Source organism: Halomonas sp. SpR8, assembly GCF_031010195.1.
In the GTDB taxonomy this organism is placed as follows: domain Bacteria; phylum Pseudomonadota; class Gammaproteobacteria; order Pseudomonadales; family Halomonadaceae; genus Vreelandella.
Genome location: NZ_JAUAMC010000004.1, coordinates 57672 through 287301, shown reverse-complemented (window position 1 = coordinate 287301; position 229630 = coordinate 57672). Strand labels below are relative to the sequence as shown.

At 56.4% G+C, this 229630-nt stretch carries 211 protein-coding genes and 1 riboswitch (1 of these 212 running past the window's edge); of the genes, 107 read left to right on the top strand and 104 right to left on the bottom strand.

The annotated features are described in order from the left end of the window. Positions 1–204: 204 nt before the first annotated feature. Together QT230_RS10730 and QT230_RS10725 are read left to right on the top strand one after the other, a co-directional pair. A complete protein-coding gene (locus QT230_RS10730; protein WP_308321726.1) occupies positions 205–525 on the top strand; it encodes a hypothetical protein in 321 nt (106 codons plus the stop codon). Positions 526–917: 392 nt separating this feature from the next. Then, positions 918–1943, top strand: a complete 1026-nt coding sequence (locus QT230_RS10725) for a serine hydrolase (protein ID WP_308321725.1) — start codon at positions 918–920, stop codon at positions 1941–1943. A 20-nt stretch (positions 1944–1963) separates the two neighbouring features. Here the strand turns inward: QT230_RS10725 and QT230_RS10720 are convergent, their stop codons facing one another. The 22 genes from QT230_RS10720 to QT230_RS10615 form a co-directional block, all read right to left on the bottom strand. Beyond that, positions 1964–2524 carry a YqhA family protein gene (locus QT230_RS10720; RefSeq protein ID WP_308321724.1) on the bottom strand — a complete coding sequence of 187 codons (561 nt, stop codon included), beginning with the start codon at positions 2522–2524 and terminating at the stop codon, positions 1964–1966. A 14-nt stretch (positions 2525–2538) separates the two neighbouring features. Then, entirely contained in the window at positions 2539–3132 is a 594-nt protein-coding gene (locus QT230_RS10715; RefSeq protein WP_308321723.1) for an exopolysaccharide biosynthesis protein, read from the bottom strand. Then, entirely contained in the window at positions 3125–3589 is a 465-nt protein-coding gene (locus QT230_RS10710; protein WP_308321722.1) for a TerB family tellurite resistance protein, read from the bottom strand. The genes QT230_RS10715 and QT230_RS10710 overlap by 8 nt, the downstream gene beginning before the upstream one ends. 36 nt (positions 3590–3625) lie before the next feature. Then, positions 3626–4639, bottom strand: coding sequence for a nucleoid-associated protein (locus tag QT230_RS10705; RefSeq protein ID WP_308321721.1), 1014 nt, complete (start codon positions 4637–4639; stop codon positions 3626–3628). Positions 4640–4673: 34 nt separating this feature from the next. Beyond that, the gene (locus QT230_RS10700) at positions 4674–5435 is read right to left on the bottom strand and encodes an ABC transporter permease (protein WP_308321720.1); all 762 of its coding nucleotides are present in this window, start codon (positions 5433–5435) and stop codon (positions 4674–4676) included. After that, the gene (locus tag QT230_RS10695) at positions 5432–6373 is read right to left on the bottom strand and encodes an ABC transporter ATP-binding protein (RefSeq protein WP_308321719.1); all 942 of its coding nucleotides are present in this window, start codon (positions 6371–6373) and stop codon (positions 5432–5434) included. The genes QT230_RS10700 and QT230_RS10695 overlap by 4 nt, the downstream gene beginning before the upstream one ends. An 81-nt stretch (positions 6374–6454) precedes the next feature. Continuing rightward, on the bottom strand, positions 6455–6733 hold the full coding sequence (locus QT230_RS10690; protein WP_308321718.1) for a peptidylprolyl isomerase: 279 nt from the start codon (positions 6731–6733) through the stop codon (positions 6455–6457). A 49-nt stretch (positions 6734–6782) separates the two neighbouring features. Beyond that, a complete protein-coding gene (locus QT230_RS10685) occupies positions 6783–7868 on the bottom strand; it encodes a serine hydrolase (RefSeq protein ID WP_374694460.1) in 1086 nt (361 codons plus the stop codon). A 75-nt stretch (positions 7869–7943) separates the two neighbouring features. Further along, positions 7944–9068: an acyltransferase family protein gene (locus tag QT230_RS10680; RefSeq protein ID WP_308321716.1), complete on the bottom strand. Its 1125-nt coding sequence runs from the start codon at positions 9066–9068 to the stop codon at positions 7944–7946. A 186-nt stretch (positions 9069–9254) separates the two neighbouring features. Further along, positions 9255–9551 carry a hypothetical protein gene (locus QT230_RS10675; protein ID WP_374694456.1) on the bottom strand — a complete coding sequence of 99 codons (297 nt, stop codon included), beginning with the start codon at positions 9549–9551 and terminating at the stop codon, positions 9255–9257. A gap of 293 nt (positions 9552–9844) precedes the next feature. Next, positions 9845–11251: a sugar porter family MFS transporter gene (locus tag QT230_RS10670; protein WP_374694455.1), complete on the bottom strand. Its 1407-nt coding sequence runs from the start codon at positions 11249–11251 to the stop codon at positions 9845–9847. Between the two features lie 124 nt (positions 11252–11375). Then, positions 11376–12431, bottom strand: coding sequence for an ABC transporter ATP-binding protein (locus tag QT230_RS10665; protein ID WP_064235191.1), 1056 nt, complete (start codon positions 12429–12431; stop codon positions 11376–11378). A 4-nt stretch (positions 12432–12435) separates the two neighbouring features. Continuing rightward, positions 12436–14082 carry a glycoside hydrolase family 43 protein gene (locus QT230_RS10660; RefSeq protein WP_308321715.1) on the bottom strand — a complete coding sequence of 549 codons (1647 nt, stop codon included), beginning with the start codon at positions 14080–14082 and terminating at the stop codon, positions 12436–12438. Between the two features lie 13 nt (positions 14083–14095). Then, complete coding sequence (locus QT230_RS10655) at positions 14096–14923, bottom strand: carbohydrate ABC transporter permease (RefSeq protein ID WP_064235193.1); 828 nt, start codon at positions 14921–14923, stop codon at positions 14096–14098. Then, on the bottom strand, positions 14920–15852 hold the full coding sequence (locus QT230_RS10650) for a sugar ABC transporter permease (RefSeq protein WP_308321713.1): 933 nt from the start codon (positions 15850–15852) through the stop codon (positions 14920–14922). Before QT230_RS10650 ends, QT230_RS10655 begins: the two co-directional genes overlap by 4 nt. A 63-nt stretch (positions 15853–15915) precedes the next feature. Further along, positions 15916–17205, bottom strand: coding sequence for an extracellular solute-binding protein (locus QT230_RS10645; protein ID WP_308321711.1), 1290 nt, complete (start codon positions 17203–17205; stop codon positions 15916–15918). Between the two features lie 35 nt (positions 17206–17240). After that, positions 17241–18011: an SDR family oxidoreductase gene (locus QT230_RS10640; RefSeq protein WP_308321709.1), complete on the bottom strand. Its 771-nt coding sequence runs from the start codon at positions 18009–18011 to the stop codon at positions 17241–17243. Positions 18012–18076: 65 nt separating this feature from the next. After that, positions 18077–19240, bottom strand: coding sequence for a Gfo/Idh/MocA family oxidoreductase (locus QT230_RS10635; RefSeq protein WP_308321707.1), 1164 nt, complete (start codon positions 19238–19240; stop codon positions 18077–18079). A 19-nt stretch (positions 19241–19259) separates the two neighbouring features. Next, positions 19260–20312: a sugar phosphate isomerase/epimerase gene (locus tag QT230_RS10630; RefSeq protein ID WP_308321705.1), complete on the bottom strand. Its 1053-nt coding sequence runs from the start codon at positions 20310–20312 to the stop codon at positions 19260–19262. Positions 20313–20432: 120 nt separating this feature from the next. Beyond that, on the bottom strand, positions 20433–21398 hold the full coding sequence (locus QT230_RS10625) for an ABC transporter substrate-binding protein (RefSeq protein ID WP_308321703.1): 966 nt from the start codon (positions 21396–21398) through the stop codon (positions 20433–20435). A 105-nt stretch (positions 21399–21503) separates the two neighbouring features. Then, on the bottom strand, positions 21504–22529 hold the full coding sequence (locus QT230_RS10620) for an ABC transporter permease (protein ID WP_240488238.1): 1026 nt from the start codon (positions 22527–22529) through the stop codon (positions 21504–21506). Further along, positions 22522–24033 (bottom strand): sugar ABC transporter ATP-binding protein, encoded by a 1512-nt coding sequence (locus tag QT230_RS10615; protein ID WP_308321698.1) that lies wholly within the window; start codon positions 24031–24033, stop codon positions 22522–22524. Before QT230_RS10615 ends, QT230_RS10620 begins: the two co-directional genes overlap by 8 nt. Positions 24034–24248: 215 nt before the next feature. Between QT230_RS10615 and QT230_RS10610 the strand changes: the two genes are divergently transcribed. Further along, entirely contained in the window at positions 24249–25475 is a 1227-nt protein-coding gene (locus QT230_RS10610) for an ROK family transcriptional regulator (protein ID WP_308321696.1), read from the top strand. A gap of 31 nt (positions 25476–25506) precedes the next feature. Here the strand turns inward: QT230_RS10610 and QT230_RS10605 are convergent, their stop codons facing one another. The 5 genes from QT230_RS10605 to QT230_RS10585 form a co-directional block, all read right to left on the bottom strand. Next, positions 25507–27252, bottom strand: coding sequence for an IlvD/Edd family dehydratase (locus tag QT230_RS10605; RefSeq protein ID WP_308321692.1), 1746 nt, complete (start codon positions 27250–27252; stop codon positions 25507–25509). Positions 27253–27313: 61 nt separating this feature from the next. Continuing rightward, the gene (gene araH / locus QT230_RS10600; RefSeq protein WP_308321690.1) at positions 27314–28321 is read right to left on the bottom strand and encodes an L-arabinose ABC transporter permease AraH; all 1008 of its coding nucleotides are present in this window, start codon (positions 28319–28321) and stop codon (positions 27314–27316) included. 65 nt (positions 28322–28386) lie between these two features. After that, on the bottom strand, positions 28387–29880 hold the full coding sequence (gene araG / locus QT230_RS10595) for an L-arabinose ABC transporter ATP-binding protein AraG (RefSeq protein WP_308321688.1): 1494 nt from the start codon (positions 29878–29880) through the stop codon (positions 28387–28389). Between the two features lie 54 nt (positions 29881–29934). Beyond that, positions 29935–30930: an arabinose ABC transporter substrate-binding protein gene (locus tag QT230_RS10590; RefSeq protein ID WP_308321686.1), complete on the bottom strand. Its 996-nt coding sequence runs from the start codon at positions 30928–30930 to the stop codon at positions 29935–29937. A gap of 72 nt (positions 30931–31002) precedes the next feature. Further along, positions 31003–32244 carry an aldose epimerase family protein gene (locus tag QT230_RS10585; RefSeq protein ID WP_308321684.1) on the bottom strand — a complete coding sequence of 414 codons (1242 nt, stop codon included), beginning with the start codon at positions 32242–32244 and terminating at the stop codon, positions 31003–31005. A 145-nt stretch (positions 32245–32389) separates the two neighbouring features. Here QT230_RS10585 and QT230_RS10580 point away from each other — a divergent pair, with 145 nt between their 5' ends. The 4 genes from QT230_RS10580 to QT230_RS10565 all read left to right on the top strand — a co-directional run bounded on the left by QT230_RS10580 (position 32390) and on the right by QT230_RS10565 (position 36667). Next, positions 32390–33331 (top strand): LysR substrate-binding domain-containing protein, encoded by a 942-nt coding sequence (locus tag QT230_RS10580; protein WP_308321682.1) that lies wholly within the window; start codon positions 32390–32392, stop codon positions 33329–33331. 306 nt (positions 33332–33637) lie between these two features. Beyond that, positions 33638–34657 carry a TRAP transporter substrate-binding protein gene (locus QT230_RS10575; RefSeq protein ID WP_308321680.1) on the top strand — a complete coding sequence of 340 codons (1020 nt, stop codon included), beginning with the start codon at positions 33638–33640 and terminating at the stop codon, positions 34655–34657. 97 nt (positions 34658–34754) lie between these two features. Continuing rightward, the gene (locus tag QT230_RS10570) at positions 34755–35366 is read left to right on the top strand and encodes a TRAP transporter small permease subunit (protein ID WP_308321679.1); all 612 of its coding nucleotides are present in this window, start codon (positions 34755–34757) and stop codon (positions 35364–35366) included. Continuing rightward, on the top strand, positions 35366–36667 hold the full coding sequence (locus tag QT230_RS10565) for a TRAP transporter large permease subunit (protein WP_308321677.1): 1302 nt from the start codon (positions 35366–35368) through the stop codon (positions 36665–36667). The genes QT230_RS10570 and QT230_RS10565 overlap by 1 nt, the downstream gene beginning before the upstream one ends. 101 nt (positions 36668–36768) lie before the next feature. Here QT230_RS10565 and QT230_RS10560 read toward each other — a convergent pair whose 3' ends face one another. From QT230_RS10560 to QT230_RS10545, 4 genes are read right to left on the bottom strand one after another with little or no spacing between them, the layout of a single operon-like run. Next, positions 36769–37695, bottom strand: a complete 927-nt coding sequence (locus QT230_RS10560) for a Gfo/Idh/MocA family oxidoreductase (RefSeq protein WP_308321675.1) — start codon at positions 37693–37695, stop codon at positions 36769–36771. 28 nt (positions 37696–37723) lie between these two features. Further along, positions 37724–38494, bottom strand: a complete 771-nt coding sequence (locus tag QT230_RS10555) for an FCD domain-containing protein (RefSeq protein ID WP_308321673.1) — start codon at positions 38492–38494, stop codon at positions 37724–37726. Positions 38495–38525: 31 nt separating this feature from the next. After that, positions 38526–39470, bottom strand: coding sequence for a DMT family transporter (locus tag QT230_RS10550; protein WP_308321671.1), 945 nt, complete (start codon positions 39468–39470; stop codon positions 38526–38528). 16 nt (positions 39471–39486) lie between these two features. Further along, positions 39487–41289: an IlvD/Edd family dehydratase gene (locus QT230_RS10545; protein WP_308321669.1), complete on the bottom strand. Its 1803-nt coding sequence runs from the start codon at positions 41287–41289 to the stop codon at positions 39487–39489. Positions 41290–41540: 251 nt separating this feature from the next. Here QT230_RS10545 and QT230_RS10540 point away from each other — a divergent pair, with 251 nt between their 5' ends. The 5 genes from QT230_RS10540 to QT230_RS10520 all read left to right on the top strand — a co-directional run bounded on the left by QT230_RS10540 (position 41541) and on the right by QT230_RS10520 (position 47236). Then, complete coding sequence (locus tag QT230_RS10540) at positions 41541–42617, top strand: TRAP transporter substrate-binding protein (protein ID WP_308321667.1); 1077 nt, start codon at positions 41541–41543, stop codon at positions 42615–42617. Positions 42618–42733: 116 nt separating this feature from the next. Further along, complete coding sequence (locus tag QT230_RS10535; protein WP_308321665.1) at positions 42734–43327, top strand: TRAP transporter small permease; 594 nt, start codon at positions 42734–42736, stop codon at positions 43325–43327. 3 nt (positions 43328–43330) lie between these two features. After that, the gene (locus QT230_RS10530) at positions 43331–44614 is read left to right on the top strand and encodes a TRAP transporter large permease (RefSeq protein ID WP_308321663.1); all 1284 of its coding nucleotides are present in this window, start codon (positions 43331–43333) and stop codon (positions 44612–44614) included. Positions 44615–44641: 27 nt separating this feature from the next. Continuing rightward, on the top strand, positions 44642–45646 hold the full coding sequence (gene araD1, locus QT230_RS10525) for an AraD1 family protein (RefSeq protein ID WP_308321661.1): 1005 nt from the start codon (positions 44642–44644) through the stop codon (positions 45644–45646). Positions 45647–45658: 12 nt separating this feature from the next. Then, a complete protein-coding gene (locus QT230_RS10520; RefSeq protein WP_308321659.1) occupies positions 45659–47236 on the top strand; it encodes an aldehyde dehydrogenase (NADP(+)) in 1578 nt (525 codons plus the stop codon). 24 nt (positions 47237–47260) lie between these two features. Here the strand turns inward: QT230_RS10520 and nanR are convergent, their stop codons facing one another. The 5 genes from nanR to QT230_RS10495 form a co-directional block, all read right to left on the bottom strand. Then, positions 47261–47983, bottom strand: coding sequence for a transcriptional regulator NanR (gene nanR, locus QT230_RS10515; RefSeq protein WP_308321657.1), 723 nt, complete (start codon positions 47981–47983; stop codon positions 47261–47263). An 88-nt stretch (positions 47984–48071) separates the two neighbouring features. Continuing rightward, positions 48072–49148 carry an Ldh family oxidoreductase gene (locus QT230_RS10510; RefSeq protein ID WP_308321655.1) on the bottom strand — a complete coding sequence of 359 codons (1077 nt, stop codon included), beginning with the start codon at positions 49146–49148 and terminating at the stop codon, positions 48072–48074. 64 nt (positions 49149–49212) lie between these two features. After that, a complete protein-coding gene (locus QT230_RS10505; RefSeq protein WP_308321653.1) occupies positions 49213–50592 on the bottom strand; it encodes a TRAP transporter large permease in 1380 nt (459 codons plus the stop codon). A gap of 41 nt (positions 50593–50633) precedes the next feature. Next, positions 50634–51176, bottom strand: coding sequence for a TRAP transporter small permease (locus QT230_RS10500; RefSeq protein ID WP_308321650.1), 543 nt, complete (start codon positions 51174–51176; stop codon positions 50634–50636). Positions 51177–51232: 56 nt separating this feature from the next. Continuing rightward, positions 51233–52231, bottom strand: coding sequence for a sialic acid TRAP transporter substrate-binding protein SiaP (locus tag QT230_RS10495; protein WP_308321649.1), 999 nt, complete (start codon positions 52229–52231; stop codon positions 51233–51235). A 745-nt stretch (positions 52232–52976) separates the two neighbouring features. Between QT230_RS10495 and QT230_RS10490 the strand changes: the two genes are divergently transcribed. Genes QT230_RS10490 through QT230_RS10480 form a run of 3 tightly spaced genes read left to right on the top strand, consistent with a single transcriptional unit; the run spans position 52977 to position 56921 of the window. Next, positions 52977–54140, top strand: a complete 1164-nt coding sequence (locus QT230_RS10490; RefSeq protein ID WP_308321647.1) for a fumarylacetoacetate hydrolase family protein — start codon at positions 52977–52979, stop codon at positions 54138–54140. Positions 54141–54192: 52 nt separating this feature from the next. Beyond that, the gene (locus QT230_RS10485; protein WP_308321645.1) at positions 54193–55494 is read left to right on the top strand and encodes an L-fuconate dehydratase; all 1302 of its coding nucleotides are present in this window, start codon (positions 54193–54195) and stop codon (positions 55492–55494) included. Continuing rightward, positions 55494–56921 (top strand): FAD-binding oxidoreductase, encoded by a 1428-nt coding sequence (locus tag QT230_RS10480; RefSeq protein ID WP_308321644.1) that lies wholly within the window; start codon positions 55494–55496, stop codon positions 56919–56921. The genes QT230_RS10485 and QT230_RS10480 overlap by 1 nt, the downstream gene beginning before the upstream one ends. A 59-nt stretch (positions 56922–56980) precedes the next feature. On the opposite strand, the gene QT230_RS10475 is transcribed toward QT230_RS10480, so the two are convergent. From QT230_RS10475 to QT230_RS10460, 4 genes are all read right to left on the bottom strand, one after another. Further along, positions 56981–58276 (bottom strand): TRAP transporter large permease, encoded by a 1296-nt coding sequence (locus tag QT230_RS10475; protein WP_308321643.1) that lies wholly within the window; start codon positions 58274–58276, stop codon positions 56981–56983. Then, the gene (locus QT230_RS10470) at positions 58273–58815 is read right to left on the bottom strand and encodes a TRAP transporter small permease (RefSeq protein ID WP_308321642.1); all 543 of its coding nucleotides are present in this window, start codon (positions 58813–58815) and stop codon (positions 58273–58275) included. The genes QT230_RS10475 and QT230_RS10470 overlap by 4 nt, the downstream gene beginning before the upstream one ends. A 123-nt stretch (positions 58816–58938) precedes the next feature. Further along, positions 58939–59919, bottom strand: a complete 981-nt coding sequence (locus QT230_RS10465; RefSeq protein ID WP_308321641.1) for a TRAP transporter substrate-binding protein — start codon at positions 59917–59919, stop codon at positions 58939–58941. 128 nt (positions 59920–60047) lie between these two features. Next, positions 60048–60956, bottom strand: coding sequence for a LysR family transcriptional regulator (locus tag QT230_RS10460; RefSeq protein WP_308321640.1), 909 nt, complete (start codon positions 60954–60956; stop codon positions 60048–60050). A gap of 148 nt (positions 60957–61104) precedes the next feature. Between QT230_RS10460 and QT230_RS10455 the strand changes: the two genes are divergently transcribed. Both QT230_RS10455 and QT230_RS10450 read left to right on the top strand, forming a co-directional pair. Continuing rightward, entirely contained in the window at positions 61105–62310 is a 1206-nt protein-coding gene (locus QT230_RS10455) for a CoA transferase (protein WP_308321639.1), read from the top strand. A 10-nt stretch (positions 62311–62320) separates the two neighbouring features. Continuing rightward, complete coding sequence (locus QT230_RS10450; protein ID WP_308321638.1) at positions 62321–63262, top strand: hydroxymethylglutaryl-CoA lyase; 942 nt, start codon at positions 62321–62323, stop codon at positions 63260–63262. 3 nt (positions 63263–63265) lie between these two features. On the opposite strand, the gene QT230_RS10445 is transcribed toward QT230_RS10450, so the two are convergent. From QT230_RS10445 to speB, 4 genes are all read right to left on the bottom strand, one after another. Further along, positions 63266–64744 carry an aldehyde dehydrogenase family protein gene (locus QT230_RS10445; RefSeq protein WP_308321637.1) on the bottom strand — a complete coding sequence of 493 codons (1479 nt, stop codon included), beginning with the start codon at positions 64742–64744 and terminating at the stop codon, positions 63266–63268. A 9-nt stretch (positions 64745–64753) separates the two neighbouring features. Then, the gene (locus QT230_RS10440; protein WP_308321636.1) at positions 64754–66364 is read right to left on the bottom strand and encodes a 5-guanidino-2-oxopentanoate decarboxylase; all 1611 of its coding nucleotides are present in this window, start codon (positions 66362–66364) and stop codon (positions 64754–64756) included. A 10-nt stretch (positions 66365–66374) separates the two neighbouring features. After that, a complete protein-coding gene (locus QT230_RS10435) occupies positions 66375–67757 on the bottom strand; it encodes a YjiH family protein (RefSeq protein WP_308321635.1) in 1383 nt (460 codons plus the stop codon). Positions 67758–67859: 102 nt separating this feature from the next. Next, a complete protein-coding gene (gene speB / locus QT230_RS10430) occupies positions 67860–68810 on the bottom strand; it encodes an agmatinase (protein WP_308321634.1) in 951 nt (316 codons plus the stop codon). 266 nt (positions 68811–69076) lie between these two features. On the opposite strand from speB, the gene QT230_RS10425 reads away from it, so the two are divergent. The 8 genes from QT230_RS10425 (at position 69077) to QT230_RS10390 (ending at position 77912) form a co-directional block, all read left to right on the top strand. After that, positions 69077–70498 (top strand): sigma 54-interacting transcriptional regulator, encoded by a 1422-nt coding sequence (locus QT230_RS10425; protein WP_308321633.1) that lies wholly within the window; start codon positions 69077–69079, stop codon positions 70496–70498. 113 nt (positions 70499–70611) lie between these two features. Continuing rightward, positions 70612–71751 carry an ABC transporter ATP-binding protein gene (locus tag QT230_RS10420; protein ID WP_308321631.1) on the top strand — a complete coding sequence of 380 codons (1140 nt, stop codon included), beginning with the start codon at positions 70612–70614 and terminating at the stop codon, positions 71749–71751. A 10-nt stretch (positions 71752–71761) separates the two neighbouring features. Beyond that, positions 71762–73045 (top strand): ABC transporter substrate-binding protein, encoded by a 1284-nt coding sequence (locus QT230_RS10415; protein WP_308321629.1) that lies wholly within the window; start codon positions 71762–71764, stop codon positions 73043–73045. Positions 73046–73108: 63 nt separating this feature from the next. Then, positions 73109–73993: a sugar ABC transporter permease gene (locus QT230_RS10410; protein WP_308321627.1), complete on the top strand. Its 885-nt coding sequence runs from the start codon at positions 73109–73111 to the stop codon at positions 73991–73993. Next, positions 73990–74856, top strand: coding sequence for a carbohydrate ABC transporter permease (locus QT230_RS10405; protein ID WP_308321626.1), 867 nt, complete (start codon positions 73990–73992; stop codon positions 74854–74856). The genes QT230_RS10410 and QT230_RS10405 overlap by 4 nt, the downstream gene beginning before the upstream one ends. A 65-nt stretch (positions 74857–74921) precedes the next feature. Further along, entirely contained in the window at positions 74922–76742 is a 1821-nt protein-coding gene (gene recQ, locus QT230_RS10400) for a DNA helicase RecQ (RefSeq protein WP_308321625.1), read from the top strand. A gap of 91 nt (positions 76743–76833) precedes the next feature. Then, positions 76834–77235, top strand: a complete 402-nt coding sequence (locus tag QT230_RS10395) for an MbcA/ParS/Xre antitoxin family protein (protein ID WP_308321624.1) — start codon at positions 76834–76836, stop codon at positions 77233–77235. Next, positions 77232–77912, top strand: a complete 681-nt coding sequence (locus QT230_RS10390; RefSeq protein WP_308321623.1) for an RES family NAD+ phosphorylase — start codon at positions 77232–77234, stop codon at positions 77910–77912. The genes QT230_RS10395 and QT230_RS10390 overlap by 4 nt, the downstream gene beginning before the upstream one ends. Before the next feature lie 8 nt (positions 77913–77920). On the opposite strand, the gene mtnA is transcribed toward QT230_RS10390, so the two are convergent. Next, on the bottom strand, positions 77921–78940 hold the full coding sequence (mtnA, locus tag QT230_RS10385) for an S-methyl-5-thioribose-1-phosphate isomerase (protein ID WP_308321622.1): 1020 nt from the start codon (positions 78938–78940) through the stop codon (positions 77921–77923). A gap of 126 nt (positions 78941–79066) precedes the next feature. Here mtnA and mtnB point away from each other — a divergent pair, with 126 nt between their 5' ends. From mtnB to QT230_RS10370, 3 genes are read left to right on the top strand one after another with little or no spacing between them, the layout of a single operon-like run. Beyond that, on the top strand, positions 79067–79657 hold the full coding sequence (gene mtnB, locus QT230_RS10380) for a methylthioribulose 1-phosphate dehydratase (protein WP_308321621.1): 591 nt from the start codon (positions 79067–79069) through the stop codon (positions 79655–79657). Further along, positions 79654–80340, top strand: coding sequence for an acireductone synthase (gene mtnC, locus QT230_RS10375; RefSeq protein ID WP_308321620.1), 687 nt, complete (start codon positions 79654–79656; stop codon positions 80338–80340). The genes mtnB and mtnC overlap by 4 nt, the downstream gene beginning before the upstream one ends. A gap of 11 nt (positions 80341–80351) precedes the next feature. After that, the gene (locus QT230_RS10370; protein WP_308321619.1) at positions 80352–80900 is read left to right on the top strand and encodes a cupin; all 549 of its coding nucleotides are present in this window, start codon (positions 80352–80354) and stop codon (positions 80898–80900) included. Positions 80901–80985: 85 nt separating this feature from the next. Here QT230_RS10370 and mtnK read toward each other — a convergent pair whose 3' ends face one another. Then, positions 80986–82248 (bottom strand): S-methyl-5-thioribose kinase, encoded by a 1263-nt coding sequence (gene mtnK / locus QT230_RS10365; RefSeq protein ID WP_308321618.1) that lies wholly within the window; start codon positions 82246–82248, stop codon positions 80986–80988. A gap of 41 nt (positions 82249–82289) precedes the next feature. Here mtnK and QT230_RS10360 point away from each other — a divergent pair, with 41 nt between their 5' ends. Further along, the gene (locus QT230_RS10360) at positions 82290–82421 is read left to right on the top strand and encodes a hypothetical protein (protein WP_308321617.1); all 132 of its coding nucleotides are present in this window, start codon (positions 82290–82292) and stop codon (positions 82419–82421) included. 10 nt (positions 82422–82431) lie between these two features. Here QT230_RS10360 and QT230_RS10355 read toward each other — a convergent pair whose 3' ends face one another. Then, positions 82432–82698, bottom strand: coding sequence for a DksA/TraR family C4-type zinc finger protein (locus tag QT230_RS10355; protein ID WP_308321616.1), 267 nt, complete (start codon positions 82696–82698; stop codon positions 82432–82434). 55 nt (positions 82699–82753) lie between these two features. After that, the gene (locus tag QT230_RS10350) at positions 82754–83506 is read right to left on the bottom strand and encodes a DeoR/GlpR family DNA-binding transcription regulator (protein WP_308321615.1); all 753 of its coding nucleotides are present in this window, start codon (positions 83504–83506) and stop codon (positions 82754–82756) included. 134 nt (positions 83507–83640) lie between these two features. Here QT230_RS10350 and QT230_RS10345 point away from each other — a divergent pair, with 134 nt between their 5' ends. The 5 genes from QT230_RS10345 to QT230_RS10325 are packed head-to-tail and all read left to right on the top strand — an operon-like array spanning position 83641 to position 88933. Further along, positions 83641–84633, top strand: coding sequence for an ABC transporter substrate-binding protein (locus tag QT230_RS10345; protein ID WP_308321614.1), 993 nt, complete (start codon positions 83641–83643; stop codon positions 84631–84633). 2 nt (positions 84634–84635) lie between these two features. Beyond that, the gene (locus QT230_RS10340) at positions 84636–86348 is read left to right on the top strand and encodes an iron ABC transporter permease (RefSeq protein ID WP_308321613.1); all 1713 of its coding nucleotides are present in this window, start codon (positions 84636–84638) and stop codon (positions 86346–86348) included. Then, positions 86336–87412 (top strand): ABC transporter ATP-binding protein, encoded by a 1077-nt coding sequence (locus tag QT230_RS10335; protein WP_308321612.1) that lies wholly within the window; start codon positions 86336–86338, stop codon positions 87410–87412. The genes QT230_RS10340 and QT230_RS10335 overlap by 13 nt, the downstream gene beginning before the upstream one ends. After that, on the top strand, positions 87409–88476 hold the full coding sequence (locus QT230_RS10330) for an MBL fold metallo-hydrolase (RefSeq protein WP_308321611.1): 1068 nt from the start codon (positions 87409–87411) through the stop codon (positions 88474–88476). The genes QT230_RS10335 and QT230_RS10330 overlap by 4 nt, the downstream gene beginning before the upstream one ends. 10 nt (positions 88477–88486) lie before the next feature. Then, complete coding sequence (locus tag QT230_RS10325; protein WP_308321610.1) at positions 88487–88933, top strand: HAD family acid phosphatase; 447 nt, start codon at positions 88487–88489, stop codon at positions 88931–88933. Here QT230_RS10325 and QT230_RS10320 read toward each other — a convergent pair. The 3 genes from QT230_RS10320 to QT230_RS10310 all read right to left on the bottom strand — a co-directional run bounded on the left by QT230_RS10320 (position 88930) and on the right by QT230_RS10310 (position 91924). Next, positions 88930–90093 carry an MFS transporter gene (locus QT230_RS10320; RefSeq protein WP_308321609.1) on the bottom strand — a complete coding sequence of 388 codons (1164 nt, stop codon included), beginning with the start codon at positions 90091–90093 and terminating at the stop codon, positions 88930–88932. The two genes, QT230_RS10325 and QT230_RS10320, sit on opposite strands and share 4 nt — an antisense overlap. Continuing rightward, complete coding sequence (locus QT230_RS10315) at positions 90084–91088, bottom strand: helix-turn-helix domain-containing protein (protein WP_308321607.1); 1005 nt, start codon at positions 91086–91088, stop codon at positions 90084–90086. The genes QT230_RS10320 and QT230_RS10315 overlap by 10 nt, the downstream gene beginning before the upstream one ends. A 152-nt stretch (positions 91089–91240) precedes the next feature. Then, the gene (locus QT230_RS10310) at positions 91241–91924 is read right to left on the bottom strand and encodes a GntR family transcriptional regulator (protein ID WP_308321606.1); all 684 of its coding nucleotides are present in this window, start codon (positions 91922–91924) and stop codon (positions 91241–91243) included. Positions 91925–92079: 155 nt separating this feature from the next. Here QT230_RS10310 and dctP (QT230_RS10305) point away from each other — a divergent pair, with 155 nt between their 5' ends. The 19 genes from dctP (QT230_RS10305) to QT230_RS10215 all read left to right on the top strand — a co-directional run bounded on the left by dctP (QT230_RS10305) (position 92080) and on the right by QT230_RS10215 (position 112341). Continuing rightward, entirely contained in the window at positions 92080–93075 is a 996-nt protein-coding gene (dctP, locus tag QT230_RS10305) for a TRAP transporter substrate-binding protein DctP (protein ID WP_308321605.1), read from the top strand. 108 nt (positions 93076–93183) lie between these two features. Further along, positions 93184–93705 (top strand): TRAP transporter small permease, encoded by a 522-nt coding sequence (locus tag QT230_RS10300; protein ID WP_308321604.1) that lies wholly within the window; start codon positions 93184–93186, stop codon positions 93703–93705. A 2-nt stretch (positions 93706–93707) separates the two neighbouring features. Further along, positions 93708–95042, top strand: a complete 1335-nt coding sequence (locus QT230_RS10295; RefSeq protein WP_308321603.1) for a TRAP transporter large permease — start codon at positions 93708–93710, stop codon at positions 95040–95042. A gap of 11 nt (positions 95043–95053) precedes the next feature. Next, a complete protein-coding gene (locus QT230_RS10290; RefSeq protein ID WP_308321602.1) occupies positions 95054–96457 on the top strand; it encodes a malonyl-CoA decarboxylase in 1404 nt (467 codons plus the stop codon). After that, positions 96454–97992 carry a malonyl-CoA synthase gene (locus QT230_RS10285; RefSeq protein WP_308321601.1) on the top strand — a complete coding sequence of 513 codons (1539 nt, stop codon included), beginning with the start codon at positions 96454–96456 and terminating at the stop codon, positions 97990–97992. The genes QT230_RS10290 and QT230_RS10285 overlap by 4 nt, the downstream gene beginning before the upstream one ends. Positions 97993–98125: 133 nt before the next feature. Next, positions 98126–98572 carry a DUF2170 family protein gene (locus tag QT230_RS10280; RefSeq protein ID WP_308321600.1) on the top strand — a complete coding sequence of 149 codons (447 nt, stop codon included), beginning with the start codon at positions 98126–98128 and terminating at the stop codon, positions 98570–98572. A gap of 63 nt (positions 98573–98635) precedes the next feature. Further along, on the top strand, positions 98636–99331 hold the full coding sequence (locus tag QT230_RS10275; protein ID WP_308321599.1) for a PspA/IM30 family protein: 696 nt from the start codon (positions 98636–98638) through the stop codon (positions 99329–99331). A 34-nt stretch (positions 99332–99365) separates the two neighbouring features. Next, positions 99366–100106 (top strand): DUF2491 family protein, encoded by a 741-nt coding sequence (locus QT230_RS10270; protein ID WP_308321598.1) that lies wholly within the window; start codon positions 99366–99368, stop codon positions 100104–100106. A 20-nt stretch (positions 100107–100126) separates the two neighbouring features. Further along, a complete protein-coding gene (locus QT230_RS10265; protein WP_308321597.1) occupies positions 100127–100540 on the top strand; it encodes a DUF350 domain-containing protein in 414 nt (137 codons plus the stop codon). A gap of 28 nt (positions 100541–100568) precedes the next feature. Then, positions 100569–101192 (top strand): DUF1190 domain-containing protein, encoded by a 624-nt coding sequence (locus QT230_RS10260; protein ID WP_308321596.1) that lies wholly within the window; start codon positions 100569–100571, stop codon positions 101190–101192. 18 nt (positions 101193–101210) lie between these two features. Further along, a complete protein-coding gene (locus QT230_RS10255) occupies positions 101211–102377 on the top strand; it encodes a glutathionylspermidine synthase family protein (RefSeq protein WP_308321594.1) in 1167 nt (388 codons plus the stop codon). 201 nt (positions 102378–102578) lie between these two features. Beyond that, a complete protein-coding gene (locus tag QT230_RS10250) occupies positions 102579–104603 on the top strand; it encodes a methyl-accepting chemotaxis protein (RefSeq protein ID WP_308321593.1) in 2025 nt (674 codons plus the stop codon). A gap of 12 nt (positions 104604–104615) precedes the next feature. Next, positions 104616–105683 carry a chemotaxis-specific protein-glutamate methyltransferase CheB gene (gene cheB / locus QT230_RS10245; RefSeq protein ID WP_308321591.1) on the top strand — a complete coding sequence of 356 codons (1068 nt, stop codon included), beginning with the start codon at positions 104616–104618 and terminating at the stop codon, positions 105681–105683. Further along, positions 105680–107116 carry a CheR family methyltransferase gene (locus QT230_RS10240; RefSeq protein ID WP_308321590.1) on the top strand — a complete coding sequence of 479 codons (1437 nt, stop codon included), beginning with the start codon at positions 105680–105682 and terminating at the stop codon, positions 107114–107116. Before cheB ends, QT230_RS10240 begins: the two co-directional genes overlap by 4 nt. A gap of 1 nt (position 107117) precedes the next feature. Next, positions 107118–109208 (top strand): response regulator, encoded by a 2091-nt coding sequence (locus QT230_RS10235; RefSeq protein WP_308321589.1) that lies wholly within the window; start codon positions 107118–107120, stop codon positions 109206–109208. Between the two features lie 42 nt (positions 109209–109250). Next, complete coding sequence (locus QT230_RS10230) at positions 109251–109607, top strand: response regulator (protein WP_308321588.1); 357 nt, start codon at positions 109251–109253, stop codon at positions 109605–109607. Positions 109608–109690: 83 nt separating this feature from the next. Further along, positions 109691–111370: a diguanylate cyclase gene (locus tag QT230_RS10225; protein ID WP_308321587.1), complete on the top strand. Its 1680-nt coding sequence runs from the start codon at positions 109691–109693 to the stop codon at positions 111368–111370. Beyond that, positions 111360–111920, top strand: coding sequence for a chemotaxis protein CheW (locus QT230_RS10220; protein ID WP_308321586.1), 561 nt, complete (start codon positions 111360–111362; stop codon positions 111918–111920). Before QT230_RS10225 ends, QT230_RS10220 begins: the two co-directional genes overlap by 11 nt. A gap of 1 nt (position 111921) precedes the next feature. Then, the gene (locus QT230_RS10215) at positions 111922–112341 is read left to right on the top strand and encodes a hypothetical protein (protein WP_308321585.1); all 420 of its coding nucleotides are present in this window, start codon (positions 111922–111924) and stop codon (positions 112339–112341) included. A 43-nt stretch (positions 112342–112384) separates the two neighbouring features. On the opposite strand, the gene glp (QT230_RS10210) is transcribed toward QT230_RS10215, so the two are convergent. From glp (QT230_RS10210) to QT230_RS10160, 11 genes are all read right to left on the bottom strand, one after another. After that, positions 112385–113590, bottom strand: coding sequence for a gephyrin-like molybdotransferase Glp (glp, locus tag QT230_RS10210; protein WP_308321584.1), 1206 nt, complete (start codon positions 113588–113590; stop codon positions 112385–112387). After that, complete coding sequence (moaB, locus tag QT230_RS10205) at positions 113583–114104, bottom strand: molybdenum cofactor biosynthesis protein B (protein ID WP_308321583.1); 522 nt, start codon at positions 114102–114104, stop codon at positions 113583–113585. The genes glp (QT230_RS10210) and moaB overlap by 8 nt, the downstream gene beginning before the upstream one ends. Positions 114105–114109: 5 nt before the next feature. Beyond that, positions 114110–114442, bottom strand: a complete 333-nt coding sequence (locus QT230_RS10200; RefSeq protein WP_308321582.1) for a DUF1244 domain-containing protein — start codon at positions 114440–114442, stop codon at positions 114110–114112. Between the two features lie 117 nt (positions 114443–114559). Further along, positions 114560–115660 carry a formate dehydrogenase subunit gamma gene (locus tag QT230_RS10195; RefSeq protein WP_308321581.1) on the bottom strand — a complete coding sequence of 367 codons (1101 nt, stop codon included), beginning with the start codon at positions 115658–115660 and terminating at the stop codon, positions 114560–114562. Between the two features lie 11 nt (positions 115661–115671). After that, positions 115672–116286, bottom strand: coding sequence for a formate dehydrogenase FDH3 subunit beta (fdh3B, locus tag QT230_RS10190; RefSeq protein WP_308321580.1), 615 nt, complete (start codon positions 116284–116286; stop codon positions 115672–115674). A gap of 91 nt (positions 116287–116377) precedes the next feature. Then, positions 116378–119230 carry a molybdopterin-dependent oxidoreductase gene (locus QT230_RS10185; protein ID WP_308321579.1) on the bottom strand — a complete coding sequence of 951 codons (2853 nt, stop codon included), beginning with the start codon at positions 119228–119230 and terminating at the stop codon, positions 116378–116380. A 24-nt stretch (positions 119231–119254) separates the two neighbouring features. Then, positions 119255–119455 (bottom strand): twin-arginine translocation signal domain-containing protein, encoded by a 201-nt coding sequence (locus QT230_RS10180; RefSeq protein ID WP_308321578.1) that lies wholly within the window; start codon positions 119453–119455, stop codon positions 119255–119257. A gap of 110 nt (positions 119456–119565) precedes the next feature. Then, positions 119566–120195 (bottom strand): molecular chaperone TorD family protein, encoded by a 630-nt coding sequence (locus tag QT230_RS10175; RefSeq protein ID WP_308321577.1) that lies wholly within the window; start codon positions 120193–120195, stop codon positions 119566–119568. 4 nt (positions 120196–120199) lie between these two features. Continuing rightward, positions 120200–121912, bottom strand: a complete 1713-nt coding sequence (locus QT230_RS10170; RefSeq protein WP_308321576.1) for a 4Fe-4S dicluster domain-containing protein — start codon at positions 121910–121912, stop codon at positions 120200–120202. Positions 121913–122111: 199 nt separating this feature from the next. Then, positions 122112–122756 carry a DUF3306 domain-containing protein gene (locus QT230_RS10165; RefSeq protein WP_308321574.1) on the bottom strand — a complete coding sequence of 215 codons (645 nt, stop codon included), beginning with the start codon at positions 122754–122756 and terminating at the stop codon, positions 122112–122114. Beyond that, the gene (locus QT230_RS10160; RefSeq protein ID WP_308321573.1) at positions 122753–123193 is read right to left on the bottom strand and encodes a DUF3305 domain-containing protein; all 441 of its coding nucleotides are present in this window, start codon (positions 123191–123193) and stop codon (positions 122753–122755) included. Before QT230_RS10160 ends, QT230_RS10165 begins: the two co-directional genes overlap by 4 nt. Positions 123194–123310: 117 nt before the next feature. Between QT230_RS10160 and QT230_RS10155 the strand changes: the two genes are divergently transcribed. Genes QT230_RS10155 through QT230_RS10135 form a run of 5 tightly spaced genes read left to right on the top strand, consistent with a single transcriptional unit; the run spans position 123311 to position 128170 of the window. Further along, positions 123311–124180 (top strand): formate dehydrogenase accessory sulfurtransferase FdhD, encoded by an 870-nt coding sequence (locus tag QT230_RS10155; RefSeq protein WP_308321572.1) that lies wholly within the window; start codon positions 123311–123313, stop codon positions 124178–124180. Then, entirely contained in the window at positions 124177–124821 is a 645-nt protein-coding gene (mobA, locus tag QT230_RS10150) for a molybdenum cofactor guanylyltransferase MobA (protein WP_308321571.1), read from the top strand. The genes QT230_RS10155 and mobA overlap by 4 nt, the downstream gene beginning before the upstream one ends. Next, on the top strand, positions 124818–126092 hold the full coding sequence (gene glp / locus QT230_RS10145) for a gephyrin-like molybdotransferase Glp (protein ID WP_308321570.1): 1275 nt from the start codon (positions 124818–124820) through the stop codon (positions 126090–126092). Before mobA ends, glp (QT230_RS10145) begins: the two co-directional genes overlap by 4 nt. Next, complete coding sequence (moaA, locus tag QT230_RS10140; RefSeq protein WP_308321569.1) at positions 126089–127123, top strand: GTP 3',8-cyclase MoaA; 1035 nt, start codon at positions 126089–126091, stop codon at positions 127121–127123. Before glp (QT230_RS10145) ends, moaA begins: the two co-directional genes overlap by 4 nt. Positions 127124–127144: 21 nt before the next feature. After that, on the top strand, positions 127145–128170 hold the full coding sequence (locus QT230_RS10135; protein ID WP_308321568.1) for a GTP-binding protein: 1026 nt from the start codon (positions 127145–127147) through the stop codon (positions 128168–128170). On the opposite strand, the gene QT230_RS10130 is transcribed toward QT230_RS10135, so the two are convergent. After that, complete coding sequence (locus QT230_RS10130; protein ID WP_308321567.1) at positions 128167–130866, bottom strand: EAL domain-containing protein; 2700 nt, start codon at positions 130864–130866, stop codon at positions 128167–128169. The two genes, QT230_RS10135 and QT230_RS10130, sit on opposite strands and share 4 nt — an antisense overlap. A gap of 203 nt (positions 130867–131069) precedes the next feature. Here QT230_RS10130 and QT230_RS10125 point away from each other — a divergent pair, with 203 nt between their 5' ends. Further along, positions 131070–131975, top strand: coding sequence for a LysR family transcriptional regulator (locus QT230_RS10125; protein WP_308321566.1), 906 nt, complete (start codon positions 131070–131072; stop codon positions 131973–131975). Between the two features lie 11 nt (positions 131976–131986). Here the strand turns inward: QT230_RS10125 and QT230_RS10120 are convergent, their stop codons facing one another. Beyond that, on the bottom strand, positions 131987–133492 hold the full coding sequence (locus QT230_RS10120) for an NCS1 family nucleobase:cation symporter-1 (RefSeq protein WP_308321565.1): 1506 nt from the start codon (positions 133490–133492) through the stop codon (positions 131987–131989). Between the two features lie 571 nt (positions 133493–134063). Between QT230_RS10120 and QT230_RS10115 the strand changes: the two genes are divergently transcribed. The 5 genes from QT230_RS10115 (at position 134064) to QT230_RS10095 (ending at position 140178) form a co-directional block, all read left to right on the top strand. Further along, positions 134064–134930, top strand: a complete 867-nt coding sequence (locus QT230_RS10115) for a nitrilase-related carbon-nitrogen hydrolase (protein WP_308321564.1) — start codon at positions 134064–134066, stop codon at positions 134928–134930. Between the two features lie 33 nt (positions 134931–134963). Then, a complete protein-coding gene (hydA, locus tag QT230_RS10110; protein ID WP_308321563.1) occupies positions 134964–136403 on the top strand; it encodes a dihydropyrimidinase in 1440 nt (479 codons plus the stop codon). Positions 136404–136451: 48 nt separating this feature from the next. Next, entirely contained in the window at positions 136452–137831 is a 1380-nt protein-coding gene (locus QT230_RS10105; RefSeq protein WP_308321562.1) for an NAD(P)-dependent oxidoreductase, read from the top strand. Beyond that, positions 137828–139159: an NAD-dependent dihydropyrimidine dehydrogenase subunit PreA gene (preA, locus tag QT230_RS10100; RefSeq protein WP_374694454.1), complete on the top strand. Its 1332-nt coding sequence runs from the start codon at positions 137828–137830 to the stop codon at positions 139157–139159. The genes QT230_RS10105 and preA overlap by 4 nt, the downstream gene beginning before the upstream one ends. Positions 139160–139335: 176 nt before the next feature. Next, on the top strand, positions 139336–140178 hold the full coding sequence (locus tag QT230_RS10095; protein ID WP_308321561.1) for an ABC transporter substrate-binding protein: 843 nt from the start codon (positions 139336–139338) through the stop codon (positions 140176–140178). A 10-nt stretch (positions 140179–140188) separates the two neighbouring features. Here QT230_RS10095 and QT230_RS10090 read toward each other — a convergent pair whose 3' ends face one another. Both QT230_RS10090 and QT230_RS10085 read right to left on the bottom strand, forming a co-directional pair. Then, on the bottom strand, positions 140189–143233 hold the full coding sequence (locus QT230_RS10090; RefSeq protein WP_308321560.1) for an efflux RND transporter permease subunit: 3045 nt from the start codon (positions 143231–143233) through the stop codon (positions 140189–140191). A gap of 1 nt (position 143234) precedes the next feature. Further along, the gene (locus QT230_RS10085; protein WP_308321559.1) at positions 143235–144329 is read right to left on the bottom strand and encodes an efflux RND transporter periplasmic adaptor subunit; all 1095 of its coding nucleotides are present in this window, start codon (positions 144327–144329) and stop codon (positions 143235–143237) included. 166 nt (positions 144330–144495) lie between these two features. Here QT230_RS10085 and QT230_RS10080 point away from each other — a divergent pair, with 166 nt between their 5' ends. The 4 genes from QT230_RS10080 to QT230_RS10065 all read left to right on the top strand — a co-directional run bounded on the left by QT230_RS10080 (position 144496) and on the right by QT230_RS10065 (position 148270). Next, positions 144496–145119, top strand: a complete 624-nt coding sequence (locus QT230_RS10080; protein ID WP_308321558.1) for a TetR family transcriptional regulator — start codon at positions 144496–144498, stop codon at positions 145117–145119. 60 nt (positions 145120–145179) lie between these two features. Further along, complete coding sequence (gene codB, locus QT230_RS10075; RefSeq protein WP_308321557.1) at positions 145180–146445, top strand: cytosine permease; 1266 nt, start codon at positions 145180–145182, stop codon at positions 146443–146445. Positions 146446–146462: 17 nt separating this feature from the next. Continuing rightward, positions 146463–147716: a cytosine deaminase gene (gene codA, locus QT230_RS10070; RefSeq protein ID WP_308321556.1), complete on the top strand. Its 1254-nt coding sequence runs from the start codon at positions 146463–146465 to the stop codon at positions 147714–147716. Positions 147717–147793: 77 nt separating this feature from the next. Next, positions 147794–148270: a YbaK/EbsC family protein gene (locus QT230_RS10065; protein ID WP_308321554.1), complete on the top strand. Its 477-nt coding sequence runs from the start codon at positions 147794–147796 to the stop codon at positions 148268–148270. A 22-nt stretch (positions 148271–148292) separates the two neighbouring features. Here QT230_RS10065 and QT230_RS10060 read toward each other — a convergent pair whose 3' ends face one another. Continuing rightward, on the bottom strand, positions 148293–148742 hold the full coding sequence (locus tag QT230_RS10060; RefSeq protein WP_308321553.1) for a GNAT family N-acetyltransferase: 450 nt from the start codon (positions 148740–148742) through the stop codon (positions 148293–148295). 213 nt (positions 148743–148955) lie between these two features. On the opposite strand from QT230_RS10060, the gene pcsA reads away from it, so the two are divergent. Both pcsA and QT230_RS10050 read left to right on the top strand, forming a co-directional pair. Further along, positions 148956–149639: a phosphatidylcholine synthase gene (gene pcsA / locus QT230_RS10055; protein ID WP_374694459.1), complete on the top strand. Its 684-nt coding sequence runs from the start codon at positions 148956–148958 to the stop codon at positions 149637–149639. Position 149640: 1 nt separating this feature from the next. Further along, positions 149641–150264, top strand: coding sequence for a DNA-3-methyladenine glycosylase I (locus QT230_RS10050; RefSeq protein WP_308321550.1), 624 nt, complete (start codon positions 149641–149643; stop codon positions 150262–150264). 61 nt (positions 150265–150325) lie between these two features. On the opposite strand, the gene QT230_RS10045 is transcribed toward QT230_RS10050, so the two are convergent. Then, on the bottom strand, positions 150326–150877 hold the full coding sequence (locus QT230_RS10045; RefSeq protein ID WP_308321549.1) for a fasciclin domain-containing protein: 552 nt from the start codon (positions 150875–150877) through the stop codon (positions 150326–150328). A gap of 188 nt (positions 150878–151065) precedes the next feature. Here QT230_RS10045 and QT230_RS10040 point away from each other — a divergent pair, with 188 nt between their 5' ends. Together QT230_RS10040 and QT230_RS10035 are read left to right on the top strand one after the other, a co-directional pair. Beyond that, positions 151066–151629 (top strand): sigma-70 family RNA polymerase sigma factor, encoded by a 564-nt coding sequence (locus tag QT230_RS10040; RefSeq protein WP_308321548.1) that lies wholly within the window; start codon positions 151066–151068, stop codon positions 151627–151629. Then, complete coding sequence (locus QT230_RS10035) at positions 151608–152318, top strand: anti-sigma factor domain-containing protein (protein ID WP_308321547.1); 711 nt, start codon at positions 151608–151610, stop codon at positions 152316–152318. The genes QT230_RS10040 and QT230_RS10035 overlap by 22 nt, the downstream gene beginning before the upstream one ends. Positions 152319–152350: 32 nt before the next feature. Here QT230_RS10035 and QT230_RS10030 read toward each other — a convergent pair whose 3' ends face one another. Together QT230_RS10030 and QT230_RS10025 are read right to left on the bottom strand one after the other, a co-directional pair. After that, the gene (locus QT230_RS10030; protein WP_308321546.1) at positions 152351–153259 is read right to left on the bottom strand and encodes a zinc-dependent alcohol dehydrogenase family protein; all 909 of its coding nucleotides are present in this window, start codon (positions 153257–153259) and stop codon (positions 152351–152353) included. 112 nt (positions 153260–153371) lie between these two features. Then, entirely contained in the window at positions 153372–153902 is a 531-nt protein-coding gene (locus tag QT230_RS10025) for an Lrp/AsnC family transcriptional regulator (protein ID WP_308321545.1), read from the bottom strand. Between the two features lie 112 nt (positions 153903–154014). Between QT230_RS10025 and QT230_RS10020 the strand changes: the two genes are divergently transcribed. Beyond that, complete coding sequence (locus QT230_RS10020) at positions 154015–155508, top strand: pyridoxal-phosphate dependent enzyme (RefSeq protein WP_308321544.1); 1494 nt, start codon at positions 154015–154017, stop codon at positions 155506–155508. A 12-nt stretch (positions 155509–155520) separates the two neighbouring features. Here the strand turns inward: QT230_RS10020 and QT230_RS10015 are convergent, their stop codons facing one another. Next, positions 155521–156963, bottom strand: coding sequence for a PLP-dependent aminotransferase family protein (locus tag QT230_RS10015; protein WP_308321542.1), 1443 nt, complete (start codon positions 156961–156963; stop codon positions 155521–155523). Between the two features lie 165 nt (positions 156964–157128). Here QT230_RS10015 and QT230_RS10010 point away from each other — a divergent pair, with 165 nt between their 5' ends. Further along, a complete protein-coding gene (locus QT230_RS10010; protein ID WP_308321540.1) occupies positions 157129–157341 on the top strand; it encodes a DUF1127 domain-containing protein in 213 nt (70 codons plus the stop codon). Then, positions 157328–158200: a PhzF family phenazine biosynthesis protein gene (locus QT230_RS10005; protein ID WP_308321539.1), complete on the top strand. Its 873-nt coding sequence runs from the start codon at positions 157328–157330 to the stop codon at positions 158198–158200. The genes QT230_RS10010 and QT230_RS10005 overlap by 14 nt, the downstream gene beginning before the upstream one ends. A gap of 63 nt (positions 158201–158263) precedes the next feature. Here QT230_RS10005 and QT230_RS10000 read toward each other — a convergent pair whose 3' ends face one another. Continuing rightward, complete coding sequence (locus QT230_RS10000; RefSeq protein WP_308321538.1) at positions 158264–159316, bottom strand: class I fructose-bisphosphate aldolase; 1053 nt, start codon at positions 159314–159316, stop codon at positions 158264–158266. A gap of 257 nt (positions 159317–159573) precedes the next feature. Here QT230_RS10000 and QT230_RS09995 point away from each other — a divergent pair, with 257 nt between their 5' ends. The 5 genes from QT230_RS09995 (at position 159574) to QT230_RS09975 (ending at position 166052) form a co-directional block, all read left to right on the top strand. Next, the gene (locus tag QT230_RS09995) at positions 159574–160632 is read left to right on the top strand and encodes an iron ABC transporter permease (RefSeq protein WP_308321537.1); all 1059 of its coding nucleotides are present in this window, start codon (positions 159574–159576) and stop codon (positions 160630–160632) included. Then, on the top strand, positions 160629–161420 hold the full coding sequence (locus QT230_RS09990) for an ABC transporter ATP-binding protein (RefSeq protein ID WP_308321536.1): 792 nt from the start codon (positions 160629–160631) through the stop codon (positions 161418–161420). Before QT230_RS09995 ends, QT230_RS09990 begins: the two co-directional genes overlap by 4 nt. 15 nt (positions 161421–161435) lie before the next feature. After that, on the top strand, positions 161436–162566 hold the full coding sequence (locus QT230_RS09985) for an ABC transporter substrate-binding protein (RefSeq protein WP_308321535.1): 1131 nt from the start codon (positions 161436–161438) through the stop codon (positions 162564–162566). 50 nt (positions 162567–162616) lie between these two features. Continuing rightward, a complete protein-coding gene (locus QT230_RS09980; protein WP_308321533.1) occupies positions 162617–164749 on the top strand; it encodes a TonB-dependent siderophore receptor in 2133 nt (710 codons plus the stop codon). A 676-nt stretch (positions 164750–165425) separates the two neighbouring features. Beyond that, positions 165426–166052: a LysE family translocator gene (locus tag QT230_RS09975; protein WP_308321531.1), complete on the top strand. Its 627-nt coding sequence runs from the start codon at positions 165426–165428 to the stop codon at positions 166050–166052. Positions 166053–166056: 4 nt separating this feature from the next. Here QT230_RS09975 and QT230_RS09970 read toward each other — a convergent pair whose 3' ends face one another. Next, positions 166057–166998, bottom strand: a complete 942-nt coding sequence (locus QT230_RS09970) for a nucleoside recognition domain-containing protein (RefSeq protein WP_308321529.1) — start codon at positions 166996–166998, stop codon at positions 166057–166059. A gap of 132 nt (positions 166999–167130) precedes the next feature. Here QT230_RS09970 and QT230_RS09965 point away from each other — a divergent pair, with 132 nt between their 5' ends. Then, positions 167131–167601, top strand: coding sequence for an Lrp/AsnC family transcriptional regulator (locus tag QT230_RS09965; RefSeq protein WP_308321527.1), 471 nt, complete (start codon positions 167131–167133; stop codon positions 167599–167601). A gap of 6 nt (positions 167602–167607) precedes the next feature. Here the strand turns inward: QT230_RS09965 and QT230_RS09960 are convergent, their stop codons facing one another. The 5 genes from QT230_RS09960 to QT230_RS09940 form a co-directional block, all read right to left on the bottom strand. Next, positions 167608–168063 carry an NUDIX domain-containing protein gene (locus QT230_RS09960; protein WP_308321525.1) on the bottom strand — a complete coding sequence of 152 codons (456 nt, stop codon included), beginning with the start codon at positions 168061–168063 and terminating at the stop codon, positions 167608–167610. Positions 168064–168165: 102 nt separating this feature from the next. After that, entirely contained in the window at positions 168166–168801 is a 636-nt protein-coding gene (locus QT230_RS09955; RefSeq protein WP_308321523.1) for a YdcF family protein, read from the bottom strand. A 273-nt stretch (positions 168802–169074) separates the two neighbouring features. After that, entirely contained in the window at positions 169075–169695 is a 621-nt protein-coding gene (locus tag QT230_RS09950) for a TetR/AcrR family transcriptional regulator (protein ID WP_308321522.1), read from the bottom strand. Between the two features lie 92 nt (positions 169696–169787). Continuing rightward, on the bottom strand, positions 169788–171284 hold the full coding sequence (locus QT230_RS09945; RefSeq protein ID WP_308321520.1) for a CoA-acylating methylmalonate-semialdehyde dehydrogenase: 1497 nt from the start codon (positions 171282–171284) through the stop codon (positions 169788–169790). A 61-nt stretch (positions 171285–171345) separates the two neighbouring features. Then, positions 171346–172719: an aspartate aminotransferase family protein gene (locus QT230_RS09940; RefSeq protein ID WP_308321519.1), complete on the bottom strand. Its 1374-nt coding sequence runs from the start codon at positions 172717–172719 to the stop codon at positions 171346–171348. A 324-nt stretch (positions 172720–173043) separates the two neighbouring features. Here QT230_RS09940 and QT230_RS09935 point away from each other — a divergent pair, with 324 nt between their 5' ends. Genes QT230_RS09935 through QT230_RS09915 form a run of 5 tightly spaced genes read left to right on the top strand, consistent with a single transcriptional unit; the run spans position 173044 to position 178383 of the window. Beyond that, positions 173044–173298, top strand: a complete 255-nt coding sequence (locus QT230_RS09935; RefSeq protein ID WP_308321518.1) for a hypothetical protein — start codon at positions 173044–173046, stop codon at positions 173296–173298. A 2-nt stretch (positions 173299–173300) separates the two neighbouring features. Beyond that, positions 173301–174824: a sodium:solute symporter family protein gene (locus QT230_RS09930; protein WP_308321517.1), complete on the top strand. Its 1524-nt coding sequence runs from the start codon at positions 173301–173303 to the stop codon at positions 174822–174824. A gap of 11 nt (positions 174825–174835) precedes the next feature. Next, the gene (locus tag QT230_RS09925) at positions 174836–175687 is read left to right on the top strand and encodes an FCD domain-containing protein (protein ID WP_308321516.1); all 852 of its coding nucleotides are present in this window, start codon (positions 174836–174838) and stop codon (positions 175685–175687) included. Between the two features lie 18 nt (positions 175688–175705). Next, a complete protein-coding gene (locus QT230_RS09920; protein WP_308321515.1) occupies positions 175706–176980 on the top strand; it encodes a Zn-dependent hydrolase in 1275 nt (424 codons plus the stop codon). Between the two features lie 2 nt (positions 176981–176982). Continuing rightward, on the top strand, positions 176983–178383 hold the full coding sequence (locus QT230_RS09915; RefSeq protein WP_308321514.1) for an amidase: 1401 nt from the start codon (positions 176983–176985) through the stop codon (positions 178381–178383). Between the two features lie 18 nt (positions 178384–178401). Here the strand turns inward: QT230_RS09915 and QT230_RS09910 are convergent, their stop codons facing one another. From QT230_RS09910 to QT230_RS09885, 6 genes are all read right to left on the bottom strand, one after another. Further along, positions 178402–178704 carry an antibiotic biosynthesis monooxygenase gene (locus QT230_RS09910; RefSeq protein ID WP_035560873.1) on the bottom strand — a complete coding sequence of 101 codons (303 nt, stop codon included), beginning with the start codon at positions 178702–178704 and terminating at the stop codon, positions 178402–178404. Positions 178705–178848: 144 nt separating this feature from the next. Beyond that, a complete protein-coding gene (locus tag QT230_RS09905) occupies positions 178849–179487 on the bottom strand; it encodes an HAD family hydrolase (protein ID WP_308321513.1) in 639 nt (212 codons plus the stop codon). Between the two features lie 143 nt (positions 179488–179630). Beyond that, positions 179631–180044, bottom strand: coding sequence for a DUF4399 domain-containing protein (locus QT230_RS09900; protein WP_308321512.1), 414 nt, complete (start codon positions 180042–180044; stop codon positions 179631–179633). A gap of 281 nt (positions 180045–180325) precedes the next feature. Then, positions 180326–181597 carry a 4-aminobutyrate--2-oxoglutarate transaminase gene (gabT, locus tag QT230_RS09895; RefSeq protein WP_308321511.1) on the bottom strand — a complete coding sequence of 424 codons (1272 nt, stop codon included), beginning with the start codon at positions 181595–181597 and terminating at the stop codon, positions 180326–180328. 11 nt (positions 181598–181608) lie between these two features. Further along, complete coding sequence (locus QT230_RS09890; RefSeq protein ID WP_308321510.1) at positions 181609–183060, bottom strand: NAD-dependent succinate-semialdehyde dehydrogenase; 1452 nt, start codon at positions 183058–183060, stop codon at positions 181609–181611. Positions 183061–183089: 29 nt separating this feature from the next. Continuing rightward, positions 183090–184505, bottom strand: coding sequence for an APC family permease (locus QT230_RS09885; RefSeq protein ID WP_308321509.1), 1416 nt, complete (start codon positions 184503–184505; stop codon positions 183090–183092). A 278-nt stretch (positions 184506–184783) separates the two neighbouring features. Here QT230_RS09885 and QT230_RS09880 point away from each other — a divergent pair, with 278 nt between their 5' ends. From QT230_RS09880 to QT230_RS09845, 8 genes are all read left to right on the top strand, one after another. After that, the gene (locus QT230_RS09880) at positions 184784–186202 is read left to right on the top strand and encodes a PLP-dependent aminotransferase family protein (protein ID WP_308321507.1); all 1419 of its coding nucleotides are present in this window, start codon (positions 184784–184786) and stop codon (positions 186200–186202) included. An 89-nt stretch (positions 186203–186291) separates the two neighbouring features. Beyond that, positions 186292–186984 (top strand): lysozyme-like domain containing protein, encoded by a 693-nt coding sequence (locus tag QT230_RS09875; protein WP_308321506.1) that lies wholly within the window; start codon positions 186292–186294, stop codon positions 186982–186984. An 11-nt stretch (positions 186985–186995) separates the two neighbouring features. Further along, positions 186996–187736: a sulfite exporter TauE/SafE family protein gene (locus QT230_RS09870; protein ID WP_308321505.1), complete on the top strand. Its 741-nt coding sequence runs from the start codon at positions 186996–186998 to the stop codon at positions 187734–187736. Positions 187737–188154: 418 nt separating this feature from the next. Then, entirely contained in the window at positions 188155–189675 is a 1521-nt protein-coding gene (gene glpD, locus QT230_RS09865; protein ID WP_308321504.1) for a glycerol-3-phosphate dehydrogenase, read from the top strand. Between the two features lie 170 nt (positions 189676–189845). Next, on the top strand, positions 189846–190574 hold the full coding sequence (locus QT230_RS09860) for an MIP/aquaporin family protein (RefSeq protein WP_308321503.1): 729 nt from the start codon (positions 189846–189848) through the stop codon (positions 190572–190574). Between the two features lie 51 nt (positions 190575–190625). After that, entirely contained in the window at positions 190626–192134 is a 1509-nt protein-coding gene (gene glpK / locus QT230_RS09855) for a glycerol kinase GlpK (protein ID WP_308321502.1), read from the top strand. A gap of 142 nt (positions 192135–192276) precedes the next feature. Continuing rightward, positions 192277–193464: a Xaa-Pro peptidase family protein gene (locus QT230_RS09850; RefSeq protein WP_308321501.1), complete on the top strand. Its 1188-nt coding sequence runs from the start codon at positions 192277–192279 to the stop codon at positions 193462–193464. Positions 193465–193641: 177 nt separating this feature from the next. Next, the gene (locus QT230_RS09845) at positions 193642–194016 is read left to right on the top strand and encodes a hypothetical protein (protein WP_308321500.1); all 375 of its coding nucleotides are present in this window, start codon (positions 193642–193644) and stop codon (positions 194014–194016) included. 100 nt (positions 194017–194116) lie between these two features. Here the strand turns inward: QT230_RS09845 and QT230_RS20860 are convergent, their stop codons facing one another. Together QT230_RS20860 and QT230_RS09840 are read right to left on the bottom strand one after the other, a co-directional pair. Further along, positions 194117–194212 (bottom strand): hypothetical protein, encoded by a 96-nt coding sequence (locus tag QT230_RS20860; protein ID WP_374694458.1) that lies wholly within the window; start codon positions 194210–194212, stop codon positions 194117–194119. 1 nt (position 194213) lies between these two features. Further along, the gene (locus tag QT230_RS09840; protein WP_308321499.1) at positions 194214–194720 is read right to left on the bottom strand and encodes an ATP-binding protein; all 507 of its coding nucleotides are present in this window, start codon (positions 194718–194720) and stop codon (positions 194214–194216) included. 161 nt (positions 194721–194881) lie between these two features. On the opposite strand from QT230_RS09840, the gene QT230_RS09835 reads away from it, so the two are divergent. Beyond that, positions 194882–196000 carry an alkene reductase gene (locus QT230_RS09835; protein ID WP_308321498.1) on the top strand — a complete coding sequence of 373 codons (1119 nt, stop codon included), beginning with the start codon at positions 194882–194884 and terminating at the stop codon, positions 195998–196000. A 67-nt stretch (positions 196001–196067) separates the two neighbouring features. Here the strand turns inward: QT230_RS09835 and aguA are convergent, their stop codons facing one another. From aguA to QT230_RS09820, 3 genes are all read right to left on the bottom strand, one after another. Further along, a complete protein-coding gene (gene aguA, locus QT230_RS09830) occupies positions 196068–197198 on the bottom strand; it encodes an agmatine deiminase (RefSeq protein WP_308321497.1) in 1131 nt (376 codons plus the stop codon). Continuing rightward, complete coding sequence (locus tag QT230_RS09825; protein ID WP_308321496.1) at positions 197195–198541, bottom strand: Na+/H+ antiporter NhaC family protein; 1347 nt, start codon at positions 198539–198541, stop codon at positions 197195–197197. The genes aguA and QT230_RS09825 overlap by 4 nt, the downstream gene beginning before the upstream one ends. 75 nt (positions 198542–198616) lie before the next feature. Then, complete coding sequence (locus QT230_RS09820; protein ID WP_308321801.1) at positions 198617–200017, bottom strand: aminotransferase; 1401 nt, start codon at positions 200015–200017, stop codon at positions 198617–198619. 160 nt (positions 200018–200177) lie between these two features. Here QT230_RS09820 and QT230_RS09815 point away from each other — a divergent pair, with 160 nt between their 5' ends. Both QT230_RS09815 and QT230_RS09810 read left to right on the top strand, forming a co-directional pair. Next, a complete protein-coding gene (locus QT230_RS09815; protein ID WP_308321495.1) occupies positions 200178–201425 on the top strand; it encodes a M20 family metallo-hydrolase in 1248 nt (415 codons plus the stop codon). Continuing rightward, complete coding sequence (locus tag QT230_RS09810) at positions 201422–202921, top strand: aldehyde dehydrogenase (protein WP_308321494.1); 1500 nt, start codon at positions 201422–201424, stop codon at positions 202919–202921. The genes QT230_RS09815 and QT230_RS09810 overlap by 4 nt, the downstream gene beginning before the upstream one ends. A 4-nt stretch (positions 202922–202925) precedes the next feature. Here QT230_RS09810 and QT230_RS09805 read toward each other — a convergent pair whose 3' ends face one another. After that, positions 202926–203771 carry a LuxR C-terminal-related transcriptional regulator gene (locus QT230_RS09805; RefSeq protein ID WP_308321493.1) on the bottom strand — a complete coding sequence of 282 codons (846 nt, stop codon included), beginning with the start codon at positions 203769–203771 and terminating at the stop codon, positions 202926–202928. Positions 203772–203987: 216 nt separating this feature from the next. On the opposite strand from QT230_RS09805, the gene QT230_RS09800 reads away from it, so the two are divergent. Further along, positions 203988–204455 carry a TspO/MBR family protein gene (locus QT230_RS09800; protein ID WP_308321492.1) on the top strand — a complete coding sequence of 156 codons (468 nt, stop codon included), beginning with the start codon at positions 203988–203990 and terminating at the stop codon, positions 204453–204455. On the opposite strand, the gene QT230_RS09795 is transcribed toward QT230_RS09800, so the two are convergent. Both QT230_RS09795 and QT230_RS09790 read right to left on the bottom strand, forming a co-directional pair. Further along, on the bottom strand, positions 204409–205998 hold the full coding sequence (locus QT230_RS09795) for an ABC-F family ATPase (RefSeq protein WP_308321491.1): 1590 nt from the start codon (positions 205996–205998) through the stop codon (positions 204409–204411). The two genes, QT230_RS09800 and QT230_RS09795, sit on opposite strands and share 47 nt — an antisense overlap. A gap of 94 nt (positions 205999–206092) precedes the next feature. Beyond that, the gene (locus QT230_RS09790) at positions 206093–206947 is read right to left on the bottom strand and encodes a CbiX/SirB N-terminal domain-containing protein (protein WP_308321490.1); all 855 of its coding nucleotides are present in this window, start codon (positions 206945–206947) and stop codon (positions 206093–206095) included. A gap of 81 nt (positions 206948–207028) precedes the next feature. On the opposite strand from QT230_RS09790, the gene QT230_RS09785 reads away from it, so the two are divergent. After that, entirely contained in the window at positions 207029–207601 is a 573-nt protein-coding gene (locus QT230_RS09785; RefSeq protein WP_308321489.1) for a gamma-glutamylcyclotransferase, read from the top strand. A 5-nt stretch (positions 207602–207606) separates the two neighbouring features. Here the strand turns inward: QT230_RS09785 and QT230_RS09780 are convergent, their stop codons facing one another. The 3 genes from QT230_RS09780 to QT230_RS09770 all read right to left on the bottom strand — a co-directional run bounded on the left by QT230_RS09780 (position 207607) and on the right by QT230_RS09770 (position 208938). Continuing rightward, positions 207607–208134 carry an HPP family protein gene (locus QT230_RS09780; protein WP_308321488.1) on the bottom strand — a complete coding sequence of 176 codons (528 nt, stop codon included), beginning with the start codon at positions 208132–208134 and terminating at the stop codon, positions 207607–207609. A gap of 192 nt (positions 208135–208326) precedes the next feature. Beyond that, positions 208327–208623, bottom strand: coding sequence for a YciI family protein (locus QT230_RS09775; protein WP_308321486.1), 297 nt, complete (start codon positions 208621–208623; stop codon positions 208327–208329). A gap of 21 nt (positions 208624–208644) precedes the next feature. After that, positions 208645–208938 carry a hypothetical protein gene (locus QT230_RS09770; RefSeq protein ID WP_308321799.1) on the bottom strand — a complete coding sequence of 98 codons (294 nt, stop codon included), beginning with the start codon at positions 208936–208938 and terminating at the stop codon, positions 208645–208647. A 207-nt stretch (positions 208939–209145) separates the two neighbouring features. Between QT230_RS09770 and QT230_RS09765 the strand changes: the two genes are divergently transcribed. From QT230_RS09765 to QT230_RS09735, 7 genes are all read left to right on the top strand, one after another. Continuing rightward, positions 209146–210816: an isovaleryl-CoA dehydrogenase gene (locus QT230_RS09765; protein WP_308321484.1), complete on the top strand. Its 1671-nt coding sequence runs from the start codon at positions 209146–209148 to the stop codon at positions 210814–210816. 85 nt (positions 210817–210901) lie between these two features. Beyond that, a riboswitch (glycine riboswitch) is annotated at positions 210902–211003 on the top strand. Positions 211004–211170: 167 nt separating this feature from the next. Further along, positions 211171–212433 carry a D-amino acid dehydrogenase gene (locus QT230_RS09760; protein WP_308321483.1) on the top strand — a complete coding sequence of 421 codons (1263 nt, stop codon included), beginning with the start codon at positions 211171–211173 and terminating at the stop codon, positions 212431–212433. 171 nt (positions 212434–212604) lie between these two features. Next, positions 212605–213642 (top strand): TRAP transporter substrate-binding protein DctP, encoded by a 1038-nt coding sequence (gene dctP, locus QT230_RS09755; RefSeq protein ID WP_308321482.1) that lies wholly within the window; start codon positions 212605–212607, stop codon positions 213640–213642. Positions 213643–213737: 95 nt separating this feature from the next. After that, on the top strand, positions 213738–214229 hold the full coding sequence (locus QT230_RS09750; protein ID WP_308321481.1) for a TRAP transporter small permease: 492 nt from the start codon (positions 213738–213740) through the stop codon (positions 214227–214229). A gap of 66 nt (positions 214230–214295) precedes the next feature. Then, positions 214296–215570: a TRAP transporter large permease gene (locus tag QT230_RS09745; RefSeq protein ID WP_308321479.1), complete on the top strand. Its 1275-nt coding sequence runs from the start codon at positions 214296–214298 to the stop codon at positions 215568–215570. A 65-nt stretch (positions 215571–215635) separates the two neighbouring features. Next, positions 215636–216397, top strand: coding sequence for a M15 family metallopeptidase (locus QT230_RS09740; RefSeq protein ID WP_308321477.1), 762 nt, complete (start codon positions 215636–215638; stop codon positions 216395–216397). A gap of 264 nt (positions 216398–216661) precedes the next feature. After that, positions 216662–217423: an SDR family NAD(P)-dependent oxidoreductase gene (locus QT230_RS09735; RefSeq protein ID WP_308321476.1), complete on the top strand. Its 762-nt coding sequence runs from the start codon at positions 216662–216664 to the stop codon at positions 217421–217423. Positions 217424–217635: 212 nt separating this feature from the next. On the opposite strand, the gene QT230_RS09730 is transcribed toward QT230_RS09735, so the two are convergent. Together QT230_RS09730 and QT230_RS09725 are read right to left on the bottom strand one after the other, a co-directional pair. Then, entirely contained in the window at positions 217636–220710 is a 3075-nt protein-coding gene (locus tag QT230_RS09730; protein ID WP_308321474.1) for an efflux RND transporter permease subunit, read from the bottom strand. Next, on the bottom strand, positions 220697–221857 hold the full coding sequence (locus tag QT230_RS09725) for an efflux RND transporter periplasmic adaptor subunit (protein ID WP_308321473.1): 1161 nt from the start codon (positions 221855–221857) through the stop codon (positions 220697–220699). Before QT230_RS09725 ends, QT230_RS09730 begins: the two co-directional genes overlap by 14 nt. Before the next feature lie 101 nt (positions 221858–221958). On the opposite strand from QT230_RS09725, the gene QT230_RS09720 reads away from it, so the two are divergent. Then, entirely contained in the window at positions 221959–222627 is a 669-nt protein-coding gene (locus tag QT230_RS09720) for a TetR/AcrR family transcriptional regulator (protein WP_308321472.1), read from the top strand. 13 nt (positions 222628–222640) lie between these two features. Here QT230_RS09720 and QT230_RS09715 read toward each other — a convergent pair whose 3' ends face one another. The 7 genes from QT230_RS09715 to otnI all read right to left on the bottom strand — a co-directional run. Further along, the gene (locus tag QT230_RS09715) at positions 222641–223513 is read right to left on the bottom strand and encodes an NAD(P)-dependent oxidoreductase (RefSeq protein ID WP_308321471.1); all 873 of its coding nucleotides are present in this window, start codon (positions 223511–223513) and stop codon (positions 222641–222643) included. A 28-nt stretch (positions 223514–223541) separates the two neighbouring features. Beyond that, a complete protein-coding gene (locus QT230_RS09710) occupies positions 223542–224999 on the bottom strand; it encodes an aldehyde dehydrogenase family protein (protein WP_308321470.1) in 1458 nt (485 codons plus the stop codon). Between the two features lie 51 nt (positions 225000–225050). Beyond that, positions 225051–226328, bottom strand: a complete 1278-nt coding sequence (locus QT230_RS09705; protein ID WP_215092781.1) for a TRAP transporter large permease — start codon at positions 226326–226328, stop codon at positions 225051–225053. Beyond that, a complete protein-coding gene (locus QT230_RS09700) occupies positions 226325–226879 on the bottom strand; it encodes a TRAP transporter small permease (RefSeq protein ID WP_308321467.1) in 555 nt (184 codons plus the stop codon). Before QT230_RS09700 ends, QT230_RS09705 begins: the two co-directional genes overlap by 4 nt. A gap of 73 nt (positions 226880–226952) precedes the next feature. After that, the gene (locus tag QT230_RS09695) at positions 226953–227972 is read right to left on the bottom strand and encodes a TRAP transporter substrate-binding protein (RefSeq protein WP_308321465.1); all 1020 of its coding nucleotides are present in this window, start codon (positions 227970–227972) and stop codon (positions 226953–226955) included. Positions 227973–228076: 104 nt separating this feature from the next. Further along, entirely contained in the window at positions 228077–229039 is a 963-nt protein-coding gene (denD, locus tag QT230_RS09690; RefSeq protein ID WP_308321464.1) for a D-erythronate dehydrogenase, read from the bottom strand. 62 nt (positions 229040–229101) lie between these two features. Next, a protein-coding gene (gene otnI, locus QT230_RS09685; protein ID WP_308321463.1) for a 2-oxo-tetronate isomerase crosses the window boundary here: on the bottom strand, positions 229102–229630 show its 3' portion. The gene runs 269 nt beyond the window's last position; the window shows 529 of its 798 coding nt (coding positions 270–798); its start codon lies off the right edge, out of view; the stop codon is at positions 229102–229104.

Below are 229630 nucleotides of genomic sequence, written 5' to 3'. Positions count from 1 at the left end.
ACCTAAGAGCGGCAAATGGATAGCTATTGAGAAGAGTATGATCAGACGTGGCGTTAACCGAGACGCTGACCCTCACGCATCTTCAAATTATAGATCAAGGTTCAATCTAGGTCTTCGTCTAGGTTAGACCTTGGTCTAGCCTAGACGTTAGTTTATAATGCACTGCAATAACCCTCTACGGGTGCTAATTGCAGGAGAGTATGCGTGCCTCTAGAACTGACTTCTCCCAAGCTATCAACCGCCGCGAACGTTCAGCGTAGTCTTCGCCAGTGTTTATCGATTGCCGCTGAATTGCTCTACGACCACGGCCATGTGTTAGAAACGATTACCTTGCCCCAGCGCGGCTTAGCCCGCCGTGAATTGCTCGCGCTTAGCGCGGCAGCACCAACTTGGGCCACTTGCCAGCAGGTAATGGAAGACAGCGAAGCCGCTACTTTCAATGAGTATGGCCGCTTTGTATTGACCCGCCTTGGCCGCGAACTGATGTTCGATATGTTTGGCCAGGGGGCCGCCGACTGCGCCTAGTCAATCATCTGGCGTTGATCGCGCATAAAAAACCGCTCCATCAGCGAACGCTGCGGGCGGTTTTTTTGTCCTTGTTTCTAGCGCCAAGCGTTGTGGGGCTTAGCGCAGGCCGAGCAACGATAGGATAAACAGCACAACCACGATAAGACCAATAATGTAGATGATGTTACGCATAGGGCGCTCCTTGCTAAGTGCGTGTTAGAAAAAATATTGGTGTGTTTTAGGGAAAATCAATGGGTTGCTTACCCACGGACCAACACAGATAGCCTAGCAGGCTTTTTCTCTCTTTGCGTACTGTCGGCACATTTTTGGGTGCTTCAGGCAGGTTGAATCGTGGAACCTCCTCTACTTCTCAACCTCGAACGATAGCCACTCATAGCCAAGGGATTGCAATGCGCGCGACTGTGTTACTTATCCCCTGTGTTTTTTTGTCATTATTTCACGTTTCTAGTGCCGCAGCAGATGCCCCCTCAACAACGGCTCTGCAGGCGCTTGATCGGCAGGCCAGTGCGTTAAATCGTGTGCATGCGTTGGTAGTGGCGCATGATGGCGAAATTATTCACGAATACCATCAGGGTGGGCCGGGCGTGGCATCGCCTGCCAATATCAAGTCCTTATCTAAAACCGTGCTGGCGGCGATTACCGGCGCGGCGATTGAGGCGGGTATCTTAGAGTCTGCTGAGCAGCCCATGGTCGAGCTATTTGGCGATCATATGCCAAGTGGCACTGATCCGCGCGTTAACGAGATTACCGTGGCGCATCTACTCGCTCTACAGGCGGGTCTGGAACGAACATCAGGGAGCAATTACAGCGCCTGGGTGGCGAGCGCCAACTGGGTAAACGATGCCTTAACACGACCTTTTGTGGATGAACCAGGCGGGCAAATGCTTTACTCCACCGGCACAAGTCATCTGCTTTCTGCCGCCCTTACCCATGCCAGCGGCGAAACCACTCACGCGCTCGCCCAGCGTTTGTTGGGTGACCCGCTCAATATCACTATTCTCCCGTGGCTACGCGACCCGCAAGGCATCTATTTTGGCGGCAATGATATGCAGCTTTCGCCACGGGCGCTGATTGAAGTGGGCGAGCTGTATCGCAATGATGGCATCGTATTTGATGAAGCAGGTAATGGAGAGCGGATTCTGCCGGAAGGCTGGGTGGAGGAGTCATGGCAGCCGCGTGGCACATCGCGCTGGACAGGCGACGGATACGGCTACGGGTGGTTTATTACTCAACTAGCAGGGGAAGATACTTACTACGGGCGCGGCTACGGTGGTCAAGCAATGTTCGTCATTCCTGAGCGAGAGATGACCGTGGTGATCACCTCAGACCCGAACCCACCCTCGCCCGGCGGGCAGTTCCAGCAGCAGTTGAATAGGCTGGTGGTTGGTTTGTTAGCTGAAGATGGTGAGTTGTAAGTTGTAATTAGTATCGTGCCTTATTCGCCTTTGTGGCCGAGGCTCATCAAATAGAGCGCGGCCGCTAGTGCCAATATTGAAAGGGCGAGATAGATCGCCTCCAGCGGTGTGGCAAAGCGAATATCCACTACCGCACGGAAGAACTCGATAATCACCGCTAAAATCACCACGCGGGCGATTTTGTCTTTGAGCTGATCGAGCGAGGCAACGTTAAAGGGGTGATGCGGGAAACGCGCTTCGGCTTGGTCAATGCGCGAGACAAACAGCCGGTAGATGCCCAGGCCGAAAATCAGCAGTACGATCGCAATCAGATAGATATCCACCGCGATAATAATATCGGGCACTAAACTGTCGTGGATATTCGGGGTGCCTCCAACCAGGTAGTAACGCAACACGTCGGCCACGACGGTTAAAATATCCACGGTGCCGACAATAAACAGTATCAATGAACCCATCAGGCTTGGCACCACGGCAAGCATGACCAGAAAACGCGAGTTCCACAGCGCCGTTTCGATTCGCCGCTCCCAAGCCCCTTGCTGCTGCGGTGATTTAGGTGGCGTGGGCGGTGAGGCATCTGGCATGGCAAGGTTCCTTTTTAGACTAGGTTCATCACGATTAAAACGCACGTGGCGGCAAACAGCGCAAATCCTAGCAGCAGCGCAACCCCATCGCGAGCGACCAAGCCAAGGCCAAGCAGGGAAAGTGCTACCCCGGCACCGTTGGCCGAAAAGGGAATAAACTCCATCGGTGGCATGGCGAGGGCAATTAACAGGCAAACAACCGCAGTGACACGAATACCGATATAGCCGGTTAGCCACGGTAAGCGTACCCGCAGCAAACCATCTATCCAGCGGGCGGGCTTTTTCATCCACTTGATGCCCTTGTCGAACTTCTGCCGGGAAAGAGAGCGCTTGAGTAACCATCCAGGCAACCAGAACGACTCACGTCCCGCTAGTAGCTGTACTGAAACAAGCAGCACCAGCACGGCCATCAGCGTCGGCATGCCAGGTATGTCGCCGATGATCGGTGCCAGCGTAATTAACCCAGCGACCAGTAGCAGTGGCCCAAACGAGCGTCGCCCCACAGCCTGCACAACATTATCAACGCTAACCCGTGAAGCATCCTGCTCCATCTGCTCTATCGAGCTAATTAAATCCATTAAACTCGCGTCTTCGTTGCGGTTATGCATCGTGGTTATTGCGATCCTCTACTTGCAGTTTGGTGCGGATAAAGTCGCTATGGCTAACATATAGCAAGTCCGCCAGGCGGCGAATACGATGCTCCTCCAGGGGGTCGATATTGCCGTCGGCCCAGGCTAACTGCCACATCTGCGCGACCAGTTCACAGCGCTGGTCGTAATCATAGTGCTCTTTAATCAGGCTTACGAACTGGTAGTGGTCGACCGCCTCGTCCACCTCCGCCTGGGCCAGTGTCATCAACTCTTCCACATCGCTTGCACTTAGCCGGTAGCGCTCGGTGAGCATAATACGCAGGGCGGCAAGTTCTTCGTCGCTGGTGTCGTAGTCGGCGCGAACGATTTCACACAACAACGCCGCAGTGGCCAGCTCCAGGGTCAACGTTTGATTTTCACGCTGCTCGGGTTGCGCCAGCGCGCGCTGAAAAAAATCACTAATGGCGTTCAGCATAGAATTCTCCTGGCTAGAGAGAGCCTTGTCGTAAACTCAATCCTTCTTGGTGAGCTGCTCTCTTAACTGCTTGGGTACCTGCTTGATAATCAGACGATCCTGGGCGGCATCGTACTCGATGCTGGAGCCCAGCAGGTGGGAGTCAAAACTGATGGAAACGCCACCGGCGCGCCCAGTAAAACGGCGGAACTGGCTTAAGGTGCGTTTATCCGGAGGAATCTCCGGCGAGAGCCCGTAATCAGCGTTACGAATATGCTCGTAAAAGGCTTTCGGCTGCTGTTCGTCCACCAATCCGGATAGCTCTTCCAGGGTCATGGGCTCGCCACGTCGCAGCTGTTCGTTAGCGTAATCCACAAGGGTGTCGGTTTTTTCACGACTCACCTCGTCGTCATAATCCTCTTTTTCGACGTAGTCGCTAAATGCCTTGAGCAGCGTGCGGGTTTCCGCCGGAGCGTCAACGCCCTCCTCCATTCCCAACAGCGCCACCAAGCCCTCAGCGAGTTTTTTACCGCCGCGATCTTTTAGAAACGAGACATATTGTGCATTCGGCGCATCGCTCTGCCACTGAGTGAGGTTGATGCGCGCCGCCAGAGTGAGTTGGCTGGTATTAAGTTGGGCAGCAGGCACGGCGTGGTGCTCATCGTTAATACCGATCCCTTCACGCTGGTGTACCAAAGCCATCAACAGCGTTTCGGTATCGCCCTGGCGCTGGTGGCTGATCACTAAGTAACCGCTCACTGACAGCTGTTCTTGAAGCTGTTTGGCGAGCCGTTCGGCCAGCGCAACCGAAAGCTCGGCAAAGCTCTGCTCACCGGCAAGATAGTCGCGTAGCCACACGGCTAGCGGCCCGGTCTGATCGCCCTCTTCAGCGAAACGTCCCCAGCCTTTGGGCTTGGTGTTGTAGGTGTCGTTGAGCGCACCCACCAAACTCGCCATTACCGAGTCGTCGCTGGCATTAGCCTGTTCTGACTGGGGGGCGGCGGTTAGGGTTAAGCGCTCACCGTCAAGCGTCGGGTCTAGGCGGTGCACAATACTTTGCAGTAACGGCATAAGGGTTTACTAGCGTCCAGAGTTTAAAAAAACGTCAGGGTTTTAGGCGATAACCGGTGCGGAAAATCCAGCCAATCGTACCCAGGCAAACAACGAGAAATAGTGCAATCATGCCCACACTCGCCGCCAGGCTAACGTCGCTGATGCCGTAAAAGCTCCAGCGAAAGCCGCTCACCAGATACACCACCGGGTTTGCCAGAGTGATGGTTTGCCAAAACGGTGGCAGCATATCAATGGAGTAGAAGCTGCCACCCAAAAAGGTCAGCGGGGTAATCACTAACAGCGGCACCAACTGCAAGCGGTCAAAGCCATCGGCCCAAATGCCGATGATAAAACCCAGCAAGCTGAAGGTGACGGCCGTCAGCACCAGAAAGAACAGCATCCAAAACGGGTGGGCGATTTCCAGCGGAACAAACAAGCCAGAGGTCGCCAGAATAATCAGCCCCAGCAGGATCGATTTCGAGGCCGCTGCGCCTACATAGCCAATGACAATCTCTAAATGCGAGATTGGCGCCGAAAGCAGCTCGTAAATACTGCCGGAGAACTTGGGAAAAAAGATGCCGAAGGAAGCGTTCGAGACGCTTTGGGTCAACAGCATCAACATAATCAGCCCAGGCACGATGAAGGCCCCATAGCTGACCCCGTTGACCTCACTGATGCGTGAGCCGATCGCGGCACCAAACACCACAAAGTAGAGCGATGTGGAGATCACCGGCGAGACAATGCTCTGCAGCAGCGTGCGGCGCGTGCGGGCCATTTCCGCCATATAGATAGCGCGGACGGGATGTAGGTTCATGCACGCTCCTTAGGATTAACCAAATCGACAAAAATATCTTCCAGCGAACTCTGCCGGGTATTTAGGTCTTTAAAGGTGATGCCTTCGCGCTCTAGCGCGGTTAGCAGCTCTGAAATGGCGTGGCCGTCCTCTTCCTGACTGCCGTCGTAGGTATAAACCAGCTCATGCCCTTCCGCCCCTAAGCTCAGTTCATAGCGCTGCAAGCTGGCAGGCATCTCGGCTAACGGGCTGTGCAGGTTAAGCGTCAGCTGCTTGCTGCCTAGTTTGCTCATCAAGGCGGCTTTTCCTTCTACCAGCACCAGCTCACCGCCATTGATCACGCCGATACGGTCGGCCATCTCTTCGGCTTCTTCGATGTAGTGAGTGGTCAAGATGATAGTGACGCCGTTCTCGCGCAGCTGACGCACGACTTCCCACATCTCGCGGCGGAGTTCAACATCCACTCCGGCGGTGGGCTCATCCAAAAAAAGAATGCGTGGCTCGTGGGAGAGCGCTTTAGCGATCAGCACGCGACGCTTCATACCGCCCGATAGCGTGATTAAACGGTTGTTGCGTTTATCCCATAGCGCCAGCGACTTGAGCACTTTCTCAATATGCGCTGGATTGGGCGCTTTACCAAACAGGCCACGGCTGAAGCTCACGGTGTTCCAGACGGTTTCAAACGCTTCGTTAGTAAGCTCTTGGGGCACCAGACCAATGCGCTCGCGGGCTTGGCGGTAATGGGTAATATTATCGAACCCATCGACCAGCACATGGCCAGCGGTGGGGTTGACCAAACCGCATACAACGCTGATCAGGGTCGTTTTGCCTGCCCCGTTGGGGCCAAGCAGCGCAAAGATTTCACCACGCTGAATGGTTAAATCAATGTGGGTTAGGGCATGAAAGCCACCTTCGTAGGTTTTATTCAGGCCTTTAATCGCAATAATTGGGTCGTTCAAGGCGTACTCCTCACACCGCAGCCTAGTGGCTGCGGCGCTTGACGGCCTTTTAGGCAGAATTAAGAGCGGTTGGTGGAAAAGTTAAGAGCGTTCGGTAACTTCTAGCAGGTGGTAGCCAAACTGGGTTTTCACCGGACCGTGTACTTGGCCTACTTCGTCATTGAAGACGACTTTGTCGAACTCGGGCACCATTTGTCCGGGGCCGAAGCTACCCAAGTCGCCGCCTTGACGGCTGGAGGGGCAGCTGGAGTGCTCTTTGGCAACTTCCGCAAAATCGCGGCCGTTTTCGATCTCTTTTTTGAGTGCTAAGCACTGCTCTTCACTGCTGACCAAAATGTGGCGGGCGCTGGCGCGTGTCATAGGTTACTCCTAACTAATTATGTTCTGAGGGGTCATTCGGGGCGGTAGTTTACCACGGCTTACCCAGTGCTCCGCTATAACGCAACGCTTCGCCCACACTGGACATGGCACGCTCGTGGGCACTAACGGCCAGTGGCCCGCGAGTACAGCTGACAATTACCCACGGCCCTTCTGTTGCAGTATTAACGTTGTCGCTCTCGGCAATGCCCGCATCGCAACTGCGGCGCTGCTGGGTGCCGGTTTTATGGGCAAAGCTTATGCCGCTTCCCATACCCGCCTTAAGACGCTGTTTGCCGGAACTGGTTCGCCGCATCACGTCCAGCAGCATTTGCCGCTGCTCGGCATTTACATCATCCATACCCGGTCGTTGCTGAACAGTATGCAGGCTAGCCAATAGGTCGCCAAAAGCACTTAAGGTGCCAACGTTCTCACCTGTGGCTTCGTACGCATCAAAAGCGTGGTCGTAATCCGGCTGCGTGAAAGACGCCGTGCTGACTCCCAGCATTCGGGCTAACGCCTGCCCGCGTTGGCTCACCGGGTGCTGGCGCAGGGCGATAAAATCCATTCCGCCAAGCTCGCGCGCATCCGGGTGCAGCTCGCCATAAACCCCCTGGCGTACACCGACCAGTTTAGAGATAGGGCCAATCGCATCCGGGTTGCCGCCGCTTGACGCAATCATCAAGCGAGCGCGCTCATTTACCTCCTCAAGCCCCACCCGATCAATCAACATATCGGTGGCGGTGTTATCGCTGACGGTAATCATCTGCTCCATTAAGTAGCGGATCGAGATAGGTGTGCCGGGGTCGTGCCAGTTGGTAGGCCCTGCGCCATCGACAAAGTCACTCCGCGCAAGGGTTAACCGCTCATCCAGAGAGAGCGTGCCTGCCTGACGCTCGGCGAGCACCTGGGCCGCCACCGGTATTTTGATTAGCGAGGCTAAGTACCAAGGATCTTCAGCACGCCAGGAGTAGGCTTCGCCACTGGCGAGGTTTTGTACATAAACCCCCAGCCGACCCGCAAACACCTCTTCGATGGCCTGTAAACGAGCGGTTAAATCGCCCTGCCAAGCGCTCTGTTTATCGACTTCATAGTACCAATTGGTTTCGTACGCATCTGCATGTGCGGGTAGCGCCATGAAAAGTGCTACGGCTACCAGTCCGCGCTGTATCCAGTGTCGCAAATCGTAAACTCCCTAAATGATGGATCGTGTTTAACGGTGCTGGGCTATCCAACGTGTTAACCAAATCCACGCCGCAGCACCCAGTATCAACAGCCCGCCCACGCCAAGTGCCTGTGGATAGGTGTACATTCCCTCGCCTTCCCATAGAAAGCGCAGCACTAAGAAGATCATCAAAATATGGAAGATAAACGCCATGAGGGCGTTAGAGCCGACAATCGTCAGCGGCATTAAAGCCTTTGCCGCGTTGGTGCCGCCAGCAAGCGCGGCGGCTAATAGCACCAGCGCGCCGCCCAGACTAAACAGCATAAATTCTAGCCCTGGCGGATGTTTGCCAACATTTTTCGCCACCGCCAGCATCGCCGCATGCACATCGCCACTAGCAAACGCCAAGCCATAAAATCCGGCGACCATTAGTGCACCCAGCCCTAGTAGGGTCAACACCAGCCGCCGCCGCGCAGCAGGCTCAAAGTAGCAGCGTAGCAAGGCTTCACCGATCAAAAGGCCCACTAGAATCATGGGTGCGCGGCTTATCTGCCCCCAGGTATAGTGGTCTTCGTGATCCACCAGTAGCGCCTTCAGAATATCGTTGCCGCCGAAGGTGAGGCTTTGCAGCCAAACGGTCAGCGCGATTAACACGCCAATCGAGGCTAGTCGGCTCCACAGCGGCGCCCGCGCCCACAGCGGCAAAATCAGCGGCACCCATAGCAGCGCGATGGCGTAGAAGCCTAAGATTTCTACCCAAATTGCGAAACGGCCATAGAGCAAGGCATCGACAATTTCGCTGGGCGAATAGAACGGCAACATTTCAATAACGAGCAGCGCTTTGTACCAGAACCACACTTCTACGGCGCGCAGCCACAGTTTCAAACGGCGTTTAGGCCAATCGTCGCTTTGAGTGTGGGAAAGAAACGCTACCGCCAGCGCGATGCCAAACACCATAATAAACAGCGAAGAGGAGAATTTAGTCAGAAAATGGATCGGCACCATGCCCCAGTCAGGGACGTTGCGAATACCCACCAACCCACTGACCGCGTGGCTTATGATCATCAAGCCAATGGCTAGGCCACGAGCTAAGTCAATCGCCTCTATGCGGCCTTCGGCCTTGGGCAGTTGGGGCTTTTCTGTCCATTTTAAGGGCATCCAGTTCAGGGGCATCAAGACATCCTTGTGGGCACCGTAGTCAATGGTTAAGCATAAAGGTGCTTAACACTTTAGCGTGAAATGATATCGCCCGCTTGAGTTGACAGTGTTAACGGCCACACACAAAGATGCCCCGCAGTGGGCGGGGCATCTGTTGGCTCATCCATGAGCCCGAGAAAAGTTAGTCCTTAAAAGTTGCAATTACCACCCGGAGTCATCCTCCTCTTCATCAGTGGCGGGGACTTCTTGCTCCTCTTCCTCTTCTTCGTAAGTGAATTCTTGCTCTTCCTCTTCGTACTCAGTACCTACATCCGAACCTTTATCTTGCTCAGTGTCGTAGCTGTTGTAGGTGCCTTGATCATCCTGCGTCGTTTCTTCCTGCGGGGTCGGTTCGTACTCGTCGCTGCTGTCCACTTGAGCAAAAGCAAGCGGGCTGGCCATTAGGCCAAATGATACACCTAGGATGCCAAGTTTCTTGAGAGATTCCGTCTTCATCATGATACTGCTCCTGTATGGCTTTACTGCTTAAACTTCGGCACTTGCTTACGAGCATCGCACCTTAGTTTTAGTGTTGAGAGGGTAAGGTCTTCCTACCATCCGCTCTCACCACTAATACTGCAGCGAGCGTGCCACTTTTCGACCAACGTAAATAAAAATCACTATTAAACAATCGTTTATATGTTTAAAACCGATGCCAACCTTTTGTTTTTATTAATAAAAACTAGCCTTATCCTGTTTAAAATAGGCACATGATCCCCGATTGATCAGGCAATCTGGGCAGTCTAGAAGGATTACTCGTAGGCCATCTCTTCCAGCTCTTTACCGCGCGTCTCTTTGACGAAGTACATAACGAAGAAGACCGAGGCAACGGCACTGATCGCATAGAAGCCGTAGGCACCGAACAACCCGATAGAAGCCAGCATGATAGGAAACGTCATGGTAATACCGAAGTTGGCCAGCCACTGGAAAAGCCCTGCTATCGCCAGCCCCGAACCGCGCATCTGATTGGGGAACATCTCGCCCAGCATAACCCACATCACCGGCCCCCAAGAGGCGTTGAAGAACAGCACATAGAGGTTGGCGCACAGCAGCGCAAATACGCCCATGTCACTGGATAGCTGTAGACTGCCATCCACCATCGAGGCCGTAGAGAACGCATAGGAGAGACACGCCAGTGTCGCCGCCATGCCCACAGAACCACCCCAAAGCAGCGGTTTGCGGCCAATTTTGTCGATCAGCGCAATGGCCAGCAGGCAGGCGCCGATACTCACGGCACCAGAGATCACGTTGATCAGCAGCGCATCGCCTTCGGAGAAACCTACCGACTGCCATAGCACCGCGCCGTAGTAGAAAACAACGTTAATGCCCACCAACTGCTGGAAAACCGCCAAACCAATCCCCACCCAGACAATAGCGTGCATCTTGCCGGTGGTGCGGTTCATCACATCGCTCAACCGTGGCTTGTGGTCTTGATCCAGGGTGGTGTTTATTTCATCAATTTTAGTGCTGACATCCCGTTCAGGCATCACTAACCCCAGCACCCGGCGGGCTTCGCCCTGCTTACCGGTACTGATCAGGTAACGCGGGCTTTCCGGAATAAACAGCAATGCCACCAGAAAAACGGCAGCCGGTATCAGCTCAATCCAGAACATCCAGCGCCAGGTTGCGAAGCCAAACCATAGCTCGGTGGTTGCCGAACCCGCGACATAAGCCAAGACATAGTTACTCAGAAAGGCAAAAAACAAACCCGAGATGATCGCTACCTGCTGGATCGTAGCTAAACGCCCACGATAGGCCGATGGCGCGACTTCACTGATATAAGCCGGGGTCATCACGCTGGCGGCGCCGACGGCAAGGCCACCGAGAATGCGGTAGACCACAAACTCCATCGAACTACCGGCAACGCCTGACCCCCAGGCACTAATCAGGAAAAACACCGCGGCCACGATCAGCAGCGTGCGGCGGCCAAAGCGATCCGCCAGACGACCGGCAAAGAAGGCCCCAATCGCGCAGCCCAGCAGCATGGAGGCGACATTGAACCCCGTGCCTGCGCTATCCGAGTTAAAAGTGGTCTGCAGGCCATCGACGGTACCGTTGATCACGCCACTGTCGAAGCCGAACAGGAAACCGCCGATGGCGGCAATACAGCAGATCACCAGAATATACGATGAGCGGCTTAGCGTTCTTTGTTGTGTCATTGTCGAGCTCCTTGGATTTGTTATTGAGCGTTTTTGTGTCTATTAAGCGTTTTTGTGTCTATTAAGCGTTTTTGTGTCTATTAAGCGTTTTTGTGTCTATTGAAGAGTGGGAAATTGACGATCGTTAGTGGTGTAACGTGCTCTCGCGACGACTTGAAGCCTGGTGGACAGCGCCGTCAGGCAGCCGTTGCCCTTCGGCATCGAACGCGTGGAGCTGGGCCTGTTGCGGCGTCATAAAAAGCGTGTCGCCATTACTCAGCTCGACATCGCCAGAGAGACGCACGGTGAGCGGGCCGGCCTGCTCGCTATCCACATAGGCAAAGGCGTCAGCGCCGAGCTTCTCGATGAACCGCACACGCCCTTTCCACTCGCCCTGCTCGCGGCTTACCTCTAGATGCTCGGGCCGAATACCAAGAGTGGTGGCGCCATAGGCCGCCGCTAGTGGCCCTTCGATCAAGTTCATTTTCGGCGAACCAATAAAGCCCGCGACAAACAGCGTTTCAGGGCGTTGGTAAAGCGCCATGGGTTTGCCCATCTGCTCTATCTGCCCGGCATTCATCACCACTATGCAGTCGGCCAGGGTCATCGCTTCAACCTGGTCGTGGGTGACATACACCATGGTGGTTTCGAGCCGTTGATGGAGTTCGGCCAGCTCGACCCGCATGCGGTTGCGTAACGAGGCATCCAGATTAGACAGCGGCTCATCGAACAGAAATACGCCGGGGCTGCGCACAATCGCCCGGCCGATGGCCACCCGCTGGCGCTGCCCACCGGATAACTCCGCGGGCTTACGCTCCAACAGATCCTCTAAATTGAGCAGGCGTGCCGCCTCGGCGACTTTGGCCTCACGCTCTTTGACGGGCACCTTTGCCAGGCGCATACCGAAGTCGATATTGCGGGCGACCGTCATGTGCGGATAGAGCGCGTAGGACTGAAAGACCATGGCAATATCCCGGTCGCTCGGCTCGGCGGTGGTGACGTCCTCCCCACCGATAGTGATGGTTCCCTGGGTCACGGTTTCAAGGCCTGCAATCATGCGCAGCAAAGTGGACTTGCCGCAGCCAGAAGGCCCGACCAGCACGGTAAAGGAGCCATCGTCGATATGCAGATTTAGATTAGGGATGACCGTTTCTTTGCCATGAAACGTCTTTTCGATGTCGCGTAGGGTTACTTCAGCCATGAGCTTATCTCGTCTTTGAAAGAGGGGCGCGACGATAGCAAAACGCCTGGAAGTCGGCGGGAGTGCCGCGTCCGCTAATGTCGTGGGCGGCCATGCCCAGGAAAGTGCCGGTAAAGTAGCCGTGGGCGCGGCCACTGCCTTCGTCGGAGAGCAGGCCAGCGTCTAACGTGGGCCCAATCGACTGCCACTCCTCACCACCCTGGGCATAGCGAAAGCACAGCTCCCGGGCGTGAATATCCAGCCCGAGCCGAATTGTGGCGCCAGGGACAAGGCGCACGCTCGCATCAGCTATCTCCAGATTCCCGTTAGGCCAATCATCCAGGCAACTGATAACGCTCAGTACCTTGTCGCCGGTCTCATTCAGGGTCACCGCCAGGTAATGGAATTTGAAGCGGTTGTAGTAGGCGATAAGCCCGGCAAACTGCTGAATATCTTCAGGTTCAAATTCGAGCGTCGTTTCGGCGCTACAGTAGATGCTGTCCTGGCGCCGGGCCACTAACGCCTGCTCAAACCAGGAACCGACCGACTCACGGCCAAACAGGCGCAGGTAGCCGGGCCGCTCGGTAAGTGAAAAAAGCCGGTCAGGATAGGGGGTACGCAGCCATTGAAACGCGGCGGGCAGGGTGTCTGTTTCGAATTCGTAGTGCTCCTCCCGCGCAGGAGGCCTTTGCGTTACCCCGCTCACGGCGACCGTTAACGCCGGGGTGTTGCCTCCATCGGCGAGTCGTGGCCAGCCATCTGCGCCCCACTCCATCCGCTGAATAGCGGTCTCGCGTCCCAGCGGTGACAGTCGGGTTCCCGGTAAGGGGCGGCCACATAAATGCACCAAGTAGCTATGGTCTTTAGAACTATGGTCTTTAGAGCTATGACCTTCAGGACTATCGACCAAATCCGCATGGCCCGCTCGCTGGAGTGGGTTATCGGGGTCATGGCTAGCCGTCAAAAGTGGGGTTTGAGGGTGTAGCTGGTAAGGGCCCGTTAGCGTTTTTGAACGCGCCATGGTCACCGCATGCTGGTAGCCCGTGCCACCCTCGGCGACTATTAGGTAGTACCAGCCATCGCGACGATAGAGATGCGGCCCTTCCGTCAGCTTCAGTTCGGTACCCGTGAAGATAGTGGTAATAGCCCCCACTAAGCGGCGCTGCTCAGGATCATACTCTTGCAGCACAATGCCGCCGAAACGATCCCGCCCTTCCCGCTGGCGATAATCCCACTGCAGGTTAATCAACCACTTGCGGCCATCGCTGTCATGAAACAGCGAAGGGTCAAAGCCGCTCGAATTGAGATAGACTGGATCGCTCCAGGGGCCCTCAATACGTGGCGCTGTCACCACGTAATTATGTCCATCCTTGAAGTTACCCTCATAACGCTTCATATCGGTGTAGACCAACCAAAACAGGCCGTCGGCGTAGCTTAAACAGGGCGCCCATATCCCGCAGGAGTCAGGGTTGCCGCGCATATCCAGCTGGCTGGCCCGGTTCAATGGCCGTATTACCAGTTCCCAGTTAGCCAGGTCGCGGGAGTGGTGGATCTGAACCCCGGGGTACCACTCAAAGGTTGACGTCGCCAGATAGTAGTCATCGCCTACCCGGCAAATCGAGGGGTCGGGGTTGAACCCGGCCAGAATCGGGTTGTGGATAACATCGTTCATTAGGGATCCTCCTTTATCCTTTAACGGAGCCGCCGGTCAGGCCAGCCACGATGTATTTCTGGGCGGCGAGAAAGAAGATAACCGCCGGAATAATGGTCAAGGTCACGAAGGCCAGAATCATGTTCCACTGGGTCAGGTACTCGCCTTGGAACTGCATCATGCCCAGCGGCCAGGTGTAGATAGAGCGGTCGTTGAGCACCACCAGCGGCAGCAGAAAGTTATTCCAGCTCTGCACAAACACAAACACGCCCACGGTGGCCAGAATGGGGGTCGAGAGCGGCAGCGTGAACGACCAGAAGAAGCGCAGATAGCTGCACCCATCCACGTAGGCCGCTTCAAACAGCTCTTTGGGCAACTGGTCGAAGAACGCCTTGAACAGCAGGATGGCTAGCGACAAACCAAACGCCGTCTGGGGCAGAATCACCGCCCAGTAGGTATCCAGCAGGCCCAAATCGCGCACCTTGATAAACAGCGGCAGAATGGCCGCCGCGAAGGGAAACATCAGCCCCAGCAGTAGGTAGGAAAGGATCATCTTGGCGCCGAAAAAACGTATCTGCGAAAACACGTAAGCCGCAGCGGCCCCCACCACCAGGGTTAAGAACACCGTCATTAGCGAGATGAAAAACGAGTTCCCCAAGTATCGCCAGAAATTGCCATCCAGCAGGATGCCGATGTAATTGTCAGCAGCCCAACTGTCGGGCAGCCACAGCGGATTGGTACGCAGCTCGGCATTGCCCTTAAAGCCACCGAAGAACGCCGCCAGTAGCGGGCCGATCACAATACTGGCCACCACAATCAGGACGATCACCCGCAGCGTGTTTCGGGTAGTGATACTTTTCATGCCTTACTCCCCTTGGACGTGGTGCGTTGGTAGAAGAAGGCGATCCCGATAGCGAGCACGAACAGCACCACCGCAGCGGCGCTACCGAAGCCAATATTGAGCCGTGAGAGGCCGAAGCTATAGAGGTAGGTGACGATGGTGTGCGTCGAGTTAGACGGGCCACCGTTGGTCATCGGGATAATAATGTCGAAGATCTGTAGCGAGCCGATAATGGCAAAGAAACCACTGACGACGAGGGCGTGCTTAATCAGTGGGATTTGCACAAAGAGAGCGACTTGCCTGGGTTTTGCCCCTTCCAGCTTGGCAGCCTCGACAAGATCCTTGGGCACGCCCTGCAGGGCGGCAATATAGATCATCATATGGAAGCCAAAGTACTTCCAAACGATCACCGTCATAATCGCTGGAAACGCCCACTGGTGATCGGCCAGCACATACACCGACTCCTGCCCCATGGCATGCAACAACGAGCTGGTAATGCCGTAGTCACCGTCAAAAACGAAGCTCCAGATAAGCCCTGCAGCCACTTCGGCCAGGATATAGGGCAGGAAAAATACCAGCCGAAACAGGGTGTTGGTGGGCGTTTTACGGTACACCATTAGCGCCAGCCCTAACGCCAAGGGCATCTGAATCAGTAGCGACACCAGGATCAGTTTGGCGGTATTCCACAGCGCGGTATGAAATACCGAGTGATCCAGCAGGCGCTGATAATTTTGCGCGCCGACAAAGTCACTGGGCGCGCCATAGCCATTCCAGGAAAAGCCACTGTAATAAACAGCATCCGCGAGCGGCAGAATGACAAACAGCGAAAACAGAATTAACGCCGGCGGCAGCAGGATCAGCAGCGCGGTGAATTTTCCGCTCACCAAGCCTTTCTTCACCCGGTCGGCATTTCCTCTTCGCGGCACGGTCGTTCGGTCAAGCGTGGTCATAGCAAACTCCGAGGCAGAGCAGAAAGAACACGAACGCCTCGTTCGTGCTCGCCTAAGTGCGGATCATCTAAATTGCCAGGCTTCTTCGACCCGCTCGGCGGCCTCTTCCGGGATAATAACGCCTTGCGCCAAGTCACCGCTGATATCGTTAATCGTCGCGCCAACGGATGTGCCCAGCGCTTGATCCAGAAACACCTGATGGAACTCGGATTCATCAAGTATCTCGGCAACGCGGCGGGCATAGGGGGTTTCAAGCGCTTCCGCGGAGCCCTCGGCAACCGGCACAAAGATGCCCGTCGCCGCCGCTTTACGCTGATTCTCCGCATTGAGTAGAAAGCGCAGGAACTCTATCGCTTCATCGGGCGCATCGCGGGTGACCGCAAAACCGTTCATACCGCCAAAACTCTGCGCGTTGCCCTCACCACCCGCGACTTCGGGGAAAGGAATAAACCGCAAGTCGTCATCCGGAACACCATCACCGCTCACCGAGCGCTGCTTGGAAGGGAGGTAGTCCCAGTCACCCATCACGTGGAAGGCAGCTTCCCCATCGCCAAACATGCCGCTGGCGCGCTCGTAGGAAGTAGCCATAAAGCCTGGCTGGAAAGGGTCAAGCTCAACCAGCGACTGCAGCATCTCGCCAGCGCGTACAAAGGGCTCGCCGTTAAAGCCACCGTTGTCACCGCTTTTGGCCGCTTCGATGCCCTCACCACCGGCTAGGCGGGTGACTAAAGAGCCCCAATAGAAGTGCAGCGGCCAGCCATCCTGACCACCGACTACCAGCGGGGTTATGCCCTCTTCCCGCAGCGCCACCACGGCGCTTTCAAAATCCTCCCAGGTCTTGATCGCTTGCACATCGACCCCCGCCTGCTCCGTCAGCGCGGTGTTCGCCCAGATACCCACCACCGTGGCGTAGAGCGGCGCGCCATAGACCCGATCATCCAGGGTGAAGGCGCGCACCGCTGACGCGGGGTAGATATCCTGCCAGCCATCGCGCATCGGCTCGGTCAAGTCGCGGACAAACCCGGCATCCACCTGATCGCGCAGCCCTTCACCACCCCAGGTGTAATAGATATCCGGGCGCTGGCTGGACTGCAGCATAGTGGGCAGGCGCGTTTTGTAAGCCTCGTTGGCAAGGTATTCAAACTCGACATTAATCTCGGGGTTTTGCGCCTCAAACTCGGCAACCACTTCGTTGTAGTAGTCCTTTTCAGCGCTGCTGCTCTCAATTCTTAACACAGTCACCGTGGTGTCAGCCGCGGCGGCGACTGAACTCAAAGCAGCAGCAACCGCAACGGCGAGTGCTATGTGACGCGGACGTGAACAGGGCGCGTTGTAGTTGTTAGCTACCTGCATGACATTCTCCTAATATTATTTAAAAGTAAGCGAACTCAGGCCCATCCGGCGTCCACCGCCAACTCCTGGCCGGTGATGGCCTGGCTTTCAGAACTGGCTAAAAACAGCACGGCGGGGGCGATATGCTGGGCTTCCAAGCGCATTTTTAGGCACTGGCGTTGTTGAATGGCGACTTCGTCCTCGGGACTAATCCATTTTTCGAGCTGGCGTTCGGTCATCACCGAACCGGGTACCAGAGTATTTACGCGGATGTTGTACTCACCCAGCTCCCGGGCCAGGCTGCGGGTCAGGCCGTGGGCCGCCGCTTTGGCGGTGACATAAGCGGGTAACCCACCCAGCGCCATCTGCACGCTGACCGAGCCAAAATTGATAATCGATCCCCCGCCTGCCTCGATCATCTGTTCAGCCGCCGCCTGGGCGGCAAAAAACATCGGCCGCAGATTGAGCGACATACGTTCGTCCCAATAGGCCACATCCACCTCCCGCCAGTCGTGTCGGTCGTCGCTGGCGGCGTTGTTGACCAGCGTATGAATAGGCCCGACGTTTTGGCCGGTCTCGGCGATAACCCGCTGCAGGCTGGCCACATCGCGAATATCGCAGTGGTGATACAGCGGTGCCTTGCCGGTCTCGCTGCTCAATTCAGCGACCAGCGCCTCGCTGGCGGCGTCGTTGATATCGACAAATACCACCCGCGCGCCCTGATGATGAAAGGCACGGGTAAGCGCGGCGCCAATACCACTGCCGCCACCGGTAATAAAGACCACTCGCTGCTCAAGGCTCGCATAACGCACTGAGTGTTGTTTCATATCACTTCCTACGCCGTTTTATTGTTGTTACAGAATTGTTATTCAAAAACCCGTTGTCGCCTCGACTAAACGTCCACCCACTGCCCGCCTGCTTGTGAGGATTCCAGTGCGCGGGTAATAAACCTCAACCCATCAACGCCGTCGGCCACCCCCGGCGTGGGCGCGGCCAGCGCATCAACATTTCCAGCGTTTTGATGGGCGCGGATTTGCACCGCGAAATCGCGGTAGAGCTGGGCAAAGGCTTCGAGATAGCCTTCCGGATGCCCCGCAGGAATGCGCGCTGCTGCCATCGCAGCTTCACCTAGACCCGGGCCATTACGGGTTAAAATCCGCGACGGCTCGCCCAGCGGTGAGTGCACCAATTGGTTGGGGGATTCCTGGCGCCAAGAGAGACCACCCTGGCTGCCGTAAACACGTAGCTGCAGGCCGTTTTCGTTACCCGGTGCAACTTGGCTCGACCACAGCATGCCCCGTGCACCGCCTTTGAAGCGCAGCAGCATATGCACGTTGTCATCCAGCACACGGCCGTCCACAAAGGTGTGCATATCGGCGGCGAGTGATTCGAGCTCCAACCCGGTCACATAGCGCGCCAAGTGGTAGGCGTGGGTGCCAATATCGCCCAAACAGCCCGCCGGGCCGCTGCGTTTGGGGTCGGTGCGCCACTCGGCCTGCTTCACACCGCTCTCTTCCAGCCGGGTGGAGAGCCAATCTTGTGGATACTCCACCTGCAACACACGCAGCTCCCCAAGCTCGCCGTTGGCCACCATTTCTCGCGCCTGACGGATCAGCGAGTAGCCGGAGTAGTTGTGGGTTAAGCCGAAGAACAGCCCGCTGCTCTCCACCAGTTCGGCAAGGGTTTGCGCCTCTTCCAGGGTGATCGTCATCGGCTTATCGCAGATCACGTGAAAGCCCGCTTCAAGAAAGGTGCGCGCTACGTCGAAATGAACATGATTGGGGGTCACGATGGCGACCACGTCGATGGCATCCGACCGCTTGCGCTCCGCCTCAGCCATAGCCTGGTAGTCGGGGTAGGCGCGATCTTCGGTGACGTGTAGTTCCGCCGCGGCGGCCCGGCTACGCTCAGGGTCTGAAGCAAAGGCCCCGGCGACCAGCTCGTAGTGGTCATCCAGCCGGGCGGCGATGCGGTGCACCCCGCCGATAAACGCTCCCTGGCCGCCGCCCACCATGCCCAGGCGCAGCCGCCTCGACGTTTCATGTTGCGTACTCATATCGTATTGCCCCTCTTTATTAAAGACCGAGAATCCGACGATTGGCGGCTTGATCGGAGCCACCGTCGGCGAAGTCATCGAACGCCCGCTCGGTCACCTCAATGATGTGGTCGCGAATAAAGGTCGCACCTTCGCGGGCGCCAACTTCTGGATGCTTCAGGCAGCATTCCCACTCCAGCACCGCCCAGCCGTGGTAGTCATTGGCCGCCATCCACGAGAAAATCGACTTGAAGTCGATTTGGCCATCGCCCAGGGAGCGGAAACGTCCCGCACGATCGGTCCACGATTGATAGCCCGAATAAACGCCCTGCTTGGGGCTGGGGTTAAACTCGGCGTCCTTAACGTGGAACATCTGAATATGCTCGCGATACACATCCAGAAAGCCGCAATAGTCGAGCTGCTGCAAAATCAGGTGACTGGGGTCGTAAAGAATGTGGCAGCGCGGGTGGTTGCCAACCCGCTCAAGGAACATCTCGAAGGTGATGCCGTCGTGGAGATCTTCGCCGGGGTGAATCTCGTAGCAGAGGTTCACTCCCGCTTCGTCAAAGGCATCCAGAATTGGCCGCCAGCGTTTGGCCAGTTCGTCAAAGGCGGTGTCGATCAGGCCCGCCGGGCGCTGAGGCCAAGGGTAGATATACGGCCACGCCAGCGAACCGGAAAAGGTGCCGTGGTCGGTTAGGCCAAGATTTTGCGATGCTTTGGCAGCCAACATTAGCTGCTCAACGGCCCACGCCTGGCGGGCCTTGGGATTACCGCGCACTTCCGGGGCGGCAAAGCCATCGAACATTTCGTCGTAAGCGGGATGCACCGCGACTAACTGGCCCTGCAAGTGGGTGGAGAGTTCGGTGAGCGCTAAGCCGTGCTTGGCCAGTGTGCCTTTAATCTCATCGCAGTAGGTACGGCTCTCAGCGGCGCGCTTTAGATCAATCATGCGCGCATCCCAACTGGGTATCTGCACGCCCTTATAGCCTAATCCCGCCGCCCAGGCGGCAATGCTATCGAGGCTGTTAAACGGGGCTTCATCACCGGCGAACTGGGCGAGAAAGAGCGCTGGCCCTTTGATTGTTTTCATAGGACTCTCTCAAAACGTATCAACTAGGTGAACATTGGCGCGGGTGGGCTGCTACTTACCCGCGCCTTTTTATTAGTACTTATTATTAGTACTTGTTATCGGTACGCGATCAGGCCGTAATCAGAACGGCGAGTCGGGGAAGTAGTACTGCTCGGCGTTCTCCTGGGTGATCAGCGGCGAGCCTAGAATGTACTCGCCCAGCACCGGGCCATTGGAGACAAAGTGCTGCACGGTAAGATCCATGGCGGTAGCGATCATGGCGGGCGGATAAAGCACATCTACCGGCACCAGTTCATCGCCATCCATCACCCGCTTGATGATGTCCTTCATGCCCGCACCGCCAACGATAAATAGCTCATCTTCACGATCCGCCTGGCGTACCGCTTCAATGACGCCGAGGGCGATATCGTCATCCTGGGCCCAAACGGCGTCGATCTTGTCGAAGCGCGACAGGTAGTCCTGCATCACTTCAAAGCCATCGTCGCGATTCCAGTTAGCGTGCTGCATATCGAGGATATTAACGTCTGAGCCTTCAATCGCTTCTTGGAAGCCTTGCACCCGTTCGTCGTCAATCACGGTGGGAATGCCGCGCAGCACCACAATGTCGCCTTCATCGTCCAAGCGTTCACGGATGTACTCACCGGACACGCGGCCTAACTCATGGTTGTTGCCCGCCACGTAGAGATCTTCGATGCCTTCTTGATTAAGACCACGATCCACTACCGTCACGAACACACCGGCGTCTTTAACGCGCCGCACCGGGTCAGTTAGCGGGCCAGATTCAAACGGCAGCACCACCAGCGCGTCGATATTGCGCAGCGATACCAGGTCTTCCAGATCATTGGCCTGCTCACCGGCTGTACCCGCGGTGGAGATGGTGATTTCGATATCGGGATAGAGCGCTTCAAGGCGTTTTTTGGCCTCTTCGGCGTGGTAGTTAACCCCGCCCGTCCAGCCATGGGTGGCCGCGGGGATCGAAACCCCAATAGTGAACTCCTGGGCAACAGCGGCGCTTGAAAACCCTACTGCTGTCGTGAGTGCTGCCGTAGCGACAAAAGTCCCCACTGCTGTTTTGATGGTTGGCATGTTAATGCTCCTTTCGTGTTTGTATTTGTTATGTTGCCGTCGCTTATATGGGTTGATTACTACCCTTTCTTCCGTTCTTGTCTTCCGTTCTGGCCTCCTTTGTCCCTATGGCGCTGTTTTCCTCCACGAAGCACGCTGCAAGTAGACCGCCACAATGATGATGATCCCCTGCACCGTTCCGTTGAGATAATTAGAAATAGCATCGGTCAAATTGAGAATATTGCCGATCATGGTGAGCATGATGGCGCCCACCACCGTGCCCCAGATGCGCCCATGGCCGCCCTTTAGCATGGTGCCGCCGATGATCACCGCGGCAATCGCCTCCAACTCCCAGAGCACCCCGGTAGCCCCTGAGGCAGAGCCCAGCCGGGGCACATAGATAATTGTCGCCAAGGCCACGCACACGCCTTGCAGCATGTAGGTCATGGTCTTGATACGATCCACGTGAATGGCGCTGTATTCGGCGACTTTCTCATTGGAGCCGATGGCAAAGCAGTAGCGTCCGAAGCGGGTGTAGTTAAGCAGGATGTAGCCAATAACGGCGACCGCCAGAAACACCCAGACCGGAATGGTGATGCCCAGAAAGCTGCCGTAATAGACCGGGCGATAGATATCGCGCACCGCCCAATCCAGGGTCAGGGTGCCGCCATCGGCCAGATAAGTGACCAGCGAGCGGTAAATCCCCATGGTGCCTAGAGTGACGATAAAGGCTTCGATTTTGCCTTTGGTGGTCACCATGCCGTTGATAAAGCCAGCGCACAGCCCGAGCAGCAATGAGGCGCCCACGCCGAACAGCACGGTGGTCAGCCCCGCGCCAAACTGCTCGACAAGGCTGTTCATCAGAATGATCATCACCCCGGCGATAAAGGCCGCCATTGCCCCGACCGAAAGATCCAACCCACCGGCGGTAATCACAAAGGTAGCGCCGATGGCGATAATGCCGATAAAGGCGCTGCGGGTGAGCATATTCGAGAGGTTATCCAGCCCCAAAAAGGCCGGGTTGATCAGCACCCCCAGTAGCGCCAGAACCAGCAGTGCGATGAAAGGCCCCCAGGTTTTGAGGTCTATGGAAAAACCCTTTTGCTGGGTGGTTGTGGTAGCTGCTTTATTAGTCGTTTTGTTATTAGCCATAACGCTGCTCATCGACCCCTACTCCCTTAATGCCAGATGCGTACTGCATGATTTCGTGCTCATTAATCTGCTCGCCTTCAAGCACCCCAGTGAGTACGCCTGCGCACATCACCGCTACCCGGTGGGAAAGCCCAATCAGCTCGCCCATCTCTGAAGAGATCAAGATGACCGAGCAGCCCGTTTCGGTTAATTCATGGATAAAGTGATAGATCTGGTGCTTGGTACCCACATCAATGCCCCGGGTCGGCTCGTTGATAATCACGACTTCAGGGTCGATGGACATCACCTTAGCGAGCAGCAGCTTCTGCTGGTTGCCGCCGGAGAGCTCGGCGGCAGTGCGCGCCGCCGTACGCAGGCGGATATCAAAACGCTGAATGGCCTGCTGGTAGGCTTGCTCTTCGCGGCGGCGGTCGATCAGCGGGTGACAGTGAGCGCGTAAATTGAGCAGGGTAACGTTGGAGCGCAGATCCATATTGAGCACCAGACCTTTGCCTTTACGGTCTTCCGTTAAGTAGGCAATCCGCTGGTGCACCGCATCGCGCAAATTTTTCAACACCACCGGCTGGGCGTTGCGTAGCACTTGACCTGCACTTTTACCCCGGAGACCCAGCACTGCTTCGATCAGCGCAGTGCGACCGGCGCCCACGATGCCGCCAAACCCCAATACTTCGCCCCGGCGCAGGGTAAAGCTGGCCTGCTTGACCGCGCCAGGCACCACCATGTCCCGCGCTTCCAGCACCACCGGCGCATTGGCCGCCAAATGCGTACGCGGCGGGTACATCTCGTGGATTTCCCGGCCCACCATCAGCCGTGCCAGCTCCTCTTTGCTGCGCCCGGCCATTGGGCCGCTGTCTACCAAGTGGCCGTCGCGCAGTACCGTCACGCGGTCGGCGATCTGCTCAATTTCGCGCAGCTTGTGGGAGATATACAGAATCGCCACGCCCCGCTGACGCAGGCGGGCAATCAGCTCGAACAGTACCTTTACTTCGTTTTCGGTCAGGGTGGCGGTGGGCTCATCCATTATCAGCACGCGCACATCGCGGGTAATCGCCTTGGCAATTTCCACCATCTGCTGATCAGAGGTGCTTAAGTCCTTCACTCTTGCGCGGGGGTCAACGTGGGTTTCAAGCTCCTCCAGCGCCGCCCGGCTTTGTTCCCGCATGGCGCGTCGATCCAAAAACGGCCCACGGCGTAGTTCGCGGCCCAAGAAGATGTTCTCTTCCGCACTCAGTTGCTCTGCCAACGCCAGTTCCTGGTGGATCATGACCACACCGTCGGCCTCTGCATCGCCGCTGGAGCGGTAGCGCTGTTGCTTGCCGTCGAGCAACACCTCGCCCGAGGTAGGACGAAGATACCCAGCAAGGATTTTAACCAGGGTCGATTTACCGGCGCCGTTCTCACCTAGCAGAGCGTGTACCTCCCCCGCCTGCAGGTCGAGATCAACGTCGAATAACACTTGGTTTTCGCCAAACGAGCGGCACAGTTTGTGCGCTGATAACAGCATGGGGCCACCTGATAATGTCTGTTGTTATTGTGTTGGAGGCTTATCAACACCGATTGCATTAGCGTGATGCCTTATTTACTTTAGGTGCTAAAATAAATATCTTCATATGCAACTTAGGTCGTATTTTGACAATCGTGCTAACGTCCCACGATGAGGGCGCTAGCGAGATAGTTTGAATCACTGCAATTTTCTCCATCAACCTTAACGGCGACCCTATGGCCCTTCCGTCGACTGATACCAGCCGCCTCGACAATACCTTGGCAGTGATCCGCACCCTGCGTGACCAAGGGCCGGTTGCACGCATCGATCTTGGCACTCTCAACGGCATTAGCTCTGCCACCGTCACCTCGATCAGCGCCGAGCTAATCCAGCAAGGTCTGATCAGTGAGCGGCCACCCGAAACACCCCGTCCCAGTGGCCGTGGTCGACCAAAAACCTTGATTGAACTCAACCCCAATGCCGCCTGTGTGGTGTGTATCAAGCTGTCGATCAATGAGATCCAACTGGTGGTGGGCGATTTTTCAGGCCAGGTACGCCATAGCGAGCACCACGCGGTGCCCACCTTGTCGTTGAGTGCCGACGACCTGGAAACGCTGCTGGAAGAGAAAATCAGCGCTGTCTGCGCGCTGCTGCTAAAGGGCTTTCAACGTTTGGCGGGGATCTGTTTGGCAGTACAGGGGGTGGTGTCGTCACAAAGCGGTACGATTATCTGGTCTCCCGCGTTGAGCTTTCGTAACGCATCGATATCGACGCGATTAGCGGAGCGTTTTCACTGCAGCGTGCTGCTCGAGAACGATGCCAACTGTATCGCCAGCGTGCTGGCAGCAAAGCCCGCCTACGCTGACTGCCCCAACCTAGTGGTCATTATGTTGGGCTACGGCATCGGCATGTCGGTGTTGATTAACGGCGTGCCTTATCTCGGCGCCAATGGCTCCGCGGCCGAGTTTGGGCATAGCAAATATCAGCCCGACGGAGCCCTTTGCGCCTGCGGGCGGCGGGGTTGTATCGAAGCCTACGCCAGCGACTACGCACTCTATCGCGCCGCCGCCGACCATCTAGAGCTCCCCTCCGGCGACAGCGCACACCCCTCCGAACAGCAAATGCAGGCGCTAACCCAGCTGGCGTTACAAGGCGACCCGGTGGCTCAGGGAATCTACACCGAGGCGGGTCGCGCCTTGGGCGTCGGTATCGCCAATGTGCTGGCACTGTTCAACCCCGACCTGGTGCTGATTACCGGCTCCGGCGTGCGCGGCTTTGACGCCATGCAGGCCGCCATATACAGCACCCTTGATGAAGCTCTGGTGGCAGAACTGAAGGGCACCACCCGCATCGAAAATTGCGCCTGGGATCGCGATATGACCTGCATGGGCGGTATCGCCATGGCGCTGAATGCCACCGATGGCGAGACGCTGTTAAATAGCCAAACCGCACGTGAAGCTTAGGTGCTTCGATAGTCAGTGCTTGATCTACCGATTAGTGCGAGTGGCGCGGCACCTCTGCCCCTCGGCAGCCAACCAGAAAGTCAAAATCGCAGCCTTCGTCGGCTTGGAGTACCCGCTCGATATACAGCTGGCGGTAGCCGCCCTGGCTGGCGATCAGCGTCGAGGCTGCCGTGGGGTCGCTTTCGGCAAGCCGTGAGGCCAGCTCTTCATCGCTGATATCCAGATGCAACCGACCACTTTCGCAGTCGAGCTCGATCCAGTCGCCGTTGCGTACCGCCGCCAGCGGGCCGCCCGCTGCCGCTTCCGGGGCCACGTGCAGCACCACCGTGCCGTAGGCGGTGCCGCTCATGCGGGCGTCAGAAATCCGCACCATATCGGTAATCCCCTGGGCGAGGATCTTGGGCGGCAGGCCCATATTGCCAACTTCCGCCATGCCGTGATAACCCCGCGGGCCGCAGTGTTTCATAACCAGAATATCGTTGGCTTCCACGTCCAGGTCCGGGTCGTTGATGCGCGCCTTGTAGTCGTCAAAGTCTTCGAACACTACCGCGCGGCCGCGGTGCTGCATCAGTTCCGCGGTCGCCGCCGAGGGCTTGAGCACCGCGCCGTTGGGGGCCAGGTTGCCGCGTACCACGCAGATGCCGCCATCGGCAGTGAGCGGGTTGTCCAGCGGGCGAATGACGTCGTCGTTGTACAGCGGGGCGTCCTGAACGTTCTCCCACAGGGTTTTGCCGTTGACGGTCAAGGCGTCCTTGAACGGCAGGCGGTCGGCGTCGCCCAGGCGCTTGAGCACCGCGGGCAAGCCGCCCGCGTAGTAGAACTCTTCCATCAAGAAGCGCCCGGAGGGCTGCAAATCCACCACCGTGGGGGTGCCGCGCCCGACCCGGCTCCAGTCGTCCAGGGTCAGATCCACACCAACCCGACCGGCAATCGCCTTGAGGTGAATCACCGCGTTGGTGGAGCCGCCGATCGCCGCGTTGGTACGAATGGCGTTATCGAAGGCTTCGCGGGTGAGGATTTTGGACAGTCGCAGGTCTTCATCGACCATCTCGACAATCCGGTTGCCGGAGAGATGGGCAAGCACGTAGCGGCGGGAGTCCACCGCGGGGATGGCGGCGTTATGGGGCAGTGAAGTGCCTAGGGATTCGGCCATGCAGGCCATGGTGGAGGCGGTGCCCATGGTGTTGCAGGTACCCGCCGAGCGAGACATACCCGCCTCGGCGGCCATAAAGTCGTGGAGCGATATCTCACCGGCTTTGACCTGTTCGGAAAGCTTCCACACTACAGTGCCGGAACCGATATCCTTGCCCTTGTGCTTGCCGTTAAGCATCGGCCCGCCGGTGACCACGATGGTGGGAATATCGCAGCTCGCCGCGCCCATCAGCAGCGCTGGGGTGGTTTTGTCGCAGCCCACCAGCAGCACTACCGCATCAATCGGGTTGCCGCGAATGGCTTCTTCCACGTCCATGCTCGCCAGGTTGCGGGTAAACATCGCCGTGGGGCGCAGGTTGGATTCGCCGTTGGAGAACACCGGAAACTCTACCGGGTAGCCGCCCGCCTCCAGCACGCCCTGCTTCACGTGCTCCGCCAACTTGCGAAAATGCGCATTGCAGGGGGTTAGCTCCGACCAGGTATTGCAGATACCGATGATCGGCTTGCCCTGGAACTCATGGTCGGGGATACCTTGGTTTTTCATCCAGCTGCGGTACATAAAACCGTTCTTATCAGCTGTGCCGAACCATTGGGCAGAACGTAGGGGCGGCTTGCGATCAGACATGAAAGTCTCTCCGTAAAAAATCGGTGGAAAAGATTGTGGCAAAAGGAGTCGAGCAGTGGTGTCAGGCCCGCTGACGACGGGTGTGCTTCCAACGGTCAAACATCACCGCCAATAGCAAAATCGCGCCGCGCACCAGGTACTGATAGAAGGTGGGCACGTTAAGCAGCCCCATGGCGTTCTGCACACAGCCCATAATCAACACGCCGACCACGACGCCGGTAATCGTGGCGACACCGCCGGAAAGCGCCACGCCGCCCAGCACACAGGCGGAAATAACCGCCAGCTCCAGGCCCATGGAAGTATTGGGATCGCCCAGCCCCATGCGCGATGCCAGCAACACACCGACCACACCCGCGACGACGCCCTGGAGGCCGAAGACAATAATTTTCAGGCGGCGGACGTTAACCCCCGCCAGCGCGGCGGCTTCGGCGTTACCGCCGGTGGCCAGCACATTGCGGCCAAAGGCGGTCATGTTGAGGATTACACCAAAGATCACAAAGCAGGCCAGCATGGTCCATACCGGTAGCGTCAAGCCCAGAAAGGAGGCGCTGCCCAGCTCAAAGAAACCCGGCACGGTGATCATCACCGCATCGCCGCCGGAGGTGATATAGGCCAACCCGCGAACAAACTCCATGGCCGCCAGGGTCGCGATCAGTGCGTTAATACCGAACCGGGCAATCACTATTCCATTGAAAACACCTACAGCGCCCCCGGCGACAACCCCACCGATTACGCCGATAAACACGCTCCCCGTACTGGAGGTCACCACCGCGGCGACCACGCCAGCAAAAGCCACCGTAGAGGCCACCGAGAGATCCACCTCGCCCAGCGCCAATACCAGCATCATGGTGGATGCGAGACTGCCAATCAGGGTGATCGAGAGTAGTAGCCCGACCATATTGCGCCCGGTCAGAAACCCGGGAATAAATATCGCCAGGGCGATAAACAGCAGCAAAAAAATCGCAATCATGCCTGACGTATCGAGTAGGGTACGCAGCGGTTTGGCAAGCCCCTGGCGCCCCTTGGGGCGTGCAGGTGCATCCCCTTGGGTTACATTGTTAGTTGTCATGATGTTTTTCCTGAACATGTGTCCTGAACGCGTGTTCTAAAGAACTTATCGCAGCAGAAAAATAATTAGGCTGGCAGTGCTAGCCCCAGCAGGCGTTCCGGGGTGGCCGACTCCCGCGGCACCACATCCACCAGCTCGCCGTCGCGCATCACGGCGATGCGGTCGCAAATGGAGCTGACTTCGGCAATATCGCTGGAGATCACCACCACGCTTTTGCCCTGATCGGCCAGGTCGTAAAGCAGCGAGTAAATATCCCGCCGCGCGCCTACATCGATCCCCCGGGTCGGCTCGTCCATAACGAACAGATCAATCTCCTCGGCAAGCCAGCGGGCCAGAATCACCTTCTGCTGATTGCCCCCTGAGAGTTTGCCGATGGGTGATCGCGGGCCCGGCGTTTTGATGCTGAGCTGCTGAATATAGGATTCGGCGTTGCGCCGTTCACGGCCGGGGTGACGGAAAAGCCCCCAGCGTTTGAAAAAGCGCCGACAGCTGATATTGAGGTTGTCGGCGACGCTGGCCACCGGGAAGATGCCCTGGGACTTGCGATCTTCCGGGCACATGGCAATCCCGGCACGAATTGCCTCGCCGGGGCTTTTGAAGCGCCGCGACTCGCCGTTAAACGTCACGCTGCCCGCTTTGGGCGACTCGACCCCGCACACCAGCCGCAGCAGCTCGCTGCGCCCGGCACCCACCAAACCAAACAGCCCAAATACTTCGCCGCGCTTGACAGAAAAACTCACCGGCGCCTTTAAGCCACGCCCCTGGATGCCTTCCACGCTCAACACCACCTCGCCATGTTCCCGAGCGCGGTAGCCGTAAACGTCGTTGATATCGCGACCAACCATTTCACTCACCAAGAGGTCGTTATTCAGCGTCGACATATCCTCGTGGGTGCGAATATGCTTGCCATCTCGGAAGATAGTGACCGCATCGCACATCTCAAACACCTCCTCCATGCGATGGGTCACGTAGAGCACGACGCGCCCTTCATCGCGCAGCCGTTGAACGATGCGCTTGAGTTGGCGGGTCTCCTGAATCGAGAGGCTACTGGTGGGTTCATCAAAGGCGATCACCTTGGCCTCCCTCAGCAGCGCCCGACCAATTTCAATCATCTGCTGCTGGCCGATGGAGAGCTCGCGCACCTTGGTCGAGGGATGGATATCGCCCTCACCGAGATCGGCCAGAATCGCCATGGCTTTTTCTTTCAACTGCCGACGGTTAACAAACCCTCGCCGCGTAGGTAGTTGGCCAAGCAGAAGATTTTCAGCCACCGACATATTGGGCGAGAGCGTTAACTCCTGGTAGATAATCGCGATGCCTTCGCGCAGCGCCTCCCGGGCGTTACTGAACACATGGCGCTGGCCATCGAGCCATAGCGCGCCTTCCTCCACACGATTAACGCCACTCAGCACCTTGAGCAGGGTGGATTTACCCGCGCCGTTCTCGCCCATCAGGGCATGCACTTCCCCAGCGTGAGCGGAGAAACTCACCCCATCCAACGCACGCACGCCGGGGAAGACAACGCTGATCGCATCGAAACGTAGATAAGCATCAGACATACGTGAGCACTCCAGCCAATAGCTCGTTACAGACAGCTCTTCATCAATAGTCCGTTACAGACCAAGCTCTTCACGCACTTCTTCCCAGTTGTCGCGCGTCATCAAGACACCAGAGGTCTCGGTATTGGCCGGTGGCTCTTGATCCTCGCTAATCCAGCGGTAGAGGTCTTCGGCGGTCTGACGGCCATGCATGGTGGAGCTCACCGCCACGGTGCCGTGAAAGCCGGTGGGGTTCTCGCGGGAAAACTCCGCAAATGCAGCGCCCGAACCGTTAATACCTACCCCGATCACGTCTTCTGCTGCCATACCGTACTGCTCGGTGGCCCTGACCCCGCCGAGTACACTCTCTTCATTCAGGGCGTAGATAATCCAGTGCTCATAATCGCCATATTGAGAAAGTACCGGCGAGGCCGCGGAGAAGGCACTGGCGGTATCACTGTTTTGCTGGGGCGCATCGAAAATATTGTCTTCCGGGAAGCCCGCAGCGAGCAGCGCCTCGGTGGCGCCATCGGTACGCTCAACAGCGGTAGGTAGTTCATTATTGGTAATGCGCAGCGCGGCCACCTCTTCAGGGTTCCAACCACGGGCTTCCATCTCGGCGGCTATCGCTTCGCCTACCTGCCGACCAATTTTGGTGCCTGACATACCCAAATGCGGCACACCTTCCATCGGCTCACCGCTGGTATTGACAAACTGATCGTCGACGGTGATCACTTTCATACCGTATTGATTAGCGCGGTTCATGATGGCTGGCCCCAAACGCACGTCCGGCGGACAGATCACAAACCCTTGTGCGCCCTGGGCATAGAGGTTATCAATCGCACTGAGCACCTCCTGGCCATCCTCCCCGCCCAGGCGTACCACGTCGAAGCCGAACTCTTCGCCAACTTCGGTGGCGGCCTTCTGTTCGTTAATAAACCATGCCTGCTCGGGTTTTTTAACGATAAAGCCAATCTTCACCTCGTCTTCCTGGGCCTGCACTGATCCCAGCGAAGCCAGCATAATCGCGCTGCCGAGGGCTAAACGGGCAAACGTTGTCGTCAATTTCATTGTCATACTCCTGCGATTTTAAGTGTTGTTTTTATTGATATTTTCATCTTTTTATTAGCAAACCATTGGCGGCTATGAATCAACATTCGGCTGGGCCGAAAAGCGATATACCGTACGTGAGCGGTAAGTATCGCCGGGCTCTAAGATTGTGCTGGGAAAGGCCTCCTGATTGGGGGAGTCAGGGTAGTGCTGGGTTTCCAGCGCAAAGCCGGAGCGATGCCCGTAGGCTTGGCCCTGTTTACCGGTCAGGTCACCGTTAAGAAAGTTACCTGAATAGAATTGGATCGCGGGTTCGGTGGTGGTGATCTCCACCATGCGGCCGCTCTCGGGCTCCCACACCTTGGCAGCCAGCACCAGCTCATCCGCTGCCGCATTATCGCGATCCAGCACAAAGTTGTGGTCATAGCCGCCGCCGAAGGCGAGCTGTTCATTCTCCTGCTCAATGCGTTCGCCAATGGGGGTCAACTGGGTAAAATCGAACGGCGTACCGTCTACCGAGCGGAGCTCGCCAGTGGGGATCAGGGTGTCGTCGACCGGGGTAAACTCAGAGGCGTTGATCATTAGCTGATGATCGAGAATGGTGTCGCTACCCTCGCCTTTTAAGTTGAAGTAGCTGTGCTGGGTGAGGTTGATCGGGGTGGCTTTGTCGGTTTCCGCCCGATAATCCACCATCAGTTCGTCGTCATCGGTCAGCGTGTAGGTAACTTCGGTCTCCAACCTACCGGGGTAGCCCTCTTCGCCATCTTCGCTGGTATAGCGCAACACCAAACCCGTGCCTGCTTCGCTTTCAAATGGTTCAGCCTGCCAGAGCACTTTATCGAAGCCCTGGTCACCGCCGTGCAGATGATTGTTGCCATCGTTGGTGGCTAATGAGTAACTTTCCCCAACAAGGGAGAATTGGCCACCCGCGATGCGGTTGCCGTAACGCCCGATGAGGGCACCGAAATAGGGGTTGGCCTGGCGATACTCATCGGAAAGGTACGCTTCCAGGGAGTCGAAGCCCAGCGCGATATCGTCGAATTCGCCATCCACATTGGGTGTTTTCAGCGACAGGATGATGCCGCCATAGTTGGTCACCCGCAACTCGATACCGTTGGCGTTGGTAAATTGATAAACATCGACCTGGCGGCCGCCTGGCAAGTGACCAAACACCGATTTCTCAACGCCATTTCCGGCGCCATTTCCAGCTTCCATTTGCGTCTCGCTTTGTGCTTGAGCCGTGCTAACCATTAGCAGAGCGATACCGGCGCTGAGCAGCAGCGTTGATCCAACGCTATGTCTCTGAACGTCTACCTGATCAGTGATGAGTGGCATGATTTTCCTCCTATGGAAGATCGTTGTTGTTATTGGAAGGCCGATTCAGTCACTACAGTAGCCACGTCTTGCATAACCAACCAATATACAAACACCTTATTATCGATATACTTTTAAGTATCAATAATAACTCGGGGCTTATTCCATGGGCGTTCTCGGCGAGAACTGGTTTCTAGACGTGCGACTAAAGTTGCGCCATTTTCAGCTTTTTTTAGCGCTGGACGAGCAGCGCAACCTTCACCGCGCCGCCGCCCAGCTCAACATGAGCCAACCCGCCGCCTCAAAGCTACTCAGCGACCTGGAAGCCAACCTGGGTATTCGCCTGTTTGATCGCCACCCCCGCGGGCTAACGCCAAACTGGTATGGCGAGATTATGATTCGCCACGCCCACAGCATGCTTTCTGCGCTACGCCATACCGGCGAGGAGTTGAATGCCCTTGGCGAAGGCAGCGCAGGCACGGTAGCGGTCGGCACCGTCATGGCCCCGGCGGTCACGCTGCTGACCAGTGCCATTGAGCGGGTGCACCGCGACCGCCCGGGGCTCAAGATCAGCGTGGATGTGGATGTCAGCAAGGTGCTGGTACCGCGCCTGCTCGAAGGCGAGCTGGATTTCGCGATAACCCGTATTCCTGCAGGCGTCGATGCCGAGCGCTTCGTATTTGAGGAAATTGGTGAGGAGGAGCTCTGCTTCGTATGCCGCGAGGGTCATCCGTTGGCCGGTAAACAACCGCTGAGTCTGGCCGATATGGCGGGCTATCCTTGGTCGCTACAACCCCCAGGTGCGTTGATGCGCCAGCGGGTGGATAGTCTGTTTCTGCACCATCAGGTCACACCACCGCGTCAGATCGTCGATACCGCCGATCTGCTGCTCTCACTGGCGCTGGTAGATAAATCCGACACCATCACGGTAACCACCCGGGAAGCCGCCGACCTGCTCTGCCCACCGCAGCGTTTTCACCTGCTGCCGTTCAGCGAGACACTCAGCGTTCAACCCTACGGGCTGGTGAGCTTACGCCACCAACGCCTTTCTCCCGGTGCCGCCGCGTTAATGAGCACCCTGCGCGACATCATTGCCCAGTCCGATTAATGCGAAGGATGCGTTACAGCGAAATTAACGCCTTGTTTTAGGTCGATGGCGGCTGACGTTCTGATCGAAAGCGTGATGTCTTCACCAAATGCGCAAAAGACTAATACGCAAAAGACAAAAATCCCCCACCAAACCAATGACCATACAAAAGTATATGTTGAACAATTACTCTTAATGTTCAACATTACCCTCCCGCATGGTTAATGGCCCCGTTGCATCACCATGTTCACCGCGATGTTCATAACAATGTTCTCCACAACGCTTTTCACAACATTTTTCACAACAACAATCTTGAGGAATAGTGCCATGCTCAAATCGAGATACAGCTTGCTACTCACTGGCTCAGCCCTGCTGCTAGGCCTTTCGGCGGCTCAGGCGGCCGAGTACGAATGGAAATTTCAGGCGTCAGAAACCTCGGGCGAACCCAGCTTTAAGATCAAACAGGAGTGGGCGGAGAAGATCACGGCAATGACCGATGGCCGCGTCGAGATTGAGGTAATGCCGATCAACTCCGTGGTTGGGCCGACTGAAACGCTGACCGCCGTTAGCTCAGGCATTCTTCAGGGACACATGACGGACCCCAGTTACTTCTCTGGGCAGGACCCTGCTTTCGGCATGCTCGGCAACCTTGTCGGCGCCTGGCAGAACCCCTACGACTTCCTGGAGTACATGAAGTACGGCGGCGGTGAAGAGCTCTACAACGAATTGGTCGAGCCCTATGGCACTCACCTGATAGGCGCCGCCACCTTCCCGCTAGAGTCGGTACCGTCCACTGTTCCCATTGAATCGATTGAGGATTTCGAGGGCCTCAAGATACGTGCACCACAAGGCATGGTGTACAACATCTTTGAGCGCATCGGTGCGACACCGGTTAACCTGCCGGGTTCTGAGGTGTATACCGGGCTGGAAAAAGGCGTGATTGACGCCGCGGACTCCACGGTACTCTCGAATAACGACGCCATGGGCCTGCACGCTTTCGCCCCTTACCCGCTCTACCCAGGCTTTCACTCCATGCCAATGATTGCCGTATCGATCAATAAGGATATCTGGGATGGCCTTCCCGCAGAGTTGCAGACGACGTTGCAAACGGCCTTTGATGGCATGGCCTATGACCTGATTGCCCGCCTCAAGGAGCAGGATATCGAGACCCTGCAGCGGCTTCAGGATGACCCTGAGGTTCACCCCTTCGACCTTCCTGCTGAGGAGCGCCGTAAGTTCCGCGCAGCGGCAGAGCAGGAGTGGCAAGAGTGGGCTGGCGAGAATGAAATGACCCAAAAGATTTATGACTCGGCGACCGCTTTTTTGCGCTCGCGCAATCTGCTCTAGCTGTTTGCTGAAACTGTTTGCTCTCAAATCGGTTTCATTAACCTAACCAACGCATCGCTCGGGATTCCTCCCCGAGCGCTGCGCGTAGAGTCGCGCCATGTCTCAAAAAACGCCTGACAAGCAATACCGCTCTCCTCCCACCCATGACCTTCCCGAGATTCTCGAAACGGTTGAGGAAGTAGCGCCTGAACGCAATGCCTTAGACCGCTTGATTGCACGGGGCAGCCGGGCCGTTTCCTGGCTGGTGCTGGTGGCAATGGGAATCAGCGTCGTCGAAGTCTTTATGCGCTACGGTTTCAATAACCCTACCTCCTGGGTACACGAAACCGTGGTGTTTCTGATCGCCGTTATTTTCGTGCTTGGCGGCCCAGCGGCCATGGCGCGCAATAGCCATATTCGCGTCAAGGTGCTCTACGACAGCGCCGGGCCAAAACTGAAGTGCTGGATGGATCGCTTCAACGACCTGCTCACCCTAATTTTCTGCCTGACGATGAGCTATGCCGCCTTTCATATGTTCTGGGGAGCGTCGCACAACCCGCTCGGGGAGTGGTCGCTGGAGCGCTCCGGCACCTCCTGGAATCCGCCCTTTCCTGCCATGGTCAAGGGCATGATTTTTTTTGCTCTGACACTGATGACGCTGCAGGCCTTGCTGCATCTATGGCAATCGCTTAAGGCGAAGCCCCATTCCGACACCGAGGAGGCGCGCTGATGGATATTTCAACCGCAACGATCCTCATGGTGGGGGCTATTTTCGCGCTGCTGGTCACCGGTTTGCCATTGGCATTCATTACCGGTTTGGTGGCGATGGCCTTCACCTTTGGCTGGTTCGGCGAGGCGGCACTGCCGCTGGTCACCAGCCGCGTCTATGGGTTTATCACCGAGTATTCGCTGGTCGCGGTGCCCATGTTTGTGTTGATGGCGTCGCTCTTGGATCGATCTGGCATCGCCAAGGATCTGTTCAACGCCATGCGCGTGTTTGCCGGTCGTCTGCCGGGCGGCGTCGCAGTGCAGACCATCGTGGTGGCGTTCTTTCTGGCCGCCCTCTCGGGCATCATCGGCGGGGAGATCGTCCTGCTGGGGATTCTGGCACTGCCACAAATGCTCCGCCTGGGCTACGACAAGCGCCTCTCCATTGGGGTGGTGTGTGCCGGGGGCGCCCTGGGCACCATGATGCCGCCCTCCATCGTACTGATTATCTATGGCCTGATCGCCAGCGTATCGATTGCTGACCTGTTCGCCGCAGCCGTTACCCCGGCGGTAATTCTAATGGGCTCTTATATTGCCTATGTGCTGGTGCGCTGCCTGAAGAATCCCGCACTGGGCCCGCCGTTGGATAAAGACACCCAGGACAATCCTTTCGCCAGCAAGCTGGACGCCGTCAAGGCCATTCTGCTGCCTGGACTGATTGCCTTTTTAGTCTTGGGCACTATCTACGGCGGTGTCGCTTCGGTCACTGAGGCGGCGGCCATGGGCGTCTTCGGCGTACTGCTCGCCACCATTGTACGCGGCGAGTTCACTCCCGGCATGCTGCACCATAGCCTGGGCCAGACCATGAACACCTGCGGCATGATCATCTGGATCGGCATCGGCGCCGCCGCCCTGGTAGGCGTCTATAACCTGATGGGCGGCAACCGCTTTGTGTCGAGCCTGATCCTGGGGCTCGACGTCGCGCCGATAGTGATCATTCTGATCATGATGGCGATCATGCTGGTACTGGGGCTATTCCTCGACTGGATCGGGATCGCCATGCTGGCCCTGCCGATCTTTCTGCCCATCGTTATTCAACTGGGTTTCGACCCGATCTGGTTCGGTATTCTGTTCGCCGTGAACATGCAGGTGTCGTTCCTGTCACCACCCTTCGGGCCCGCTGCCTTCTACCTTAAAAGCGTGGCACCGCCGGATATCAGCCTGAAGGATATCTATCTTTCCGTACTCCCCTTTATGGCCATTCAGCTATGCATACTCGCGGCGCTATTGATGTGGCCGCAACTGGCCATTTGGCCACTATGAAGACTGTCGATGGCTATCGGCTATCCTTTACGGTCAGGCCAGTCTTTGAAGGATCACGCTTGGTCAATGCAAGCGTGATTAAACAAGCTTCGTCGGTTCTGTTACTCAATAAAAGGGCCGGTACTCTCACGATGGCCGTATAAAAACGCATCGGCAACTTGGCGCAGCGGGGCAACATCCACCTCGCTGCACTCGCTTGCGATCAGCTCCGCAAAGCGCGTGTAGAGCCCCTGGTACTCGCGCTCTTCGGCCTCGATAACAAGTTGGTCATCGATCATCAGACGGCAGCCACCTTGGGTTAGGCTTAAGCGACTACCATCGCTGTCGATGTGCATATCCCAGGTTGGTGGGCCAGGCTGACGAAAGTCAAAATCCGCCTCGATCGTCGCGCCTTGCGGATCGGTGAAGGAGAGCGCCGCCGCAATCGGGGTTTGTGCGTTACTGGGTACCAGCAGCCGCGCCTGTTGCAGAAAAAACGGTTGGGGTAAAATCGCTGTGGCAATCGAGAGTGCGTTAATACCGGGGTCAAAAACGCCCATACCGCCCGGCTGCCAAATCCATGCCTGACCGGGATGCCATACCCGCACGTCCTCTTTCCACTCAATCTCAACCCGCTGAACCTGGCGATTGGCTAACCACTGCCGGGCGTCGGCCACACCGGGGGCGAACCGCGAATGCCAGGCGGCAAACAGACTAACGCCCTGTTGCTTGGCGCAGTCAATCAAGTCTTCAACTTCGCTTAACGTCGCTCCCGGTGGCTTTTCCAACATTACGTGTTTGCCGCGCAGCAGCGCTGCCCGTGCTTGCGAGTAGCGCAGGTGCGTTGGGGTGCAGATTGCGACGGCGTCGATATCCGGGTGCGCGTCCAGCATCGCCTCCAGGCCTTGGTAGCCTGGCACATCCGTTAGCGAGGCATAGGGATCTGCCGTGGCAAGAAGGTGGCAATTTGGAGTGGCGGCGATCGCCGGTAGATGTTGGTCGCGGGCGATTTTACCCACGCCCACTAGGCCAATAGTGAGGTCAGACATAAATTCACCTTGTGATTAAAGGGGGGATTCAATGTGCGGTGTGGGGTAACTCAACCGTGCGTCCTAGTGAGCTGGCGCTATGCTCAAGACCCAGCGCCTCTGCGGTACCGGCTAACACGGCTTGTGAAGCTAAAAACGCCTCACGGGGTCGGCGCAAACGAATGCTTTCCATCAAATGCCGATGGCGTTCCAGACTCTCTTCGGGATCGGATGCACTCTCGTTGGACATGGAGATCAGCATATAGATGGAGGGGCGCAAAATATGCGATAGCTGCGCCCACACGATGTTGTGCGTCGCCTTGAAGATCGCCTCGTGGAAGGCCACATCGCACTCACTGTGCAGCCGCCGCTCTTCGTCGCAGGTGGCATTGCGCAAATTCTGCCCCAGCCCTTCAAAAGCTTCTTCAATGGCGACAAGATCGCGTGCCGTGGCACGTTTAGCGGCCGTCATCGCTACGTAGGGCTCAACATCCAGGCGAAAGGCCAGTATTTCCCGCTGAATATCCGGGTTGGGAGCGGCGTAGCGCGTTAACCACTCGGTCACCTGAGGGTCGAGAATATGCCACTCTGAGTACTCACGCACTTTGGAGCCATGCCCAGAGATACGTTCGATGATACCCGCGTCAACTAATTGACGAAGGTCACTGCGTACCGCCGAGCGATTAATCGCAAACCGTTCGCATAGATCCATTTCACGGGGCACCAGATCACCGGGGTGATAGCGGCCACCGAAGATCTCCTCGGCGAGGTGTTCGGCGATGCTGGGGCGAGCCGTTGGTTTACTGGGAGTTGACGTCACTGCGATAAGACCCTGTTTCGATTCCTGGCAATCATAGCGTACTTGACCGGTTGACTGTTATCGACGGCTCGGGTTCTAAAATGGCACGCTGCCTTAGTTCCAACCGTCGTTCATAGAGGCCCTTGGCCGTGAGCGTACCAATCACTAAGACGCCGCCAGCCATTGCCATCGGGGCTGGCTGCTCGGATAGTATCCACCAAGCCAGTAACGTGCCCAGCACCACTTCCAGCAATATCAGCAGGCCCACCTCAGCGGAGGGTAAATAGAGTGGCCCGCGCTGTAACAGGGTCACTCCGCAGGGCACAATAATCAGACATAGCAGGATCACGACGGCAAGTTGGTTGGCCGCTGGCAGCGTGGTGTCGCCTCCCGCCAGCCAGAAAAGCCCGGCAACGCTCCCCACAATGAGGCCGTTGAAGACCAGCATCGGGCTCATATCAACGCCTGGGCGCGTTCGGCATAAGGTGAAGTTGATCGCCAGCGTCGTCGCGGCCATTAAGGCAAAGGCGTTGCCTACCCAAGAGCCAGCACCGGCGTCGTCCAACGCCAGCATGGCAATGCCTAGCATGCACACCAAGATCGCCAGCCAGGTGCGCCGGGGCAAGCGCTCTTTAAGAATGACCCAGGAGAGCGCCGCAGCGATCAGAGGTGAACTGGCCAGAATCATCAACACGTTACCCGCCTTGGTGTACTGATTGCCGAGCACAAAACCGCAGGTTGTTAAACTGAACAGCAGCGCCACGGCGATACCGGTCCAACCGCAGCGGCGATAGGCAGCCAAGGTGCCACGGCCATAGCGCATCAGGGCAATCAGTAGAAAGCCCAGCCCCGAAAGGAAACCACGCCACATCAGTATTTCGGCATCGGGCAGGTTAGCCACTTTAATTAGCAGAGCATCGGGGGCCATGATCAGTGCGCCGCCGCCGGTTAACAGTAAACCTTGCTGGCGATGCGCCAAGCTACTCCAACCACTCATCTTAGTGCCCGTCTCCTCAGTGATTATCCCTGGGCGGATGCTGGCGGGCGACATCGCGGTACTTGGTGGCCGGTTCCAGCGTCATCCCGCGATCCAGTGGCTCGACCATGCTGCGCTGAATTTCCTGCCAAGGCGTCTGGTGGCCAGGGTAGCGGTAACCACCCTGCTGGGCCAAACGCTCCCGGCGCGCGTCCAACTCATTTGTCTCAATTAGCAGCTGTACCTCGCCGCGCTTGAGATCGACCCGCAGCCGGTCGCCGCTTTCCAGCAGCGCCAAGCCGCCGCCCGTGGCAGCCTCAGGCGAGGCGTTGAGAATCGACGGTGAACCGGAGGTGCCCGACTGGCGGCCATCACCCAGACACGGCAGCGACTCAATCCCCTGTTTGATCAGCGCCTCCGGTGGCTGCATATTGACCACTTCGGCACCGCCAGGGTGGCCTACTGGCCCGGCTCCACGCATCACCAGAATAGTGCGGGCGTCGATGTTGAGCGCCGGGTCATCAATACGGGCGTGATAATCTTCCGAGCCATCAAACACCACGACCTTGCCTTCGAAGGCTTCCGGGTCATCCGGGTCGTTCAAGAAGCGCTCGCGGAAATCCGTGGAGATCACGCTGGTTTTCATCAGCGCTGAGTCAAACAGGTTGCCCTTGAGATTGAGGAAGCCGGCGTGCGCGACCAGTGGGTCGGCGTAACGGCAGATCACATCCGGGTCCTGGGTTTCGCGGCCTTCAAGATTATCGCCAATCGAGCGGCCATTCACCGTCAGCGCGTCGCCGTGCAGCTTACCCGCCGCCTGTAGCTCATGAAGAATCGCAGGCACGCCGCCTGCACGGTGAAACTCTTCACACAGGAAAGCACCGGCGGGCATGACGTTAGCCAGCAGCGGAATTTCATGCCCTAGGCGCTGCCAGTCATCATTATCAAGCTCAATACCCGCGTGGCGGGCGATGGCATTAACATGCACCGGCGCATTGGAAGACCCCCCCAACGCCGAACACGCCACAATAGCGTTCTCAAACGCTTCACGGGTCAGAATATCCAGCGGGCGCAAATCCTCCCAGACCATATCGACAATCCGTGTGCCGGTGTCGTAAGCCACCATTGCGCGCTCTTTGTAGGGCGCTGGAATAACCGCGGAACCCGGCAGGCTCATACCCAGTACTTCGGCCATGGAGTTCATGGTGGAGGCCGTGCCCATGGTATTGCAGTGGCCAATCGAAGGCGCCGAATCGCTGGCGCGGGAAAGGAACTCCGCGTAGTCGATATCCCCCGCCGCCAAGCGCTTGCGTAGCTCCCAGATAATCGTGCCAGAGCCCACTCGCTCGGCGCCCCGCCAGCCGTTTAGCATCGGCCCACCGGAGAGCACTATAGCGGGGATATTCACTGTCGCCGCCGCCATTAGCGCAGCCGGCGTGGTTTTATCGCAGCCGGTGGTCAGTACCACGCCGTCTAATGGATAGCCGTGGAGCACCTCCACGATGCCCAAGTAGGCCAGATTGCGATCCAGCGCGGCCGTGGGCCTGCGCACGTTTTCGTGGATAGGGTGCATGGGAAATTCAAACGGCACGCCGCCCGCCGCACGAATGCCGTCTTTCACCCGTTTAACGAGATCAATGTGGTGTCGATTACACGGCGTTAAGTCAGACCCTGACTGGCAAATACCGATAATCGGCTTACCACTGGTTAACTCATCCAGCGTGATGCCGTAATTGAGGTAGCGCTCAATGCATAGCGCCGTGGTACCAGGGTGGTCGGGATTGTCGAACCAGTAACGTGAACGCAACTGGTTAGAAGAGATTCGGTGAGCATTGGCCATGGTGCAACTCCACGCCTAAAGTAAAAATAAAGGTCAGTTGGCAAGTTACGCTTTCTTGACTCAGCCGTCGACACATACAAAAGTATATGTTGAACATATAGCCAAAACGTTAGACATTTAGCTAAGGGTTGCGGCGCTTATCCGACGAGATTTGTGCTGCTGAAACACAAAAACAATAGCAACCACGCTGCAGTTCGCTTGCAAGACACCCTTAGTGAAGCGGCCTGCAGCACGCCAGGAGAGTGACAACTATGCATTATTTATGGAAGCGCACCCTATTAGTAACCGGTGCCACACTGCTCAGTTCAGGTATCGCCCACGCGCAGACACCTGATCTTTCCGACCCGCCTGAAATTGAAGGCGATACGGTGGGTGATCACGGCAGCGTTACGCTACGCATGGGGCTTGGCTTGGCCGAAAGCTCGCCTCAGTATATTTCCAGCCAGTACTTTGCAGATATTCTCGACCAGCGCAGCGACGGTCGAATCACCGTTAATATCTTCCCCAATAGTCAGCTTGGTGACGATGTGCAGATGATGGAAATGCTGCAGACCGGCACGCTGGATATGACCTATCCTTCATCCTCTCCCGCGACGGGCTACGTTGAAGAGCTCGCGGTTTTTGACCTGCCCTTCTTGCTACCGACGCGCGAAGCCGCCGTAAAAGCCATGCGTAGCGACGCGGCCCAAGAGATGCTCGATGCGTTTGATGGCACTGGCCTGAAAGCGCTGGCGTTCTCCGAAAATGGCTTTCGTCAGCTTTCCAATAGCGCGCGGGAAGTCGCTTCGCCCGATGATGTTGCCGGTTTAGACGTTCGCGGCCTGTCGATTCGTACCATGGAAAACCCGGTGCACCTGGCAATTTGGGAAGCGCTTGGCGCCAACCCCACGCCCATGGCGTTTGGTGAGCTGTTTTCCGCCATGGAACAGGGCGTTGTTGACGGCCAGGAAAACCCCTGGAGCACCATCCTGACGTCCAACTTCCACGAGGTGCAAGACTACGGTTCAGAAACTCGTCACGTCTACACGCCGTTTATCAAAATGATTTCTGAGCGTACCTGGGACAACTTAGACCCTGAGTATCAGGAACTGGTGCAAGAGGCCGCCCTGCAGGCTGCCGATTACGAAATCCAGCTCTCAAGCGAATATGACGACTGGTCGCGTGATCAACTCGAAGAGCGTGGCATGCAGATTACCCGTCTTGATGACGAGCAAATCGCCGCTTTCCAAGAAGCCGTGCAGCCGGTGTATGACGAGTGGGCTCCCCGCATCGGCGAAGATTTGGTGGCTGAGTTCCAGCGCATTGCCGACTCCTCAATGACGGAATAAGCGCCGCGCTTCCGTTCGGCGTTCTATCGCTAGACAAAACTGCCAATCAAAACGGTTAGACAAAACAAGGGGCCAATGCCTCTTGTTTTGTCGTTACTTGTCTCTTCGGAGAGTTCATGGATATACCTGACACGCAAATTCCTGATACGGCAGCCTTCCTCGACGACCCTCAACGCAAGCCGTTAGAGATCGACACCGAGCAGCGCCGAGGCCCCGCGCTGTTTCGCTGGCTGACGCTGGCCATGGAGCACATCATTGCAGCGTTACTAGTGGCGTTAATCGTTTCGGTGTCGGTCAATGTTGTAGGGCGCGCCGTGTTTAACAATTCCGTGCCTTGGGCCGATGAACTGGCCCGCATGCTGTTTATCTGGCTGATTTTTATCGGTGCCGCCGCGGCGTTCGCCCGCTATGAACACATTGCCGTCGACATTTTGGTGCGCCGTTTAGCGCCCCGTGCCGCGCATATGCTGTACCTGCTACAACACGTAATCATCACGCTGCTAATGGGCGTTATTATTTGGGGCGGCGTGCTGGTGATGACGCGTGCCTCCAGTCAAACCGCCATCCTCAATGTGCCCTGGAACCTGATTAATGCTTCGCTGGTACTGTGTGCGATCTCTATTGCCGCCGTGGCGATTTGGCGCGCTTGGCAGAGCATTGGACAGATACGCTCGCCAGATATTGCGACTACCGCTAATGGAGGCCGATAGACCATGCTATGGATTTTTCTAGGCATTCTGTTTGCCTCGCTCGCACTGGGCCTGCCGATTGCCTTTGGCCTGGGCATTGCCGCCGTGGTTATGGCATTTATTTCTGATATTCCGCTCTCGATTTTGATTGAGCAGTCAGTTCGTGGGGTAAACAGCTTTCCGCTGTTAGCGATTCCGTTCTTTATCCTGGTTGGCGAAGTCATGAGCAACGGCGGTATCGCCCGTCGCTTGATGGAGCTGGCTGGAGCGCTGGTGGGTTTTGTACGCGGTGGCCTTGGCCAGGTAGCAATTACCGGCTCTATGTTCTTTGGCGGTATTAGCGGCTCAGCCGTGGCAGACACCGCCGCTACCGGGGCGATGATGATTCCCTCGATGACCAAGCAGGGTTATACCGCGCCCCAAGCCACCGCGATTAACACTGTTTCATCGGTGATCGGTATTATTATTCCACCATCTATTCCGCTGATTCTGTTTGGTATTGTTACCGAGACCTCGATTAGCCGCCTGTTCATCGCGGGCATTGTGCCGGGCATATTGATCGGTTTTGGGCTCATGGCAACTACCTTCATCATGGCCACCATCGGCCATGCGGGTCAGACCCGTAAATTCCGTTTTGATGTGCTGTGGCAGGCGTTCAAAGCCGCTTGGCTGGCGCTAGTTCTGCCGGTCATCGTCATCGGCGGCATCATTGGCGGGGTATTTACCGCCACCGAAGCGGCCGTTGCGGCGCTGCTTTACTCGCTGTTTATCTCATTAGTCGTCTACCGCGAATTTAAGATTACCGCCTTGTGGGGCATGCTGATTCGCACCGCCCGCCTGACCGGCATGGTCTTGCTGCTACTCGCGTTTGCGACCGTCATTGCCTGGTTTTTAACCATTAACATGGTGCCGCAAACGTTAGTGACGCAGGTGCAAGCGATTACCCAAGACCCCTTTCTGCTGCTGTTGATCGTTGCAGGCTTGCTGCTGCTAGTCGGGTTCGTAATGGATCTCACACCGGCGATGGTCATTATGGCGCCTATGCTGACACCAATTGTTACATCGGTCGGCGTTGATCCGGTCTATTTCGGCGTATTGATGGCGTTCATTCTCGGCATTGGCCTTCTAACACCGCCAGTGGGCACTTGCCTGTATGTGGGTTGCGGAGTCGGCAAGGTCTCAATGGAGCAGCTCGTTAAAGCCATGCTGCCCTACTATGCAGCCCTGCTCGTGGTACTGGTTATTTTGATCGCATTCCCCGGCATTGTGACGTGGCTGCCGGATCTCACCGCCGTGCGCGGTAACTGATTACTGAGGCTTTACAAGGAAATGACGATGCGTTTAATTCAATATCTTGATCAACAACTGCTACGGGTGGCTTTGGTAGAGAGCGACACGACCGTGCGCCCCATTACTATTGAAGGCGGCACCTATGGCCTCGCGCAAGCGGCTATTACGGCTGGAGAATCGCTTAAAAATACGATTACCTCGCGCTTAGGCGAGGAAAAAGTCGATTATCAGCAGTTGATTGACGAACGACGCTTGCTACCACCGCTTACCCACCCCGATCCGGCCCACTGCTTAGTGACCGGCACCGGTTTAACGCACCTGGGGAGTGCCGATACGCGCTCGGCAATGCATGCTAAAGCTCAGGCCGCGAAAGAGGATATGACCGACTCCATGCGCATGTTCACGCTGGGCGTCGAGGGCGGTAAACCGGCTGACAATACGCCGGGCGCTCAGCCTGAGTGGTTCTATAAAGGCGACGGTGACTGCATCGTCGCCCCCGAAGCCGAGATGCCCTCTCCCGAGTTTGCGCAAGATGCCGGTGAAGAGCCCGAGCTTGCCGGGCTGTATGTGATTGGCGCCGATGGCGCACCTTGGCGGGTCGGTTACGCGGTCGGTAATGAGTTTTCCGACCACGTCACCGAGCGCTTCAACTATCTTTGGTTAGCGCACTCTAAGCTGCGCGCGTGCAGCTTTGGGCCGGAGCTATTGATCGGCGAACTGCCTAGCCATCTTGAAGGCACCAGCCGCATTGTTCGCGACAATCAAACGCTGTGGGAAAAGCCGTTTCTCACCGGCGAAGCCAATATGGCGCATAGCATCGCCAACCTTGAATACCACCACTTCAAGTACCCCGGATTTCGCCGCCCTGGCGATGTCCACGTTCACTTCTTTGGCACGGCAACATTGAGCTTTGCCGATGGCATTCAAACCCGTGACGGCGATCGCTTCGAAATCGCGCTTGGCGACTTTGGCCGTGCGCTGCGCAACACGCTTCGCGTGCAGCAGGCTCACGAAAGATTACTCCAAGCATCAATCGTTAACGCCCTTTAAAAGGAGGCCAACATGACACTGCAAGGCACACTACTCATCGGTCAGCAGGCCGTTACCGGCTCAAAAGCCGAAATTTACGCCATTAACCCTGCCACGGGTGAAACCTTAGCGCCGAACTACCTGGGTGGCAGTCGCGCCGAAGTGGAACAGGCGTGCAAGCTGGCAGAAGCGGCGTTTAACAAATACCGCGAGACCTCACTAGAGGCACGTGCGCACTTCCTGGAAACCATTGCTGGGGAGATTGAGGCGATTGGTGGCGAGCTTACCGAGCGCGGCGTGGCCGAAACGGGCCTACCAACGGCTCGCCTGGAAGGTGAGCGCGGCCGTACCTGTGGCCAGCTGCGTCTGTTTGCTTCGGTCGTCCGCGCGGGGGAGTGGCTCGACCTGCGCCACGATCCGGCACTGCCCGAGCGCCAGCCGCTGCCCCGCGCAGACCTGCGCCAGCGCCATATTCCGTTAGGCCCAGTGGCCGTATTCGGCGCCAGCAACTTCCCGCTGGCGTTTAGCGTCGCGGGCGGCGATACCGCCTCTGCGCTAGCGGCGGGGTGCCCGGTCATTGTGAAGGGACATTCGGCCCATCCTGGCACCTCTGAGCTGGTCGGTCGCGCGATTCAGCGCGCGGTGGCGAAGTGCGAACTGCCGGAAGGGGTTTTTTCGCTGCTATTTGGCTCGGGTAAAGAGATCGGCCAGGCACTAGTCGCCGACCCGCGCATTAAAGCAGTAGGCTTCACCGGTTCACGCAGTGGCGGCACAGCGCTAATGGCCACCGCGCAAGCACGCCCGGAGCCGATTCCCGTGTATGCCGAAATGAGCAGCATTAATCCGGTCTTTCTACTGCCTGAAGCGCTGAAAGCCCGCGGCACTAAAATCGCGGAAGGCTTCGTTGCTTCGTTGAACATGGGTGCAGGCCAGTTCTGTACCAATCCTGGTTTAGTGATTGGCCTCAAAGGCGCCGACCTGGATGCCTTTGTCGCCACCGCTGGCGACGCCGTTAAAAGCAGCGCTGGGCAAACCATGCTCACCCCTGGCATTCACGACGCGTATCAGAGCGGCGTGGCAGCCCTGGCGGGCAACGCCAGCGTCACGGAAATTGCCCGTGGCCAAACGGGCGATGGCCCGCATAGCTGCCAAACAGCGCTGTTCGTCACCAGCGCCAGCGACTTCTTATCCGATGAAGCGCTACAAGCTGAGGTCTTCGGCGCCGCGTCGCTGGTCATTGAATGCCGTGATAGCGATGAAATGCAGCAGGTGGCCGAAAAGCTGGAAGGTCAACTGACCGCAACGCTGCAGCTAGACGATGGCGACCTTGCCGCCGCCAAACGTTTGCTGCCAGTGCTTGAGCGGCGCGCTGGGCGGATTATGGCCAACGGTTGGCCAACCGGTGTGGAAGTCGGTCACGCCATGGTGCACGGCGGCCCGTACCCGGCCACCTCCGATTCACGCACCACCTCAGTGGGCAGCGCGGCCATTTACCGCTTCCTGCGCCCGGTTTGCTACCAAGACTTACCCGCAGGCCTGCTGCCAGAAGCGCTACAAGACGGCAATCCGTTTAGCGTTTCACGCTTAGTGGACGGCAAGCGCGAGGGCTAATATCGGCAGCGCAAACGTGCAACGCTAAGAAGCATCAGACAGACGCTTTTTAAGCTTCATGTACGTCCCGTAATGTCGGTCGAGGTGACACCGCATGGCCGCCTCGGCCGCATCCGGATCGCGGGACTCAATTGCGGCGATGATTTCGGTATGGGCCGCGGTGGCGGCTTTATCTTCATCTTTTTGCTGCAATACCAGCGCGCGGCGATCGTCTAGCCACTCAGAGAGTGCTACATGTATGGCATCAAAGATAGGGTTACGGCCGATGCTGGCCAATACGCCATGAAAGTCGTTATCGGAGCGTTTAAAGCGCGCTTCATCGCCAATCGCATCGCGATTATCGGCCAACGCCTCGCGTAGCCGAGCCAAATCTTCTTCGCTGGCATTGCGCGCGGCATAGCGCGCCAATGAAATTTCAAACATGGCCCGCGCTTCTTGAAAATATTGCTGGCCATCGGGCTTGGAAAGCAGTTGCCGCGTCACCCCGGAAAGCCTGGCCATCACCGCTTCTGCGGTAGGGCGAATCACCCTGGCACGGGTGCCGCTATTAATGGCAATTAGCCCAAGCTGCTGAAGATGAAACAGCGCTTCGCGCACCGCTGGCCTGCCAACACCAAACTGCTCCATCAGCTCCCTCTCCGAAGGCAGTTGATCATTTTCACTTAGCCGCCCCTCGAGGATCTCCGCCTCGAGCTGCTCGGCGACCTGTTCGGACAGCGTTTTTCGCTCGATCCGGTATCTGCTCATAGGCAGTCACCCCTGGTTAACCTGGAATTTTCCGCCATTTTACTGCATTTCTCGTCATTGTCCTTCAAACCAGTCTTCAAACCAGCCTTCAACCGAGTTGAGTGAGCGGCGCTATTCGGTACTGTTTAGCCATCTCGGCATAGGCTAACTGATTGGCGGAATCGAGAGGAATGCCCTGTGCATCGCGCTGCGCTTGGCAACGCCATTCGCGATCCCCGGGGGCTAGCACCTCGGCCCCCACGGCAGCAGGTTGGATACGCAGGTCGGCCAAGTACTCGGCCAATCCGCGCGCGAAAGTGTCTTCGTCTACAAACGCATCGGGGTTCATGGCCAGGAAAAAATGCCCTACTCCACGTGGCGTGGTCATATCTGAACCACCCATGGGAAGAAGCTTAAAACCGTGCTGCATGCCCGATAGCATCGAGCTCAGTATCTCGACCATGCCGCCCAGCCCAGCACCCTTGAAGCCGAAGGCACTGCCGCCCAACGGCAGTAGTGCGGCGATCTTGCTAGGGTCTCGGCTAACCTGCCCGTTGGCATCGGCAGCGACCTGATCCGGCAGTTCACGACCAATGGCGCCGTACTGCTGCACCCGGTTCCACGGCACCGAGCTGGTGGCCATATCCAGCAGATACGGCTCCTCACCCGCTACCGGCGCAGCAAAAGCGATGGGGTTAGTGCCGTGGAAAGGCTTGGCGCCGTCATGCAGCAGCACGAAGGGGTCAGAGTTACAAAACGCCATACCCAGATAACCGCGCTCAGCCGCCGCTAAGGCATAGCAGCCAGCCGCGCCAAAGTGCGAAGAATTACCCACCGCGACAGCGCCTATACCGACGTTTTCCGCCATTTCCATGGCGTGCTCCATCGCGGTATAACCCGCCAAGTGCCCTAGCCCATCGTCCGCATCCAAGAACCCCGTTGCGGCCAAGCGCTGGTGAAATTGCATGTTGGGTACGCCGTTAATGCGCCCGCCTTTAAGCGCCTGTAAATAGTGGGGCAGCAGGCGTAGGCCGTGGCTGTCGGTGCCCATCCGCGAGGCTGTCACCAGAGCGCGGGTTACTGCATCAGCGGATGCCTGGTTAGCTCCCGCCGCCGCGAGAACCGCTTGCATAAAACGAGTAAGGTCTTCGCATGCGACACGAAAGTCCAACGACGAATCGGTCATGGGTTAAACACTCCAGGTCTCAATATTGTCGGTAGCGGGCAGTCAACCCACTTCCGGCAGTGCCTTAGCGGTAAATCAGCGTGGGTAGCCACATAGAGATCGCCGGAATAAAGGTGACTAACAGCAGGCAGATCACCAATGGGATAAGGAACGGCATGGTGCCGCGCATGCAGCGCTCAAAGCTGACATTGGAAACCCTTGAAAGCACGTAAAGCACCATGCCCACCGGTGGGGTCAACAGCCCGATCATTAAGTTGAGCACCATGATCACCCCAAAATGAACCGGGTCTACGCCCACTGCAACCGCCATGGGGAGCAGCACCGGCACCAGAATGGTGATCGCGGCGATGGTCTCCATAAAGCAGCCAACGATAATCAGCACAATGTTCGCCATCATCAGCACCGCGAGCTTGCTGTCAGCAAAGGGGCCCATTAAGGCAATCACGTTCTGGGTGACCTGATTACTGGTGAGGATCCAGGCAAAAATCGACGCCGAGGAGACAATAAACAGAATAACCGCGGTGGTCTCGATGGTTTCCATACTGACTTTGAGCAGCTTGCGCCAAGTCAGCGTGCGATAAACCACCACACCCAGTAGTAGCGCATAAAACACCGCGGCCACTGCTGCTTCGGTGGGTGTAAAGGCACCACTAATAATACCGCCAACGATAATGACCGGCGTTAGTAGCGATAAGAACGCCCGCTTAAAGGTATGGCCGAGGACTCCCATCGAGAACACCGCATCGCGCTGATAGCCCCGCCGACGGGAGATAATAAAGATCATCAGCATCAGCATGGCGCCCATCAGCAGCCCGGGAACGAGACCTGCGGCGAACAGCTGGCCCACCGAGGCGGAGGCCATCACGCCATAAATCACCATCGGCAGGCTAGGCGGAATAATCGGCCCGATAGTCGAGGAAGCAGCGGTAATGCCCACCGCGAACTCTTCATCATAGCCGGCGTCTTTCATGGCTTTGACTTCGATCATGCCAAGACCACCGGCATCCGCCACCGCCGCCCCAGACATCCCGGAAAATACGATGCTGGCGCCGACATTGACGTGCCCAAGCCCGCCGCGCATCCAGCCCATCAAAGCTTTAGCGAAATTGAATATCCGTTCGGTAATCCCGCCGTTGTTCATCAAACTCCCGGCAAAGATAAAAAAGGGAATCGCCAGCAGTGGAAAGCTGTCGATGCCATTAATCATGCGGTGGGCTACGACAATATTGGGCACTTGTCCGGTGATCAGCACAAACATTAAACAGGAGCCCGCCAGGCTAATGGCGATGGGCACGCCGAGTACCAGCATGGTAAACAGGGCGAAAAACAGAAACGCAAGATGGTAGCCCATCAGCGGTAAGATCACGCAGCCAAGCACCGCAAGGGCCGCCAGCAGCGGCGACACGAGCGGCGTTTGCCAACGCATCAAAGTGAGTCGAGACATAGCAGGCCTCTTAATACAAATGGCGGGGCGAATACCACTCTTTAAACATCATCGTGGCGGTGCTGATACTTGAGATAGAGCCGTTGAACGGTACGCATCGCCATCAATACAAACGCCGCGCAGACCGTGAAATAGATGATGCTTTTGGGCAGGTCGATGGACACCATCAAGCTGCTAGTGCGCGATGCCAGTTGATAGGTCACCCACGCCATCGCTATATAGAAGGTAAGGCTGATGAGGTTTACTAGACGCTCCAGCAAAAGCGCCTGCCACGCAGGCATGTAGTGGTAGAAGAACTCCACCATAATATGGCTGCCGTTGCGGGCGGCCATGATACTGCCCATAAACCCCACTCCAATCAGTAGGTAGCGAGCGATCTCCTCGGTCCAGCCGATGGAGTCACCCATTACGTAGCGGCTAAAGAACTGGGCAAATACCACTAAAATCAGCGCCCAAAACAGTATCAGGGTCGCCAAATCTTCAATGCGGTAATCACTTAGCCTGAACGGGGTATCGTCAAAGGCGGATTCAAAATCGATCATTGGATCGACGGCAGGCGGGGCGTCTTCTCGTGTGTCACTCATGGCACAACACTCCAAACACTCCGCTCAAAAGAGCGGAGTGCCATCAAAGGGTTGGATTATTGGCCGATAGCCTGGAGACGTTCGTAGGTTTCCTCATCCCAGGTGGCAGCATCGCCGTTATGGGCCGGCATAACCGCCTCACGGAAGAGTTCTCGATCCACTTCGTTAACCGTGTTGCCCTGCTCCTCGAACCAGGCCACCAGCTCGTCCTCGGATTTGAGGATATCCTTGGTGTTGTTTTCGGCGGCTTCCTGGAAAACCTCACGGAAAATTTCGCGATCTTCTTCGGAGAGCTGGTTCCAGCGTGGCCCGCCGACAATAGTGATTAACGAGTCGGTGATGTGGCCGGTCAGGTTGATGTAGTCCTGAACCTCGTGAAAGGCCTTGGCCCGAATAGTGGGCAGCGGGTTTTCCTGGGCATCCACCACGCCTTGTTGCAAGGCGAGGTAGACCTCATCAAAGGCGATTGGCGTGGGGTTGGCGCCGACGGCTTCCGGCATCATCATGTACATCGGTGCGTTGGGCACCCGAATTTTGAGGCCTTCCATATCGGCAGGCTCGTTGATCTCCTTATTGGACGTCACATGTCGCTCGCCGTAATAGTTGAGCGCCAGCGGAACGTTACCGGTTTGATCCTGGTAGCCCTGAGCTATCTCTTGGAACAGGTCACTATCGGCGTAGGCCTGCCAGTGATCAAAGTCTCGGAACATATAGGCAGCGCCTGCAATGCCGATGGGGCCGTACGCACGGCCAGCAAACTGAGAGCCGGTATAAATAACATCCACCGTGCCCAGTTCAAGCCCTTCATTGATATCTTCCTCTTTACCTAGCGATGAGGCGGGATGCACCTGCATGGTATAACGCCCATCGGTACGCTTTTCGATCTCATCGGCGGCCCACAGTGCCCATTTATGAAAGGGCTCAGAGGTTTCATAAACATGGGCAAAACGGAGGTTTTCAGCGGCGTGAACGGCACCCGTGAAACCGATGCCTGCGGCGATCAGCGTAGCCGTTAGCAGACGGGACATACGGAGATGCTGGCTCTTATGACTCATTGTGTACTCCTCACAACCGTTAGATTTGTTGTTGGTTATTGAGATTTGCTGCTGTCTGTTGCGATGGGTCGTGGTTTATTGTGGCGTGTTGGTCATTTCAGTGGTGACAGTCGACATGACTGACCATCTTGCTGTATACGTATCATACCACCAGCTTCTAACCTAGTTGGTCGCCTGCAATCGCGCAACTATCCAAATAAGGATTTTAGCCATGCTTATGATGATGCCAGCTGCGAACTGAGCTGATGGTGTAAGCGCACGAGCAGCTATGGGTCGCCCATAGTGTGATGGCGATTTCATAACACTGCTTAGAGGCAAAATCGGGCGTTGAAGTGTTCATGCCATTAACTGCCCACCGTTAACCTCAATAATCTGGTCGGTGATATAGCCGCTTAATGTGTTGGTCGTTATCGTTCCAGGGGCCATAGCGTTTAACCGACTGACACCCTTGATTAATACTCGCTTGCCCTTCTACTCGTCTAACATGAAATTCTCCTTAATGCTTTTTACTTTTATTGTTGAAAGCCTTGCTCAGCGAAATCGTATCCATCTAGACAGATTTACCTATCGACCCGAAATAGAGCGGTGCGCTAGAGTAGGACATTAACTGGCATACCTGTCATACAGCACGACATCCATAACAGGATAGGCGATGGCGCACCAACCGCCAGTCGCACACCATTTTTAAAGATTCATTTCTTACTATTCCATTATTACCGTTCCACTATTACTAAAGGAGGCACGCATGAACCCACTTTCCGTTACTGACGCCATTCCCAATGACCTGGACAAAGCGCTGCTGGTTGGCCGCGTCTGGCTGGATGGCCCGCAGGCTGGCCCGGCACTGGTGACCGTGCACGGTGGTAAAGTCATCGATATCACCGAATTTGGCCCGACCATGGCCGATCTGCTAGAACGTGACGACCTGCTGGAGGTGATAAAACGCGCAGAAGGGAAGCCTTTAGCTAGTTTAGAAACGCTCCTGGCTAACTCCCAGGCGTCTCCAGCGCAGGCGCCCTACCTGCTCGCCCCTTGCGATGTGCAGGCGGTTAAAGCGTGCGGTGTCACTTTTGCGGTCAGCCTGATGGAGCGAGTGATTGAGGAGCAAGCGGGCGGTGATCCCACCCGTGCTGACGAGTTGCGTGACGACTTGCAGGCGCTGATCGGCAGCGACCTTTCCAAGATTAAGCCGGGCTCTGAAGAGGCGATGGCACTTAAAAAAGCGCTTCAAGCCCGCGGCGGCTGGTCGCAATATATGGAAGTCGGCATCGGCCCCGACGCCGAAGTGTTTACCAAAGCGCAGCCGCTCTCATCGGTGGGTTTTGGCACGACAGTGGGCTTACACTCCTCCTCTCAATGGAATAACCCCGAGCCGGAAATTGTCCTAGCCGTCGATAGCCATGGTCAGGTGCGCGGTGCGACCTTGGGCAACGACGTTAATCTTCGAGACGTTGAGGGTCGCAGCGCCCTGCTGCTCGGCAAGGCGAAAGACAACAACGCCTCCTGTTCCATTGGCCCATTTATTCGTCTATTCGATGACCACTTCGATATCGACAGCGTGCGCAACTGCCAGGTATCGCTGCGCATTGAGGGCGAAGACGATGACTTCCTGCTCCAGGGTGAGAGCGATATGCGTGAAATCAGCCGCGACCCGCTGGACCTGGTCAGCCAAACCATTGGCGCTCACCATCAATACCCGGACGGCTTTATGCTGTTTCTCGGCACCATGTTCTCGCCGATTCAAGACCGCGACGGTAAAGGTCAGGGCTTCACGCATCATATGAACGACCGCGTCACCATCGCCACCCCGGCGTTAGGTGCCTTGGTCAATAAGGTCGGTCGAAGCGATCAGTTGCCGCCTTGGACCTACGGTATTCGCGATCTGATGCGCCACTTAGCGCGCCGTTAATACTGTTTCTATCAATTCATACATCACTTACCTCAACGCCAAGGAGAGCACAATGACAACCATTACTCGCGTCGAGATTCAGGATATCCGCTTCCCTACCTCCCGCTCGCTGGATGGCTCGGATGCCATGAACGCCGCGCCGGACTACTCCGCCGCTTACGTCATCCTGCATACCGATGACAGCAGTCCCGAAGGGCACGGGTTAACCTTTACCATTGGCCGCGGCAACGAGATCGTGGTTACCGCGCTGCAGTCGCTCGCGCCGTTGATTGAAGGGCGAACGCTTGCCTCGATTACCGACAATATGGGCACCTTCTGGCGGGAAATTACCGGCGACAGCCAGCTCCGCTGGATCGGCCCCGACAAAGGCGCGATCCATCTCGCCACCGCTGCCATCGTCAACGCGGTGTGGGATATGTGGGCGAAAAAAGAAGGCAAGCCGGTGTGGAAACTGCTGGTGGATATGACGCCCGAACAGTTGGTGCGCTGCCTCGATTTCCGCTTTGTCACCGATGCGCTAACGCCCGAAGAAGCGATCTGTTTGCTGCGCCGCCAAGCCCCTGGCAAAGCAGCCCGCGAAGCCGAAATGCGCAGCGATGGCTACCCTGCCTACACTACCTCGGCGGGCTGGCTGGGTTACAGCGACGAAAAAGTACGCGGCCTGGCCCGGGAAGCGCTGGCCGAAGGCTGGACGCACTTTAAACAGAAGATTGGCGGCGACATCGAAGAGGACGCCCGCCGCGCAGCGCTGCTCCGCGATGAGATCGGCTGGGACAACGTACTCATGATGGACGCCAATCAGGTATGGGAAGTCGACGAGACGGTCACTAAAATGCGCCGCTTGGCGGAATTTGACCCACTGTGGATCGAAGAGCCCACCAGCCCTGACGATATTCTCGGTCATGCCGAGATCCGCCATCGCGTTGCGCCTATCGGCGTTGCCACCGGTGAACACTGCCACAACAAAGTGATGTTCAAGCAGTTCTTCCAGGCCGATGCCATCGACTACTGCCAGCTTGATGCGGCGCGCCTGGGTGGGCTCAACGAAGTCATTCTAGTAGTGCTTATGGCCGCTAAATTCGGCGTGCCGATTTGCCCTCACGGCGGTGGGGTTGGGCTTTGCGAGTACACCCAGCATATCTCACTGTTCGACTACATCGCGGTATCCGGTAGTCTTGAGGGCCGTGTGCTTGAGTATGTGGATCACCTTCACGAGCACTTTATCGACCCGGTGGTCATCAACCGTGGCCGCTATCAGGTACCCGAGGCGCCGGGTTACAGTATTGCCATGCATGCAGAGTCCCAAGCCCAGCACCGCTTTCCGGAAGGCGCGGCCTGGCAGGAAGAGCATTAATGACCAACACCACCACCTTTCTAAATGAGCTAACCCACTTACTCGGCGAGCGCGGTTTAATCCGAGAGCCGGACGCCATGGCGCGCTACGTTAGCGACTGGGCGGGCGACACGCTGGGCACGCCGCTTGCCGTGGCGCGCCCAGCCAATACCTTGGACGTCGCCGAAGTAGTGAAGCGCTGCTATGAGCAGGGCGTCGCAATGACGCCCCAGGGTGGCCATAGCGGTTTGGTGGCAGGCGCCTTGCCTGCTGCCAACGGTCAGGAACTGGTGATTAGTCTGGAGCGCTTAAACAGCGTGCGAGCCATTGATCCGGTTAACTTCACCATCACGGTAGATGCAGGCTGCATCCTTGAGAACGTGAAACTGGCGGCGGCTGAGCATGACTGCGACTTCCCGCTATCACTAGGTGCCCAAGGCAGCTGTCAGATTGGCGGCAATATTGCCACCAACGCAGGCGGGCTTAACGTGCTGCGCTACGGCATGATGCGCGAGCTGGTGTTGGGGCTTGAGGTAGTGCTGCCGGATGGGCGCGTCTGGGAGAGCCTGAACGCGCTGCATAAAGACAACCGCGGCTACGACCTTCAGCAGCTGTTTTTAGGCAGCGAGGGCACCCTGGGCATCGTCACTGGCGCGGTACTCAAACTCTCACCACGCCCGACCCAAAACCGTACCGCGCTGCTTGGCCTGCCCTCTGTTCAGGCGGTGATTGATCTCTACGGTTTGGCGCGACGCGACTGCTGCGATCTGTTGACCGCTTTCGAGCTGATTCCCCGCCGCTGCATTGAGCTTGCTATCGAAGCAACGCCTGAGCTCCGCGACCCGATGGAGAGTGCTTACCCCTGGTACGTGTTGATGGAAGTCGCGGCCACCGGGCCGGTAGATCTCGGTTCGATGCTGGAACAACTGTTGGAAACCGGCATGGAGCGCGAGCTGGTGCTGGATGGTGCGCTGGCCTCTAGCGACACCCAATCCGCCCAGTTGTGGCAGTTCCGCGAAAGCATGCTGGAAGGCCAGCGGCGGCGCGGAGAGCATTTGCGCACCGATATCTCGGTGCCCATTTCGGCGATTCCGGACTTCGTTAGCCGGGCAAGCGAGGTGGTGATGGCGGCGTCCCCCGAGTGCGAAATCATCGCCTATGGGCACGTGGGCGACGGCAATCTGCACTTTAATATTCTACCGCCCAAGGCAATGGCAGATAGTGATAAAAAAGCCCATCTGCATGGCTTGGAGGAGCAGTTGTTTGAGGTGCTCGACGAGTTCCACGGCAGCATCAGCGCAGAGCACGGCATTGGTCGCGCCAAGCAAGCGGCTTACTTGGCGCGATTATCGCCTATCGAGCGGGAGTTGATCAGCGGCGTTAAAGCACTGCTTGACCCCAAAGGGCTGATGAACCCAGGGAGGATTTTGCCTGCAGAGGAGCAATAACAGCGCCTACCTACCCCGCGGAACAACGCCGCGGGGCTTTTCTACCAGAAACGCCTTGATCAATATCCCATGATATCCGGCAGCCAGGTCGCCAGCCCTGGCACCAAGATCAGTAACAAAATGGTAGCAATAATTGGCAGCAGGAACGGCATGATCGCCGTCACGACCTGGCCGTAGCGCAGCCGTGTAATGCCTACCATCAAAAACAGCACGGTGCCAAAGGGCGGCGTAATCACCCCCACCGAGAGCGTGATCACCATCACGATGCCAAAGTGAACGGGGTCTAATCCGGCACTTAGCGCAGCAGGCACCACAATCGGGGTGAAAATCAGAATGCTTTCAATCACCGACATAAAGCAGCCGATTAACAGGAAGAACAGCGCAAAGCAGAGCAGCAGTGCAAACATGGGCATATCGATGCTGGCCACCTGACCCGCCAACGCTTGGGGAATGCCCATGCGCACCAGAATCCAGCCGTAAAAACTGGAAACAGCGATAATCAGCAGGATCACCGCGCTAAACATCAGGGTGCGGCGAAAGGCGCTGTAGAGATCTCGCCAGTTCAAATCCCGATAGATCAGCCCACCCAGAATGACCGCGTAGAGCGAGGCAACCGCACCGGCTTCAGTCGGCGTGAAAAAGCCGCCCCAAATACCGCCGACGATAATCGCCGGCATCATCAGCGGTAAAATAGCGCGCTTACCGGTACGGGCGACTTCACAGGCATCAAAGGGCGTGGGTTTGGGCATCACCACCCTGCCAGTGGTGGCCAGCAGTACGGTCATGCCCATTAGCAGCAGCGCCATCAAAATACCCGGCAGCAGCCCCGCCATAAACAGCCCGCCAATACTCACATTGGCCAGCCACCCATAGACGACTAGCGCGATGCTCGGCGGCAGAATTGGCCCGATCACGCTGGAGGCGGCGGTAATGCCAGTGGAGTAGTCCAGCGCATAGCCTCGCTCTTTCATGGCCTTGATTTCGATGCTACCTAGCCCCGCCGCATCGGCCACGGCGGTGCCCGACATGGTGGCAAAGATAGAGCTGGCTACCACGTTAGCGTGGCCAAGGCCGCCCTTGGTGAAGCCCACCAAGGCGGTGGCAAAGTCAAAAATCCGCGTGGTCGTCGAGCCAATATTCATAATATTGGCGGCCAGAATGAACAGCGGTATCGCCAGCAGGGTAAAGTTATTGAGCGTTTGCACCATACGTAGCGGCAAAAGCTCGGCGGGCAAGCCGCCAGTCCCGGTAAATACCAAGGCGATAAACGAGGTAACGCCAATAGCGACGACCACCGGCAAGCCAATCGCCATTAGCACTAACAGGCCGCCGACAAAAATCAGTAGTTCGGTCATGGCTGCGAGGCCTCCTCTTCATGGGAGGTTTCCAACCACGCCACCGGCCCACGCAGGGTTTGCCACAGGGCAATCAGCGCCATGCCCGCAAAACTAAAGAAAACACCATAGTAGAGGTAGCTAAAACTGATACTTAACGAGACGGTTTTATTGTTGGCACTCATATCCGACATTATCCACGAGCCCCAGGCTGCGAGTAGAAAAAAACCGCAAGAAATCAGCGCGGTGAGCCGATACTGAATATTTTTACCCAGCCCTGAAAGCTTGTGGCTGAACAGATCCACCACCAGGTGCTCGCTGCGCACCCACGCCGATAACGAGCCAAAGCCAATGGCGTAAATCGCCAGCATGGACGCCACCTCTTCCGTCCAGGGCATCCCCAGCCCCAACAGGTCGCGGGCAATAACCGCCGCCACGATCAGGAACAGAATGGCCGCCATTAACGCTACACCTACCCCATCGCATAGGCGGATGACGCCGCGCAGCGCATAGAAAGCAATTCGATCCGGCCCGTTATTGGGCGCTACCGCGTCTTCCACAGCAGAACTCCTTACCCTGACGTCTTTTTTTATCGGTTATGAAAACTTACTTGTCTTGAAAATTAACTTGTCATGAAAAACCGCGACTGCCCTGGGGACCGCCGCGGTTTTGCTCAAGGGGTGTTACTCGCTCTGGTTACCCAGCGCATCTTCACGAACACCGTCGGCCATTTCAGCCATGACACGATCTATCGCCGGCAACGCTGCCTCGCGGAAAGGCGCAACATCCGGCTCAATGACGGTCATGCCTTCCTCCTGAAGGGCTTCCAGATAGAATTCGTCAAGCTCGCGTTCGCGCTCTGATCCGTATTGACGGGCGACGTCGATCGCCTCTTCGATCAATGCCTGGTCATCGGCTTCCAAGCCATCCCACCAGCGCGAACTGGCCACCCAGCTCCACGGAAACTGCACGTGGCTGGTCATAATCAGGTAGTCCTGCACTTCCCATAGGCGACGGGTATAGGGTGAGGAGAGCGAGTTCTCGTGGCCGTCTACCTGGCCGGTCTGCATGGCGAGATAAATCTCTGGCGCCGGCACGTTGACTACCTGGGCGCCGATCTCTTCCCACACTTCCAGCCATACCGGAAGCGAAGGCAGGCGTAGACGGAAACCCTCCAGATCAGCCGGCGAGTGAATTTCTTTGTTAGCGGTCATGTGGCGGGGCCCGCGGTGCTGCAAACCAAAATACTTTAGGCCGCCCTGGTTTTCTGCTTTCTCAACCAGCGCCTGGCCGGACGGGCTCTCCATATAGGCGTCCACTTCATCCCAGGTGGTGAACACAAAGGGAACCGTAATGGCATCATATTCAGGCGCATACTGTTGGCGCCAGTTGCCACCGGTAATGGAGAGCTGGGTTTGGCCCAGGTTGAGCAGTTCCAGCACGGCGTTCTCACCGCCCAGAGAACCGGCTAAAAAAGGACGCACTTCAAAGCGGCCAGGCGCCTGCTCCTCTAAATATTCAGCAAAGCGTTCCACCGCGGCGCTTTCCGAACCGCCTTCGCTCATAGTGTTGTTGACTTGGATTTCGATCGGGTTAGCCAAGGCGAACGGAGCCGCCGTTAGCACGCCCAGGGTAGCCAGCGTGGCAAGTAGTTGTTTCCGCATGGGAGGACTCTCTACGGTTGTCGTTATTGGGTGTGGTGCTGCTTCGATCTTGAAACAAGCCGCCAAGGGTCTCAAATCGACGTTCAAGAAGGCTGGCTTCGTCAAATACGATGTCTCGCCTCTAGCCTCTAGAGTGTGTCTTCATTCTGATGATTCTGGGTGAGGTGGTCGACTAAATGGCGAGCAGTGGCCGGAAGCGTGGCGTAGCGGCGCATACCAATTACCAATTCCCGCTGGGCCCATGGGTCGCTGAGCGGAATACTTTTCAACTGCAAATCGCCCAGATCACGGTAGATGGTCTGCTCCGGCAGTACGCCCACGCCCATACCGTGGTGAATCATGCGGCAAATGGCATCGAAGCTGCGTACCTGAATGCGCATACGCAGCGCTTTACCGGCCAGGTTAGCTTGTTCATTCAATAGCGATTGCAGCGAGGCATCCTGTTGCAAGCCGATAAAATCAAACGCCAGAGCTTCGTTAAAGGCGATGCTTTCACGCTCGGCTAAGGGGTGGTCGATGGGCGTCATCAATACCAGTCGATCATGCCGGTAGGAGAGCTGCTGGAGCTCGGGTGCCGCGACATGCCCGGCGAAAATGCCGATATCGGTCAGCCCATCGCGCACCGCGGTGATGATTTCACTGCTCACTCGCTCCTGGAGATCGATCTTAATCTCCGGGTAAAGACGCGAAAAAGCGCTGAGATCCTGGGGTAGAAAGGCAATAATTGCCGAGGTGTTGGAGTGAATGCGCACATGGCCCCGCACGCCCTCACCATATTCGCTAAGCTCTGCGTTAAGGCGTTCAATATTATCCATAATACGCCGGGCATGATGCAAAAACGCCTGGCCCGCAGGCGTCAGCTCCACCCCTCGCGGGCGACGATAAAGCAGTGTAGTGCCCACCAGCGCTTCCAGGTCGCTTATACGTTTGCTCACCGCGGCAAGCGCCAAGTGTTCGCGCTCGGCCGCCGCAGTCAGACGCCCCTCATCTGCCACGGAGATAAACAGTTTAAGGGTGACAAAATCGAAGCGGCGCATACAACGGACTCCTTGAAAGCAACCTGTTTATGCTAGCGCACACCTTCGCCACCGACGAACCCTTTGTTACCGATTGCCTAATTGTCGGCCTTGAACAGCTCACGCATGCTGGCAAACAGTGATAAACCAAAGATAAGAGAGAGCCTTAATGAATGCTTCCGAAGCTCGCCAGCTTCCGCTACAGGGCTTAAAAGTTCTAGAGCTTGGTCAACTGATTGCGGGGCCTTTCGCCACCAAACTGCTGGGTGAATTCGGTGCCGATGTGATTAAAATCGAACCGCCCGGCACCGGCGATCCGCTTCGCAAATGGCGAATGATCGAGGAAGGCACTTCGCTCTGGTGGCATGTGCAGACCCGCAACAAGCGCTCGGTGGCGCTGGATTTGCGCAGCGAAGAGGGCCAAGACCTGGTGCGCCAACTCGCCGCCGAGGCCGATGTGGTGGTGGAAAACTTCCGCCCCGGTACGTTAGACAACTGGGGACTGGGCTGGGAGGCGCTCTCCCAACTCAATCCACGGCTGATCATGGTGCATATTTCCGGCTACGGGCAAACCGGGCCTTACCGCGACAAACCTGGTTTTGGGGTGATTGGCGAAGCTATGGGTGGGCTGCGTTACCTCACCGGCCAGCCGGATGAGCCTTCCGTGCGCGTGGGGGTGAGCATCGGCGACTCACTCTCCGCGCTCTACGCCGTTATCGGCACCCTGCTGGCACTCCAAGAGCGTAACCGCAGTGGCCTTGGCCAGGAAATCGACGTTGCGCTATATGAGTCGGTGTTTGCAATGATGGAGAGCCTGCTGCCGGAGTTTGATGCCAGCGGCCATGTGCGCGAACCCAGCGGTAGCGCCCTCCCCGGCATTACCCCTTCCAACGCCTACCGCTGTCAGGGTGGTGATTATGTGCTAATTGCCGGTAACGGCGACAGCATCTTTAAGCGATTAATGGGCGTGATTGGTCGGGAAGACCTCGCCAACGACCCGGCGCTGGCCCATAACGATGGGCGCAGCCAGCAAGCCGAGATGATTGATGCCGCTATTCAGGCGTGGACGGAAGATCGCCCTCGGGATGCCATTCTGCAATCCCTGGATGAAGCCCGCGTTCCTGCAGGCTACCCCTACACTGCAGAAGATATCGCCCATGACCCCCACTACTTAGCCCGCGAGATGATCCAAACCTTTACCCGCCCCAACGGCAAACCGCTCAAAGTCCCCGGCGTATTGCCTAAGCTTAGCGCTACGCCTGGGCGTCTTGGCGACGGCGGCCCAACGCTTGGTCAGCACACCGACGAAGTGCTTGATGAGCTGGGCATTGACCACGAAACCCGCGCCAAACTACGCCAAGCGGGCATTATTTAGGGAGTTTGCTATGCGCCAGTTATCACCTTGCCCCGCCAAGATAGAGATCAACGAAGTCGCCCCGCGGGACGGCCTGCAGATTGAGGCACGCTTTGTAGTCACAGAAGACAAAATCCGCTGGATCGACGCGCTTTCCACTACTGGCCTACGCCGCATCGAGGCGACCTCGTTCACCTCGCCCAAGGCGATCCCCAACCTACGCGATGCCGCTGAGGTGGTGACCGGCATTCAACGCCGGGAGGGCGTCGATATCACCGTACTGGTACCCAACGTAAAAGGCACCGAACGGGCGCTGGCCTGCCAAGTGGATGAGATCAATCTAGTCATGTCGGCTAGCAATAGCCACGGGCTGGCGAACCTGCGCATGACACTGGAACAGTCCCTTGAACAGTTCGCAACTATTTTGGAAGTGACACAGGGAAGCGGCGTGTTTATCAACGCCTCTCTGTCGACGGCCTTTGGTTGCCCCTTTGAGGGAGAAATCCCCGAAACGCGTGTGCTGGAACTGGTCGGAAAACTAATCGACTTAGGTATTCAGGGCATCACGCTGTGCGACACCACCGGCATGGCCAACCCCGTCCAGGTGAAGCGCCTGTGTGAGGCGGTGCTTGGACGCTGGCCGGATACACCGTTTACGCTGCACTTCCACAACACCCGCGGGATGGGCTTGGCAAATGCACTAGCGGCGTGGCAGGCGGGTATTACCCGCTTCGATGCTTCGCTAGGCGGGCTAGGCGGCTGCCCTTTCGCCCCCGGCGCCAGCGGCAATGTATGCACCGAAGATTTGGTGCATATGTTTGAGGCCATGGGCGTCGATACCGGCGTCGACCTGGATGCCCTGCTTGAGATCGCCGCCACCCTCCCCGACCTTATCGGCCATGACGTGCCGGGGCAGGTGGTAAAAGCCGGGAAATCAACGCGGCGTTACCCAATGCCAGAAGCTAATTCCTAAACGTTAATCCGCAGGCCCAATTACGTGTTTCACTTCCAGGTAAGCGCTTAGCCCCCAAGGGCCCAATTCACGACCAATGCCACTACGCTTGAAGCCGCCCCAGCCGGTTTCGGGTAGCACTAATTGTTCGCTGTTGTACCAGATGCTACCGGCTTTGAGCTGGCGACCGATGCGCTTCGCGCGCTCGGGTTCGCCGCTGATGACGGTGGCTGCCAAGCCGTAGTCGCTGTCGTTGGCGAGTTGGATAGCTTCAGCTTCGCTTGCCACGCTGCGACCACATAGCACCGGGCCAAAAATCTCTTCCTGCCATAATCGGCTCTCTAGCGGCACATCACGGTAAAGCGTAGGCGCGAGGAAGTAGCCTTGTTCAGGCAGCATACGGTGCTTTATATCGCGCACTGCCGTAAGGCCTTCCTGTTCGGCAATATCCAAATAGCGTTGCACCGCGTCGCGTTGTTTGGCGCTGGTCAACGGCCCCAGGTCGGTGCCTTCGGCAAGCGGGTCGCCCAGCGTCAGCGCATCCATACGCTCGGCAAGGGCAGCGTAGAGTGCTTCTGCAACGTCTTCATGCACTAATAATCGCGAGGTCGCAGAGCAGATTTGTCCGGCGTTGAAGTAGATCCCCGCCATCACCCAGTCGGCGGCCTTAGCGGGGTCGGCATCTTCCATCACCAGAATGGGTGACTTGCCGCCTAGCTCCAGCGACACGCTAGCCGTACGAGCGGCAGCGGCTTGCATCACCGCTTCGCCGACTCGATTACTGCCCGTAAAGGAGATTTTATCCACACCAGGGTGGTTGGTCAGCGGCGCACCGATGCCCTCACCGTCGCCGTTAAGCAGATTCAGCACGCCCGCGGGCAGGTTGATCTCCAGGGCAATCTCGGCCAGCACCAGCTCGGGGAGCGGCGTCACTTCAGAAGGTTTAAGCACAGCGGTGCAACCGGCAGCCAAGGCAGGCGCCAGTTTCCAGGCGCTGGTCACCAGCGGGAAATTCCAGGGAGCAATCAGTCCTACCACGCCGACAGGGTCGTGATACGTGCGCGCCTCAATGCCCTCCATCTCCACACTCACCAACTCGCCCTGGCGGTCATCCAGCGCCCTGGCCTGTTTCGCGTAGTAGCGGTAGCAGGCAATCGCATCGTCCAGATCAATACCCGCTTCCGCGAGTGGTTTACCGTTGTTGGTGGCTGAAAGCGTGATGATCGCATCCCGCCGGGCTTCCAGACCATCGGCGAACTTTTCAAGGAACACTGCCCGTGCTGCACCGCCCAGCGCTTGCCAGGCAGGCTGCGCCTGCTGGGCGGCTTTTACCGCGGCATCAACATCTGCTGCGTCCCCCGCGATGACCTGGGCAATGCGCTCTTCGCGGTAGGGATTCATCACGTCGAGCAGTCGGGTGCTTGAAGAGGCGACCCACTGGTTGTTGATAAATTGATTATTGATCATTTGCTGGTTGATAAGCTGCTGGCTGAGTGACGGCATGGAAATATCCTATTCAGAAAAGGCGCACGCGCGCTGCCAGGCAGCGGCGTCAATTTCGATCAGTAGAGGCCCGTTGGTTTCGCGGTTGGCGAGCGCCTCGGATAATTCGGCGGGGCTTTCTACCAGAACGCCCGGGCAGCCAAAACCTTCGGCCAGGGTGAGGAAGTTGGGCGCCTGAATATCCACGCCCAGGCGCGCCACACCGTTGGCATCCATATAGCGACGAATCTCTTCGTAACCAGCGTTGTGCCAGAGTACGATCACCACCGGCAGGCGCTCTTCGACCGCTGTGGCGATCTCGGAGAGGGTAAACATCACCCCGCCATCGCCGACGAGCGCCACTACTGGCAGATCAGCCCGCGCCAGTTGCGCACCCAATGCCGCGGGTAGTCCATAGCCCAAGGTGCCGTAGCCCGTGGAGGCGTTGAAATAGCGCCGTGGCACTGGCTGACTGACCAAGTGGTTACCGGCATATACCGGCGCGGTCGAGTCGCCCACCAGAATCGCCTCGGGCAGGTGCTCGGTCAGGGTTTTATACAGCGGCACAAAGTCGCTAAAAGCAGGGTCGTTTTGCAGATTCAGCGCGCTCAAGGCAGCGGTGGTTCTTTCAGTGCCGTGGCGCTTTACTGGCTCGGGGAAGTGAGCGTGCAGAAGCTCAAGACTGCGCCCGGCATCGCCGACTAATCCCAGCGTGACGCGCTGGTTACGTACCAGCTGCTCTGGGTCGAGATCGATCCGGATCAGCGTGCCATTGAGATGAAAACCACCATCAAACACCACGTCATAGTCGGTCTCCCCCAGTTCGGTACCCACCGCCAGAATCACATCGGCGTTGGCCGCCAGTTCGCGCACGGCGGGTAGCGCCGCGTTAGCCCCCAAATCCAGCGGGTGGTCGCGGCCTAGCAACCCTTTGGCATTGATGGTCGTGACCGTAGGCGCATCGAGCTTTGCTACTAATGCTCGCGCGGCTTCTGGTGCTGATACGCAGCCACCCCCTAACAGCACTAAAGGCTGCTGCGCCGCGCGTAGCAACCGAGCTGCTTCGGCAAGCCCTTCGGGATCAGGCGCTGCTCGATAAATCGTGGGCGCTTGCCACGAAACCGGCGCTTTTACCGGCGCATTAAACAAGTCGATGGGGATTTCGATATGCACCGGGCCTGGGCGCGCACCGTTGAAGACGGCAAAAGCGCGGGCGAGTACCTCGGGCAGCGTGTTGGCATCCAGCAGCGTGTGGCTAAACCGCGCCACACCGCTAATCACTTGCTGCTGGCTGGGAAGCTCGTGCAACCGCCCTTGGCCCAAACCCAGCGTATCGCGTCGGTTGACGCTGGAGATCACCAGCATGGGAATCGAGTCCGCCAGGGCTTGGCCCATGGCGGTGGCGATGTTGGTCATCCCCGGGCCGGTGATAATCAAGCAAACGCCCGGCTGACCGCTGGCGCGGGCATAACCGTCGGCCATAAACCCCGCGCCCTGCTCATGGCGCGGAGTGACGTGCTGTACATCGCTGCCTTCCAGCCCGCGATAAAGCTCTACCGTGTGCACACCGGGAATGCCGAACAGCGCGCGCACGCCATAGGTATCGCGTAGCATTTTAATCAGTAACTCAGCGCAGGTCATCGCAGGCCCCTTAGAAGAAAAATGTATGGGCCATAAAGGCGATGATCGGCAGCGTAATCGCGGTACGCAGTAAAAATACTACCGCCAGCTCCCAGAACTTGATGGGAATCTTCGATTTGAGCAGCAGCGCACCGATCTCTGACATATACACCAACTGCGTCATGGAGAGGCAGGCAATCACAAATCGGGTCAGCTCACTTTCGATGTTGGTCGCCAACACCGCCGGCAGGAACATATCGGCAAACCCTACCAGCGTGGCGGGGGCGGCCGCCTGTGCTTCAGGAATACGCAGCAGTTCGAGCACCGGCACCATGGGGTAGGAAAGCCAGGTAAACAGCGGGGTAAACTCGGCTAAAATCAGCGCAACGGTACCAATCGCAAATACCAGCGGCAGCAGCGTCAGGAAAATATCGATGACGTTGAGTAGAGCCAAGCGGGCTAACTGACGCGGCCCAGGAGCACTGCCTGCGCGACGGGTAGCCTGCAGCAGGCTGTAGCGGAACAGGCCTACATTTTCGCTACGCTCTTCGCTTAATTGGCAGCCTACCGGCTCATAGTAGTCGTTGGATTTACGCGACAGCGGAGGAATCCGCGACACGATAACCGCAGCGATCAAACCTGAGACCACCACCGTGAAGTAGAACTGCACAAACAGGTGGTTAATCTCGACAAAGTTGGTCACTAACAGGCTGAAAGCGATGGAGGCGACCGAAAAGTTGGTGGCGATCACCGAGGCTTCGCGGCCGTTGTAGTAGCCTTGCTCGTACTGCTGGGCGGTGATCAGCACACCGACAGTACCCGAGCCCATCCATGAAGCGGTGGCGTCAATAGCGCTGCGTCCCGGCAGATTAAAGATAAACCGGAAAGGCTTGCGCACCATGGTGCCGATAAACTCCATAAAGCCGAACTCGACCAGAAACGGCAGCAGTAGCGCCGCAAAGAAGAAGAACGTCAGCAGCACCGGCGCCAAGTCATTGAGCATCACCCCGCCGGTAAACGAGGCGGTGACAAACTCTGGGCCAAACTGAAAAAAGGTCATGATGACGAAAATGGCGCCAAGAATTCGCATCGCAACCCAAATGACGCCCACATCGAACATATCGTGAAAGGGCCCGCTTTGAGCCCAGCTAGGTTTAGCGAGCTTGACGTATAGCGTCACCACCACCGAGAGGCAGAGAATGACCACCGCAATGGCGGGAAGTGCTGATCCTAGCAGCGTTTGCAAGCCATCAGCCATCATACCCATGCCAATATTAATAGAGTCCCCGACCTGGAAGGGAACCAAAAACAGCAGTACCCCAATAATGGAGGGGATCAGAAATTTCAGTAAGTGCGCAGGGGGTATCGGTGCCGAAGGACTCGGCTGATCCGATTTAACGTTGCTGTACGACATAGGGTTCACCCATTGGAAGTGATTATTGGAGGTGGGCTGGCGGCTAATAGCGCCTTGTTAGATCGGCGCTTTCTTAATATCTAAACTTTCTTACTATCTAAATTAGTTACTATGCTTAACGCCCGGCAGTATGCAGAGCATTTCATACAGCAATGTGGCGCCCATTAGCGCGGTATTGCCGCTAGGATCGTAAGGCGGTGACACTTCTACCAGATCGCAGCCGACTATATTCAGCCCAGCCGCACCGCGAACCAGCTCTAATCCTTGGGTTGAGGTCAGTCCGCCCATCTCTACCGTGCCAGTACCGGGGGCAACAGAAGGATCCAAGCCGTCGATATCGAAACTGATGTACACCGGGATATCGCCCATCTGTTCGCGCACTTGCTCCATCAGCGGCGCCAGCGAGCGGTACCAGCACTCTTCGGCGGGCACAACACGGAAGCCCTGATCACGACACCAGTCAAAGTCTTCTGCCGCATAGCCGGTTCCGCGCAGGCCGATTTGCACGACTTTGCCATGGGCTAATAAGCCCTCCTCCTGGGCACGACGAAACGGCGTACCGTGAGCAATCGGCTCGCCGAACATGTGCTCGTTAACATCGGCGTGGGCATCGATATGGATCAGCCCTACCGGGCCGTGCTTTTTCGCCATGGCGCGTAGAATCGGCAGGGTTAGCGTATGTTCGCCGCCAAGGGTTAGAGGGATACAGTTGTGCTTGAGCACGTCGTCATAAAAGGCAGTGATGATGTCGACGCTTTTCGGCAGGTGAAACGTATTGATGGGTACGTCGCCGATGTCAGCCACCTGCAGGCTTTCAAAGGGCGCGGCGCGGGTCGCCATATTGTAGGGGCGCAGCATGCGCGACTCATCGCGGATCTGGCGTGGGCCAAGTCGCGTGCCGGGACGGTTTGATGTACCGATATCCATAGGGATGCCAATAAATGCCGCGTCCAACCCCTCGGCAGTCTCTTGGGAAGGCAGGCGCATCATGGTGGCGGGGCCTGCAAAGCGCGGCATGGTATTGCCACCCAGGGGCTGATTAAACTCCGACATCGTTCTCTCCTAGACGTTATTTGAACCTAGACGTTATTTGAAATTGTTGAATCGCAATGCGAGCGCGGCTTGTCTATCAATAGACATTGCACATAGCGTGCCAAGGCGCTAGAACCGCTAGAACCGCTAGAACCGCCACTTTCCTTGACCATTCGATGCAAAAATGCATTAAATTGACGGTTCTTCAATTCAATATTGCATCGGTAATTCAAAAACGGTTCGATTAGAAAGCATCGTCGGTGGCTAAATCAGGTGAGTGAACTCGAATGAGTGAAATAGATAGACGCGTGCTGCAGACCATTGTGGCGACCGCCAACGACCACTTCTTTATCGTCAGTGGCGATGGGCAGATAGTCGATATCAGCCCTGGGGCCGAAGCAGTTTACGGCGTTTCACGGGAAGAGCTGCTCGCCAGCAGTGTTCAGCAGTTGCAAGCCGCCGGCGTGCTCAAGCCCTCGATTACCATGGAAGTGATGCGCACCCGCAGGCCCGCACAGCTGATGCAGATAACCGGAACAGGCCGCCGGGTGATTGCTGAAGCCTACCCGGTGTTCGTCGACGGCAAGCTGGAACGCATTATCAGCCGCTCGCGGGATTTAACCGACTTGCAGTTATTGCAGGACGAATATGCCCTGTTGCAAAAACGCTTTAGCGAGCATTTAAAGCGCAGCCAGGCTGCCCCCGATGCCGAAGAGCAGGCGCTGGATGACGCCCTGGACAATTTGCAGGTACGCAGCAGCGTGATGCGCGAAATCGCACTACTGCTTAAGCGCGTCGCCCCTTCAGATGCCAATGTGCTGATGCTGGGTGAATCAGGCGTGGGTAAAACCGCCTTTGCCAAACAGCTACACCGCTGGAGTCAGCGCTGTGACGGCCCCTTTATTGACGTGAACTGCGCGGCGATTCCCGAGAATCTGTTTGAGTCCGAGATGTTTGGCTACCAGCCCGGCGCCTTCAGTGGTGCCGCTCGGCAGGGTAAGGCGGGACTGTTAGAGCAGGCCGAGGGCGGTACGCTGTTTCTGGATGAAATAGGCGAGCTGCCGCTGTTGATGCAAACGAAACTGCTCAAGGTAATTCAGGATGGCAGTTTGACTCGACTGGGAGACACCCGCCCACGCAAGGTCAATTTCCGCTTGGTCGTAGCCACTAACCAAGACTTGGCAAAACAGGTTGAGGCCGGGCGGTTTCGTCTCGACCTTTACTACCGCCTCAATGTGATCCCCGTCACCCTGCCGCCACTTCGCGACCGCCGTGAGGATATTCCCGACCTAGTTGAAGCCTGCTTAAGCCGACTTAACCAGCGCTATGGACGACAAAAAATCCTAGATACCCGCGTTTGGTCGACGTTGATGGGCAGTGAATGGCCGGGTAACGTCCGCGAGCTGGAGAACTGGCTAGAGCGAGCCTGGCTTTCCAGCCCCACCGATCAAATCGAGGTGCCCGCCGTGCTTCCTCACGCCGAGCAGCATCCCGCCAGTTTGCCGAGCGCCTCGCTAGCAGCAAAGCCGATAACAGCGCTCGAACCCCAGGAAACCCTCAAGCAGTACTTGGCACGGCTGGAACGGGAAACGCTTGAAGAGCTGTGCAACACGCTACCCAGCACCTACGCAATCGCTGAACGGCTGGGCATCAGTCAATCCAGCGTGGTGCGCAGGCTGCAGCGTTATGGCATTAAAGTCGCCAAGTGATTTTCTGCTTGACACAGCTGCTGTCATAAACCATCCATGTAAGTGTCATACAACGGCAACACCTTCAACACAAGCTGGATCAATAACAACCAACAGCCGGTGATGTGTGTGCTATGTCAAACCAATCGCGTATCCGCCTGGAGCGCGTCACCAAACGTTGGGACGCGACCACCGCTGTCGATGGCATCTCCTTCGATGTCACGCCTGGGCAATTTGTCATTCTGCTGGGCCCTTCTGGCTGCGGTAAATCCACCACGCTGCGTATGATTGCAGGCCTGGAAGAGGCCAGCGACGGCCAAATCCATATTGGTGATCGCAACGTCACGCGCCTGCCGCCGGGGGATCGTGGACTGAGCATGGTGTTTCAGTCCTACGCGCTGTTTCCGCACTTGAGCGTGGCCGACAACATTGTGTTTGGCCTGCGCAGCCGCAAGGTGCCCAAAGCAGAACAGCGCGAACGGCTGGCGAAAGTCGCCGAGCTGGTTGATCTTACCGATTACCTAAACCGCAAACCTGCCCAGCTTTCGGGCGGCCAGCGCCAGCGAGTGGCGCTGGCGCGTTCTGTTATCTCCGAACACCCGATCTGCCTGATGGATGAGCCGCTTTCCAACCTGGATGCGCGGCTACGTAGCGATATGCGCAGGGAAATCAAAGCACTGCAAAGTCGTCTGAACATGACAGTGATTTACGTCACACACGACCAAGTTGAAGCGATGAGCATGGGCGACCGCGTTATTTTAATGCAGCACGGTAAAATCGTGCAGGACGGCACGCCCGACGAACTTTATAACCGCCCCGCCAGCGCCTTCGCCGCCAGCTTTATTGGTAGCCCGGCCATGAACCTGCTGCCGCTGGTCAAGGGTGACCAGGCGTCGGTTATTGATGGGGAGCCCACCACGCCCGTGGCGCCATTAGAAGCCGTCGGCGGACAGCTAGGCATACGCCCGGAGGATATCGCTCTAAGCACCACTTCGACGACTGGCGTACCCGCGATGGTGATCAGCGATGAATATCTGGGCGCCGATACCATCGTCCATTTGGCAGTCGGTGATCATACCCTGCGGGTTCGACTCAGTGGCCGCCATAGGCTGGCTGGCCAGCGGTGTCGGATCGGCTGGACAGCCGAGGCCGCTCACCTATTCGGTGGAGACGGCCTGCGCCGTGATGACCTCTCCGCTTACTCATTATTACCCGCCGCTGCACTGTCAGCGGAAAGTGTTTCGCCCCACTCGCAGCTCCAACCCCAACGTTGAGGTGTTTCCCATGCGTGCCCGTATCCCCTTTGCTCTTTCTGCACTCACCGCTGGCCTGCTAAGTGCCGGTCAGGCCGCCGCCAACGACCCGACTGTACTCACCATGTACTATCCCGTCGCAGTGGGCGGTGCACTCACCGATGTGGTCGATAACTTGGTAGAAGAGTTTGAGAGCGAACACCCGGATATCGATGTAGATGCGATCTACGCCGGTAACTACGACGACACCCGCGTGCGCGCCATGTCGGCGATGGAAGCGGGCGACACGCCCCAGCTGTCGGTCATGTTCTCAATCGACCTTTACGAACTGATTGAGCAGAACGCCATCGTCGCCTTCGATGATTTAATCGAAACCGACGAAGAACGCGAGTGGCTCGACAGTTTCTACCCCGGCTTGATGGAAAATGGCCAGTTGGATGGCAAGACCTATGGCATCCCCTTCCAGCGCTCCACCATCGTTCTGTTCTGGAACAAGGACGCCTTTGAAGCTGCCGGGCTCGACCCCGAAACGCCCCCAGAAAACTGGCAAGAGATGGCTGAAATGGCCGCCACCGTGCACGAAGCTTCCGGTGGCGACCAATGGGGCGTGATGGTGCCGTCCACTGGCTACCCCTACTGGATGTTCCAGGCCTTCGCCTTTCAGAACGGCCACCGGCTAATGAGCGACGACGGTACGGAAGTCTACTTTGACGACCCCGCAGCGGTTGAAGCGCTGGAGTACTGGGTCTCCCTGGCCACCGAGCACAATGCCATGCCCGACGGCACTATCGAGTGGGGTACGCTACGCCAGAACTTCCTCGAAGAGTCCACGGCGATGATGTGGCACACCACCGGCAACCTGACCGCCGTGCGTAGTGAAGCCAATTTTGATTTTGGCGTCGCCATGTTGCCGATGAAAACCCAGCGTGGCAGCCCTACCGGCGGCGGCAACTTCTACATTTTTGAAGATACCACCCAAGATGAGCAGCGCGCCGCGATGACCTTTATTCGCTGGATGACCGCTCCCGAGCGCGCCGCTGCCTGGTCGATTGAAACCGGCTATATGGGCGTTAGCCCCGTCGCCTATGAAACCGATGCGCTGCAAAGCTACGTAGAAGAATTCGCGCCAGCAGCGGTGGCCCGCGACCAGCTTGAACACGGCACGGCGGAACTCTCCACTTACCAAGGCGGCCGCATTCGCCGCGCTTTGGATAACGCTGTGCAAGCTGCGCTGACCGGGCAAATGACACCGCAAGAAGCGCTTAGTCAGGCACAGCAAGAAGCCGACAGCGTGCTGCGTCGCTACGCCCGCTAAGCGTTAAATATTTAACTATTCGCCGGGGCATGCCCCGGCTTTTCCAAATTGCGGTACGTCACTATGTCATTCACCAACCACCGCAAAATGCAGCTCTACGGCGCGCTTCTGTTGCTGCCCGCTGCGGTACTGCTGACCACTTTTGCTTATTTACCGACCGTGACAACGGTCATTAACAGCCTGTTTTTACCCGGCTTTCGCGGTGCGCCCACTGAATTTGTAGGGCTTGAAAATTATCAGGTGCTCTTCGATGACCCCACGTTTTGGAAGGTGGCCCGCAATAACCTGCTCTACGCGCTGGGCACCATCCCCACGTCTATCGCGCTGGCCTTGGGCATGGCGCTGTTCGTCAACGGCAAGCTGCCGGGGCGCGGCTTTGTGCGTATGGCGTATTTCACGCCGACGATTCTGCCCATGATCGCCGCCGCCAATATCTGGATGTTTTTCTACGCCCCGCAAATTGGCCTGTTCAATAGTCTGCTCGGCGCACTGGGAATCCCAGGCGTTAACTGGCTAGGCGACCCAAGCGTCGCGCTGGGCTCAGTGATTGTGATGTCGGTGTGGAAAGAAGCCGGCTTTTTTATGATCTTCTACTTGGCGGCGCTGCAAAGCATGCCACCCGAGTTAAAAGAGGCCTCAGATCTTGAAGGCACTAGCCGCTGGAGTTTCTTCTGGCGAGTCACCTTTCCGCTGCTGATGCCCACTACGCTCTTTGTGCTGATCAATGCGTTGATTAATTCGGTGCGGGTTGTCGATCACCTGTTTATTTTGACTAAAGGTGGGCCCAACAACGCCACCAACCTGCTGCTCTATTACGTCTACGAGAACGCCTTCTCGTTCTTTGACCGCACTACGGCGGCGACCATTACGGTAGTGATTTTGGTGGTACTGGCGGTAGTGGCCACGCTGAAGTTCACGATTTTAGACCGCAGGACGCACTACCAATGAACACCACCACGAACTCAAATGCCAAGAACTCAAAAACCTATGCGTCCCGCTCTCGTTACGTCTTCGTTCCGTCACTTGAAACGGTGGCTGCTTGGCTACTGGCGGTTATCTGGGTCTTTCCGCTGCTGTATGCCTTTTGGGCCGCCTTCCACCCCAGCGAGTTTATGGTAAATTTTCAGCTCTTTGCCCCGCTGACGTTGGAGAACTTCACCAATGCCTGGTCACAGGCGCCCTTTGCCCGCTACTACCTGAACACCTTTGCGCTGGTGACGGGGGTGGTAATTGGCCAGTTTATCGTCTGCACCCTGGCGGCGTTTGCCTTTGCCCGATTTCCGATTCCCGGCAAGAACGTTTTGTTTATGCTGGTGCTGATTCAGCTATTTGTGTTTCCCGAAGTGCTGATTGTGGAGAACTACCGCATCGCAAGCGAACTGGGGCTGATCAATACCATCACCGGGATTGGTCTGCCTTATGTCGCCAGCGCTCTAGGTATTTTCCTGCTCCGTCAGACCTTTAAAACCATCCCCCAGGAGCTTGAAGACGCCGCCCGTATCGAAGGCTGCAACTGGCTGGAAATTTTGTGGAAGGTTTACGTACCGCTGGCTAAGCCTACCTATTTAGCTTATGGCCTGGTCTCAATCAGCCACCACTGGAATAACTTTATCTGGCCGCTAGTGGTCACCAACTCGGTAGAGAGCCGTCCGCTAACGGTGGGCTTAGGCGTTTTCTCTGCGCCAGAAACCGGGGTTAACTGGGCCACCGTTAGCGCCGCCACACTGCTTAGCATCGCCCCGCTGTTGGTGGCTTTCCTGCTTTTCCAACGTCAATTTGTGCAGTCTTTCTTAAGGGCGGGGATTCGCTAGGCAGACGCCGCATACGTTTTTCGTGCGACAATTCTCTCTTAAGCACAAGACAAGGGAGAGCATTGATGCACGGCGACACCCACCCCGAAGCCCTGAAGGTGCTGCAGGAGGTATTTGGCTACGACAGCTTTCGCGGCCCGCAGCAGGCGATCATCGAGCATGTGATCACTGGGGGCGATGCGCTGGTGCTGATGCCCACCGGCGGCGGTAAGTCGCTGTGCTATCAGATCCCTGCGCTGCTGCGCGAAGGCACTGCGATTGTAGTCTCGCCGCTGATCGCGCTAATGCAGGATCAGGTAGCGGCACTGAAGCAGAACGGGGTCAGAGCGGACTACCTCAACTCCAGCCTCGATTATCACGAGGCGGTCGAGGTGGAGAACCGCCTGCGGGCGGGGGAACTGGATCTTTTGTATATCGCGCCCGAGCGGCTGGCCACGGCGCGTATGCAGATGCTGCTGGAACAGGCTCACATTGCCCTGTTCGCCATTGATGAAGCCCACTGCGTCTCCCAGTGGGGCCACGATTTTCGCCCCGAGTACCGCCAGCTCTCCCACCTGCACCAGCGCTTTCCCCAGGTGCCGCGCATAGCGCTGACCGCCACCGCCGATGTGCCCACCCGGCACGACATCATGGAGCATCTGCAGCTCCACGAAGCAGCGCTTTATAACAGCGGCTTTGACCGACCCAATATCCGCTACCATATTGCCGAAAATCAGGGCAACGCCAAGGAACAGCTGCTGCGCTTTATCCGCGAACACCACGACGGCGAGGCGGGTATTGTCTACTGCCTTTCCCGGCGCAAGGTGGAAGAGACCGCCGCTTGGCTCGAGCGCCAGGGACTGACCGCGCTGCCCTACCACGCGGGGCTTCCCGCCGAGCAGCGCCAGCACCACCAGACCCGTTTTCTGCGTGAAGATGGCGTGGTTATCGTGGCCACCATTGCCTTCGGCATGGGTATTGATAAACCCGACGTGCGCTTTGTGGCGCATCTCAACCTACCCAAGAGCATCGAAGCCTACTACCAGGAGACCGGCCGCGCCGGGCGCGATGGCCTGCCCGCCGATGCCTGGATGGCCTACGGGCTTCAGGACGTGATCACGCTACGCCAGATGCAGCAGGACTCCAGCGCCGCCGACCAGCAAAAGCGCATTGAGCAGCAGAAGCTCGACGCCATGCTGGGGCTTTGCGAGATCATCAGCTGCCGCCGCCAGGCGCTGCTTCATTACTTTGGCGATCATCTGGATGCGCCCTGCGGTAACTGCGATAACTGCCTAACTCCACCCGAGACCTGGGAGGCCACCGTGGCGGCGCAGAAGGCGCTATCGTGCGTCTACCGCACCGAGCAGCGCTTCGGCGTGACCTACTTGGTGGATGTACTGTTAGGCAAAAGCAACGAGCGCATCACCCGCTTTGGCCATGACCGCCTAAGCACCTTCGGCATTGGTAAAGAGCTAACGGCTAATGAGTGGAAAGCGCTCTTTCGCCAGCTGATTGCCAGCGGCTATTTAAGTGTCGATATGGAGGGCCACGGCGGCATTAAGCTCACGGCCAACGCCAAGCCGGTGCTGCGCGGCGAACACGCCCTCACCCTGCGCAAGCCAAGCAAGGCCAAGAGCGCCACTCGGCGGGGCAGCAAAGGCGCCTCTACCACGCTGCCCCAAGGGGAGCTGTGGGAAGCCCTGCGCCAGCACCGTCGCGAACTGGCTGCGGCCCAGGGCGTGCCTGCCTATGTCATCTTCCACGACGCTACTCTGGCCGAAATGGTTGAGCAGAAACCCCAGAGCCTAGCGGCATTAGGCGAAATCTCCGGTATCGGCGCGCGCAAACTGGCGGATTACGGTGAGGGGTTTCTGGGCGTTATTCTGGCGCACAGGGAAGCCGAGTAAAACAGCGACACCAGCGCGACAGCTCAAATGGTCGATATTTTTAAAAACCGCTCACTTGGCGTAAACTATACGTAAGTGAGGAGAAAGCTATATGTCCATTCAGCATAAAACAGCCGACAAACGCCGCGAAATGGGGGCTGCAGCAATGCGCACCTACCCCAATATTTCCCACGCTTGGGGATTGAAAGAGAGCGAGGCCGCGCTGTTGTTAGGGGTACCGGACTCCACCTACCGCCGCTGGAAGCAGTCGCCTGAGCAGGCGAGGCTTGATGCTAATCACTTGGAACGGATGTCGTTGATTCTCGGCATCTATAAAGCGCTGCATATACTGTTGCCCAGTAAAGAAGCCGCTAACAGCTGGCTGCAGCGAGCCAACCGCAACCCTCTTTTTGCCGGCCACTCGCCAATGGAACGTCTGTTAAATGGTCAGGTCTCCGACCTCTACGTTGTTCGCCAACATTTGGATGCCGCGCGTGGTGGGGGCCATGCATGACGTTCCCGCTAAGCAACGTCACTTGGCGACCCAGTTATCGGGTTATTCCCTCGCGCTTCCCTCCCATTGATTTATTCGAAGGCGTCAATAGCAATGCTGATGACTGGGAATTACTCAATGAACTGGAAGGCGAGACCTCGGCTAGGCTTCGTGAAGAAGCGGGCGCGATCCATCTGGTTCGCGACGGAGACCGCCGCTACGGGCCTGGATGGACTCCCGTCATGGCGGCCTTTTGCCACTTCCCTGCGACCGGCTCACGTTTTAGCGATGGCACCTTTGGCGCCTACTACTGCGCGTTAACCGAAGCCACGGCCATTGCTGAAACTGTGTACCACGCAGAGCGCTTTATGGGGGAGTCAAACGAGCCGCCCATGATGCTTCAGCAGCGTGTTTATCTGTCGGATCTAACGGGCCAACTGATTGATTTACGAAGACAGAATGCTGCCCAAGCGCTTCTCGATCCGGATAGCTGGGCAGCCGGGCAAACCTTGGGTAGAAAGGCGTGGGAGGAGCAGACGGATGGCATCGTTTACCCCAGCGTTCGAGACCCGGATGGCGAGTGTGCCGCTGTATTACGGCCACCCGCGCTCTCCGCAACACGGCAAGGGCGTCATCTCGGCTATGACTGGGATGGTCAACGCATCCGCCATATCTATGAGCTAACGCTATTGGGTTAACGATTCCGCTAGCCCCTACCCTGACAATGCTCTCCCCGAGCAATGGCCGCAGCATCGAATACGCCGGTGTCTAAAATCCAAGCGGTAACGAGCTTGGCAGGGGTGACATCAAACGCCGGGTTCCATACGGGAGCATCGCTGGGCGCCCACACTACGTCGCCAAAGGCACCCGAGACACCGCGTATTTCGGCGCTGTCACGCTGCTCGATGGGAATATCCGCGCCGGTGGCACAGGCGGGATCAACCGTGGTGTAAGGAGCCACTACATAGAACGGTACCTGATGGTAGTGAGCGATCACCGCCAGCATGTAAGTGCCCACTTTATTGGCAAAGTCGCCGTTGGCGCAGATGCGGTCAGCGCCCACCATGACTTTATCTACCTTGCCCGCCGCCATGAGGCTGGCGGCCATGCTGTCAGCAATCAGTTGATAGGGGATGCCTAAATCAGCCATTTCCCAGGCGGTTAAACGGCCCCCCTGCAGTAGCGGGCGGGTTTCATCCACATACACATGCAGATCGATACCACGCTGCTTGGCCACTGCCAGCGCGCCAATCGCTGTGCCTACACCCGCGGTGGCCAGCGCTCCGGTGTTGCAGTGGGTCAGCACACGGTCGCCTGTTTTCAACAAATCAGCGCCACGCTCGGCCATTTGCTGGCACAGCGCCCGGTCTTCAGCAAACAGTGCAGCGGCACGTTCGGCCAGGGCGCCGGCGCCTTGCTCAAAGCAGGCTTCCATGGCATCCAGGCAGTACATTAGGTTTACCGCTGTGGGGCGTGTAGCGCGCAAGCGATCGCTTACCAACTGCCAATCACCGTCTGGATGTCGGGCGGCATACTGCGCCAGCACAAAGGCTGCGCTCAAGCCAATCAGCGGTGCACCGCGAATAGCTAAACTTTTAACCGCAACCTGCCAGTCTTCAGGCGAGTCACAGCGTACCCACTGCTCCGCCTGGGGCAGTTGGGTTTGATCCAAATACTCAAGGTGGTCGGCATAGACCCGCAAACTGCGTGATTGAAGTTGAGGCATTCGATGAACTCCTTGAGCACTTGGACTGGACTGGCAGAACTTGACTAACTGAACAACAGCGCGGCTTATCAGGCGCGAAGCTTATCATATAGAATGGCTGCTACTAGATGAGGCGACGCAGATCCGATGATGACGCTACAAACTGAACTGCTGGCCGCCATTTCATGGGCGGCGCAGCAAGGCTGGACACCCGCCACTGGCGGCAACTTTTCTGCGCGCACAGAGGCGGGGTATTGGGTCACCGCTTCTGGCCGGGATAAAACCCGTATTCAGGCCGATGACCTACTGCTATGCGATCTGGATGGCCGAGTACTATCCGGCGACGGTAAGCCGAGCGCAGAAAGTGATCTTCACGCTGCGCTTTATCGGCTAGACCCGACCATCAACTGCGTGCTGCATACCCATACCCTAGCAAGCACTGTGCTGTCGCGGCGCTTTCCAAACGGCATTGAGTTAAGCGGCTTCGAGATGCAAAAAGCCCTGCAGGGCAACGTGACCCATGATGCGACTATTCGCCTACCCGTCGTGCCGAATGAGCAGGATATGGAGGAGCTTGCCAGGCATGTACGCAGCGGTTGGCCGATGCCCTGGGGCTTTTTGGTGGCGGGGCACGGTATTTATGCCGTGGGCGATAGCATCGCTAGTTGCTGTCGGCACTTGGAAGCCATTGAATTTTTACTGTCCTGTGTACTTGAAGAGAACCGGTGGTCTAAATGAGTAACCCAGCTGTTCGCGCCGTTGTAACCGATATCGAAGGCACCACCACGGATATTAACTTCGTACATAAGGTGCTGTTTCCCTACGCTCAGGCCAAGCTGCCCGACTTTCTACGCGCGAATGCAGACACACCCGCGGTTGTCGAGCAGATCAACGCCGTGCGCCGTGAAATGGGGCAGCCTGATGCCTCGCTGGACGCCGTCATTGCCCAGCTACTGCACTGGATCGAGACCGACCAAAAAGTCACCCCATTAAAAGCCTTGCAGGGGATGGTGTGGGCGGATGGCTACCAACGCGGTGATTTTACAGGGCATTTGTATAGCGACGTGGCCCCCACCCTGCGCCAGTGGAAAGATTCAGGCAAAGCGCTCTACGTTTACTCGTCAGGCTCTGTTCAGGCGCAGAAGTTGCTGTTCGGCTATAGCGATGAGGGCGACCTGACCACGCTGTTTAGTGGCTACTTTGATACCCATATTGGTCATAAACGCGAGGCTAGTGCCTATCAGCGGATTATCGCTGAGCTTGATCTACCTGCGGAGGCAGTGCTGTTCTTGTCGGATGTGGTCGAAGAGTTGGACGCCGCCAAACAGGCAGGCATGCGAACCCTGCAGTTGGTGCGCGAAGGGACTCAGGCGGGCAATACCCATGCTTGTGTTACTCGCTTTGATGAAATTGCCTTTTAGGAGAGTCTACGATGTCGCAACTGAAAGTCTTTGCTGATCAGAACCCTAACGATGCCCTAATGGACATCTCCGACGGCGAGCAGATTGCCGCCGAGCTCAACAAGGTCGGCGTAGTGTTTGAGCGTTGGGCAGCACCGGGCGAAATTGCCGACGATGCCACCCAGGAAGACATTCTGGCGCTTTACCAGCAAGATATTGACCGAGTAAAAGCCAAGGGCGGCTATCAAACCGTCGACGTGCTGCATATGGTGCCCACGCACCCGGAAAAAGACGCGATGCGGCAGAAGTTTTTGAACGAACACCGTCACCATGAAGATGAAGTGCGCTTCTTCGTTAAAGGTCAGGGGCTATTCTGCCTGCATATCGAAGACAAGGTGTATCAGGTGCTGTGTACCCGCAATGACCTGATCAGCGTGCCTGCCAATACGCCCCACTGGTTCGATATGGGCCCAGCACCGGAATTCACCGCGCTGCGCTTCTTCGACAACGTGGAAGGCTGGGTGCCGCATTGGACAGAAAGCGATATCGCCGGGAAGTTTGATCGTTTGGATCAGTTGTAAGATGTGAATGGTGAATCGTAAGTTGTTAATTGTTGGAGGCAGCGTTAGCGTGCGAAGCGCTAACGCTGCCTCCTTTATTGGACTCTTACAACACCGCTTGCTGGTTATACGCCTTGGCGAGATCCGCTAGTGCGGTAAGATCGCTATAAGTCTCCGGTTCCATAATCAGCGCTTGCCCCATCAGCACGTTACGCGCTTCAAGCTTGGCGCGCAGCGCGGTGTCTTCGATTTCTTCAAAGTCGGCGTTGTGAGCCAGCGATAAAACCCGGCGGTGCATTTCAATGCCGCAGTAGGCCAGGGCATCCAGTCGGATCTCCTCAAGCAATGCATCGCAGGCATCGTCCGCGCTATTTCCCTGCTCTTCAAACAGAGCTTTCGGGAACAGAATACCCGTCCGTTCGGTTTGCCACAGATGTCGGAATTCGGCGTCAAAACGGGTAAAGCACGCTTCAATCACTCTCAGTATCCACGCCTGATAATCCTCAAGCGCATCTTCCTGGCGATGAGCGGGCTGGCTGAAGTAGGCCATCAGGAAGTTGGCCACCGCCATACCCAGGTCAAAAGCCATCGGCCCGTACTGAGAAAACTCCGGGTCAATAACCCGCACTTCCGTATCGGTGGCCATGATGGAACCAGAGTGCAGATCACCGTGGAGCATGGTCTCGGTGTTTGCAGTGAACTTCATCAACAGCCGCTGTACTTTGGCTTTTAGCCGCACATTACGGCGCAACTCATCCACCACCGGCGAAAGCTCCGGGGTGTGGTGGTTCATTTCAGCGCCGTAATAGGGGTCGGTAAACACCAATGCTTCGGTGATGGCAGGAATGGCTACATTGCCCGAGAAAAGCCCCACATCTTGCTTCTTCTCTGGACTACTTAGCGAAAGCTCTGAGCCACGGAACGCCGTGCGTGCACAGAACTGGCCGATGGTTTCGCCAAGCTGAGTGACTTCCTCGCCGTTAATGAGCTTGCGGCGCAAAATCGTGTGGGGGTGTAGATACTCCATCACAAACAGCGCCTGGGGTTTGTCGAAGTAGTACACCTCAGGAGCAATGCACGGCGCGCGCTTGGCTTGGCGAACCAGGGCGTAGTATTCAAAGTGGGCGCGATAGACCGGTAGCGGCCAGCTCTCCCCTACCATCCGTACGTAGGGAAGCGCCTGTTTTACCACTACGCATCCGTGGCTGCCGGAGACAATAAACACCAAGTTAAGGTTGCCGTCTCCCACCTCGCGAATTTCCCAACTGGCGGGCTCACCGCCCACTCGACTAGCCACCGCCTCAACACCACCAAGCCGCTGGGATAGGGTGTCGACGCTGAGCGCACGGTAATGTTGATCCGTCTCCAAAAGTCATTCCTCACAAAACAATTAAGGGTAGGGCTAGCCTGATGATCGCAACTATTAGACTGGTATCCCACCGTCGGCGTATGGGTGTTTGTGATTGGCAGCATCCAACTGCTGATTCGTCTTCACCGCTATTCTATTTCAAGCAGCTACCGGACATCGACCACGACGCCTAGAAAGCCACGTTCAGCGCAGTTGGCTGTCTTTACTACCACGACGGTTATAGCCACTAAAGGCCGACTGCTTTTTGTCCAGCTCCTGCTGACAAACTACACACAGCCGTACGCCCGGAATCGCCTTGCGGCGCGCTTCGGGAATAGGGTCGCCACACTCTTCACAAACGTCAAGACTCTCACCACGGGGCAACTGGCTACGAGCACGCTGCACCGCATCTTCCAGCGTGCTCTCCATCTGCTCTTGTTCAGCGCCATCTTTTGCCCATCCGCCTGCCATGATTGTTTCCCTCGCTACACCAGTAATCATCTCTAAGCATAGCAGTAGCGAACCTTTACCCCACAAACCGAACGCCTTGGGCAGCCAGCGGGCTGCGTAGTCTGTCGGGTAGCGGCACATCGGTCACCACGGCATCATAATCCCCTAGTTGTCCTGCAGCGCAGCGCAGTGGCAGGTCGAACTTGGTTTTATCCAGCACCAGCACTCGATAACCGGCATGGGCCAACAGCGCCTCCCGGGCCATCACTTCATCGTCGTTGTAGTCATAAAGCTGACCATGGCTATCCATTCCCCCCACCGACACAATCCCCACGTCAGCACGGTAGCGTTGGAAAAAGCGCCAAGCATCGCCGCCGATCACGTCCTGGTCGCGCCGACGTACGCGACCACCCGCCACCACTAACTCACACTTAAGCTGGCACAGCTTAATCAGCGCATGCAGATTATTGGTCATGATATGCAAGCCTTGCTTCTCGCTTAGCGCATCGGCCAGTTGCTCAACCGTGGTGCCCGTACCCAGAAATAGCGCTTGATGATCCTGCACTAGGCTTGCTGCCCGCGCTGCAATCTGGCGTTTACCCGCCACATTAACGATCTGACGCTGGTCGTAGCCGATATTTTCCTGCTCGGGAAACGGCAGTACCTCGCCTTGACGGCGCAGCACCAGCCCTTTATCGGCTAAGTGGCGAATATCCCCACGCAGTGTTTGCACAGAAACACCAAACTCGCCCGCCAAATTCTCTACCGCTTGGCGTCCCTCAGCGTGGATTCGCTGCAAAAGCAGTTGTCGACGTTCGAACTGGCGCATAGCCCCTCTCAGCACAGCGAAAGCAAAAAATGCGGCATACGAAAGCCACAAAGTGTTGAACGAAAGCATAGTGTCATTTTGTTGTAAGCAGATGACAGTAGCTTAGGTGGAGTTCACTCACTGGAGGTTTACTCATGTTGAAGCACCCCGTGGTATCTACCCTTGCAACTGCCGTCGCGATAGCCAGTTTTTCTCTTTCAGCTCAGGTAGCGGCGAACGAAACGCTAACGCTCTACACCAGCCAGCCTAATAGCGATGCACAGCAAACCGTTGACGCCTTTGAAGCAGCCAATCCCGATATCGAAGTGGAGTGGGTTCGCGACGGCACGACACAGCTAATGACGCGTCTACGCTCAGAGCTTGCGGCCGGGGTAAGCAATCCCGACGTGCTGCTGATTGCGGACAGTATGACCATGGAGTCGCTCAAGCAGGAGGGACACTTACAGCCTTATTTAAGCGCTGAGCGCAGCGGCTATGACGCTGACCTTTACGACCCAGAAGGCTACTACTACGGCACCAAGCTGATCACCACGGGCATTGTCTATAACACCGGCGCCGAGCATCAGCCGCAAAGCTGGCAAGACCTGCTGGGTCCTGACTATGAAGGCCTGGTGACGATGCCCAGCCCGCTCTACTCCGGTGCAGCATTGATCCACATGGCCGCCATTAGCGCCAACCCCGAACTAGGCACCGAATACTACGAAGCGCTACACGCCAATAACACCGAAGCCCAGGGCGGCAATGGCGGGGTATTCAATGCCGTCGCGGCAGGCAGCAAGCCTTACGGCATCGTGGTGGATTTTTTACCCATTCGTGAAGCCGCCAAAGGCTCGCCGGTGGAATTCGTATTTCCTGAAGAGGGCGTGAGCGCGGTCACCGAGCCGGTGGCCATTATGCAGGATGCTGAGAACCTTGTTGCTGCACAGAAGTTTGTCGACTTTGTACTCTCCCCACAGGGCCAGGACTTAGTCAGCCAGCAGGGGTACTTGCCTGCCCGCAACGACATCACGCCTCCTGAAGGTTTCCCCGAGCGCGATAGCATTCAATTGATGCCGGTTGATACCGAGCAGGCACTGGCCCAGGAAGCCGAGCTTAAACAGCGCTTTAGTGAATTATTCGGCGGATAATCATGACCCCTGCCCTGACCTATGACAACAAGTACGGCAGCCAGCACCGCTGGCTGCTTTCAAGCCTATTAATTGCCATTGTGCTACTAAGTTTGGCGCCTAGCTTACGCTTGTTGATAGAAGCATTGAGCGACCTTACCCAGGGGCGCCAATCGCCACTGTGGCAAGTGCTCAACAGCGCAAGCACTTGGCGGGCACTGTGGCATAGCCTGTATACCTCAGGGCTCGGCATGTTGATTGCGCTAGTGCTCGGTAGCCTCTTTGCGTTTGCCATCACGCTCACCAATGTGCGCGGCAAATCGTGGCTAGTGTTCTGCTTTATGCTGCCGATGATGATTCCGCCTCAGGTGACTGCCTTAAGCTGGCTTCAACTGTTCGGCCCAGCTAGCCCACTACTGAAAAGCATTGGCATGGCGCCACCACTGGGCAGCCCCCAGCCGCTTTACTCCGCTGAAGGCATCGCCCTGCTGTTAGGTATCCAAAGCGCACCGTTGGTGTTTCTGGCCCTGCGCACCAGTCTGCTTGCGCTCCCTCGAGAGCTTATCGAAGCTGCCCGCATTAGCGGTGCCAAACAGACCCAAGTATGGAGCCATATTATTCTTCCGGTGACCCGCAGCGGTTTGATCGCCGGAGGCGCGATGGCGTTTATCTCCAGCCTGGGCAACTTCGGCATTCCCGCTATGCTCGGTATTCCCGCGAGTTATTACGTGCTGCCAACACTGATCTATCAGCGTATGGCCAGCTTCGGTACAGGTGTTTTGGCGGAAATGGCAGCCCTGTCGCTGCTGATTGGTTTACTGGCGCTGGCCGGGGTAGCGCTGCAACAACACTTGATGGGCCGCAGCCGCTTTGGCCTGGGCGGCCATAGTGGGCGCTCCCATGACTTTACTCTGGGTCGCTGGCGTACGCTGGTGACCGCAGCGCTGGTAGGCATTTTACTGATCATTTTGGTCGCGCCACTGCTGGCGCTGATTGTTAGCTCGCTAGTACCCGCAGTCGGCGTGCCTCTAAATGTCGATACCGCCACGCTTAACGCCTACGCCGAAGTGATGGGTCGCCAAGGCGCCACATGGCGTGCGGTGAGAAACAGCCTATGGCTAGCGGGCAGTGCGGCCGTGGTTCTGATGCTACTGAGTCTGCCCTTGGCTTACCGGCTGCAGCGCCTACCTGAACGCTGGCGCAGCATGGTGCTTAGCGCTATCGAAATCCCCTATGCCCTGCCCGGCGTGGTGCTGGCGATTGCCTGCATTCTGCTGTTTGTACGCCCGCTGCCGATTATTAACGTAGCGCTCTACGGCACCCTAGGGCTAATTTTTGTCGCCTATCTGGCGCGCTTCTTAGTGGTCTGCGTCAAACCAGTAGCGGCTAGCTTGGCCCAGCTGGATCCTTCCCTTGAAGAGGCGGCTCAGCTAGCCGGTGCAGGTCCGTGGCGGCGACTCGGCGGGATCATTTTACCGCTAGTAGCACCAGCACTATTCGCAGGTGGATTGTTGGTATTCCTGCTAGCAGTTAATGAACTTACCGTGTCAGCACTGCTATGGAGCGCCGGCAACGAAACCCTCGGCGTACTGATTTTCAACCTAGATCAAGGCGGCGAAAGCGTGCTGGCCGCTGCCGTTTCGGTGCTGGTGGTGGTGATGGTCGCCTCGCTGATGCTGATGCTTAGCCTGCTGGCGCCGCGGCTACCCAAAGGAGTGATCCCATGGCAGAGCTAAACATGTCAGGGCGAGGTACTTCAGGACTATCGATTGATCGCGTTACCAAACGCTTTGGCGAACACTCCGCCGTGGATGCGCTGTCACTGGAGGTTAATCCGGGAGAGTTTGTTGCCCTGCTCGGCCCTAGCGGCTGCGGAAAAACCACCATGCTGCGCATGCTGGCGGGTTTTGAGACGGTCAATGAGGGTAGCATTCAGTTAGCCAATCGTACCCTGGCCAGCGCCGACACCCATCTGCCACCCGAGCAGCGCAATATGGCCATGGTGTTTCAATCCTACGCGCTATGGCCACATATGAGCGTTGCGGACAACGTGGGCTACCCGCTCAAACTGCGCGGCCTGCGCGGGGCGGCGTATCACCAGAAGGTGCAGCAGGCCCTGGCCCTGGTGGAGCTTGATGCCTACGCTGATCGCATGCCCCAGGCGCTTAGCGGCGGCCAGCGCCAGCGCGTCGCTCTCGCGCGCTGCTTGGTCAGCGACCCCTCGGTGGTGCTGCTGGATGAGCCACTGGCCAACCTTGACCGCCACCTGCGCGCCACCATGGAGCACAGCTTCCGAGATTTTCACCAGCGCACTGGCTCCACGTTGGTCTACGTCACCCACGACCAAACCGAAGCCATGGCGCTGGCAGATAAAATCGCCGTGATGAAAGCGGGTAAACTGGTTCAGTGGGGGGCCCCGGAAACCCTTTACCGCCAACCGCGCACCGCCTGGGTAGCCGGCTTTATCGGCCAGGGCAGCCAATTAAAGGTCGCCGCCGGTCAACCAGGGAAGCGCCTTGAGAGCACAGCCCTGATGCGCGGGCTGAACGCCATCGAATCCGAGCGAACCCAAAGCGTACTGGTGCGCCCGGAGCATATTCAGCTTAGCCTCACTACCCCTACTCATCGTCAGCTTGCCGCCCAGGTGGAAAGCGTGATCTTCCGTGGCGAGCGTTATGAACTCACCCTGCGCCTGCCCAGTGGCGAATCGCTGCTGGCCTACCATCATAGCGCGCCTGCACTGGGTAGCCAGATTGCTGTCAGCCTGCAGCAGGGCTGGTGCCTGGAGCCCGATCAATGAGTGTACACATTGAGGTTCTCAGTGGGTTAGGTGACAAAGGGCCCGCGGCGATAGTAGTGGAAGCCCAGGGGAAACGCCTACTGCTCGACGCAGGCGGCGCACTCCATTCAAACGACACCATCACCTGGACGAACAGCCTAGCAGTGGATGCCGTACTGATTAGCCACGACCATATTGACCATATCGGCGGCGTAGCCGAACTAGCGGAAGACGTACCACTTTACTGCACACCGCTGGTGGCCAAGGCACTACCTCCCAACCGCGCCTGGCGCCCCCTGCCCGAGCGCGGCTCGCTAGAGGTGGATGGTATCACCGTCACCACCGGCCAGGCGGGGCATTCCCTAGGCGGCGTGTGGCTGCATTTAGCGGTGGAAGGCGGCGTTTTCTATAGCGGCGATGCCTGTTTTGAGTCGCGACTGTTTCCTTTTGATACGCCCCCGCCGGCGCGTGTTGCGCTACTGGATGCCTCCTACGGCAGCTACGACCAGCCCCAAGCGCATTGCGTGCGGGCCATTAGTAAGCACCTTTATCAACCGCTGGCGTTGCCGGTGCCGGAAACCGGTCGCGCTCTGGAAATGTCGCTATGGCTGGCGGAAGAAGCGGATCAGCATCAGTTAACGCTCGCCATCGACCCGCTGATTCGCCACAACCTGGCCGCGCTATTGGCACTGCCTGAAACGCTGCGACGGCCTGAGATCGATGTCGCTATCGCCAGTGTGTTGGCACGAGCAAATGATGAAAATGCCCTACTCCGATTAATAAGTGACCGCAACGATACCCCTGCGCAGTGGCCCGATCACCATCTGCTCCACACCGGTTACCTAACCCCTGATCGCCGCGCCCAGCTAGCGGCGGGCAAGATAAGCTGGCAGCGCTGGAATGTTCACCTGCGTGCGTCGCACCTGGTGGCGCTCGCCGAGCAGTTGGGCGCCACTCAAGTAGTCCCGCTATTTACCCCACTTTGCGATAACGAATTAACTGCCTGGCGTAGCCTGCTCAGTGATCGGCTCTGCACTGCTCAGCGTTTCCCTGTTAATTCTCATTTAGCTACTTTTTCTGTTTAGGGAGTTTTGCATGTCCGCAGTCATTGTTGATATTGACGGCACCTTAGCCGAGTTTCACCCTCACCAGGTCAGCGACTGGGTGCTGGGCAGCCAAAAACAGTGGGAGCCCTTCTTTGCCCATATGGCCGAAGCGCCAGTAATCGAAGCAGTGGCCAGGCTGGTCAAAATCCTGAAAGCCCAAGGCCAGCAGATCGTGATTTGTAGCGGGCGCCCGGATAGCCACCGGGCGCATACCCAATGCTGGTTAGAGCGCCACACCATCCCCTTTGATGCCATGTATTTGCGCCCTGAGGGCGATGATCATGTGGATGATGAAATTGTGAAAGAGGCGCTTCTGGAGCGTATGCGCAGCGACGGCTTTGAGCCTTGGTTGGTACTGGATGACCGTGACGCTGTGGTCGCCCAGTGGCGCGCGCTCGGGCTTACTTGTCTGCAGTGCGCGCCGGGGGATTTTTAAGCGTTTGCCAGTCTGGCTCGCTGCTGCCACACCAGCACCGCCAGGGGCACCAGCGCGATAGGGATCAGCAGTAGATTAAGCGTCGCCCAGCCTAGGCTGCTCACCAAAGGCCCGGCGAGCAACGCAGTGATGGCCGCGGTGCCAAACACTAAAAACTCGTTGGCAGCCTGGGTGCGCGCTTTATCCACTGGGCGATAACTTTCGGTGAGCAGCCCGGTGGCGGGCAAAAAGGTAAAGTTCCAGCCCAGGCCCAGCAAAATCAGCGCCACGTTGAAACCGGCTAAGCCGATACCCAACTGAGCGACCAAGGCACTTGCTACCAACAGCAGGCAGCCTGCCACAATGACCTGCTTGGCGCCGAAGCGGGTAGCCAAATGGCCAGTAAAGAACGAGGGTAAAAACATCGCCACCACGTGCCACTGAATGGTCATTGAAACGTGGTTAAAGTGGTGCCCGGCCCCCGCCATGGCCAGCGGCGTGGCGGTCATGGCCAGATTCATCACGCCATAACCAACCATCGCCGCGCTCACCGCCACAATAAATCCGGGTTGACGGAGTATCTTACCCAGCGGCAATGCAATGCCTTCGCCGTGGGTGCGGGATGCGGGCGGCAGTTGTGTCAGCATCAGCACCACCAACGCCAGTGCGTAGAGCGCAGCCAGGCCTACAAAGCTGCCCAAAAACGGCACCTCGCCCAGCTCACGGCTCACCCTTGCCAGCCACGGCCCGGCAAACGCCGCCAGCACACCGCCGCCCATCACCAAACCAATCGCCCGATCACGCATCGGCGCGGGGGCGGCTTCAACGGCGGCAAAGCGATAGAGCTGACCAAAGCCAATGCCAATACCAATCAACCAGGTGGCCAGCAGGAACAACCCAAAGCGCTCGCTTATCAGCGCCTGCACGGCCACCAGCGCGCCCACCAGTCCAACAATATTACCCAATATAAAACCGCGCTTACGGCCCAGTTTGGCCATAATTAACGAGGCGGGAATGGTGGCACACATCAACCCCAGCCACTGGGTGGCCACCGGTGCGGTGGACCAGGATACGCTAGGGGCCAAGGAGGCCCCGATCAGCGGTGAGACGGCAATCAACAAGACGTTGCCGGTAACCAGCAGCGCTTGGCAGAGTGATAGCAGGGTGACGGTTAAAGGCATGAGGCACTCTCCTGAGCGGAAGCAGCGTGAGAAGTAGCAAAGCGTTGGCGATAGACCGAGGGTGATACGCCGTAGTAGCGCTGAAATTGGCGACGCAATTGCTCTGCGCCTCCCAGCCGCCAGCGCTGAGCCAGGCGCTCAAGGGAGAGCTGTTCGCGATCGTGAAGCAGCGCCAGGCGCGCTTGTTCAAGACGTAGCTGAGTCAGGTAAGCGCCGGGAGTGGTATTTAAGTAGCGTCTAAACAGCCGGGTTAAATGGCGCGGGGAGACCGCCATCAGGTCGGCCATACTCTCAAGCCCATGATCCACGCTGGGGTCGGCGTGGAGTTGATCCAGCAAGCGGCGCAGTGGCCCCACAGCCTGCTGGCGACGCAGTATCTCGCTGAACTGCGACTGCCCGCCGGGGCGGTGCAAAAACACCACCAGCTCGCGGGCTACCCGTCCGGCAAGTTGGGCACCGTGATCCGCCTCGACCAGCGACAGCGCCAAATCAATCCCGGCTGTTATGCCTGCGCTGGTGTAGCGACCATTGCTTTCGCTATACAGCGCATCGGGCTCGACGCTAAGCCTGGGGTACTCCTCGGCTAATTGCTGGGCATGGCGCCAGTGGGTGGTAACGCGACAGCCATCCAGCAACCCTGCAGCGGCTAATAGAAATGCCCCAGAGCAGATCGACCCAAGTCGTCTCACCTCTGGGGCGACATCACGAAGCATCTGCTTCACTTCGGCTATGTCACGCTGCTGCATTACACCACTGCCACCCGCCACCAACAGCGTATCCAGGGGCAATAAATCCTTAAGTTGGTGGTAGGTGTGTGTGGCGTGCACGGCTAAGCCGCCGTTGGTGGCCACTGGACCGATGGCATCGGCGACCAGTGTCAACTGATAGATGGGCTGGAGGCTTAACGCATTGGCGCTGGCAAACACCTGCCAGGGACCGCTGACATCCAGCAGTTGGCAATCGGGGTAGGCAAATAAGGCGACATGACGAGTCACGGTCTCTCTCCGCTAGTGGGATACTAAAGCATTAGAGAGAGTGTCAGCGCTGCGCCCCATGTCAGCAAGGACCATTACCCCACCGATATGGACATAGCGATAAACTCACTAAACCTAGGGGTAAGACTAGGGGCTAGAACTAGGTGCTGGAATTAACCCGTTTTTTCTAGCGGCGCCTCCATGCGGCGTACGCTGGAAACGAAGTCACTAAAGCGCTCACCCTGAATCAACACATGGTCGCTCAGGGCTTGCTGCGCCGCTACCGAGTCACCTTGCTCAATGGCTTCCACGATGGTTTCATGCTCGCGAAGTGAACTATTCACCCTTTGTCGTACCTGCAGTTGTAAACGCCGGTAGGGTTTTAAGCGCTGCTTCAATTGGCGCGCTTCGCTGGCCAGAAAAGCGTTGTGGCTCGCAGTGTAGATACAGTCGTGAAAACCCTCGTTTTCGTAATAGTACTCGTCGCTGTCACCGGCCAGCGCCGCCGCTTCACAGCGCTGGTGCGCTTCGCGTAAGGCGGTTAGCTCATCCTCGGTGATTCGACGCGCCGCCAGGCGACCACACATACCTTCAAGTTCCGCCATTACTTCGAACATCTCAATCAGTTGGTCAATGCCTACCTTCGCCACAAAGGTGCCCTTCTTCGGCGAGACGGTGACCAAGCCACTGGCAACCAGTTGCTGAAAGGCTTCGCGCACCGGGGTACGCGACACCTCAAACTCACGGCCCAAGGCTTCGGGGTCCAGTCGTTCTCCCGGTAAACGGCGGCCATTGATGATGTCATCTTCAAGGGAATCTCTTAATCGCTGAGCGTTGGATAGCTTGGTGCCCGTCATTTGTTACCTCCTTGGATCACGACTGATCTTAGCCATACAAGGGTGTCATATAGTTGACATTAGCATACGTAACGCCTATTGATATATATATCAGCTCGACTGATAGATACAAAAAGCCAATCCAAGATCACAACAACAATTGTTGGAGACGCCCCATGCAACGCTATGTAATCTCAACCGCCGCCGCCCTTGGCCTCGCGATTGCCGCTTCCCACGCCTCTGCCGATACCGTACTACGCGCCTCTCACCAGTTCCCCGGTGGTCAGGGGGATGTGCGCGATGAAATGGTGCAAATGATGGCGCGCGAGGTGGCCAATGCCGATGTCGGTCTCACTATCGAAGTCTATCCTGGCCAATCGCTGTTTAAAGCACGCGAACAGTGGGGCGCCCTGGCCCGGGGTCGCTTGGATATCACTTCACTGCCGCTGGATTACGCCAGCGGTCGCCATCCGGAGTTCTCTGCAACACTGATGCCCGGCTTGGTGCGCAACCAAGCCCATGCCCAGCGTCTCAACGACTCTGAATACATGGAGATGATCAAAGCGGTGATTCTAGATGGCGGCGCTCGAGTGCTCTCAGATGCGTGGCTATCGGGCGGTTTTGCCTCTAGCGAACAGTGCGTTACCTCCCCGGATACCGTCGAGGGCCAAAATTTCCGCGCTGCCGGGCCTGCGTTTGAACAAATGCTTGAGGCCGCTGGCGCCTCCATTGCCTCTATGCCCTCTTCTGAGGTGTATACCGCCATGCAAACCGGTGTGCTCGATGCCGCCAACACCTCGTCGATGTCGTTTATCTCTTTTCGGCTTTATGAACAGGTTGAATGCTTGACCGAACCGGGTGACTTCGCGCTCTGGTACATGTACGAGCCGATTCTTATTTCCGAGCAGATATGGCAAGGGCTTAACGAAGAGCAGCAGGCGGCGCTGATGGAAGCCGGAAAAGCCGCAGAGGCCTTCTTCGCTGAAGAGGCTGCGGCGATTGATCAGGAAATGGTCGATCTTTATGAGGAGAATGGCGTCGAGGTGGTCAGTATGAGCGAAGAGGACTACAACGCCTGGCTCGATATTGCCAAGGAAACCTCCTACAAAAACTTTGCTGAAAATGTTCCCAATGGCCAAGCCATTATCGATGCGGCGCTGGCCGTCGAGTAAGCAACGCCTAACGGCTCGGCCACCCCTGTAGGGGTGGCCGCTTCTTCTGATGCTTGCCTAGGTTGAAGAAAAACCAGCTTGTGAGATAACCAGCTTGTCGAGGGAAACATGGCAACTTCAACGACTCATGATGTGCCTGCACGCAGGGGCATCATTGGCGGCTACATCCGCCTGATGGATAAACTCTCGCGAATTTCAGCTTATTTGGCCTGCGCCATGTTTATCGCTGGCGTATTGGTCATCTGTCAGATGGTCTTTATTCGCTATCTACTGGGAATGAGCACCAGTTGGCAGACCGAATTCACGATTTTCTCGGTAACGGCGGCGATGTTGATGGGCAGCCCCTATGTGCTGATGACCGGTGGCCACGTGGCCATCACCATTGTTCCCGATGCGCTGGGCGGCATTACTCGTACCATCATGCGTTTGGTCGCTTCGCTGTTTGGGTTAGGTTTTTGTGCCGCCTTGGCGTATGCCAGTTGGGTGTATGTATTTGAGGCGCTCCACGGCGGGTGGACGACCGGCTCGGTATGGAATCCGCCGTTGTGGCCCGCATTACTGCCCATGGCCGTCGGCGCCACCCTTCTGTCACTGCAATATGTGGCTGAAATTCTGCGTGGGGAGAGCTAAGCATGGATCCCATTACCTTAGGCATTATTGTCGCCATCGCGCTGATTGCGTTAATGGCCATTGGCACCCCTATCGCCTTTGCCCTGGGCGGCGTATCGCTACTGGCACTGCTCTACGACCGTGGCCTTGCTGAGCTCACCTACTTCGGGGAGACCTTTTTTGACCGCATTGCCGAGTTTGGTTTTGTCGCCATCCCGATGTTTATTCTGATGGGCGCCGCCGTTGCCTCCTCCCCTACCGGTCGCGATCTTTATCGCTCGCTGGATCTATGGATGGGTAAGCTGCCCGGCGGCTTGGCGGTCTCCAATATCGGCGCCTGCTCTATCTTTGCTGCCCTTTCGGGATCATCACCGGCCACCTGTGCGGCGATTGGTAAAATGGGTATTCCCGAAATGCGTATGCGTGGTTACCCAGATGGCGTGGCAGCGGGCTGTATTGCCGCGGGCGGCACCCTGGGCATTCTGATTCCGCCGTCGGTGACCATGATTATCTACGGCATTTCCACCGAAACCTCCATTGGGCGCCTGTTTATTGCCGGCGTGGTGCCGGGCTTTATGCTCGCGGGCCTGTTTATGATCTGGACGATGATCGCCTGCAAGTTAGCCGGTGGCTACAACAACCCCATGGCAGAGTCCGCCGAGCGTCTCAAGCAAACCGTAAAGCAGAATGTCGATACCAACTTGAAGGCGCTAGTGCGTGTTTTGCCTTTCCTGGGTGTGGTCGCGGGTATTCTGTTTGCGCTCTACGGCGGGGTAGCAACCCCTTCTGAAGCAGCAGGCGTGGGTGCCTTCTTGTGTTTAGCGCTGGCTATACTGATCTACCGCATGTGGCAGCTGGGCCCGATCAAACTGATCATGCGCGACTCCCTGCGCGAAAGCGTGATGATCATGTTGGTGATCGCCACCGCCGAAGTGTTCGCCTATGCGCTCTCTTCCATGTTTATCACCCAAACCGTGGCGGGCGCGATTGCGGATCTTGAGATTAACCGCTGGGCGCTGATGGGGGTAATCAACCTCTTCTTGTTGGTCGCCGGTTTCTTTCTGCCGCCCGTGGCCGTGATCGTGATGACCGCGCCGATTCTGTTGCCCATCATCCTGGCCGCTAACTTCGACCCCTATTGGTTTGCGGTGATTTTGACCATCAACCTGGAGATCGGTCTGATCACACCGCCGGTGGGTCTCAACCTGTTCATTATTAAAGGCATCGCGCCGGATATTTCGCTGCGTGACATTCTGATGGGGAGCTTGCCCTACGCACTGTGCATGGTGCTGGGTATATTGCTGCTGTGTCTCTTCCCAGACATCGCGCTTTGGCTACCTAACTTGATCATGGGGTAAGGAGTTCGACCATGAACATGCTGTTTTTGCAGGAGCTGTTCAACAACATCACCCAGCGTGATGCGTTGTTGCGGCGCCGCCATCACGAAACCTTAAAGCCCGACCATGGGCAGTTGATTAACGCCTGCCACAAGCTGCTGGAAAGCGATGGTGAAGCCTCCAGTATCGCGTTGGCGAGCCGTGCCCTGGCAATTTACCAGCGTCTCTCGGCGGCTGAAAAGAGCCGCTTCTTTGCCCGCCTGACGGCCGACTTTGCGGCCGAGCCCGGGCCCATTGACGCAGCCTACCTTGCCTATCAAGAGGCCCGCGACAACCCATCGCTGCAGCGCCTTTTTGAAGCCTGCGAGCCGCGGCGCCAAGAACTTTTTCGGCGTTTAAACCTGGCCAGCGACGGTACCTATGAGCTGGTTAAAATGCGCGAAGACCTGCTGGGCTTACTGCGCGAACAGCCCGAGTTTTCGGCCATTGACGACGATTTCGCCCACCTGTTCGGTTCCTGGTTTAACCGCGGTTTTTTAATGCTCAAGCGCATTGACTGGAACACGCCCGCGTCAATTCTAGAGAAAATCATCCGCTACGAAGCCGTACACGAAATACAGGATTGGGACGACCTACGTCGACGACTAGACGCCCGCGATCGGCGCTGCTTTGCCTTCTTCCACCCGGCGATTGGCGACGAGCCGCTGATCTTTGTGGAAGTCGCCCTACATAAAGGCTTACCCAGCCGCATCCAGCCGATCTTATCGGGCGAGAGTTCTGGAAAGAGTTCTGGAAAGAGTGTTGAAGAGAGTCGCCATACTAAAAAAGCTATCGATGAGCCCGAGGATGCCGATACCGCGGCGTTCTTCGGCATTAGCAACTGCCAGACCGGGCTGCGCGGTATCTCCTTCGGTAACTTTTTGATCAAGCAGGTAGTGCAAGAGCTCTCCCAGGAGCTGCCGCAGCTTAAATACTTCGTCACCCTCTCGCCGGTGCCTGGCTTCGCCCAGTGGTTGCAGGAGCAGCGTGATGATGAGCAGCTTCCCGCTTCGATGCGTAAGTCACTCAAAGGGCTTGAAACATCGGGGTGGCATCAGGAAAAACCCCGCGAAGAGGAGCTCAAAGCCATTATTCGCCCGCTGGCCGCCCGCTACCTGGTCGAAGAGAAGAACCGCCACGGCCTGCCGCTCAACCCAGTGGCCCGCTTTCACCTCGGCAACGGCGCCGAACTCCACCGTATTAACTGGTTGGGCGATATCTCCGAGAAGGGCTTTAAACAAGCCGCGGGCTTGATGGTCAACTACCTGTATGTGCTGGACGACATTGAACGCAACCACGAAAACTATACCGCCAAGGCCACCGTTGCCTGCTCAAATGAGGTGCGCGACCTCGCTCGTCGCGCCCGCAAAATGGCCAAGGGAGAGACCACCAAATGAGCCACAATCTATTTGAAACCTTTGCCGCCAAAATGCGCGAACGCGCTAATGCTGATTTTATTACTACCCGCGATGGCCGCCGCTACACCTATACCGATGCGCTCAGTTCAAGTGCCCAACTGGCGGGGGCGTTGACCAAACTAGGCGTTAAGCAAGGTGACCGCGTGGCCGTACAGGTGGATAAAAGCCCCGAAGCGATACTGCTTTATCTAGCCTGCCTGCGTATCGGTGGCGTCTATTTACCGCTTAATACCGGCTATACCGGCGATGAGATTCGCTACTTCCTAAACGACGCCGAACCCGCGCTGTTTGTTTGCCGTCCTAAATTACTGGACGAGGCCCAGGCACTGGCCACAGAAACCGGCTGCCCGGAAGTGGCCACGCTCGGCAGCTCCGCCGATGGCAGCCTAATGGAAGCCGCCCATGCGGCAACGCCGCGGAAAGATATCGTGACGCTTGGCGAGCGTGACTTGGCTGCCATTCTATATACGTCAGGCACCACCGGGCGCTCTAAAGGCGCCATGCTGACCCACCAAAATCTGGGTTCAAATGCTGAAACCTTGGTGAAAGCGTGGCACTTCAGCGCCGAGGATCGACTCATCCATGCACTGCCTATATTCCACACTCATGGTTTGTTCGTTGCCTGCAACGTTACCCTGATGGCAGGCGCCAGCATGCTCTTCTTGCCTAAGTTTGATGCTGATGTCATCTTCGAAGAGCTGCCCCGCGGCAGCGTGATGATGGGCGTTCCCACCTTCTATACACGTTTGGTGCAGGACGAGCGCCTGACGCCAGAAGCCACTGCCCATATGCGGTTATTTGTTTCCGGCTCAGCCCCGCTCACCGCCGAAACTCATGAAGCTTTTGAAGCCAAAACCGGCCATGCGATTCTAGAACGCTACGGCATGACCGAAACCAATATGAACCTCTCCAACCCCTATGACGGCGCCCGGCGGGCCGGCACCGTGGGTATGCCACTGCCCGGCGTGGAGATGCGCATTACCAATCGCGAAAGTGGCGATGAGGTGCCTTTTGGCGAGATTGGCATACTGCAGATTCGTGGCCCCAATGTGTTTATTGGCTACTGGCGGATGCCGGAAAAGACCCGCGAGGAGCTGTTAGACGACGGCTTCTTTATTACCGGCGATCTCGCCATGGTCGACGAGCAAGGCTATGTGCATATCGTCGGGCGCGACAAAGATCTGGTGATTTCCGGCGGCTACAACGTCTACCCCAAAGAGGTGGAGCAAGTGATTGACGAACTTGATCAAGTTGCCGAATCTGCGGTCATCGGCTTGCCACACCCTGACTTTGGTGAGGGCGTTACCGCCGTCGTCGTGCGTCAGCCAGGCGCCGATCTTGAGGAGGGCCGGCTTGAAGAAGACGATGTGATCAGCCATTTAGATGGCCGGCTTGCCAAGTACAAGCAGCCCAAGCGGGTATTTTTTGTCGATGAACTGCCCCGCAACACCATGGGCAAAGTGCAAAAAAATGAACTGCGCAAGCAATTTAACGACACCTTCCGACGCCCTTAGACGCGCTCTTCACTAACGTTTTGCTCTCCCTTCTTTTGGCCCCGCATACTGCGGGGCTTTTTGGGGAAAAGGAACCATTTGCTCCACGAAGTGTTAAGGTGAAACGACTTAACAAACGATGGAGCAAATTGCTTTGACTACGCCTACCGTCACTAACACCATCACCGCCACCGAGCTATATCATTTAGTCAATCAGCCTGCGGGCGACAATACCCCTGAGTGGCCTGAAGGTACGATCAGTCTGGATGAGACGAATCAGACGCTGATCTGGGAACTTAGCGATTACGGCAATTTGCCGATTACGTTGTCGCGTAGCGAAAATGAGTGGATGACTATGGCGCCCATCGCTGCCGTAGACGGTGTCAAAAACAGCGCCGAGCTTAACGAGGTGCTGCTGCGCCAAGGCATTGCGTTACCACTGGCCTCCGTGGGGATTGTCGAAATCGACGGCCACGACGTTTATGTGGCTTATGGGCAGCTGTTTGGTGACTCCAAACTTGAGTCTATTTGTGCTGAGCTGCATGCCACCGCTGGCGCTGCCATGGAAGTTGCCGAACTCATTCAAACCCATTTCGTATAACGCTTATCACTGCTCGGCTATTATGAGTGCCACTATTGCAGCAACTTACCTGTGAGATTATTTATGTTAAGCAAAATTATGACGGCCCTGCGCGGCAAAGCGAATGAAACCGGTCAAACGGTCGTGGATTCCCAGGCATTACGTATTTTAGATCAGGAAATTCGCGACTCAGAAAATCACCTCAGCCAGTCGAAAACTGAACTGACCCGCCTAATGGCCCAGCGCCAGCTAAACAGCAACAAAGCCGACACGCTAGAAAGCAAAATCGCTGAGCTGGAAAAAAGCGCCGAAGCCGCGCTGGATAAAGGCGAGGAAGCGCTGGCGGTAGAAGTGGCTGAACGCATGGTGGCACTACAGGATGACCTGGAAGCTGAGCGCGCCATTGTTAGCGAATACGACGCCAGCATTGAAAAGCTGCGCGGCGCAATTCGCGGCACTGACAACCAGCTTCGCCAACTGAAGCAGCAGGTTAGCGTGGTTAAAGCCACTGAGTCAGCGCAGAAAGCACAATCCGCCGTGGCCGCTCGCCACTCGGGCCAGAACAGTGCCATGGGCAGTGCTATGGAGTCACTGGAGCGCATCAAAGAGCGCCAGCAGCTTAACTCAGCGCAAATGCAAGCAGCCGACGAAATGGCCGCGGAAGAGAGCGGCAGTTCACTCGAAGCGCGCTTGAAAGCGGCCGGAGTGGGTGGACAGAACCGCAAAGCCGACGACGTGTTAGCACGCCTGAAAGCGAAGAAAAACGCGCCACAAGAGTAAGCCCAGCTGTTTATACGCATTAGGGAGCCAAACCATGCTAAATACCCTCAAGGCACTTTTTCGCGCTACCACCGAGAAGCCACCCGAGCCTTCCACCGGCCGTCCGGTAGCGGCAGGGTTGCCCACTGGCGTTAGCCAGGAAGACCTTGAGGGCCTACGCCTGGATGGCCGCGTCAACATCAAGCTGATCGGCCTGCGCGCGCACCCGGACGCCCTCTTTCGCTGGGATGACGAGGCCTATCATCATATTGCCGCCGTGGGCCATGTTGATCTTGGGCAAGGGTCGCACTTGGTGCGATTCTACCTGGATAACGATACTTGGCTACAGGCCAACATCGAACAGGGTCAGGTGCTTGAATATAAGCTGTTTGACTTTTACTGTGTTGCCCATCTTTCGGATGTCGAATTTGATAATTTGATAAACGGCGATAAGTTAATTAACGGTGACGAAAAACAGCCCAACAGCATCGGCGCGCAAACCATCGCGCTTACCTCGACCACTGACGAGGCACGCAGTTGCACCTACCAGCGGGTATGGGGTAACGGCGACAGCCTGTGGTCGCCGCCAGTGGTTTTTGAAGAGCAGGTAATGACCACCGAGAGCGTGGCTTCTAAGCAGGTGACTCATCACGCGATGCTTTACGAGCGCACCATCGAAGACGCTGAGCGCATGGAGTATTTACTGCTAAGCGCTGAAAACGATGGCGAAGGCAGTTTTATGGTGGTGCACAACGTGGGGGTGGATGTGGCCTCTGTCGATATCGACGCAATCTAATCTAAAAGGAAACGACCACCATGGTGAATTATCTCTACGGCTTGCCGTCATTTATCGCCTATCTCGTGACGGCGATAATACTGCTCGCCGCTTTTATGTACTGCTACAGCCGGATTACCCCCCACCACGAGTGGACACTGATTCGCGAAGGCAACGCAGCGGCGGCCTCCGCCTACGGCGGCTCGATTCTAGGCTTTACCATCCCGCTGTATAGCGCGATGGCGCACTCCATCAACTTTATCGATTTTGTGCTCTGGGGCGTGGTGGCCTTTGTTGTTCAACTGGCCACCTTCTTTGGCGTAAAGCTGTTTCTGCGTAAACAGGGCGAAAGCCTCTCTCAGCACATCACCGAAGGCCACCAGGCCTACGGCATTTTAATGGCCAGCGTGGCCGTGGCAGTTGGCTTACTCAACGCCGCTTCGATGACTTGGTAACGACGACGTGGTAAAGGAGAGAGCCTGCATGTCTAAACACGATCACACCCCCCATCTACCTCGCCGCAAGCGCAGCGGGCGCTTAACCCTGGCGATGATGGGCGCCAGCGCCTTTGGACTTACCGCCTGCGGCCAGCCACCCCAGGAAGAGCAAATTACCGAGATCGAATTCGATGAGCCGCGCAGCTTTCAAAGCGTTGAGGATTGCGTCGCGGAGAATGTCTACACCCGTAGCGCCTGCGAAGACGCTTACAAAGCCTCTTTAGAGTCGGTGCCTCGCTATAGCACCCTGGAAGAGTGCGAAGCCGAGAATGGTGAAGGCTCCTGCACCGCGCCCACCGAAGAGCAGTCTCAAGCCGCGACCGGCAGCACCGGCGGCAGTTGGTTTATGCCCGCCATGATGGGTTATATGGTCGGCAGCATGATGTCCAACACCAACCGTGGCCGCTCCTTCGAGCGGGTTTACCAGGAGCCGGTGTACCGTAATCGTCAGAATCAGGGCAACTGGAACACCGCCTCTAATCAGGCCACGCAGCGGGTCTCCCAACGTAACGATGCGATGCGCAGCTCGGTGGCGCAGAATCGGCAAGCAGCTTCTCAGCGCCGGGGCTTTGGCTCACGCTCCTCGGCACGAGGTGGTTGGGGCTCATAGCCGCCAGCCACAATCACCATGCTGCGAATTGATATCCCTGAACGCAACGAGTGGAAAGCCCTGGCCCATGAGCTCGGCTTTAATTTTCACACCATCGACGGGGAGCCCTACTGGAAAGAGGATGCCTACTACCAGTTCACCCTAGAGCAGGTAGAGCGCGACATCGAAGCGCCTACCGAGGAAGTGCATGAGATGTGCATGGAGTTGGTCGATAAGGTCTGCCACTCCAATGCACTTATGCAGCGCTTGGCGCTACCTGAGCATATGTGGGACAGCATCCACAACTCCTGGAAGTCCGGCCAGCCGCACCTCTACGGGCGGATGGATTTCGCCTACTCCGGAGACGGCCCGGCAAAGCTGCTGGAGCTCAACTACGACACGCCCACTTCGCTTTACGAAGCGGGCTTTTTTCAGTGGGTATGGCTTGAACAAGCCATCGCCCAGGGCATCCTGCCCCGTCATGCAGATCAGTACAATTCGATTCAGGAGCGCCTCATCAATGCCATGGCGCATCTTGGCGACCGCATTGACGCCCGTACGCTGTATTTCTCCTGCATCAAAGATAACGCCGAAGAGCGTGCCACCGTGCACTACTTGCAGGATGTAGCGGTGCAAGCGGGCCTCAAGGCGCCGTTTATCTACATGGAAGATATTGGCCTCCATCCCGGCGCTGAATACTTTGTCGACTTGAACAACCAACCCATCCACGCCCTGTTCAAGCTCTACCCGTGGGAGGAGATGGCCGATGACGACTTCGGCGAGGTTATCCCACAGCTAAACACCCACTGGTTTGAGCCACCCTGGAAAGCGGTTCTCTCTAACAAGGGAATTTTGCCGCTGCTATGGGAGCACTTTGAAGGCCACCCCAATCTACTACCGGCGTTTTTCGAGACGGCTAGCAGCCCACCGCTACCGGCAGGCTGGGTGCGCAAGCCGTTTTTCTCCCGGGAAGGCAACAACATCGAACTGATTACCCCAGCCGGTCAGCGCGAAGCGGTGGATGGCCCCTACACCGACAGCCCCTGGATTCGTCAGGCCTATCACCCGATGCCGCGCTTTGGTAACAACCACGCACTAATAGGCAGTTGGGTAGTTGGTGACCGCGCTTGCGGCATGGGCATTCGCGAAGACGTTGGCCGCATCACCAAAGACTCCTCATGCTTTGTGCCTCACGCAATCGTGTGATCAGAAACATCAATACCCGACTATTAACGCTGGACAGAGGAAGCGAAAAAGGCTGAAATCAAGCTTACTCGTGTGAGTATGACTTTTTAGTAGCGTAACAATCATCACACTACTTTCTTAACCCTGCGCGTTACCCAACAGCATTGATGCGAGCCCCGCCGTGTCGTCAGGGTCACCGTTTACTTTGGAGCAACGGCGAATATGATGGCGCGCTGGAAATCCCTGCCTTTACGGCTTCGGCTATTTCTCTCTTTTGGGACGGTCTTAGCCCTCGCAATGCTTCTGGCGCTCTACCTGCAAGCCCGCTCCCACAGCCAGGCGCGACTGGATAACCTGCTGAATCAAGAGTTACCTGCTCAGGTCGAAGGGCTGGCGTCTCACATCAATCTTAATCTCAGCCAGGATCTAGCCGTTTCTGAAACTCTTGCTAACAGCTACTTTATTGAGCAGTGGGTGCAGGATGGGATGCCGCAAGAACGTCAAGATGAGACTGTCGCTTACTTAACACGCTTAATGGCACAGCTGGATACCGAGCTGCTGTTTATTGCCGCGCAGTACCAGGGTCGGGGCTACTATTTTCAACTACGCGGCGATGTCTTTCTTCAACGAACAATCCAACCGCCGGGTAGCGAAGACGACTGGTACTATGATTTTATCGACAGCGACAACGCATACGAGCTTAATTTAGATAGCGACACCTTTTCGCCCGATGATGCTTTCGTGTACGTTAATTACCGTAGCGCAGTCAATGCCGCTAACGGGCGTCCGCTGGTCGTGGCTGGCGCAGGGCTGGATCTCTCCCAAATGGCCAGCTTGATAGATGACTTTCGCCTAGGTGACACCGGTCACGCCTCGCTTCTCAGCGCCGAAGGAGAGCTGCTTGTCCGTAGTGGTGAATCAACTTTTAAAGGCGAGACAACGGCAGAGCCCTTACCCGAGCAGACATCGCAGAGCCTGTTGCGTGACGAACAGCTTCAGGTACAAGAGATTGAGCGCGACGGTCAGACTCTGCTGATTAGCACCCTCTGGCTACCCGAATTGCAGCGCTACCTGATGGTCGAAGTCGATAAAGAGGCGTACCTGGCGTCTACCCGTGAGCGCTTCCTAGCGTCCAGCGGTATCGGCCTGCTCATTCTGCTCTTCGGGTTACTGGTGCTCTATCCGCTGACCGGCAGTCTCATCCGCCCTCTGATTGATTTCCAGCGCCAGCTAAAAGACATTACCCACAGCCTGGATCTCTCACGCCGGGTCAGCACCGACGACAAAGCCGAACTGGGCGACTTGGCCAATCAAACTAACGAGCTGCTCGAGCGCCTTTCACGCGCCATTGAGGCGGTGGCCAAGAATTCGCTGGCGCTAACCCAAGTGGCTGAGCGCTTGGCAAAAACAGCAGGGCTTTCCGGCATTCAGGGTAGCGACGCTCATCATGAAGCGAGCCAAACCATGGCCGCTGCCGTTGAAGAGATGGCCTCGTCGGTAGCTGAAATTACGTCCACGATGGAAGAGCTGTCTACCTCATCTACCCAAATCGCCGACCACTCCCAGTCGGTGGTCGACGTGGCCAACCAGACCCTGGAGCGCAGCCGAAAAGGCAGTTCTGCCATGCAACTGCTACAGTCAAAAATGCAGGATATCCGCAGCGACAGCGAGCAGAGCCTGACCGAGATCATGACGCTGGGGGCAAAATCCAAGCAGATTAATAAGGTGATGGAGCTGATCAACACCCTGGCTGCCCAGACCAAATTGATCGCCTTTAATGCCGCATTGGAGGCCTCAAGCGCGGGGGAGTCGGGCCGGCGCTTTTCGGTCGTCGCCAGCGAGATACGCCGCTTGGCTGACAGCGTGACCGACTCTACCCAAGAAATTGAAGCGCATACCGATGACATTCAGACGGCGATTAATCGCTTAGTGGTGGCTTCGGAAAAAGGCGCCTCCTCAATCGAGCAGGGCGTTGAAGCCAGCATAAGTACTGCCCAGGATCTCGAAGCGCTGCTTAAGGCGGCAAGCCAAACCAGCAGCGCGGCCCAGCAGATATCGCTGTCTACACAGCAGCAAAAAACCGCCAGCAGCCAGGTGGTGATGGCGCTACGCGATATCGATACGGCCAGTTCTCGCAACGCACACTCGGTGCGCAGCATTACCGATATCAGCCAGGATATGATCCATATGTCGGCGGAGCTCAACGCGCTGGTGCAGGAGCTCACCCTAACGAATAAAAACCGCTGATAGGGATACCGAATGAGTGTAATTCGGGTAGTCATTGCCGACGACAGCCAAGTAGCCCGCGACGTGCTACGCGATATCCTTAGCCGTGACGGTGACATTGACATCGTTGGCGAAGCCACTAACGGCCGCGAAGCGGTGGAACTGGCTAAACGCCTAGCACCGCATCTGATCACCATGGATCTCAACATGCCGGTGATGAACGGCCTGAGTGCGATTGAAGAGATCATGTTCACCAAGGGCGTCCCTATCTTGGTAGTCAGCGACCGCTCTAATGCGCAAACCGCTTATCAGGCCCTTGAAGTGGGCGCTCTTGAAGTCATGCCAAAGCCTTCACTGAATGAGGCAGACGCTGAACGCTTACTCGCGCGCGTGCGCCTACTCGCTGGCGTTTCGGTGATTACCCGCCTGCGTCGGCGCTGTATAGCGCCAGCGACGTTCACCGCCCCATCAACACCGGCGCCTTCTCCGTGGGGAATACCACGCGATTTCAAACGTATTGTGGCCATCGCTTGCTCAACCGGCGGCCCTCAGGCCTTAGTGCGTGCATTAAGGTCTTTACCCGCCGGGTTTCCAGCGCCGATCGTCATCGCTCAGCATATTAGTCATGGCTTTATCGACGGCATGGCCCAGTGGCTGGCATCGCTATGCGCGATGCCGGTGAGTGTTGCCCAAGAGGGCGAGCAACTACACCCAGGACATGTTTACCTATCGCCTTCCGAAAGCGATTTGTGTGTCACTCCACGCCACCGCTTCCAGCTCAAAGCCAGCCCTGACAACTCACTGTACCACCCCAGTTGCGATGTACTGTTGCAGAGTGTTGCGGATGTTTATGGCAGTGATGCGATCGGCATTATACTAACGGGCATGGGCCGCGATGGGGTGAACGGGATACGCGCGATTCACCAGGCTGGCGGAACCACCTTCGCTCAAGATGAAGCCAGCTCGGTTATTTATGGGATGAATCGTGAAGCCGTCAAAGCGGGGATCATTCAGTATGAAGTGCCGCTCGATAGTCTGCCAGACCGGCTGATGCGCGATGTGCGTGGCTACTTAAATGGCCGACCGGAGCCCTTGGCATGATCGCCTCCTTTAAAAGCCTGGTGTACCAGCGCTGCGGTTTACACTTAGAAGGTCTGGCTGAGTCTCGGCTATTTCGGGCGGTCGCCAGCTTACAAGTCTCGACAGAAATCACTGACACCACACAACTTCTTGAGCGACTAACCAACGACCCAGCGCTATTCGATCACTTTGTCAGCCAGTTAACAGTCAACGAAACCTACTTTAATCGTGAGCCGGAGGCTTTGCAGTGGCTAGTCAGCCACTATTTACCTGAGCGTTTAGCGGCTGGGCGCGCACCGCTAGCCATTTTCAGCGCAGGCTGCTCTTCCGGCGAAGAGCCTTATAGCCTAGCGATGATGCTGTTTGAGCACTTCGGCGAGCGGGCTAAAGGACTATTTACCCTCACCGGCGGCGACGTGGATCAGCAGGTACTCGCCAAAGCGCGCCAGGCGGTTTATGGCGGCATGGCGTTTCGCGCTCTCTCGCCCACGTTTAGAGCGCGTTATTTTAGCCCCCACAAGGCCTGCTTTAAGCTCCACGACTCACTGCGTGACTGGGTTAATTTTCGTCCTTTTAACCTGCTTAATGTCCACGAGAACAAATCCGGCGGCCCTTTTGATGTCATCCTGTTCCGCAATGTATCGATCTACTTTGATGAGCAGACGCGCCGACATATTCATCAACAGCTTCTTAAGCTACTCGCACCGAATGGCATTATACTGTGCGGCGTGACTGAGACCTTGGGTAATGATCTCGGCGTATTAGAGTTAACCGAAGCCCGGGGCGTGTTTTACTTCCGCCGTGCTGTGGACTCTACGCCGTCGTCTATAGATTCCCCTCTCCCTCCCTTGCGGAGCACGAACAGCAACGCTGAGAACCATGCGGAAGAAGCCGCTTGGTTAGATGATGGTGCAGATGATAGCACTCCTCATAGCACAGAGTTGGGGTTAGACAATAGCGATGATGAAGCCTCCGCCGCAATGCCTGAAGTAGCACCTCAAGACATTTCGCAGCAGTTGCACAGCGCGCATCAACTGCTCAACCAAAATGCGTTCGCCGAGACTGACACGCTACTCCAGACGCTACTTGAGCAGCAGCCGTGGTCAATTGATGCGCTTGTACTGGCTGGCTTAGTCGCGCGTTGGCAGCAACAGCCTCAAGCGGCCTACGGCCATTTTAAGCGCGCTATTTACGCCGCCCCCGAGTGCTGGCCAGCCCACTTCTACTTAGCCGAACTTTATCGCCAAGGCGAGTTGACCGACGAGCCGCTTCAACGCCAGCGCAGCTATGCCGCTGTGGTTCGTTTGCTAACCACCGCGCCTACCTCGCGGGGTGGCCTCGACACCATTGACCTGCCGCTACCGCCGGGCGATGCTCGTTTTCTCGCCGAACGTCATTTAAATGCGCTCAACATCCCGCTAGCAACGAGCTGCACTACGCAGGGAGTGGGTTAACATGGCGCTGGATATTCACCGTTTTATACAGCGCTTTGTAGAGGAGGCCGCTGACCATCTGCCACGCCTACGTGAAGGCATCAGCGCATTGGAGCAGGGTCGCGCGGATCGCGAACAGATCAATGAGCTGTTCCGCGCAGCACATACGCTGAAAGGCTCGTCACGCATGCTAAAACTGACGCCCGTCACCGCGCTGGCACACAGCACGGAAGAGGTACTAAGCGCCCTACGCGATGAAACCCTAAACGTAACGCCTGAGGTGGCCAATCTACTCAGCCAAGCGGTCGACGGGTTGGCAGATGCTGTTAGCCGATTAGCCGAGGGGGCTACGGGGGAAGAACTGCCCGCAGCTGATCAGGCGTTGTGTAGAGCGTTGGAAAGCGCAGCTGTTGGTCAAGCTTCCAGTCTCTTTAGTCCGGCCACCACGACGCCTGCGCCCACCACCTCGTTAGCGCCCGAGAGCGAGCTGCGGCTTAGCGATACCGTGCGGGTTCGCTTAGACCGGCTCGATGATGTTATACACTTAATGGGCGAGGTGCTTTCCGGACACCATCATTTACATAGCCTTGTTGATCAAGCGCGTGAGCTCAGCGCCTCGCTGCCCGTCGCACAGCAGGCCCCTTTTAATGCCTTTAGCCGTGAGCTGAAAGATAGCGTTTTCAGCCATGACTCACTGATGAGCGACCTGCATGACCGTGCCCTGCAAATGCGCATGCTACCGCTCAGTGTCGTGTTTGATCCGCTCGCCACTCTCTCCCGTGAGCTGGCTCAATCGCTTGGCAAGCAGGTCGATTGTCGCGTGCGCGGAAGCGAAATAGAGCTGGACCGGCAGATGATTGATCGGCTGTCAGACCCGCTTATCCACCTGCTGCGTAATGCGCTAGATCACGGTTTAGAGCTGCCCATGGAGCGCCAAGCGGCGGGCAAATCTGCCCGAGGGCAACTGACCATTGAAGCAAGGCAAGATGCGGGCTGGGTAGTGGTTGAGATGCGCGATGACGGCGCGGGTATCGACCTGGAAGTAGTCCGTCAAAAGGCCCTCGATAAACAGCTGGCTACCAAAGAGCAGCTAAGCGCTCTAAGCGAGCAGGAAACTCTGGAGCTTATTTTTCTGCCCGGCTTCTCGACCAAAAGCATTATCACCGATTTCTCTGGGCGCGGCGTAGGCATGGATGTCGTCAAGCGTACCGTGGTAGATGAGCTCAACGGCGATCTGCAGCTTGTCAGCACAACTGGCAGTGGCACGCGCTTTACTCTGCGCCTGCCGCTTTCACTCGCCATGATGCGGGTGCTGTTGATCAGGGCTGGCGGTTTAACCTTGGGTGTGACGGCACCTTACGTATCAGAACTGGTCGAGTGCTCAACACAATCATTTATTGATGCGGCAGGTCAGCGCACGCTGATTTTACGCAATGAGTTTGTGCCCATCATATCGCTTGCCGACCTGCTTGAACTGCCCGCAGAGTCTTCCGTCACCAACACCACGTTGCTGCTGGTAGTCCACCACCGTCACCAGAAACTGGCTTTAATTATTGATTCACTGATCGATGAACGCGATATGGTGATCAAGCCACTTCCGGATCATTTACGCCATTTACCGTTGGTATCCGGTATGGTCTCTATGGGGCGTAATGCACTAGCCAGCCTACTGCACGTACCGGCGTTGCTGGAAATAACACGGCGCACCACGCCGCACCTTAGCGCTGAACGCACCTCGGCTATCACCGCGCAGCGGGTTTTGGTGGTCGATGACTCACTGAATACCCGCGAAATTGAGAAGGACGTACTCGAAGCGTGGGGCTATCACGTCACCCTGGCCGAAAATGGCCGCGACGGCTTAGCCAAAGCGCTAGCAGAGCCATTTGATGCCGTGCTTACAGACGTTGAAATGCCGGTGATGGACGGTTTTGCGCTGACGGCCCGACTGCGCGAAAACGAGCTTTATCGTTATCGACCAATTATCATTATCACCTCGCGGGAAAAAGAGGCTGATCGCCGACGCGGTATTGAAGTCGGCGCCGACGCCTATATCGTCAAGGGTAGTTTTGATCAAAACAATTTAGTAGAGACGCTCCAGGCACTGCTGGGCTAATTGCGCGCGTTACTGATAAAACAACCAACACGAGGTCAGACAATGCAAATCCTGGTCGTAGACGATGACCCGCTTGCCGGGGAAATGACGGCAGCCCTCCTGGAATCACAGGGCCACGCGACGCTGCTGGCCAATGATGCAATGGAAGCCGTCGACCAGCTAGACACGCATAGCGATATCGGGCTGATTATCAGCGATATGAACATGCCATTGATCAGTGGATTAACACTGTTAGCGATGCTGCGCGAACAGCGGAATTGCCTGCCGTTTATTTTGCTCACTGGGGATACCCCGGATGCCGCGCTGCGGGGAACACCTGGGCTTAACGCCTGTTTGCGCAAAGATGCCGAGCTGGCTGCCAATTTGGAGGCGGCTGTTAATCAAGCGCTCGTCAGTTAAGCAACACCCGATGAAATGGTTATTGTTGAAATGAATATGATTAGAATCGATCGCCGCTTTCGATCACTTACGCAGGTAGTTTGATGTCTAAGCCCGCCCCTTCGCTACACGAAAAGCTCAATCAGCTACGTGAGCGGTTTATTGAGCAACTGCCCGCCCGGCTCGAGCGTACCGCCGAGTTGTGGCAGCAGCGTTGCACGTCGACGGAAGAGCAAATGCGACTCGCACCGGAGCTGCACCGATTCTTCCATAGCCTAAAAGGGACGGGACGATCACTAGGATTTGAGCGGCTCGCCCTGCTCGCAGATAAAGCCGAGATAGCCCTGACAGCGGTACCCGCCCGACCTGATATTGATAGTTATATTCCCCAGCTTTTACAGCAACTCCGCAGCGAAGAGCAGCATCTGCGTTCTCATCATGGGCAACAGCAGGCACTGGCGGCCGTCAATAGCTTCGAGTTTACCAACCACACCGAGTCGCTGCGCAACAGGCGTCAACGGCTGATTTATCTATGTGACGATGAACCCGAGCAGGTCAGTCACCTTGTTCATCACCTGCGCTGCTTTGACCATGAAGTCGTGCATTTTACCGACACAGAGGCATTCTTTAACGCCACACTCACTCGCTGCCCTGACGCCGTCATCATGGATGTCCACTTCCCCCAAGGGCAAACCGCAGGCACCGAAACGCTAACCAGTTTGAACAAACTCACTGGTAAGCCGTTGACTGCTATCGTGCTGTCGGCTTATGGCGACTTTCAATCGCGGTTAAGCGCGGTACGCGCAGGTTGCGAGGGCTACTTCACCAAACCCGTGAAGCCGCTAGACCTTATGCTGGCCGTGGATGAACTCATAGCCCCAGCAACAGAAGAGCCGCTAAAAGTATTGATAGTGGATGATGAGCCCGAGGTGGCTGCTTACCACGCCTTACTGCTTGAAGAGGACGGCATGATCACCCAGCAGGTGCATCATCCTGCCGATGCGCTCAATGCCATGGAGCGCTTTAGCCCCGATTTGCTACTGGTAGATGTTTATATGCCGGTGTGTTCGGGCGAAGAGCTGGCGACGATTATTCGTCAACAGCCGGAGCATGTGGGCCTTCCGATTATTTATCTCTCCAGTGAAACCGATAGCCAAAAGCAGGTTTCCGCCATGGCCGCAGGCGTTGAAGCATTTCTAACCAAGCCAGTGACACCTGAAGTGCTTGTCTCTGCTGTACGGCTGCGCGCCGAACGCCTGCGTCTGCTGCGCTCATTGATGACTCGCGACAGTATGACCGGCCTTTATAATCACAGCACAACCACCGAGCTGATCAATAAAACCCTGGCTCATGCACACCGCGAAGATAGCCAGCACGCCATGGCGATGATCGATATCGATCATTTCAAACAGGTAAATGATACGTACGGCCACCTAGCGGGCGACCAGGTCATTATCACCCTGGCGAGGCTGCTGAAAAGCCGACTGCGACTCTCCGATATCATTGGCCGCTACGGCGGTGAAGAGTTTGTGGTACTGCTAAAAGGCATTAATGCCGAAAAGGCCGCTGGATTAATCGACGGTTTGCGCGAAGACTTTTCACAGGTCGACTTTCACGCTGGTGACGTACGCTTTCGCTGCACCTTCAGCGCCGGGATTGGCAGCTTCCCTGCCCAGCCCTCTACCGATTCACTGCGTCTAAGCGCCGACAAAGCCCTCTACCGCGCCAAAGAACAAGGGCGCAATCAAGTAGTGATATCGACGGAGTTTGCCAATGAGCGCTGAATATTCACGCGACAACCAAGCGAATGACCCGCCGCTTGCCACTCAGACGTTGGAAGAGGCATTAACAACACACAGCGATACAGAGACAGAGGTGGATGTCGATGAGCCCACCCAGCAGTTAGTGCTCTTCCGGCTCAATGGCCAACGTTTTGCGCTGCCCGGCAGGGCGGTGAGTGAGATTCTACCTAGCGACCAACCTATCTATTACGTGCCAGGGCTACCCGCTTCTACAGAGGGAGTGCTGCACCTGCGGGGCAAAATTGAGTCGGTGATTAGCCTTCATCAACTACTCGGTTTAGCCTCGCCCGAAGGCACTGCGAATGGGATGATTTTGCTGGTCAATGGTGCGGGGCTACGTAGCGGCGTGCGTATAGAACAACTTGATGATGTGTGCAATGTCACTCAGAGCATGCTGCAACCACCCCCTGAAACGCTTTCTAGCACCCTGCGCCCCTACGTCAGTGCTCTGTGGCAAATAGACGAAGGTCAAGCACTTGCCCTGCTTGACCCAGAGACGCTATTTGGCGCCTACCAGCAGGGATTAGGCTAAGGTGCCCCTACATCACCATGATAGCGATCAGCAAACGACGGCCCATGTAGCGCTGGTTATCTTTCAGGTCGCTCAATACTGGGTCGCGTTAGAAGCGCGCTATGTACTTGCCATGACCGACCAACCCCAAGGGTTGCTCAAGGCGAACGCCCAAACGTTGCTCCATGCAGACGCGCCCCCGCATGAACAACTACCGCCAGATCGCTGGCTGACACTCAATAACCGGCAGCGGAATGATTTAACAAGCACCTGGCAGTTGGGCGTTAACGGCGATATAACGCTACGACAGTTACCCGTCACAACTATGCATCCTTTACCACCTCTACTGCAGGCTCGCCGTTTTACACCGGCACTTTGCGGTGTTGCCTTCGACCAACACCAGTTGGTGCTACTACTTGATGCGCGAAAGCTTAGCCCTTAACTTTTAGAACTTAGCGCTTGTCCTTGACTGCTAGCCCTCAATTTCAGCCCGCCAGCCATAAACAGCGAATCATATCGCCCTCGACGATTGTGCTATTGGGTGGAATCACCGCGAAGGCATCGGCATTAATACATGACGAAAGCACCCCAGAGTTTTGATCGTCAAAGGCCTTCGCCGTCACGCCGTTTGCCGTAAATTGCAGTGTCACGCGCATATAGTGCTCACGCGGACCGGTCGTGGTGGCAAACCCAGCGCTGGCGGCAATGCTCGGCAACGTTTTCAGCGTCGGGCAGTCGAGCATCGCGCCTAGCAGAGGGCGTAAAAACAGCCAAGCGCCGACAAACCCCGAGACAGGGTTACCCGGCAGGCCAACAAAGCGTGCCTGGCTGCCATCGTTACGGGGTAAGCGGCCCAGTGCTAACGGCTTACCGGGACGAATCGCCAGCTTCCACATATCCAATTGGCCGATCGCTTCCAGCGCCGCTTTGACATGATCCTCTTCGCCGACGCTTACGCCGCCGGTCGTCACCACTAAATCCGCCTCAGCGGCGGCATGGGTCAACAGCTCAACGGTGCGGTCATAGCTATCCGGCACGCTGATGGTGCTGATCACCTCGGCCCCAAAGTTCTCCAACAGCCGTTTAAGCATTGGCCGGTTGGAGTTGTACAACTGGCCCGGCTTGAGCGGCGTACCAGAATCGATGATTTCATCGCCTGTTGAAAGCAGCGCCACCCGGGGCCGAAGGCGAACGCTGACTTGGGTGATGCCCTGGCCCGCCAAGTGGCCAAGGGCGGCGGCTTCGAGTCGCTCTCCGGCATTTAACAGCACACTCCCCTGACGCACGTCGCGGCCCCGGAGGCGCACGTTATCGCCGCTAGGTATGCCCGATGGCATCAACGCACGTTCCCCGTCGACTTCTACCCGCTCCTGCATCACCACGCAGTCAGCACCGTGCGGAATCTCGCCGCCGGTAAAAATTCGCGCGCAGCTACCGGGCACAAGCTCAGCGGCAGGCGTGCCCGCCGCAATACGCTGACTCACCGGCAGCCAATGTCCAGCATCGGCGGCGCGCAAGGCGTAGCCATCCATCGCGCTGTTATCGAACGGCGGCACATCCAACTCCGCAGTGACGGCTTCGGCCAACACACGCCCAGCAGCGGCTTCTAGCGGCACGCTCTCAGTGCCAACAGGGTTTACGTCAGCCAGTAGCGCTTCGAGCGCGGCTGAAATTGGCTGCAAATCAGCCATGCTGACCTCGTCCTGGGATGACCAGGTTGGCGAAGTTACAGGGCTTGTGGCGGCTATCTAACTGCTCGGCCAGAATGCCGTCCCATCCGGTGCGGCAAGCGCCGGTAGAGCCTGGCAGGCAGAACACTACCGTGGCGTTGGCTAGGCCGCCGAGGCAGCGGCTCTGGATGGTGGAACTGCCAATTTCCTCACCGCTTAGCTGACGAAAGCGTTCGCCAAAGCCTTCGATGCGCTTATCCAGCAGCACCGAGATGGCTTCAGGGGTAGAGTCGCGGCCGGTAAAGCCTGTGCCGCCGGTAGTAATCACTACCTGGATATCGCTATCGGCAATCCACTCTGCCACTACCGCGCGAATTCGGTAAACATCGTCAGGCACAATGCGCTTTTCTGCGAGTGTATGCCCGGCGCTGGTTAAGCGCTCGACTAATGCTTGGCCGCTGCGATCCGTCTCTTCGGTACGCGTATCCGAAACCGTGAGCACAGCTATAGTAAGCGGCACCATTGGTTCACTCATGGTATTTATCCTTGTTTGGCGGCTTTCTTTTTAGCGTGGTGCGCTTCCCAAGCGGCCATCTGTTCAGGGGTGGCCGGCGGCTGGTAAAGCTCCTTCCACTCGCTGTAAGGCATGCCGTAAACGTACTCACGGGCCTCTTCGTAGCTGAGGCTTTCATCCCGCGCTTCGGCGGCGCTGACCAGCCACTTTGATAAGCAGTTTCGGCAAAAATCGGCCAGGATCATCAGATCGATATTCTGTACGTCTTTATTATCGTCCAGATGTTGCAGCAAACGCCGAAACGCGGCTGCTTCAAGCTCGGTGCGCGTAGACGTGTCAAACTCATTAAACGCTGACATAACCGTTCCTCTCAAAATGACTTCGGGTTATTAACTAACTTAAAAGGCAGCATAACAAAAGACACCGCCATAAGGCGGTGTCTTAGGCTACTTGATAAGCACTTTATTAAGCACTTATCAGCTGGTCCGCGTCGCCGATGGTTCGCTACTATCACCGCCTGACTTACGCGCCGCTACCTCTTGCTCTGATAACGTTTGGTCTTTGACCTCTTCGTACCACAAATTGTGATGCTCTTTGGCCCAGGTCTCGTCCACGTAGCCCGTGGTCATACCCTCTAGCGCGCCTTCGGTGCCCAGCGTGCCGATATAGATATGACCCAAGGAAACCGCTGTCAGCCCTAGTGCCCCCACTGCGTGGATAATATTCGCCCACTGCATGGTGTCACGGCTCTGGTCGAAGTTGGGGAAGTCGAGCACGAAGCCGCTGGCGACCACGAGAATACCGACCGTCGCCAGTATCCAGTACCAGGCTTTCTCGCCACCGTTGGCAAAACCGGCGTCGACATGCTTTTTACCAATCATGCCACCGCCCTTCTTAAACCACACCCAGTCGTGCTTTTTGGGGATATTCTCTTTGATCAAGCTGACAAGCAGTATCACCAACAGAATGCCGAAGATCGGTCCGAGGTAGTTATGCAGCACTTTCGTCGCCGCAATCATCCACGCCCAAATCCCATCGCCAAACAGTGGACGGAATACAAATTTACCAAACAAGAGCGTCATGCCGGTCAGCGCTAGAATGATAAACAGCGTGGCTACCGTCCAGTGCAGCGCGCGCTTCATCAGCGTCCAACGCAATAACAGGCGACCTGTACGCGGTGCCTCAAGCTCCTTGCGTCCCACAATGAAGTAGAACAGCGCGATCAGCGCCGCCATGCCAAATACCGCAATCAATCCAAACGGCGATACCCAGCGGTTGCGAATTTGCCGCCAGGTTTCACCGCTTGCATTGATCAGGCTGTAGTTACTATCAGCACGTGAATCACGGTAGTTAGGCCCGGTCTCTCCACTGCGTACCTGACGCCACTGGTCGGCGGTAATACCGGGGGCAGCAGTGGTCATTTCGCGATCAGGATCCGCCTGCGCAACAGCCACTTGCGTGAAGCCGAGGCTTAGCACTAGAGCAAGCGCCACCAGCATAAAGCGCCAAATGTCCAGGGCGAGCCCTTTACCTGAATGCGGCACCCCACCGGGCACCTGTGCAGTCAACAGGTTCATGACACGCCTCCTTACCCTTTATGGGCAGCATCATAGGCTAGGTTGTCGGCACTGGCCTGTGGGTTATTCGACCAGGCGCCGTCTTTGTGGCCGCGATGGACGACGCGCTGGCGGAAGATGTCGGCAACGTCTTGGGCATCACCGGCAAGCAGCGCTTTGGTAGAGCACATTTCAGCACATAGCGGCAGTTTGCCTTCGGCAATGCGGTTGGAACCGTACTTCTCGTACTCTTCTTCTTTGCTGTCGGCCGGGCCGCCTGCGCAGAAGGTGCATTTGTCCATTTTGCCGCGTTCGCCAAAGGCATCCTGCTGGGGAAACTGCGGCGCGCCAAACGGGCAGGCGTAGAGGCAGTAACCACAGCCAATGCAGAGGTCTTTGTCATGTAGCACGATGCCGTCGTCGGTTTTGTAGAAACAGTCAGTGGGGCAAACCGCCATACACGGGGCATCGTCGCAGTGCATACAGGCAACGGAAATGGACATTTCGCCCGCTTCGCCGTCATTGAGCGTGACCACGCGGCGACGCTGAATGCCCCATTCAACATCGTTGGCATTTTTACACGCGGTGACGCAGCCGTTGCATTCGATACAGCGTTCGGCGTCACACATAAATTTCATTTGAGCCATGGTGTTCTCCTCATCCCGGTGCGGCATAGCTCCCGCACCGTCGTGCTGTCAGGTCGGTCGTCTTTTTTTTCTAGACTCAGTTTTTCTAAGCTTACGCCCGCTCAATGCGGCAGATGGTGCACTTGGTCTCTTGCATCAGTGTCACCGGGTCGTAGCCGTAGGTGGTCGCGGTATTGGCCGCCTCACCGATAATGTACGGATCCGACCCATCCGGATAACGGTCGCGCAGGCTTTCGCCCTGGAACATGCCGCCAAAGTGGAACGGCATAAACGCCACGTTACGGTCGACCCGAGGAGTGACCAGGGCTTTGACTTTCACGCGGCCACCCTCTGCCCCTTCAACCCAGACATCGTCGCCATCCTTGATACTCAGATCGTTGGCGTTCGCCGGGTTGATCTCAACAAACATCTCCTGCTGTAGCTCGGCTAGCCACGACATGGAGCGCGTCTCTTCCCCACCACCTTCGTACTCAACCAGTCGGCCGGAGGTAAGAATTATCGGATAGTCGCCGCTGTTATCGCGATCCTGAATGGTTTTGTACATGGTCGGCAGGCGCATGATGGAGTCGAAATCGTCCCAAGTAGGGAAGCGTTCAACCAAATCACGGCGCGTGGTATAGAGCGGCTCGCGGTGCTTCGGCACCTGGTCGGGGAAGGTCCAGACCACGGCGCGTGCCTTGGCGTTGCCGTAGGGCGCGCAGCCATGCTCAATGGTGACACGCTGGATACCGCCAGAGAGGTCGGTTTTCCAGTTTTTGCCTTCCGCCGCCTGCTTCTCTTCGGCGGTAAGGTCGTCCCACCAGCCTAAATCTTTAAGCAACTGGTCATTGAACTCTGGATAGCCGTCGTCAATATCACCGCCCACTGGTGCTGAACCTTCCGCCAGAAGATTAACGCCATCACGCTCGATACCGAAACGGGCACGGAAGCCCATGCCACCTTCCATCACCGGCACGCTGGTATCGTAAAGATTGGGCGAGCCCGGGTGGTTAAACTCAGGCGTGCCCCAGCAGGGCCACGGCAGGCCGTAGTAATCACCGTCCGCCGGGCCACCCTCTGCGCGCAGATTTTCGAAGCTGAAGGTGTGCCAGTTTTGCTGGTGCTCTTTGAGACGCTCGGGGCTTTGGCCGGTGTAGCCCACCGTCCACATGCCGCTGTTAATTTCGCGCAGGATATCGTCGATTAGCGGCTCATCGCCGTTCATCTGATAGTTCTTGACCAACTCATTACCGAAGCCCAGTTTACGGGCAAACAGGTACATGATTTCGTGGTCGGGTTTGGACTCAAACAACGGTTCGATCACGCGGTCACGCCACTGAAGAGAACGGTTAGTCGCGGTGACACTACCGGTGGTTTCAAACTGGGTGGCCGCAGGCAGTAAGTAAACGCCATCGCTACGGTCATGCATAACGGCAGCAACGGTGGGATAAGGGTCAACAATGACCATCATCTCCAGCTTCTGCATCGCCTTTTGCATCTCGACGCCGCGGGTTTGGGAGTTAACCGCGTGCCCCCAGTAAAACATCGCTTTCAGCGCAGTACGCTGGGAGATGTTTTCGTCCTCTTCGAGCACGCCATCGACCCAGCGGGAGACGGTAATACCGGCGGTGTACATCGGCTTACCGTCGGCGTATTCGGTATCGTCATAACGGCCTTTAAGCCACTCGTAGTCGATATCCCACACCTGCGCCCAGTGTTGCCAAGCGCCTTCCGCCAAACCGTAGTAACCCGGTAATGAATCACAGCCAAGGCCAAGGTCGGTAGCACCCTGCACGTTATCATGACCGCGCAGGATGTTAGCACCGCCGCCCGCTACACCGATATTCCCCAGCGCCAGCTCAAGAATGCAGTAAGCGCGGGTATTGTTGTTACCGGTGGTGTGCTGGGTGCCGCCCATACACCAAACAACGCAACCAGGGCGGTTATCGGAGAGACGTTTGGCGACGTCGTACATCTCCGCTTCGGGTACGCCGGTGACCTCTTCAACGACGCTAGGTGGGAAGTTAGCCACTTCAGCGCGTACTTCATCCATGCCGTAAACGCGCTGGTTGATGTACTCGCTATCTTCCCAGCCGTTCTCAAAGATGTGCCACAGCAGTCCCCAAATGTAGGCCACGTCCGAACCGGGACGCAGGCGCACATACTTATTGGCTTTGGCGGCGGTGCGGGTAAAGCGCGGATCGGCGACGATAATGTCGCAATTATTACGCTCCTTGGCGATCAGGATGTGCTGCATTGCCACCGGGTGCGCTTCAGTAGGGTTAGAGCCAATAAACAGGATCGCCTTACTGTTATGCATATCATTGAGGGAGTTGGTCATCGCCCCATAACCCCAGGTATTCGCCACGCCTGCCACGGTAGTGGAGTGGCAGATACGCGCCTGGTGGTCAGTATTGTTGGTGCCCCACAGCGAAGCGAGCTTGCGCATCAGGTACGCCTGCTCGTTGTTGAACTTCGCCGAACCCAGCCAGTAAACGCTGTCCGGGCCGTGCTCTTCGCGCAGTTCAAGCAGCTTGTCGCCAATCTCGTTAATGGCGTCATCCCAGCTCATGCGCTCCCATTCGCCCGCTACCAGCTTCATCGGGTACTTGAGACGCCGTGTGGAGTGGCCGTGCTGGCGCAGCGAAGCGCCTTTCGCGCAGTGCGCACCGCGGTTGATGGGGTGATCAAAGGCGGGCTCTTGCTTGGTCCAAATGCCCTCTTGGACTTCCGCGTAAACGCCACAACCCACTGAGCAGTGCGAGCAAATGGTACGTTTGGTCTCGACCGGTGAATCCAGCACGGGGGTTTTGTCGGCGGCATCCGAGCGCCGCATCATCGGTGCGCCCATAAAGCCGACGGCGGCCACACCGCCCGTGGCGGCGCCGCTGCGCTTAAGGAATTGGCGGCGGGAAATTCCCAGCCCGGAGGCCTTAGGGGTGTCTGTTTTGCGAGTTAAACGCATGGCAAATCTCCTGGCATTCCGCCGTCAGTCACGCAGCGAGGCGTAATAAGCACGCACGTGATCAGTCTCACGGTAGTTAACCGACTGTTTTTCGTTTTTCACCGGGGCAGTTTCGGCCTGGGCCAGGGTGACATGGCCGACCGCCGCTGCAGCGCCAGCGGCGGCAGTTCCCAGCCCTACGGTTTTCATAAACCGGCGCCGCTCAGAATTATGTAATTTGTGCATGAGATTCTCCTCTAGCATGCTTTTATGCAGGGTCTTTTATGCAATTTCTTATACTAATTTTGGCTCTTTACTGATTTTTTTATGGAGCCTTCTTTTTTATGGAACCTTCGTTAAAGCTCAACAATACGCACCGGAGAGTGGCCCGCATTGACGCTTAAACGAGCCTGCTCGCTCTCCATAAAAGCGCTACCCAACTGCCCCAGCGCTGCATAGAAAGCGGTGTCTACCTGCCCAAGGTCAGCAAAACAGCTGGCCGCCCAAGGGGCTAAATGCTGACTAAAGAAGTAGGCCTGCTCTTGGCTTGAAGACTCAATGAGCATCGCCATTACTTCACACAGTGCAGCCAAGTGATCTTCAGGATCACGGGTGTGCTCACTGCGTTCAAAACCGAGCACTCTTAAATCTTGGCGCAGCGCCACCAGCGCGGCTTCCATTAATTCGCCATTGCGATACCAGGAGGCATACGGCACCACCTCACCCTGAATCACTCCTACCAAGTGGCGAAAGTGGGCGCGCTGGAGACGCTCGGGGTCTGCACCGCTCTCGTCTGTTCCAGTTGCGGCTTCTGCCAGCGCCTGCCAGCACTCCGCCAAGCGACTGCCATCCTGTTCAATAGTCAGTTCAGCCAGCCAGTTCAACAGATCGGCATCCGGCGCTTGGCGCAACAGGGTGGCAAACAGCCGGTAGATATCGGCACATAACGCATCCGCTTCTTTAAGCGTGGGCAGAGCATCCGTCATCGGCTTATACCTTCAGTTGCGCGTTTGGGTCGCGAATCATGGTTTTCCAAACGTCTTTTACCCGGCAGTCTTCGCACATTTCCAGACGAATCATCGCCTCACCGGCAAAGTAAGGGTGATTGGCCAGTTTCTCTTTAATAGTAGCTACCGTACTGACGGTGGCAAACGGCTTGCCGCAATTGATGCACTCGAAGGCGGCTTCTTCATGGCAAATATGCCGCGTTTCGCGAGCATCCGTTGCCAGGAACCCAGGCATCAGCGTTATCGCACTCTCCGGGCAGGCCTGCTCGCACAACCCACACTGCACGCAATCCGCCTCAAGAAAGCTCAGCGCGGGCGTTTTACCACCGGACTTGAGCGCCGGGGTTGGGCAGTTGCTGACACAGGCGTGGCAAAGCGTGCAGGCGCCGCTATCAACCTGAATAGCGCCATAGGCCGCACCTGTCGGCATCGCCACCCGCTCACCGTTAGGGGTACCTAACTCGGCTAGTCGCGCCAGCACGCGGTTCAAGCGAGCGCGTTTTTCTGGCTCGGGCAAACTTAGCGGCACTGCGGTTAAGGGCGTATGCGCCGGGAGTGCATCGCGAGCAGCCGTATCGGCTACATTGATGAGCTGTATGCGAGCACGGTCATGGCCCAAAGCGTCCAGCAAAGCGTGCGCCTGGGTCACTTGGTCGGTTAAAAAAGCACTTAGACGGGCGGGCATATTAGGGTGCAGTTGAATACGCACTTCGGCAGCCCCGGCGGCCAACGCGGTTAGCCACTGGTCGTGGCCTGCTGCGCCCAAATCCTCAAGCGGTGCGTCGAGCACATGGCCTGCCGTCACTACGCCAGCTGCGCGCTCGGCATCCTGGGAGTCATGGGTAATAAAACGCACTACCGGCACTTGGCCACCGGCTTCCCGGTAGGCGCCTAGCCAAGTGGAGAGCGTGTCCTGCTGGCGGCGTGTTTCCGGCAAGCGAAATTCGATAGCGCCAGTAGGACAGGCGCTGGTACAACTGCCCACGCCTTGGCAAAGATAGGGATCAATTTCGATACGCGACTCAATGCGGCCTTGAATGCTGGAAATAGCATCCGCAGGGCAGACATCCAAGCAGCGGGTACAGCCAATATTGCCGCTGGTGGAGTGGGCACATAAGTCGCTGTTAACCTGAAAGTAACGCGGCTTGTCGAATTCGCCTACCAATCCTACAAAGCTTTCGAGCGTTTCGCCGCGCTGCTCCACGTCCTGCCACTGCATGACGACATAGCCTGGCGGTGGTAGCTCCCAGCGTTTAGAGTGAGTGGTCACGGCAAGATCAAGAATTAGGTCAAAGCCATCCCGCTCGATTAATGCGCGGGCGAGATTCAGCGGTACGTCGCCGTCATCTAGCTGAACGCTAAAAGCACCCAGATAGCCATTGATGCACAGTTGGCCAAGCTGCTCGCGGGTCAATGTTTGGCTGACTAGCGGTTCACTGAACCCGAGGGTATCGACAGGTTCGTTCCCTTTATCGGTTACGAGCAGCGTAAGCGATGCCAAGCCACGCCCTTGAAGCGCGCGAGCGGCTGGGTAAACGTCATCGGCCGACCCTATTAACAGCGCATGACCGCGGCTGTGATAGGTCACATTGGCAGGCGTCAGGTTAGAGGGCCAAGAGATACGCTGGCGTACCGTCTCCCGAGCCTCGGCATTGCGCTGGTCGTCTACCGACGCCAGTTGGATTCGTTGGTTCATGCGTTCTCACGGTCAGTGAATAATTCTTATTATAATTTTGAGTTATATTATTTAACTATTGTGGCATAACAATGCGTTAACGCTAAGTTCAGCCTATGGTGGAATGTGGCATTTGCCAACCTGATTACCGTCAACGCTGCCAACGCTGTCTACACTCTGCACACCCAACACCTTGACTTTTATAAACTTAATATCGATATCATGTTTTCGTCTTAGTGCCAGATAAATAATCAGACTGGTCGTCTAGCGCGGCATTTTTTACAGTGTTGTCCTTGTCAGCGCAAGGGCTTGAAGGCTCTTCCTCCGATGCAACCGCTTGTTGGGCTACCTGTTGGTCGGTTGCTACCTGTTTAGAGGACTCGGTTTCATCGTCTAATGAATTATCAACCGCCTCTTCTATTTTGTGGGTCCAGCGGCGCAACGTACTGGCGAGTTCGGATCCCATGGGTTTCAACAATTGATGATAGTCGGCGTCATAATCATCAAGACCGTCGCGGGCGTTATAGTTCCCGGTGGCCCACAGCCGCTTTAATGCTTGCCTGCGTAAAGGGCCGCTAACCCCAGGCGCCATAAACGCGCTGAAATCGCTGCCCGCTTCTAATGTATCTGGATCAGGCAGCGTATGGTCGAGACTACCCGGTTCGGGGTCGGGCGCGTGGTTTGGCTCTGGCGCTTCCGGTTCTTCAGACGCGCTTTGCGACCGCCCGGCCTTATTATGAAGCGCACTATTTGGCTCTTGGGATGCTTCATCAACCGGAGCGCGGGCAGGTAACGGCGCCGGTGGCGCGTCCTCGTCTTTTGCAACATTGCGTTTAATACGCGACCAGCGCTCTAAGCGGCTCATTTTGGCTGCTCCTTGGTAGGTGTCTCTTTGGCGCGCCCTGCCCCTTTGCGTTTTTTCTTGCGCATTTCCATCGGCGCTTCGCCGTGACGCGCAAGATAGCTCTCGATCCACACCTGAATCGCCATAGGCATTGGTGCTTCGAGCACCTGCTGCTCGCCATCCATCCACCCCGCCGCAACATCCTGGCTGGCGGTGATGGCATCCGGTTTGGGCGCTTGCCCGGTAAAGCCAGCCCTTACAAACAGCCGCGGAGTCGTCGATGTCAGATTGAAGCGATAGGCAGCCCGCTCGGTCATCGACAGCTGTAGGTTAAGCACGTTAGATCCCTGATCGCTCAGGGTAAGCTCAGCAATACGCCACTGCGTCAGCGTAAACTGCTTTACCTGCTTGGGCTCAGCCATCAAGGTAATACTTATTGGGCGTAAATTATCGTTCATTTTTTAAAAACCCTGACCCTTGAATGGGTAGACAAGTAAGCCTCCCCAGCGCCATCATCGTCAACCCAGTCGTTTTGCGAGAACCATTTTGGCAGAACCATTTCGCGAGGATTATCCATGCCCGCCCTTCAGCCCGCCCTCAAGATAAGCCGAGCTCGCTTACCGGCCACCACCGAGATAAATATCGTTGACGAATACGGCGATACGCGCCAGCAGGCGATTGCCGCTGAACGAGCATTGACGGTGTATCTCAACAAGCGTGAAATTGTCACCTTAATGACCCTGGGCGACGACCCCGAGGCGCTGGTCGTGGGCTACCTTCGCAATCAAGGGCTTCTACGCGCCGCCGAAGACCTCGAGGCAGTGCAGGTCGACTGGGAGGTAGAGGCAGCGGTGATTGTTACCCGTCATCTGCCAGATGACCTGGAGGCACGCCTAAGCACCCGCACCGTCACTACCGGCTGCGGCCAGGGCACGGTGTTTGGTAAACTGCTCGATCAGACGGCACTCACGGCGCTGCCCCATACGCCATTAGCACAATCCTCTCTTTATCAACTGCTGCAAAACCTTAACGTCTATAACGAGACGTATCGCAGCGCAGGCGCCGTGCATGGCTGCGCACTTTGCCATCAAACCGAGGTGCTGGATTTTGTCGAAGACGTAGGCCGGCACAACGCGGTGGATACGCTAGCGGGCCGCCAGTGGTTGCAGCAGGCAGACAGCGCCAATGCAGATATCTTCTACACGACTGGGCGACTGACCTCCGAGATGGTGCTAAAAGTGGCGCAAATGGGCATTAGTGTGCTGGTATCACGCTCCGGCGTTACTCAAAAAGGCGTAGAGTTGGCTGAGCGCTTTGGTGTCATGTTGATTGCCCGCGCTAAAGGCCGCCACTTTCAGGCTATTAATAACCACCGCCGCTTAACGCTGGACGCTATTCCACCACGCCCATCGCATGCTCGTTCATCCAAAGAGGCAAGCTCATGATTCCTACTCAAGAACTCACCGGCATGATTCTCGCTGGTGGTGAAGGACGCCGGATGGGAGGCCGCGATAAAGGGCTTGAGCCGTTCGCGGGCCTGCCCCTCGTTGGCCATGTAGTGAAACGCCTTGAAGGTCAGGTAGCCGAGCTGCTGATTAACGCCAACCGCAATGCCGACGCCTATCAATTTTTTGCTGACCGCGTGATTGCCGATCTAGTAATGGACGGTGCCGAAGGCGGTTTTAAAGGCCCGCTAATGGGCATTTATAGTGGCCTACGCGCAGCAAAAACACCCTGGTTACTGGTAGTACCCTGCGACTCCCCCGCGCTGCCCAATGATTTAGTAGCCCGTATGGTGGCAGGCATCGCCTCTGAAAGCGGCGACTGTGACATCGCCGTGGCCTTTGACGGCGAACGGCTGCACCCGGTGGTTGCCCTGCTACGCACGTCGCTGGCCGATGACCTGGCCGCTACCCTTGACGCAGGCGAGCGTAAAATTGATCGCTGGTATGCGCGCCACACCTGGTGCCGGGTCGATATGTCCGACTGCCCCGAGGCCTTTGCCAACCTTAATACAGAGGAAGAGAAAATGCGTCTGCAAGCAGCGCTTGAAAATGACGCCAACGCGAATAAGAAAACGCTATGACGCTCTCCTGCTTTGACCTTGGCGAGCAGATGCTTAGCGTGGATGAAGCACGCCAGGCGCTCGCCACCCTAATTGAGCGCCCATTGGACAGCGAGCGAATCCCGCTGGCGCAAGCCTATGGCCGCCGTTTGGCGGCAGCCGTTCAGGCTCCTATTAACGTGCCCCAAAACACCAATGCGGCCATGGATGGCGTCGCGTTAGCCTTACCTAGACAAGGGGTTGGGGCCAAGCAAACCCACTGGCCGCTGGCCGGCGAGGTGTTGGCCGGGCAGTATCGCAGTGAATTGGTACCTGCAGGTCACTGTGTGCGTATCACCACCGGCGCCCCATTGCCGCCGGGCACCGATACGGTGGTGATGAGTGAACAGCTAAGCGAACCATCATTAGATGAGCAGCCTGCCCATGTGATTATTGCCTCTCCAGAGCTTCTCAAACATGGCCAGCACGTTCGTCAAGCCGGTGAAGATATTGCCAGGGGCGACACCGCCCTGTCTGCTGGGGTGCGAATTGATGCTGCCTCGCTGGGGCTTTTAGCTGCCCTCGGTTACGCCGAAGTCACCGTGTGCCGACGCCCAAAGGTAGCCATTTTCTCTACCGGCAATGAAGTCACTGCCCCCGGCGAGCCCTTACCCAAGGCAGGCATTTACGACGCCAATCGCTTTACGCTGATCGGTCTGCTCACTGAACAGGGTGCTGATGTGATCGATCTGGGCATTCTGCCGGACGACTTGGACGCCACAAAAACAGCGCTTAAGCAGGCCGCAGAGCAGAGTGATTTGGTCATTACCAGCGGCGGCGTGTCAGTGGGCCAAGCAGACTTCACCCGCGACGCCCTGGAACAGCTGGGCCGCCTGGCTTTCTGGCGCGTGGCCTTGCGTCCTGGTCGCCCTATGGCCTGTGGCTGGTTGGGTGAGACGCGTACGCCGTTTGTTGGCTTGCCCGGCAATCCAGTGGCGGTCATGGTAACCTTTCTACAGTTTGTTACCACGCTGCTGGATCAGCTTCATGGTCAGTCGGTGTCACCGCCCCATCGCCGCTATGCCATTGCTGGTAACCGCTTAAAAAGTCGCTTAAAGCGTACTGATTTTATCCGCGGTGTTTACCATACTGATGAGCAGGGGCAGCTACACGTGCGTAGCACCGGCGCCCAAGGATCGGGTATTTTAACCTCGATGGTGGCTGCGAACTGCCTGATTGAGCTTGCCGACGACCAAGACGGCGCGCAACCAGGCGAGGTAGTCAGCATACAACCACTAACGGGATGGCTATGATCGAGCAACGATCCTTACAACAACAGTCTCAAGCACAAGCTAACCAGCCATTGATCGACGACTTTGGTCGGCGCATCAGCTACGTGCGTATCTCGGTCACCGATCGCTGTGATTTCCGCTGCGTGTACTGCATGAGCGAGGAGATGACCTTTCTACCTCGTGCCCAGGTGCTCACGCTGGAAGAGATCGCCATGGTCGCCCGCGCCTTTACCGAGCTGGGGGTGGAGAAAATTCGTCTTACCGGGGGCGAGCCGTTGGTGCGCCGCGGCATTGAGCAACTGGTCGATGAGATCGGTGCCATGCCAGGGCTAAACGACTTCACCATGACCACTAACGGCGCCAGCCTGCGCAAGCACGCCAAGCAGCTCTACGCCAGCGGTCTACGGCGGCTGAATATCAGCCTGGACTCCCTGGACGCCGAGCGCTTTAAGCAACTCACCCGCACCGGTGATTTAGCTAAAGTCATCGACGGCATTCACGCCGCTCAGGCAGCCGGCTTTAAGCGTATCAAGCTCAACGCTGTGATCTTAAAAGGCCGTAACGACGATGAAGTGATCGATCTGGTCACCTTCGCTCGCCAGCAAGGCCTCGATATTAGCTTTATCGAAGAGATGCCGCTGGGCGATGTGTCGGATCACTCCCGCGCGGAAACCTTTTACTCCAGCGACGATGTCCAGGCGTTGATCGAAACGCGCTATCCGTTGATCCCCACCACCGAAACCACCCCTGGCCCTTCGCGCTACTTCAAAATGGCCGATAGCGACAGTCGCGTAGGGTTTATCTCGCCCCATAGTCACAATTTCTGCGATACCTGCAACCGCGTTCGCGTCACCGTAGAGGGACGTTTGCTGCTCTGTCTAGGCAACGAGCACTCAGTGGATCTGCGCGCCGTGCTACGCCGTCACCCCGGTAATATGCAGGTGCTGAAAGAAGCCATTATCAACGCTCTGCCGCTAAAGCCGGAGCGTCATCACTTCACCACTGACGGCGATGTGCAAGTGGTACGCTTTATGAATATGACAGGGGGCTAGCCGTTGACAGCGTCAGCAGGAATGACCAAATTAAAAGTGCCGGTGCATATCATCACCGGTTTTCTCGGCAGCGGTAAAACCACGCTTATCCACAGCCTGATCGAGCAGAAGCCTGTGGGTGAAAAATGGGCCATTCTAGTCAACGAGTTTGGTCAAATCGGCATAGACCAAGCCATGTTCGACACCCGCGACGATGGCGTCCGTGACAACATAGTGGTGAAAGGTCTGCCCGGCGGCTGCCTGTGCTGCCAGCTCGCCTTTGTCCTCCAAGCCGCGCTCGTTAACCTGCTGGCGCGTAGCAAGCCTGATCGGGTAATCATCGAACCATCCGGACTTGGCCACCCGGCGGGCCTGCTGGACCTACTGCGTGGCGAGGCCTTCTGCGAGGTGGTCGAAGTGCGCGATATTATTGCCACCCTTGACCCACGGCGCATGGACGACGCCCGCGCTCTGCAGCACGATACTTTCCGCGATCAGCTCGACATGGCCGATGCCGTCGTGCTGACCATGCTCGACCACAGCACTGCTGAACAGCTCAGCGCCGCCCACGCTTTTGTGGCCCAGCGCTGGCCGCCTCGTAAATGGGTGCAAGAAGCCCCGCAAGGCGAGCTACCGATAGCGCTGTTGATGCAGAGCGGAAGCGCTGAAACGAGCGATAGCAGCGTACCCGCTAGTCATCAACAGCTGGTTGTAGCACCCAGTCTAGACGGCGCTTTTTTTGATTTCCCACCCGCACCCGGCCAACCCCAGCGTGAAACCGGCACCTCGCTGGGCTACACCAGCACGGGGTTACGCTGGCACCCAAGCGAGCGCTTCGATCTAGATCGTCTCGCCGCCTGTTTGGGCGAACTGCCCCAGGAAGCGCGCATTAAAGGCGTGTTTCATACCAACAGCGGCTGGAAGCGCCTTAACCGCGCGGCGGGAACCCTCAGCATTGAAAGCAGCGCATGGCGGCAGGATTCACGCCTAGAAATCATCCTCCCCGAATCACTGAATAAACCCTACGCTGAGATCGAAGCCGCTTTGGCCGCGTTGCCATTTAGCTAATGGCCCAAAATCATTTTTTCAAGCTCATCCGCCATGACCGGGTGCCCAAATAGGTAACCTTGGTAAGCGTGGCAGTCGTGCATTAATAGCCATGCCTGCTGCGCTTCAGTCTCGACGCCTTCAGCAATAACGTCCAGATTCAGGCTCTCGGCCAGGGCGATAGTACTCTCCACAATGGCCGCGTTCGCTTGACTAATAAGCACTTGCTGAACAAAGGATTGGTCGATTTTTAGCTGATCCAACGGCAATTGCGCCAAATACGCCAGCGACGAATAGCCAGTGCCAAAATCATCTAACGAGAAGCGCACGCCCTGCGCTTTTAAGGCAAGCATTTTATAGCGGGCGATATCCCGCGCTTCCACAAACAGGGACTCGGTGACTTCAAGCTTTAAACGGTTAAGCGGTGCTTGAGTGCGTGCAAAAACCCCTTCAACACGGTCTAAAAACGCCTCATCACAAAACTGTAGCGGACTAATATTGACCGACATCGTCAACTCGCTAAGCCGGGAGTTATTAGCCCACTGCGCCAACTGATGGCAGGCCTTCTCCAGTACCCACTCACCGACATCGTTGATCAGGCCACTACTTTCCAACAGCGGAATAAACTCAGCGGGTGACACCATCCCGCGCTCTGGATGCTGCCAGCGCAGCAGCGCTTCAACCCCAGTGATCACACCGTGATGGTTCACTTGAGGCTGATAATAGAGCAGCCACTGCGCTTCAGCGAGCGCTTGCTGTAGGTCTGTCTCAAGCTTTACACGAGCTAACAGCACGGCTTGCATGGCGGGGTCAAAAAAGCACACGCTTTGACGTCCGTTTCGCTTAGCTTGAAACAGCGCCATATCCACTTGTTGCAGGTAGTCATCTACCGTGTGCCCGGCGCTCGACATCACTGTAATACCAATACAGCCGGTAATCGTGATGCTCTCCTCAGCCAGTTGAATTGGCTGACTGAGTAACGCCATTAATTTTTTCGCAATCCGCTCGGCAAGTTGAGTGGTTTGCACAGGACTACCATCAATATCTTCAATTAAAACAGCAAACTCATCACTTCCTAATCGCGCTAATGTATCGGTATCTCGCAGCATTCTGCCCAGCCTGCGCGCCACACTCTGTAGTAGCTGGTCGCCGCTGTAGTGGCCTAATGTGTCATTAATTTGTTTAAAATTATCAATATCAATAAATAACAGCGCACCGCAGCGATGATAACGGCGGCATTCTTTTAGTGCTACCTCCATGCGGTCCATAAACAGGCGCCTATTGGCTAACCCGGTTAACGGGTCATAAAACGCCAGTTGGTGGATCTCTTGTTCAGCGGCTTTGCGCTCGCTGATATCGCTCATCGTGGCGACATAATGGGTTAGCACGCCAGATGAGCCATACACCGCGCTAATGGTTAACCACTCAGGGAAAAGTTCACCATTTTTACGCTGGCTCCAGATCTCCCCTTCCCAGTGGCCGGTCTTGACAATACGCCTCCATAGGCGGCGATAGAACGCTTTATTCTGGTGGCCAGAGCTAAACATGCGCGGATTTTTACCGATCATATCGGCGTCGTCGTAGCCAGTAATGCGCTTAAAAGTGTCGTTAGCTTTAAGAATGGAGCCCTGCGCATCGGTAATCAAAATACCCAAGTGGGTTTGAAACGCGGCGGCGGCAATTTGCGCCTCTGCGCGTGCCTCTTCGCGCTCTTCCATGTGTTGACGCAACTGGTGGGCTAACGCTAAGCGGCTGAGGTAGTGGCGCGCGCCCCAAGCGCCTAGCAGGGCGATCATGCCCATCACTAGCGTTAATATCAACGCACGCTGCCGCCAACCCGTTAGCAGCTCGTGGAGGTCAATGCCCACCACCGCCAGCATGGGATAATCACCGACCCACTGCATGCGAAATAGCCGTTCACGGCCATCGATGGATGAAATTGCTTTTAACGTCTTTGGGGACGATCTACTTCCACTGGTCTGATCGGGCATATGGCCCTCAACTTTAATACCGGTGGAAAATTGCGCATTTGCAGGGTAACGTGCAATTAATTTCGAATCAGAATCGATCAAGGCAATACTCTCACCGTCGTCGACCTTCATCTGCCGCAGAGCGTCCGCAAACACCTCTGGTACGATGCGCGAAATTACCAATCCGGCAAAAACGTTGGCGGGCCTGTTTAGCCGCTGACCATGGTACATATAGTAGTGTTGCTCACTTGAAGACCAGAGCAATGGCGTAATCAGTTCCCGTTGCCCGCCTTGCTTAAAGGCGTTAAAGAAACTCGTTTGGCTGATATCAACACCCGTTCGCTGATCACTACCGCTCGCCAGTGTGCGCCCATCAGGGCCCAACACGCCTATGTCGTCAATCATTGGTACGTACTGAGCCAGGTTTTCCAACGACCGCTGGAGCACCTCGGCATTGTCTTCATCTGGCATTCCTTGCAACGAGAGCAGCTCTGCCAGCCCGAACAAGGCTTGGCCGCTTTGTGCAAAAACCCCTTTCGCCCACTCGGTGACGACATTGGCACGTGCCGTGATACGCGTCTCGGCAGCGGCAATTTCTTGCTTATACTGCTCGTTAAGAAGCCAACCGAATAGCGCCATCATGACGACAACCGCCAGTGTGTAAAGCGTCATCACACTGCGCCGCTGGCGGCGGTAATTCGCCGTCTTCAATACATCTTCATTTTGTTTAATGGCAGTGACAGACATCGCACAGAGGCCTTATTCAGGTAACCCTTCAGGACACCTGATACAGTGTTAAAACAGAACAGAAAACGCTACACCACACACGCAGTCAGTGGTTCAACCCGATAGTGCCGCGACGCTTTGTTGATGTATATCAGTTTTTATCACAGGTAATTCGTTAAAAAGCATGACTTTACGTATTGATTGTTTATGCACCAAGGACTTTTATGCCATCGCTAGGCCAAATGAGCGACTACGAAATACGCCTAATCCGTATCTTTAAAACGGTTGTTGAGTGCGGCGGCTTTACCGCGGCGGAAACCACGCTGGGCATTAGTCGCTCGGCGATTAGTCAGCATATGAACGATTTGGAGGGGCGGTTGGGCTTTTCGCTCTGCCAGCGGGGGCGTGGCGGGTTTAGTTTAACCGAAGAGGGCAAGGAGATTTATCAGGCAGGCCTTACGCTACTGACGGCGCTTGAAACCTTTAAAAGTGACGTTAACGCGCTGCATCAGACCATTAAAGGCGAGCTGAATATCGGCATTACCGATAATTTAGTCACGCTACCGGCTATGCACGTTACCAATGCACTAACCGAGCTGAGCGCACCGGAGCATGACGTAACGCTGCATATTCATATGGAGCCATCAGACGCCGTTATTCGCGGCGTGATGGATGGTCACTTGCATGTAGGTGTCGTACCTGCCGTGAACCTGCCTACCAGCTTAGAAGCGCGGCATCTTTATGATGAGCCATCGTATCTTTACTGCGCGGCTGGCCACCCACTGTTTGCCGAACAAGATGAGACGTTCAGCTTTGCAGATATTGCCAAGCAGGCAGCTATTTCACCACGCTACCCGTTACCCTTAGAGGCTCGCCAGGCGCATGATGCTTTAAGCCTGCGCGCTTCGGCATCCGACCGTGAAGGCGCCGCCTTTTTGATTCTTACCGGGCGCTTTATCGGCTTTCTGCCCGAGCACGTAGCCGCCCAGTGGGTGGCCGCAGGTAAAATGCGGGCGCTGCATGCGGCCACGCAGCACTACCGCATCCCATTTGTATTGATTACCCGCCACGACAGACGTCCCAATAGAGTCGTTGATGCCTTTTTAGGCTTTATTAAAAGCACTGAATAAGCGCAACGGCACTAGGGTTGCTCTGCGGTTTTAGGCACAGGGCCCTCCTGAGGCGACGATGCCAATACTTGGCTTGCAACGTAGTAAACAATGGCCCCCAGCGCCGAGCCGGTAAACCAGCCGTAGTCATAAAACCAGTTCATCGTTCCCGTTACCAGTGAGATCAAGGTCAGCAGTACCGGAACGCCAAAAGCAATGAAACCGGCAATATTCACCGCCGGATAGGCGTGGTTATCCATGTAGAGGCTGGGTATGTCCAGACGCTGCTTTTTAATCAGGAAGTAGTCGACCGCCATAATACCCGCGATGGGACCCAGCAAACTGGAGTAGCCCAACAGCCAGTTGGAGTACATCTGCTCAAGGGAAACACCAGGAGGAATGACCCCTGCTTTTTGAAGCAGGTCGTAGCCCATCAAGAGCACGCCTACCGCACCGGTCATGAGCACACCGCGGGTCTGGTTGATTAACTTAGGCGCGATATTTTGGAAATCATTGGTCGGCGAGACAATATTTGACGCAGTGTTGGTAGAAATCGTGGCGATAATGATCAGCAGCATCGCCATCACTACCCAGAAGGGGCTGTCTATATAACCGATTAGCCGCACTGGGTCAGCAACGGTTTGACCTATCAGCGTCTCTGATGCCGCAGTAAGGACGACACCGAGGGCAGCAAAGAAAAACATCGTCAGCGGCAACCCAATGATTTGTCCCGCAATTTGATCTTTTTGGCTTTTCGCAAAGCGGCTAAAATCAGGAATATTCAGCGATAGTGTGGCCCAAAAGCCGACCATGGCGGTTAAGCCCGCGAAGAAGTAGCCATAAACAGATGCCCCTTCTGGACGCGACGGCGGCTGCGCCAACAGCTCGGTCATCGACATATTGGGCCATGCCCACACCATCAACCCAATACCGACCGCTAATAGCAGCGGTGCGGCCAGTGTTTCCAGCCACTTAATTGACTCTGCCCCACGAATCACCACGTATAAGTTCATCGCGCCAAAGACAAAAAATCCGATCACTTCGCCAACCCCACCCAGCGCTGCCCAGGCCGGAATTAACTCGGAAAGCAGCAGGTGAATCGCTAAACCGCCAAACATGGTTTGAATCCCAAACCAGCCACAGCCCACCAATGCGCGTACTAAGCAGGGCACATTAGAGCCCAAAATTCCGAACGAAGAGCGCAGCACGACGGGGAAAGGAATACCAAATTTAGTGCCCGGAAAAGCGTTTAAGGTGAGAGGAATCAGTACGATCACGTTGGCTAGCAGAATAGCGAACAGCGCCTCCCCCACGCTCAAGCCAAAATAGGCCGTTAATACCCCGCCTAGCGTATAGGTAGGTACACAAATCGACATACCCACCCACAGTGCTGCAATGTTCCACTTACTCCAGGTACGTTCGCTGGCCTGGGTTGGCGCAATATCCTCGTTAAAGCGCGAACTACCCCGCACGTCGTCCCCGACATCAAGTTCTATTAATCCGCCTCGATCTACCATCTGAGAGGTTGTTTCGGTCATTTTTTATCTCCTCAGCATTGCGTTGCCCATCTAAGCCCTATCTTAAGCCCTATCTGAAAGCTAACCCCCACGGTCAATGGAGCTTCGCATACAGAATTAAAAGCAATAAGCGTGCCTACTTATAAAAGCAGTGCAATTAACTCATTGATTAAAAAGCTGCCTTTATGGACAACAATATTATTGTTAGTTGGTTACCTATTAATCCTAACCTCCTATAACTAAAACGCGTTTAACAAACCTAGGCTAAAAAAAATATTTGCACCAACTTTAAACATCCCATTGCTCAAATTACACGCATAAAAAATAATAACCAGCTGAAATTTAAGCATTTTAAAATAATTCCAAAACAGTGCACCCACTCACCAAAAAGGGATATAAGACTTTTCTTAGACATAAAAACAAACAAACTCAAAGAGTTAAGCGCAATTTCAATAATTATCGACAATAACTTGCTAAAACCACCATCGCAGCGATACTTTCAACAAAAGCTGTCTTATTCGTCAGCTTTATTAGTCAATACTTAACACCTTATGAGTACACGCTTTAAACCAACAATCAGAGGGAGCGTCTGATGCAGAAGATGAAAATCGGCCTGATTCAAATGGGTCTGAAAACCAGCACCGACCTGGAACCTGCGGCGATTCGTGACGCCATGAACGAAGCCCACCTTCCGATGATCGAGAAAGCGGCGGCACAGGGCGTTCAGGTGCTCTGCTTTCAGGAAGTGTTTAATCAACCCTACTTTTGCCCCAGCCAGGACGGCAAATGGTACGCCGCCGCCGAGCAGGTGCCAGAAGGCCCCACCTGCCAGATGATGCAGAAACTCGCCGCCAAACACCGCATGGTGATCATCGTACCCGTCTACGAAGAAACCGAGACCGGCGTTTACTACAACACTGCCGCGGTGTTCGATGCTGACGGTAGCTACCTGGGTAAGTACCATAAAACCCATATCCCTCAAGTAGCCGGTTTTTGGGAGAAATTTTTCTTCAAGCCGGGCCAATCCAACTGGCCGGTGTTCGATACCGCCTTTGGGAAGATCGGCGTGTATATCTGCTATGACCGCCACTTCCCCGAAGGTTGGCGGGCGCTGGCACTCAACGGCGCCGAGGTGATCTTTAACCCCTCCGCCACCGTGGCCGGCCTTTCCCAATACCTGTGGGAGCTAGAACAGCCCGCTTCTGCCGCCGCCAACGGTTGCTTTATCGCCGCCATCAACCGCGTCGGCACCGAGGCCCCCTGGAATATCGGCGACTTTTACGGTTCCAGTTACATCGTTAACCCCCGCGGCAAGATCGAGGCCCAGGCCAGCGAGACCGAAGACGAATTGCTGGTCCACGAGATCGATTTGGACATGGTGCGCGAGGTACGCAACAACTGGCAGTTCTTCCGTGACCGCCGCCCGGAAACCTACACCCGCCTGACTGAAGGCGAGTAACCCGGCCACCGGACATAAGCAAAGGAGCGAGCAATGAGCCTATTGATCAAGGGCGGCACTGTCGTCACTAATACCGATACCTACCGCGCTGACGTACTCTGCGTCGACGGTAAGATTCACGCTATCGGCACCGATTTAGACCTCCCCGATGGCTGTGAAGTCGTCGATGCCAGCGACCAACTGGTGATGCCCGGCGGTATCGACCCCCATACCCACATGCAGCTGCCGTTTATGGGCACCGTGGCCAGCGAAGACTTCTACACCGGCACCGCCGCGGCCCTGGCAGGCGGCACCACTTCGATTATCGACTTTGTCATTCCCCAGCCGGGGCAATCGCTGCTGGAGGCTTTCGAGACCTGGCAGGGCTGGGCCGAAAAAGCCGCCACCGACTTCGCCTTCCACGTGGCCATCACCTGGTGGGACGACAGCGTACGCGAGGAAATGGGCACGCTGGTGCACGAGCACGGGGTCAACAGCTTCAAGCACTTCATGGCCTACAAAGGCGCCATCATGGCCACCGATGACATCCTGGTGGAGAGCTTTTCGCGCTGCCTGGAGCTCGGCGCGGTGCCCACGGTTCACGCTGAAAACGGCGAGCTGGTCTATCACATGCAACAAAAGCTGCTGGCCCAGGGCATCACCGGGCCTGAAGCCCACCCGCTTTCGCGCCCACCCCAGGTAGAAGGCGAGGCAGCCAGCCGCGCCATTCGTATCGCAAGCACTCTGGGCGCACCGATTTATCTGGTGCACGTTTCCACCAAGGATGCGGTGGACGAAATTGCCTACGCCCGCGACCAGGGTCACCAGGTTTACGGCGAGTGCCTGGCCGGGCATCTCATGATCGACGACAGCGTTTACCAGGATACCGACTGGGGCCGCGCCGCGGCGCATGTAATGAGCCCGCCCTTCCGCCCCAAAGGCCACCAGGAAGCGCTTTGGCATGGCCTACAGGCCGGCAACCTTCAAACCACCGCCACCGACCACTGCTGTTTCTGCGCCGACCAAAAGGCCGCGGGCAAGGACGATTTCACCAAGATTCCCAACGGCACCGCCGGAGTGGAAGACCGACTGGCGGTGCTATGGGATGAAGGCGTCAACACCGGCAAGCTGTCCCCCCAAGAGTTTGTCGCGCTGACGTCGACCAACACCGCCAAAATCTTCAACCTCTACCCGCGCAAGGGCGCGATTCAGGTCGGTGCGGACGCCGATATTGTGGTGTGGGATCCCAACGGCACGCGTACGATTTCCGCCAAGACTCACCACCAGAACGTCGATTTCAATATCTTTGAGGGCAAAACGGTGCGCGGTATCGCCCGCCACACCATTAGCCAAGGCAAGTGGGTATGGCGCGACGGCGACCTACGCGCCGAGCGCGGTGCAGGCCGCTACTTGGAACGCCCCGCCTACCCCGGGGTGTTCGAGCTACTGGCCAAGCGTGCCGAACTTAACGCCCCCGTCGCCGTTAAGCGATAACCGGCGCTTAATAACGGTTGTTTCTATAAAAACAGTGGAGTCTCTACCGTGACTAGCCAACTGAACCATCTACCCAGCGCAAAAGAGGTCGGCACTTACGACCCGCAGACGCTGGCAAACAATTTTAGCGATCTTCATCCGCCGCTAACCACGCGTCAGGCGATCATCGAAAGCCAGCGCTGCCTTTACTGCTTTGATGCGCCCTGCGTCGAGGCTTGCCCGTCGGATATTGATATCCCGAGTTTTATTCGCCAGATCAGCGAAAGCAACATCAACGGTGCAGCAGAAACCATCCTGGAAGCCAATATCCTCGGCGGCAGCTGCGCCCGGGTGTGCCCCACCGAAATCCTCTGCGAGCGTAGTTGCGTGCGTAACCACGACGCCGAGTGTCAGCCGGTGCTGATTGGCCTGCTACAGCGTCACGCCACCGATAATATGCAGTTCGAAAGACATCCGTTTAAGCGCGCCGCCAGCACCGGCCGTCATATCGCCGTGGTGGGTGCCGGGCCCGCCGGGCTCTCCTGCGCCCATCGCCTAGCGTTACTGGGCCACCAGGTAACGATTTTTGAAGCCGAGCAGAAGCCCGGCGGGCTCAATGAGTACGGCATTGCCCGCTACAAGATGACCGATGATTTCGCCCGCAAGGAAGTGGAGTTTCTGCTCGACATCGGCGGCATCGACATTCAGTACGGGCAGCGCCTTGGCGATAACCTTGAGCTTGCCACGCTACACAAGCAGTACGATAGCGTGTTCCTCGGTTTGGGCCTGGGTGCCAGCCGCGCTTTGGGGCTAACGGGCGAAGATGCGCCGGGTCTTATGCCCGCCGTGGATTACATCAAAACCCTGCGCCAGACCGACGACCTGAGCAGCCTGACCGTGGCCAAGCGCTGCATCGTCATCGGTGCGGGCAATACTGCCATTGATATGGCCACACAAATGGCGCGCCTAGGGGCGAGCGAGGTAACGTTGGTCTACCGCCGTGGCGTGGAGGCAATGTCAGCCACCGACCACGAGCAGGAGATCGCTAAGGCCAACGGTGTGCGCATGATCACCTGGGCGCAGCCCGACGAAATTCTGCTGGATGAACAAGGGCGAGTGGCGGGCATGCGCTTTGCTAAAACCCGCGATCAAGAGGGGCAATTAACACCAACGGGTGAAACCTTCGAGATCGCTGCCGATGCCATTTTCACCGCTATCGGCCAGGGCTTTGAGAGTGCAAGCCTAAGCGATGCTACCGCTGCCGAGCTCGCTCGCGACGGCGAACGCATTCACGTCGATGAGATGTTCCAAACATCACTGTCCAATGTGTACGCTGGCGGCGACTGCGTCAAACCCGGTCAAGACCTCACCGTACAGGCCGTGCAACACGGCAAACTGGCGGCCCACGCCATTCATCAAGCGCTTGCCGCCAAGCAGGAGGCCGCATGAACCCCCCTCTCTCTTTCCCAGGCAAGAAAAATAGCGGCGACAGCATGGTCAACGGCATTGATCTGTCGGTGAATTTCGCCGGTATCAAAGCCCCCAACCCGTTCTGGCTGGCCTCTGCTCCACCCACCGATAAAGCCTATAACGTAGTGCGCGCCTATGAGGCGGGCTGGGGCGGCGTGGTGTGGAAAACCCTCGGCGAAGAGCCGCCGGCGGTGAACGTCTCTTCGCGCTATTCCGCCCACTACGGCAAGAACCGCGAGGTGATTGGCTTTAATAATATTGAGCTGATTACCGACCGTTCTCTGGAGATCAACCTGAAAGAGATCACCCAGGTGAAGAAGGATTGGCCCGACCGCGCGCTAATCGTCTCCATTATGGTGCCCTGCAATGAGGAGGCCTGGGCGTATATTCTGCCGCTGGTAGAAGCCACCGGCGCGGATGGCATCGAGCTCAATCTGGGTTGCCCCCACGGCATGCCTGAGCGCGGCATGGGTGCGGCGGTAGGCCAAAACCCTGACCTTATCGAAAAAGTCACCTACTGGTGCAAGAAGCACTACTCCAAGCCGGTGATTGTAAAACTCACCCCCAATATCACCGATATTCGTGTGGGTGCCCAGGCAGCGCTGCGCGGCGGCGCCGATGCGGTGTCGCTGATCAACACCATCAACTCGATCACCAGCATCGACCTGGACAATATGGTTGCCAAACCCACCGTAGGCCACCAGAGCACCCACGGCGGCTACTGCGGCAGCGCCGTTAAGCCCATTGCCATGAACATGGTAGCGGAAATCGCCCGCGACCCAGCCACACCAACGCTGCCGATTTCCGGCATTGGCGGCATCTCCACCTGGCGGGATGCAGCGGAATTTATCGCCCTGGGCGCGGGCAGCGTGCAGGTGTGCACCGCGGCGATGCTCAACGGCTTCCGCATTGTGGAGGAGATGAAAGACGGGCTTTCCCGGTGGATGGCGGAAAAAGGCTACGACTCGATAGAGGCGTTTTCGCGCAAGGCGATACCGCAAACCACCGACTGGAAGCACCTGGACATCAACTTCAAGACCATCGCCAAGATCGACCAGGACCTCTGCATCGAGTGCGGCCGCTGCTACATCGCCTGCGAGGATACCTCCCACCAGTCGATCGCTAAGCTCACCGAGCAGGACGGCGCGCGCCGCTACGAAGTGATCGAAGAGGAATGCGTGGGCTGCAATCTCTGCCAGATCACCTGCCCGGTGGAGAACTGCATCACCATGGTGCCCCAGGAAACCGGCCAACCCTTCCTGGCCTGGGATAACGACCCGCGTAATCCTTTCCGCGTGGCCTCTTAAGCCACATCACAATAAGCTCTTAACCTCTGCGCGTTTCACTCACCGCCTCCACGTTGTGGGGGCGGTCGCGTTTTATGCAACGCACTGTTCCCGCTTAAAAGGACGACAAAACAGAGCGCGACTGCGATTATGAGAAATTATCGCATATAAAATATTTTCTCATAGAAGGAAGACCAATGAAGCTCGCTATCACCGCCGCATTACTCTTGGCCACCGCCAACGCAAGCGCCGACCAGCGTATCGCCACCTTCGATTTAGGCAGTTTAGATACCCTTGATGCGCTGGGTTTGAGCGAGCAAGTGGTTGGCGTACCCAAGCAAAGCCTACCCGCTTATCTTGAGCAATACGCGGAAGATAGCTACACCGATATCGGCGGCTTACGCTCGCCGGATATGGAGGCCATCAACGCAAGCGAGCCTAGCTTAATTCTCTACACCGGTCGTCAGGGTGAGTGGGAAGCAGAACTTGGCGAAATCGCCTCCCTGCTGAATACCAGCCTGCAAGGCGATGACTACTTAGCGGCTTTTGACACTAACGTACGCGAATTGGCTGGCCGTTTAGAGGCGGAAAGCGAGGCTGAAGAAGCGCTTGAAACGTTGCACGCCGAAATTGATGCCCAGCGCAAAGCGCTAAGCGATGCTCCCCGCACGTTGGTGGTGACTCATAACGGTGGCAATTTGATGCTCAATCAGCATCCGGTGGTTCACGACGTGCTGGGCGTAGCAGTACTTGAGATGCCCGATAGCGTCACTTCCGAGACACGCGGCACACGAACCTTTACCCCGCTCTCACCTGAGGCGATTGGCGAGATCAATCCAAACGTGGTTCTAGTGGTTGACCGCAGCGCCGCGATTGGCGATGAGCCCGCCGACGCAGATACCTTAACGCAAACACTGTCAGACGCCGGAGCCGAAAACGCGCAAGTCGTTATGCTCACACCTGCGCTGTGGTATCTCTCCGGCGGCGGCCTTCAGAGCCTTAAGCTGCAGATCGACGAAGTCGCCGCGGCGCTGAACTAAACGCTCTTGACTAGTCGGCGTGGATTTTGATGCGATAAAGCACGCAATAGACCACCGGCAGCACCACGAGGGTTAACAACGTGGCGACGCCAAGGCCGCCAATCAGCGCCACCGCCATGCTGGCAAAGAAGGCGTCGCTAATCAGCGGAATCATCCCCAGCATGGTGGTCAGCGCGGCCATGGCGACAGGCCTAACACGGCTGACGGCGGCGCGTACCACTGCGTGGTAGCGGTCTTGGTGCAGCGGCAACTGCACGTTGATCTCTTCCACCAACACGATGGCATTCTTGATCACCATGCCAATCAAACTCAGTGTGCCCAGCAGCGCCATGAACGAGAACGGCAACCCGGTAATCAACAGCGCGCCCACCACGCCGATAATGGTTAGCGGTACCAGCGACCAAATCGCCAGCGGCTGGCGGAAGTTGTTGAACAGCACCACGGTGAGAATAAACATCATCACGATACCCAGCGGCAGCGAGGCAAATAGCCCACTCTGCGCTTCGCCTGCGGTCTCAAACTCCCCGCCCCACTCCAATCGATAACCTGACGGCAGTTCCAACGCCTCTACCTGAGGGCGAATATCGGCCAAGACGCTGGCCGCGGTGACGCCGCTTAACGGGTCTGGCTCGCCGTACACCGCCAGCATGCGCTCGCGGTTGCGGCGCATTATCAGCGGGTCTGCCACCTGAGTGGTAATATCACTGATGACCTGATCAGCGGTGATATAGCGTCCCTGCTCCCCGCTCCACACATTAAGCGAACCAAGATTATCGACGTCATGGCGCTGCTCGGGAATCGCCCGCGCCACCATGGGAATCAGGTCGCTGCCATCGCGGTAAACGCCCACCTGGCTACCGCTGGTACTCAGGGCGAGCGTATCCGCCAGGTCCTCACGGGTAACGCCGAGCCTGCGCGCCGTATCTTCCAAAAACACCGGTTCAATAGCCTGCACGCGGTTACGCCAACTGGTACGTACGCTGGTCATATTCGGTGTGTCACGGAACATTGCTTCTACCTGATCGCCTAGCTGACGCAACACTGCCGGGTCACTGCCGTAGAAGCGCGCCTCCAGTTTGGCTTTCGGCGCGGGGCCGACTTCCAACGGGGCGATTTTATAATCGATATCGCTGTGATCGCGCTCCAAAATCCGCTCAACTTCGGCCATGCGCTCCTGCTGGGTGGCTTTATCGTCGGTTTCAACAATCAGTTGGGCATAGCTCGCGTAACGATCTTCCGGCGAGTAGGTCAGGGTAAAGCGCTGCGCGCCTCCGCCCACGGTGGTGGTTAAATGGCGAACGCCGTCCATGTCCATCACGCTGCCTTCCAACTCGCTAACCCGGCGCTGGGTTTCGAGGATATCCGTGCCTTCCGGTGTGCGGTAATCGACAAAGAAGATCGGCGTGTTAGAGGCGGGGAAGAAGGCGTTTTTGACCGAACCAAAACCCACCACCGCGCCTGCCAGAATCGCCACCACCAGCACCAGAGTGACCCAGCGAAAGCGGATCCCGGCGATAATAACCCGGCTGAAAACGCGGTACACAATGCCTTTGTAGGGATCCTCCTGCCCATCACCGGGCGCCACGTTGCGAAAAAACAGTTTGAAGTAGAACGGCGTGAGCGTCAGTGCGGTAACCCAGCTCAACAGCAGCGAGTAGAGCAGCACAAAAAACAGCGAGCCGATAAACTCGCCGGTGGTATCCGGTGATAGCCCAATGGGCGCAAAGGCGGCAATCGCGATCAGCGTGGCTGCCAGCAACGGCCAGGCGTTCTGGCGAATGACCTGATGCGCCGAGTCGCGGATGGTATTGCCGCGCTTCAAGCCCACCAGCATGCCTTCGGTGACCACAATGGCGTTATCCACCAGCATACCCAAGGCGATAATTAGCGCGCCAAGGGAGATTTTTTCCAGCTGCAGACCGTGGAAGCGCATCAGCATAAAGGTGCCGATGATGGTGATCAGCAGGATAAACCCCATCAACAGGCCGCTGCGCCAGCCCATAAACAGCATCAAGACCACGATGACGATGGCCACCGCCTGCATCAGGCTGACCAAAAAGCCCGACACCGCCTCATCGACCACCTGTGGCTGGTCGTACACCACGTTGAGTTCCATGCCCAGCGGCGTGCGGGCCTCAAGCTCATCCAGGCGTTGCTGAAGCCGCTCGCCCACCTCGACCACATTCACGCCGCTTTCAAACGAGACGCCCAGCGACATTGCGGGCCGCCCCATATCGCGGTAAAGATGCTGGGGCTGTTCGGCCAGTTCACGGCTCACATCGGCGATATCGCTCAGCCTGACCAGCTCGCCGTCGCCTTCGCTGACGATCAGCGCGCGCAGGTCATCGATATTTGCCGCGCTACCGGTTGGCGTAATACGAAAACGACGGCCATCCTGCTTGAGATGCCCCGAATCGGCCACCGCATTCTGGGTATCGAGCAGCTGTTGCAGGCGGGTTAACGGAATATTGAGCGCGCGTAGCCGCTCACGGTCGACCTCGATAAAAATGCGCTCTTCGTGCTCGCCCCCCAGCGATACCTTTTCGACCCCGTCTACCAGCGCCAGCTCACGCTTGAGAAAATCGGCATGATCGGCAAGGTCAGGCATGCTATAGCCTTCGCCGGTCAGGTTGACCATAAAGCCGAACACATCGCCAAAGTCGTCGTTCACGCGGGACTGGCTGGCTCCCGGCGGTAGCGCTGCCTGGGCGTCCTGAACTTTGCGGCGCAGCGAATCCCAAAGTTGCTCCAGCTCTTCGTTCTGTACCGTGCTTTCAAGCTCGACGGTAATCTGCGAGAGGCCATCGGAACTCACCGAGCTGACGCGTTTGATCGACGACATCCCCTGGATCGATTCTTCCAGCGTCGAGGTGACTTCCTGCTCGACTTCTTCAGGGGTCGCACCGGGGTATTGGGTGGTGATCAACGCATTGCGGATGGTGAACTCGGGGAACTCAAGCTGCCCCATGCCTAAAAACGCCAGCGCGCCGCCCGCGAGCAGCACCACGGTCATTAAATAGCTGGCGGCCCGGTGGCGTAAAAAGTAATCGACCATGTTATAGCCCCCGCTCTTTTTCCCACGGGGTCACCTGGGTATCCGCGTTCAAGCGATGTGCACCAGCGGCTACAATACGGTCACCCGCGGACAAGTCACCGCTGACTTCAAGCCCTTTAGAGGTTAGGCGACCGACATCAACAGGCACCGCTTCAACGCTATGTGGCTCTTTAAAGCGCCAAACCTGGGCCTGATCAGGGTTGTCGCCTGCATAACTCACGGCTTCGGCAGGCAAGTGCCACAATGGCGCCGACGGCTCAGACGCCAGATCGCTCAAATCCAGGCGCACGGTGGCACTCATGCCATCCAATAGCGTGATGTCATCCGGCTGGGGCAGCGTCAGCGTGACTTCATAGGCCAGGCTCTGGGCGCTGGCTTGAGTGGTATAGGAGGCTAGCTGGGCAAGATAGGGCTTATCGCTGTTACCAAAGCTCACTGCATACGCTAACGCATCGCCAAAGGGCGTGCCGTCGCTACGCGGCATGCGCTGGACAATCTGCTCGGGCAGGTGAAACACTACGTCCAACTGCCCCGGCTGCTGAATCACCGCAACGGTTTCCTGCACCTGAACAATCTGACGGTTATCCACCGGCACTTGGGCAATCACCCCATCATAGGGCGCGCGTAGCTGGGTATGCTCAACCTGTTCTTCAGCCTGTTCAAAGGTAGCGCGGGCAGCCCGCCATTCGCTCTCTGCTTCATCAAACTGAGACTGGCTAACCGCGCCACGCTCCAGGGTATAGCGCATGCGTTCCAGGTTTGCCTTGGCAAGCTCCAGGCGTGAGCGGGCACTATCCAGCTCACTCTGGGCGTTGCGACCATCAATACGCGCAATTATCTCGCCTTCGCTGACCTGCTGGCCGGGGCTAACGTTTAGCTCAAGCAGCTCACCCGCCATACGAAACGAAAGATTGCTGCGCGTGGTAGCTTCAACGCGTGCGGGAAACTGCCTTAACGCCGAGGCATTAGCTGCTTCCAATGTCACCAGTTTCACGGGTCTGGCCGTGTCTTTTGACTGCGCCTCAGGCTGATCGCAACCCATTAGTACGAGCAAGACCAGTGCAACCGGCAGCAAGCGAAGAAAAGTAACGGGCACGATAAGCTCCTTGATGACGATCAAACGCCGGATTTCCAATCAATACACAGTGGTATACAATTCACTGACATTCATGAATGTCAGTGAATTGCATGATAATCACTCACTGGCGACTTTGCCAGCGATCAATGCCAGAATAATGCTTCGTGTTGAATCAGGAACCGCTATGTCACGTCGTAAAGCCGACGCCGAACGCACTCGCGAAACCATCCTGGACGCGGCAGAAACCACTTTTCTCGCCCAGGGGGTTGCTCGCACCACCCTGGCGCACATTGCCCAGGCAGCGGGCGTTACCCGTGGGGCGATTTATTGGCACTTTGAGGATAAGGGCGCACTTTTTGATGCACTGCTCGAGCGGGTGCGCATTCCGTTGGATGAAATCGTCGACGACGCCGTACAACAGCTTGGTACTACACCGGTAGACTGTTTGCGCGACATCGCTCAGCGCTTGCTGGCGGGTATCTGCCACGATTTGCCGCTACAACGGGCCGCCACCATCGTGCTGCACCGCTGCGAAAAGCTTGAAGATGAGCACCCGCGAATCTGCATGATTACACGGCTTTCCGAGCATGCAGAAGCCAAGGTCGAGTACCTGTTCGGACAGGTCCAGCAGCAGGGCCAACTACGTTCCGACCTGACGCCCGTAAGCGCTCGCCGACAGTTTCACGGATTCTTGATTGGCACCTGCTTTGATTGGCTACAAGACACCCGCCAGTATTCCTTGGATGCCGACCGTGGCAGCATCGTCGAAACATTGATGCGCGGGTTTATAGTGGAGAATACGCCCTAAACCATGTGGCACACGGTTTGCTTCCTATACTGGATAAATGTCTTCCAACTGGAGCCAGCCATGAACCACTCTGACTACCCCCTCAGCGAAGTTCCGCTCAGCGCCCGCAAGGGGCTGCTTTCTACCTCAGCGGTACTCCTCGGCTTTACCTTCTTTACCGCCACCATGTGGGCGGGCGGCACCCTGGGTCAGGCCTTCTCCATTGGTCAACTGCTGTGGATCATTCTGATTGGTAACCTTTTACTGGGTGCCTACGCCGCCACGCTTGCCTATATCGCCTGTAAAAGCGGGCTTAATTCGGTGCTGATGGGGCGCTTCTGCTTTGGCGAGAAAGGCAGCAAGCTGTCTGATTTCATCCTCGGTTTTACCCAGATTGGCTGGTATGCCTGGGGCACCGCCACGGTTGCGTTGGTGCTGGTACGCACCACCGGGATGCCCGAATGGCTGGAAATCCCCTTAATGGTGCTTTTTGGGTTTGGTTTCTGCATCACCGCCATGATCGGCTACAAGGGCATGGATTGGCTTTCGCGCTTTGCCGTGCCCGCCATGATGTTGTTTATTTTGCTTAGCCTGTTTACCGGGCTGGTGGATGCGCGCGGTTTTGCCGGGTTAAGCCAGCAAACGCCCACGGAGAGCATGAGCGTGGCAGCGGCGATTACCGTCATCATCGGTACCTTTATCAGCGGCGGCACCCAGGCAACCAACTGGAGCCGCTTCGCCAAGACACCAAAGATCGCTGTCATCGCGACTATGGCGGCCTTCTTTGTGGGTAACGGTTTGATGGTGCTCACCGGTGCCCTGGGCACCATGATTTACCAGCAGGCCGATATTGTGGACGTATTGATCGCTCAAGGCTTTGTCACCATCGCGGTGCTGATGCTGTTCCTGAATATCTGGACAACCCAGGACAACACCATCTACAACTTCGCCGTGGCAGGGTGTAATTTACTGCGCACCGAAAAACGCCGATTGGTCACGGTAGGCGGTGCAGCGATTGGCACCGTGCTAGCGGTCGGTGGTATGTATAACCTGCTGATTCCCTTCCTTGTGTTGCTGGGCACCTTTATACCCCCCATGGGCGGCGTGATCATGGCCGACTTTTGGCTCAAACATAAAGGCCGCTACCCCGCGCTAGCATCTGCACAACTGCCCGATTTCAACCGCCGAGGCTTAGCTGCCTATGCGCTAGGCGCCGGGGCCGCCTATTTTTCACCGTTATTGCCCCCGCTGGTGGGCGTGGCGGTGGCCGCGGGAAGCTACGCCGTGCTGCTGCGCCTAAAGCACGCTACGCTGGGTGATAGCCTCCCATCAACTGCCAAACAATAAGTGAGCCCCTGTTTTATATGAGCATGCAAATTATCAACGCCCGCCTCCGCCAACGCCCCGAGCTTTACCGTATTGAAATCGAGAACGGCGTCTTCACAGCCATTACCGCCCAGGACGCGCCGCTAACCGCGACCGAAGGTCAAGTAGATGCGAGCGCCAAGCTCTTATGCGCGCCGTTTATCGAGCCGCATATTCACCTGGATGCTGCGCTGACGGCGGGCGAACCAAGCTGGAACCAGAGTGGCACCCTGTTTGAAGGCATTGAGCGCTGGGGAGAGCGTAAGCCGATGCTCACCGAAGCCGATATTCGCGAGCGGGCACTTAAAACCCTGAACCTGCTGATCGGCAATGGCGTGCAGTTTGTGCGCACCCATGCTGATACCAGCGACCCGAGCCTGATCGGCATAAAAACCCTGTGCGCCTTGCGCGATGAGCTAAAGGATAAAATCGACATTCAAGTGGTCGCCTTCCCGCAGGATGGCCTGCTCTCTTACCCCGGAGGCGACAAGCTGCTGGAAGAGGCGCTGGAAATTGGTGCCGATGTGGTCGGCGGCATTCCCCACTTCGAGTACACCCGTGAGCTGGGCGTGGCCTCCATGAAGCGGGTGATTGAGCTGGCGATCAAGTACGACCGTCTAGTCGACGTGCACTGCGACGAGATTGACGACCCCAACTCGCGCTTCCTCGAAGTGCTGGCCCATGAAGCGCTGACTCACGACCTGGGCAGCCTCGTCACCGCCAGCCACACCACGGCGATGCACTCCTATGACAACGCCTACTGCTCTAAGCTGTTTCTGCTACTTAAGCGCTCGGGCATCAACTTTGTCTCCTGCCCCACCGAAAGCATTCATCTGCAGGGACGCTTCGATACCTATCCCAAACGGCGCGGCGTAACCCGAGTAAAAGAACTCAACGCAGCGGGTATTAACGTCTGTTTTGCCGAGGACTCCATCTTTGACCCCTGGTACTCGCTGGGTAACGGCAAGCTGCTACGCACACTGGATTTTGGCCTGCATATCTGCCAGATGATGGGCTATCAGGATTTCAGTCAGGCGCTTTCGCTGATTACCGATAACAGCGCCCGCACGCTCAATATTCAAGCGCGTTACGGCATTGAGGTGGGTAAACCCGCCAGCTTCACACTCTTGGACGGCGAGGATGACTACAGCGTGCTGCGCAACCAAGGCGAGGTGCTGCTTTCAGTACGCCACGGCGAGATCATCATGCAGCGCGAGCCTGCCAAGATCACTACCCCGGCGTGGCTTGGTTAAACCATCGAAGGCGCGTTAGATTAACCATTAAAGCGATTAATTCTGCTGACTAATGTTAACAACGAAAGGAATCCACAATGGGCATCGAGACCGTCCGCCAGTTTTTTGCCGAACATGCACCGGATGTAAAAATTGAGGAGCTTGAAACCAGCACCGCAACGGTGCAACTGGCCGCCGAGGCTCATGGTGTCGCCCCTGGGCAAATCGCCAAAACCCTGGCGTTCAAGGTTGGCGAAAAGCCGCTGCTCATCGTGGCGAGCGGCGATGCACGCATCGATAACCGTAAAATCCGCGATACCTTTGGCGGCAAAGCAAAAATGCTCGATGCCGAGACGGTCATGGAGCTCACCAGCCACCCGGTCGGCGGCGTCTGCCCGTTCGGCCTTGCCACTGACTTGCCGGTGTACTGCGATGAATCGCTCCATGCCTTTGATGAAGTTTTGCCCGCCGCCGGCTCATCCAACAGCGCCGTGCGCCTAAGCCCCAAGCGCCTCGCCGAGCTGGTCAATGCAGAGTGGGTGGATGTGTGCAAGTTGCCGGAGAGTGTTAGTTAAACACCCTCCTCAATGGCAGCGCTTACTTAATATCTAGCAAATAACCATAAAACGCCGTATTGCGCTGCCAGCCCAGTGATTCATAAAGATATTGGGCACGCTCGTTCTCTACCTGGGTCATGAGTATCAAACGCGCTACACCATGATCGTGGGCTAGCCGTGTGGCGGCTTCCATTAGCGCTCGTCCTGTGCCTTTTTCACGGCAGTCGGGTAGCACAAAGAGATCATTAAGCGTCCAGCGGGCATTCAAGCCTACCGTGGAGACCCCTGGGTAGAGCTGCACAAAGCCGGTAAGTGAACCTTCACTGTTTTCACTCACCAAGATAAAAGAGTCTCCGAGTCCCATGCGCTGGCGCAGAAAATCACGCGCCGCCTGAATATCACTTGGCTGTGCATAAAACTGGCGATAGCCATCAAGTAACTCGGTAAGCGAATCGATGTCACGGATAGTGGCTAAGCGAATGGCCGTCATAAAAAGGTACTCCTGGAGTGTGTCATGCACGAGCCCTGCGCTAAACGCATCATAAAAGGATAGCATGCCGGCATATTCTCGGGCAGCCTTCTTGTAGTAGTGTATCTTTCTTTAACAAGCTTATTTAAAAATCCAATTTAACGGGAACGACACGTTCCCAACGGGGTTAATGTGGCTCAATTACTCTCTTCGCACACAGAATCCCGCGCTTCGATATGTAAGGCATGGAGCGTGCATATATTTACCGCCAGCGGTGTGCTACTCGGCACGATGGCGCTGCTCGCATTGGTCGATAATAACCCGGTTGCCTGTCTCCTCTGGCTGGGCGCCGCGATGATGATCGACGGTATCGATGGCACCCTGGCCCGCAAGTATGAAGTGAAGGCCATACTGCCGCATTTCGATGGCTCAACGCTTGATATGGTGATTGATTACCTGACCTGGGCCTTTATTCCCGCTCTATTCATCTACTACTTCATTGAATTGCCGCCCTATTTAGGGCTGTTATCAGTGTTTATCATTCTGCTGTCATCGATGTTCTGTTTCTGCAACGTCGATATGAAAAGCCAGGATAATTACTTTGTTGGCTTTCCTGCCGCCTGGAACATCGCCGCCGCCTATTTTTATATTCTCGACTTCCCGCCGTTTATCACCTTTGCCTCTATCGTTCTGCTGGCCATCCTCACCGTGACCCGGATGAAGTTTCTGCACCCCTTTCGGGTGCGCTTGTTCATGCCACTCAATATTACTGTCACGCTGGTGTGGTGTGTATGCGCCACGTCACTGGTGCTCTCCAGTCCCGTGCATGCCGCCTGGGCACTATGGGGATGGGGCATCACATCGGCTTATTTCATCGGTATGTGCCTATGGCGTACTGCCCAGGAATGGTTTGACTAAGATGACCAACGATTTTATCGCCCCCGACGGGCATCCTCGCTGCCAGTGGTGTGGCGGCGCGCCGGAATTTCTGCCCTACCATGATAACGAGTGGGGCTTTCCGGTGGACGACGATCAGCGGCTGTTCGAGAAGCTCTGCTTGGAGAGCTTTCAATCGGGCTTGAGCTGGCGCACCATTCTCAATAAGCGCGAGAATTTTCGCGCTGCCTTTCAACACTTCGATTTCCACCAAGTCGCCCGCTTTGGCGAAGATGATGTGCAGCGTTTACTTCAAGACGCGGGGATTATTCGCCATCGTGGAAAAATCGAAGCGGCTATCAATAACGCTCAACGTGCAAAGGAAATGGTCATTCAGGAAGGCTCGCTGGCCGCGTTCTTCTGGCGCTATGAGCCGACCGAGTCAGCGGCGCCACAAACCCAGACCACCTCGCCTGAATCTATAGCCCTTGCCAAGGAGTTAAAAAAGCGCGGCTGGAAATTTTTCGGCCCCACTACCGCTTTTGCCTTTATGCAGGCCATGGGGCTGCTTAATGATCATGCGCAAGGATGTGTCGTTCGCGAGCAAGCCGCTCGGGCCCGAGAGGGATTTGTACGGCCCTCTGGTCGGCAAAAACCCACCGCCTAGCAAGCCAGGCGATGGGTAAACTCAAACGAATAACGGTCATTAGCCGTTATGAGTTAGACCTTTAAGGCATTAATACGTTATCGATCACATGGATCACGCCGTTCGACTGCGCCACATCCACCACTGTAATGTTGGCGCTATTACCCTGGGCATCCATAACCATCAGGTTATTACCGTTGCGCGCGACGGTAAGATATTCACCCTGGACGGTTTTGAAAGCTACGTCGCCATCATTTTCCATGATTTCTTCCCACAATGCGTCGCGGTTCATATTGCCAGGTACGACGTGGTAGGTAAGAACTGTTTGAAGTTGTTCCTGATTCTCTGGTTGCAGCAGCGTATCAACGGTGCCGTCAGGAAGTTTCGCGAAAGCATCATCCGTCGGCGCGAATACCGTAAAGGGGCCTTCGCCTTGTAACACTTCAACCAATTCAGCCGCCTTTACGGCAGCTACCAGAGTTTCATGGTCGCCTGAATTAACGGCGTTTTCGATAATATTGCGCTCAGGAAGCATGTTGGCACCGCCTACCATGGTAGGACCATGATCGGCAACGGCAACGCCGGCAAACAAGGCAGTGGCACAAAGGCCAGCAGTAAGTAGTTTGAGTTTCATTGGGGCATCTCCTGGTTGTCATTAAAAGAGCTCAGCAATGCAAGCTCACTAATACTTACGGACCCTAGGCGTCAGTGGATGCAAACATCTCAACAATTTTTTTATTCACCGCTGAGGCCCTCGCCTATTGCCTTCAACGGCTGACTGCCCAAGACTGACGATTCGGTTTACTGTGCAGAGATGCCTGAATGTTAGATGCCATGCAACGCCACCAATACCTTATTGAGCAACTCAACGGCTGCGCCCAGGGCGATCGCAATGCACTTGAGCGTCTCTATCGTGCCTCCAGTGCGCATCTATATGCTCAACTGCTGCGTATAGTAAGAGATGAAAGTGCTGCACAGGATTGCCTTCAACATGTTTTCATCAGAATCTGGCATGCTGCCGATCAATACGACGCCACGCGAGCCAAGCCGATGACCTGGCTTTCCACACTCGCTCGCAATATTGGCATCGACTGGCTGCGCCGCCAAAAGCCCCAGGACACCACTACCGATGAACCCTTGTTAGAAACTCTATTAGGTACCGACGACCCTGAAGATGACAGCATCAATCATCAGCAAAATGACAAACTGAACGACTGCCTCGACACTCTCAGTCGACATCAGCGACAGTTAATGGAAATGGCCTATTTTCAGGGCATGACGCACAGCGAGCTTGCTAACTCTCTGTCCCAACCGCTGGGCAGCGTCAAAAGCTGGATCCGCCGTGGACTTGAGAGGTTAAAAACATGTCTAACCAATGGGATTTAAGCGACCCTGACGATCGCCACCTAGCGGCTGGTGAGTACGTGCTGGGCGTATTGGATAACGATCAGAAAGCACGCTTTGAAGCGCTGTTGGCGGTCAGCCATGACCTACGTAATGACGTGGAAGATTGGCGAGAATACCTGCACTTATTTAACGAGCGAATCGACCCCAAGACACCGCCCAAGGAAGTCTGGCAGCGCATTACCCAGGCGACCGGGGCAGTACCTTTCCCCTGGTGGAAGCGTTTAGGTGCATGGCAGGCCATGGCGGCCAGTTTTGGGCTAATCGCGATAGCGCTGGGCCTTCTTTGGCAACAAGCTGAACTGACCAAGCCGCCACAGGGAGAAGCGGTCTTCGTCGTTCAGGACGAATCACGCACCCCAGGCTGGATCATTAGCGCGACTCAAGAGGGAGAGCTGATCGTGCAAGCGGTTCAGCCGACCCAGGTCGACAGTGAACAGACCGGTGAACTCTGGTTGATCGCCGATGGCACCCCTGTTTCGCTCGGCCTGCTGCCTGAGCAAGGCAGCCGACGTCTACAACCCAGCGATGAGCTGCGCGCACAGTTATTCAGTGCCGATTTAGCCGTCAGTGTTGAGCCCCAGGGAGGCGCTCCAGGAGGCCAGCCAACCGGCCCGATTATCGACCATGGCCGTTTGACACCTGTGGCGGGCAGCAAGATCATATTTTGATAATATAGTTTCTTTTATTCGTTCCAAATAAGTCACTTATCATGAGGCGCCAGATCAGCGAAATCTAAAATTACTTTCTGGCTACTCGGGCAAAGCGCCCTCTCGACAGCTTGGCGCCACTCTTGGCTGGGAAAGACTTGATAACTCGGTATATCTGTCTGGCCCAGAAGCTTCCAAATAGATAAGAATTTGTGCTGCCAGGTTTCTGCAGACATCCTGGCCAAACTATCGCGCAGGTGAAACCGTTTATAGTGAGCGCAAGGTTTGGAATCCAATTGAATTGCCTGCCCCGTCAATAGCCCATAAGCGATAAAACTCGTTCCCGGTGCCATCAGTTGCAATATCTTTGCCGCAACTAGCCCTCCTAAAGCGTCAAACACTATGTCCGACTCACGGGCCACATACGAGATCTGGGACATATTTTGGATAGGTACCGGTTTGATACCAAGCTTTTTCAGGCGGGTAACTCTGCTGTCGGAACGGTATATGCCAACGACTTCCTTGGCGCCGTACTGATATGCCCATGCCCCAAGGTATTCAGAACAGTTCGAACCGGCGCCAGTTAGAAGCACACGCCTCCCCGCTACGGGCCATGTTTCGAGCATGGTTAGGGCCGCCAAGGGGTTAATGTAGGCGCGTGCGGCAACGTCGTCAGAGATGGTATCGGGAACGGGTACTGCAAGAGCTGGGTCACACTCCACAATCGTCTGCCAGGTACCATCGCCTCGTAATGGAAGCACTCGTTTTCCGATTAGCTTGGAGTACTCTCCCGGTGCGGCAATAACACGCCCAACTCCTTCGTAGCCGGCGACGGCAGGAAGCTTTATACGATGTGAATAGGCTCCGGTGATAGGAATGAGGTCAGACGGATTAACCGGAGCGCACGACATTCTCACTCTGAGCTTGTCTGCACTCATGCCTGGAACATCCGATGTTTCCATTTGCGATGCTTCCATTTTCAATGTTTCTAGCGGCGCTCCGAACGAGCGATAAGTGAGAGCATGGCGCCACATAGGTACCTCGAAAATGAAATCGCTGACCGAACACTCTAAATCAGGCTGAGGAGCATGAATTAGGCCTCGAGTTTAAGTCACTCAGAGGCAGCGCGTATCCCGATTTGACTGTATCCATAGATACTAGGGTTGTGAAAGAGCGCACATTAGGGTGCTCCATCAGCGCCTCGCGGGTGAAATCTTCGTACTCCTGCAACGTACGGGTCACCACCACCAAAACGAAGTCCATACTCCCTGTCACGTAATAACACTGCTGCACATTGGGGTGTTCCCGCATCCGCTGCTTAAACTCGTCGACATGCTGGTTGCGTTCATATTCGAGATCTACACCGACGATGCAGGTAGTCGGCAAACCTAGTGCTTTGGCATCTAAACGCGCCTCCTCCTGGACAATAACGCCCCGCGCTCTTAACCGCTTGAGCCGCCGCTGAACCGCCGCCGCCGACAAGCCAACCGCTTGCCCGATACTTTCCCCCGTCACGCGCGTATCGTGCTGGTAAATAGCCAGAATCCGACGATCAAAATCATCCAATTGCTCCGCGGGCCGCTCGCCCGCAGTTTGGTCACTCATTATGCAGTCTCCCCGCAATGGCCCGCTAGGATATGCGGCCAGTAAAAAGGTCTTGCCCGTTAAGCTAACGCAACTCAAGCAAAGACTTAACCATACAGGCGGAGACAACACCATGAGCCAAATACGCACGATCCTGACCGAAGGCGACCCACGCTTAAGAGCCGCCTCCCAGCCAATAGAAGAAATCACGTCCGATATAGCAAAGGTGGTTTCCGAACTGCATGCCACGCTTGCCAATTTCAAAGCGCGAACCGGCTTTGGCCGTGCCATCTCTGCCCCTCAAATAGGCGAGCCATTACGCATCGTGGCGGTTCAATTGGGAGGCCGCCCGTTTACATTGATCAATCCCGTTATTGTCTGGCGAAGCGAAGAGACGCAACCGGTATGGGACGACTGCATGAGCGTGCCCAACCATATTGCCAATGTTAGGCGCCACGCCAGCATCAGCCTGACTTACCAGGACGAAAGAGGCAAAGCCTGCCACTGGCATCGCCTTTCAGCGTCACTGGCCGAACTGATCCAGCACGAGGTAGACCATCTTGATGGTGTGCTAATGGTGGATCGGATAGAGCGCCAGGAGGATTTGCAGCCTATCGCTCACCACGCCGAGCTAATTGCGCCCCAACGTTACGAGCACCGCATCAAGCTGGAGCATATTGCCGCTGCCTCCAGTCGCATCTCCCCCACCTTCCTGGCAACCCCACAGTATCGTTCACCATCACTCGATGCAGCGTTAGGCGTCGCCATGACAGTGAAGGTCGAAACGCTCAACCCGCTACGCAACTTCAAAGGGCGCGGTGCCGACCATTTTGTCTCCCACCATATGCAGCAAAAGAAACCTGCACCGCTGGTTTGCGCCAGCGCCGGGAACTGGGGGCTAGCGCTGGCTCATGCCTGCAAGCAGCGCGATCTGCCCCTCAGCGTCTTTGTCGCTGAAAATGCTAACCCACTCAAAATCGCCGGCATCCGCGCACTAGGTGCGGAGGTCATCAGCATGGGAGAGGACTTTGATCAAGCCAAACAGGCAGCGGCTCGCTTTGCTCAACAGCACGGTGGCTTGTTTGTAGAGGATGGCCGACAAGCCGAGATTACCGAGGGCGCAGGCACTATTGCGGTCGAAATGCTCGCCCACGGTGATACATTCGATACGCTACTGGTGCCCCTTGGCAATGGCGCACTGATAAACGGCGTAGGTCGCTGGTTCAAAGCCTCCTCCCCCGCCACCCGGGTGATCGGCATCTGCCCTCAAGGCGCGGATGCCACCTGGCAAAGCTGGAAGCGCGGTACGCTCGTCACTAATGATCGAGTGGATACCATGGCAGATGGTGTGGCGGTTCGCGCTCCCATTATCGAGGCACTGGAGGATATGCGCGAACTAGTCGATGATATTTGGCTGGTGGACGAAGCCCGTATCGAAGATGGCATGCGCCTTGGCCTGGAACATCTGGGGCTATTACTGGAACCCGCAGGGGCACTCGGTTTGACAGCCGCCTATGCCATGCGTGATCAGTGGCCTAAAAATGCCCACATCGCCACCATTCTGACCGGGGCCAATCCCGCACCAGAACTCACCGACTCGTTACTGACGGCCTTCACAGCCAACTGAAAGGAACACTACTTACCCTACACCCACCTCATGCGCCTGCGCCTCCTCCACCATCTCGGAAGCAAGCTCTCCCACAGTACGCACAGCGCTTTCGATAGCAGGCGTTAACGTAAACGCATAGTTCAGACGCAGGCACTGGCGAAACTTGCCCGAGGCGGAAAACAGCGAGCCTGGCGCCACGTGGATGGCCTGCTTTGCCAAGCGTTCGTTTAGGCGCACGCAGTCCACGGCGGCAGGCAGCTCCACCCAGAGTAAAAAACTGCCCTGCGGGTAACTGATGCCCGCTCCCTTGGGGAAATAACGCTGCACCCAACTGATCATGATATCGCGCTGGCGCTGATACTGGCGGGTGGCGTAACGCAGGTGGCGCTCGTAGTGGCCTTTGGCGACGAACTCCGCCACTGCCAGCTGTGGCAGTGTGGCCGAGGCACCGGTGGAGACATACTTCATGTGCATCGCCTGGTCGCGATAGCGGCCCGGCGCCAGCCAGCCCACCCGCAACCCCGGCCCCACCGTTTTGGAAAAACCGCTGCACAGCATGACCCGCCCGTCGTCATCAAAGGATTTCACGGTGCATGGCCTGGGCAGAGAGAAGGACAAATCGCCGTAGATATCGTCTTCGATAATCGCCACATCAAAGCGCTGGGCGAGCTGAAACAGCGCCCGCTTGCGTGCTTCAGGCATGGTGTAGCCCAGCGGGTTGTTGTAGGTCGGTGTGACCTGTATCGCGCGGATCGGCCACTGCTCCAACGCCAGCTCAAGGGCCTCCAGACTGATCCCTGTTTGCGGATCAGTGGGGATTTCCAGCGCCTTTAAGCCGTTGGCCTTGAGGATCTGCATGGTGCCGTAAAAGCTGGGTGAGTCCACGGCCACCACATCACCGGGCTGGGTGAGCGTGCGTAGCGAGATTGATAGCGCTTCTTGGCAGCCGGTGGTCACCATAATGTCGTCCGGGTGCAGCAAACAGCCAGAATTAATCGCCAGTCGGGCTACTTGCTGACGCAGCTCGGGGCTTCCGCTCAGTTTGTCGTAGTTGAATCCGTTCAGATCAGTGCTGCGATGTAGGCCAGCGAGGATTTTCGACAGTGGCCGCAACGTTTCATACTCGAGATTGGGCACCCCACGCCCTAGCAGAAGCCGGTCGTCATCGCGTTGAGTAGCGACGAGCTCCAGCACCTGATCCCACTGGGAAATATCCAGCGGGCGCTGGGCAGGTCGTGAGACCGAGGGCAACACCGAGGGCACCCGGCTTGGCAATACGAAGTAGCCAGACTTGGGGCGCGACTCGATCAACGCCACATCCATCAGTTGCCGGTAGGCCTCCTGAGCCGTCGAAATGCTGACGTCCAGCTCCTGGCAGACCGCACGAATAGAGGGCATGCGATCGCCCACACGGTAAATCCCATGCTCTATACGCTCCCGCAATATAGTGGCTACCTCTTCATAGCGCGTCACGGCCTTTACCCCTTTCAGCCTAAAACAATACAGATAGCTATTTATAGCCCATACAGAGGTATAAAACACCCGATCTGTATCTTAAAAATAAAAATTTCTATGTCTGTATTGAAAACACAGTGCTGAGTAATCTCATTAGGCACATAACGCTCAAGGAGAGCCGTCATGCTACGCTTCATCTTTACTCAGCTTCGCTATCAGTTGCGCTACCAACTGCATGCCTATCGTCACTATCGCCGTAGCCGTCGTCAGCTACTGGCGTTGGATGACCGGCTGCTAGAAGATGTTGGTATTACCCGGGAGCAGGCGCAAAAAGAGGGGCATAAAGCGTTTTGGAAACACGCATCTTTTAAAAGGGGCCACCATGAAAACCGCTGAGTATTACTTACTCGACGTTTTTACCGACCAGCCGTTTACCGGCAATCCATTGGCCGTCTTCTTAGAGGCTGGAGAGCTCGAGACAAGCACCATGCAAGCACTTGCCAATGAATTGAACCTGGCTGAAACGGTGTTTTTAAGTGCCGCCACTGCCCCGAATCACTACCCGATGCGGATTTTCACGCCGACATGCGAGCTGCCTTTTGCAGGCCACCCCACGGTAGGTACCGCGCATTTGCTCGCGGAGCTGAGCCTAGCTAACCGCGCGCAAGGCGTTGTGCTACAACCCCCTATCGGCGAACTAGCCGTTAGCTATAACCAAGAAAGGGCGACGTTTACCACCGCCCAGCCCGCTATATTGCAAGACAGCACGATTGATCGCATCACTGCCGTTGAGCTACTTGGACTAGACATTCACCAGGTAATGGGCGATCCAGTCATTGCCTCCCTCGGACTGCCCTATCATTTAATTGAACTCACTGACGTGGCAGCGTTAGAGAGCGTACACATCTCTACGACCACCTGGGCCAGTGCTGTTGTGCCTAGCAGTGCCGAGCAGGTTTACCTGTATGTGATTGAACAACACGGTGGGGCAGAGACGGTTGTTCGCAGCCGCATGTTTTGTATGCACGCCAGCATTTGCGAAGACCCCGCTACCGGCAGTGCAGCGGCAGCATTGACCGGCTACTTGGCATCACTCCAGCCAGACGCCTTGCAGTGCAAGATTCATCAGGGCGTTGAGATGGGGCGGCCCAGCGTTATTTACACCGCTGCCAATGGCAAGATCAAACCCGGTTTCGTAACGGTGGGCGGTAACGCGGTGGTGGTGGGTAAAGGCGTTTTTGAAGCACAACTATAAATGAATAACAGCTGTTCAACGCCCTTCCTATTAACCAATCGCGTTCGATGCTAGACCGCGCTATCAGGCAACCGTCACGTCCGTAGAGAGATAGACATCCTGAATAGCGTGCAGCAGTTCAACGCCTTCTTGCATGGGTTTCTGGAACGCCTTACGCCCCGAGATCAAGCCCATTCCGCCAGCACGTTTATTGATCACCGCCGTGCGCACCGCTTCACCAAGATCGGAGTGCCCTTTGGAGCCACCGCCAGAGTTAATCAAACCAGCACGGCCCATAAAGCAGTTAGCGACCTGGTAGCGGGCCAAGTCGATGGGGTGATCAGTCGTCAGCTTGCTATAAACATTATCGTGGGTATGCCCGAAACCGACTGCTTTATAGCCGCCGTTATTCTCAGGCAGTTTCTGTTTGACGATATCCGCTTTAAGGGTTGCAGCCATATGGTTGGCTTGGCTGGTGAGGTCGGCGGCGGCATGATAATCGGTACCGTCCTGTTTGAAGGCCGGGTTGCGCAGATAGGCCCACAGCACGGTGACCATGCCCAACTGGTGGGCACGCTCAAAGGCTTCGCTGATCTCCATGATTTGCCGACGGCTCTCATGGGAGCCAAAGTAAATCGTCGCCCCCACCGCCACACAGCCCATATCGTGGGCCTGCTCCACATCGGCAAATAACGTCTGGTCGTATATCGCTGGGTAGCTCAGGGTCTCATTATGGTTAAGCTTGAGCATCATCGGGATTTTGTGGGCATAGCGCCGCACCACGGAAGAGAGAACCCCAAGCGTTGATGCGACGCCGTTGCAGCCCCCTTCAAGGGCAAGCTCAACGATATTGGCCGGGTCGAAGTAGCGCGGGTTAGGTGCGAAAGAGGCGCCCGCCGAGTGCTCAATGCCCTGATCCACCGGTAGCAGGCTAAGGTAACCGGTGCCCGCTAAGCGTCCATGGTTAAAGAAGCTCTGCATATTGCGCAATACCGCTGGGCTGCGGTCACTATCGGCCATGACGCGGTCAATAAAATCCGGGCCCGGCAGATGCAAGTCCTCACGACGAACACCCTGACAAGTGTGGTTAAGCAAACTCTCGGCGTCACTGCCTAGCAGAGCGGTTATATCGGTCATGCTGAACTCCTTATACTTATCTGTAACAAAAGGTAAGTGTAGGCCAGATACTGCTTCAATAAAGCCTAGCCCTTGAATAAAGCCCTAAGACCTTTAATAGAACATAGAGGAAGCAGCACGGCAATCAGGTAACCCGCGACGCCCCTGCGGTTGACAGCGCTACGACTAAAGGATGAAAATACGATCACGAATGAGTTTTAGTCGCAAATAAGACTAAACCTGTTAACTTTGTGTTCTCACCTGGAAACACCTTCATAATGCCCGCCCCTTCGCCGCTTGCTGCTCCGTTGGCATCCACCTATCGGCGCTTTATTGTTACTCGCCTAATGATCGTCGCAGGCTTAGCAATCGCGCTGGTGTTGTCACTGCTTGCCGATATTGCCACCGGCCCAGCGCCTATATCGCTTAATAAATTGATCATGCTGATTTTTGATGCGCAGTCCCAAGGGCCCATTCAGCAGGCCATTGTCTGGGAGATCCGCATGCCTGCGGCGCTCATGGCGGTGCTGGTAGGCGCCACGCTGGGCCTGGCCGGTGCCGAAATGCAAACGGTGCTGAATAACCCCTTGGCCAGCCCCTTTACCCTGGGCGTGGGTGCGGCGGCCACCCTGGGCGCATCGCTGGTGATTGTTTTTAACCTCACCCTGTTTGGTTTAAGTGCCCACTACGCCACCGCCTTAATGGCGTTTGTGTTTGCGGCGGCGTCGATTTTGACCATCAATGCGCTGTCGCGCCTCTACGGCGCCAGCCGCGAGATTATCGTGCTGTTTGGTATCGCGCTGGTGTTTGTACTCAATGCGCTGGTCGCGCTTTTGCAGCTCATCGCCAGCCCCGATGCATTACAGCAACTAGTGTTTTGGACGATGGGCAGCCTGTCCCGTGCTTCTTGGGAGACGGTGGCCATCGTCGCAGCAGTGCTGGCCGTTTGCCTGCCCTTTTCGCTACGCAGCGCCTGGGCAATGACGGCTCTGCGCTCGGGCGATGAACACGCGCGCAGCTTCGGCATTGCGGTTGAGCGGTTGCGGCTTATCTCGCTACTTAGAGTGAGCCTGCTTGCCGCCGCCGCGGTGGCGTTTGTGGGCACCATTGGCTTTATTGGGCTAGTTGGCCCACATATGGCTCGGCTGGCGCTGGGTGAAGATCATCGCTTTTACCTGCCGGGCAGCGCCCTAGCCGGGGCGCTGGTGCTTTCACTTGCTTCTATCGCTAGTAAAACGCTGGTTGATGGGCTAGTGCTGCCCGTCGGCTTGGTGACCTCGCTGGTGGGCATCCCCTTCTTTATGGCCTTGATTATACTGCAGGGGCGAGCGCGATGAGTGCAGGCTTTACGCTCAGCGATTTCTCTACCGGCTATCGCAAACGGCGCGTGTTTGAGCAGCTAAACCTGCCCACACTGCCACCCGGTTCGCTGGTCGCGGTGCTGGGGCCCAATGCGGTGGGCAAATCGACCCTGTTAAAAGCCGTTGCTGGCTTACAGCCTGCCAGCGGGCAAATGCAGCTTAACGATATCGACCTTGCCACCCTTAGCGGCGCCGCGCGGATGCGCCATGTGGGCTATCTGCCGCAAACGCTCCCTCAGGCCACCACCTTAGTCGCTTATGAAGCGGTACTTAGCGCCTGTCGGGCCGTACGCCCCGACCTCAGCCGACCACAGATAGACGCGTTAATCGAGCGGGTTTTCGATGCCCTGGCCATTCGTTCGCTCGCCCTGCGCCCGTTAAGCGAACTCTCCGGCGGCCAGCGCCAGATGGTCGGCCTGGCCCAGGCGATTGCCCGCCAGCCCGCGCTATTACTGCTGGATGAGCCCACCAGCGCGCTGGATTTGCGTTGGCAGCTGGCGCTGATCGATACCGTACGCGCAGTGATAGCGGAGCGTCAGGCGGTCTGCCTGATGGCGATTCACGATATCAACTTGGCCCTACGCTTCTGCGACCAGGTGCTGCTGTTTGGTAACGGCGGCCTGCTGGCCGCCGGCGACCCACACGACGCGATTACACCCGACGTCCTGCGCGCCGCCTACGGTGTAGAGGCGCGAGTAGAGCACTGCTCGCTAGGGCGGCCGGTGGTGCTAAGCGATCGCGTCAGCCATCTCTCTGCGAATTAACCCCAGGATACCGACATGCGCCGCTTGGCTATTAATTTGCTGTGTTGGATAAGTTTGTTAAGCGCTGCCGCATGCCTGGCGGGTGAGCCTGCTGAGAGTTTCCCTAAACAAGTCACCGATTTAGCAGGCCGCCAAGTGACCCTTTCAGCGCCGCCAACTCGCCTATTTCTTACCCAGCCGCGCCAGCTGTATGCCTTGGCAACGCTACTGGATGATCCGACACCGCGCTTAGCGGGCTGGGCTTATCCGCTGGCCATGTTTGACCCCGCCATGGCGCAACGCTTTGCCTCCCAGTGGCCTGCGTTGGATCGACTGCCAGCGCTTTCCAGCGCGCCGACACCTCAGCTCGATAGCGAAGCGCTGCTGAATCTGGCTCCGGATCTGGTGCTATTCGATCTCTCCCGCGTGGGTAGCGTAGAAGGCTCCCCGCTGGCAAGGCTGCTGGACGAGCTGGGTATTGCCTACCCGTTTATCGACTTTAACCGTCACCCGCTGGAGAATACGCCCACAAGCCTGGCCCTTTTAGGCCAGGCATTAAACGCAACGCCCCGGGCCAGCGCTATGATCGCCCTGATTGAGCAGCGCCTGGCGCGGATCGACCAGCGTTTGGCAGAGCGGCCTACCGACTCCCCCACCGTCCTCATCAATGTGGCACCCGGGGTCAAAGTTGACTGCTGTCGTACCAATCTACGCAACGGGCTAGCCGACTTAGTGGCGCGGGCGGGCGGCAATAACATCGCTGACGCGTTAACCCCCGGCGCATCGGCGACGCTAAGCAACGAGTGGGTGCTCAGCCACCCACCCGACGTCATCCTCAACACCGCGGGGCAGTGGTCGGCAGGCGATGGCTTGCGTGCCGGCCTCGGTGTCAGCGCCGACGATGTTGACCAGGACTTGCATCACCTTAGCCAATTGCTGCCCGGTTGGCAGCACCTCAACGCCGTTCAAGAAGGGCAGTTCTATGCCCTGTGGCATGGCTTCCACCAGGGCCCCTTCGCCATTGTCGCGCTGGAACGCATTGCCCAATGGCTCTACCCCGAACGCTTCTATGATCTCGACCCCGCCGCCACCTTCGACGCTTTGCTGCCCACCCCGTCAGCGCTAAGCCGCGAGGGGCACTTCTGGGGCGCACTCAACGCTCAATAACACTTACTTCCTCAACCCACCACTGACGACAAAAAGGATCTATACCACCCATGCTCTGCTCCCGAACCATTGCGCTGTTTTCGCCACTGCTACTGCTGAATCCGTTGCCCTATGCCTACGCGCAACAAGCCAACGAGCCCACTTCAGAAACAGTTTCAAAAACAGTTTCAAAAACACTGATCGTCACCTCGGATCGCCTTTCTGACGTAGCCCCGCAGAGCTATCGCGCCCAGCGTTCCAGTTTGGCCAACAAACAGCCGGTGTCGTTTCTGGAAGAAGCCCGCACTGTGGAAACCGTCACCGCCCAGGTAATGGCCGATCATAATATCGACAGCTTGAATGAGGCGATGGCGATGGTCGCAGGGGTGACCGAAGGCAACAATATGGGCGGCACCGAAGACGGCTTTATCAAGCGCGGTTTTGGTAGCAACAGCGATGGTTCGACGTTGATTGACGGCATTCGCCAGCCCCGCGGCACCTTCTCCATGGCAACGGTGGATCATGTCGAGGTACTCAAGGGCCCAGCCTCGCTCTTTCAAGGCCAGCAGGACCCTGGCGGGGTGATCAACCTGGTGACCAAACGCCCGGAGTACCAGTGGCAGCGCGAAATCAGCGCCGAAGCCACCTCTTTGGGCGGCGGCAATGCCAGCGTGGATGTCACCGGCCCGCTTGCCGATACCGGGCTGGCCTTCCGATTTATCGTTCACCATGAAGATGAAGACTCCTTTCGTGCTTTCGGTAATAACCGACGCACGATCGTTGCCCCTTCACTGCGCTGGGAAGGCATCGACAGTCGTGCGCAGATCTCTTATGAGTACCGCGACTACGACTTGGATCTGGATCGCGGCACGGTGATTGTCGACGGTGAGCCCGCCAAGGTGCCCAGCGACCGCCGTTTCGACGAACCCTGGTCACGGGTATTCGGTCACGACGAAGCCGTCACCGCCTGGTGGGAGCAGGATATTAACAACGACTGGTCGACAAGATTGACCTACGGCTGGAACCGCCGCCAGTACAGTGATGGCCAACCGCGGGTACTACGCGTAAATGAAGACACCGGCGCGCTAACCCGCCGTGCAGACGCCAATATCGGCTTTGACCGCCGCGTGCAATATACCGCCTGGGACACCACCGGCACCGCTACGCTGGCAGGAATGCGCCACGACCTCACTGTGGGGATTGATCACGAACGCCGCCGTGACTATGTGGCCGATGTGTATCGCGGCACGGCGGTCACCGACCAGAATATATACGACATGAGCTACGGTGGCCTGAATCTGGATAGCGATAGCCTTAACACTTCGCGTAGCAACCGCTTGGATGAGATTAATACCACCGGCGTTTACCTCAATGACCGCTGGCACTTCAACGACCGCTGGACGCTGGGTCTGGGCGGGCGCTACACCCACTACGAGCAGTTTAGTGGCCGCGGCCAACCTTTTGTTACCGAGACCGATATTAGCGACGATATTTTCCTGCCGTCGGTCAGCCTGCTGCATCGTCTAAGCCCGGGGACATCCGTTTACGCCAGCTACAGCGAAGCCTTTGTGCCTAATGGGGCCGACAGCGATACCGGCAAGGCGTTGGATCCTGAACACAGTATGGGCAGCGAAATCGGCGTTAAACACCTCTGGAATGACCAGTTCTCGATAGCCGCTGCGCTGTTTGATGTCCGTAAGGAAAATGTTGCCGTCTCCGACAACGGGGTCACCCGCACGGTAGGCGAAGCGGGCTCTCAGGGCGTGGAGCTAACAGTCTCTGGTCAGCTAACCGATCAGTTATCGCTGCTGGGGGCTTACGCCTTCACCGATACCGAGGTGCTCAAAGATACCGAAGGCACCGAAGGCAACGCGCTAACTAACGCCGCACGCCATACCGCCAGCCTCTACTTGGCGCACGACCTAACCACCGCGCCTGGGCTGGGCAACTGGCGCCTGGGTGGCGGTGTCCGCTATGTGGGCGAGCGCGAAGGCGACGCAGACAACAGCTTCCAGTTAGACGCCTACACCGTCGCCGATGCCTTTATCGGCTGGGACACCCCCTGGCTGGGCGATAATCTGCACCTGCAGCTCAATGCCAAGAATCTGTTCGACACCACTTACTACCCCTCAAGCGGCGGCAGCACGCGGGTGGTGGTGGGCGATCCGCTGGAAGTTAGCTTGCAGGCATCAGTTAAGTTTTAAGTGTTAATTTCTCGGCGCGACTACTTTCTCTTAATTAACCTTTGTGACAACTTTCATATATAAGAAAGATATCATGGACTTAATAGCAAGAGCGTGCCGATGAAATGTACCGCATGCCAACAAGGGAACTTAGCCTTCAGCTTTATAGATGCTCTTTTCCGCAGTCATACTTGCGACAACTATGGAGACAATTGGATCTTGACCGAAGATTACATAAGCTGGAAAGAGCTTCATCCTGAACCCATATTTAATAATGGAGGTCTTCTATCAAAAGCATTATTAAGTCGATGCCATTCATTGCTAGGAACTTTCGCTCTGTTAGCAACGCCGAGAAAAACTACAGCATCTTCTAGCGAAATCAATTCAGACATCGGTTTTTAAGAGCTATCTTGCAAAACCAATAGCGAATGCCTTACAAAATTAGGCGCTTCCCACTGAAATACTGGCAATCTCAAGCAAATCGAGCGGACTTGAGAGCATGCCGAGATTATAGAACCAGACGGGTGATATACTCGCAACCTGAACGAAGAGCCACTGCCAAAAGAGATATCAGAGGCGTGCAGAGTAGCTTGCTAATTCACAGAATCTCTAAATTACAACTTTGAGTCGTCGACACGGATGTTATCCAGTAAAATTAACGCAATGGAACATTTCGACCTCATCAGGAGATGCGCCCATGCCGCTTTCCACTTGGCTGCTTTTTGTTGCCGTTGCAATGGTCAGTATTGCTAGCCCTGGCCCCGCGTTTTTGGTCGCGGTACGCAACGGCATGGCAGGAGGAGCCAAGCGTGTGGCGCTATCATCGCTGGGCAATATCACCGGCTTACTCATACTGGCGAGTGCGGCTGTATTAGGGTTAGGCATGGTACTTAATGCCTCAGAGGTGCTGTTTAGCCTGATTAAACTGGGCGGCGCGGCTTACTTGATCTATCTGGGCATTCGTCAGTGGCGTAGCCGAACCTCCCTTGCGGTTTCCGCTAAAACCACTAAACCGACACCCAGGTGGCGCACCTATAGTGAAGGCGCACTGGTGGCCGTGAGCAACCCTAAAGCGATTCTGTTCTTTACCGCCCTGTTTCCACAGTTTTTGGATACACAGCGTGCCTTGCTGCCCCAGTTTTCGCTTATGGTGGGCACCTTTATGGCGCTCTCCTTCGCCGTTTTAATGATCTATGGCGGGCTCGCAAAACACCTCTCCCGTTGGCTGAGCAGTGCTTCACGGGTGAAGTGGGTTAATCGCATGATAGGCAGTGCTTTTATCGGATTAGGCGTCTCTATTTTACGTTTACGGCAGCCCGTTTAGCTGCCTATTTAATATTCACCGTGGCTTTAGGCCAACGGGCAATGATCGCTGTGACAACAACAGCAAACAGCAGCCGTGCCCATAAGATGCCCGTTATATCGGCTCCAAGCATTAAGATCAGCAGCGTATCTTCTATAACGCTATGGCAGAGGCCGAGAAAACACAGCGCTAGCGTGCTGTCGCGCTTGCTAAGCACCCCGTTTTGCACGTCACGAATCAGCAGCCCTGCGCCATAGCTTAATCCCAGCGTGAAACCAATGACCGTCACATTCGCTGCCGAGCGGCCAATGCCTAATAGCTTAAGTAGCGGTAGCAAGCAAAGATGAATCCATCGCTCCAGGCCAAGTTTTTTCAGAAGTTTTAACAGCACAATCAGCACTAAAATAATCACAAAAATAAGCGCTAATGTTTCAAACTGAGCAACTGCCCAACCGCTTAGCGTTGGCGCTGTCGACAAGCTTGGATGCCATACCAATGCTGCAGGCGCTTGCAACAAGCCAAAATACGAATAGAAGCAGTGTAAGAGCCAAGCAAACAGCAAAGCCCCGCCGACACGCAAGACTAACGTGGCCCACCAAGGCACTCCCGCCCGCTTGGCAACCGCTCCCTCCACAGGAATCGAGTGCCCTATCAGCATTAACGCCCCAAGCACCGTTACTTGCTCAACACTCAAGGGCGTATCACCGGCTACTTGAAGAAACACCGCAATAGCGGTGTACAAGTTGGTAAAGAGCGCCGCCGCCCATACAAGGCCCATTTGTTCGGGCAGGCCAAGTACGCTCATTAAAGGGGCCAGTACCGTTCCCAACCAATCGACAATACCCAACAACTCTAATCCTTTGACGATAAGCAACGCCGGAATCAGGATTTTGAGTAGCGTCACGTATACGCGCAGCGCGTCTTTGAGAACACTACATAAACCATCCAATAGGTGATAAATGCTCATACGCATCTAGCTCTCCATTGCCATCGTCTGAATAATCGTTATGGTAAAGGAGACAGTGCAGAATCTTCTTTTCAATACCGCACTAACAATCACTATTCGTTCTTTATAAGCATAGAAAGAGAATTTTATTTCATGGACGCCATTGATCGACGAATCCTTGACCAGCTACAGCGTGACGCCAGCCTGACCAATCAAGCGTTAGCGGACGAGATAGGGCTCTCTCCCTCTGCCTGTTTAAAGCGGGTTAAGCGGTTGCGCGATGCGGGAATCATTGAGCGTGAGGTGGCACTACTCAACCCTAACGCCCTTGGGCAGTGCCTGCATATGGTGGTGGAGGTGACGATGGAGCGGGATAATAAGTCGCTCTACCAGCGCTTTTTAACATCAGCGCTGAGCGCCCCTGAAGTGAAGCAGTGCTATCAGGTGACCGGCGAGTGTGATTTTGTGTTGATTGTGACGGTGGCTGATTTAGATGAATACGACCGCTTCTGCGATCGCGTCCTGTATGGCGATGACAACCTGCGCAAGTTCCGCACGTTAGTGTCGCGTAAGCGGCATAAGTTTGATACGTCGGTACCGATGGAAAGCATACTCTCTACATAGCGAGATTTACTCTTCTGGAACGATGGGGTACGTCTGCCAGCCGGCTGGCGACTCATCGCCCTGCCAGTGTGCAAATACCGCTTGGCTTGCCGGAAATAACGGGGAGGGAAGCGCACTGGGGCTGAACCAGCGCCATTCAGTGAATACTGCTGGCTCAAGCACGAGTGCTTCAGCATCCTGCTCCACGTTAGCGAGTACTGCCCCTGTCACGATAGAGGCTGCGCTACTTAAGTTCTGGGTTATCGCCAGCAACTTTGGACGCTGCAGCCCGGAAATGCCCGTTTCTTCTGCAATTTCGCGAACAGCCGCTGCTTCAAATGACTCCCCCGCATCAACATGGCCACCCGGCAAACACCAGCTTGGCGATTCACCGAGCTTATCGCGGTAGCCAAGCAGCACAGCTCCATCAGGCCGGACAAGAATAGCGCCAACGCCGATTATCGATTGCTCTATGCTGCTCATCACTGGTTCCTTTTTTAATCTGCCTGATAAATAAGATGGGCTTATAGGTCTCCTTACCGAGGCTAACATTAGTACTGTGATTTGATCTACATGTGCTACCAATCATTTCACTAAATGTCTATCAAAGCCGCGTTTAATTAAACTATCCCATGCTTCATAAATATCACTTGGTATATTTTCTTTAGTTTGGAACCCTTTTTCAGAATATACAATTAAACGATGAATATCGCCGACCATCTCATCAATCAATCCTAACACTCCAACCACTTGCGAAGCATCATTTGGGTAGTCTAAATCTGGTGCATCTGTATAAAAATTTATACCTTTCCATTGAATGGGAATTGTACGATATATTCTACGCAAAGAATTTGGCTTGGATATAAATAAAACATTATTAACATCTGGTAACATTTTTCTTGAAAAGTAAATATTTTCTGCCGTATTGGTAGCTTTATTTTCAATGCATATCTTTTCTTTAGAAACACCTAACTCTTTAGCCCGATTAGCAAAAACCACCGCTTCTGGCTCGTCCCACAAGTGTTTTGTCCAATTCCCTGTTAATCCAGAAAAAATCATGGCCTTTGGTAATTTATTATTAAAAACATGGCAAGCATAATCACAAACACGGAGGTCATAAGAGCAACAGACCACAATCAGGTCAATAGCCTCCATGGAGTAAGATCTCATATTTAGATAAGAATATAGTTTTTTAGCTAATTTAAGTGTGGATGTTGCCATATCATATCCCCTTAGGATTTTTGAACAATTCTGACGATAATTAGTGAGAACGGTCAAAGGAGCTCTCACTGATTCGACACTGCTCAATGAGATGTCGGACGACTAACTTCCGGTCTACAAGCGCTGCTACCTTCTTTGGTAACATGTCCTGCATGCCCCAGCTTCCAGCGGTTTGTCGGCCAGAAGCTTTTCATAGCGAGATCTCCATCAATTAAGATTAGAAAATCTCATCCGAGTTCATGCTGCGAGTTTTGGTGTGATACGACCTGAACTCTACACCGTCAGCCCAATGCCCCGTAAAATCACCGTGGTCACTGACTGCACGGCTTTTTCGAACTGCAGGTCGTCAAGCGGTTGGTCGTCATTGAGCAGGTAGATTTGGTAGTCGAAGTCGGCATAGTGCTGGGTGGAGGCCCAGATCATATAAAGCAGGTAGGAAGGCTCGACGGGGTTGATTTGGCCAGACTCCACCCATTCACGAATTTTCGACTCTTTAAGCTTGGCCCATTCGTAGAGGTTGTCGCGCAGGCGCTCTTTCAGAATCGGTGCGCCCTGCATCACCTCGGCCGCCCATATTTTAGAGCCATGAGCACGATTGCGGGAGTGGTTCATCTTGGCGCGGATATAGGTGGAGAGCACCACGCGGGGGTCATCGTAGAGCTCGAAGCAGAGCGCGTCCTGCTTCCAGACCTCTAGAAGCTCCAGCAATACGTCCTGGTACAGGGCCTTTTTGGTCGAAAAGTAATAGTGCACGTTGGACTTGGGAATATCGGCCATCTGGGCGATTTCCCCCATGGAGGCACCGGCGTAGCCTTTTTCGGCAAATAGCTGCTCCGCCGCTAAGAGAATCTTCTTAACGTTGGTCTGGCGAATTTCGTCCTGGGTTCTTGCCACGCTGCATTCGTCCCTTACATCGAAGATAGGCACTAAAAAAGCACCGTCGCAGAGCGACGGTGCTGAGAAGATGTCCTATTTACCCTGGAACGTCAACTTTGATTGGCGGGGAAAGAGAACTCCGCCCGGGTCGCTTCGCTTACTGACGGCCAGCGCTGGGAAACCGCTTTGCGGCGGGTATAGAAACGCACTGAGTCAGGGCCGTAGGCGTGAAGATCGCCAAACAGCGAGCGCTTCCAGCCGCCAAAGCTGTGGTAGGCCACCGGTACCGGCAGCGGCACATTGACTCCCACCATGCCCACTTCAACGCCATCGGTAAAGCGTCGGGCGGCTTCGCCATCACGGGTGAACAGGCAGGTGCCATTGCCGTATTCGTGGTCGTTAATCAGTTGCATGGCGTCGTCCAGGCTGCCGACCCGTACCACGCACAGCACCGGCCCGAAGATCTCTTCTTGATAGATGCGCATCTCGGCGGTGACGTTATCGAACAGGCAGCCACCCACGAAGTAACCTTCCTCGTAACCGGCGACTTGCAGATCACGACCATCGGCGACCAGCGTAGCCCCGGCGTTTACACCATCTTCGATAAAACTAAGTACTTTATCGCGGTGCTCAGCCGTCACCAGCGGCCCCATATCCAGATCTTTTTTGGTGCCAGGGCCAACTTTTAACTGTGCGATTTTAGGCAGCATGGTCTCGACTAAGCGATTGGCCGTTTCATCGCCAACGCAAACCGCCACCGAGATCGCCATGCAGCGCTCGCCGCAACTGCCAAATGCTGCGCCCATGAGCGTATTGGCGGCGTTCTCTAGGTCAGCATCGGGCAGCACGACGGCGTGGTTCTTCGCCCCGCCCAAGGCCTGAACGCGTTTGCCAGCGGCGGAACCGCGTGAGTAAATCGCTTCCGCTACGGGGGTTGAGCCCACAAAGGAAATAGCTTTTACGACCTTGGCATCCAGCAGCGTTTCCACAGCCTCACGCCCGCCATGAACCACATTCATCACGCCTTTGGGTAGCCCGGCTTCTTGAAGCAGCTCCGCCACTGCCATCGCCGCTGAAGGGTCTTTCTCGGAAGGCTTGAGGATAAAGGTATTACCGCAGGCAATCGCCATGGGATACATCCACAGCGGCACCATGGCAGGGAAGTTAAACGGGGTAATGCCCGCCACCACGCCTAACGGCTGAAAGTTAGACCACGCATCAATGCCCGGCCCAACGTTGTGAGAGTACTCGCCTTTGAGCAGTTCCGGCACGCCACAGGCGTACTCAACGTTCTCGATGCCACGCTTGAGTTCACCCATGGCGTCTTCGGGGGTTTTGCCATGCTCTTCGCTGACCAGTTGCACCAGGCGGTTAGCGTTATCTTCGAGCAGCTGCTTAAAGCGGTACATCACCTGGGCGCGCTTGGCGGGCGGGGTATCGCGCCAAGCGGGGAAAGCCGCCTGGGCAGCGGCAATCGCACGCTCTACATCGGCGGCATTGGCATCCGCTACTTGGCGAATCACCTTGCCAGTTGAGGGGTTGGTGACATCCAGCGTGCGCTGGCTTTGGACTAATTCACCGTTAATCAGGTGGGAAACATTACTCATATTCAAACTCTCTAAAATTTAGTTCAGTCGCTTTCGCCAACGAAGTCTATGTCCGCGGCTCTTAGGCCAACGAATCCAAGGTGGTCGCCACCGCATCAAACAGCCGCTCTAACTCTGCCTCGGTGGTGCCAAAGGGAGGGCCAAACTGTAGGGTGTCGCCGCCGTAGCGCACATAAAAGCCCGCTTCCCAGAGCGCCATATGCGCATCTCGGGGGCGAATCGTTGGGTCGCCGTCCCGGGGCGTTAGCTGAATAGCGCCAGCCAAGCCGTAGTTGCGAATATCAACAATATGGTTGCGGCCTTGCAGGGCATGCAGCTTTTTCTCAAAGGCGGGCGCAATAGCGCTAACCTGGGCGGGGAAATTCTCACGCTCCATCATCTCAAGCGCAGCCAACCCTGCCGCACAAGCCACCGGGTGGGCGCTGTAGGTGTAGCCATGGGGAAACTCCACGGCGTGCTGGGGGCCACCGGCGTGCATAAAGGTGTCGAAAATCTCGCTGGAAGCGATCACTGCGCCCATAGGAATGGCGCCATTGGTGATCTGCTTGGCTACATTCATGATATCCGGCGTGACGCCAAAAGCCTCGGCGCCGGTAGTCGCGCCACTGCGACCAAAGGCGGTGATGACTTCATCAAAAATCAGCAGAATATCGTGGGCGGTGCAGATCTCGCGTAGCCGATCCAGGTAGCCTTTTGGCGGCACAATGACGCCTGCAGAGCCGGACATCGGCTCAACAATCACCGCGGCAATGGTGGAGGCATCATGGAGCGCGATTTGATCGAGCAGCGCATCGGCAAGCTCGGCACCGGTTTCAGCTTGACCACGGGAGTAGGCATGGCCCGCCTGCAGGGTGTGCGGCAGGTGCGTTACATCCATCAACTGGCCGTAGTGTTTACGATTACCACCAATACCGCCCAGGCTGGTGCCGCCGATATTCACCCCGTGATAGCCCTTGGCACGGCCGATCATACGGGTTTTCTCAGGTTTCCCTTTCAGCCGCCAGTAGGCCTTGGCCATCTTGACCGAGGTATCGGCGGCTTCTGAACCCGAGTTGGTGAAGAACACATGATCAAGCCCAGCAGGCGTCAGGCTAGCGACCTTTTCCGCCAGTTTGAATGCCAGCGGATGAGCAAGCTGAAAACCGGGGGCAAAGTCGAGCGTGCCGAGCTGCGCCGACACAGCCTTTTGGATCTCTTCGCGATTGTGGCCCGCGCCGCATGTCCACAGGCCTGACAGCGAATCAAACAGCTTCCGCCCCTGATCATCAATGTAGTAGCGCCCTTCCGCCCCGGCGATCACCCTCGGGTTAGCATGAAAATCGCGATTAGCACTAAACGGCATCCAGTAGTGCTGATTAAGTGCCGTTTTTGCAGGCGTATCTTGTAAAGAAGAATCCGAGGTTTGCGGCTTCGTTTTGCTTTTTATTCCAAACATGGTGTCCAGCTCCATCGTATGTGGCATGACCTCAGCATGCGCCACTGAACACGTTTATAAAATTACCCTCTTCTTTTGTTCACGTTAGAGAATCTATACGTAATAGAGCCGCGTTGAAGATCTCTTAACCTTGACGTCGATTAAAAAAGCACCTATCCATTATATTTATACGAATAAATACAACAAATCAGTGGAACACGCCCAAACAGTACTCGGCACCGATTACGTTGCTTCAACAAGCGATGTGATTCGTCACCGCATGCTGGAAATACTGCTCACAAATTCAACACAAACAGTTCAACGTAAATAAAGGGCTAACTCGCTATGAAATATTTAACCCCGCTAAAGCTGTCGATTTATGGCGGCATGCTTTTCAGTTTTTTTATGCTGGAAAGTCCCTTCATTATGCTAGCTAACCGCATAGAGCCCATGGTGATGGGTATCCCCTTTCTGTTGGTGTGGAACTTGTTTTGGTGGTTTGTGATAACGGCGCTGTTTTTGGTGGCCTACTTCACCAATTGGGGCAGCCCCGTACCAACAACTGCTCACGCCACTGAACAGCCATCGCAAGGGGATTAACCATGACCGGTAGTTTATTAATTATTGCGGCCTTTATGATTATCCCCTTGATGGTGGGGATTTTATCGGCGCGGCAATCGCAAGAAACCAGCGAAGACTTTTTCGTTCAAGGTCGCGCCATGGGCAGTATTGCGGTGTTTTTCACCGTGGCGGCAACCTGGTGGAGTGCCTTTGCGTTCCTCGGTTCTAACGCGACCTTTTATACCAACGGGCCGGTATTTCTTACTGCGTTAGCCTGGAACCTGCTGTTTGGCTTTATGTACTACTGGATCGGTAAGCGGGTTTGGTTTTTAGGCAAGCGATTCAATTATTTAACACCTTCAGACTTAATTGGCGACTTTTATAACAGCGAGGCGCTGCGCATTACCGTTGCCGCTATTACGCTGATTTTCACCGTGCCTTATTTGCAGATTCAGCTAACCGGGGGCGCCTATTTAATCGAAGTCGCCTCCGGTGGCTTGATTCCTTTCTGGCTCGCCGCGCTGCTGTTCTACTTCATTATTATTATCTACGTATGGATTGGCGGCATCCGCGCCATCGCCTGGACAGACGTTATTTATGGCGCACTGCTGTTCTTCGGCATGCTGTACGCGGGCTACTACATTTCCACCCAGGTAGGTGGGCCAACCGCTCTCTTTAGTCAGCTACAGCAAACCTCTCCTGAGCATCTCACCATGCCAGGACCTAACGGCACGATGGGCTACCCTATGTGGTTCTCGCTGTTTGCCATTACCACTATTGGTGCCTTTATGGGCCCGCAAATCTGGCTGCGCATGTACTCGGTCAAACACGGCAAGCTGTTTAACTTAATGCCCTTTTTGCTGGGCTTGGCCGCCTTTGCTTATGTGGGATCGGTGCTGTCTGGCTACTCCGGCGTGCTACTTGAGCCCAATGTAGAAAATGCCGATCAAATCCTGCCCATCATGTTGATGGAGTATGCCCCTTACCTGCTTGCCTCGTTGATTATGGCAGCAGGCGCTTCGGCCGCGATGTCCACGGCTAACTCGCAGATTCACGCGGTATCCACCGTGGTCACGATGGATATCTACAAACGCTATGTAAACCGTGAAGCGAGCCAGGCACGTATTGTTTATATCGGTCGTCTATCGCTGGTGGGCTTCTCTCTGGCGGCTTATATCATGGCGCTTACCGTACCCGGCGTACTGGTCACCATTGGTATTGCGGCACTAGCAGGCACCGCACAACTGGTGATTCCCACCATCGGTGCCATCACCTGGAAAAAGGCCCACCCCACCGCTGCGCTCGCCGGGTTATGGGCTGGCGTTGCCTGTGTACTACTAATGACCTTTGGCCCGCTAAGCGCTCCCTTTGGCTACCACGCGGGTATTTGGGGCCTATTGCTGAATGCTGCGCTGTTTGTTGGCTTAAGCCATGCGCTGCACCGTCGCGATACAGCAGTAGTGGAACGTTTTACCCAGGCACGCTACGACTACGATGCTGAGTACCACCCTGAACGTTTACCCGCCTATACCCAAGAAGTGACCAGCAGCGCTAACCACAGATAAGGAGTGTGTTGATGACGCAAGCCCCTGTTACAAAAACAGTTTCAACCTCTGGCCCAGCCTCAAGTCGCCGACCCAAACTCGCCGAGCTGATCAGCGACGATATCAAGCGCTGGATTGCCGCCGAGTCATTAGGGGAAGGCGACCGGCTACCGAACGAAAAAGCGCTGATGGAGCTTTACGGTAGCGCCAAGGCCACCGTGCGCGAAGCGCTTAAGATCCTTGAGGTTGAGGGGCTTATCACTTTAAAAACCGGGCCTAAAGGGGGCGCGGTGATCAACCAGCCAGGCATGGAGCCCGCCAGCCGCATGCTGCGCAACTTTCTGCATTTCCAGCAACTAAATGGCAAGCAGGTATATCAGCTGCGCAAGCTATTGGAAGTAGAGCTTGCGGCGTCAGTGGTGGGAAGGCTCACCGATCACGATTTCCAGCAGTTGGAAGCCAATGTATCGGCCTGTGCGTGCTGCGGGGGCGAGGAGGATCATCGCCACCAGCGCTTTTTAGAGCTGGAGTTTCACCAACTGCTGGCCCGTGCCTGCCCTAACCCGTTACTCGCGTTTATGTGCCAGTTTTTAAACGACATGCTGCGTGATTTGGTAGTGATCAAAAAAGCATACGTGCCCGAGCGTAAGCAATTCGATCACGCCAACCAGGACTATCACCGACAGTTGATAGAGGCTTACCGCACTGAAGATGCCCAACGGGTGCGTCAGGTAATGGCCGAGCATATGGCCGATGCCGAGCATCATATGAGCGCGCTGGAAGCGGAAATGGCTGAACAGATGCTGATCAGCAACGAATCTCCCAACCTTCAGAATCACCGTTCCAAGCTACACGACTTACCGACGGAAAATGCGTCCGTCTAATCTTGCGAGGGGAGTTAAATGAATACCTACGTTAAACCAACCAATAATATCACCGACCTACGAACCGCCAGCGACCGCCTATGGGAGTCGCTGATGGAGATGGCCAAACTGGGCGCCACTCCCAAAGGCGGGGTCAACCGTCAAGCGCTTACCGATTTAGAACGCCAGGGACGCGACCTGTTTATTCAGTGGTGTCGCGCCGAGGGCTGCACGGTTCGGATTGATAATATCGGCAATATCTTTGCCCGCCGGGAAGGCAGCGACCCCAACGCCAAAACAGTCATGTCGGGCAGCCACTTGGACAGTCAGCCAACCGGCGGCAAGTATGACGGCTGCTTCGGCGTGCTCTCCGGCCTGGAAGTCATTCGCACCCTTAACCAGCACAACATTACGACGCAATCCCCCATCGAAGTGGTCGCCTGGACCAATGAAGAAGGTTGCCGCTTCCCTCCTTGCATGATGGGTTCCGGGGTATTTAGTGGTGTGTTGGAATTTGACGCCATGCTAGCGCGCACCGACGCCTATGGTGTCACGGTCAGCGATGCGTTAGATGCCATTCATTACCGCGGCAACGATGAAGTCTCACCAAGCGAGATCAAAGCCTACTTTGAACCGCACATTGAACAAGGCCCTATTCTTGAAGATACCGACACCACCATTGGTGTGGTTATCGGTGGGCTTGGCCAGAAGTGGTTTGATTTAACCCTGACCGGGCTTGAAGCCCATGCAGGCCCTACCCCGATGAGCTTACGCCGCGATGCCCTAATGGGTGCTGCGGAAGTTACTCAGGCGCTCAACCGTATTGCCTTTGATCATCAGCCCCACGGGCGCGGCACGGTGGGCTGCATGACCCTGCATCCTGGTTCGCGCAACGTGATTCCCGGCCAGGTCAAAATGACTCTGGATATGCGCCACTGGGAGCCAGAAGCCCTTATCGCAATGGGCCAATCCGTTGCCGCTGCTGTTGAGGAAATCTGCCAACATCACGGGTTAGAGTACGAGCTAACTCCCACCGCAGATTTTGCACCTGAACACTTCAATGAAGCGTGTGTTGATGCGGTTCGCCAAGGTGCGGAGAAACTCAATCTCTCGCATATGGATATCATCAGCGGCGCTGGCCACGATGCGATGTTTGTCAGCCGCGTGGCTCCCGCCGCGATGATCTTTATTCCCTGCAAGGATGGCATCAGCCACAACGAAATTGAGAGCGCCACACCTGAACACGTTCACGCTGGCTGTAACGTTTTACTGCACGCGATGCTTGAAGCGGCCGGTGTCGAGGATGGTGAATAATCATGGCTGACTCCTTTGCAACCCTAACGGCCGTCGAGGCACTGGCCCGTTTCGGCGAGGGCTCGCTCTCGCCGGAGTCACTGGTCGAGGACTGCTTGGCACGGATTGAGCGGCATAACCCCAAGGTCAATGCGTTTACCTGCGTTAACGATGTAGAGGCTCGACGCCTGGCCGCAGAGTCGGCTAGACGCTGGCAGGCAGGCACGCCCTGCGGCACGCTGGATGGCATACCCATTACCATTAAAGACCTCACCTTAACCAAAGGTTTGCCCACGCGCCTAGGCTCGACTACCACCTCGGCAGATGGCCCCTGGGAAGTAGACGCCCCAATCAGCCGCCACCTGCGCAACGCCGGGGCCATCGTGATCGGCAAGACCACCTCGCCTGAGTTTGGCTGGAAAGGCGTCACCGATAACCCGCTGCACGGCATTACCCGCAACCCTTGGAACACTGAACTCACCCCAGGGGGCTCATCCGGTGGCGCAGCCGCAGCCGCAGCGCTCAATTTGGGTTTGCTTCACCAGGGCAGCGACGCGGGGGGCTCCATCCGCATTCCATGCAGTTTCACCGGCACCTTTGGCATTAAGCCCACCTTTGGCTGGGTGCCCCAGTGGCCCGCCAGCGCCATGAGTACACTCTCCCACCTGGGGCCGATGACCCGCACCGCCGCCGACAGCGCGCTTATGCTTAGCGTGATGGCGCAGCCGGATGTGCGGGATGGCTATTCCGGCAACCCACTCGGGCCAGACTGGCGAACGCCACCCCCTGCTGACCTACGCGGCTGGCGCATCGCCTTTAGCGCTGATCTTGGCTATGTAGAGGTAGCCCCGGATATTGCCCAGCAAGTTGAGGAGGCCGTTGCCCATTTAGAAGCACTGGGCGCGACCGTAGAACGCGTAGATCCTGGCTTTAGCGATCCAATTAAAACCTTTAATACCCTCTGGTTTGCGGGTGCTACCCAAGCGATCGAAAAACTCACCGAACAGCAGCAGGCAGCGCTCGACCCAGGATTTCTGGATATTGCCAGACGTGGGCAGGATGTATCGCTTTCCGCCTACCTCGCCGCCCGGCGTGAGCGCAGCGAATTAACGGCGCAGATGGCGGCGTTTCATAAGCGCTATGATTTGCTGGTCACGCCTACGATGCCCATTGCACCCTTTGCCGCGGGCCACAATGTGCCGCTAAGCGGGCGCTATAAAGACTGGATGGACTGGACGCCGTTTAGCTACCCCTTCAACCTTACCCAACAGCCCGCTGCATCGCTGCCTTGCGGGCTGGATAACCAGGGGCTGCCGGTAGGTCTGCATCTTGTAGCAGGCAAACATCAAGACCTTAAAGTGCTGCATGCCGCTCAACTGCTGGAGCGCTACTTGCCGCCTTTGACACCGCCGGGGGTGGTATAAGCGTTAATAAAATTAGACTTACAACACCACTTCATAACCCTCAAACTTGGGTGGGCCAAGGTAGATGCCTTCCGGCGCCTTGGCATTAGCATGAGCTTTTCGGAACGCGTCTGACTTTGTCCAGTCGCGGAAGGCCTCTTCCGACTCCCACACGCTGTGGGAGATAAACACGGTGTGGTCTTCCTGGCTTTCGCCTTGCAGCATCTTAAATTGCTTGAAGCCCGGCACTTCATCCAGGTGGGAATCACGGTTGCGCCACACCTCTAAAAAGTCCTCTTCGCGGCCTGGAGCAATCCTAAAACGGTTCATAGCGATATACACTGTTAATCTCCTACTGTTGGATCCTGCTGGGTTGATTACGCAAACGTAACCTTGATGGTAACGTCATGGTTTGGTGACGAATAGGCTTTACAGTTAATGGAATTCCCCTAATAATTCAAGATAGAGCCTTCCAGAGGAAAAAATTTAATTTAACAAACCACGCGTTGTAAAATCTTCCAAGAGCTTGGTATGGTTTTTAAAAAGAACCGCATCAATATCATTATCATTAGCACTTTTGACATTATCTTCACGATCATCGATGAAAACAATATCGTCTTTACCGCAACCTAAAAACTCCAACATTTTAAAAAAAGCATCGGCATTAGGTTTGACAACCTTATGCTCAAAAGATAGAAACTTCTTTTCGAATAAATTATCAACATTCGGGAAGGATTGTATTTTCTCCCAATGCGTTTGGTCGATATTTGACATGCAAGCTTGGCGAAAACCACGTTGAGACAATAGCTTAATTAACAATACTGTTTCATCTTTTTCGCCGACCAATATCCTTTTCAGCAAACTCTCTATTTCACGCTCAGAAATATCGCTACTTATTGCACTCTTTATTTCATAAATATAATCTTTTTTTGTTATTAACCCAGCGACGGCTTTTTCGGTAAGGCTGTAATTCGAAGGAGATACATTAAATTCCTCGCGAATTAGCGGAAGTAACTCTGACTTATCAATATTAAATTTCTCAGTGGCATCATCCATCATGCCGCGGAAATCCAAGTCAATAACAACACCCCCAAGATCCCAGACAACCCATTGAGGAACTTTCATTTATTCACTCCCTAGTTGACACTAACTTATTTAAGAGCTACCGCTGTTTGACGATGGTGGGCAGAATCCATAACAGTCAACGCCGACAGCCCCATCCACGAATCGTGCGAGGATGGGACTGAGCGTTTTTCTTTAAATACCGGTTACTCAACCACGTCAACGGTGATAGTGCTCGACCAGTCAGCACCATAGGAACGGTGCGCGCCATCGGCGAACTGCAGAGTCAACGTATGCTCGCCAGGGGGAAGGGTGAGCTCATAGCTGGTCTGGCCGCCACCGAAATGGATATGGGTATCATCGGCGGGAATAACCTCACCTTCGGCAATCGGCCCACCATCAACGATCAAATGATGGTGGCCTGTGCCCTCCTCCATGGTACCAGCAGGCTCGATTTGCATACCCGAGACGCCCATTTCTACCTGTATTGGGTTTGACAACTCAGCGCCATCCTCTGGCGTCACAAAATCAACCCCTTCCTTAGCCATGGCGGGCATCGCCAGCATTACTAAGAATAGAACCACTAACCAGCGGTTCGCTACTTGCTTCACTATGTTCATGTCGGCATCTCCTCTGGGGCTCACGATCAGCCGTTCATACCTGCATGACGGCTGTTACGTCTGGGCTATGTAGCTACCCCCATTCAGTTTAGCTATTTAATTGTGAAATGCTAATAAAAGACCGAAGGGTGCCTCTCCCACGAAGTGGCGCCAGAACAAAAATGACATTGGCGCTGGAGCCGCAGCAACGTCCGCTAAAGATAGACCTCTCGAAACTAAACCGCCATCGCCAGCAGCTTTCACTGTTGACGATGGCGGGTTAGATGACGCTAAGAAAGGTATTAGCTAAGCGCTTCCAGGGACTGCTCGATAATGCTCAAGCCCTCTTCCAACACCGCTGAAGAAACCGTCAGCGGCACCAGAATACGGATGCTGTTGCCGTAGAAGCCGCAGGAGAGCAGGATCAGGCCTTTCTCACGCGCCTTGGCGCACAGTGCGCCGGTCATCTGCGCATCCGGTTTGCCGTCGCTATCGAGCAACTCAAACGCGGCCATGGCGCCTAGCTGGCGGCCGTGGGCCACGGCGGGGAAGTGTTCTTCCCAAACGGCAAAGCGTTCCGCCAGCATCTTGCCCATCTGCTCGCTGCGGGCCAGGATATCTTCCTCTTCGATTACCTCAATCACCGCCAGCGCTGCGGCGCAGGAGAGCGGGTTACCGCTGTAGGTGCCGCCTAGCGAGTTGGGGCCGGAGGCGTCCATCACTTTGGCAGAACCTACCACGGCCGAGAGCGGCATGCCGTTGGCCAGGCTCTTGGCGGTGGTGAGAATATCCGCCTCAATGCCGCTATGTTCGAGGGCGAACAGCCTACCGGTGCGGGCGAAGCCAGACTGAACTTCGTCGGCGATCAGCAGAATGCCATGCTCGTCGCACAACGCACGCAGTGCTCTCAGGTAGTCCGGTGAGGCGATGTAGAAACCGCCTTCGCCCTGTACCGGCTCGATCACAATCGCCGCCGTGCGGTGCGGGGCGATATCGGTTTTGAACAGCGTGCGAATGGCGTTGAGCGAGGCTTCTTCGCTGATGCCGTGCAGCGGGTTGGGGAACGGTGCTCGGAACACGTCGCCCGGCATCGGGCCGAAGTCGTTCTTGTAGGGCAGCACCTTGCCGGTCATCGCCAGGGTCATCATGGTGCGGCCGTGGAAGGCACCGTCGAAGGTGATAATGCCGGTGCGGCCAGTGGCAGCGCGGGCAATCTTTACGGCGTTTTCCAGCGCTTCGGCACCGGTATTGACCAGCATCGCTTTGCGCTCAGGGCCGCGTACTGGGCTCAGTTCACACAGCTTTTGGCACAGCTGCACGTAGGGCGCGTAGGAGATCACCGCCGCGCTGGTGTGCATGACTTTTTTCAGCTGCGCTTCTACCGCGGCAACAATTTTCGGGTGACGGTGGCCCAGGTTGAGTACGCCAATGCCGCCCGCAAAGTCGATCCAGCGGTTGCCGTCGGCGTCCCACAGTTCGGCATTCTCAGCGCGCTCGGCAAATTGGGTAGTCGGCGTTGCAGCTCCGTTGGCCACGTAGCGGTTTTTTAGCTCGTTCAATTCTTGGTTAGTCATCATCATTCTCTTTATAAACCGCCAACGCAGACGTATTTCAGTTCGGTAAATTCGTCGAGACCGTGATGGGAACCTTCACGGCCCAGCCCGGACTCTTTCACACCGCCAAACGGCGCCAGTTCGGTGGAGATCAGCCCTTCGTTGACGCCGACCATGCCGTACTCCAACTGCTCCATGGTGCGCCAGATGCGGCGATAATCGGTGGCGTAGAAGTAGGCAGCCAGGCCAAACGGGGTGTCGTTGGCCATTGCGATGGCCTCTTCGTCCTGCTTGAAGCGGAATACCGGCGCGACGGGGCCGAAGGTCTCTTCGTCAGCTACGGCCATCTTGGTAGTGACATCTGCCAGCACTGTGGGCGTGAAGAAGCGCTCGCCTGCGGCGTGAGGCTTGCCGCCACAGAGCAGCCGCGCGCCTTGGTTCAAGGCGTCGTCTACGTGGCGTTGCACTTTATCTACCGCCGCCTGATTGATCAGCGGGCCGATAATGCTGCCATCCGCCAGGCCATCGCCTACTTTTAGCGCGTTCACACGCTCGGTGAGCTTGGCGACAAAGGTGTCGTAAATGCCGTCCTGGACCAGGAAGCGGTTGGTGCAGACGCAGGTTTGCCCAGCATTGCGGAATTTAGAGACAATCGCGCCGTCAACGGCGGCGTCTACATCGGCGTCGTCAAAGACAATAAACGGCGCGTTGCCGCCCAGTTCCATCGCGGTTTTCTTCACCGTGCTGGCGCACTGGGCGAGCAGGTGTTTGCCCACCGGCGTTGAGCCGGTAAACGAGACTTTACGCACTCGTGGATCGGTGGTGAGCACTTCACCCACCGCCGCCGGTTTTGAGGCGGTAATCACGTTAATGGTGCCAGCAGGCAGGCCCGCTTCTAATGCTAGGTAAGCGGCAGCCAGCGCCGTAAGCGGCGTCGCTTCAGCGGGCTTGATTACCACGGTGCAACCAGCGGCCAAGGCCGGTGCGCACTTGCGGGTAATCATCGCCAGCGGGAAGTTCCAGGGGGTAATTGCCGCCACCACACCGACCGGTTCGCGCAGTACCAGCAGGCGCTTGTCGGCGCCGTGGCTGGGCAGGGTTTCTCCCGCCATGCGCTTGGCTTCTTCAGCGAAGAACTCGATAAACGAGGCGCCGTAGATGACTTCGCCTTTGGCTTCTCCAAGCGGTTTGCCCTGCTCTAAGGTCATCAGGCGGGCTAAATCATCAGCGTGCTCAATGATCAGTTCAAACCAGCGGCGCAGCAGCGCTGAGCGCTGTTTCACAGGGGTTGCGCGCCAGGCGGCACCGGCGTTGTAGGCGGCTGCCACGGCGTCACGGGTATCGTCGGCGCCCATTTCGGCTACGCGGGCAATCGTTTCGCCGGTGGCGGGGTTATCGACCGTAAAGGTCTGCTTGCCGGTGCGCCACTCGTCGCCAATCAGGGCGGGGACGCTGTCGTTCAACCACTGTTCGATAAAGCTCATGGGGTGACTCCTTAAATCTAGGTGGCCGTTTATAGGTCGACTTTCATATGGCGGTCGCTGTAGTCACGCCCGTAGGTGCGCAGTGCGTGCACATATAAGGCGATGCCTAATACTGCCCAACCGGCAAAAATGGTCCATTCAGCACCGCTCAGCGCTGCCGGGCTACCGGGTAGGTAGAGGCACGCCATCGCGAAGGAGAGAATGACCGCTAAGGTGCCGCACAGCTTGCCGTTACTGACCTTGAACGGACGCGGCATATCCGGCTCACGCACGCGTAAGACCATGAACGAGATCGCCACAAACAGATAGGCAATCACAATGCCTAAGCCACCGGCGTTAACGATCCAGACTAGCGCGGGGCGGCCAAAGAACGGCGCGATGCAGGAGAGAAAGCCCATCATAAAGATGGCATTGGTCGGGGTTCTGTAGCGTGGGTGCAGCTTGGCGAATGGCGCTGGCAGCATGCCCGCTTTCGCCAGCGCATAAATTGCCCGTGAGCCGCCAATGTAGAAGGCGTTCCAGCTAGTGATAATGCCAGCAATACCCGCCACGACCATTAATTTGCTGGCCCAAGCGGCATTAAACAGGCTGCCCATGGCATCCGGCACGCTGAGCGAGCTTGCCGCCAGCTCATCGCTGTTGAGCGCCAAACTGGTCGCCAAAATAATCAGCGCGTACCACACCACGGCTAGAATCACCGACATCATCAGCACTTTGCCGATGGCTTTATAAGGCAGGTTGATCTCTTCAGCGGCCTGGGGAATAACGTCAAACCCCACGAACAGAAACGGCACCATGACCAGCACCGCCACAATACCCGCCATCACGCCGCTATCGGCCTGGGTGAACAGCGGCATCATATTGATGGTTTCGCCTTCAAACAGCGAACCGGTGACAAACATTACGCCCACCACCAGAATCAACCCGGTCACTACTTTCTGTATTAGTGCGGCGGTGGTCACGCCGAAGTAGTTAATGATCATCATGGCCAACGACCCGCCGACGCCTACCGCGACCCAGGTAGCTTTCACTTCCCAACCGGCAATCGTCCATAGGTGGCCAACGGCGTAGTTGGGCGCCAGGTGTTCTATAACCGTGGGCAGCGCGACAGCTTCAAATGCCACCACGCTTAAGTAGCCTAAAATAATCGCCCAGGTACATAAGAAGGAGGGTAAGTGACCCAAGGCACGGTAGCTGTAAACGTGCTCGCCACCGACTTTGGGCATCGAAGCGGCCAGCTCTGCATAGGTAAGACCCACCAAGACAATCGCTAAACCACCGATAATAAAGGCTATAATGGCACCTAGGCTGCCAGCAGACTGAATAGCCGTACCGGTGAGTACAATCCAGCCCCAGCCGATCATCGCGCCAAACGCCAGCGCTAATACATCGCCACGGGCCAGTACCCGGACGAGCCCTTCCTGTTCTGATGAAGGTGTGGTCATTGTAAAGAGTCCTGCCAGTTATTGGATGTTGTCGTCGGCGCTCAGTGGCGCAGTATCCTGACCCTGTTTTGGTAGCCTCGCTTAACGGGCTTGTTTTAAACGGGCTTGTTAAACAGGATAGCAACACGCTAGCAGGCGAGGGAGAAAACAAGAATGCACCACTTTAGCGTTCGACTAGACCACTTTTTCAACGCACCAAAAGAGTGCGCTGCTTTTATAATGCTTTCGTCTAATGGCCCGCCATTAGCGGTCTAACCGGTGTGAAGGGAGGCGTCCAGATGGATCGCAAGGAGGTCGTGCACCAACTTGTACAACTTTATGCACTCCAGCCGGAGCGGTTGAGTAAGCAGGTGCGAATTGAGCAGGCGCTACGTCAGGCCATTGCCCAGCAGTGGCCTTCTGGACTAAGGCTGCCCTCCCATCGCCAGTTGGCGGATGCGCTTGGCGTTGCCCGCCAAACCCTGGCGCTGGCGATTCATACGTTACTCGAAGAGTCACTGCTGAAAACCGCCCATGGCCAAGGCACCTGGACGTGCAGGCCCGCGTCGTTAAGCTCTCCCCTGCGGGGCAATGCGCAGCTCTCTCAACGCGCCCAGCGGGTGCTGGATGGCCCTGGCGCTAGCGCAATACAAAGCGGTGCCTTCGTGCCCGGTATTCCTGATATCGCCCAGTTCCCAATGCGTAAGTGGCGACAGCTCTACGCCAGCGTTACCGTGCCGCAGAATGCCCTACTGCTCTCCTACTCAACCGGTGGCTACGGCCCGCTAAAGCGCGCGATACGCGACTTCTTGGCGCGCTGGCGCAATATTCACTGCGACACGGAGCAGATCATCATCACCGACGGCACCCACAATGGCATTCAGCTATGCGCCACGGCACTGGCCGATGAGGGCGATACCGTTGCCATGGAGTCGCCCTGCTACTGGGGGGCGCGCAATGTGTTTACCGCCGCGGGTTTGGAAATCGAACCGGTAGCGTGGCTGCCAGGACAGGGGCACACCCTTCCGCCTGATTCTGGCCCGATCAAGCTGGCCTACCTGACCGGCTCGCACCACTACCCACTTAGCGTGCCCACCAGCGCTGTGGATAAACAGCGCTTATGCGATGCCTTGGCGCCCGCTTATATCGTCGAAGATGATTACGAGTTCAACCGCGACGACCATCTCAACCTGCTCTTCGACCCACACTCGGAGCGTCACTTGCTGGTGGGCTCGTTTTCCAAGATGATGTTTCCAGGGCTGCGGTTAGGCTATTTAGTCGTACCTCGTCATTTAGCCGGGCCGGTGAACCGCTTGCGCAGCGAGCTTTTTCGCGAAGGCCGCATGCTGGATCAAGCCGTACTGGCACAGTTTATTTTTGATGGCGATTTGGATGCCTGGTGTCGGCGTATTCAGCGCGACTACTTAGGGCGCCAGCAGGTGATGCATGGCCAGCTAAGCTCGCTTCCCCAGGTGCGCAGCGTCTCCCCGCCCAGCAGTGCCATCAGCCTATGCGTTGAGTTTGAGCCCGGCATCAACGACGTACAGATTGCCCAAACGCTGTTAAAAGAGCACTTAATTGTGCGCCCACTCAGCCCGGTGTGCGCAAAAGGCGACGCACGTTCAGGCCTTGTTATGGGGGTGGGTATGCTCTCGGGAGAAACCCTAGTGCGCGAGGCACAGCGGCTAAGGCGCTGCCTGGAGGTGCTACTACGCTAGCCGTTTGGGTTGCACAATCGCTGTTGTTAAATAATAAAACTCACAGCTTACCCACAAGCTTCCAAGGACTTATTCACAAGGACTATTTGATGCATCACCCTGTTGATAGTTTTTCTCCGCTCTCATTGCCTGCTCTACCGTTGGCTTTCAATAAGCTTCGTTTGTGGGTAGCGCTGAGCTTTGTGCTGCTCCTCTCTGGTTGCGCTACCTTTGCGCCCAACCCGCCCGAGGATCAGAGCAATATCTGCGAGATATTTCGCGAGCAGCCCAGTTGGTACGACTATGCCCAAGAATCACAGGAGAAGTGGGGCACGCCGATCGCCACCCAGATGGCATTCATTCAACAAGAGTCTTCGTTTCGCAGCCACATCCGCCCAGACCGCAAATACTACCTAGGCTTTATTCCCGGCCCGCGCCCCTCCTCTGCCAAGGGCTACGCCCAGGCCCAAGACCCGGTTTGGGAGGAGTATGAGGATCAAGCGGGCAGCCTGTTTGCCCGGCGCACGCATATGAAACACGCCACCGATTTTATTGGCTGGTACAACCGCCGATCCCAGCAGCAGGCGGGTATATCGCTGAGCAATCCTGAGCATCTCTACTACGCCTACCACGAAGGCGCGGGCGGCTACCAACGGGGCACTTATCGCGGTAAGCCTCAGGTATTGAGTGCGGGCAGACAAATAGCGGCCCGCGCTAATCGTTACCAAGCCCAGCTCAACGCATGTGAATCAGAGTTTCAGTGTCGCAAGTTTTATCAGATTTGGCCGTTTTGCCGTAGCTAAGGGATTTGACGATGTCACTATGGATGGGTGCGACACTGGTTAGCGTGGTGTTTTTCACCTCGATGCTCTCCGGTGTGTTTGGCATGGCAGGCGGTTTGGTACTGCTGTGGTTTCTACTGCTGATCTTTCCCGCAGGCACGGCGATGGCGGTGCACGGCGTGATACAGCTCACCGCAAATGGATCACGCGCGTGGCTCTCGCGGCGCTATATTGTCTGGCGTATCGTCGCCTTTATGACGCTGGGCGTGCTGAGCGCCGCTGGCTTACTGCTGCTGTTTAATTACAGCCCCAACGCCGCCAGCGTATCGCTATTGATTGGCTTGATGCCGATTCTGGTGTGGTTGCCCAAGCGCTGGTTTCACCTGGATGCCAACCGCGCCAGCCACGCGCTGTGCTGTGGCATCGCCTCTGGCGGTTTGACGATTGCCGCGGGGGTTTCCGGGCCACTGATCGATATCTTCTTCGTGCGCTCCCAGATGGATCGCCGCCAAGTCGTGGCGACCAAGGCAATGATACAGGTGGTGGCTCATAGCATTAAGATCATCTTCTACCTGGGTGCCGCCATGGCGCTCAGCGCGGGCGAATGGGGCATCGTTTTGCTGGCCGCGCCCTTTGCCATGCTCGGCACTCAAGCAGGGAACCGCATTTTGCATCGCCTCACCGATGCTAACTTCCGCACCTGGACCCGCTGGATCGTTACCGGCATTGGGGTTTTCTACTTCATGCAAGGGGTATTTTTGCTAAGCCATTAGGCCTGTTGACGTTTCGCTAACGGCCGCGCTGGAGCCCGTTTTAATTTGCGGTAAGAAACAGCCACACTTCCGGCGGAATATTAACACTTACGCATGTTTTATTTCGAAAATATCGCCATCGTTTCGCCTGTCGACTCCTCAGCTATCAGAAGATGAGCGTACTGACGCTTGTTATTTATCAATAGCGAAAAAAATTCCATAATACAATGACTTATAACGATAATATTTTCTAAGCAGAGACAATTATCTCTGCCTAAAATTTCCCTCGACAAACTGATCAAAGCCCTATTGGGGCTGCATTTCATATTGCTGGTCAATGCCACAGGCAAAAGTTTCGTTTACGACCTTTTGATTACTTAAAAATGTTCGATTTCGAGTCATAATGATCAAATTAGAACATTGATAGGCGAAATCGAACATGCACAATGAAACCTACGATCTGATCGTTATCGGCGGCGGCATTAACGGCGCTGGCATCGCGCGGGATGCGGCAGGGCGCGGGCTTTCGGTGCTGATGGTCGAAGCTGATGATCTCGCCAGTCACACCTCGTCGGCTTCGACCAAGCTAATCCACGGTGGACTGCGTTATCTCGAGCAGTACGAATTCAAGCTCGTGGCCAAGGCCCTTTCCGAGCGTGAAATACTGCTCAAGGCTGCGCCGCACATCATCTGGCCGATGCGTTTCATCCTGCCTCATCAGAAACATCTACGCCCGGCCTGGATGATCAGAACCGGGCTTTTTATGTACGACCACCTGGGTGGACGACAGACGCTCGAAGGCTCGCACGGTGTTAAGTTCGCCGATCATCCGGCCGGGACGCCACTGCAGCCGGAACTCACGAAGGGCTTCGTCTATTCGGACGCCTGGGTACAAGATGCCCGTCTGGTAGTGCTCAACTGCATGGATGCAGCCAGCCGTGGCGCACACATCATGACGCGCACGCGTGCCGAAAAGGCGGTGCGCAGCACCGAAGGATGGACCGTCACCTTGCGCACCAACGAAGGTGAAACGATCCAGGTCACCGCCCGTGGGCTGGTCAATGCAGCTGGGCCTTGGGCCGTAAACTTCCTCGATGGGGTCGCTGCGTTGGATCACTCGCACTCGCTGCGCTTGATAAAGGGCAGCCATATCGTGGTGAACAAGCTGTTCGACCACGACGACGCCTATATCTTCCAGCAACCCGATGGCCGCATCGTATTCGCCATTCCCTACGAGGGGGATTTCACGCTTATCGGCACGACCGACGTTGAGCACCATGGTGCTCCCAACAAGGTTGCCATCGATAAGGACGAGATCGATTATCTATGTGCATCGGTTAATCGCTATTTCCAACAGCCTATCGCTCCAGACGACGTCATCTGGAGCTACTCTGGCGTGCGCCCTCTCCTCGATGACCATGAGGATAATGCCAGCGAGATCACCCGCGACTACCGTATCCAGCTCGATACCTCCGGCGGTGCCCCACTGCTTAACATCTTTGGCGGTAAGCTGACGACCTATCGACGCCTGGCTGAAGACGCCGTCGATCAACTGGCACCCGAACTTGGCAACCAGAAAAAAGCCTGGACCGGTAACGGCCATCCACTCCCCGGCGGCGAAGAGGCGAAACCGCAGCATTTATTCAAGTCGCTACAGGCCAGTCATCCCTTCCTTCCACTGGGTATGACCAATCGTATGGTTTTCAACTACGGCACCCGGGTGCGCAACATCGTCGCTGACGCCAAAAGTCTGATCGATCTGGGGGAGCACTTTGGCGCCGATCTGTACGCCGCCGAAGTCGATTATCTGTGCGCCCACGAATGGGCGCGCACCGTCGAGGACATTCTTTGGCGGCGTTCCAAACTCGGGCTACGCCTCAATGACAGCGAACAATCCAGGCTTGCCGATTACCTCGACCGCTTTTTCGCAGAGCCGACCAAAGCCATCCCAGCAGCTTAGAGACGAATCTAGAGACGAAGCAACGAATTCAACTGCCATGGATGTGAATGGCGCAACAAGAAGGATGAAATCATGACTGGCCAGCTCACTGCCCTCACCTCCATCGGCACTGCCGAGCCTGTGCATCCTGGCTTATCCGACCGCTATCGTCATTACAGCGGCGGGGCCTCATGAATATTTTAGGAACGATACTGCTCCATGAAACTGCGGGTACAGCGTTCCTAACGCTGCTGGGTTGCGGCGTGGTAGCCAACGTCCTGCTGAACAAAACAAACGGTAACGGCAGCGATGGCATCGTGATTTTCTTCGGCTGGGGGCTTGCCGTGTTCTGCGGTGTGTACGTTGCCTACGATACCGGGGCGCATCTCAACCCGGCCGTGACGCTGGCGCTGCTTATCGGGCCAGCCGAGGAGTATGCCAGCGGTATCCCGATCAATATCGCCACGACCTTGGCCTACTTTGTGGCCGAGTTCATCGGTGGTTTCCTAGGCGCGCTCGCTTGCTATCTTGCCTACAAGAAACAGTACGATGACACCGAGGATGGCGCGATCAAACTTGCCACTTTCTCCACGGCGCCAACCATTCGATCCTATGGTTGGAATCTGATCAGCGAGATCATCGGCACATTCGTATTGATCTTCGTGATCATCATGTTCGGTAACACGCCTTCCGGCCTCGGGCCATTGGCAGTCGCACTATTGGTCGTCTCGATCGGGGCTTCGCTGGGTGGCACGACAGGTTACGCCATCAATCCGGCGCGTGATCTTGGCCCGCGCATCGCTCACGCTGTCCTGCCGATCAAAAACAAGGGCCCTAGCGACTGGCGCTATGCCTGGATTCCGATACTCGGCCCTGTCATCGGTAGCGTTCTGGCTGCACTTTTGGCTTACGTCTACTAACCCACCCAGATGGATCAATTTTTTAGCAACGAACAACAGGAGTGGCCTTCCATGAGCCAGAAAAAGAAATACATACTCGCGATCGACCAGGGTACGACCAGTTCCCGCGCCATACTGTTCGACCATGACGGTCGGATTGCCGGAACTGCCCAGCGCGAGTTTGAGCAGATCTTCCCCCGACCGGGCTGGGTAGAGCACAACCCGCGCGACATCATGACCAGCGTGCTGACCACGCTCACCGAGGTGATCAATAACACCCAGATTGATGTCTCGGACATTGTCGGCATCGGCATCACCAATCAGCGCGAAACCACGGTTGTCTGGGACAAGCACACCGGCCAGCCGGTCTATAACGCCATTGTCTGGCAGTCACGCCATTCAGCCGAGATTTGCGATGAACTGCGTGACGCAGGCCACGCCGACATGGTTCGCGACAAGACCGGCTTGGTAATAGACGCCTATTTTTCGGGCACCAAACTGAAGTGGATCTTCGACAACGTGGAGGGCGTCAAGGAGAAAGCCGACAACGGAGATCTGCTGTTTGGCACCATTGATTCCTGGCTGATCTGGAACCTGACCGGCGGCAAGGTGCATGTCACCGACGTCACCAATGCTTCGCGCACGATGATGTTCAATATCCGCAATCGTCAATGGGATCCGGAACTCCTGGCGCTGTTCGGCGCGCCCGAGTCGATGCTGCCCGAGGTAAAATCGAGCAGCGAAGTCTATGGCAACGTGCTGCCCAAATACTTCTTTGGCGTAGCGTTGCCGATTGCGGGCATTGCCGGCGACCAGCAGGCCGCCCTGTTCGGTCAGGCCTGCTTTAAGCCCGGCATGGCCAAGAACACCTATGGCACCGGCTGCTTCACACTCATGAATACCGGCACTGAAGCCACCGCCTCGCAAAACGGCCTGCTGACAACCATTGCCTGGGAGGTTGACGGCGAGATCGAATACGCCTTGGAAGGCGCGGTGTTCGTGGCCGGCTCAGTCGTCCAATGGCTACGCGACGGCCTACGCATGCTCGGCAAGTCTTCTGATTCCGAAGCCTACGCCGAACGCGCTGGCGACAGCGACGGCGTCTATTTCGTACCGGCGTTCACCGGCTTGGGTGCCCCCTACTGGAACTCCAACGTGCGCGGCGCGATGTTCGGCCTATCAAGGGGCACAAGCAAGGAGCAATTCATTCGCGCGGCGATCGAGTCCATGGCCTATCAAAGCGCCGACGTGCTCAAGGCCATGCAGGCTGACGCCAATCTAGACCTGACGGAACTGCGCACCGACGGTGGCGCGATCGCCAACAATTTTCTGGCCCAGTTCCAGGCCGATATTCTGGGCGTCGACGTGTTACGCAGCGAGGTTAGCGAGACCACGGCGCTGGGAGCAGCCTACTTGGCCGGCCTGACCCTGGGCTTCTGGGAATCACGGGAGCAAATCGCCGAGCAATGGGCCATCGAACGCCGCTTTACACCCAAGATGGGCGCGGAAAAGCGTGACGATCTCTACGATGGCTGGAAGCGTGCCGTACAGGCGACCATGGGCTTTCATGTTGCCTCGTAAGCCGCACTCACGTTTAGCAAAAGCCTACCCTCACCAGAGAGTGGGCTGAAGCATATCGACATTAGGGCTTTCGCGTTGAGGGCTATAAAAGTGATCTTCCAATAGAGGCCTATACTGACCTTATCGATTGATGGAGGTCTCTATGGATTATCAACACTACCGCGAAGCCCTTGCGGAAACGCTCGCCCAGAGTGAACTGCCCTTTCCCGCTGCCGAATATCAGGCACGCCTGGGTAAGATCCGTCAGGCAATGACCGCACATGGTTTAGATGCACTACTGCTTACCGATCCCGCCGACATTAATTACCTCACCGGCTATCACACCTTTGAAGTCTCGGTCCACGCCTGCCTGGTTTGCACACAGGAGCGGTTAGTGCTGCAGGTCGCTTCAATTGAAACCGGCGCAGCAGTGGTCACCGCTCAGGTTGATGAGATTATTGGCTACCGCTGGGAAAACCTCGACGAAATCATCGCGCCATTGGCGGATCTGCTGACCCACTGCCAAAAAATCGGCATCGATGGCTGGAGTGCGGGGCTGCGCTTTGGCGTGATTGATGCACTGCTGCAGACCATCGGCCGTGAGCGCTTTTGCGAAGCAGGCGTATTAGTCGATGCGATTAGAATTGTAAAAAGCCCCGCTGAACTTGAGGTGCTGCAAGAGAGCGCGCGAATCACCGCCCTAGGTTTAGAGATCGCCATACAGAGCATTCGCCCCGGCATGACCGATAACGATATTGCCGCTGCGGGCGCCAAAGCGCTGCTCGAAAATGGCAGCGAGTTTATGAGCCTGCAGCCCATTGTGACCAGCGGCCACCGCATCGGCGTGATTCACGTCAACCATAAACGGCGTGTCATCCAAGCCAATGAGCCGGTCTTCTTGGAGTTTGGCGCCGCTTATCAACGTTACACAGCCCCCATGATGCGCACCGCGGTGACAGGCGTGCCAAGCCCGGCTCTCTCTGCCACCCGGGATCTATGCCGCTCAATTTTTGAAACACTGTGCAGCGCCATGCGGCCAGGCAACACCTTTGATGACGCCGCCAAGGCTGCCGACGCCCTGCTCGCCCCTCAGCGCGACCAGTATTTCTTTTCCGGTGTATTTGGCTACGCTGTGGGCGCGCAGTTTCCACCTAGCTGGGTGGAGGGCACCGGCTTTATCGCCAAAGGCCAGAACCGCACGTTTGAAACCAATATGGTTTTTCACCTGCCGCTATGCCTGCGTGTGCCCGGGGAGTGGGGCGTGGGGATAAGCGATACCGTGGTAGTGACCAAACAAGGAGCCAAACCACTCACCAACAACGACTGGCAGCTGTTTGAGGCGCGCTCATAGCCTACTGCCCTGATAGCCACAGCATTGACAAGTCCTTGCATTGACAGGCCTCGCATTGACAGATTCGTGAAGTAGCGCTATCGTCAGCATAGATGCAAATGAGAAACACTATCTTTTCATTAAGTAACGGATCGGGCTTATGCCCACCAGATGTAATCAGCGTGAGGGGGCAGTGGGATGACGAGCGAGCAGCGGCAACTTCGCCAAACAGTCATATTTTTGCGCACCTCTTTTGAAGCGGTACAGCACTCTATTGCTGGCCGCTTGGAAGACCCGCTGCCCTGCTGGCTCGATACCAGCATGCTTTCAATGCTATCGCGGGAACTCACTCGCTGCTGCCAACAAGCCAAACCGCTGTTCGCCCCACCTGTTATCGAACAGCTTTATATCGCCTCCCAGCAGTGCGAGCTGCTACTCAAACAGTGCCCAGGTGTACTCAGTAGCGCCGTCTGCCATCGTCAACTGGGGGCCATTATGTTGCCGCTCTCTAGCGCGCTCCAGCAGATCGATACTCCTGCCAAACGCCGTTGGCCGTGGATGAAGTGGCACTGACCGAGCATTGGGGCATCACTAGTCCAGCAGATATCTAGTGAGGAGCACTAGCATGGTAGCAGGCAAGTAGCGACGCTCCAGACCTTGGAAAGGTTAGGGTTTATTGATGTGTATTCTTAGTGGCAAGCACTTGCTTACCTAGGCCTGTTAATCGATATTTTTGGGTTGGGCTACGCGGCGAGCCAGATTGTGTCATTTCAATCAATGCCAGTGCCGGTTGTAAATAATTTTGTATATAACGTCGGGCGATGCGTGAGTGATAACGCCTCAAGAAGTGCTTTAGTGCTCATTGGCTCTTCAAGCAGAGCTTGCAATAACCGTATTACTTGTTCGGTTACTTGCTTAGTTGCTACAGGGGCTATGTCCTTATCAACCAAAAACCCTCTATGAACGGGTAAGCGAATTAAAAAGTAACTGCGTTCATCGTCGGTTTCGAACACCGGTTCTGGAGAACCGTTCCCCTTCATCACTCGAAGAATTTTTGGCACGCCCGTTGAACGGCCTTCGGTTAAATCCAGCTCTTTTAAAAACTCGCCGATACGCCGGTTTCGATAGCGGCGGCTGACTGCTTTACCTGCCTGCAGGTCTTGCAAGCGAATAGAGCGGTCTGGCCCTGGGAAGCTAAGCACCACAAGTTCCTGACCATCAATACGGATCTCAATGGGCTCACGAATTTCATAAGAACGGTTATACACCGCATTCACCACCGCTTCTTCAATGACGACCAGCGGAAAATTCCAGAAGCGCTCGGCCTGGGGACGATCAGCGTGTTTTGTTACGCCCTCTTCCTAACTGGCACTTAATAGTAAACTGGTCTATTCTAGCATTTACTATTTCATCGAAGCATTCAAAAGGAGCTTAGTTGATGGCTTTCGAAACACTGTTTACTCCCACCCAGATGGGTAGCCTATCGATTCCTAACCGGGTGATCATGGCGCCGCTGACTCGTTCGCGTACGCCAGATAGCGTACCGGGCAAGATGCAGGAAGCTTATTACGGCCAGCGTGCGGGTGCGGGGCTGATTATTAGCGAAGCCACTAACATCTCCCCCACTGCCCGTGGCTATGTGTATACGCCTGGCATTTGGACAGATGAGCAGGAAGCTGGCTGGAAAGGCGTGGTGGACGCGGTACACGCTAAGGGTGGCCGCATTGCGCTGCAGCTGTGGCACGTTGGGCGTGTTTCCCATGAAATGGTTCAACCTGATGGTCAACAGCCCGTTGCGCCGAGTGCGCTGAAAGGTGAAGGCGCCCAGTGTTTCGTCGAGTTTGAAGATGGCACCGCAGGCCAGCACCCTACCAGCACACCACGAGCGCTGGAAACCGATGAGATTCCCGGCATCGTAGACGACTACCGCCAGGCGGCTGTGCGCGCCAAGCGGGCCGGTTTCGATATGGTCGAAGTCCACGCCGCTAACGCTTACCTGCTGAACCAGTTCCTGGCCACCGGCACCAACCAGCGTACCGACCAGTACGGCGGTTCATTAGAAAACCGCGCCCGCTTCCCGCTGGAAGTGGTCGACGCAGTGATTGAAATTTATGGCGCTGACCGGGTCGGCATTCGCATGACGCCGTTTATCGAACTGTTTGGCCTGATCGACGATGAGCCAGAAGCGATGGCGTTCTACATGGCCGAGCAGTTGTCAAAGCGCGGCCTTGCCTATCTGCATCTTAACGAACCCAACTGGGCCGGTGGTGATATCACCTTCCCTGACGGTTTCCGCGAGCAGATGCGCAAGCGTTTTAGCGGCAGCCTGATCTACTGCGGTAATTACGATGCCGAGCGCGCTGAAGCCCGCATTAGTGAAAACACTGCGGATGCGGTTGCTTTCGGACGCCCCTATATTGCCAATCCTGATTTACCGGAACGCTTCCGCGTTAGCGCACCGCTCACCGAGCCCAGCCATGAAACCTTCTACGGCGGCGATGAGAAGGGCTACACCGATTATCCGTTTATGGATAATGGCTATGACCGCATCCAGTAATAGCCAAATATAACCCCCCGCGCCCTGTTCAGCCTGTGACTGAACAGGGCGTTTTTCCTGCGAAACGCTACACGCGTGGTTGCTGCTGAGTAATGCAGTGAATATTCCCACCACCAAGCAGTATTTCCCTTGCCGTAACGCCGATCACCCTCTTCGTGGGAAATAACCGGGATAGAATGCCTTTAGCCTGTTCATCGTAACGAGGATCCAGCAAGGGCATTACAATGACCGAGTTACTAATATAAAAGTTGACGTAAGAGCCTGCCATGCGATCCCCAGGTAACCGGGGATGCGAGCTGTTCAGGCGATCAATCCCACTGGCTTCATCGTCGGCAATATGGAGCGGGCCTGGCTGCGGAAGTTTATGAATCGTGAGCCGCCTGCCTTGAGCATCCGTGGCATTTTCCAGCACGCGCAATGCTTCCCGACAAATAGCGCCCTGGGGATCCTGCTCATCCTCACACCACGTTAGCGCCACATGGCCAGGCGCAATAAAGCAGCACAGGTTATCCACGTGGCCATCGGTCTCGTCGAGATAGCAGCCACGCGGTAACCAGATGATGTGACTGACGCCTAAATACTCCTGCAGCCAGTGTTCGATCGTGGCGCGGCTCATCTCCGGATTACGGTTAGGATTCAGCAAGCACTCTTCTGTGGTGATAAGCGTACCTTCACCATCCACATGAATGGCTCCTCCTTCTAATACGAGTGGGGCTTCGAAGCGCGGAATACCCAGCATCTCACTGATTTTACAGCGAATCCGCTTATCTTTGTCCCATGGGAAGTAGAGCCCCTCCTTCAACCCGCCCCAGGCATTGAACTCCCAGTCCACCACGGCGAGCCGCCCATCGGGGTGAGTTATAAAGGTGGGCCCGACATCGCGCATCCAGGCATCATTGCTGGACAGCTCAACCACCCGAATATGCGCAGGCAGCTGATTGCGGGCATTTTCATACTGCTCATCATTGACACCCACAAAGACCGTCTCACTCTCGGCAATCGCTAGCGCTACATCGACAAAGGCTTGCTGGGCGGGTTTTGCGCCATAGCGCCATGTATCTGGGCGCTGGGGCCACAGCATCCAGCAGGCAGCATGGGGGGCAAACTCCGCCGGCATCGAAAAGCCCAACGTTTTGGGTGTTGCCTCGCCCGTCAGAGAGTCGGTGGCAGTTGCAGGTATGCTAGTGTCGTGTTTCATATATTTCCCACCACTATAAAGAAGCCAGTGGCCACGCCAGCGGCTATTAAGACATAGGGAAGTTGCGTTAACGCATGGGCCATTGGCGTACACCCCGCCCCTTGGGCAGAAAGTACTGTTGAATCACCGTAAAAGCAGGCGTGGCTGCCGAAGGCACTGGCGGAGATTAAAGCCCCCACAACGAGCGGCATATGCGCATCCATACTACTGGCAAGCGGTAATACGATAGGCATCGCCACGGCAAACAGTCCCCAGAAGGAGGCGGTCGCAAAAGCGAGAAAGGCCATGGTGACGAAGACAACCGCCGGTAGCATACCCGCGGTCATTAAAGGCTGAACACTCTCGATCACATAGTTGGTTAAGCCAAGTAGGTCATTCACCTCCTTAAGCACAAACCCAGCCACCAGCGTGCCGAGTGGCATAATCATGGCTTTGAAACCATCCAGCGCGGTGTCAAACGTATCGTTAAAGCTTAACAGCCGTTGCACCGCGATAAGCACTAGCGTCACTGCAAGCGCCACAATCACGCCGCGCAGCACATCAATCTCAAAATACCAGGTGAAGAAAATCAGCGTCGCAATGGGAAGCAGAAAATTGAGCAGATGAGGGCGTTTTTTGCCTGTGTCTTCTATTTCCAGCGCGCTGTCGTCAACGCCATCTGGTTGCGGCTGGCCAGCTTCAGCACGGGCCTCAGCTGTTCGCATCGGGCCAAGGTTGGGGATAATGCCCAATGCCACCAAGGGCACCAGCGCCGCCGCTATCCAAGCGTAAAACATAAACGGTATGGCTTGGATGTACAGCTCCATGCCGTTACCAGCGACATTGTTCTCTTCCAGCAAACCTGCAAAGAACACAGCCCAGGTGGAAAAGGGTACAAGAATACAGATTGGCGCAGCGGTGGAATCAACGATATACGCTAACTTCTCGCGGGATATGTTAAAGCGATCAGTGACTTTCTTCATGGAAGCGCTAATGGTCAGCGCATTGAGATAGTCGTCGACAAAAATTATTAGTCCCAGCCCCCAGGTAGCTAACAAGCTTTGTCGACGGGTATGGATGCGTCGGGTAACGGCATCACCAAAACTTAACACGCCGCCCGTTTTTACCAGCAAGGCAATCAAGCTACCAAATAGCCCGCATACCAGAATAATCCACGTCACCGTGTCATTACCCAATACCGATAGCAGTATATCCGACCCTTGGGTAATAACATTGAGAGGTTGAAACATTAATAAGCCTACCAACGCCCCAGACAACAGGGACTCAATCGTGCGCCTGGTAATAATCGCCATGACTAAAACCACTAGCGTGGGTATAAGGCTTAAAACTCCATACTCTTCCATTGGTTATACCTCTTTATCGTTGTAGTAGATCACTACTCAAGACGGGCGCTAACGCCCGTCCCTAATAGCAAGTGCTTATAGATAACCATCCGCTTTGAGAGAGCGCGTGGTGGCGGCAAAAGCGTCATCAAGAATCGCGACGACTTCATCCACGACTTGGCGCGTCCAGATCAAGGGCGGAGAAATGATATTGAGATGGCCGACGGGTCGAATTATTAAGCCTCGCTTCTGTGCTTCAGCCGCCACGCGGTCACCCACGCGTGCTTCCACTGGGAGCAACTCCTTGGTCGTTTTATCTGCCACATTTTCAATCGCCATCATGAAATGGCTGCCACGTATATCGCCTACCGTTTCATGAGAGGCGAGGGTTTTGAGCTGTGACTCAAGATAAGGGCCAACATCTAAAACATTTTCACAAATGCCTTCGCGTTCAATGATTTCGATATTTTTTAACGCTGCAGCACAACTAACGGGATGCCCTGAGTAGGTGAATCCAGTGCTCAACACCCCGCCCGGGCCTTGAGGGGTGCTGAGTACCTCATAAAGGTTGTCAGATATCAGCGTTGCCCCCAGTGGGGCATATCCAGATGAAAGCCCTTTTGCCACGTTGATAATGTCGGGCTGGGTTTCAAACACGGCTTCTGAAGCAAAGAAATGCCCTAAACGACCGAAGCCCGTCACCACTTCATCAGCAATAAACAGAATATCGTTGGCACGGCATATGGCCTGTACGCGGGAGTGATACCCCTGCGGTGCCACCAATACGCCGCCCGCGCCCATAATGGGCTCAGCAATGAAGGCTGCTATGTTATCTGCCCCTAGCCGGTCAATGGTCTGCTCAAGTTCATCGACCAGGTGATCACAGTACCCGGCCTCACTCATCCCCTCTGGACGGCGATAGCAGTTGGCTTCGCTCAAATGTGTCACCAGATCAAGCGTATCGAACTGCCAGTTATTGCTGGCAATACCGGTCAGGCTCGCCGCCATGTAGGTAGTGCCGTGGTAGGCATTGGTGCGCGACAAGATCCGCTTTTTCGAAGGCTTGCCCAAGCGATTGAAGTAGTAATGCACAAGCCGGATGGTGGCATCGTTTGCCGCTGATCCGCCGCAGCTATAAAACACATGGTTCAAGTGGGCAGGCGCAAGCTCGGCCAGCTTGGCAGCCAGCTCAGTGGCCGGGGCATTGGATAGGTTATTAAACGTGGAAAAGTAGGCCATGCGAGTGGCTTGCTCGGCCATCGCCTGGCCAATTTCGGCACGGCCGTGGCCCACATTGACACACCACAGGCCTGCAATCCCATCGATAAAGCGATTGCCGTGTACATCTTCGACATAGATGCCATCACTGTCGGTAATCAAGTCACAGCCTTTTTCGTGGAACAAGCTGAAGTCGGTGAAGGGGTGAATAAAGTGATTTTTATCTTTTTGCCAAAGGTCTTGCGCGTCGTAAGAGGCTTGCGCCTGTTGCTGAGTCATCATTATGCCCTCGCTTATTAGGAAGCCGTTGTAGAGGTGGCTTCACAGGCTAGCGGGGAAAACAGTGCCGGGAATATATCCCGATTGGGGTATATCGGCTGCGCGGAAGGCCGCCTAAGGTGGATCTCCTTAACCCAACAAACACAACAGGAGATACGCCATGCAAGTTTCCATTGATGCCCAGCGATTATGGTCAAGTTTAATGGCGATGGCTGAGATCGGCGCTACCCCCAATGGCGGCAGCAACCGCTTGGCACTGACACCCGAAGATACTGCCGGTCGGCAGCTATTGATTGAGTGGTGCGCCGACATTGGCTGTCACGTTCGCAGTGATGCAGTGGGCAATCTTTTTTTTCGTCGACCCGGCGCACGTGACGATCTGGCGCCCGCCGCTGTCGGCAGCCACCTGGATACCCAGCCGAAAGGTGGCCGCTTCGACGGCGTGCTGGGGGTTCTCGCGGGTCTGGAAGTGTTTCGCACCCTGCACGATCACCAAATCGTTACCGAGCGACCACTGGAACTGATCGTTTGGACGAACGAAGAAGGCAGCCGTTTTGCCCCCGCGATGGTGGCTTCTGGTACCTATGCGGGGGTGTTTACTGTGGATGAGACCCTAGCTCGCCAGGACGAACAGGGGGTCAGTTTTGGACAGGCCCTTGAGGAGACAGGCATGAAGGGCAGCCTGCCTATTGGCGAGCCTCGGTTAGCCAGCTTTCTGGAACTGCATATCGAACAGGGGCCGGTGCTTGAAGAGGAGGGCTTAGATATCGGTGTGGTCACCGGGGTGCAAGGGATGCGCTGGTTTGATCTGACGATTGAAGGCAACGCAGCTCATGCGGGCACTACCCCCATGGCATATCGTCATGACGCCCTCGCCGCTGCCGCCCGGCTCATTGATCGTCTATACGCCATCGCCGCCGCCGACACCAGCGGTGACAGCAAGGTGACCTTTGGCTGTCTGGAGATCGATACGCCTTCTCGCAACGTGATTCCTGCCCAGGTCACCATGACTGTCGATCTTCGTCATGTGCACGACGATCAGCTAGACGCGCTGGAGGCCCGCTTTTATACCGAGCTAGATGCCTTGGTAGAGACCTTTGGTGTCGTGGTATCGCCGCAACGCCTCTGGAACTCCCCAATGGTCGCATTTAACGAGCAGTGTATTGCGTCCATCGAACAGGCGACAAGGACACGCGGCATTGCTTACCGCCGAATGCTCAGTGGTGCGGGCCACGATGCGGTGAATGTGGCACGGGTGGCTCCCACCGCAATGATCTTTATTCCCTGTCGCGATGGCATTAGCCATAACGAAGCCGAGTACTCAACGCCTGAGCAGTGTGCACTTGGCGCCCAAGTGCTTTGCGACGCGCTACTGCATAATGCTAACTACCTTGAGGTTACCCAATGAGTACAACTGTCCCCACGAACCAGTCCGAGTGGCAATCACTGGCAGACACGCTCTCCTTTGAAACCCGCGCCTATATCAACGACACCTTTGTCGATGCGCAGCGCGGCGCCACCCTATCTACGGTGAACCCAGCCACCGGCGAGGTGTTAGCCAAGGTCGCCAGCTGTGATGACGCTGATGCCGAGCTCGCTACTCATGCTGCTCGGCAGGCCTTTGATCGAGGAGAGTGGTCGCGACGCGCGCCAGGTCAGCGCAAAGCCACGTTGCTTGAACTTGCGGCGTTAATGCAGGCCCATAGACACGAGCTTGCGCTGCTAGACACTCTGGATATGGGGAAACCGATTACCAGTGCGCTGGGGGATATTGACGGCGCCATCGGCTGCCTGCGCTATACCGCCGAAAGTATCGATAAGCTTTACGGTGAGGTGGCCCCGACGGACAACCATCACCTCGGTTTGATTGTGCGCGAGCCACTCGGGGTAGTGGTATCCATCGTCCCCTGGAACTTCCCACTAATGATGACCGCCTGGAAGATTGCACCGGCATTGGCGGCCGGTAACAGCGTTATTCTCAAGCCCTCAGAAAAATCGCCGTTATCGGCGCTACGCCTTGCTCAACTAAGCCAACAAGCAGACCTGCCCGCAGGGGTGTTTCAAGTACTCCCCGGCTATGGTCATACCGTAGGTAAAGCGCTGGCCCTGTCGATGCAGGTCGACTGTCTCGCTTTTACCGGCTCCACCCAAGTGGGTAAACAGCTCATGCAGTACGCGGGCCAGTCCAACTTGAAACGCGTTTATCTGGAGTGCGGCGGCAAAAGCCCCAACATCATCTTTGCCGACTGCAAAAATCTAGACGTCGCAGCTCAGCACGCCGCCGCTGCCATTTTTCATAACCAAGGTGAAGTCTGTATCGCCGGCTCGCGGCTATTGGTGGAAAACCGCATTCGCGATGCCTTCGTTGAGAAAGTGGTGGACGCTGCTGCCGCCATGCAACCAGGCGATCCACTCGACCCGCAGAGTTTTATGGGGGCGATGGTGGATGACACTCAATACCAGCGGGTGCTTGATTATATCCACTTGGGGCAGGAAGAGGGTGCCACGCTACGTACCGGCGGACAGCCATTAGATAGCCCTGGGCTGTTTATTCCTCCCACCGTGTTTGACGATGTCACCCCGGCCATGACCATAGGTCGCGAGGAGATCTTCGGACCGGTGCTGTCGGTTTTTGGCTTCGAGACCGAAGAAGAAGCATTGGCGCTTGCCAATGACAGCGACTACGGCTTGGCTGCCGCCGTCTGGAGCCAGGACATTGATCGTATTATGCGCGTTTCACGCAAACTGCACTCCGGGCAAGTCTACGTTAATAACTGGGCTGGCCCGGACATGACAGTGCCATTCGGTGGGGTAAAACAGTCTGGAAATGGGCGGGATAAATCACTGCACTCCATTGACGAATATACGGAGATCAAGACCATCTGGATGGCGCTACAAACCTAGCGCCTTAACCTCTCAACTGCCGGGAAATGAGCGCCACGTGCTCAAGAAATAGCTGGAACAACTGCGATTGACTAGAAACATTCAGACGCTGGTAAATATGCTTGCGGTGTACCTTCACAGTGCCATCACTGATATCCAGCTCTCGGGCCGCCGATTTAGTGGAGTGCCCCGCGAGCAACAGACGAACGATCTCTTGTTCACGTGCCGTTAAAACCTCTCGACCGAAGCTGGCGAAGGCAGCTTCCACTGGGGCGTACTTTTCCAGTGTGGGCTGGAAGAGGGCGCCCTGCCATTTCCAGAACTCCATTAACAAGGTTTCGATCATCGGCTCCACATTCTTCAGCACCTGCAGCGCACGCCGCTTCAAGGGCGCTTCTGCCTGAAAACCCAGCGATACCACCATCAAAACATCATCCCCCACACGTGCGAAGAGACCCACTTCATCCGCCAAACCTAACCCACGATAATAGTGGGCATAATAGTCACTGGCTTCAAAACGATCAGGGGCTAGCTCCCGCAAACGGTGCACTCCGCTATCCAGACCACCACTCATAGCGGTAAAAAAAGGATCCAATAAATACGCCCCGCTGAGGTAGCGATCTATCGCTTGGGGGCGATGTTCTGGCGAGTAATTATCATGAATCAGAAGTGGCCTGTGACGCCCTTTGTAGGTATTGATCAGAATCGTATCGAAACCGGTTATCGCACGCAGCACTTGCTCCAGGCGTAAGGGGAAATCGCGCTGCCCCGATGAACTTACTAAGATCGCCATATGCCGATGCCAAGCAGCACTTCCCGCACTTGCCAGAAAGGTACTATCGATATCATCGGTTGTTGAGCAGTATTTCATGAGCAGCGCTTCATTAGGTTGTTTGACAAAACAATACTGCCTTGCGCGAACACGGTAAACTCAGACAATACCATTGACCGATTGCTTTCAGTAATGGCTTTGTGTTTAGCACATTAGATAAACGCTGCTAGGCTATTGATTCTTTCGTTTGAACATACAGGTAATGAATGCTTGCTTCGCTATTAGCGCTGCTGGTGTCTCTACTGCTCGTCGGCCATGCCGCCACGACTGGGTGTGCGCTTTCGGCCTGATGGTTGGCTCCGCGAACTAAGTAAGCCAAGCTGGACGCCACCGAATATCGCTTTCCCTATCGCTTGGGGCATACTGTATCTATTGATGGCGATCGCCGCATGGCGCATCTACATAGCTGACGAGTCGGCTTGGCGAACGGCAAGCTTAGCGGTTTGCGCGCTGCAGCTTTTAGCCAATGCGGCGTGGTCGTGGCTGTTTTTTTGGAAGCGAAACCGCAACACGGATCCTGAAAAACTCGGCAACCGAAATAACAGCGCAACCAGCCGATGGTCGTGTTCGTTGATCTTGCCAAACAGGCCGTTGAGATTTTCCAGGGCGAGCTACTCGATGCTGATCGAAAGCCCGCCACAAATGCGACCTATCAACGCGTCATCGGTTAGGCCGTTTACACAACGCCCTGGCTGCGCAGATAATCATCATAGCTGCCGCTAAAATCGACAATGCCATCAGGCTGCATATCAATAATGCGTGTGGCCAACGATGAAACAAACTCACGGTCGTGGCTGACAAACAGCAGCGTGCCGGGATAGTTCTCCAAGGCTAGGTTTAATGCCTCGATAGACTCCATATCCAAGTGGTTGGTCGGCTCATCCATCAACATGACGTTGGGCTGAGTAAGGATTAACTTACCGAACAGCATGCGCCCTTGCTCACCACCGGAAATCACCTTCACTGACTTGCCGATATCATCACTGGAAAACAGCATGCGCCCCAGAGCGCCGCGAACCACCTGTTCGCCACCTTGCGTCCATGCCGACATCCACTCAAACAGCGTGGCATCGACGGCAAAATCGTCGCTGTGATCCTGGGCGAAAACGCCCACTTCAGCGGCTTCCGTCCACTTCACTTCGCCCGCATCCGGGTGCAGCTCGCCTGCTAACGTTTTCAGCAACGTGGTTTTACCAATGCCATTGGGGCCGATAATCGCAATCCGCTCACCGGCTTCTACGGTCATGGAGAGACGCTCGAACAGCGGCTTTTCACCATCATAACTCTTGGTAATGCCATCCACATTAACGGCGTTGCGGTGTATCTTCTTGGCCTGATCAAAGCGGATAAAGGGGCTAACCCGGCTGGATGGCTTGATGTCTTCCAGTTTGATTTTATCGATTTGACGCGCTCGCGACGTGGCCTGTTTAGCCTTCGAGGCGTTGGCAGAGAAGCGGCTAACGAACTGCTGTAGCTCGGCAATCTGGGCCTTCTTCTTGGCGTTATCCGAGTGCTGACGTTCGCGGGCGGCGGTGGCAGCGGTCATGTAATCATCGTAGTTACCCGGGAACAGGGTAATTTCACCGTAGTCCAGATCCGCCATATGAGTGCAGACGCTATTCAGGAAGTGGCGGTCGTGGGAGATGATAATCATGGTACTGCTGCGCGCTTTAAGAATATCTTCCAGCCAGCGGATAGTGTTGATATCCAGGTGGTTGGTCGGCTCATCCAGCAGCAGTACATCCGGGTCTGAGAACAGCGCCTGGGCTAGCAGCACGCGCAGCTTCCAACCCGGCGAGACTTCGCTCATCGGGCCGGTATGCTGCTCAATGGGTATGCCCAGGCCCAGTAATAGCTCCCCCGCGCGGGGTTCAGCCGTGTAGCCATCGAGCTCGGCAAAGCGTACTTCCAAATCAGCGACGGCCATGCCGTCCTCTTCGCTCATTTCGGCTAGCGAGTAAATACGCTCGCGCTCGGCCGCGACTGACCAGAGCTCAACATTGCCCATGATGACGGTATCGATCACCCGCTCATTCTCAAACGCAAACTGATCCTGACGCAGCTTACCCAACCGTGTACTGCTATCCAGCATCACCTGGCCGGAAGAGGGCTCCAAATCGCCACCGAGAATTTTCATAAAGGTGGATTTGCCGCAGCCGTTCGCGCCAATCAGGCCGTAACGGTTACCGTTATTGAATTTAACGGAGACATTTTCAAACAGGGGCTTAGCCCCAAACTGCATGGTGATATTGGCGGTTGCGATCACAAAAAGGAGCCCGGTTATCTTACATTTACAATACGAAAGGCCCGCGATTCTACGCGCTATTGGGCGGGCATTCACCCATCACAAGCCATTGGTATTAGATGCGCGCCGGAAGCTCGAGTAGAAAACGTTCACCATCAATCGCTTGGCGCAGCCGCGAGTGCAAAATATCGACGATCCCTTGGTGTTCCCCCACCAGTTTCGTCGTGGTAACGGAAAGCTCTGGGTGCTGCTGTTCAGCGGCCGCACAAATCTCGGCGATATCGCCGCCCTCCCCGGCGTGGCGCCCCGGCGAAAGAAACAGCATCGCCAGTAGAACTGGTCCTGCCTTGAACTCGGGTGTCACTAGCAAGTTTTCCAACAGCGGCTCGTTAAAGCGGTATTCCTCGCCCTCGCGGCGCTCCATGGAGGCAGCAGCAACGCAGGCCACCTCTTCACCAAGCAGCACACTAAGCTGCCCCGCTAGGCGGTTACGCACGGCAGTAACGTCAGGAATCGGACTGCCGTGATCCACTAGCGCCACATGCGGCTTGGTACCTGACTGAATCTTGTCGCGCACATTGTCGGCCAGCAGATGGGCCAAACGCAGGTCGTTATCACCCAACTCATCCACCAAGGGCTGGGCTATACGCACTTTCACAAGGGGAAAGCGCTCTTGTAGCGTGGCCATACGTTCAGGCAGGTAGCCCGTCAGCGCTCTGCTAGGGCCGAAAAAGAACGGAAGTACGATAATCTCCGTTGCTCCCTGTTCGGCACTGCGCTCAGCGGCGGGGCCAAGAGTAGTGGCAGGTATGCCATCAACCTCTTCGGCTGGAATCTTGTTAGAGTGCAGCAGCGAAGCCGCCTGCACGCTTTTGCCAATCAGCTCGCTAAGCGAGGCCGCCACGCGGCGTAAATTCAGCGTTGCCTGGGGCCGCAGGGAGCCATTATCAACCAGAAAAATCGCGCGCATGTCTGTCTCCCAAGTGGTCGTCAGTGACATGATAAGATAGACGCTGAAACAAATATGCCGAGAACATGATGCTTGATACTGATGTTTGACACTACTGCCTTAAACCAGCAAAGAAACTTCTTCGAGGGCCATGCGGCTATCTGGCTGTTTGGCTACGGCTCGCTGATCTGGAAGGCCGATTTTGACTTCCTGGAGCGCCGCCCGGCTTATATTCAAGGCTGGGAACGGCGGTTTTGGCAGGCTTCCCACGACCATCGCGGCACCCCTGAAGCACCTGGGCGTGTAGCGACGCTGATCCGCGCCAAGGATTCGATTTGCCTCGGCATGGCCTACCGCATCACCCCTGAAGTGCTCGCCCCGCTGGATGTGCGGGAGAAGAACGGCTATTTGCGGGAAAAAGTACCGCTGACCTTTGTTGATGACAATGGCAACGGGACTGAACAGAGTGAAGGACTTATTTACCTGGCCAGCGATGACAACCCAGCTTTCCTGGGTGAGGCGCCGCTTGCCGAGATAGCCCAGCAGATTGCCAACGCCCATGGCCCCAGCGGCCCCAACCGCGAATACCTAGTCAATCTGGCCAAGGCGCTGCGCGAGCTAGGCGCCAAAGACGCCCATATTTTTGCCCTAGAGCAGCAGTTGAGCCGGTTTTAAAAACACTACCAGTAGAGTGGATAGCGACGGTGACGGGCAAGGTTATTGACCAGGATGGCGATTATCAGCATCACTACACTACCCGCACCGATTGGTAAAAGCGGATACCACCACCCCAATTGATGAACGCTGGCACCTCCGCCTACCGCAATCAGAGCCGCCGCGGCTCCCGGCGGGTGAACCGTGTGGGTTAGCTGCATGCCCAGCACCGACAGTGAGACGGCCAGAGCCATTGAGAGCGGTGTCGCCCCCAGCAGTTGGTAGCAAGCAACGCCAATACCGGCAGAGAGCATGCTGCCAAACAGCACATGACTGGGTTGAGCAAAGGGGCTCTCAGGTGCCGCATAGATAAGCACCGAGGTTGCACCGAAGGAGCCTACGATTAGCAGTTGTTGCGACAGCCAAGTCGAGCTTAACCAGCAAATGACCGCCATACCGGTAAAGGCACCGACCCATGACCAAAAAGCATCCTGCCAGCCTACCCGGGTGCGCTTAACTGGCTGCCCCCGCATCTTGCCAAGATAAGTTTTCATTGCACTCGCTTTGCACAAAATAAGTGCAAATGATGCCAAAATGCACCAAATAAGCAAATGACGATCCATCATATCTCTGATGAAACTGACTCAAGGGCAAATTAATTCAGGCTAGTCCCCAGGCGGACGATTATTTTTAAGCACAATTTTATAAACAAACCCCAGGCTCGTTCGTCATACTAGATAGAAGAGCTAAATAGAAGGATCAAACAGTTTAACTTCGCGTATATCGACCTGTTCCCAAACACGCTCTGTCATATAAGGCTCCTGCGCCAACCAAGCCTCTAAATCTTCTCGCGTGGCAAATCGGAAATGTGCATTAGAGCCGATCATTTTGCCTTCATCGTTCAATATCACCCCACCACTGACGAAATTACCCGAACGGTGGAGGGTACGCAGGCCTTCCAGGTGCGGCTCGCGACAAGCCAAGCGACGGCCCAAGGCGCCCTCATCCGTATAGTCGTAGGCTACTAACGCATATTGCTTCATTTACTACTCCTCACTGTGTGCCTACATCATCAACCATGAAAGAATAAACAGCCCCAACACGGTACGTACAATACCGCCTAGCAGCGAGCCGCGCAGAAACGCGCGCAAACCGCCCCATAGAATCAGCAGCCCGATCACTAAGACGGCAATGCTGAAAAACGAATCATTGATTCCCAGCGACCGAGTGAGGCCGTCGATAAAATCGCCGAACGCTCCAAAGAAGTTGGTAAAAATGCCTAATAGAAATTCAACCACCACACGGATAGTTTCGCCGATAGTTTCACCGATTTCGTCAAAGAACCCGTTTGCCTGCATCGCGTTTGCTTGCATTGATAGCACTCAATAATGAGAAAGATAAGCAGCATTGTCGGTTAAATACGCTAACTGAGCAAAGCAGCACAACATCCCGCTCCCCATCGCCCTCAATGGTTAGCGTCTTTCCTGCCAAGCAACTACTATGAGAACTATAAAACGTTCGTTTAAATAAACACAATTATCGCCTCTACGCGCTAGGTTCTTGCTATGACTCACTACTACCCACTTGCCGACCAACTACAAGCCAGCACCCATCAGGTGGAAAACCAGCCGCCGTCGCTGGAGAACGTCAACAGCTACACCTCTGATAAGGCCCTTCAGGAAGGCGTCAAGCGCGAAGGTGGCACTGACGACGCTTCACTCAAGGCGTTTGGCCAGTGGGCAGGCTCGTCTGAAGCCATCGCCCTGGGGTTTGACGCCAACCGCCACTCGCCACAGTTGGTCACCCACGACCGGCAAGGCCATCGGGTCGATTTGATCGAGTTTCACCCGGCCTATCACCAGCTAATGCAAACAGCGGTAGAGCAAGGCCTCCACGCCAGCCCCTGGCGAAACCCAGGGCCGGGCGCCCATGTTACACGCGCCGCCAACTACTATCTGAATACGCAGGTGGAAGCGGCTCACGGCTGCCCGATCACCATGACGTTCGCCGCCCTGCCCGCACTTCGCCATCAGCCTAGCTTGCTTGAACAATGGGGCGATAAGATCACCGCGCCTCACTACGACCCGCGCAACGTGCCCTATTTCGAAAAACAGGGCGTCACCCTTGGCATGGCAATGACCGAGAAACAGGGCGGCTCCGATGTGCGACTAAACACCACCCGCGCCTATCCGATTGATCAAGGCGGGCCGGGGGAAGCTTTTGAGCTGGTCGGGCATAAGTGGTTTGTCTCCGCGCCGATGTGCGACGCTTTCCTGGTGCTCGCCCAGGCGCCCGGCGGCTTGAGCTGTTTTTTGCTGCCGCGCTGGCGGCCCGACGGCACTAAGAACCCGCTGCATATCCAGCAGTTAAAACGCAAAATGGGCAACGTGGCGAATGCTTCCAGTGAGACGGAGCTACGCGGCGCCTTTGCCTGGATGGTGGGCGACGAGGGCCGCGGTGTGCGTACCATCATAGAGATGGTCGCCATGACCCGCTACGACTGCATGATTGGCTCCGCTGCCGGCATGCGCCAGGCCACCGCCCAGGCTATTCACCACGCCTCTCATCGCCATGCCTTCGGGGCGCGTTTGAGCGAACAGCCGCTGATGCAAAACGTGCTCGCCGATCTGGCCATCGAGAGTGAAGCCGCGACCACCCTGATGCTGCGCATGGCTCGAGCGATGGATCAGCAGGACAACGAGCACGAGCGCCTGCTTTCGCGAATCGCCACGCCCGTCGGCAAGTACTGGATCTGTAAGCGCACCCCCCACCACGCTTATGAAGCGATGGAGGTCATCGGCGGTAGCGGCGTCATGGAAACCCACATGATGCCGCGTCTGTTCCGCGAATCGCCCATCAACGCCATATGGGAAGGTAGTGGTAACGTTCAGTGCCTGGATATCCTGCGCGCGATTGAAAAGCAGCCCGAGGTGCTCGACGCCTACTTTGCCGAACTCGCCAAGGCACAAGGCGCTGATGCGCATCTAGACCGCTTTATTCACCAGTTACAGCAGCAAATGCAGGATACCCAAGCGCTTCAATACCGCGCCCGCCAGTTGGCGGATGGTATGGCCCTGGCGTTGCAAGGCGCCCTGCTGGTACAGCACGCTCCCGCTTATGTGGCCGATGCGTTCTGCGCCGGACGGCTGGCTGAACGAAACGGCCTCAGCACCGGCACGCTACCCACCGGGCTTGATTGCGCGGCGATCATTGCGCGTGCCCGGCCCTTTGAGTGAGGCCGTTGGAATAAGCGTTCACGACGTTGGTAGACTTCTATCGTATAGCTGATAACGTTAAAAACCAGTACGATTAATAAATAACTAGGTAATAGCGGGAGAGCTTGGCGCATCTCACAAGGATGGCGCCAGCGCCGAAGGAGCAACTGCCCCGGAAACTCTCAGGCAACCGGACCGCTATTGCCCTCACTTTCCGAAGAGCGGCTGATGACTGCGTCACTCAGCCCACCGAAGGAGCAAGCGCGCCCCACAGGGTACGCGAATCTCTCAGGTTCCATGACGGAAGGGGTACGCCCAGCAGCATTTACGCCGTTAGGTGGGATTCCCCGACGCTCATGAAAACCGGAGAGAGTTATGCAACGCATTGCCGTTATCGGTGGTGGTATCACCGGCATTACCAGCGCCTACGCCCTGGCCAAACGTGGCTATGAGGTCACTGTCTTTGAAAAGCATCGCTACGCCGCGATGGAGACGTCATTTGCCAATGGCGGTCAGCTTTCAGCCTCTAACGCGGAAGTGTGGAACCACTGGCCGACCGTGATCAAAGGCCTGCGTTGGATGCTCAGAAACGACGCCCCGCTGTTAGTCAATCCCCGCCCGAGCTGGCACAAGCTCAGTTGGTTTGGCGAGTTTATCGCCTCCATTCCGCGCTATTCCGCCAACACCACCGAAACCGCACGGCTGGCCATTGCCGCCCGCGAGCACCTGTTTCAGTGGGCCAAGGATGAGCAAATCGATTTCGATTTAAAGCAGAAAGGTATTCTGCATATCTACCGCGATAAAGCGGGCTATGCCCACGCCGCCAAGGTATCGCAACTGCTCAGCCAAGGCGGCCTTGAGCGACAGCCGGTGACGCCCGAGGAAATGCGCGCCATCGAACCTACTCTGGCAGGTAACTACTACGGCGGCTTCTTCACCGAAAGCGACGCCACCGGCGATATTCACAAGTTTACCCACGGCCTTGCGCAAGCCGCCGCACGTCGCGGCGTAACGCTTAAATATGGCCACAGCGTTCAGGATATCGGCGCGGACGAACAACACGCCTGGATCACTGCCGCGATTGAAGGCGAGGCTGACGGCGAACCCGTGCACGAAACCTTTGATAGCGTGGTGGTATGCGCCGGAGTTGGTAGCCGTGCCTTGGCCGCCAAGCTGGGTGACCGGGTCAATATCTATCCGGTCAAAGGCTACTCGATTACTGTGCAGCTCGATGACGCCGCCTCTCAACAGGCCGCGCCAACGGTCAGCCTGCTCGATGATGAAACCAAGCTGGTCACCAGCCGCCTTGGGGATGACCGCTTCCGTATCGCCGGCACCGCCGAGTTTAACGGCTTTAATCGCGATATCCGCGACAACCGCATCCGCCCGTTGATTCGCTGGGTGGAAGAGTGCTTCCCTGGCGTCAGCACCCGCCGCGTGGTGCCCTGGGCGGGCCTGCGCCCGATGCTCCCCAATATGCTGCCCAAGGTCGGCCCCGGCAAATTGCCCACGGTGTTCTACAACACCGGCCACGGCCACCTGGGCTGGACGCTCTCCGCTATTACCGCTGATATGTTGGCGGATGCGGTGGAGGCTAAAAACGCCCGCACTCAGCAAGCAGTCCAACCGCTAGCCTAGTCGCCAACACAACAACTACGCTTGCTGTGGGCCTCCGCCACGGTTCACAGCAAGCACGCCTTTAGGTATTGCATAGTCAACACCTCAATACATAATCTTATGTAGGCACTCCTTTCTAATAACACGCCTATAGCGCCTTCTAGCTCATGACAATAAACCAGGAGACTTACGATGCTTGCTCAACCTATGTTTACACCTAAACGACTCATTTCAGCTTGCCTGCTTGGCTCTGCTTTTATGGCAGGAAACACCCTTGCAGCCACCACGATTAATCTGAGTTACAACGGTGCCCCCGATCCCGAGAAGAATGCTGTCCACGTCTTTGCAGAGAACCTTAAAGCGTTGGTAGATGAGAAAACCGCCGGTGAGATCCAGCTTGAGCTCTACCCGAACAGCATGCTGGGCGAAGAGCAGGAGCGCATGGAGCAGACCATGAGCACACCAATGCTTAACGTGGCGTCTTTCGCAGGTGTCTCGCCTCTCGTTGATGAAATTTTCGTCAGCGCCATTCCGTTTCTGTTCGACGACTTTGAGGCGGCACGTAGCTTCTTCGATGAGGGTGAGTATTGGCAGGAAGTCAGCAGTGCTCTACAGGAGCGTGCCGGTATCGATATGCTGGCAGTTGTCGAAGAGGGGGGCTTCTTAGCGTTCACCAATAACGAAAGGCCGATCAGTCACCCTGACGACTTCGAAGGTCTCCGCTTCCGCGCCATGGATCCCAGCCAAGTAGCTCTCTACGAATCCTTCGGTGCCTCCGGCACGCCGATTCCCTGGACAGAAACCTACATGGCACTGCGCACAGGGGTGGCCGACGGCCAGATGAACCCGCCGATGTATATCATTCTGGGCAGTCTTTACGAAGTACAGGACTACCTGACGCTTGCCAATATCCAGTATTCCAACCAGTTCCTGGTAGGAAATAGCGAAATGATCGCTGGTTGGGGTGATGAACTTCGTAGCGCCTTCCAGGAAGCCGTCGCCGAAGCTAATCACAATGCCCGTGAGCACAACGAGGAGCAAGTCGATTCACGTATTGCCTACCTGGAAGAACAAGGTATGGAAGTGATTCGCCCTTCTGAAGAGGAGCTCACCGCTTTCCGCGAAATTGGTCAGCCTGCTTATCTGGAATGGCTCGAAGAGCGTGATATCGAGCAACGCTGGATCGATATGGCGCTGGAAGACGCGGGTATGAGCGAACTGCTCGACTAACGGGCTTTTCAACACTGTTGCAACCACAGGAGCTGGTACCTTACTGGCCCTCTATTTTCTGTGCTTAATGTTCTAGCGCTTCATGGAAGGCTGCCATGTTTCATACGCTTAGATCCCGGCTACTGGCTATTAGCCGCCCGGTTACTCTGACCCTGGCGGGCGCGCTGTTATCCCTCAACGTTGCGGCCATTCTATATGGTGTGTTTGCCCGCTATATCGCCGGTGGCGCGCCGATCTGGACAGATGAGCTGTCGCGTTTCTTAATCATCGCCACTGTGATGCTTGCGGCAGGAGCCGTTTGGTCGGAAGGTGGGCATATGCGCGTTGGGCTGTTAGAGAAACTGCTGCCCGCCCCCTTCGCTCGCTTGCTCAATGTGTACCAATGGTTGCTAACCCTGGTGATTGCAGTGGGGGGAGCATGGGTAAGCTATCGCTATGCGTTATCAGTCAGCATGTTTACTACGTCTGGGCTCGGCATTAGCCGCACGGTGCCACTCCTCTCGCTACCCATTGGCTTTTTGCTACTCGCTTGGCATGCGCTTCTCTATGGCCCCGCGCCGCTCAAGACCGTTGAGGACTTTCTATGAAGACCGTTGAGGACTCCTTATGAACACAGTTGAGGACTCTCTATGCAAAGCCGTTGAGGACTCCCTATGATTGCGACGATGCTAGCGGTTTTCTTAGGCCATGTACTACTTGGGCTGCCTCTGTTCATCGCACTGCTTACCACCGCGATAGTGGGTTTTCTGTTTGTCGACCCCTCGATGATTCCGCGTATGCTGCCTCAGCAATTCTTTAGCGGTATCAATGTGTTCTCCTTAATGGCTATCCCGCTGTTCATCTTCGCAGGCAACCTAATGAACGTCAGCGGCTTAACAGAGCGCTTGATGGGGTTCGCCCGCCTGATAGTGGGGCACTTACGGGGCGGTATGGGCCACGTCAATGTGGTGTCGAGCGTTTTCTTCGCAGGCGTTAATGGCTCAGCGGTGGCCGACACCTCGGCACTGGGGTCGCTGTTAGTGCCCGCCATGGAGAAGGAGGGCTACTCACGGGCCTTTGCCGCTGGTTTAACTGCTGGGAGCTCGCTGATCGGCCCGATTATTCCCCCCAGTATCTTTATGATTCTGTATGCCTCACTGACGAACACCTCAGTAGGTGATCTATTTATGGCAGGCGTCGTGCCCGGACTGCTGCTGGGTGTTGCCTTTATGGGCATGAACGCCTGGTATGCCTGGCGTCACCGATTGCCTAAAAGCTGTCAGTTGCCCTCGCTCATCCAGCTTGCGATAGCCTTCGTAGCCGCCCTGCCTGCACTTATCGCCCCCTTCATTATCGTTGCGGGTATCGTGCTGGGCTTTGTTACGCCTACTGAGTCGGGCGCTTTGACAGCGCTGTACGTGGCCCTATGTGGTTTTGTGCTGGGAGGGTTGCGTTTCAAGGAGTGTTGGCAAGCCATCCTTGATACGGCACGCTTAACCTCAGCGATCTTTTTGATCATGGCAGCCTCGGCCACGATTAGCTGGCTACTCTCTTATGCTCAAGTGCCCGCGCAATTTGTCTCCCTATTATCTCCTTACATAGATAACGCAATATTAATTCTACTGTTACTGAGTGCCATTACCTTTGTGACAGGTATGTTTATGGAGGAGGTGTCGGCATTGATGCTACTGACGCCTATCTTTGCGCCGGTGGCCATGATGGCGGGTATCGACCCCATCCATCTAGGCGTCATCATCACGCTGAACATTACTATTGCACTGATCACGCCACCATTAGGCGCCTGCGTGTTCGTGGCCGCCGCGGTCAGTCGACTAGAGATAGTGTCACTGTTCAGAACCATTTGGCCCTTTGTACTAACGGCGATAGCAGTGCTTATTCTATTAATCCTGTTTCCACCGCTGACGCTGTGGCTACCGACTCAGTTTTGATAACCAGTTTTAATAACCAGTTTTGCTAATGCTCTTCTTGAAGAACACTCTGCTTGGATAACATAATGCCTTTGAACACACTCTTAAAGGCTTTGCCGCCTATCCCCAGCCACCCAGCCCCCTGCTGGGAGCAGCTGCGCTGCGCGCCTATTAAAGATAACGGTGAACGCCTGGTACCGATGAGCCTCGCCCCGGCACCGGTCAGCGTGTTCCCCGCCTATGCGCGGCTTGGCATTCCGGGTGCGGTAGCGGAGTGTTTTGTTCGTGAGGGGGTTTATCGGGCGCTACTCGCTGCTGCACGCAGCTTACCCGACGGCATCGGTTTAATCGTACTGGACGGCTGGCGGCCATGGCGGGTGCAGCAGTACTTGTTTGATACCCTGCATGAAGCCATCCACCACCACCAACCCGACCTCAGTGAAGCGGAGTTACTGGAGCGCACAAGGGAGTTTGTCTCGGTACCCAGCCGTGACCCGTTAGCCCCCAGCCCGCACCTTACCGGCGGGGCGGTCGACGTCACGCTGTGTGATGCCGATGGCCTACCGCTGGATATGGGCACTCTATTTGACGAGGCAATTCCAGCCTCTCATAGCGACTATTTCGAGCATTTGGAAACGCTGAGCCCACAGCAACACAAGGCGCGGGATCACCGTCGCCTGCTCTATCACACCATGCAGCGGCAAGGCTTCACCAACCTGCCCAGCGAGTGGTGGCACTTCGATTACGGCGATCAATTATGGGCCTACTACGGGCAACACGGTCATGCGCATTATGGGGCTGCCGAGTTGGACACCATCGAGAATCGCTGGCGCAGGCAGTTGGGGTAATTATTACGTGCGGGTGGATAAGAAGCGGCAATAGCGGTATTCATAGCAGGCACCCTGTTTAATCCATTAGCAAATAGTGTGCTTGCCAGCCTAGTGAGTTTGATCCTTGAGGCTGTAGGGCCAGTCACAACACATCAACGGGACAGCGAATGTCACATCGGCTGTTGCTAACTGGCCCTAATGACTTGGGCCAACGTTGCTTACAGTGAAGCAACCATGGGCAATATCGCCCTATTAAGCATTAACTAACATGGAGATCGTGCAATGCCTAGCGTACTTATCACGGGAGCTACTTCGGGGTTTGGTAAAGCGGCAGCGCAGCGCTTTGCCAAAGCAGGATGGTCGCTGATTCTAACGGGCCGTCGTGAAGAGCGCCTAAAAGCACTGGAAGAGGAGCTCTCTCAGCAGGTGCCTGTGCTAACGCTGGCCCTCGATGTACGAGATAGTGACGCGGTCACTGACGCCATTAGCCAGCTGCCAGAAAGCTTTCTGCCGCTGACGTGTTTAATCAATAATGCGGGGTTAGCCCTAGCGCCGGAACCGGCGCAAAAAGTGGCGTTGGAAGATTGGCACACCATGATCGATACCAATATCACGGGCCTGGTCAACGTGACCCACGCGGCGTTGCCGCTGCTACTCAAAACTGGCAAGGGGGCGAGTATTCTGAATCTTGGCTCGGTGGCGGGGCAATGGCCGTATCCAGGCGGGCATGTGTATGGCGCCTCCAAAGCCTTTGTACAGCAGTTCAGCTACAACTTACGCTGCGACCTGCTCGGTACCGGTGTCCGTGTGACTGATCTTGCCCCCGGCCTTGCAGAAACAGAGTTCACCCTAGTTAGAACCAAAGGCGATCAGGCCGCCTCCGATGCGCTTTACCGAGGCACCACACCACTTCAGGCGGAAGATATTGCCGAGCAACTTTACTATCTGGCCACGCTCCCCGACCATATCAATATCAATCGTTTGGAAATCATGACCGTTCGTCAGGCGTGGTCAGCGTTCGCGATTGATCGCGACCCAGCTTAGGCCTGCTTCGCTGGTTTTACTATGCCACCCGTGGAAAGGCGATCACGCCCTTTGCATTTAGCTGGATGAAGGGCGTGGTCCACTCGTTTGATCCGACTTTTTAGTGATACGACTGGGTAAATACCTAGGGCCTGCTGATTCTCATCGTCTGTTGCTAAGCACTGATAGATGCTATTTCCTTATCCGGGTAACAGAGTCGAGTGGTCATATTACTACCCCCAAGCAGGCCGCGATATCCACAGCCGATAAAGCGCAGGCGTAAAGACAAACGACACTAGCGTTGCTAAGAGTAGACCAAATCCAATAGTTTGCGCGAAGGGTGGCCAAAGGCCGCCGGAAGCCACCATCAGCGGTATTAAACCGGCAAAGGTAGTGATCGTAGTCGAGACGATATGTCGGCTGGTGGGGCCACTGATCACCGTCAGCATGGCATCAATGTCGCCGCGGCGGGCGGCTTTATCGTCATCAAAGGCAGCAATAATGATAATAGTGGCATTAATTGCCACCCCTACCAGCCCCATGATGCCGACGATAATCACAAAGCCGAACGCATGCCCGCTTAGCAGCAGCGCCACAATACCCATGCCCATTGCTTGAGCTCCAGCGATAAACACAATGGCGGCCCGCCGGAAGGAGTTAAAGGCCAGCACCACGGTGGCCACCATGGCGATGACCAGCAACACCACTGAGGCAAGCAGCTGATTCACGGCTTCATCACGCTCGGCGGCTTCGCCACCGGTCTCAATTCGGTAACCTGGGGGCAGTTGGAATGCACCCGATTCCAACGCCGCCTGAAGCTTAGCATCTAGTTGAGCCATTGAGACCGCCGGAAGAGCGTCGGCCACCAGGTAGCCTTGTACCAACTGCATCCGTTCAGCGTTACGGCGGGTAATCACGCTCCAGGCAGGCGTGAGTGACACCTCTGCCACCGCCGCCAGTGGCAGACCCTCAGTCACCTGGTCGCTGACCAGACGCAGCGCCGCCAGCTGTTCGGCGTTAGTGCGCCACTCATCGGCGTAGCGCACCCGCACTGGTAGTTGCTGCGTGTCCTCCAGCAACATGCCGGCTGATTGTCCCGAGAGCGCCGCCCCCACTTGTTCCGCTAGTCGCTGCGGCGTTAATCCTGCATCACTTAGTGCCGTGTGGTCGATATCAAGGGTTAACCTGGGCAAATCACGCTGCATGCCCGCCCGCACATGGGTGACTTGCGGCAGTTCGTGCATGAGCCCCGCCAATTCAAGCCCCAGCGATGACAGTACCGCTAGATCATCGCCATAGACACGAAGTTCAATTGGGGCTTTAAACGGGGGCCCCTGTTCATACTTGCGCACTACGCTTTGGGCCTGGGGGAACCGCTGATCAAGCGCCTGCTGCAGGGCGGGCACCCGCTCGTTAGTGATCTGTAAAGACGTTGTGTCCACAATCAGATGCACGAACGCTGGGTTGTTATCCTCATTGGTAAGCACGTTATAGTACATCATCGGCGCGCTTTCACCCACAAACGCCGAGACGCGGGTGACGCCCGGCAACTCCCGAATCATGGCCTCGACCTCATGGGCCAGGGCTTCGCTGTTGGCCATACTGCTGGCAGGAGGCAAGCGCACCTCTATATGAAACTGATCGCGGTCTGCGGGTGGGAAAAATGCCACGTCCAGTGTAGGCATCAACGCCATGCCACCCACCGGGATGCACAGAGTGATGATCATCGCGGCCCAGGGATGACGCAGCGCACTGCGTACCGTTCGGCGAAAACCGCGCTTAACCCTATAGCTGATGCCGCTTTCGGTTGGCGCTGGAGGTTTGTCAGCGACCTTGGCTAACAGCATGGGTGACAGGGCCGGCACCAGCAGCAACGAGACCAGATAAGAGCTTACCAGCGCAACCATCACCGCCATGGCCAGGGGCCCTACAAACTCTCCCGCAGGGCCTGGCATCAACACAATCGGCATAAACGCCAGAATGGTGGTTAAGGTACTGGCCAGCAGCGGCACTGCCAAGTGCCGCAGTGTGTCCCGGGTAGCGGCCAGCGCTGAATCGCCTTTCAAAAAACGCTCGCGCAGGGCGTTGGTCATCACAATGGCGTTATCGACCATCAGCCCCAGGGCCACAATAATGCCGGTAATGCTCATCTGGTGGATATCGATACCCAGCGGCTTGAAAAACGCCAGGGTAAGCAGGGCCGTGGCGGGAATCGCCAGTCCCACTGTCACCGCCGAGCGCCAGCCCATGGTCAGGAACAGGATCGCCACCACCAGCACCAGCCCTATCAATAGGCTAACTGCCACGTCACTCAAACGCTGATTGGTGTAACTGGCTTGCTCGAAGACCTCTTCAACCGCGATACCGACCGGTAGCTCGTCGGCAAACGCCGCCAACTGCTGCTGGGCTTGTTCCACCCAGCGATCAATTCGCTGGCCGGGCGCCATACGTGCGCCGACAAACACCGCACGCTCGCCGTTTAGCAGTGCCACCGCAGCTGGGGGGTCTTGTACGCCGCGGCGTAGTTCAGCCAACTCGCCAAGCCTGACGGTTTGCCCCTGACGAGTCGCCACTTCTATATCGCGCAGCCTATCAAGCGCATCGAATTCACCGCTTAGCCCCACCGTTAGCCGGTGGCCGTCGGTAACCACTTCACCAGCGGTACGCCGACCGTCGCTTGCCTCAATGGTGGCTGCTAACTGCCCAACCGAGAGCCCCAAGGCGTTCAGTTCAAGCGGGTTAACGCTCACCTCTACTTGCTCCCCCGCCACGCCGAAGCGGTGGGTATACTCCGTGCCAGGGACGTTTCGAAACGCTGCTTCCAAACGCTCGGCGTAGCGCTCTATCAGTTGGGGATTGGGCGGGGAGTCCAATGTCCAGCGCAGCGCGGCCACGATGCTAAACGCGTAGCCCCGATCATCCAGCAGCTCTGGCGTTTGCACGCCGTCAGGCAGTGTAGGCGCCACGTCGGCCAGCTTGTCACGCACGCGACTCCACACCGGCGTTACATTAGTCACCGCGTCCTCGAGCTCAAGGCTAATCACCGCAATGCCTTGGCGTGAGGTGGATTCCAGCACGTTAATTTCGGCGATGGTGCGTAGCTCATCCTCAATAGGGCGCGCCACCAAGGCTTCGACCTGTTCTGGGGTGGCACCCGGAAAAGGCGCTAGTACGGTCGCCATGCGCGCTACCAAGTGAGGATCCTCCGCACGTGGCAACGTTTGAATGGCCGACAGCCCGGCGACCACAAGAAGGCCCAGCGCGAGCGCTAACAGTCGTCGGTTAAATAACCACTCAAGGCGCTTCATTGGCCACTTCCTCGCTCAACGTGACCTGCTGTCCTGGGGTAATCCGGTGGGTGCCGCTGGTAATCAGCCGCATACCCGGCGCTAGCGTACCGCGCACAAAGGCTTGCTCGCCTTCGCTGTGCAGCAGTTCCACGCTGGCCTGGGCCACACGGTAGTGATCATTTTCTATCGGCTCGGCCACCAATACATTCCACAGGCCACGGTCAGCGGCTTGCAGGGAATCCAACGGCACCCAGTAGCCGCTTGCGGGCTCGGTGATCGTGTAGTGCAGTTCTGCCAAATCGCCGGGAACGGCGCTGCCGGGCTCACCCAGCGATACCACCAGCGTCTGGGTACGGCTGTCGCTGTCAACCTGGGGCAGCCGGGCACGCACCTCTGCGTGGATCGCCTCGCCATTGACACTCAGTTCAACGACCTCGCCTGGGGTAAACGTGGCCGCCAGCGCAGCGGGTAAGCCAAGATGCGCTTCTAACTGCTCAACATCGATAAGATCAAAAGCAGTCGTGCCGCTACTCACCAAACTACCAACACTGACATAGCGCTCGATCACCCGTCCGGTAAAGGGCGCTTTTAATGTGCTGTCATCCAAATCGGCGGTTAGGCTATCGCGCTCGGCAGCCAGCGCCGCAAGTTGAGCCTGAAGGGTTAGCCGATCGGTACGGGCCTGATCCAGTGCGGTACGGCTGGCAAAGTTATTCTGGTGTAGCTGCGCTTCACGCTCCTCCTGGCGCTGGGCGAGGGCGAGGCTGGCACGGGCTTCCTCACTGCGCGCGGCGACCTCCGCCAAGCGGCTCTCTAATCGGCGGGTATTCAGCGTGGCCAGCACATCCCCCTGCCTAACCGCATCGCCTCTGTCTGCGGACACAGCAGTGACCCTTCCTGCGGGTTCGAATGCCAGTGATACCGACTGACGCGCCACCACACGCCCGGTTAAGCGCACATCACGCTGCAACTGTTCGGCTTGTTCCAGGGCCTCGGTCGCCACCTGCAGTAGAGCGTTATCAGCGCCTTGCTGGCGGGCCTGCTGAGCACTGCTGCGCTGGCTGGTCAGGAAAAACACCGCCGCCAGTGTGACACCTATCATCAGCAGCGCCGCCAACGTGCCGCGTAGTCGGTGGCGCCAAGAAGACGCTAATAACCTACCCATAATGACCTCGAAATGGTTTATTCTTGAACGATACCGTTCACTATAATATTTGTACGCGTACGTTCAATATTTATTTACTCGATGGGCACGGATTGCACCAAATGACAGATTCTCAACATACCTCGCCTGAACCAATACGCCGCGCTGGCCGACCTAAAGATATGGCAAAACGGGAGGCCATGATGGATGCGGCGGCGTGTTTGTTTTTTCACCACGGCTTAGAGGGCGTAACGATGGAAGCCGTTGCCCGAGAAGCGGGGGTTTCCAAAGTCACCGTTTACGGCCACTTTGCGACCAAAGAGGCGCTGTTTGGCAGTGTGATCCAGCGCGAAACCGAAACTATCCGCAGGGGGTTGGATAAACTGCCCGACACCCACAGGGCGGTGCGCCAATCGCTGATCGAGGTCGGTTTAAGCCTGGTGCGCTTTTTATTAGAGCCCCATGTGCTGGCGGTTGAACGGGTAATGACCGCCCAGGGCGAGCAGTACCCGGAGCTTCTACGGGCGTATTTCGAGGCAGGCCCCTGGGCCACTAAGCAGTGGTTGCAGGAGAAATTGGAGGGGTTAGCCCAAACCGGGCATTTAACACTTGGCACACCCACGCTTGCCGCCACCCAACTGTGCAGCATGTGGCAGGGCATGCTGGTCACAGAAGTCCGTATGGGCGTGCGCCAACCGCCCTGTGATGAAGAGCTTCACCGCCAGATCAGCAGCGCCGTGGATGTGTTTTTGGCGGCGTATGGGAAGCCCCGCCGAGATAACGACTGCTGAGAGGGTCTCTACCTTAACGCCGCTCTAGCACACCGATTAGCGCGGGTATTGGCAGGCTTTGATCTTCAACCGATTTATACAGGTTGCGAACGGCTTCAGCGATACCTCCCTCTACGGCGAGATCTTCGGTCATCGTGTGGTAGTAACCCAGGTCTTTGCTGGCATTGGCAACGCTAAACTTAAAGCCTGAAGGATCGTTTTCAGCAATATAGGGACGCAGGCGTTCTAACACTACCCCTCCGCCGCCACCGGCCCCCAGCACTTCTAACAGGGCGGTATCGCTAATGCCTGCTTTGCGAGATGCCGCCGTGGCCTCGGCCAAGACCGCCGAAAACCCCAGCGAAACAAAGTTATGCAGCAATTTTAGCGTGTGGCCCGCGCCAACATCGCCCGCATGGGCAATATTTTCGGCAAAGCCTTGTAGTAGCGGCAGCGTTTCATCAAACAGCGCCTTCGGTGCGCCGACGATCAAGTTGAGCCGCCCTTCAGCCGCTTCTTTGGGCGTGCGCGTCATGGCCGCGTCCATAAAGCGCCCGCCCGCTTCGGTGACTCTGGTAGCCACTTTTTCAGTTGAGCTGGGCAATGCTGTAGAGCAGTCCACTACCACACCACCTGCCTTTAATCCTTCCAATACGCCGTTGGGTTCAAACAGCACGGCCTCTACCTGGGGTGAGCCGGTGACGCACAGAATCACTACTTCAGCGTTTTGCGCTACTTCTCGCCCCGAACTTAGCATGGTGGCACCGGCTTCCAGCAAGTCATCCACCGGCTGATTGCCTGGGTGCTCAAGAAAGCTGATCTGATGGCCTGCGCGGAGCAGACTGCTGGCAATCCCATGGCCCATTAGGCCCACACCGACGATGCCTACCTGGCGTGATGTTGTCATTGTTATCTCCTTACAAGTGAAGCACTCGTTAATGTTTAATCGCGACAGTTTTAATCCGTGTGTAGCTACGCAGCCCTTCAAAGCCCTTCTCACGGCCATGACCGGAGCGGCCAACGCCACCGAAAGGTAACTCAACACCACCGGCGGCGCCGTAGTTGTTAATAAATACCTGGCCACTGCGAATACCTTTGGCTAGGCGTAGCTGACGCCCGCCATCCCGCGTCCAGACACCTGCACATAGACCAAAATCAGTGGCATTGGCGAGGGCAAGCGCTTCGGCCTCATCATCAAACACCTGCACTACTAGCACCGGACCAAATAGCTCTTCGCGCAGCACTTCATGGCCTTCAGGAATATCGATCAACAGCTGGGGCAACACAAAATGACCGCCAGCCGGTGCGCTCGGCGCTAATTGGCCTTTTGCCGCCACGCGGATACCATCGGCTTCGGCGGTCGTCAGGCGCGCTTCCAGCTTGGCTTTTTGACGCGCATTGATCAGCGGGCCACAGTCCGCATCCGCTTCCCCCGCATCACAGCGCAGAGCGGCGAAGCGCTCGCAAAGATTCGCTACCACGCTATCTGCGATGTCACGTTGAACCAGCAGGCGGCTGCCAGCTGAACAGGTCTGCCCGGCGTTCTGAATAATCCCGCGCACCACTGCAGGAAGCGCAGCGTCGAGATCCGCATCGGCAAATACAAGTTGGGGGGATTTGCCTCCCAATTCCAACGTAACCGGCACATGGTGCTGCGCGGCGGCTTGGGCAACGTGGGTGCCGGTTTCCGGGGAGCCGGTAAACGAGAGATGGTCAATGTTGGGATGGGCAGCAAGCGCGGCGCCTGCTTCATAGCCAAGCCCTGGCACCACATTAAGTGCCCCGGCAGGCAGGCCATGACCCACGGCCAGTTCCGCCAAACGCAGCACGCTCAAGCAGGCATCTTCGGCGGGTTTTAGCACGATGGTATTGCCTGCCGCTAATGCCGCTGCCACACAGCGGCCAAATATCTGGGAAGGATAATTCCAGGGAATAATTTGCGCGCATACGCCGTAGGGTTCGCGCAGGGTCATCACGGCGAAGTCGTTTTCAAAGGGAATGGTCTCACCGTGGAGCTTATCCGCCGCGCCGCCGTAAAAGCGGAAGTAGCGGGCGCAGGCGGCAATATCGCCTTTGGCCTGGGTCATCGGCTTACCGGTATCTCCACACTCAAGCTGTGCCAGATGTTCATGATGCGCTTCGATCACCTCGGCAAAGCGCAGCAGCCATTCGCTGCGCTGCCGCGCAGACCAGCGTGCCCATTCACCTAGCTGACCGGAAAATGCCTGGCGTGCTGCCTTTACCGCTGCATCAACGTCTTCTGCCTGACTGCGCGCAATACGCGCCAGGGGTTCTCCCGTGGCAGGAGCCTCTATCTGTAGGGTAGCGGCCGTTTCTACCCACTCACCACCGATCAGTGCTTGCTGCGGTGGCAAGGCCATTGAATACGACATTTAACGCTCCTTTTATTGTCATTGTTGAGTTCACTTAACATAACGACTTTTCTAACCATAGAAAGTATTCACCAGTCCCATGGAGATCCAAGGCATATAGGTAATCGCCATCAAACACGCGAGTACGACCAGCACAAAGCGCACCAACCATGGCAGCATTTGATCAATCGATATTTTGGCGACGGCACAGGCAGCAAACAGATTCACGCCCAGCGGCGGGGTAATCATGCCAAGCGCCAAGTTGACCACCATGACTAAGCCGAAGTGGACGGGGTGAATACCAAACTGAATGGCTATCGGCGTGAGGATCGGTGCCAGTACCAAAATAGCAGCGGACGTTTCTATAAACATACCGACGATCAGCAGCAACGCATTGACCACCAACAAAAACATCATGGGGTCATTGATAGTGTTGGTGACCAAGATGGCGATTTGCGCAGGCAGCCCTGTGCGGCTGAGCAGAAAGCTAAACAGCGAGGCGGCAGCAATAATCAACATAACGGCGGCGGTGGAAATCACGCTCTGGCGCAAAATCGGCCACATGTCATCCAGCTTCAGCTCGCGATAGTAGAAACCGCCCACAATCAGAGCAAAAAATACCGCCACAGCGGAAGCTTCGGTGGGGGTAAATATCCCGCCATAGATACCGCCGATAACCACCACAGGCATCAACATCGCCACCCAGGCACGCTTTACCGAGACCATAAAGCCGGTGCTGTCTTTGTAGTCGTCTTTGCCGTAGCCGCGAACTTTGCAGAACAGATAGAGAAAGATAATCAGCGCGCTGCCAATCAATATGCCAGGGCCAATACCGGCGAGGAACAGCTGGCCGATGGAGGTATCGGTACTCACGCCATACAGGATCAGTGGGATCGATGGCGGGATAAGTACACCCAACTCCGCTGAAGACGCCTGTATAGAGGCTGCCAAGGGCTTGGGGTAGCCATGTTTTACCATCGCCGGAATCAAAATGGCGCCGATTGCAAAGGTAGTCGCCACACTGGAGCCTGACACCGCCGCAAACATCATGCAGGTCAGCACGCAGGACATAGCTAGCCCGCCCTGCACGCGCCCAACGATGGATTTTGCCAAGTCCACCAATCGCTGTGAGATCCCCCCGGCGGCCATCAGGTTGCCGGCAAGAATAAAAAATGGAATCGCCATCAGCGGAAATTTATCGATACCGATAAACATCTGCTGTGGCACCAACAGCAGCGGCAGGCGGGTAAAGAATTCGATGCCGATAATCGATGCGAGAATAATCGAGATCGCGATCGGTACGCCGAAGGTGAATAGAATGATCAGCGATAGGCCAATAACCATATTCATGGCTGTGACCCTCCTTTCGGCAGTTGCCCATCCTGAGCCTCTGTCGTTATTTCGCTATTCTCCGGCCCCACTTTCTCTCGACCGCTAAGCTGCGCCAGTAATCGCGCAATCACCGCCACAATGGCAAAAAACGACCCTGTCGGTATCGCCGCATACGCCCATGCCATCGAAATATTCATCCCGGACATGGTTTGATTGCTCACCCGCATGGTCATTTGAATGCCGTAATGGATCAGTACGCCGAGAACCAGCAGGCTGCAGAGCACAATCGCTATTTCGAGTAGCGTTATAAAACGTGCTGGAACGACTTTATAAACGACCTCTACTGCCATCATATAGCCGCCTCGAAAGGTGGCAGCCGCCGCCATAAACACGCACCAGATCATCGCCGCTCGGGAAGCAACTTCCGTCCAGGTAGAGGGGGCGTTAAACACAAAGCGGGTGAGTACCTGATAAAAACTGAGCGTCACCGATATCGCCAACATCGCCACGGCGATCAGCATCGCGAGCCGGGTTAACTGACGCTCAAAACGAAGAAGTACCGCTAGCATAAGAGATCACCATGCCAAAGCGGCCTCCGGCACTTACGGAGGCCGAGGAAGGGAAAGCGCTCGACAGTGTTGGTTAACAACTGCTGGCCTGTTCCTGAACACGCTCCAGCATTTCCGTGCCGTACTCAGAGGTAAATATCTCGTAGGCGGGCTGAACCGCTTCCTGGAAAGGTGCGACATCAATATCAGTTTTTACCGTCATGCCGTTCTCTTCCAGCAGTGCTACGCCTTCTCGCTCCAAACGCGATACCTCTTCACGGGTCGCTTTTGCAGACGCTGCAGCGGCTTCCATAAACCAGCCTCGCTCTTCATCGCTTAAGCCGTCCAGCAAAATGGGCGAGCCCAGTACGATAGCCGGAGAGTAGACATGCCCAGTGAGAGAGAGGTAGTCCTGCACTTCCCAGAAGTTGGTCGCTACGATGACGGTGATAGGATTTTCCTGGCCATCAACAGTACCCTGCTGGAGCGCGGTGAACAGCTCAGGGAAAGCCATAGGGGTAGGACGCGCGCCCATCTGACGGAATGCCTCCTGATGCACCGCGTTCTCCATGGTGCGTACGCGCAGACCTTCGGCATCGGCTGGCGTGGCGATCTCCCGCTGGCTGTTGGTCAGATGGCGAAAGCCATTTTCAGACCACGCTAAACCCACCAAGTCGTGCTCACCCATTTTTTCCAGCAGTTCATCGCCAAGCTCACTGTCGAGCACACAGCGCGCCTGATCGTAGTTTTCAAACAGGAAAGGCAGGTCAAGCACATAGCTTTCGGGTACAAAGTTACCCAGCGGGCCCGTCGAGGTAATCACCACGTCGACCGTGCCAATCTGTAAGCCTTCGATCATCTCCCGCTCGCCACCGAGTGATCCCGAGGTGTGCTCGGTCACGGTAAACTCACCGTCGGACAGGCGCTCAAGCGTTTCCTTAAACGCATCAGCGCCCACCGAGTAGTGAGAGGTAGACGAGAGGGTATGGCCCAAGTTCACTTCCGTGGCCGCCTGGGCTTGGAGCGCGATACCAACGGTAGCGATACCGCTAATCGCTGCCACCAGGGCATGGCGTGTCAGTGTCGGTGGTGTTGTAAAGCGTTGCTTAGTCATTGAAGTGCCCTCTTTATATTGTTGTGAGGGTGGGTAGTGAAGCGACACACGCTATAGGTAGCATCGCTCCATGCTGTTGCCTGCCGCGTAAGGCAGGGCGGAACTTATGACGGCTCAGTCACAAACGCATCGATAATCTGTTTGAAGTTGTCATCACCCACAAAGCCGAGCTGCTTGGCTTTTGTGGTTTCAAATTGAGCAGGCCAGCTAGCCACAATGGCTTCGATGCGTGGGTCGGGCTCATGACGCACCCGCGCAAGCGCTTTCTCTCCCGCGACTTCACGCAGCGCTTCCAGCATGTCAGCTACCGTGACGGTAATGCCCGGCAGCATGAAGGCTCGAAAAGGTGCCAATACCTCACTTGGCACTTCCGCGCCATGGATCAGCGCATCCACCACTTTACCCGGCGACATCACAAACATCGGAAGCCCTACCGGCACCGGGCAAATCGCTTCTTCGCCATTTAACGGTTCACGCAAAATACTGGAAGCAAAACTGGACGCAGCGGCGTTAGGTCGACCAGGGCGAATAACAATGGTCGGTAATCGCAGCACCAGGCCGTCTACCAATCCGCGGCGGCTGTAATCGTTAATAAGCAGCTCGCACATGGCCTTTTGGGCACCATAAGAATTCTGTGGATGAAGCGCCGTCATATCATCCAGTACCTCCGGCAACTCGCCGCCGTAGGCCGCCACCGAGCTGGCCATAATCAAGCGGGTATCGGACAGTGACTGCTCCCGGCAGCCTTCCAGCAGCGCCCGAGTCGCATCAAAATTCACCCGCATGCCCAGCTCTAAATCGGCTTCCGCGGCAGAGCTGACCACCGCGGCCAAGTGATAAATAACGTCCGGGCGTTGCTTCAATACGCTATCCAGTGTGCCGGGGTCGGTAATATCCAGCGCTATTGATGTCACAGCCACGTTTCCTGCTGCGGGCTGCGGTGCTTCCACCTGGTCAATCAGCGTTAGCCGTGTGATGGCCTTCTGACAAAGCTCGCCTTTCGCAAGCAGCTGCTGCACTAAGCGCTGACCTAGAAAACCGGCCGCGCCGGTGATGGCTATATGCATTTCTTGCTCCTATGCGCTGTTGTTATTGTTTATTCAGCTATTGTTTATTCAATGTAGCCAGCTCACTGAGGGGTTAGCCCCCAGGCGGTGCCCCAGCCCAAACCGGCTCGAGTCTCTGCCTTGGGGCGATACTCACAGCCGATCCAGCCGCTATACCCCAGCTCGCTTAGGCGTTCAAAAATGGCGGGATAATGCACTTCACCCACATTAGGCTCGTGGCGCTCGGGCACGCCCGCGATTTGAATATGGCCAATGCTGCTGAACTGGCGCTCAAGGTGGCGAATCAAGTCGCCGTCCATCATTTGACAGTGGTAAAGATCAAATTGGAGCTTCAGGTTTTCCGCGCTGACTTCTTCCAATACCGCCATGGCTTGGGCTTGGCGGGACAAAAAGAAGCCTGGCATATCATGAGTATTGATTGGCTCAATCAATACTTCTCGGCCCGCTTTGGCCGCTTCACTCGCCGCAAAACGGAGATTGCGGGTGTAGGTCGCATGGTGGTCAGCCTGGGTCGCCGCATCGGCGCCTTCCGGGAGCAGCCCGGCCATGGCATGCACGCGGGAGCAGTTGAGCACCTCGGCGTAACGCAGC

What these genes read in the sequence shown, in the direction of transcription:
- QT230_RS09940 (WP_308321519.1), bottom strand. Translation starts at nt 172,719, where the DNA reads ATGTTTGGAATAAAAAGCAAAACGAAGCCGCAAACCTCGGATTCTTCT.
- QT230_RS10350 (WP_308321615.1), bottom strand. Translation starts at nt 83,506, where the DNA reads ATGCGCCAGTTCGAACGTCGACAACTGCTTTTGCAGCGAATCCACGCT.
- QT230_RS10465 (WP_308321641.1), bottom strand. Translation starts at nt 59,919, where the DNA reads ATGCGGAAACAACTACTTGCCACGCTGGCTACCCTGGGCGTGCTAACG.
- QT230_RS10495 (WP_308321649.1), bottom strand. Translation starts at nt 52,231, where the DNA reads ATGAGTCATAAGAGCCAGCATCTCCGTATGTCCCGTCTGCTAACGGCT.
- QT230_RS10225 (WP_308321587.1), top strand. Translation starts at nt 109,691, where the DNA reads ATGTCTAAGCCCGCCCCTTCGCTACACGAAAAGCTCAATCAGCTACGT.
- QT230_RS10630 (WP_308321705.1), bottom strand. Translation starts at nt 20,312, where the DNA reads ATGAAAACAATCAAAGGGCCAGCGCTCTTTCTCGCCCAGTTCGCCGGT.
- araH (WP_308321690.1), bottom strand. Translation starts at nt 28,321, where the DNA reads ATGACAACTAACAATGTAACCCAAGGGGATGCACCTGCACGCCCCAAG.
- QT230_RS09810 (WP_308321494.1), top strand. Translation starts at nt 201,422, where the DNA reads ATGAGTACAACTGTCCCCACGAACCAGTCCGAGTGGCAATCACTGGCA.
- QT230_RS10025 (WP_308321545.1), bottom strand. Translation starts at nt 153,902, where the DNA reads ATGAGTGACCAAACTGCGGGCGAGCGGCCCGCGGAGCAATTGGATGAT.
- QT230_RS09965 (WP_308321527.1), top strand. Translation starts at nt 167,131, where the DNA reads ATGGACGCCATTGATCGACGAATCCTTGACCAGCTACAGCGTGACGCC.
- QT230_RS10680 (WP_308321716.1), bottom strand. Translation starts at nt 9,068, where the DNA reads ATGCCCCTGAACTGGATGCCCTTAAAATGGACAGAAAAGCCCCAACTG.
- QT230_RS10460 (WP_308321640.1), bottom strand. Translation starts at nt 60,956, where the DNA reads ATGCGCCGCTTCGATTTTGTCACCCTTAAACTGTTTATCTCCGTGGCA.
- QT230_RS09800 (WP_308321492.1), top strand. Translation starts at nt 203,988, where the DNA reads ATGCCGCCACGACTGGGTGTGCGCTTTCGGCCTGATGGTTGGCTCCGC.
- glpK (WP_308321502.1), top strand. Translation starts at nt 190,626, where the DNA reads ATGAGCCAGAAAAAGAAATACATACTCGCGATCGACCAGGGTACGACC.
- dctP (WP_308321605.1), top strand. Translation starts at nt 92,080, where the DNA reads ATGCAACGCTATGTAATCTCAACCGCCGCCGCCCTTGGCCTCGCGATT.
- QT230_RS10625 (WP_308321703.1), bottom strand. Translation starts at nt 21,398, where the DNA reads ATGCCAACCATCAAAACAGCAGTGGGGACTTTTGTCGCTACGGCAGCA.
- QT230_RS10390 (WP_308321623.1), top strand. Translation starts at nt 77,232, where the DNA reads ATGACGTTCCCGCTAAGCAACGTCACTTGGCGACCCAGTTATCGGGTT.
- QT230_RS10640 (WP_308321709.1), bottom strand. Translation starts at nt 18,011, where the DNA reads ATGAAACAACACTCAGTGCGTTATGCGAGCCTTGAGCAGCGAGTGGTC.
- QT230_RS09870 (WP_308321505.1), top strand. Translation starts at nt 186,996, where the DNA reads ATGTCACTATGGATGGGTGCGACACTGGTTAGCGTGGTGTTTTTCACC.
- QT230_RS10720 (WP_308321724.1), bottom strand. Translation starts at nt 2,524, where the DNA reads ATGCCAGATGCCTCACCGCCCACGCCACCTAAATCACCGCAGCAGCAA.
- QT230_RS09835 (WP_308321498.1), top strand. Translation starts at nt 194,882, where the DNA reads ATGGCTTTCGAAACACTGTTTACTCCCACCCAGATGGGTAGCCTATCG.
- QT230_RS10425 (WP_308321633.1), top strand. Translation starts at nt 69,077, where the DNA reads ATGAGTGAAATAGATAGACGCGTGCTGCAGACCATTGTGGCGACCGCC.
- QT230_RS09790 (WP_308321490.1), bottom strand. Translation starts at nt 206,947, where the DNA reads ATGCGCGCGATTTTTCTGGTTGATAATGGCTCCCTGCGGCCCCAGGCA.
- QT230_RS10120 (WP_308321565.1), bottom strand. Translation starts at nt 133,492, where the DNA reads ATGACCGAAACAACCTCTCAGATGGTAGATCGAGGCGGATTAATAGAA.
- QT230_RS10050 (WP_308321550.1), top strand. Translation starts at nt 149,641, where the DNA reads ATGACCAACGATTTTATCGCCCCCGACGGGCATCCTCGCTGCCAGTGG.
- codB (WP_308321557.1), top strand. Translation starts at nt 145,180, where the DNA reads ATGAACCACTCTGACTACCCCCTCAGCGAAGTTCCGCTCAGCGCCCGC.
- QT230_RS10035 (WP_308321547.1), top strand. Translation starts at nt 151,608, where the DNA reads ATGTCTAACCAATGGGATTTAAGCGACCCTGACGATCGCCACCTAGCG.
- QT230_RS09775 (WP_308321486.1), bottom strand. Translation starts at nt 208,623, where the DNA reads ATGAAGCAATATGCGTTAGTAGCCTACGACTATACGGATGAGGGCGCC.
- QT230_RS10370 (WP_308321619.1), top strand. Translation starts at nt 80,352, where the DNA reads ATGTCGCAACTGAAAGTCTTTGCTGATCAGAACCCTAACGATGCCCTA.
- preA (WP_374694454.1), top strand. Translation starts at nt 137,828, where the DNA reads ATGAACCCCCCTCTCTCTTTCCCAGGCAAGAAAAATAGCGGCGACAGC.
- QT230_RS10450 (WP_308321638.1), top strand. Translation starts at nt 62,321, where the DNA reads ATGCGCCAGTTATCACCTTGCCCCGCCAAGATAGAGATCAACGAAGTC.
- QT230_RS09765 (WP_308321484.1), top strand. Translation starts at nt 209,146, where the DNA reads ATGACTCACTACTACCCACTTGCCGACCAACTACAAGCCAGCACCCAT.
- QT230_RS09740 (WP_308321477.1), top strand. Translation starts at nt 215,636, where the DNA reads ATGCCTTTGAACACACTCTTAAAGGCTTTGCCGCCTATCCCCAGCCAC.
- QT230_RS09860 (WP_308321503.1), top strand. Translation starts at nt 189,846, where the DNA reads ATGAATATTTTAGGAACGATACTGCTCCATGAAACTGCGGGTACAGCG.
- QT230_RS09715 (WP_308321471.1), bottom strand. Translation starts at nt 223,513, where the DNA reads ATGACAACATCACGCCAGGTAGGCATCGTCGGTGTGGGCCTAATGGGC.
- QT230_RS10175 (WP_308321577.1), bottom strand. Translation starts at nt 120,195, where the DNA reads ATGACGGATGCTCTGCCCACGCTTAAAGAAGCGGATGCGTTATGTGCC.
- QT230_RS09930 (WP_308321517.1), top strand. Translation starts at nt 173,301, where the DNA reads ATGACCGGTAGTTTATTAATTATTGCGGCCTTTATGATTATCCCCTTG.
- QT230_RS10135 (WP_308321568.1), top strand. Translation starts at nt 127,145, where the DNA reads ATGACCAAATTAAAAGTGCCGGTGCATATCATCACCGGTTTTCTCGGC.
- QT230_RS10710 (WP_308321722.1), bottom strand. Translation starts at nt 3,589, where the DNA reads ATGCTGAACGCCATTAGTGATTTTTTTCAGCGCGCGCTGGCGCAACCC.
- QT230_RS09975 (WP_308321531.1), top strand. Translation starts at nt 165,426, where the DNA reads ATGCCGCTTTCCACTTGGCTGCTTTTTGTTGCCGTTGCAATGGTCAGT.
- QT230_RS09980 (WP_308321533.1), top strand. Translation starts at nt 162,617, where the DNA reads ATGCTCTGCTCCCGAACCATTGCGCTGTTTTCGCCACTGCTACTGCTG.
- fdh3B (WP_308321580.1), bottom strand. Translation starts at nt 116,286, where the DNA reads ATGGCTCAAATGAAATTTATGTGTGACGCCGAACGCTGTATCGAATGC.
- QT230_RS10520 (WP_308321659.1), top strand. Translation starts at nt 45,659, where the DNA reads ATGACACTGCAAGGCACACTACTCATCGGTCAGCAGGCCGTTACCGGC.
- QT230_RS10485 (WP_308321645.1), top strand. Translation starts at nt 54,193, where the DNA reads ATGACAACCATTACTCGCGTCGAGATTCAGGATATCCGCTTCCCTACC.
- QT230_RS09735 (WP_308321476.1), top strand. Translation starts at nt 216,662, where the DNA reads ATGCCTAGCGTACTTATCACGGGAGCTACTTCGGGGTTTGGTAAAGCG.
- QT230_RS10690 (WP_308321718.1), bottom strand. Translation starts at nt 6,733, where the DNA reads ATGACACGCGCCAGCGCCCGCCACATTTTGGTCAGCAGTGAAGAGCAG.
- mtnB (WP_308321621.1), top strand. Translation starts at nt 79,067, where the DNA reads ATGATGACGCTACAAACTGAACTGCTGGCCGCCATTTCATGGGCGGCG.
- QT230_RS09745 (WP_308321479.1), top strand. Translation starts at nt 214,296, where the DNA reads ATGATTGCGACGATGCTAGCGGTTTTCTTAGGCCATGTACTACTTGGG.
- dctP (WP_308321482.1), top strand. Translation starts at nt 212,605, where the DNA reads ATGCTTGCTCAACCTATGTTTACACCTAAACGACTCATTTCAGCTTGC.
- nanR (WP_308321657.1), bottom strand. Translation starts at nt 47,983, where the DNA reads ATGAGCAGATACCGGATCGAGCGAAAAACGCTGTCCGAACAGGTCGCC.
- mobA (WP_308321571.1), top strand. Translation starts at nt 124,177, where the DNA reads ATGATTCCTACTCAAGAACTCACCGGCATGATTCTCGCTGGTGGTGAA.
- QT230_RS09695 (WP_308321465.1), bottom strand. Translation starts at nt 227,972, where the DNA reads ATGACTAAGCAACGCTTTACAACACCACCGACACTGACACGCCATGCC.
- QT230_RS09905 (WP_308321513.1), bottom strand. Translation starts at nt 179,487, where the DNA reads ATGAAAGTTCCTCAATGGGTTGTCTGGGATCTTGGGGGTGTTGTTATT.
- QT230_RS10170 (WP_308321576.1), bottom strand. Translation starts at nt 121,912, where the DNA reads ATGAACCAACGAATCCAACTGGCGTCGGTAGACGACCAGCGCAATGCC.
- mtnA (WP_308321622.1), bottom strand. Translation starts at nt 78,940, where the DNA reads ATGCCTCAACTTCAATCACGCAGTTTGCGGGTCTATGCCGACCACCTT.
- aguA (WP_308321497.1), bottom strand. Translation starts at nt 197,198, where the DNA reads ATGAAACACGACACTAGCATACCTGCAACTGCCACCGACTCTCTGACG.
- QT230_RS10650 (WP_308321713.1), bottom strand. Translation starts at nt 15,852, where the DNA reads ATGACCACGCTTGACCGAACGACCGTGCCGCGAAGAGGAAATGCCGAC.
- QT230_RS10195 (WP_308321581.1), bottom strand. Translation starts at nt 115,660, where the DNA reads ATGAACCTGTTGACTGCACAGGTGCCCGGTGGGGTGCCGCATTCAGGT.
- QT230_RS09700 (WP_308321467.1), bottom strand. Translation starts at nt 226,879, where the DNA reads ATGCTAGCGGTACTTCTTCGTTTTGAGCGTCAGTTAACCCGGCTCGCG.
- QT230_RS10395 (WP_308321624.1), top strand. Translation starts at nt 76,834, where the DNA reads ATGTCCATTCAGCATAAAACAGCCGACAAACGCCGCGAAATGGGGGCT.
- QT230_RS09780 (WP_308321488.1), bottom strand. Translation starts at nt 208,134, where the DNA reads ATGAAAACTTATCTTGGCAAGATGCGGGGGCAGCCAGTTAAGCGCACC.
- araD1 (WP_308321661.1), top strand. Translation starts at nt 44,642, where the DNA reads ATGCGTTTAATTCAATATCTTGATCAACAACTGCTACGGGTGGCTTTG.
- QT230_RS10130 (WP_308321567.1), bottom strand. Translation starts at nt 130,866, where the DNA reads ATGTCTGTCACTGCCATTAAACAAAATGAAGATGTATTGAAGACGGCG.
- QT230_RS10165 (WP_308321574.1), bottom strand. Translation starts at nt 122,756, where the DNA reads ATGAGCCGCTTAGAGCGCTGGTCGCGTATTAAACGCAATGTTGCAAAA.
- QT230_RS09970 (WP_308321529.1), bottom strand. Translation starts at nt 166,998, where the DNA reads ATGAGCATTTATCACCTATTGGATGGTTTATGTAGTGTTCTCAAAGAC.
- QT230_RS10030 (WP_308321546.1), bottom strand. Translation starts at nt 153,259, where the DNA reads ATGGAAACATCGGATGTTCCAGGCATGAGTGCAGACAAGCTCAGAGTG.
- QT230_RS09720 (WP_308321472.1), top strand. Translation starts at nt 221,959, where the DNA reads ATGACAGATTCTCAACATACCTCGCCTGAACCAATACGCCGCGCTGGC.
- QT230_RS10040 (WP_308321548.1), top strand. Translation starts at nt 151,066, where the DNA reads ATGTTAGATGCCATGCAACGCCACCAATACCTTATTGAGCAACTCAAC.
- QT230_RS09750 (WP_308321481.1), top strand. Translation starts at nt 213,738, where the DNA reads ATGTTTCATACGCTTAGATCCCGGCTACTGGCTATTAGCCGCCCGGTT.
- QT230_RS10090 (WP_308321560.1), bottom strand. Translation starts at nt 143,233, where the DNA reads ATGGTCGATTACTTTTTACGCCACCGGGCCGCCAGCTATTTAATGACC.
- QT230_RS10610 (WP_308321696.1), top strand. Translation starts at nt 24,249, where the DNA reads ATGGCCCTTCCGTCGACTGATACCAGCCGCCTCGACAATACCTTGGCA.
- QT230_RS09945 (WP_308321520.1), bottom strand. Translation starts at nt 171,284, where the DNA reads ATGAGTAATGTTTCCCACCTGATTAACGGTGAATTAGTCCAAAGCCAG.
- QT230_RS10620 (WP_240488238.1), bottom strand. Translation starts at nt 22,529, where the DNA reads ATGGCTAATAACAAAACGACTAATAAAGCAGCTACCACAACCACCCAG.
- QT230_RS10530 (WP_308321663.1), top strand. Translation starts at nt 43,331, where the DNA reads ATGCTATGGATTTTTCTAGGCATTCTGTTTGCCTCGCTCGCACTGGGC.
- QT230_RS10415 (WP_308321629.1), top strand. Translation starts at nt 71,762, where the DNA reads ATGCGTGCCCGTATCCCCTTTGCTCTTTCTGCACTCACCGCTGGCCTG.
- QT230_RS10265 (WP_308321597.1), top strand. Translation starts at nt 100,127, where the DNA reads ATGGTGAATTATCTCTACGGCTTGCCGTCATTTATCGCCTATCTCGTG.
- QT230_RS10000 (WP_308321538.1), bottom strand. Translation starts at nt 159,316, where the DNA reads ATGACCGATATAACCGCTCTGCTAGGCAGTGACGCCGAGAGTTTGCTT.
- QT230_RS10405 (WP_308321626.1), top strand. Translation starts at nt 73,990, where the DNA reads ATGAACACCACCACGAACTCAAATGCCAAGAACTCAAAAACCTATGCG.
- QT230_RS09730 (WP_308321474.1), bottom strand. Translation starts at nt 220,710, where the DNA reads ATGAAGCGCCTTGAGTGGTTATTTAACCGACGACTGTTAGCGCTCGCG.
- QT230_RS09955 (WP_308321523.1), bottom strand. Translation starts at nt 168,801, where the DNA reads ATGGCAACATCCACACTTAAATTAGCTAAAAAACTATATTCTTATCTA.
- QT230_RS09820 (WP_308321801.1), bottom strand. Translation starts at nt 200,017, where the DNA reads ATGACTCAGCAACAGGCGCAAGCCTCTTACGACGCGCAAGACCTTTGG.
- QT230_RS10490 (WP_308321647.1), top strand. Translation starts at nt 52,977, where the DNA reads ATGAACCCACTTTCCGTTACTGACGCCATTCCCAATGACCTGGACAAA.
- QT230_RS09960 (WP_308321525.1), bottom strand. Translation starts at nt 168,063, where the DNA reads ATGAGCAGCATAGAGCAATCGATAATCGGCGTTGGCGCTATTCTTGTC.
- QT230_RS10570 (WP_308321679.1), top strand. Translation starts at nt 34,755, where the DNA reads ATGTCTCAAAAAACGCCTGACAAGCAATACCGCTCTCCTCCCACCCAT.
- QT230_RS10020 (WP_308321544.1), top strand. Translation starts at nt 154,015, where the DNA reads ATGAGCCAAATACGCACGATCCTGACCGAAGGCGACCCACGCTTAAGA.
- QT230_RS10635 (WP_308321707.1), bottom strand. Translation starts at nt 19,240, where the DNA reads ATGAGTACGCAACATGAAACGTCGAGGCGGCTGCGCCTGGGCATGGTG.
- QT230_RS10010 (WP_308321540.1), top strand. Translation starts at nt 157,129, where the DNA reads ATGCTACGCTTCATCTTTACTCAGCTTCGCTATCAGTTGCGCTACCAA.
- QT230_RS10585 (WP_308321684.1), bottom strand. Translation starts at nt 32,244, where the DNA reads ATGCCACTCATCACTGATCAGGTAGACGTTCAGAGACATAGCGTTGGA.
- QT230_RS10285 (WP_308321601.1), top strand. Translation starts at nt 96,454, where the DNA reads ATGAGCCACAATCTATTTGAAACCTTTGCCGCCAAAATGCGCGAACGC.
- QT230_RS10160 (WP_308321573.1), bottom strand. Translation starts at nt 123,193, where the DNA reads ATGAACGATAATTTACGCCCAATAAGTATTACCTTGATGGCTGAGCCC.
- mtnC (WP_308321620.1), top strand. Translation starts at nt 79,654, where the DNA reads ATGAGTAACCCAGCTGTTCGCGCCGTTGTAACCGATATCGAAGGCACC.
- QT230_RS10435 (WP_308321635.1), bottom strand. Translation starts at nt 67,757, where the DNA reads ATGTCGTACAGCAACGTTAAATCGGATCAGCCGAGTCCTTCGGCACCG.
- QT230_RS09770 (WP_308321799.1), bottom strand. Translation starts at nt 208,938, where the DNA reads ATGCAGGCAAACGGGTTCTTTGACGAAATCGGTGAAACTATCGGCGAA.
- QT230_RS09815 (WP_308321495.1), top strand. Translation starts at nt 200,178, where the DNA reads ATGCAAGTTTCCATTGATGCCCAGCGATTATGGTCAAGTTTAATGGCG.
- QT230_RS10275 (WP_308321599.1), top strand. Translation starts at nt 98,636, where the DNA reads ATGTTAAGCAAAATTATGACGGCCCTGCGCGGCAAAGCGAATGAAACC.
- QT230_RS09920 (WP_308321515.1), top strand. Translation starts at nt 175,706, where the DNA reads ATGAATACCTACGTTAAACCAACCAATAATATCACCGACCTACGAACC.
- QT230_RS10045 (WP_308321549.1), bottom strand. Translation starts at nt 150,877, where the DNA reads ATGAAACTCAAACTACTTACTGCTGGCCTTTGTGCCACTGCCTTGTTT.
- QT230_RS10220 (WP_308321586.1), top strand. Translation starts at nt 111,360, where the DNA reads ATGAGCGCTGAATATTCACGCGACAACCAAGCGAATGACCCGCCGCTT.
- QT230_RS10665 (WP_064235191.1), bottom strand. Translation starts at nt 12,431, where the DNA reads ATGGCTGAAGTAACCCTACGCGACATCGAAAAGACGTTTCATGGCAAA.
- QT230_RS09725 (WP_308321473.1), bottom strand. Translation starts at nt 221,857, where the DNA reads ATGGGTAGGTTATTAGCGTCTTCTTGGCGCCACCGACTACGCGGCACG.
- glpD (WP_308321504.1), top strand. Translation starts at nt 188,155, where the DNA reads ATGCACAATGAAACCTACGATCTGATCGTTATCGGCGGCGGCATTAAC.
- QT230_RS09850 (WP_308321501.1), top strand. Translation starts at nt 192,277, where the DNA reads ATGGATTATCAACACTACCGCGAAGCCCTTGCGGAAACGCTCGCCCAG.
- QT230_RS10270 (WP_308321598.1), top strand. Translation starts at nt 99,366, where the DNA reads ATGCTAAATACCCTCAAGGCACTTTTTCGCGCTACCACCGAGAAGCCA.
- glp (WP_308321570.1), top strand. Translation starts at nt 124,818, where the DNA reads ATGACGCTCTCCTGCTTTGACCTTGGCGAGCAGATGCTTAGCGTGGAT.
- QT230_RS10675 (WP_374694456.1), bottom strand. Translation starts at nt 9,551, where the DNA reads ATGATGAAGACGGAATCTCTCAAGAAACTTGGCATCCTAGGTGTATCA.
- QT230_RS10580 (WP_308321682.1), top strand. Translation starts at nt 32,390, where the DNA reads ATGGGCGTTCTCGGCGAGAACTGGTTTCTAGACGTGCGACTAAAGTTG.
- QT230_RS10510 (WP_308321655.1), bottom strand. Translation starts at nt 49,148, where the DNA reads ATGACCGATTCGTCGTTGGACTTTCGTGTCGCATGCGAAGACCTTACT.
- QT230_RS10355 (WP_308321616.1), bottom strand. Translation starts at nt 82,698, where the DNA reads ATGGCAGGCGGATGGGCAAAAGATGGCGCTGAACAAGAGCAGATGGAG.
- recQ (WP_308321625.1), top strand. Translation starts at nt 74,922, where the DNA reads ATGCACGGCGACACCCACCCCGAAGCCCTGAAGGTGCTGCAGGAGGTA.
- QT230_RS10345 (WP_308321614.1), top strand. Translation starts at nt 83,641, where the DNA reads ATGTTGAAGCACCCCGTGGTATCTACCCTTGCAACTGCCGTCGCGATA.
- QT230_RS10715 (WP_308321723.1), bottom strand. Translation starts at nt 3,132, where the DNA reads ATGCATAACCGCAACGAAGACGCGAGTTTAATGGATTTAATTAGCTCG.
- QT230_RS10480 (WP_308321644.1), top strand. Translation starts at nt 55,494, where the DNA reads ATGACCAACACCACCACCTTTCTAAATGAGCTAACCCACTTACTCGGC.
- QT230_RS10235 (WP_308321589.1), top strand. Translation starts at nt 107,118, where the DNA reads ATGGCGCTGGATATTCACCGTTTTATACAGCGCTTTGTAGAGGAGGCC.
- QT230_RS10065 (WP_308321554.1), top strand. Translation starts at nt 147,794, where the DNA reads ATGGGCATCGAGACCGTCCGCCAGTTTTTTGCCGAACATGCACCGGAT.
- QT230_RS10440 (WP_308321636.1), bottom strand. Translation starts at nt 66,364, where the DNA reads ATGACCTGCGCTGAGTTACTGATTAAAATGCTACGCGATACCTATGGC.
- QT230_RS10060 (WP_308321553.1), bottom strand. Translation starts at nt 148,742, where the DNA reads ATGACGGCCATTCGCTTAGCCACTATCCGTGACATCGATTCGCTTACC.
- QT230_RS10455 (WP_308321639.1), top strand. Translation starts at nt 61,105, where the DNA reads ATGAATGCTTCCGAAGCTCGCCAGCTTCCGCTACAGGGCTTAAAAGTT.
- QT230_RS10445 (WP_308321637.1), bottom strand. Translation starts at nt 64,744, where the DNA reads ATGCCGTCACTCAGCCAGCAGCTTATCAACCAGCAAATGATCAATAAT.
- QT230_RS10685 (WP_374694460.1), bottom strand. Translation starts at nt 7,868, where the DNA reads ATGGCGCTACCCGCACATGCAGATGCGTACGAAACCAATTGGTACTAT.
- QT230_RS10180 (WP_308321578.1), bottom strand. Translation starts at nt 119,455, where the DNA reads ATGCACAAATTACATAATTCTGAGCGGCGCCGGTTTATGAAAACCGTA.
- QT230_RS09805 (WP_308321493.1), bottom strand. Translation starts at nt 203,771, where the DNA reads ATGAAATACTGCTCAACAACCGATGATATCGATAGTACCTTTCTGGCA.
- moaA (WP_308321569.1), top strand. Translation starts at nt 126,089, where the DNA reads ATGATCGAGCAACGATCCTTACAACAACAGTCTCAAGCACAAGCTAAC.
- QT230_RS10115 (WP_308321564.1), top strand. Translation starts at nt 134,064, where the DNA reads ATGCAGAAGATGAAAATCGGCCTGATTCAAATGGGTCTGAAAACCAGC.
- QT230_RS10505 (WP_308321653.1), bottom strand. Translation starts at nt 50,592, where the DNA reads ATGTCTCGACTCACTTTGATGCGTTGGCAAACGCCGCTCGTGTCGCCG.
- QT230_RS10565 (WP_308321677.1), top strand. Translation starts at nt 35,366, where the DNA reads ATGGATATTTCAACCGCAACGATCCTCATGGTGGGGGCTATTTTCGCG.
- QT230_RS10615 (WP_308321698.1), bottom strand. Translation starts at nt 24,033, where the DNA reads ATGCTGTTATCAGCGCACAAACTGTGCCGCTCGTTTGGCGAAAACCAA.
- QT230_RS10540 (WP_308321667.1), top strand. Translation starts at nt 41,541, where the DNA reads ATGCATTATTTATGGAAGCGCACCCTATTAGTAACCGGTGCCACACTG.
- QT230_RS09990 (WP_308321536.1), top strand. Translation starts at nt 160,629, where the DNA reads ATGAGTGCAGGCTTTACGCTCAGCGATTTCTCTACCGGCTATCGCAAA.
- QT230_RS10255 (WP_308321594.1), top strand. Translation starts at nt 101,211, where the DNA reads ATGCTGCGAATTGATATCCCTGAACGCAACGAGTGGAAAGCCCTGGCC.
- QT230_RS10560 (WP_308321675.1), bottom strand. Translation starts at nt 37,695, where the DNA reads ATGTCTGACCTCACTATTGGCCTAGTGGGCGTGGGTAAAATCGCCCGC.
- QT230_RS10500 (WP_308321650.1), bottom strand. Translation starts at nt 51,176, where the DNA reads ATGAGTGACACACGAGAAGACGCCCCGCCTGCCGTCGATCCAATGATC.
- QT230_RS09760 (WP_308321483.1), top strand. Translation starts at nt 211,171, where the DNA reads ATGCAACGCATTGCCGTTATCGGTGGTGGTATCACCGGCATTACCAGC.
- araG (WP_308321688.1), bottom strand. Translation starts at nt 29,880, where the DNA reads ATGTCTGATGCTTATCTACGTTTCGATGCGATCAGCGTTGTCTTCCCC.
- QT230_RS10295 (WP_308321603.1), top strand. Translation starts at nt 93,708, where the DNA reads ATGGATCCCATTACCTTAGGCATTATTGTCGCCATCGCGCTGATTGCG.
- QT230_RS09825 (WP_308321496.1), bottom strand. Translation starts at nt 198,541, where the DNA reads ATGGAAGAGTATGGAGTTTTAAGCCTTATACCCACGCTAGTGGTTTTA.
- QT230_RS10200 (WP_308321582.1), bottom strand. Translation starts at nt 114,442, where the DNA reads ATGTCAGCGTTTAATGAGTTTGACACGTCTACGCGCACCGAGCTTGAA.
- QT230_RS10725 (WP_308321725.1), top strand. Translation starts at nt 918, where the DNA reads ATGCGCGCGACTGTGTTACTTATCCCCTGTGTTTTTTTGTCATTATTT.
- QT230_RS10185 (WP_308321579.1), bottom strand. Translation starts at nt 119,230, where the DNA reads ATGCGTTTAACTCGCAAAACAGACACCCCTAAGGCCTCCGGGCTGGGA.
- QT230_RS10410 (WP_308321627.1), top strand. Translation starts at nt 73,109, where the DNA reads ATGTCATTCACCAACCACCGCAAAATGCAGCTCTACGGCGCGCTTCTG.
- QT230_RS10250 (WP_308321593.1), top strand. Translation starts at nt 102,579, where the DNA reads ATGATGGCGCGCTGGAAATCCCTGCCTTTACGGCTTCGGCTATTTCTC.
- QT230_RS09705 (WP_215092781.1), bottom strand. Translation starts at nt 226,328, where the DNA reads ATGAATATGGTTATTGGCCTATCGCTGATCATTCTATTCACCTTCGGC.
- moaB (WP_308321583.1), bottom strand. Translation starts at nt 114,104, where the DNA reads ATGAGTGAACCAATGGTGCCGCTTACTATAGCTGTGCTCACGGTTTCG.
- QT230_RS10005 (WP_308321539.1), top strand. Translation starts at nt 157,328, where the DNA reads ATGAAAACCGCTGAGTATTACTTACTCGACGTTTTTACCGACCAGCCG.
- QT230_RS10230 (WP_308321588.1), top strand. Translation starts at nt 109,251, where the DNA reads ATGCAAATCCTGGTCGTAGACGATGACCCGCTTGCCGGGGAAATGACG.
- QT230_RS09885 (WP_308321509.1), bottom strand. Translation starts at nt 184,505, where the DNA reads ATGACCACACCTTCATCAGAACAGGAAGGGCTCGTCCGGGTACTGGCC.
- QT230_RS10260 (WP_308321596.1), top strand. Translation starts at nt 100,569, where the DNA reads ATGTCTAAACACGATCACACCCCCCATCTACCTCGCCGCAAGCGCAGC.
- QT230_RS09915 (WP_308321514.1), top strand. Translation starts at nt 176,983, where the DNA reads ATGGCTGACTCCTTTGCAACCCTAACGGCCGTCGAGGCACTGGCCCGT.
- QT230_RS09985 (WP_308321535.1), top strand. Translation starts at nt 161,436, where the DNA reads ATGCGCCGCTTGGCTATTAATTTGCTGTGTTGGATAAGTTTGTTAAGC.
- QT230_RS10660 (WP_308321715.1), bottom strand. Translation starts at nt 14,082, where the DNA reads ATGAACGATGTTATCCACAACCCGATTCTGGCCGGGTTCAACCCCGAC.
- QT230_RS09995 (WP_308321537.1), top strand. Translation starts at nt 159,574, where the DNA reads ATGCCCGCCCCTTCGCCGCTTGCTGCTCCGTTGGCATCCACCTATCGG.
- speB (WP_308321634.1), bottom strand. Translation starts at nt 68,810, where the DNA reads ATGTCGGAGTTTAATCAGCCCCTGGGTGGCAATACCATGCCGCGCTTT.
- QT230_RS10545 (WP_308321669.1), bottom strand. Translation starts at nt 41,289, where the DNA reads ATGGCCAATGCTCACCGAATCTCTTCTAACCAGTTGCGTTCACGTTAC.
- QT230_RS10655 (WP_064235193.1), bottom strand. Translation starts at nt 14,923, where the DNA reads ATGAAAAGTATCACTACCCGAAACACGCTGCGGGTGATCGTCCTGATT.
- QT230_RS10155 (WP_308321572.1), top strand. Translation starts at nt 123,311, where the DNA reads ATGCCCGCCCTTCAGCCCGCCCTCAAGATAAGCCGAGCTCGCTTACCG.
- QT230_RS10325 (WP_308321610.1), top strand. Translation starts at nt 88,487, where the DNA reads ATGTCCGCAGTCATTGTTGATATTGACGGCACCTTAGCCGAGTTTCAC.
- QT230_RS10310 (WP_308321606.1), bottom strand. Translation starts at nt 91,924, where the DNA reads ATGACGGGCACCAAGCTATCCAACGCTCAGCGATTAAGAGATTCCCTT.
- QT230_RS10320 (WP_308321609.1), bottom strand. Translation starts at nt 90,093, where the DNA reads ATGCCTTTAACCGTCACCCTGCTATCACTCTGCCAAGCGCTGCTGGTT.
- QT230_RS10420 (WP_308321631.1), top strand. Translation starts at nt 70,612, where the DNA reads ATGTCAAACCAATCGCGTATCCGCCTGGAGCGCGTCACCAAACGTTGG.
- QT230_RS10700 (WP_308321720.1), bottom strand. Translation starts at nt 5,435, where the DNA reads ATGAACCTACATCCCGTCCGCGCTATCTATATGGCGGAAATGGCCCGC.
- QT230_RS09925 (WP_308321516.1), top strand. Translation starts at nt 174,836, where the DNA reads ATGACGCAAGCCCCTGTTACAAAAACAGTTTCAACCTCTGGCCCAGCC.
- QT230_RS09785 (WP_308321489.1), top strand. Translation starts at nt 207,029, where the DNA reads ATGTTTGACACTACTGCCTTAAACCAGCAAAGAAACTTCTTCGAGGGC.
- denD (WP_308321464.1), bottom strand. Translation starts at nt 229,039, where the DNA reads ATGCATATAGCCATCACCGGCGCGGCCGGTTTTCTAGGTCAGCGCTTA.
- QT230_RS09935 (WP_308321518.1), top strand. Translation starts at nt 173,044, where the DNA reads ATGAAATATTTAACCCCGCTAAAGCTGTCGATTTATGGCGGCATGCTT.
- QT230_RS09880 (WP_308321507.1), top strand. Translation starts at nt 184,784, where the DNA reads ATGGATCGCAAGGAGGTCGTGCACCAACTTGTACAACTTTATGCACTC.
- QT230_RS10590 (WP_308321686.1), bottom strand. Translation starts at nt 30,930, where the DNA reads ATGAAATTGACGACAACGTTTGCCCGTTTAGCCCTCGGCAGCGCGATT.
- QT230_RS10535 (WP_308321665.1), top strand. Translation starts at nt 42,734, where the DNA reads ATGGATATACCTGACACGCAAATTCCTGATACGGCAGCCTTCCTCGAC.
- QT230_RS09890 (WP_308321510.1), bottom strand. Translation starts at nt 183,060, where the DNA reads ATGAGCTTTATCGAACAGTGGTTGAACGACAGCGTCCCCGCCCTGATT.
- QT230_RS10240 (WP_308321590.1), top strand. Translation starts at nt 105,680, where the DNA reads ATGATCGCCTCCTTTAAAAGCCTGGTGTACCAGCGCTGCGGTTTACAC.
- hydA (WP_308321563.1), top strand. Translation starts at nt 134,964, where the DNA reads ATGAGCCTATTGATCAAGGGCGGCACTGTCGTCACTAATACCGATACC.
- QT230_RS10550 (WP_308321671.1), bottom strand. Translation starts at nt 39,470, where the DNA reads ATGAGTGGTTGGAGTAGCTTGGCGCATCGCCAGCAAGGTTTACTGTTA.
- QT230_RS10125 (WP_308321566.1), top strand. Translation starts at nt 131,070, where the DNA reads ATGCCATCGCTAGGCCAAATGAGCGACTACGAAATACGCCTAATCCGT.
- QT230_RS10645 (WP_308321711.1), bottom strand. Translation starts at nt 17,205, where the DNA reads ATGCAGGTAGCTAACAACTACAACGCGCCCTGTTCACGTCCGCGTCAC.
- QT230_RS09710 (WP_308321470.1), bottom strand. Translation starts at nt 224,999, where the DNA reads ATGTCGTATTCAATGGCCTTGCCACCGCAGCAAGCACTGATCGGTGGT.
- QT230_RS10330 (WP_308321611.1), top strand. Translation starts at nt 87,409, where the DNA reads ATGAGTGTACACATTGAGGTTCTCAGTGGGTTAGGTGACAAAGGGCCC.
- QT230_RS09875 (WP_308321506.1), top strand. Translation starts at nt 186,292, where the DNA reads ATGCATCACCCTGTTGATAGTTTTTCTCCGCTCTCATTGCCTGCTCTA.
- QT230_RS10290 (WP_308321602.1), top strand. Translation starts at nt 95,054, where the DNA reads ATGAACATGCTGTTTTTGCAGGAGCTGTTCAACAACATCACCCAGCGT.
- QT230_RS10475 (WP_308321643.1), bottom strand. Translation starts at nt 58,276, where the DNA reads ATGACCGAACTACTGATTTTTGTCGGCGGCCTGTTAGTGCTAATGGCG.
- codA (WP_308321556.1), top strand. Translation starts at nt 146,463, where the DNA reads ATGAGCATGCAAATTATCAACGCCCGCCTCCGCCAACGCCCCGAGCTT.
- QT230_RS10575 (WP_308321680.1), top strand. Translation starts at nt 33,638, where the DNA reads ATGCTCAAATCGAGATACAGCTTGCTACTCACTGGCTCAGCCCTGCTG.
- cheB (WP_308321591.1), top strand. Translation starts at nt 104,616, where the DNA reads ATGAGTGTAATTCGGGTAGTCATTGCCGACGACAGCCAAGTAGCCCGC.
- QT230_RS10605 (WP_308321692.1), bottom strand. Translation starts at nt 27,252, where the DNA reads ATGTCTGATCGCAAGCCGCCCCTACGTTCTGCCCAATGGTTCGGCACA.
- QT230_RS10095 (WP_308321561.1), top strand. Translation starts at nt 139,336, where the DNA reads ATGAAGCTCGCTATCACCGCCGCATTACTCTTGGCCACCGCCAACGCA.
- QT230_RS10340 (WP_308321613.1), top strand. Translation starts at nt 84,636, where the DNA reads ATGACCCCTGCCCTGACCTATGACAACAAGTACGGCAGCCAGCACCGC.
- QT230_RS10080 (WP_308321558.1), top strand. Translation starts at nt 144,496, where the DNA reads ATGTCACGTCGTAAAGCCGACGCCGAACGCACTCGCGAAACCATCCTG.
- QT230_RS10360 (WP_308321617.1), top strand. Translation starts at nt 82,290, where the DNA reads ATGATCGCAACTATTAGACTGGTATCCCACCGTCGGCGTATGGGTGTT.
- QT230_RS09900 (WP_308321512.1), bottom strand. Translation starts at nt 180,044, where the DNA reads ATGAACATAGTGAAGCAAGTAGCGAACCGCTGGTTAGTGGTTCTATTC.
- QT230_RS10670 (WP_374694455.1), bottom strand. Translation starts at nt 11,251, where the DNA reads ATGACACAACAAAGAACGCTAAGCCGCTCATCGTATATTCTGGTGATC.
- QT230_RS10335 (WP_308321612.1), top strand. Translation starts at nt 86,336, where the DNA reads ATGGCAGAGCTAAACATGTCAGGGCGAGGTACTTCAGGACTATCGATT.
- gabT (WP_308321511.1), bottom strand. Translation starts at nt 181,597, where the DNA reads ATGACTAACCAAGAATTGAACGAGCTAAAAAACCGCTACGTGGCCAAC.
- QT230_RS09845 (WP_308321500.1), top strand. Translation starts at nt 193,642, where the DNA reads ATGACGAGCGAGCAGCGGCAACTTCGCCAAACAGTCATATTTTTGCGC.
- QT230_RS20860 (WP_374694458.1), bottom strand. Translation starts at nt 194,212, where the DNA reads ATGACACAATCTGGCTCGCCGCGTAGCCCAACCCAAAAATATCGATTA.
- QT230_RS10300 (WP_308321604.1), top strand. Translation starts at nt 93,184, where the DNA reads ATGGCAACTTCAACGACTCATGATGTGCCTGCACGCAGGGGCATCATT.
- QT230_RS10705 (WP_308321721.1), bottom strand. Translation starts at nt 4,639, where the DNA reads ATGCCGTTACTGCAAAGTATTGTGCACCGCCTAGACCCGACGCTTGAC.
- glp (WP_308321584.1), bottom strand. Translation starts at nt 113,590, where the DNA reads ATGGCTGATTTGCAGCCAATTTCAGCCGCGCTCGAAGCGCTACTGGCT.